Origin of the sequence: Blautia marasmi, from assembly GCF_900258535.1 — a bacterium.
GTDB lineage: Bacteria > Bacillota > Clostridia > Lachnospirales > Lachnospiraceae > Blautia > Blautia hominis.
Genome location: NZ_OIWX01000001.1, coordinates 5795262 through 6025947 on the forward strand (window position 1 = coordinate 5795262; position 230686 = coordinate 6025947).

The following is a 230686-nucleotide window of genomic DNA, read 5'->3' on the forward strand; positions in this document are numbered from 1 at the left end:
CTACTTTGTAAACGCTGGGATCCTGGTTCGGATCGTATGTTCCAATCTCCTCGATGAATTTACCATCTCTCGGGGATCTGGAATCTGCAACGATGATTCTATAGAAAGGAGCTTTTTTCTGTCCCATTCTTCTTAATCTGATTTTTACTGCCATCTCTTTCACCTCCTGGCTTATTTTTCTTCTATATGTTAAAAGGGAAGTTTGAATTTTCCTCTTTTACCACCTTTACCGCCCATGAGTCCGGGCATCTGTTTCATCATTTTCTTGGCCTGTTCAAACTGTTTGACCAGACGGTTGACTTCCGCCATATCCACACCTGCACCTTTGGCGATCCTCGCCTTTCTGGATGGGTTCAGGATCTCCGGATGAGAGCGTTCTCTCGGTGTCATGGATAAGATCATGGCCTCTTTTCTTGCCATATCTTTCTCGTCCACCATGCTGTCAATATCTTTCATCTGACTGCCCATACCGGGTATCATATTCAATACGCTGGATAAACCGCCCATATTCTTCATCTGGTTCATGCTTTCCAGATAGTCGTCAAAACCAAAGGAATTCTTGCGGAATTTCTGTTCCATCTCCTTGGCTTTTTCTTCGTCCAGGTTTGCCTGGGCCTTCTCGATCAGGCTCATTACATCGCCCATTCCCAGAATACGGGATGCCATACGGTCCGGATAGAACTGCTCCAAATCCGATAGTTTTTCTCCCATACCCACGAATAAAATGGGTTTCCCTGTGATCGCCTTGATGGATAACGCTGCACCGCCTCTGGCATCGCCGTCTAATTTGGTGAGGATCACCCCATCAATACCGACTTTCTCTCCAAAGGTTTCCGCCACATTTACCGCGTCCTGACCGGTCATGGCATCTACTACCAACACGGTCTGATCCACTTCGATGGCTTCCTTGATGTTTGCAAGCTCTTTCATCATGTCTTCATCTATATGAAGACGGCCTGCAGTATCCAAGATCAAAACATTGAATTTTTCTTTTTTTGCATGTTCGTAAGCTGCCTTGGCAATATCCACAGGGTTCTGTTTATCTCCCATGGAGAAAACTTCCACGCCCTGCTTTTCCCCGTTCACCTGTAACTGGGTGATGGCTGCCGGACGGTACACGTCACATGCTGCGAGGAGAGGTTTGCGTCCTTTTGACTTCAGCTTTCCGGCCAGCTTCGCTGTTGTGGTGGTTTTACCTGCACCCTGGAGACCGGCCATCATAATGACTGTTATCTCGCCGCCCGGCTTTAATGCCAGTTCTGCAGTCTCGCTGCCCATCAGATTGACCAGCTCTTCATTTACAATCTTGATCACCATCTGGCCCGGATTCAGTCCTGACATGACATCAGCACCTACTGCCCGCTCCTGAACGGATTTCATAAATTGCTTTACCACCTTGAAGCTTACATCAGCTTCCAGAAGCGCCATTTTTACTTCCTTCAGCGCTGCTTTTACATCAGCTTCGGTCAGACGGCCTTTTTTTCTCAAGTTTTTAAATACATTCTGAAGTTTATCGGTTAAGCTCTCAAATGCCATCTGCTATAACTCCTCTAATATTTCCTGGGAAATGTGTTCCACTTCTGTGACCAGTTCCTGTTTGCTCATGGCCTCACAGTGTCCGGTCAATTCCCGGATGCGGTGGATCTTTTCCTTGATACTCACAAACTTCTCCACCAGATGCAGTTTGTCCTCGTAATCCTGCAGGATCTTACCGCAGCGTTTCACATTGTCGTGAACACCCTGCCGGCTGATTCCCAAATCTTCGGCTACCTCGCTCAAAGAATAGTCATTCAGCACTACATCCTCGTATATTCTGCGCTGGTGCTCGGTTAGGAGCTCACCATAGAAATCGTATAGTAAAGTCTGTTCAACAATTTTTTCCACTCATCATCACCTTGTGTATCATACAACATCTTTTTCATGGTGTCAAGTATTTTTTCTTGACATCTTTCTGATTTTTTCTAAAAAACAGGATTGTTATAACCGTTCACAGGCATCCTCAACAGCAATAAACTGTTATCCGCCTGTTTTTTTTGCATCTCAGCATTTAATTTCCACTTTTCCTCTCTTCCAGTTCCTCCCGTATCCTATCCATCTTCTTCTGACTCAGGTCATAGAACAAAAGCAGTACTGCCCCCAGGATCAAAAGTCCCGCCGGAAGTCCCATGGAAATGACACGAATGCCGTGTATAACCTGCTGTGTCGGCTCCGTGTTCGCCACATATCCCACGATGGACAGGCCAAAACCGGCAATGGCTGTGCTGAAAACCGCAGCTATCTTAATGGAAAGCTGGAACATGGAAAAGTAGAGGCCCCTGGCATTCTTCCCGGTCTTCCACTCGCCATAATCCACCGTATCAGCATACATGGATGTATTCACCACATTTCCCCAGGAGTATCCAATGTATCCCACAGAAATAAGTGCGATAATGGCTGTGACACTGCTGCTGAACAGTATAGCCAGGATCATTCCTGCTGCCAGTATGAGATTTCCTGTGATATATGCGTTTCTCTTGGATAAAAACTTTGTGACAAAGGGCACACTGCTGGCTCCCACAAAGGCCAGGATATTGACTATCCCGAAAAACGGTGCCGCGCCATTGATATCGTGCACCACGTATTTAAAGAAATAAGGAAACATGGCGTACATAACCAGCATACTTAAAATACGGGCCACATCTGTTAAAAACAGCAGCATCAGATTTTTGTTCTTGAAAACCAGCCCCAGCATTTCTCCTGTCTTTAAACTGTCTTTTTCACCCGCTTCCCCGGGAATGCTCCGGATATCTTTTCCCTTTGAAGCATATACCAGATTTCCGTACAGCAATACACATACTATGCCTGCTGCTATGGCTGACATAAAAAATCCCCTGGCATTCATCTCCTTGCTCCCGCCCAGCATGGTTATCATAGGGATCAGAAGAAATCCTGCCAGACATTTCCCCAGAGCGTTGCCCTGTCCCCGGAAAGTGGAAAGCTGCACACGCTCTTTCTGGTCATTGGTAAGGGACGAATTCATGGATGTATATCCCGTGTAAGCAATATTCGTGGAAATGCAGAATACAGCATAGACAATGCAGGCCAGAACCGCCTTCGCCGGCATGGAAATACTGTTGTTCAGAAACATGAGCGCATTCGTGATAAAAATAAGCGGCGCCCCGATGATCAGCCAGGACCTGTATTTCCCCCACTTCATATGACTCTTTTCGATCACAGCCCCGATGACCGGCGGGCTGCAGCTGTCAATGATCCTTCCAACCATCATCAGCGTCCCGGCTGCTGCCGCCGTGATCCCGGCCACGTCTGTATAAAACATGAGCAGATACGTGTTCGACATGGTAACCATAAAGATAAATCCCAAATCCGCAAGGCCGTAAGAAACCTTCAGATACCCCCCGAGCCTCTCTTTTCTTTCTCCCATCTTATCCTCCTTTTCCGCACAGTCGCCTGTTTGTCCTTCTCCGATTAATTTTGAATAAATTGTATTTTATATAATATTCATTGTAACAGTTTTTCGTTGTAATGTCCACGTAATCTGTGATATTATGTAAAAAAGATGTAAAAAGGTTACTGTTCACAGGCCACTGTACCGGGAGGCGTTTTCATGCCGGATGCATGAAAATCCCGAGGCAGCAGCGCGATATGAGACAGAATGCTCCATATCTGTGCATCGCGAAGTGTGTTACTGGACACGGAGTAAACAGTAACGTAAAAAATTTCTGGTCACGGAGTGAAACGTAACACAGAAAATAAGGGGGGATTTCATGCAGTATGCCAATGGGATCATGACAAAGGAAATGATTTATCAGACTGCGCGGGAGCTGATGTACGAAAACGGATACAAAAAGACCACTTATCAGATGATAGCCCAAAAAGCCGCTGTACCGGTAGGGCTGGTCAATTATCATTTTAAAAAACAAGAGTTGCTGAACCGAATATATATGGATTATCTCCATCAAATAAAGGATTTCATTGCCAGTCAGGTTGAAGGGCTTCTGGACAATGAGCTGCAGGCGCACATGGTGCAGTCTAATATTATGATGATGCAGATCTTCAGTGATCCGCACATTCTCTGTTTCCATCTGGAAGTCAATGAGAGTGACTTGGTTCCCGTCGAATTTCATCAGGCAGTCAGAAAAAAACAGGTGGAGATCCTGAAATATTTCCATGTGGATATTACACCCGAATCTTATTATTGGTGTGCCACCGCAGAGTACGGTGCAAGACGTGAATTAATCTTACAAAATAAAGACGTGGATTTAAGAAGCAGCGATTTCCAACGGCTTTTAGACTTGCTTCCCACCATAGCGGTCCGTATTGCAGGATTAAGTCCGGTGATCATTCAGCAGAATCAGAAAAAAGCCAATGAAATATTTGCCGGACTGGATTATTCCCATATTCATATGCTGCCCTGATACATAACTGCAGGATGCAGGACAAACGCACAATGAGGGTGCTGCGAAACTTTCCGGTTTCACAACGCCCTCATTTTAGAGATATTTTATATTTTCTTTTCCATAGAATATATAATATACCATTTTTTCCCTGTCTGCAAGCAGAACCGTATTTTATTTTTCGACTTTCCTTTCCTGCAGCGTCTCATCCATGCTGCCGCTGCGGAATCCTTCCATATCCAGGGTGATATAAGAAAAGCCCATCGCTTTTAGTTTCTCTGTAATTTCCTCCCGTTTTGCTAAAAAGGCAGCAAAATCTGATACGGGAATCTCAATTCTGGCAACATTTCCATGCAGGCGAAGTCTCACCACGGAAAACCCTGCCTCTTTCAGATAAGTTTCCCCACGCTCAAGCATCCTTAAAAGTTCCGGCTGCAAATCCGCCCCATAGGGAAGCCTGGTGGCCAGACAGGGGGCAGCCGGACGGTTTGCCACGGATATTCCCAGTTTATGGGCAAGGCTTCTCACCTCCTGTTTTGTCAGGCCCGCCTCGGCAAGGGGACTTTTTACACCCAGCTCCCCCACGGCCTTCAGCCCCGGGCGGTATACATGCAGGTCATCTTCATTGGTTCCCTCCAGAACCGTCGCTGCGTGGACCTTTTCAGCAAATGCCATCAGATTTTCAAACAGCATTTTCTTACACTGATAGCATCTGTCCACCGGATTGTGCCTGATATCCGAATTCTCCAGCTCATTGATAAATATCACCTGGTGGATAGCCCCCATCTCTTTCGCCACTTCTTTTGCGATTTCCAGGTCGCAGGAAGGATGCAGGACCGTGTCAAAAGTCACTGCATATATTTTTGTGTCCTTTTGGGCACAGTCCACAGCCACCTTGAGAAGAAGACTGCTGTCCGTGCCGCCGGAAAAGGCGATACATACGTCCTCGCCGGTATATTTCTTCATAATAGAAAATAAGGTTTCTTCTTTCTCTGTAAATTTCTGCTCCATTCTCACTCTCCGTCTTTATTCCTGCCTGCCGCTTCTGCGGCTTCCCTGCACATCTCCGGGAAATTGCGGTTTGCCGCCCTGCTGACTGCTCTGACATCCTCGTACTCCGGATAGTAGAATTCCTGCCCGTGATGGCTGCATTTCTTGACCCTGACCTGCTGCCCGTCCAAAAGTGTGACGGTTATGATCTCCCTTGGAAGTATACTCCGCTCTTCCCTGTATTTTCTCAGGCCGATACTTGTGGTCTCCCGGAAAAGAACTGTTTCCATTTTCTCCTCATCTTCCGGTCTGCATATAACCTGAAGCATGTAGGCCGGGCGGTTTTTTTTCATATATACCGGCATACAGCAGGTATCCAGTGCGCCGGCATCCAGAAGACATTCCATGGCATATCCCAGTTGTTCGCCGGAACAGTCATCCACATTTGTCTCTAACACGGATACCACGTTCTGTGTGATCCCGGTATTTTCTTTATCAGCCTCCTTAGCCTGCCCCGAAAAACAGCCGGCAGCCTCTGCGTCCGTCGGGTCCATCCTGCGCTCTGTAAACCCGGCCCTTGTCTCTGTATTCAATATCATAGCGCGCAGAATATTGGCATGGGGAAAGTCTTTTTTACCCGCGCCGGTTCCCGTCTTTTCCACCACAAAGCGGTCAGGCAGTTTTCTTCTCCCAGACAGTGCCGCCACAATTCCGGCCCCGGTAGGCGTGATCATCTCTCCCTCCACAGGTGTGAATTTGACGGGGACCCTGTGTTCTGCCAGCATCTCCAGCACAGCGGGCGCCGGTACCGGGATCCTGCCGTGCTGACACCAGGTGGTACCTTTCCCCTCCCAAAGCTCAGATGCCGTTATGCTGTCAAATCCCAGCCTGTAAAGGCATATGGCTGCGGCCGTAATATCCACAATGGAATCCACTGCTCCGACCTCATGAAAATGTACCTCCTCCACCGGCGTACCGTGGACTTTTGCTTCCGCCTCTGCAATGACGCGGAAAATCTTTAAGGTCATTTCCTTTATATGGGCATTTAAGTCCGACCGGCTGACCAGCTCACAGATTTCCTTAAAACTGTTGTGGGAATGGCTGTGGACATGCTCTCCGTGATGGTGATGCCCTTCCCCCTCTTCTGTCAGGATCACGTCAAAATCCATTGCAGTGATCTGATTTTTCTTTGTCCGTGATATTTTTATTTCATAGCCGTCCAGATGCAGCTTCTCCAGTTCCTGCCTTAAATAGGATTCTTCCACACCCAGATCAAGAAGTGCGGCAACTGTCATATCACCGCTGATCCCCGAGTAACATTCCAGATATAATTCTCTGCTCATTTTTCTGCTCCTGTCTATGTATATTTTTATCAGCCGGATGTTTGCCGGAGCACCATCCGGTCCCATGAGTCCCTTCGCATACGCTATTTATTTGTAACGATTCAGTAGGTCTGCGCATTCACTGTGCTGACCGTAAGAAAGTGTACCACGGCCAAGCAAAAATCCCATCGCCAAAGGCGATTCTGCATGGATTTTTGCCTGTAACTGTTCAGTACCCTCACAGTTACATTTATTTTATCACACTTTTGCAGAACTGAAAATGTCAGAAATTGACATATATGCATATAACTGTTCAAATATTGCTATTTTTAAGTTTTTCTATTGTATCTCTTATCGTAAAATGCTAAAATTATCTCCAGAATACATAGATTGGAGGATGAAACAAATGACAGCATCTAAAGTATATTACTCAGACCTTCGTGTAAAAAATGGAGACAACCTGCTGACAAAGCTTCAGCGTTTGATTAAATCAGCCGGTATTGGTGAAATTGATTTTGAGGACAAGTACGTTGCCATCAAAATGCATTTCGGAGAACCCGGAAACCTGGCCTTTCTTCGCCCAAACTACGCAAAGGCCGTTGCTGACGTGGTAAAAGAATTGGGAGGAAAACCGTTTCTTACGGACTGTAACACCCTGTATGTAGGCGGCAGAAAAAATGCCCTGGACCATCTGGACAGCGCAAATCTAAACGGCTTTAATCCTCTCACCACCGGCTGCCAGGTATTGATCGCCGACGGCCTGAAAGGAACCGATGAATCTTTGGTGCCTGTGGAGGGCGGGCAGTATGTGAAAGAGGCCAAAATCGGCCGAGCAGTTATGGATGCGGACGTTTTCATTTCCCTCACCCATTTTAAAGGCCATGAGGCCACCGGATTTGGCGGTACACTGAAAAATATCGGTATGGGATGCGGTTCCCGTGCAGGCAAAATGGAAATGCACAGTGCCGGAAAACCTCACGTAGATCAGGATTTGTGTATTGGCTGTAAGCAGTGTGCTAAGGTCTGCGCCCATAATGCACCGCAGTTTGAGAACAAAAAAGCCTTTATTGACCATGACAAATGTGTAGGCTGCGGCAGATGTATCGGTGTCTGTCCCAAGGATGCCGTACAGCCGGCTTCGGATGAATCCAATGACATCTTAAACTGCAAGATTGCAGAGTATACAAAAGCTGTTGTGGATGGACGTCCCTGCTTCCACATCAGTCTTGTGATCGATGTATCTCCCTACTGTGACTGTCATGCGGAAAACGACGCAGCGATCGTTCCCAATGTGGGAATGTTTGCCTCCTTTGACCCCATTGCACTTGACCTGGCTTGTGCAGATGCAGTAAACGCCCAGCCTGAGATTGCCAACAGCCGCCTGGGAGAACTGAAAAAAGAAGAGGCCCATCACGACCACTTCCACACCATCTTCCCTGAGACTAACTGGGAATCATCCATTGAGCATGGTGTAAAAATCGGTCTCGGTCAGAAAGAGTACGAACTTGTAGAAGTGAAATAAAAAATGAGCCTGGCGGGCCAAGACATCTCCGCTTTGGCGGTCAGATGTTTTGACTCCGCCGGCTCACGGCCCTGCCTGATTGGCAGGGCTTTTTTAGACTTACCGGTCAATCCGCACCCTTATTCCTCTGTTTCTATCTGTTTCTATCTGTTTTTTACCTGTTTATTCCCTATTCTTTCTCTGTTCAATTTCAGCCGAATATCCTTCCACTGCTTTTCCGGTCAGCCGGTATCCAAATACCATAACGGCTGCACCGATCACCATTGCTACTGCAGGGATCAATGTAAATCCCATGCTGATCCCCCTTGCCAGCTTCGCAGTCGTCTCCCCTGACTGTACGATCGCTGATGAAAATCCGGCCATTGCAAGACATGCATTGATCAAGATCCCACGGCTCACCACGCCTATTTTCAGCGGGATATTGCTCAGGCCCATAATCAGCCCGGTTGCATTGACACCTGTCTTATACTCACTATAGATAGCACAGTCAGCGTAGAGTGCAGGCGCACAGGCGTTTGTCATGGTACAGAAAAACTGGGCGATACTGACGAATATGAGCACTGCCCATGTACTGCTGTAGAAAACAAAACCTAATACCAATACCACTACCATGGCAATATAAGAATATATTACGGTATTTCTGGCTGATACCTTTCCCGCTACACTCTTTGAAAGGTAAGATGCCGCAACGCCCAGAAGATTGGAGACCAGGATAAATGTGGCTGTCAGACCCGGCTGCTTAGCGACATAGGTAAAATAGTAAACTGCAATCCCGCTTGATACAAATAAATAGACATACTTCGTCAGATCCGCTACGATCAATCCCAGCAGATACGGGTTGGATGTGAGCGATTTGATCATACCATGTTCTTTCTTGCCGTGTGCTTCTTTGCGGGCTGCCTTCTCTTTCTGCAGACGTGCGATCTCCTCCGCACCGGTCTCCTCATATCCTTCAAACATCTTAAAGTGCGCAAAATAACCTGCTGCCATCAGCACGCCAAACACAAACGCTGCTGCACCGTAGGAATTTTTTGCACCCACTACAGATGCCAGGATCGCCACGGTTCCGGGACCTACATAGGAGTACAGTACCATTCCCAGGGTTGCCCAGACAGCTCTTGTGGAGGAAAGTGCCATCCTGTCTTCCGGCGTCTTTGCCGCAATATTGATCATGGAGATATTGGCCACAAAAGGTATGTTCCATGCAATATGGCTGGTGATCGTGGCAATGATGATAATGACAACCGCCGCCACTCCGTCATTCAGCTTTATAAACTGAAAGGCATAGAGAAACGGAACAAGCCATGGGATCACCGCAAGCCATGACCTGTATCTGCCCCATTTCATGGGCTTCATGGTATTTAAAAACGCGCCGTACGCCCAGGACAGCGCTGCATCCACAAGACTGGACACTGTGGAGATCAAAGTTACGATCGGAAGTGCAAACTTCGCAACATCCGTCAGGAAAAACTGGAAATAATAGGTTTCAATATTGGTCATCAAATTAAAACCCATATCTCCTACACCAAAAAACCGTCTCAATGATTTACTGATTCCGGAACTTCTCTTACTGTTTCCCTCTTTTTCCTTCATACATATCACACTCTCTTTGACAGCGGCCTTGTTTCCAAGGTATTTTCAGTGACATGAAACCGGTCAGTCTTTTAAATATACAATAGCATTTCGTCATTGTTTTTACAATGTTTTATGCTTAATTATTGAATATTTATCTAATTATACCAATTTTACAGTCTTATTTTTAGTCTATTTTACAACTGTGATATGTTAAATGATTAAATCAAGATCTATCTGAAGATTTTTTTGCCTCACCGAAAGGTCCAGAGGGCGATCTGAAAGTCAAAAGGCTTCTTTATAACACAAAAAACACCGGCATTTTGGTATCTTCCGTTCCAAAATGCCGGCATTCTGCCTATTATATCATTCACTTGTTTACAGATTGGCTGTTATCTGTTTCGGACGGTATCCCTCATCCTCCAGCGCTTTTATGATCTGGTTTTTGTGGTCTGTACCAAATGCCTCGATGGTGATCTTAAGCTCCACGGCAGCGGAACGGTTGGCGCTGATAAACTGGTTGTGGTCCAGTTTCACCACATTGCCCTGCTGCTGGGCAATGACAGACGCCACACGGACCAGTTCACCCGGCTTATCCGGCAGAAGGACCGATACGGTAAAGATCCTGTCCCGCGCGATCAGTCCCAGCTGTACCACAGAGGCCATGGTGATCACATCCATATTGCCGCCGCTTAAAATGGATACCACTTTCTTGCCGGTAAACTTCAGATGTTTTAAGGCCGCCACAGTCAGAAGGCCTGAATTCTCCACGATCATCTTGTGATTTTCCACCATGTCCAAAAATGCCACGATCAGTTCCGAGTCCTCAACGGTTATGATCTCATCCACATTTTTCTGTATGTAAGGGAAAATGTGATCTCCGGGGCGTTTCACTGCAGTACCGTCCGCAATGGTGTTTACGCCGTCCAAGGTCACAACTTCCCCTTCCTTTAAGGATGCCTGCATGCAGTTGGCGCCCGCCGGCTCCACGCCGATCACCTTGATATTGGGATTCAGAAGCTTCACCAGAGTGGATACCCCTGTGATCAGACCGCCTCCCCCGATGGGTGCCAGAATGTAATCCACCAACGGCAGCTCCTTGATGATCTCCATGGCAATGGTTCCCTGTCCCGTGGCCACAGCCGGGTCATCGAAGGGGTGAATAAAGGTGTATCCGTGCTCCTCCGCCAGCTTATAGGCATAGTCACAGGCTTCATCATAGACATTTCCGTACAGCACCACCTCTGCCCCGTAGCTCTTGGTACGTTCCACTTTGATCAGCGGTGTGGTGGTAGGCATGACGATAACGGCTTTTGCACCAAATGCTTTTGCCGCGTAGGCAACGCCCTGGGCGTGGTTGCCCGCTGAGGCTGTTATCAGGCCCTTCCCGCGCTCCGCCTCAGACAGCGTGCTGATCTTATAGTAGGCGCCGCGGAGCTTATAAGCTCCTGTCACCTGCATATTTTCCGGTTTTAAGTAAACTTTGTTGCCGGTCTGCGCACTGAAATAGTCGCTGTAGACCAGCTTGGTGTCCTGCGTCACTTTTTTTACGGTTTCCGACGCTTCTTCAAATTTCTCCAGGGTCAGCATAATTTTTCTCCTTTACTCCTTGATGTCGAAAAGCGCGTTTACGAATTCATCGGAATTAAATTTCTGCAAATCGTCAATGCTCTCTCCTACCCCTATATATTTCACCGGAATGTCTAGCTCAGATTCGATTGCCACTGCAATTCCGCCTTTTGCCGTTCCGTCCAGTTTCGTTAATATGATGCCTGTCACATTGGCAACTTCATTGAACTGTCTGGCCTGCAGAAGGGCATTCTGCCCTGTGGTGCCGTCCAGGACAACCAGTGTCTCCAGATAGGCCTCCGGATATTCCCGCTCAATGATGCGGTAAATCTTTCTCAGCTCCTCCATCAGGTTTTTCTTATTGTGAAGACGCCCTGCCGTGTCACACAGAAGCACATCCGCATCTCTGGCTTTTGCCGCCGCAATGGCGTCATAGACCACACTTGCAGGGTCTGCGCCTGACTGACCGCCGATCAGCTCCACGCCGGCCCGGTTCGCCCACTGGGTAAGCTGTTCCCCTGCCGCTGCCCGGAAGGTGTCTGCTGCTGCCAAGATCACTTTTTTCCCTTGGTCTTTCAGCTTGCCTGCCAGCTTGCCCACCGATGTGGTCTTACCCACACCGTTTACCCCGATGACCAGTATCACGGACTTGCGGTGCTCAAACTCATACGCAGTCTCCCCCACTGCCATCTGGGATTTGATGCTTTCCATTAGGAGCTGTTTGCACTCCTGAGGGTCTTTGATCTTCTTCTCCGCCACCTGGGCCTTTAACTCCTCCACAATATGGGTGGTTGCATTGATCCCCAGATCACCCATAACAAGGATTTCTTCTATCTCTTCATAAAAATCGTCATCAATACTGGAATATCCGCTGAAAATGGAATCTATACCGGATACAATATTTGCCCTGGTTTTGGAAAGTCCCGCCACCAGGCGCTGAAAAAAGCCTTTTTTTTCTTTTTCCTCTGCCATATGCCCTCCTATTTGTCCAAATCATTTTCTATAAGATTAACAGAAACAAGTGTGGACACACCTTTTTCCTGCATAGTGATACCATACAGACGGTCAGCAGCCGTCATGGTACCTCTTCTATGTGTTATAATAATAAATTGTGTATTTTTTGTCAACTTGTGCAGATATTTTGCGTAGCGGGTAACATTGGAATCGTCCAGAGCCGCCTCAATCTCATCCAGCAGACAGAAGGGGGACGGCTTCAGATTCTGGATGGCAAACAACAGTGCTATGGCGGTCAGGGCTTTCTCACCGCCGGAGAGCTGCATCATATTCTGCAGTTTTTTGCCCGGGGGCTGGGATATGATACGGATGCCTGCCTCCAGGATATCCGCGTCCTCATCCAGTTCAAGTGTACCTTTTCCACCGCCGAACAGCTCTTTGAACGCTTTGTCAAATTCGATGCGTACCTGTGAAAATTTCTCCTCAAACTGATTGCGCATTCCTGTGTCCAGTTCATCTATGATCCCAAGAAGTGTCTGTTCTGCCTGTACCAGATCCGCATGCTGGGTGCTTAAGAAGGTGTGACGCTCTGACAGCTCCTTGTACTCCTCAATGGCATTCACATTTACATTGCCCAGCTTTTTGATCTCTTCCCTGACACTTCCCAGCGCTTTTTTGATCTCCGAACGCTCCATCAGCTCCCCGAAGTCCTGCCCCAGTGCCTGGCCGTAGGTCATCTCGTATTCTTCCCACATATAGTTGACCTGATTCTCCTGGCTTTCCTCCAGCTTTTCCTTCTGACCGGTGAGGCGGTAACACTCCTTGTCTAAGAGATTCATTCTGGCCGACAGCTCATCCCGCTTGTCAAAAAAGGATTTGTGCGTGCGGTTCATCTCTTCCTTGCGCTGAAGGTACTCCTGCATCTTTGCCTCGTCCTCCACCGCCTCCTTCTGGGCGCCTTCAATGGTCAGCCGTATTTCCTCAATATCCCTGACTTTTTTCTCCATATCGGCCTTGCCGTTTTTAAGACTTCCAAGCAGCGATTCCATCTGCTCCTTCAGACTGTTCGTCTCCTCTTTCAGCCTTGACAGGTTTTCCTCCAGGAATCCTCGCTTTGACGTCAGATTGGCCGTTTCCAAATGTGCCTGCTCCAGACTTCTGGAATGTGCAGTCTCCAGCTTTTTCTTCTCATCCAGAGCTTCCTGGTTAATGGTGATGGCATCCTCCAGGGCTTTTTCCTGCGCCGCGCTTGTCTCCAGTTCCAGGCGGATGGAATCACTGTTCTCAGAGATCTCAGCCACCTGTTTTTCCAGCTCTGCATTCTCTTTTTTCAGGCTTTCATAGCCATCTGCGATCTCCTGTTTTTTGGCATCCATGGACTGCAGGTTCATGCGCACTGTGTTGTCCCGCAGGTACTGTTCCTGCAGAAGCTCTCCCAGACGGGCCACCTCGTCGCGGAAGTGGTTCCTCTTCTCCCGGTGACCGTCCAGTTCCGCCTGCTTCTCCTCCAAATCCTTTTTCAGCATTTCCACACTGTTTCTGAGCTCGTCGATTTCCCGCCGGCGTCCCAGCAGGTTGCTGTTATTCTTAAAGGCACCACCTGTCAGGGAACCGCCTGGATTCAGAGATTCCCCCTCAATGGTCACCATCCGGATGGTATACTGATATTTCCTGGCAATGGCGATACCGTGGTCAATATGGTCCACCACCAGGGTTCTGCCCAGCAGGTAATTGGTAAGCCCTTCATATTCCGCATCCACAGTCACCAGCTCACTGGCAACCCCGATGACGCCCGGCTCTTTCAAGGCCGCGGCATTGGCAAAGGGCTTTTTATTTTTCATGCTGGTAAGAGGCAGGAACGTGGCACGGCCATATTTGTTCCGTTTCAGGAAGGTGATCAGCTCCTTGGCTGTACTCTCATTGTCTGTAACTATGTTCTGGATACTGCCGCCCAGGGCAGTCTCGATGGCTGTCTCATAATTCTTCTGGACTTTGATCAAATCCGCCACAACACCCCGGATGCCCGGAACATTTTTCTTCTGCTCCATGACACGGCGGATGCTGTTGCCGTATCCGTCGTAGCGCTCCGTAATGTTCTGCAGGGATTCCAGGCGGGATGCCTCCCTGTGATAAGCCGTCTGTCCCATATCCAGCTCTCTGCCGGCTTTAGAGATCAGCGCCTGACAGCGTTTTATCTCATCCTCGCTGTGATTGCTCTGTCTGGTGAGCTTTTCTATGTTCTCCTCTATCTCCTGCTGCTCTTTTTCATAGCGTTCTTTGGCATCCCTCTGCTGGCTTGCCTCACTTTTCAGGCGCAGGAGCTTTTGGTTTAACTCTGTCTTTCTCAGGGAAATCTGCTCCATCATAGCGTCATAGCGCTGCATCTTTCCCTTTGTGGAGGCCCGCATATTGAGGAGCTCTATGATCTCATTTTTGTCCTCCTCAATCTTTTCCTCCAGTTTGTGGATCTCAATGGCCAGATCCCGGAACTGCTTCTTCGCCCCTTCCTGGGCTGCTTCCGCCTCCGCAAGTCTGGTGTCCAGTTCACTCTTTTCCCCTGTGTATTTTTCTGCATCCTCCCGGCGTCTGGCAATCTCGCCTTCCAGGTGCTTTACCCGCTCCCGGTACTGCTCATCGCTTTGCCTTGCCGCGTGGATCTGCTCGTTCAACACATTGATCTGACCTTCCAGCTGTTGTTTCAATAAGGCCTTCTGGGTGGATTCCTCCCTGAACTGCTGGATATTCTCCTCCAGCTCCTCCAGTTCTTTTTCCAGTTGTTCGTACTCAGTCTTTGTAGTTTCAAAGCTTTTGGTGGTCTCCTCCAGGTCGCTTTGGGCGATCCCATATTTTCCCTCCACCTCACGGAGCTGCTCTTTGATCCGCTCCATCTCCGAGAGGAACATCTGGGTATCCAGGCCTTTTAATTCCTCTCTTTTCTTTAGATAGATCCTGGCTGTCTCAGACTGTCTTTCTAAAGGGGCCAGCTGTCTTGTGAGTTCTGAGAGAATGTCGCTGACACGGGTCAGGTTCTGCTGTTCCTCCTCCAGTTTTTTAAGGGCTGAGGCTTTTCTCCTCTTAAATTTCACGATTCCGGCGGCCTCGTCAAAAAGCTCTCTTCTCTCCTCCGGCTTGCCGCTCAAGATCTTGTCGATCTGGCCCTGTCCGATGATGGAATAGCCCTCTTTTCCGATACCGGTATCATAGAACAGCTCATTTACATCCTTCAGCCGGCAGGAAGTGCCGTTCATGAGATATTCACTCTCGCCGGAGCGGTACAGCCTTCTGGCTATGGTGACCTCCTCGTAGTCGATGGGGAGCTGGTGGTCGCTGTTGTCAAGGGTAATGGCAACGTAAGCGAATCCCAGGGGTTTTCTCGTCTCCGTACCGGAGAAGATAACATCCTGCATATTTCCCCCTCGAAGCTGTTTGGCACTCTGCTCGCCCAGTACCCAGCGGACGGCATCGCCTACGTTGCTCTTGCCGCTGCCGTTTGGCCCTACAATACCGGTGATTCCGTTATGAAATTCAAATGTTATCTTGTTGGCAAAGGATTTAAATCCCTGCACTTCAATGCTCTTTAGATACATAAATCACCTTTGTCGTTTTTCAGTTTTTTGATGGCGCAGTAAGCTGCCTGCTGCTCCGCTGCCTTCTTGGTGTGGCCGCAGCCCTCTCCCAGCACCTTTTCTCCCAGAAGTGCCTGCATATAAAAGGATTTGTTGTGGTCTGGCCCTTCCTCCCGAAGGAGCACATAGCGCACATCCTCCTCGTACCTGCCCTGCACGATCTCCTGAAGTGTAGTCTTGCTATCATAAAAGAGCTGTTTATTCTCAATATCATTCAGGATAAATTTCTGAACGAACTCTTTTGCATTAGCAAAACCGCCATCCAGGTAAATGGCACCGATCAGTGCTTCCATGGCATCTGACACGATGGAATCTCTCCTGCGGCCTCCTGTGGCCTCCTCACCTTTACCCAGAAGCAGATATTCCCCCAGCGACAGTTCTCTTGCGCAGAGGGCCAATGTAGGCTCACAGACCATGCTGGCACGCTTCTTTGTCAGTTCCCCTTCCGGCATCTGGGGATGTTTTTCAAATAAAAATTCACTGGATGTCAGTTCCAGAACCGCATCTCCCAAAAACTCCAAACGCTCATTGTTTCCCACATAGGAAATTCTGTGTTCATTGGCAAAGGAGCTGTGGGTCATGGCATTTATGAGCAGATCAAAATCCTGGAATTTATATCCTGTCTTTGCCTCCAGTTCCATGAGTTTTTTCAAGTTTTTCATAGTTTTCCTTTCCGGAATGTATCCCGCATTTTTTATTGTTTTAAGAAAAAGAGGATGTCACCAAATCCCCGGAAGATTCAGATTGAATCTGGCAGCCGGATTTGGGACATCCGATTTGTCATTAACCAATCAGTTTTTTAATCTCTTCCACCGCATCGCCTACGGATACGATTTTCTCCGCCTCCTCTGTGGGAATCTCGATATCGAACTCCTCCTCAATGCCCATGATGATTTGAAAAATATCCAGAGAATCGGCTCCCAGGTCTTCTACAAATGTGGTCTCCATGGTAACCTCATGAGCATCCACATTTAAAACCTCCGCAATAATCTTCTGTAATTTTTCCAGTTCCATCTCTTTTCCTCCTTATGCTTTTCCTTTTTATCTGATGTTTCCCTCCGCACACGGTCATTCACCGGGTACAGCATGGCCTATTTTGATGAAATAATATTCTTCCCGATCCGTTCACTGATGTTCTGTTCTTTGAACGAAATACACTGGATGATGGAGTTCTTCACCTCCGAAGACTTGGAACTTCCATGGCATTTCACTACAAGTCCCTTCAGGCCTAAAAGCGGTGCTCCGCCGTACTCGCTGGCATCAAAGCTTTTTAATGTGGATTTAAGTGCCGGTTTCACCAAAAGGGCGCCTATTTTGCTGCGCAGAGTTGTCATCATGCCCTGCTTCACCTTGGAGATCAAAGTGGCCCCCACACCCTCGTAAAGCTTCAGGATCACATTTCCCACAAAGGCTTCTGTCACTATGACATCTGCCGCGCCGTTGGGAATTTCCCTGGCTTCAATGCTGCCGATAAAATTAATATCTTCACATTCTTTCAGCAGCGGATATGTCTCTTTTACCAGGGCATTTCCTTTCTCCTCCTCGACACCTATGTTCACGATTCCCACACGGGGCTTGCTGACACCCATGACATGCTCCATGTAGATAGATCCCATGCGGGCGAACTGCACCAGATGAGAGGAACGGGCATCTACATTGGCGCCGCAGTCTATTAAGAGAGACACACCGTCTCTTGTGGGGATCAGCGGGGCCAGAGGTGCTCTCTCCACACCTTTGATCCTGCCCACAATGGTAGTGCCTCCCACCAGGATGGCTCCGGAGCTTCCTGCGGATACGAAAGCGTCTGCTTCCCCTTTCTTCACCAGCTTCATCCCCACCACGATGGAGGAATCCTTTTTACCCCGTATTGCGGTAACCGGCGGTTCTCCTGTCTCTATAACCTGGGATGCGGGAACAATTTCAATCCTATCTCCGGGATTGCCGCAGGCCTCCAATTCTTTTTTTACAGCCTCTTCCAGGCCCACCAGAAGTACCTTCAGGTTTGCTTTTTCTTTCACGGCGTCCACTGCACCTTTGACAATTTCCGCCGGTGCATTGTCGCCTCCCATGGCATCCACTGCCACAATTGTCATATTCTCCATATTCTGCCTCCTGTATTCTGCAAATAATTTTACCAGACATCCTTTAAAACCGCAAGAGGGCTGCTGTAAAAGATATTCTTTTACAGCAGCCGCCTGCCATTTTTATACTATTTGTAACTGTTCAGTACCTGACAGTTACAGGCAAAGATCCATGCAATATCGCCTTTGGCGATGGGATTTTTGCTTGGCTGCAAAATGCTTTCTTACGGTCAGAGCAGTGCATGCACAGACCTACTGAATAGTTACTGCTATTTTCTTATTTACTGCATTTTTCCGTCACTACCCAGATGATAGCCTTCCACATCGGTATCTACTGCCATGGAACCGTCATCTTTCAGATAATACCAGGCGCTGCCTTCCTGATACCAGCCTTTTCTCATATAGCCATGGTCATCAAAGGCATACCACTTGCCCTCAATCTCCAGCCACTGGCTCTTGGGATAGGTACCGTCTCCGTAATCGTACCACCAGCCTTTATCAGATTCTGTCCAGGTTCCGGAAGTTTTTTCCTTCTTCTCTTTCTTTTCGTCCTTCTTTTCCTCTGATTTTTTCTTCTCGGCATCCTTGCTTTCCGCGTCGTCAGACACGATGATCTCTGCCGTATCACTGGTTATGCCATTTGTGGAGGAACCGATGGTGCTGGTGGCCACCACATAATAGAACATGGTCTTTGCCTCATTGGTAGGAGGGGTAAAGGTGTTCTTTGTCTCTCCTTCCACCGGAGTACCGCCTCCGTTGGTGTTCGTCTGGCTCTGGTACCACTGGTAAGTGATGACACCTTTGTCCGATGTCTTTACCTCCACTTTCAGGGCTTCTGCCTTATCTCCGGTCTTATAAGTAACGGAACCGCTGAGATTTGTAGTGAACTCCGGTTTTGCAACCGTAACCTCCGGTTCCTGTGTCTTATCCTCATCTTCCTTCTCACTGCTTTTATCTGTATTCTCCGGCTTGGGGTCTGTCTTTTCCAGCACCTTGTCCATCACCTTTTCCCCGCTGCAGCCCGTCACGGCAAAAGTAAGGCATCCGACTGCAAGAAGCAGAATCCCTTTCTTTAACCATTTATTCATCCATCTTCCTCCTTTAATAGAAATGTGATCGTAACAGTTCAGACAGGTCTGCACATTTACTGCGCTGACCGTATGAAAAAGTAGTGCCGGCAGGCATCCGGCCCATCGCGAAGCGATTTTTAATGGCTGGATGCGTAGCGGTTCAGCTTGTCTGAACTGTTACATGTAATCTTTTATTCATCGGTTGTAATTCCAGTTCTATATTAACTTGTTTTTACATAAACCGCAAGGTTTTTTATAAATTTATTACAAAAATATTACAAAAAGGCCTCCTGGTTGTCCAGAAGGCCTTTCTCATGCATGAATTATTCTTCACCCATTTTGATGATTTCTTTTTTGTTGTAACTTCCGCAAGCTTTGCATACTCTGTGTGGCATCATTAAAGCTCCACATTTGCTGCATTTTACTAAATTCGGAGCGCTCATTTTCCAGTTAGCTCTTCTTTTATCTCTTCTTGCTTTTGAAGTTTTATTTTTTGGACAGATGGACATGGTTACACCTCCTTAAATTTGCTAAATATATCACGGATTGCTGCCATTCTCGGATCGAGGCTTTCCTGCTCGCAGGAACAGGGGCCGTCATTTAAATCTTTGCCGCAATGGCCGCAGATTCCCTTGCAGTCCTCTTTACACAGGACCCGTAAAGGCCAACGGATTAAAATCTCATTATGCACTAACTGCTCAACATCCAGGCTGCAACCTGTGACATAATTAATTTCATCTAAGTCTTTTATCCTGTCTTCCTCCGAAACTTTCATGTCCATATCTCTTTCCAGTGCAAAGGGAAAGTCCACCGGAACCTCTTTTAAACAGCGGTCACAGGGAATGGACAGAGTTACACTGCCTCTTGCTTCCAGGTGCAGAACCTTTTTGCCGGTATTCGTAATTGTAAGAACTACAGGCTCTTTTGCCTTCACAGGAAAGCTGCCCAGTTTCGATTGAAAGGAATCCATGGAAACAGGTGCTTCTATGACCTGTGTCTTTCCTTCCAGGGATAAAATTTCTGATAAATCAATTAGCATAATAGTCTCCTAATCACACCTAGTAAATTATACATAGGGATTTTCAATTTGTCAACTATTATTTCTCATTCTTGACTAATTCTGCTGTTTCCTGACAGATTGCAAGCTCTTCGTTGGTGGGAACCACGGCAACTTTCACTTTGGAATCTGCAGTGGAGATGATCATGTTCTCTCCGCGTTTCTGGTTTGCTTCCTCGTCCAGAGTGATTCCCAGGTAAGAAAGACTGTTGACAACCGTCTCACGAACCGGGATGGCATTCTCTCCGATACCGCCTGTGAAAGCGATGGCGTCCACGCCGTTCATAGCTGCCACATAGGAACCAATGTATTTTACAATACGATAGCACAGACAGTCAACGGCTCTCCCCGCATCCGGGTTGCCCTGCTCTCTGGCTTCGTTTAAGTCACGGAAGTCGCTGGACAGACCTTTTGACAGACCTAACAGTCCGGATTCTTTGTTCAGGATGCGGACCATCTCTTTTACGTCAATGTTTTCTTTTCCGCAGATGAATTCCAGAACAGCAGGATCCAGATCACCGGAACGTGTTCCCATTACGAGACCTTCCAGAGGAGTCAGGCCCATGCTGGTATCCACACATTTACCGTTCACAACTGCACTGATGGAGGAGCCGTTTCCTAAATGCGCTACGATCACTTTGGAGTTGTCCGGGTCAAGTCCCAGGAATTTAATAGTCTCTTTGGATACGAAACGATGAGATGTTCCGTGGAAACCGTATTTGCGGACTTTGTATTTGTCATAATATTTGTACGGGATCGCATACATGTATGCTTTCTCCGGCATAGTCTGATGGAAAGCTGTATCGAACACTGCCACGTTTGGTTTGCCGGGCATCAGTTCCATACATGCGCGGATACCCATTAAGTTAGCCGGGTTGTGCAGCGGTCCCAGGTCACAGCACTCTTCAATAACAGAGATAACTTCGTCATCAATGATACAGGAATCGGAAATCTTAGCACCTCCGTGCAGGACGCGGTGTCCGATCGCTTCCACTTCGTCCAGGCTCTTTAATACACCTGTCTTCGGGTTTACTAAAGCGTCAAGAACCATTTTGATGGCCTCTGTATGGGTTGGCATTGCTGCTTCTGTTGTCTCTTTCTCACCGCCTGTCGGCTGATAAACCAGTCTTCCGTCAATGCCGATACGCTCGCATAAGCCTTTTGCAGCAACTTCTTCTGTGTCAGAATTGATCAACTGGAATTTCAGGGATGAACTTCCGCAGTTTACTACTAATACGTTCATGTTTTTTCCTCCGTTATCATACATCTTCGCGGCCAAAACAGCCACGTTTGGTATCATTATACATCTTTTCAAAAAATGGTACAAGGGCACTGTTTAAATTTACGGGCAAATTTTGTATTCTTTTAGGAACATGTAACGGGAAAATATAAATGGTTGTCCGGAGACAGAATATTTGTTATATTTAAACCAATAATACAGGACAAGTGAAACAGACATTCATTAAAGAAGGGAATAGGGATCCTATGAGCAGAATCACCGGAATCATTGCCGAATACAATCCTTTTCATAAAGGCCACGCGTATCATCTTAAAAAAGCCAGAGAGCTTACCGACGCTGAGCACCTTGTAGTGATCATGAGCGGAGATTTCGTGCAGAGAGGAGCGCCTGCCATGTTTGACAAATACCTCCGCACACGCATGGCTCTTTTAAACGGTGCGGATCTGGTGCTGGAACTGCCTGTTTCAAGCGCCTGCGCAAGTGCTGAATATTTTGCTTCCGGTGCCGTACAGGTACTGGACCGGCTTGGATGCGTGGATGCGCTCTGTTTTGGAAGCGAATCCGGGGATACGACGGCTCTGGCTGCATGTGCGGAAGCTCTTTTAACGGAGCACACTGCTTATCAGCATACGCTCCGTTCCCTCTTAAAAAAGGGCTATTCTTTTCCCTCTGCCCGCAAAGAAGCTTTTGCAGACCTTAACCGCTCTGAATCTCTGGCCGGGCTTCTGGATTCCCCCAACAATATCCTTGGCCTGGAATATATAAAGGCCCTGAAGCGGTCAAACAGTAACATACAGCCCTTTGCCCTGAAGCGTGAAGGCGCGGGATATCATGACAAGGACCTGTCCGCTTCTTTTTCCAGTGCCACCGCCATCCGAAACTTTTTAAAGGAAATCCCGGCACGAGATAAAAATGTACTGTCCGGCTATGATGGATTTCTCACAAAGACCATGCCAAGTTCAGCCGCCCTGCTGGCAGCGGACAGGCTTTCCGGGGAATCTCCTGTTTGGGAGGATGATCTTTCACTGCTGCTCCGCTACAAACTCATGCTGCATACTCCCCAAGAGCTCAGTATGTATTCTGATATGTCCCCGGAATTGGCCAGACGTATCCATGCCCGTTTAAACGAATACCAAAGCTTTTCTCAATTTTCGGCCCTGTTAAAAACACGGGAGCTGACGTACACCCGTATCAGCCGGGCGCTTCTCCATGTGCTTCTCAACATAAAAGCAGAGGAACGCCCTCTTTCCGTGCCACCATATGCTCGAATACTGGGCTTTAAAAAGGCTGACAGGGGCCTTCTTCGGGAAATCAAAGAAAAGGCGGAAATTCCTCTCATCACCAAAGCAGCGGACTACCAAAACCTGCTGGGTGAGACAGCCCGGGAAAAATTCCGGCAGGACTTGTTTGCCTCCAACCTGTATGAAACGGTCCGCACACAAAAAAACGGGACTGCTTTTGTAAATGATATACAAAAGCCTCCCGTTATCCTTTAGCGTGTGTCTGAAACTCCAGCCCGACACACGCCAGTGTTCCATCCGGCTGCGTAAAAGTACTTTTATTTTAGTTTCTCTTCTGCCGCCCCGTGGCAGCAGCTGCAGTTACCGCCGCAGCTTCCGCAGGTATTGCCGGCCTTCTTGTCTCTCACGATCTTTCTGACGACCAGCCCCACAACACAGAGTAAAAGCAACAGCACTATAATTGTCCCAGCATTCATATCTATCCCACCTTTCCGGACAGGCCGGAAGGCATTTATGCCTTCGCCGCCTTACCTGTCTTGATCTTCACATCTAATGTACCTTTTTCTTTGTATGGCCTGAACAACAGATACAGGAAAACTGCCAATACAAGGATCGCCGCAACGGTGCCGAAACCAAACGCTCCGCCCTCCAAAAGATGTCCAATCTGGTAGACAACCAGCGATGAGCAGTACGCCAGCAAGGTCTGATATCCGATGGCAAACCAGAACCAGCCTGCATTGTTCATTTCACGTTTGATGGCTCCCATAGCTGCAAAGCAGGGTGCACACAGAAGGTTGAACACCAGGAAGGAATATGCAGCAGCGGCTGTAAAGCTGCCTGCCAGTGTTCCCCAAATCTCAGACCCGTTTTCCGCCACTTCCGCAAATCCATAAAGGATACCGAAAGTACCAACCACATTTTCCTTTGCAACCAGTCCGGAGACGGCTGCAACGGCTGCTTTCCAGTCTCCCCATCCAAGAGGAATGAACAGCCAGGAGATACCTTTGCCGATAGCTGCCAGCAGGGAATGATTCATATCGTCAACCATGCCAAAGGAACCGTTCTCGAAACCGAATCCCTGGGTAAACCAGATAAAGATTGTGGAAAGAAGAATGACCGTACCTGCTTTTTTAATGAAGGACCAGCCTCTCTCCCACATGCTCCTGAGGACATTTCCCACGGTTGGCATGTGATATGCCGGAAGCTCCATGACGAAAGGAGCCGGGTCGCCAGCAAATTTCCTGGTTTTCTTTAATATGATTCCGGAACAAATGATTGCCAGAACCCCCACAATATACGCACTGGGTGCCACCCACCATGCACCGCCGAACAGGGCGCCTGCGATCAGGGCAATAATGGGAAGTTTTGCGCTGCACGGGATAAATGTGGTTGTCATGATAGTCATCTTACGGTCTCTGTCATTTTCAATGGTTCTGGATGCCATAATGCCCGGTACGCCGCATCCCGTACCGATCAGCATAGGGATGAAGGACTTTCCGGAAAGACCGAATTTACGGAAGATACGGTCCATAATGAAGGCAACTCTGGCCATGTATCCGCATCCTTCCAGGAATGCCAGGAATAAAAACAGTACCAGCATCTGCGGCACAAATCCAAGGACAGCACCTACACCTGCTACAATACCATCCACGATCAGGCTCTGCAGCCATGCCGCGCAGTTGATGGCCTCCAGGCCGTTATTCAGCAGTTCTGGTATGGCGGGAACGTGCAGGGAAGAAATCCCTAGGAAATTCCATCCATCCGCAAACACACCGTCATTTACCCAGTCAGTCGCCCATCCGCCCACTGTACTCACAGATATATAATAAACCAGGGCCATCACCGCAAAGAAGATAGGAAGACCAAGAAAACGGTTTGTAACGATCCCGTCAATCTTATCAGAAGTGGTCATCTTTCCCTTGCTTTTTTTGTTGTAAGCCTTTTTCGTAACATTTCCTATGTAAGTATATCTCTCATTGGTGATAATACTCTCCGAATCATCATCCAGGTCTTTTTCCACGGCTGTGATGATGGATTCCACATCCGGCAGACCAGAAATAGTCTCACCGATCTTATTATCTCTCTCGAAAAGTTTTACCGCATAGAAACGTCTCTGTTCCTCCGGAATATTTCCGCCCAGCAGAGCTTCGATCTCATCCAGTGCTTCCTCCACTCGTTTCTGGAATTTATGGACAGGCATCCCTGCGCTTTTTTTCCGGGCGATCCGCACTGCCTTGTCGGCTGCTTCCCGGATCCCGGTACCTTTCAACGCGGAAATCTCCACCACTTCACAACCCAGTTGTCCGGACAGCTCACGGATCTTAATGATATCTCCGTTTTTTGCTACCACATCCATCATGTTCACTGCCATGATGACAGGAATACCAAGCTCCATAAGCTGGGTGGACAGATACAGGTTCCTCTCCAGGTTCGTGCCGTCCACAATGTTTAATATGGCATCCGGACGCTCTGTGATCAGATAGTTTCTGGCTACCACTTCCTCCAGTGTGTAAGGTGACAGGGAATAAATTCCCGGAAGGTCCATAATGATAACATCTTTGTTCCCTTTCAGCTTACCTTCCTTTTTTTCTACTGTAACACCGGGCCAGTTTCCCACAAACTGATTAGACCCTGTCAACGCATTGAACAGTGTGGTCTTGCCACAGTTAGGGTTGCCGGCAAGCGCAATTTTAACTGACATTTTCTCTTCCTCCTCTATCTTCTCCTCCTGCAGAAATCTTTTTGGTCCCTAGAGTGTGTCTAGTGCAGCAGGCGGGTTTATTCCCCTTTTGTATCCTATAAAATTAGCTTCCGCTAACTTCATTTCCAAAAAATATGGTTAGAATATTCTAACCATAAATCCCGAAAAATGCTGCGGCCTTCAATAGCCGGCAGCCCTTCTACTGAACTTCAATCATCTCTGCGTCTGCTTTTCTCAGGGAAAGCTCATAATCTCTCACAGTAACCTCTATGGGGTCACCGAGGGGCGCTACTTTTCTTACATAGACATCTGTGCCTTTTGTGATTCCCATATCCATAATACGGCGTTTGACAGCGCCCTCTCCATGCAGCTTCACCACTCTGACGCTCTGTCCGCATTTTACATTCCGCAGTGTCTCCATTTCTGCATATCCTCCTCTTTCTATGTAACCATACCCGTTTCATAAGGCAGGCTTAAATCTATCTCATTTTAAACCCTGCTAAACCATGATCCTGTTCGCCATCTCACTGCTGATGGCAATTCTGGAATCTTTCACATTGACGATCACATTGCCGCCCAACTGGGAAACAACGGTCACATCCGTTCCTGTCACAAAGCCAAGATTCTCCAGATGGCGCCTTACTTCTTCCTTACCGCCTACTTTTTTGATCTGCTTTGTTTCTCCTGCTGAAGCCATAGTTAAAGGCATTTTTCATCACTCCTTATTCATCACTCATCATCAAGGTTAGGTTTTTCTAACTACCTATAAGTTAGCACATCCTAACGTATCTTGTCAATAACTTTTTAACTATTTTGGCGCATTTTTCCATAAAATTATTTTTTTCTGAACAGACTGTAACTGAGAAACTTTCTCTGAAAGCCTTTAAATACAGCACTTTGAGGTCATTCGGGCTGTGAAAAGCATAAAAATCAGGGACTGCGTTCCATATAATGAAACACAGTCCCTGCGTGATCTCTTACCTGCAAGTTCAATTATTTAATTCTTAAAGCTGTGTATAGGAGCCGGTATTCTTCCGCCCCTGTTTACAAAAGCCTCACAGGAATACTGGTTTACAGGCATGATCGGCGCATAGCCGAGTAAGCCCCCGAATTCCACGGTCTCTCCCACACTCTTTCCGATAACGGGAATCAAACGGACAGCCGTTGTCTTCTGATTCACCATGCCGATGGCACATTCGTCTGCAATAATGCCGGAGATGGTGCTGGCTTTGGTGTCTCCCGGAATAGCTATCATATCCAGTCCTACAGAGCATACGCAGGTCATAGCCTCCAATTTTTCTATGGTCAGGGCATTGGCATTCACCGCGTCGATCATTCCCTGGTCCTCGCTGACCGGAATGAAAGCTCCGCTCAAACCGCCCACGTAGGAGGAAGCCATAACGCCGCCTTTTTTCACCTGGTCATTGAGAAGCGCAAGGGCCGCTGTTGTGCCCGGAGCACCGGCGTACTCTACGCCTATCTCATGGAGAATGTCCGCCACACTGTCCCCGATGGCCGGAGTTGGTGCAAGGGATAAGTCCACAATACCAAAAGGAATCCCAAGGCGTTTGGAGGCCTCCTGGGCAACCAGCTGGCCCACCCGTGTCACCTTGAAAGCAGTCTTCTTGATTGTCTCGCACAGAACCTCAAAATCTTTTCCGCGGACTTTTTCCAGCGCTGTCTTCACAACACCCGGACCGGATACACCTACATTGATGATGGCGTCCGCCTCCGTTACACCGTGGAAGGCACCAGCCATGAAAGGATTGTCATCCGGCGCATTGCAGAACACAACCAGTTTGGCACATCCCAGGGAATCCTGCTCTCTGGTGGCCTGGGCGGTAGCCAGTACGATCTCTCCCATGAGCTTAACCGCATCCATGTTGATGCCTGTCTTGGAGGAACCGAGATTGATGGAGCTGCAGACCCTCTCTGTGGCAGCCAGAGCTTCCGGAATGGAACGAATCAGCATTTCATCTGCTTTTGTCATGCCTTTTGAAACCAGGGCAGAGTAACCTCCGATAAAGTTTACGCCAACCTCTTTTGCCGCCCGGTCCAGTGTCTCTGCCAGGGTCACAAAATCCTCCGGTGCTTTACAGGCCGCTCCGCCCACCAGTGCAATGGGGGTTACGGAAATCCTCTTGTTTACAACAGGGATGCCGTACTCTCCGGAGATCTCATCACCGGTCTCCACCAGATTTCTTGCCAGGGTTGTGATCTTATTGTAAATTTTTCTGTTTACCTGCTGCAGGTCAGAGTCAATACAGTCCAGAAGGCTGATACCCATGGTAATAGTACGCACATCCAGATTTGCCTGCTCGATCATCTTATTGGTTTCATTTACTTCAAAAATGTTAATCATATTTTTCTCTTGTCCTTTCCTGGGTTTCCAGATTAGATACGGTGCATCTTCGTAAAGATATCCTCATGCTGTGCGTGGATCACAACGCCGATTTCCTCACCCAGTTTTGAAAGCTCTGTGGAAATCTGATCCAGCTTTTTCTCGGATCTGCTGGCATCTGTTATCATCATCATATTGAAATAACCGTCAATGATGGTCTGGGAAATATCCAGGATGTTAATATTATTCTCTGCCAGATAGGTGCAGACTTTTGCAATGATTCCTACAGTGTCCTGTCCTACTACGCTGATAATTGTCTTCTTCATTTTTTTCTCCTCGTAAATGTATATTATAGTTACTATTCACGGCTGCTGTTCCGCGAGGTGTTTTTATGCGCTTGCGCATGAAAGTCCCGAGGCAGCCAGCGCGATATGGGGCAGAATGCTCCATATCTGTGCATCGCGAAGCGTGTTACTGTTTACAGAACTGCGTTTTTTACAGGGCTGTAAATAGTAGCATATTATAGTTGCCGTCTATACGGTGATCAGCTCTGATGCACAATCCCTGTGCGCTACAGAAATCTTAAAATCAGAGGAACACCATGGATTTTCCCCCATAGTCACCTCTGAGCATACGGTCTCATAAGCCAATGCCTCGTAATTGTTCTCACGGCTCAGATGACCCAGCATGATCTGTTTCATTTTGCCGTGGAGCAGACGGCATAAAAGCCTGCCTGCAGACTCATTGGACAGATGGCCTCTCTCGCCCAGGATCCGCTGTTTTAAGTAATAGGGATAACTTCCCACCTGCAGCATGTTCACGTCGTGGTTTGCCTCCAGCAGCAGGGCATCCAGTCCCTGGAGCTGTTCCACTATGTAATCATTATACTTGCCCAAATCCGTGGCGATCCCCACAGACTTGTCCTCATGATTCACCCGGTATCCCACCGGCTCTGCTGCATCGTGGGAAATGTTAAAGGGATGAATGTCCAGATCTCCGATAGAAAATGGTTCGTCTGCCCGTATGACCCGGTACAGCCCTTCCGGCATCTTGCCGAGAGTGGACATGCGCTGCATCTCCTCCATGGTTCCCTGGGTACAGTAAATGGGAATCTTATACTTTCTGGAGATAACACCCAGACCCTTGATATGGTCAGAGTGCTCATGGGTGATCAGGATACCGTCGCAGTCCTTTGTGGTGCGGTCAATGGTATTGAGGCCTTCTTCAATCTTCTTGCCGCTGATGCCCACATCCACCAGAATGCCTGCATGGTCACTGCCCACATAAATACAATTGCCGCTGCTTCCGCTGGCAATACTACATAGATTCATAATATGTTCTCATCCTTCGCTCAATCTGAAGATAGGTATGGGCCACATCTTCGTCGTTATATAACAAAAAGTCACATTTGGCTTCAAATTCATCCTCAGACAGTTGATTTTCCATCACTTTCCTGGCTTTTTCCTCAGAATAGCCCCTGTCGCGGCGAAGCCTTTCCATGCGTACTTCTTTTTCGCAATAAATATACCACAATTCATCATAAATTTCATCATAATTATCTTCTAATAATAAAGCCGCCTCAATGAAGAAGAATTCTGTCTCCTCTTTTTTGGAGCGCTCAATCTCTCTGATAATATATTTTTTCACTGCGGGATGAATGATCTTATCCAGTTTTTCCAGCATGTCCTTCTTTTCAAATACGATCTGCGCGATCGTCTCCCTGTTAAGAGAACCATCCTCATTCACCACCCAGTCCCCAAAGAGCTGAATGACCGGCTCATAGCAGACCTGGCCGGGCATCATCAGCAGATGCCCCACGTCATCCGCCTTCACCACCCGTGCATCAAAATGTTCCTCAATATAATTCAGTACAAAACTTTTTCCGGAGCCTACCCCTCCGGTCACACCTATGACTCTCATAACAGTTCCTCCTTTATCCCTTGTACTCCCCTTAGTCCCTGTATCTTTACTTTGCCTCATACCAGTTGCTTCCTGTATGCATATCAATCTCCAGCGATACAGCAAGACTGGCGGCATTTTTCATCTCTTTTTCCAAAATGGCAGAAACCTGCGCGGTCTCGTCCTCTGCGGTCTCCACCAGCAGTTCATCGTGCACCTGCAGAAGCAGACGTGATCTTAAATTCTGTTCCTTCAGCGCTTTTCCCACCCGGATCATGGCGATTTTAATAATATCAGCCGCGGTTCCCTGAATCGGCGAATTCATGGCTACCCGTTCGCCAAAGGAACGCTGCATGAAGTTGCTGGATCTCAATTCCGGAACCGGACGTCTTCTGCCGAACATGGTGGTCACATATCCCTTCTCTTTCGCCTCTGTCACCAGACCGTCCAGAAATCCCTTGATCTTCGGGTATGTCTCGAAATAATTTTCAATATACTGGGCAGCCTCTTTTCTGGTAATGCTCAAATCCTGGGAAAGACCAAAAGAACTGATGCCGTAGACAATACCAAAATTGACTGCCTTGGCATTTCTCCTCTGTAAATCCGTCACCTCATCAAAGGGGACATGAAATACCTGGGAGGCTGTCATGCGATGGATATCCTGAGCCTCCTGATAAGCCTGGATCAATTTTTCATCCCCTGACATATGTGCCAGCACACGAAGCTCGATCTGGGAGTAGTCTGCATCCGTAAACACGTATCCGTCTCTTGGGATAAAGACCTTGCGTATAAGCCTCCCCAGCTCCATACGGATGGGAATATTCTGCAGGTTCGGTTCTGTACTGCTGATACGCCCCGTGGCGGTGATCGTCTGGTTGAAGGTGGAATGAATCCTCTCATCCTCCCCGATATAGACTGCAAGGCCGTCCGCATAGGTGGATTTCAGCTTTGCCAGCTGCCTGTACTCCAGGATATCTGCCACCAGCTTATGATCAGGGGCCAGTTTTTCAAGGACATCCGCCGCTGTGGAATAACCGGTCTTGGTCTTCTTTCCCCCCGGCAGCTTCAGCTTTTCAAACAGGATCACACCGAGCTGTTTGGGGGAATTGATATTGAATTCCTCCCCTGCCTCCTGGTAGATCTCCTTTTCAAGCTCCAAAATCCTCACATAGAGCTGGTCCCCATACTCTTTTAAAGCCTGGGCATTTACCCGAATCCCCTCCTTCTCCATTTCGGAGAGGGTAAAGAGAAGGGGCATCTCAATGTCTGTGAAGAGATGCAGCATTTCTGTCTCCTCCAGGGCCTTTTTCAGGGGCTCCCTGCTTTTCAGGGCCACATATGCCATGTAGCAGACAGACAACGCTGCCTGTTCCTCCTGGTCTTTCATCCCTTTTGTATAGTTTAGTTTTCCCAGAAGGTCCTCCTTTGCGGGAAGCATCTCTCCTAAGTACTCTTTTGCGATATCGTCGTAAGTGTAGGCAGATTTCAGCGGATTCAGCAGATAAGCCGCAATCCCTGCATCAAACATTTTCGTGTGGTTCTCCAGGTCCATATGGCGCAGCATGGATTTTACATCCAGGGAGGATACCATGGCTGCCTCCTGACAGAGCATCTGCGCCTGTTCAAGCAGATAGGCCTCCGTCAAAAATCCCTGGGGAAGGAAGCAGTAAGACAGCACCTTTTCCTCATCCGAAAAGGAAAGCCCCATTCCCAGAAACACACCGTTTTCCTTTAAAATGTGAAGTCCCAGCTCCGGTTTCTGCCTGGCCTTCCCAATGATCTCCTCGGCCTGGTTAAGTTCTGTCACCGTTGAAAAGCTTTTCTCCGCCTCAGCGGGGGCACCGGTGTCCTCAAACCGGGAGAGAAAGTTTTTGAATTCCAGCTCTTTAAAGAAATCATAGGCATCCTGTGTGTAAAAATCTTTGACCCTGGCACTTTCCCAGTCATAATCCACGGGGCTGTCTATATTAATGGCAGCCAGCTTCTTGCTGAGGACAGCAAGATCGTAGTGCTCAAGAAACGCGTTTTTCGCCTTGTTTGGCTTGATGTCCTCCACATGTGCGTAGGCATTTTCCACATTTCCGTACTCCAGCAGGATTTTTGTGGCGGTCTTTTCTCCAACTCCCGGCAATCCCGGAATGTTATCGGATGCATCGCCCATCAGTGCCTTCAGTTCAATGATCTGCTCCGGGCTTAACTGATATTTTTCTTTCACGTCATCAGCGAAATAATCCTCCACTGTGGTCTTGCCGAACCTGGTCTTGGGGATCCTGATACAGATATGGCTGCTGGCAAGCTGCAGAAGGTCCCTGTCTCCGGAGAGGACGGTGACTTCCATGCCCTTCTCCTCGCTCTTCTTTGCAAGGGTGCCTAAAAGGTCGTCTGCCTCATACCCCTCCTTGGAGATCATACACACCCCCATGGCTGCAAGCACATCCTTCATCACAGGCACCTGCTCCCTTAACTCCTGAGGCATGGGTTTTCTGGTGCCCTTGTAGGCCTCATACATCTGGTGCCGGAAGGTGGGTGCATGCAGATCAAAGGCTACCGTCAGATAATCCGGCTTTTCCTCCTCTATGGTCTTGAACAGGATGTTTAAAAATCCATATATGGCATTGGTGTGAAGCCCCTCTGAGTTTGTTAGTTCAGGCAGGCCGTAATAAGCTCTGTTCAGTATACTGTGTCCGTCTATCAGCAGGATCTTTTCGCTCATTTTAATCTCCTTTTAATCAATATCGTAACTGTTCAGTTCCATCACAGTTACAGGCAAAAATCCATGCGGGATCGCCTTTGGCGATGGGATTTTTACTTGGCTGCGGAATGCTTTCCTACGGTCAGCGCAGTGAATGCGCAGACCTGCTTCATCGTTGCTCAATATCCTTCTATACGCCTCTGTTTGCGCAAAGCATAGCGCTTTTCTCCGCCTTCCCACTCCGCTTTTTCTGCCTCTGTCTCCACAAGCAGTCCCGGCACCGGTTTGGGATGCTGGCAGTCATCCACTGCCACCATGACCACATAGGCCCGGTTGATGATCTTTCTGATCCCCCGGCGGCTCTCCACATAGGTGTCCACCCGCACTTCCATGGATGTACGTCCCACGTGGGTGATCTTTCCTCTCAGGACGATCACGTCATCCACAGAGGCGCTTTCTTTAAAATTTAAATTATCTATGGCAGCAGTCGTAATCTCGGATTCGCTGTGCCGCATGGCTACAATGCTGGCGATCTCGTCAATCCAGCCCATAAGCTGTCCGCCGAAAAGCTTGCCGTAGCCATTCAGATACTTTGGACGCATGAGATACGTCTGCTCTGTCTGGGAATCCGCTACCCTTTTTTCTTTCATACTATGTTTTCACACTCTCTTCTGTCTGTTTCACCGGGCTCTTGATTTCCAGCCCATCGCGAAGCGATTTTTAATGTCTGGATGCGTAACGGTTCAGCTGTCTGAACTGTTACCAGTATAGCATACCTTTAACAAAAAAGACAGGCACCCGACCTGTCTTTTTGTATCTTATTATATCCAAGAATTTATAATGTGGCAAGGAATTTTTTGAAAGCAGCCCTTCCCTCAGGGGTACATTTGTACACGCCGGCGTCCTCCAGCACCTTGACAAAGACCTGTCCCACCTCTTCCTGAAGAATATCCATCACATTCTTTTCATTGATATCCCGGTATTTCGGCAGGAATTCTTTTACCCAGTCCGCGTGTTTTTCCAGCATCTCATTTTCTGCCGGGTCTCTGCCTTCCAGAATGTAGGAGGCCAGCAGTTCCAGCTCGTCTTTCAGCCTGGCCGGAAGAACCGCCAGTCCCATGACCTCGATCAGACCGATGTTCTCTTTCTTAATATGATGATATTGTGCATGGGGATGATAAACACCCAGGGGGTGCTCCTCTGTGGTGATATTATTTCTCAGTGTCAGATCCAGTTCAAAGGTATCCCCAATCTTTCTCGCAATCGGGGTGATGGTGTTGTGAGGCTCCCCGTCTGTCTCAGCAAAGACAAATGCATCCTCATCCGTATAGCCTCTCCAGTTATCAAGCACATGCGCAGCAAGGTCGATCAGTCGTTTTTCATCCTTATGGCGGATGCGAAGCACAGACAGCGGCCAATTTACAATACCGGCCTCCACATCTTCATATCCGGGGATGGTCACGCTCTCCTCTATGGGTGCTTTTGCCATGGCGAAGGTATAATGGCCTCCCTGGAAATGGTCATGGCTTAAAATAGAGCCTCCTACGATAGGCAGATCCGCATTGGAGCCAAGGAAATAGTGGGGAAACAGTTTTACAAAATCAAAGAGCTTTACAAAAGCATTCCTCTCGATCTTCATAGGCACATGCTGCCCGTTAAAAACAATGCAGTGTTCATTGTAGTACACATAGGGGGAATACTGGAATCCCCAGGGGCTTTCATTGACCGTGATGGGAATGATCCTGTGGTTCTCTCTGGCCGGATGGTTCAGACGGCCTGCGTATCCCTCATTCTCCATGCAGAGGAGACATTTTGGATAGCTGCTCTGTTTCGCATTCCTGGCTGCTGCAATGGCTTTGGGGTCTTTTTCCGGCTTTGAAAGGTTGATGGTGATATCAATGGTGCCGTAAGTGCTGTCCACAGTCCATTTTCTGTCCTTCTTAATGCGGTAACGGCGGATGTAGTCACTATCCTGGCTCAGTTTGTAGAAATAATCCGTAGCAGTCTCCGGGGATTTCTCATATTCCTTCCAGAATTTTTCCTGCACCTGTGCCGGGCGGGGCATAAGACAGTTCATGATCTTGGTGTCAAACAGGTCACGGTAGCCGATACTGTCCTCGATCAGGCCGCGTTTTACAGCTTCATCCAGCAGTTCGCCCAAAGTTTCCTCCAGATCCACGTCTCTGTACTCCTCCTGAGGCTCCTCATAGTCGTCCTGACGGAATAGATCCAGAAGCAGGTTGATGGTATAATTTTTCTCACATGCAGGCACCAGGCCTGTTTCTAATCCGTACTGCACAAGTTTTTTAATACTGTTGTTTAACATAGTATTTCCCCTTCCTGTTATCCGATTCTTCTGGCCCCGTCACCGATCTCCACCCTGTAGAAATCCGCACCGTAACCGATTTTTTTCTTATAAACAGAGCCCACATTCCGAATAAATGCCTCCGCAAAGCCATCCTCCACGATGCTGACTGTGCAGCCTCCAAAGCCTGCCCCCGTCATGCGGGAACCCAGGACGCCGGGCTGGTCCCAGGCTGCCTCTGCCAGGGCATCCAGCTCCTTTCCCGTGACCTCGTAGTCATCTCTCAGTGAAATGTGGGACTCATTCATAAGCATGCCAAATCTCTTTAGATCCTGCTCTTTCAGCGCTTTTACTGCCTGTATGGTCCGCTGATTCTCGTAGACCGCATGGCGCGCGCGTTTCACATGCACCGGGTCTTTGATGATCTCTTTTACTTCCTCAAAGGCCTCCCCTGTCAATTCTCCCAGAGAACGGATATTCACAATGGACTGAAGCTCTTTGAGTGCTGCCTCGCATTCCCTTCTGCGTTCATTGTATTTAGAGTCCGTCAGCCGTCTTTTCTTATTGCTGACCGAAATGAGAAGGGACGCATTCCCCAGTCTGATAGGCGCATATTCATAGCGCAGATTGCTGGTATCCAGGAAAATCGCATGGCCTTTCTTCCCCATTGCCACAGTAAACTGGTCCATAATCCCGCAGTTCATGCCGCAGAACTTATTCTCCGCATACTGTCCAAAAAGGGCCATATCTGTTTTTGTCAAATCTGAAAAGCCATATAAGTCTTTTAAAACCATAGCCATGAGAAGTTCTATGGAAGCGGAGGAGGAAAGTCCCGATCCATTGGGAATATTGCCGCCAATCACCAGGTCAAGCCCTTTTTCTATAGGATAACCTTTGGTGGTGAATGTCCAGATAACACCTTTTAAATAGTTGGTCCAACCGGCTCTCTCATGATATCTAAGATCATCCAGGCTGGTCTCAAAAACCCCCGCATTGCTGAAATTTTCGGAGTAAAGACGCAGTTTCCGGTCTTTCCGGATCCTCGCCGCTCCATATGTACCGTTTGTGAGGGCACATGGAAATACATGTCCCCCGTTATAGTCTGTGTGCTCCCCGATAAGGTTCACACGGCCAGGTGAAAAATAGAATCGGATGTCGCCGTCTGCGCCGAACAGCTCGCAAAACCGGTTTTGCAGTTTTCGCTTCATCCTCCCACTCCTCCTATGTTCCAATATAGCCAATAGGTCTGCAGGCTTATTAGTTATATTAATTTTGTTTTAAAACATTTTTCCTGTTCTTTTATTATAACACAGGAAATATTTTTTTCAATATTCAATCCGCATCAGAATATCCTGGGGATAGTCTCCAAAGCTGCAGCCAAAAATATTCACACCGCCGATATGCTCTGCATTCTCTTTTATACCAATGCGTACGGAGATATAAGGCCCTTCTACCAGGTCATATCCAGATATCGGCACACTGCTTACCTTTAAACCGTCCAGATAGGTTCCCTCTGTATCCATCACCCATTTTTTCAGGTTGCCGTACTGGGAATTCTTATCTTCCCACCAGTCAGGGTTCAGTTTGCCTCTCCTGCCGCCAAAATCGCTTGGACAGGTCCAGGTCCCCGCATCCACACCGTTGACCCACAGGGTAATGTCCGAGGGACAGTCCAGATCATAATCCGCAGTCTCGGAACACAGTTCCGCGGAGATCTCCAGACGCTTTACCCTGCTTCCCTGGATCCCCGCATTGGGAAAACGGTATTCCAGATAACCGGAGGAGAACCAGACCAGTTTGGCGGTTGTCCGCCTTGGATCATAAAAACACCGGGGCTCGTCCTCCCCGTCAATATACTCCTCATCATTGACCATACCACAGGTGGGCGTGATCTTATAATCCACATAATTGCCTACCGGCATGGAGATGACTTCCTCATGCTTTGGTCCTCGCCGCTGCTGCAGATGGAGCACCAGCTCCTCATTCTGCCGGATACAGAGCTTCATGGCCCCCCTCACTCCGGGCTTCAGTTCGGTACGGATCAGCCCTGCTTCCTCCAGCACACGGACATTTAAGGCTGCCGAGGAGGCCGGAATCTGCAGGATCTCTGCAATTTCATTGACGCACAGGGAATTTTCATCCAGAAGCTTCAGGATACGAATCCGAATCTCTGAGGAGAGCGCTTTTCCCACCAGCATCAGTTCCTTTTCATTCTCAAAGGATAATTGTCTCTTCATGTTGTTTTCCTCTTCCTTCCGCCGGATATCACTGGGGCCGGAATCATTGATAGTTATATTTTACCCTCTTTCTTCCTGCCTTGTCAACCACGACAAAGGCTGCCGCACATTTATGCGGCAGCCCCTGTATTTCTATCTGTCAGACGGTTCGTCAGTTTTCTGTTTTCAGCACCTTTTTCACACAGGACGGCAGGTCATTGCTCAGGTAAACCCCTTCTTTTGTCTCACCTGCCCCATCCTTCCAGTAGATGCGCAGACTCTTTGAATAATCCGGATAGATATCTTTTGCAGGATTGCTGTACTGGTCAAAAACAGACTTTGCCAGGATCTCCATCCTATCCTCTTTATCCGAAAATGTAAATTCTTCAGTGTTTCCGTTATTATCACTGGAAACCACAACGATCTTCTCCATCTTATCCACATCCTCTTTTGTATAGACATGGCATCCCGCCTCTTCCAGCAGTTTTCTGGTACCCCGGAATCCCTCATACAGGGGCAGGGACAATGTCTGGGTAATATCTAAGGATGCAGTACCATTTTCAAATCTACTGCCCTGTTGAACGCTGATACAGTCAATGTTTAAAAAGCCTACCACCTGCTGATCCAGGCTCTCCTGGAATCCCAGGCTCTCCCACTCGCTTTTGTAGGTCTTGAAAATATTCTGCATTGCAGTCTCCGAGGTTGTGACCTGTCTGTTGGCAGAGAAAATATCATTTAAGGAAATCTCTGTTATCTTCTCCGCATCAATAAATTCCACAGGAAGGGTCTGCTGTTTATATTCCCAGCTGTCGTAAATATTTCCCATCAGCTTAAGCGCGGCGTCATCCTGCTTCACTTCATAGTACCGGTACACATCCCGGCCTGATTTCAAGTGATATTTCACATAAAAGCACAACAGATCTTCTCCGTCTTTCAGTTTTGGGAAACCATCATTTTCTTTCTGGGCTTCCACTCCCATGGCAGCCAGGTCATAAATACTGTCAAATTCTTCATATTTGGCATTTTTAAGATAGGCTTTTATCTCACTGTCACCCTGATAATAAACGGAATTATACGGATAGCTGTACAGGCTGTTCATGCTGTTAATATAGACGGACATACTTTCTATCTTATTTTCTTTCGGAAGATAAGTATCCACTTGAAACACATCAAAACGGTAGATGACCGTCATCGCAGCCAGCATGACCAGCACCACACCTGTAGAGATGCGGGGACGCAGGCTTTCTCTGATATCCATCCGGTACAGAAAATCCATGGCGGTTGAGATGACCCAGGCCGAGAATACCAGAACCATTACAAACCATACAAATACGTGCTGACCGATTCCCTGGCTGATATTAAGCGCGATCAAAACGGAAAAAGGAAATACGACCGCAATTTTAATGATCGGTTCCAGTCTTTTAAACGCGATTGCCTTGTGATAACTCTCCGTAGGCCGCAGATGATATACCAAAAGGCAGAGTGCCAGAAGCAGAACTGCTGCCAGCAGGCCTGCAGCGGCCAAAAGCCACGGTGTTTTTCTTGTATCATAATTTATCGCTTCACGTATGATATCCATATAGCTATATAATGGCGAAAGGGTCCATCCTCCCGCATGGAAGGTAAACCGCAGAAAATTGTAACTTCCGCCGCTTAACGTGTAGGGCGTTGCGGCCTGGAAAAAGCGCCCCGCCATACTGATAAAGACTTCTTTTATAATAAATCCATAGCTCAGAAACGCAGCATATGCCATGGCTCCCGTAAACAGATTCCCTGTCAGCATCACAGACAGTATCCCCACATGATAAAAGATAAGGAAATATACCATATGTGTCAAAAATGCGCCCAAGGCCAGTGAAACCGTATGTGCAGGGAATGTACCCTTCACAGCACCGGCCAGTAGTGCCAGCAGCAGATTCAGTAGATAAGGGACCGCAAAGATCAATACGCCGCCCAGGTAGGACACAAAATACATGCGCTCCCTTTTCATGGGAAGACTGTGATAAAAATCCGTCTTCTCTCTGGAGTACAGATACATATACCCTGTCATCCCCAGACAAAAACCTGCGATGACCACTAAAAGTATAAGAGCCACATTATCATAACCTGTGGTATTCCAAAATACTTCCGCGGACTGCGCTGCCTGCTCCTTGGGTTTCAATCCGTATGCAGCCACACTATCCAGCCGCATCATAGTCTGAACCGGAAGTGCCATCAGCATCGCCAAAAATGAGACAAGGAACCACGCGCCTCTTTCTTTCACATTCTGCATCACCATTTTAGTAAAAGAGATCTTTGATGTCATATCCCGCTACCTCCGTTTCACTGATAAAGATTTCTTCCAGGGTCAGCGGAATCATCTCCGCAAATACCGGGAACTTGCTCTCCACGATCTCCATGATCTTGTCCTTCTCCCCCCGGACGACCAGGGTCATCAAAGAGAGCCGCTTCTCATGCTGGACCACATCCAGTTCCCGAAGCAGTTCTTCCTCCAGCACCGGATTCTGGATCACACACTGGATCTTATGGATATGGAGCTTCATATCCTCCACTTCCCTTGACAAGAGAACGCCCCCTTTGTGGAGAAGTCCCACATGATCACAGATATCCTCCAGTTCCCTTAAATTATGGGAGGCGATCACAGGGGTAAATTCCCTCTCTGTGACTTCATAGGCCAGTATGCTCTTGGCAGCTTGCCGCATTACCGGGTCCAAACCGTCAAAGGTCTCATCGCAGAAGAGATATTTCGTGCCTGCGCAAATTCCCAGCAGCATGGAAACCTGGCGCTTCATTCCTTTGGAGAGCGTATGTATCTTCCTTTTGGTATCCAGATCCAGTCTTTTTGAAAGCTCATCAAACCGCTTTTTGTCAAACTTCGGATAATAGGTACTGTACCAATCAGCCATGGATCTCCCTGTTGCATTTGGAATAAAATAAGCACTGTCCGGCAGAAAGAAAATCTCTCTCTTTATCTCTTCCTGCTCATAGACAGACTTTTCATCTATCAGAATACTCCCCTGATCCGGTTTCAGAACACCGGATAAAAGACGCAGAAAAGTGCTCTTTCCCGCACCGTTGGTCCCTGCCAGCCCAAATATGCTGTTATCCGTTATCTCAATGCCGATATTGTCTACAGCCTTAATCTCCCCGAAGGCCTTAGACAGATGTTCCGTTTTAATCATGGTTAACCTCCTCGTACAGCGCCGCAGTCCGGCTCACACACTCCTCTTTTGTAACGCCCAGTTCAATCCCTTCTTTGATCACGATCCGCAGCTTCTGAAAAAAGTTCTCTTTCTTTTGCTCCACCAGATTTCTGCTGCCGGACACAAAATTCCCCCTGCCTTTTATGGGATAAATATACCCCTGCTGTTCCAGAATCGTATAGGCTTTCTGAATGGTATTGGGGTTGATGGACAGCTCTGTCGCCAGAGAACGTACAGAAGGCATCTGTGAGTCAGCTTCCAGCACGCCTCTTACGATCAACATCTGAAAGCGCTCCACAATTTGTTCGTAAATGGGTTTTCGGTTCTGGTAATCAATCACAATCATAGAGTTTCCTCTTTTCTTCACGGTTCTGATTTGTGTGCATCTAGTGTACTATGTGTCTTAGTACACTTACAGTATAAAAAATTTCCGGCCTCCTGTCAATAGAAACCGGAAATTTATATTATTTTTTATATTCTTCCAGCAACCTGTGATACCCGGGGCTGCTCCGCTTCAGGGAAAGGATTCTGCCGTCTCTGTCCAGAAAACAGTGTTTTGAAGTGCCCACGGCCCGGACTTCTCCGGTATCCCCATTGCTGACCGTGTATTCCAGCTCCAGCCTGATGCCGTTGTACTTTGTCAGTGCAATGGCGATCTCCACTGTCTCCCCAAAATAAGACATCGTCTTGTACTCGCAGGATACAGAAAGCACAGGGCTTATGATCCCCTCTGCCTCCATCCTGTCATATCCCATCCCCAGTTTCTCAAGGAAATCTGTCCTGGCTTCTTCAAACCAACGGATATAGTTGGAATGATGCACAATGCCCATCTGGTCCGTCTCATAATACTGGGTCTTATGTCTGTAAATTTCCATACTCTTCACGCTGCCTACTGGTTCTCAGCTTCTATATTCTGCTTGTTGCGGTAAGCACCGTACAGATACAGTCCGTGGATGACTACCCATAAAATGAAAGAGAGGCTAAAGGAACTTCTCAGCATGACAATATTGATGATATTGGATGCCAGGATACATACGAGAAGGATAACACCCATGATAAACGGCAGCTTTTCTTTCCCTTTGATGCCATTGAACATCATGGCGACCAGACCTGCTCCCAGCATGGCGGCGCCCAGCACAACGGTCACCACAACGGAGATGGTCATCTCCTGCATGGATACTGTGATATTATTGGTCTTCTGTATTTCATCCAGCACTTTCTGTCCCTGTGAGAACAGGACATACATGGATAACAAGCCGTTTGAAAGGTTCAGAGCGCCCATGATCAGCTCCACCAGGCCAACCCATTTCAGAGTTCCGTTTTTCCTGCTCATATTTTTCATATTCATATATCTGTTCAATTTGCTTCCTCCTGCTGTCTGCTGCCTAATCGCATTTCTTAAAGCTGTGTTGTCACGAAAATGTCATAGATCGCTTTCACAGCCCCTTCAAAATCTTCATTCTTTACGCCGATGATCACATTCAGCTCACTGGAACCCTGGTCGATCATTTTAACATTGATGTTGGCATGTGCCAGTGCCGCAAAAATCCTGGCTGCGGTTCCTCTGTTGGAGCGCATACCGCGGCCTACCACTGCGATCAGCGCCAGATCGGATTCCAGCTCCATATAATCCGGGTTTACCATACGGTGAATGCCTGCGATCACCTGCTGCTCTTTCTCCGCGAACTCATCCTGATGGATAAATACCGTCATGGTGTCAATACCGGAGGGCACATGCTCAAAGGAGATCCCCTGCTCTTCCAACACCTGCAGCACTTTTCTGCCGAAACCGATCTCGGAATTCATCAGGGATTTTTCAATAAACAGAGAACAGAACCCTTTTTTGCCCGCAATACCGGTGATGGTGTACGCCGGCTTCTTGCAGGTGTCCTCCACGATCATGGTTCCCGCGTCATCCGGAGCGTTGGTGTTGCGGATATTGATGGGGATTCCCGCTTTTCTTACCGGGAAGATAGCCTCCTCATGAAGCACGGTGGCGCCCATATAGGACAGCTCCCGCAGTTCGCGGTATGTGATGGTGTCAATGACTTCCGGATTCTTGATGATCCTGGGGTCTGTCACTAAAAATCCTGACACGTCTGTCCAGTTCTCATATAAGTCCACATCCAGAGCACCGGAGACAATGGACCCTGTAATGTCGGAACCGCCCCTTGAGAAGGTCTTGACTGTGCCGTCCTCCATGGCGCCGTAAAAGCCCGGCACTACCACATACTCCATATTTTTCAGATATTCCCTGGTCAAACGGTTGGTCATCTCCGCATCAAACTGTCCTTCCCCGTCAAAACGGATAATACGGGCAGCATCCACAAACTCAAAGCCCAGGTAATCTGCCATGACCTTACTGTTTAAGAATTCCCCGCGGGAAGCTGCGTACTCCTCCCCGATCAGGTTTTTAAAATTCTCCTCGATCACCTTAAAATCCTCTTCCAGGGAGATAGAGAGTTCAAGGCCGTCAATGATTTCCTGATAACGGCTCTTGATCTCCGAAAGAAGCGCACCAAACTCTGCTCCGCCTTCTTTGGCTGCCCGGTAACACTGGTATAATAAATCGGTGACTTTCGTGTCTGCTGAAAAACGCTTTCCCGGTGCAGAGGGCACCACATATCTTCTGCTCTCATCTGCTTTGATGATACTACCTACCTTCCGGAACTGTTCTGCGCTGGCAAGGGAGCTGCCGCCGAATTTTACTACTTTTCTCATTGCTTTCATATCCTCCTCGTATCTTTCCATCCGCATTCTGATTTTCTATATTGGCACAGAATGACTTGCAGCGCTATGGCTGCTTTATCCCATTTCTGCGGGTAATACCCTGCGAAACAGTGACATTCTTTTCTAAGTTAAAGTATAAAACTTATAATATAATCTGAACTGCCAATTGTCCAGTATTTTCTACTTTTTTTGACGTATTTTTTTCATAAACGCCTCGATCCGGGCCAAAGCGGCCTTCAGTTCTTCAATGGAATAGGCATAGGATATCCTGATAAATCCCTCGCCGCAGTCCCCGAAAGCGCTGCCCGGCACCACGGCAACCTTCTCCTCTTTCAGAAGCTCTGTGGCAAATTCCTCGGAGCTCATACCGGATTCCGTAATATCCGGGAATATGTAAAAAGCGCCTCTCGGTTCAAAGCAGGGGATTTCCAGCCTCTCCATCTCGTGGAGCAGAAAACGCCTTCTCTGGTCATAGGCCAGACGCATTTCCATCACGTCGGAATTGCCGTTTTTCAGCGCGCTTACGGCAGCATACTGGCTTGTGGTGGGGGATGACATGATGGCAAACTGGTGGAGCTTCACCATCTGTTCCATGATCTGCGCGGGAGCCAGCGCATAACCCAGACGCCATCCTGTCATGGCATAGGATTTTGAAAATCCATTGATCACCACACAGCGCTTCTGCATTCCCGGAAGGGAAGCAATACTCACATGCTGGGAATTATAAGTCAGCTCACTGTAAATCTCATCGGAGATCACCAGAAGGTCATGCTTTTCTATGATGTCAAGAAGTGCCTCCAGGTCTTCTTTTTCCATGATGGCACCGGTTGGATTGTTTGGATATGATAAAAGCAGCACCTTTGTCTTAGGTGTGACGGCAGCCTCCAGCTCCTCCGGCTTCAGGCGGAACGCATTCTCAGCTTTCAGGGGAATGGTCACCGGCACGCCCCCCGCTAACTGCACACAGGGCACGTAGGAGACAAATGCCGGTTCCGGGATGATCACCTCATCCCCCGGTTCCAGAACTGTCCGAAATGCAATGTCAATAGCCTCACTTCCGCCCACTGTCACCATGACCTCTGATGCTGGGTCATAGAAAAGCCCCAGCCTGTCCTCTATGTACCTGATGATTTCCTGTCTGAGGGGCATGAGGCCTGCATTGGACGTATAAAAAGTCCTTCCGGCTTTCAGGGAACGGATTCCCTCCTCCCGGATATGCCAGGGTGTATCAAAATCCGGTTCTCCCACCCCCAGGGAGATGGCATCCGGCATTTCGCTGACAATATCGAAAAACTTCCGGATCCCGGACGGCTTAATCTCTTTTACTTTCTCTGTGACAAATTCTCTCATAAAGTGATCACCATTCTTCCGTCCTGCTTTTTCCTTGCAAGGTTGACTCCCTGCTCCTTATATTTGGTGAGGGTGAAATAAGTGGCCGTGCTCTGCACCTCCTCTATGGACGCCAGATTCTCGGAGACAAAAAGAGAGATGTCCTTGATACTCTTCCCTCTTAAAAGCACCAGAAAATCATAGGCCCCTGACATGAGATACAGTGTCTCCACCTGGGGATACTGATAAATCTGCTCTGCTATCTTGTTGTATCCGTCGCCTCCCTGTGGTGTCACCTTCAGCTCGATGAGGGCTGTCACAGAGTCGTCATTCTCCTTATCCCAGTTGATCAGGGTGTGGTATCCGCAGATGATCCCTTCTTTTTCCAATTTGGTGATCATATCTGCCACGCTTTTCTCATCGGTTCCTGTCATGACTGCGATCTCTGCGGCGGAAAGCCTGCTGTTTTTTTCCAGAATATTTAATACCTGTCTTCTCAAATCCTGTTCCATATAATCCTCTCCTGTCCTGTCAGGCGGTCTTTGATCCGCCCGGTCCTGTACGCCCAAATAGAAAGAAACCTGCCCGGACATTCTGCCGCGCAGGTTTGTTTGGATTCGGCATAAATGTTTTTTTTAGTTTACGCCGTAATCGGTCTGTTGTCAAATATCTTTAAAGCTCCCCTCCTGTTTTATCTGTGAGAAGAAGCACATCCTCAGGAGAAACATGGAGAAATTCCGGCAGGTTTCCATGCATTTTTGCCCAGTTCTCTTTTGCCATCTTCCACCAGATCTGTTCGCTCCTCTCCTTCCCTGTCATTCCCTTCTTCCGTATGACCACATTCATCTCAAAAGGGGATTCCACGGTCTCCACCAATTCAGCGGGAAACGTATTTTCCCGGCTGCCGTCATCGGAAGGGGTAAAATAGTGTGCGCGGATTCCCACAAAGCAGACTGTGTCCGTCACCTTTTTTCCTGCACGCAACACGATTCCCCAGTCCAAAGCCTCCACATGGGTGTCATCCAGCTTTCTGGCCCTGGAGAAATTTTTGCAGCCGGTGAGACGGGCAGCTGCCACACAGCCCGGATACCGAAAGATTTCCTTTGTGGGTCCCATGCTGATCTTTTCTCCCTCATCCATGATCAGCAGATTTCCGCACAGGCGGTACACCTCATCCCTGTTGTGTGTGACAAGGATCATATCCTTTTTGCAGCCTTTCAAAAAATCAAGCATCTGTACCTGGAGCTGTTCTTTCAAATAGTAATCGAGAGCGGAGAACGGTTCATCCAAAAGCAGGGCCTCCGGTTCATTTGCCATCATCCTGGCCAGGGCAGTCCTCTGCTTCTGTCCGCCGGAAAGCTGGTGTGGGTACTGCTCCTCCAGCCCCTCTAACCGGAAATTATGAATCTGTTCCTCTGCCAGCTTCTCCTTCTCTTTTCCCCTGACCGCACAGCTTATGTTCTGCCTGACCGTCATATTGGGAAAGAGGGCATAATCCTGGAAGAGATATCCCACTTTCCTGTCTCTTGGCTTTAAATTTATTTTCTTTTCCGAGTCAAAAAGTGTCCTGCCGTTTAACAGGATCCTTCCCTCATCAGGTGTCACAATACCTGCTATGCTTTTCAGGGTCATACTCTTTCCGCAGCCGGAGGCTCCCAGGATGCCCAGAAGTCCCTCCCCTGTTTCAAACCGGACCTGCAGGGAAAATCCCTTCCATCTTTTTTTAATATCCACCTGCAGACTCATGCCTTCTTCCCCCGTTTTCCGTATGTTCTCTCTTTTGCCGTAAAATAATTCATGAGGACTACCACCAGGAAGGATACCAGCAGAATGATCATGACATATTTGTATGCGGTATCCATATCCCCTGCTGCCACTGCGGAATAGACCGCCAAAGGCAGGGTCCGCGTCTTGCCTGCAATATTGCCCGCGATCATGGCTGTTGCCCCGAACTCCCCAAGTCCTCTGGCAAATGCAAGAATGCCGCCCCCTGCAATACCCGGCAGCGCGGCGGGAAACATAATCTTCCAGAAAATCCGCCACTCGGAAAAACCCAGGGTTCTGGCTGCAAATATAAGGTTTTCATCCACCTGCTCCAGAGCGCCCCTTGCGGAACGATACATGAGCGGAAAGGAGATCACCACTGCCGCCAGCACGGTCGCCCCCAGGAAAACGCGATCTTAACTCCGAAATATTCCACAAAAAAAGCACCGATGGGGCGCCGGATTCCAAATAAATATAGGAGGAAGAATCCGGCCACTGTCGGCGGGAGGACCAAAGGCAGGGTAAAAATACCATCCAGCACCATCTTAAACTTCTCGTTTTTGAGCCCTGCCACCAGCTTGGCTGCCGCCAAACCGATGAAGAAAACGATGACGATAGTAAGTGCCGCGGTCTTAACCGATATCCATATCGGTGAGTAATCCATATCTGCCTATCCCCCTGTAGATAAATGACACAGCCGGTTTATGCGGACCGGCCATGCCTTTTTGCTGTGTATTATTTCACTGGTGTGAATCCATATTCTTCAAATACTGCCGAGGCCTCGTCCGAAGCCAGGAAATCCAGGAAGAGCTGTGCCGCATCCTTCTTGGTGGAGCCTGTCACAATACCTGCCGGATAAATTACCTTCTGTGCAAGGCTTCCCTCAGGCGCTTCCGCAATTACAGCCAAAGTATCCTTTTTGGTTGCCGCATCCGTAGCATACACAATACCTGCATCTGCGCTGCCCTCAGCTACCCAGTTGAGCACCTCCGTCACATTGGTTCCCAGGCTGGCTTTTGCCGATACCTGGTCCCAGAGTCCAAGGGTTGTGAGCGCTTCTTTGGCATACTGCCCTGCGGGTACGCTCTCCGGGTCTCCCACTGCCACAGTCTCAGCGTTTGCAACATCCTCAAATTTAGTGTAAGCGTCCTTCTTATCTGAAGGAACTACAAGAACGATCTTGTTTTCCAGCAGATTTTGGATAGAATCTCCATCAATCAGATTCTCGTCTTTCAGAGCTGTCATCTGTTTTTCCGCTGCGGAGAAGAATAAGTCCGCGTCGATTCCGGATTCAATCTGTGTCTGCAGCTTTCCTGAACTGTCGTAAGTACCTTCCACAGTGATATTCGGGTGCTGCTCCTGGAACATGGGGATCAGATCATCCTTCATGGAGTATTCCAGACTGGCTGCTGCTGCCATTAAAATAGTAACCGGTTCCTCACTGTCCCCTTTGTCCGCGTTATCCGTCTTCTCATCTGCCGCGCCCGCATCGTCTTTTGCCTCTGTCTTATCCTCTGCCTCAGAAGCATTATCCTTTGCCTCTGTTTTCTGCTCCGTGTCTTTTGCCGCTTCCTGGCTGCTGTCACTGCCGCATCCTGCAGTCATCATAGCTGCTGCCAAAAAAATGCCCAAAAGGCCTGCTGTTCTTTTTTTCATAGTGTGATCCTCCCTGACTTTTGTCAATATCTGTGTTTTCTCCGGCTCAAACAAAGCTTGCCGCTGTTTTTGTATCCGTCAAATCTCCTGTGCACATCCCGCCCGGCGGACGCAGAACAGCAGGCAATCGTCAGAGCTTTTCAAACAACACTTTTACCTTTCCGCCGCAGACCATGCCAAGGGTGGCTGCTTTGGAATTAGAGAGGTCATACTCCCGGATGGAAAAACCGCCTGCATCGGAAAAGCTCTGCGCTTCCCGAACAGCAGCGAATTCTATGGGGCCGCCTCCGATGGTGCCATATATGCTCCCATCCCTGCATACCACCATCCTGGTGCCCTCTCCCCGAGGGGAAGAGCCCGATTTTTCCACAACAGTTACCATAGTCACAGCATTTTCATCCCTGATCCCCCTGAGCACTTCCTCCTCCAGGGTCTTGCGGGGATATTTGTTCTTCTCCTGAATGATCTCCGCACAGATGCTCACGCCAATCTCCGCAGGTGTCTGCGCACCGATGGAAAGCCCGATGGGGGCGTGGATCTTCCGGATCTCTTCCTCGGGAAAACCGTCCTGCCGCAGCTTTTCAAAGGACAAGGCAACCTTTCCCCTGCTGCCGATCATGCCCACATAATCGCTCTTCAGTTTCAAGATAGCACTTAGGCAGTTATAGTCATCCTTGTGCCCTCTGGTCACAATAATGTAATAGGCATGTTCCCCAAACTTCCCCCTATCCAGACCTTCCGGGAAATCCATGCACAGGATCTCATCCGCATCGGGAAACCGCTCCCGGTTGGCGAATTCCTCTCTTTGGTCGATCACCGTCACATGGAAATCCAGCATTTTCAGAAATCTTACAAGAGCCAAGGACACATGTCCCCCGCCGCAGACAACGGCCCGGCTTCTCCCGTAAAGTGTTTCCCTGTATACATGTTCCTCCGGAGGCAGCATACGCTCCTCCCCGGACAGGATCTTTTTCCTTCCGGCCTGTCCGCCCGAGAGCGTGGTTTCTATGGTAATCTCATCTCTCCGGGCAAACAGCTCTGCAATCTGCAGATACATTTTCCTGTCAGCCATATATTATCTTCCTTTTCCAAAACCGCAGTTGGGGAAGGTACAGACATCGCAGTTCAGACAGAGTCCGCCTTCGCCAAGAGCTGCCAGTTCTTCTTTTTTAATGGGGTCATCCGCCATGATCCTTGGCAGGACCAAATCAAATACGGTTCTCTTTGCATACATGACACATCCCGGAAGTCCCACAATGGGAATATTCTTTCCGTCTTTCTTATAGTAGGCCACCAAAAGCATAGCTCCAGGCAGCACCGGGGCCCCGTAAGAAATGATCTCAGCGCCTGTGTCCTTGATGGCCCCGGGCGTACGGTCATCCGGGTCCACACTCATTCCCCCTGTACAGACAACCATATCCGCGCCCTGGTCAATAAAGGTGAGTATCTCCTCCGTGATCTTCGCTTTGTCGTCACCGGGATACACCTGTCCCATCACTTTTGTGGGGAACTCTCCAAGCTTTTCCTCTATGACCGGACCGAATGTGTCCTGAATCAGACCTTTGGAGATTTCGCTGCCTGTAGTCACAATACCCACGTTCTTCTCCCTGTAGGGCAGGATCTGAAAGATCGGGGCCCCTTTGACAGCTTCTTTTGCCCGGTTCATCTTCTCTTCTTCGATCACCAGAGGAATGATCCGCATTCCGGCCAGCTTGTCGCCTTTTTTCACCGGAAAATCCCCATGACGGGAGGCGATCATCATGTCCCCCAGAGAATTGACAGCAAGCAGTTTCTTCCTGTCTATTTTAAACAGCCCGTCTATCTGGGCTTTCAACTCTATTTTACCTTCTTTTATCTCTGACTCGGACATATGATCATTCCTGCACAGATCGCGCAGAATCAGCGCCCCCTCATTTTCATGAAGGATCCCCTCTGTCTTTTCCCAGACATACAGGTGCTCCTTGCCCACAGATAAGAGGACCGGAATATCCTCCTCCTTCACCACATGCCCTTTGCGGAACACAGGTCCTTTCTTTTCTCCCTTTATGATCTGCGTAATATCATGGCAGAGAATATGTCCTGCCGCTTTTGTTGTTTCTATCTCTCTCATTTTTGCTTATCCCCGTTTTCTCCAATATTGTAAAACCGTTCTCCGGAATTGTCCGAAAAACGGTTCTTATTTATGACAATAGAAAGTTCGTGGAACCTGCCTTCTATTGTTTTGTTTGTAACTGTTCAGTACCTTCACAGTTACAGGCAAAAATCCATGCAGGATCGCCTTGGGCGATGGGATTTTTGCTTGGCCGTGGTACACTTTCTTACGGTCAGTGCAGTGAATGCACAGACCTATTGAATCGTCACGTTTGTTTTTATTATTATACACGTTTTTTCTCATTAAAAAAGTTGTTTTGGCAACATTTTCTAATATTATTTTTCCCTGCCGCCTTTCCTTTGTCCGACAAAACCAGCCCCATGAGCACCAGCACAGTGCCCAGGACCGAAACCGCTGATATTTTTTCATGTAGTATCAGCACAGAGGCTGTAATGGTCACCACCGGGACCAGATACAGATATACACTTGTCTTCACCGCCCCTACAATCTTCACAGCCAGATTCCATGTGACAAAACAGAGCGCCGAAGCACACAGTCCCAAAAACAGGATATTTGCCAGCAGTACCGGATCCTTAAACCTGGAAAACTGCCATTGAAAATCCATAAAGAACAAGGCAGGCAGCATAAAGAGAATGCCGTAGAAAAATACGTGCCTGGTGATCTGTATGGTCTGGTACCCATAACTGCTGATTTTCTTAATAAGCACTGAATAACAGGCCCACACCACTGCTGCCAGAAGGGCCAGCACATCTCCTCTGGGATTCAGATGAAAAGATTTCTGCCCATTAAAGCTGAGCAGGATAATACCCGCTATACTGATCAAAAATCCCACAAAAAATCCGGCCTTCAGTTTCTCATCCCTGAGAAAGATAAATCCCAAAATGGCCGTGCAAAAAGGTGCTGTTGCCACGATCACCCCCACATTGGAGGCATATGTATAAGTCAGCGCAATATTCTCCATCAAAAAATACAGGGTGACACCACTGATACCCGCGGCGGCAAATAAAAACTCATGTCTCCTATCCTTTATTCTCATCCTTCGGTGATCTGCCAGGCAGAGCGCCGCAAATCCAATGAGGAACCGGAACAGCAGAATTTCAATGGGAGTAAACTCCCCAAGCAGCACCTTTGTGGAAATAAATGTAGTCCCCCACACAACCACGGTGAACAAAGCCATCAAATGTCCCGCTGTTTTTTTATTTTCTATCATATGCTTCCTTCTCCAATTTCTTCATTCTCCACAGATAGGTGATCACGAGAGGCGCTGCAGCCGCCACCCAGGCCAAAGGGTCTGCCCAGCAGATCCCCTCAAAGGAGCCAAAATGGCGGGCCGTAAAAGCTGCCGCTGTCCTGGCTGCCAGTTCAGCCGCCCCTGCCATCATGGGCACAAAACCAAATCCCATTCCCTGAAGAATGTTCCTGTATATAAAAATGGTTCCCAGGATCAGCATAAACGGCGCAATGATGGAAAAATACATCTCGCAGTATTTCAGCACATCTGTCTGCCCGCTGTCAATAAACATACGCACCATATATTTGCCCCAGAAATGCAAAACTACCGTTATCACCAGTGCATACACAGCAGACATCCCTGTGGAAACCCTGGCCCCTTTTCTGATCCGGTCAAACCTTCCGGCACCGATATTCTGTGAGGAGTAGGTTGCCATGGTAACACCAATGGAGATCATGGCCTGATTGATCAGCTGCATCACCTTAGTGGATGCAGTGAACCCGGCCACTGCCCTGGCTCCGAAACCATTGAGCGCGCTCTGCAGGATTATGATGCCAAGAGCTGTGATAGAGAACTGAAGTCCCATGGGAATTCCCACCTTGATCTGAAAACGGACGGAATTTTTCTCCAGGACCCTGTGCTCCTTTTTCATGTGCAGAAGCGGTACCTTTTTCACTATGTACACAAGACACAGAATACCGGAAACTCCCTGTGAGATCACAGTCGCCACTGCCGCGCCTTTTGTCCCCATCCGCAGCACCAGAATAAAGAACAGGTCCAGGAAGATATTCAGCACTGCCGCCAGGATCAGAAAATACAGGGGTATCTTACTGTTTCCAAGAGCCCTCAGAAAACTGGCCAGCAGATTATAGAGCACCTGGGTCCAAATCCCCAAAAACACAACAAACAGATACTGGTAAGCATCCTGATATATTTCTTCCGGTGTATTCATCAGATGCAGCAGCCCTTTCAGCCCTGTCACACTGATGATGGTCAGGATCACTGTGACCACAACTGCCAGTACAGAGGAGGAGTACACGGATCTCTTCATCCCATCCAGATTCCCCGCCCCAAACGTTCTGGACGTCAGAACCGTGAAGCCCGTTGTCAGTCCATTTAAAAATCCCAGGATCAAAAATACGATACTGCCCGACATCCCCACTGCCGCCAGCGCATTGACCCCAACCGTACGCCCTACAATAATGGCGTCCACCATATTATAGAGCTGCTGAAACACATTGCCGATGATCAGGGGAACCGTAAAAGCCAAAATCAGCCGAAACGGACTTCCCTTCGTCATATCTTTTTCCATAGCTGCCATAGTCTCCTTTTCATATAAGATGGATAATTCCGGCTGTCGGACAGGAAACGGACGGATGTTCCATCCCTGGCACGGCTCCCTGCGCATAGGAAAAGTGTCCCGGATAAACCGAAACACTTTTTTACAAAGCCGCCTGTTTCACCCCGCCTCCTGCATCTGTACAATCGGAAAATCAGGCCAGCGAAGTGGGTAGTTATTTAATGGATGCTGTACTAAGTACGGTAAACGCAGGAAACACGCCTGAAAGCAGTATAGCACAATTTTCAATCATTATCATCATTTTATTTTTCTGTCCTATGCGCTCTAGATACTCTTTCTCATTACTCCCGCAAAATTTACCAGAAACAATCCGCCCGCAGTCAAAAGGGAAGCCCCAAGCCCTGTATAGAACACAGCAATAAACACCTCCGGGCACCATCCGGAAACGCGAAGCCCAATCCCGAAAGTCATCATAAATGCCATAATGCAAAAGGCCTTCTTGTCAAAAAACTTCAGGAAAAACTGTCTCTCCTCCTCATACCCCACAATCCTCACGGTATGCTTACGCACCATCTTCCCAAACACAAAAATCTGGAAGACCAGATAAACCCCGGCTGACAATAGAACATTCAGCAATCCGAAGTAAGCCTCATATGCCTCCACACCAATACGCAGAATATTTCCTCCGGCCACAGCCCACACAAGCGCTGCTATAAGCAGCAGATAATTCTTTCTCACTTTCATTTCAAATCCTCTCTTTCTTACCATAAACCACACGCAGGATCAGTTCTCTTAAAAAAACGGACCTGTCCGTCCCCCTCATCAGATCCTCCACCAGAAAGTCCACCACAAACCCTACAAAATCTTCCGCCGAAAATCCTTCATCCCACACTTCTCTCCTCACAGCCTCATCCCCCAACAGTACGGTCAGAAGTTCTTTTTTCATATGCCCCAGATACTCCTCCATCACCCGGTGTCCCTTCTCCTTATCCCCCACAACAAAGGCGTGTTCCGCCAAAAATCCCTGACTTCCCCCTCCGTATCTCCCAATCCGCTTCCCGATACACTCCACGACCTCCAAAAAGCTCTCCCCCTCTATCTTACTCAAAGGCACACAGAAAAGCTCCTTCCACAATTCCACCACCACTGCGATCATTAGATCATTCTTTGTAGGAAAATAATTATAAAGGGAACCCACCGCGATCCCACATGCCCCGGCAATCCCCCTCATACTGATCCGCTCTTTCTTTCCCTCCTTCACCATCTTCCCCGCAGTCCTCAAAATCTCCTCCCTGGATGTCACTACTGTATTCACGCTAAAACCTCCTGTTTTCCTCCCGCCAAACTTTCTGCTAATACTCTTTTATATTTTCAAACTGAACATTGTTCATTATACGCACTTCTAATCTGCATGTCAATTCTATTTCTTCTTAAATATCCCCTGTGTATCCGGGGGAGGTTTAGACTTGCTCAGACAAAAACAGACCCCCGGTCAGGGAATAAATTCGATTCCCTGACCGGAGATCTGTTTTTTCTGATTCTGTGTGCCGGGCATTTCCTTACCGCTGTCCATGAGCCGCTGCTTCCCGCTTCCGCATTTGAGCGATCACCTTTTTAAACTGTACCCCAAACAACACAGCCGTAGTTGTCACTGCCAGCATATCCGCCACCGGCTCCGCCAAAAACACTGCCATGGTCTTATCCTCAAAGAATACCGGCAGTATATAGATCAGAGGGATCAACAGGATCACCTTCCGAAGCAGGGCCAGAAAAATCGACTCCTTCGCTTTCCCCAGCGCAATAAACGTCTGCTGGCAGGCAATCTGGACTCCAAATATACAGGACACCGCCATATAGATCTTCATGGCCCATTTGGTAGTCCGCATAAGCTCCTCATTACTTGTGAAAATAGCCGCGAACACCCCCGGTGCAAACATAGCCACAGCCCAGATAGCCACTGCATAGATCACGCAGGACCGCAGCAGCAGGAAAAAGGCCCGTTTCACGCGGTCCGGGTTCCCTGCCCCGAAATTATAACTGACGATGGGCTGGGACCCCTGTGTCAGCCCCTGAAGCGGCAGCATAGAGAACTGCATCACACTGGACAAAATAGTCATAGCGCCCACAGCCATATCCCCGCCGTATTTCAGCAGAGAGGAGTTGAAACAGATATTCAGGATACTCTCTGTGGACTGCATAATAAACGGTGACAGCCCAAGAGCCATACAGGGAAAAAATACTTTAGGCTTTATCCGCATATATTTCTTCCGAAGCCTGAGCGTGGTCTTCTTTCCGCACAAAAACCGGATGACCCACACAGCAGACACGCCCTGGGATATAATAGTTGCCAGAGCAGCGCCCTGTACCCCCATATGCAGCCCGAAAATGAAAATAGGGTCCAGTACAATATTACACACAGCCCCGATCACCACACTGAGCATACTTACGGTGGCAAACCCTTGAGCCGTAATAAACGCATTCATCCCCAGGGCAGCCTGCACAAACAAGGTACCCACTGCATAGATCTGCATATACGCCGTCGCGTACTCAATGGTATTCTCACTTGCCCCGAACAAAAGCAGCAGGTCCTTGGAAAATATAAGGAAAAATACAGTCAGAAGAATTCCTGCTATGAGAAGCCCCATGGCGCAGTTACCCATGATCTCCTCCGCCTCATCCTTCTTTCCTTTTCCCATCATAATAGAAGAACGGGGGGCGCCTCCCATACTCACCAGTGCCGCGAATGCCGAAATCAGCATGATCAATGGAAACGTGACACCCACCCCGGTCAATGCCTGTGCCCCGTATCCGGGAATATGGCCGATATACATGCGGTCAACCATGTTGTAGAGCACATTTACTACCTGCGCTGTAATTGCGGGAACCGACAGCCTGAATAACAGCCGGCCTATGGGTTCTCTGCCTAAATCTGTCTCTTTCTTTTGTTTCATTTCAATGCCTTCCTTACTTTATATATATTTGTTGTACCTGTTCTGTACCTTCACAGTCACGGGCAATATCCATGCACTACCGCCTTAGGTGGCAGTTTTGCTTGGCTGCTGATGTTTTCCCAAAGGGGACCTATGTTTAGCGTTTAAGGCCAACCGTATTATATATTAACACATCTGTAACTCTTTTTCCATATCCATAATTTCACCTTAAAAGATGCCCCTCCTTTCTTACTTTTGTATCCCCATTTTGTTGCCTCTTGCAGAACCGGACATTTAAGGATAAAATAAACAGTAACGATCATATTTAGGAGGAGAATATATGAAAGAGATCAAGACAGTTGCCCTGATCGGGCTGGGAGCCATAGGAAGTTTTCTGGCATCCCATTTAAAATATGCGCTGGAATACAGTAACCTGCGGATCATTGCAGGCGAAGAACGCAGGAAACGTCTGGAGAAAAACGGTATTCTTGTAAACGGGGAGCCTTTGTTTTTTCATGTCGTTTCCCCTGAAGAAGAGATGGAGCCTGCTGACCTGGTAATCCTGATCACAAAGATGGGCGGACTGAAGCAGGCTGTACAGGATGTAAAAAACCAGGTGGGGCCTGACACCATTTTAATGTGCCCCTTAAACGGCGTGGAGAGTGAAGAACTGGTGGCTGAAACATACGGATGGGAACATCTGCTCTATTCCATCGCAAGGGTCAGTGTGGTGATGAAGGGAAATGAGGTCAGCTTTCAGCAGGAAACCGCACGTTTTGAGATCGGAGAAAGAGAGAATACCGTGATCTCCCCACAGGTGCAGGCAGTAAAAGATCTGTTTGACCGGGCAGGCATCAAATGTATTGTGCCAAAAGATATGGTGTTTGACATGTGGCACAAGTTTATGTGTAATGTGAGTGAAAATCAGAGTGCCGCCATTCTGGGCATCCCGTTCGGGGCATGGGTGGTCAGTGAACATGCCAATGCCATTCGGGAAGCAGCAATGCGGGAAGTTGTGGCCATTGCCAATAAAAAAGGGATTGGCCTGTCTGAGGAGGATATCGTGGCCCAGAGGCAGGTGTTTCCTAAAATACCTTATGGGAATAAACCTTCCACTCTGCAGGATATTGAGGCCGGAAGGAAGACGGAGGTTGATATCTTTGCGGGGGCTGTGATCCGGATGGGGAAGGAAGTGGGGGTGGAGACGCCTTTGAATGAGTTTTTTTATCATGCGATACGGGTGTTGGAGGAGAAGAATGAAGGGGGGATATAAATAAGCGGACGGAGGAGCCGCGGCGGATGGGACCTGGGGTGTATCTCTGTTGGCTCGACGTTGCGCGTCCCTCAGCTAACTGGCGTTCGCACTAAGTTCATCAGGAGAGCCTTCTTCACTAAGTGCTCACAGCCAGTGGATCTTCGGGCCGCTCCACTTAACCTCGCCAACAGAGATACACCCCAGGTCCCATCCGCCGCGGCTCCTCCTGGTTATTTATAGCTCCACATAGGAAAAGAAAAAAGAAAAAGATAAAAGATAAAGAGAAAAGAAAAAACCTGTCTATGGCCTATTCTTATTATGAGGGCTGGAGGCAGGTTTTTTCTTTAAATGATTTGTACGAGAAAAATTATTTGTTGCGGTTGCCGCGGTATTTTTCTTCGCAGTATTTGCAGCGGTAGATTTCTTTTTCGGGGTCGGCCAGGATGAAGACTTGGTCTAATTCCTGTTCGATGGAGGTGATGCAGCGGGGGTTGCGGCATTGGATCACGTTGGTGATCTGTTTTGGGAGCTGGAGTTCTTTTTTCTGTACGATCTCTCCGTCTTTTATGATGTTGACGGTAATGGTGTGGTCTATGAAGCCCAGAATGTCAAGGTCTAAGGTGTCGATGGGGCATTCTACTTTGATGATGTCTTTTCTGCCCATTTTCTGGCTTCTGGCGTTTTTGATGAGGGCAACGCAGCAGTCCAGTTTGTCCAGCTTCAGGTCTTTGTAGATAGTCATGCATTTTCCGGCTTTGATGTGGTCAAGTACCACACCTTCGTTTAAACGGCCAACATTTAACATAAGTCCACCTCCTCGAATAGTGTGAGAATCAGCGCCATCCTGACATAGACGCCGTACTGCGCCTGTTTGAAATAGGCGGCTCTGGGGTCGCTGTCCACCTCTGTGGAGATTTCGTTTACCCTGGGAAGGGGATGCAGCACCAGCATGTCCGGTCCGGCCAGATCCATTTTGGCTTTGTCCAGGATGTAGAAATCTTTCATGCGGACGTAATCTTCCTCGTTGAAGAAACGCTCCTTCTGTACTCTTGTCATGTAGAGAAGGTCAAGATCCGGGAGGACTTCCTCCAGACGCTCCACTTCTTCAAATTCATGGCCGCTGGCTTTTAGTACGTCCTCTTTGATGTAGTCGGGAACACGAAGTTCCTCCGGGGAAATGAGGACAAATTTGACCCCTGTGTAGCGGACCAGGGCCTCGATCAAGGAGTGAACGGTGCGGCCGAATTTCAGGTCTCCGCACAGACCGATGGTGATGTTGTCAAGGCGTCCTTTTAAAGAACGGATGGTAAGCATATCGGTTAAAGTCTGTGTTGGATGCTGGTGGCCGCCGTCTCCGGCATTGATGACTGGGATTTCAGATGCCATGGATGCCACAAGCGGCGCACCCTCTTTCGGATGACGCATGGCACAGATATCTGCGTAGCAGGAAACCACGCGGATGGTATCGGCAACGCTCTCACCTTTTGCTGCGGAACTGGAATCAGCACTGGAAAATCCCAGAACCTTGCCGCCCAGACGAAGCATAGCGGATTCAAAGCTCAAACGTGTTCTTGTACTTGGTTCATAAAACAAAGTCGCCATGATCTTGCCGTCGCAGGCATGAGCGTACTTTTCCGGATTCTTTTCAATATCATTGGCCAGATTTAAGACTTTATCCAACTCTTCCACGGAAAAATCCAGCGGACTCATCAAGTGTCTCATAGATTACCTCCTGTGTATATAATTATCATGTTGCAGTCACACAGGCGCGTTCTTCCTGCGTGATTACCATGTACTATCATATACCAGTTCAAGGGTAATTTCAAGAATTATCGGACAGTATCTTCTCAAAAAAAAGACCCGTCACAAACCATACCGGAGCGTAGTCCAGCCGGATCAGTCCTTTGTAATTAAGCTTGGCCTTGCTGTAATCCCAGGGACACATATGAAAATGCTTCAGCAGCGCGCCGCTTGTAAGCTCCGCCGCAAAAATCCCCGTCATATAAATGCTGCCCCGAAGGAAGGTAGAACATCCTTTCAGGCTTTTTGAAACCGGCCTGATACAGGCAGCCATCCCGTAAATAGGAAACATCCAGATTGAGGACTGTCCAATCAGCCGGAAATCCTTTTTCTGAATGGCATGGACTCCGGTCCACAAAATCTCCATACACCAGCCGGCAGTGCCGCAGAGCAGAAAGGTATGCTTTTTCATGCTTTTATCTCCTGTTTTTTTCTTATTATTATGGATTCTAATAGCTGAAATTATGTAACCGTTCAAATAACCGGATCATTACGGAATTATACAAAAAGCTTGCGTACTGTAAAGTGCCGGTGTATGATAAATAAAAGAAAGTCCGCCTGCCGTACTTTCTTTTCTCTTGAAACAACAAGGCGGATTTAATTCAGAAATGGAGAGGTTACAAAAGTATGTTGGATTTACAAAAAATGCGTAATGACATCGACGTGATTGACACCCAGATCGTAAAGCTCTTTGAGGAGCGGATGAAGATCTGCGAGGATGTGGCGCAGTTTAAGATTGAGACAGGAAAACCCGTCTTTGATAAAAGCAGGGAACAGGAAAAGCTGGAGTCCCTCGGCGGCAAAGCCCATAATGATTTTAACCGCTGCGGCGTGCAGGAACTGTTTGAACAGATCATGTCCATCAGCCGCAAACGCCAGTACCAGCTTCTTCAGGAAAATGGTATGGAGGAAAAAACCGAATTTGTCAAAATAGAGGATCTGAAAAAGGAACATGCCACGGTTGTCTTCCAGGGTGTGGAGGGGGCTTACAGTTTTGCTGCCATGCACACCTTCTTCGGTGAGGAAATCAAGAGCTTTCACGTGGATACCTGGAAGGACGCCATGGAAGCGATCAAAACAGGAAGGGCTGAATTTGCCGTACTTCCCATTGAGAATTCCACTGCGGGGATCGTCCAGGATATCTATGACCTGCTCACAGAGTATGACCATGTGATTGTGGGGGAGCAGATCATTCCCTGTGAGCATGTACTCATGGGACTTCCCTGCACCTCCCTCTCAGATATCCGCACGGTCTATTCCCATCCGCAGGCTCTTATGCAGTGCAGAGAGTATCTGGAAGAGCACAGAGACTGGCAGCAGATGGAGTGGAGCAATACCGCCGCTGCCGCAAAGAAGGTGGCGGATGAAAAGGACCCCGCCCAGGCTGCCATTGGGAGCCGCCACGCGGCAAAACATTTTGGCCTTACGGTCCTTGAAGAAGGCATTTACTCCAATGTGAATAATTCCACACGTTTTATTATTGTGACCAGGGAGAAGATCTACTGCCGGGATGCCCGTAAGATCAGTGTCAGCTATGAACTTCCCCATGAGAGCGGAAGTCTGTACAACAGCCTCTCCCATTTTATTTACAATGGCCTCAATATGACCAAGATCGAATCACGTCCCATCATGGAGCGCAACTGGGAGTATCGCTTTTTTGTGGATTTCGAGGGAAATTTAAGTGACAGTGCTGTTAAAAATGCCCTGCGCGGCCTGAGATCCGAAGCTCAAAATCTTCGTGTACACGGAAACTACTAAAAACAAAAGAAGGAAGAACCATGAAAAACATCAACGAATGTATCATATACCGAAACTTTGACCACGGCGAAACACTGGAAAATATGTTCTCCATATTTTCCGCCTCTGAGACAGAGGAGGCGGCATTAAAAGAACGAAAGGAGCTGTTCTTTCAGAGCGTCAACCAGCTTGTGGAGATGGCCGGCTCCTTTGGGTTTGCCGGAAACCTCTGGCACAACTATCTGACCTTTCTGTTGGTCAACCACGAAAATGCCTTCAGTACAGCCTGTGAGATCGTAGGCCCTGTGAAAGGCAGCATCAATGACTTTGCCAGACATGATTTTACTATTTTTAAAGAGCTGTTCGACTTTGACCTGACCTCCCTTGACCATGCCTTCGGCACTTCCTGCTGTTCCCTGATCTGCGATTACACCAATGTGGACGAAAACAGCAAGCTGTTCAACAAGCGGATCCGCGACCGCATCTGCACCCTCAGCAGACGCCTGGGCCAGGCAGCGGATGTGGCGGAGTTCATGGATGACATGGTGGAATTCTATAAGGATTTCGGTGTTGGAAAGCTGGGCCTGCATAAAGCATTCCGTCTGGAGCACCTGCAGACAGAAGCCCATGTCCGTATTGTCCCCATTACCAAAATAGCCCATGTCCAGTTAGATGACCTGGTGGGATATGAGATTGCAAAGAAAAAGCTCATAGACAACACAGAGGCTTTTATAGAGGGAAAACGTGCCAACAACTGCCTTCTCTTCGGCGACGCAGGCACCGGAAAATCCTCCAGCATCAAAGCTATCCTGAATCAATACTACGGACAGGGTCTCCGCATTATCGAAGTCTACAAGCACCAGTTCCAGGACTTAAACGATGTGATCGCCCAGATCAAAAACCGCAACTACAAATTCATCATATACATGGATGACCTGTCTTTTGAGGATTTTGAGATCGAATATAAATACCTGAAGGCTGTAATTGAAGGCGGCCTGGAGAAAAAGCCGGATAATATCCTGATCTACGCCACCTCCAACCGCCGCCATCTGGTGCGCGAGCGCTTCAGCGACAAAGAGGACAGAAACGATGATTTGCACACCAACGACACGGTCCAGGAAAAGCTCTCCCTGGTTTCCCGGTTTGGAGTGACCATCTATTTCGGTTCCCCGGACAAAAAAGAATTTCAGGAGATCGTCACTTCCCTGGCTGCCAGAAACGGCATCACCATGGACCGTGATGAGCTTCTTTTGAAGGCCAACGCCTGGGAACTCCAGCACGGCGGTTTCTCAGGCCGGACTGCCCAGCAGTTCATAGACTATCTCCTGGGCCAGCAGTAGGGACGCCGCAGCCATAGACAAAAACCACAAAACGCCTGGTATGCTTATCTGAAAGGAACTCTTCCGAGTCCAGATCCGATACGCATACCAGGCGTTTTACAACCGCAGCTGCGGTTTTCAAATATCAAGCAGAACTATAAGCCGGGTTATGTCGTGAATAATCATCTATCTAGTTCTGCTGTCACCAGCAGACTCAAGCGACCCACCTAAAAGCGTGACGGGCAGCCACATTGCTTTTCATTCGGTCTTGCTTCGGATGGGGTTTACATATGCCCTCCCTGTTACCAGAGAGGCGGTAGTCTCTTACACTGCCCTTCCACCCTTACCAGTAAAACACTGGCGGTACATTTCTGTTGCACTATCCTTGGAGTCACCTCCACCGGACGTTATCCGGCATCCTGCCCTGCGAAGCCCGGACTTTCCTCACCTGGCCCCTTTCGGTCCTGCCAGCCGCGATTATCCATTCTACTTGACACAAACGTCATTTTAACACAGCGCTCCGGATTTGTAAACAGCAAAAACGAAGACTATGGGTCTTATACGTTACTATTCACGGCTGCTATCCCGCCAGGTGTTTTTATACATCAAAACAGCCGCCCCCGATAAATTCTCTGAGAATGGAGTTGTGAGGCACAGCGTCCGCAGGCATTCCCACAAAATAATCCAGGAATTTCAGGATCCTCTTCGCCTCATTGTACTCCGGTTCTTCCGGCGTAATTCCAAAGAGCAGAGGCTCTGCATACATTTTCAGTACAGCCAGCTCATAGATCAGCGCCGAGTTAAACATCACATCCGCAGACTCCTGATACGGGAAGATATACTGCTCCTCCCCCCGTCTCACGGAATTCCACATGGCAATGGTATGCTTTGCCGACGTTCCTCTGGTCCTGGCATCCCTGACGATCCTTCGGATCAGCCTGCCATCTGTAGTTGGTATCCTGTTGTGCTCGTCAATATTGATCTGCGTCAGCGCGCTCACATAGATTTTAAACTTACTCTCTTTTGGCAGTGTCTCGCTGAGTTTGTCATTCAGCCCATGGATTCCCTCTATGACCAGGATATCATCCGCGCCAAGCTGCAGATGATCCCCTTTGTATTCCCTCTGTCCAATCTTAAAATTAAAGGACGGCAGTTCCACCCGCTCTCCGCTAAGAAGGGCATTCATATCCGCATTAAACTGCTTGATATCAATGGCCTCCAGACATTCAAAGTTATAATTGCCGTGTTCATCCAGAGGTGTCTGGTCCCTGTTCAAGAAATAATTGTCCACAGCAATTGGATGGGGGTGCAGGCCGTGAGCCGACAGCTGGATCGACAGCCTGTGGGAAAATGTGGTCTTTCCCGATGAGGACGGTCCGGCTATCATGATAAATTTCTTGTCTCCTGCCATTACGATCTGGTCTGCTATTTTGGATATTTTCCCCTCCTGCAGAGCCTCGGCTATGAGGATCAGTTCATTGGCTCCCTGCTGTGTTACCTGGCCGTTCAAGTCTCCTACCGTGTCAGTCTGCATCATCTCACCCCAGCGGCCGGATTCCTTCTGTACCTGGAAGATCTTCGGCTGCGGACGGAAAGGCGGCACCGTCTCCGGGTCTTTCTGCTCCGGAAGCTGGAGTACAAATCCTTCGTCATATGGATACAGATCAAAATATTTGAGATAGCCTGTGTGATTTACCATAAAACCATAAAAATAGTCCTCAAAATCTCCCAGACTGTATATGTTGACCCTGGATACCCTGCGGTACCGGAACAGCTTCTCTTTGTCATACATGCCGTGATCATGGAAGATCTCAATGGCCTCATCGGTACTTACACTCCGCTTCAGAATGGGTATCTTTTCCCCCACTAGCTGCAGCATATATGCTTTGACTTCAGCCAGGAATTTCTCATCCACCTTTACATTTCCGTCAATGGTGAAATAATATCCTGAGCTGACAGAATAATGAAGAACTGCCTTCTTTATATTCTCATGGCCTGCCACATGATAGACCGCCTTCAGAACCAGCAGCGACGCACTTCTCTTGTAAGTCTTATGCCCAATCTCATCCGCTGTGGTGATAAACTCCAGTATGCCGGGTTTTTTCAGTTTTTTGTGAAGCTCACAGAGCTTGCCGTTTTTCATTACCAGTACAATGGGATATCGGGTTGTCCCCTCATATTCCTCCACGATCTTTGCGTATGGAGTACCATAGGGATATTCTCTTGTCTTGCCCAAAATCTTCACTGCTATATTTCTGTCGCTCATAGATACCTCCTGTTCTCTTATATAAAAACGCACCGGCTCTGTTTCGCCGGTGCATCACAGATGAATTCCCTTATATCAGTCTATGGAACCGTTCAGATACCCGAACTGTTACAATATATGCACGTTACAGGGCAATTATTCTGCCTCTGTATCTGATTGATACCTTCACCGTTACAGAACGGTACAAGGATGCAGGATCTCCATCCTGCCCACTTCCAGTCCGGGCAGCTTTTCGGCAAGCTCCTGCCTCATATATTCCATAAAAATATATTCAGTCCCATAGTGTCCCGCATCAATGATGCTTACCCCCTGGGCCACCGCGTCAATGGCTGTGTGGTAATCCACATCCCCTGTTATATATACCTGTGCCTTCTTTTTAAGCACTTCCTTCATCAGGCTCTTTCCGGAGCCTGTGCAGACAGCGGCACGGTTCACACCAACGTCCAGACTGCCGTATACGGTTACATGTGGAAGCTGAAACTGCGCTTTTACAAAGAGAGCGCACTCCCGCAGTGTCATTTCCCGGGGCAGAGAACCGATCCTTCCGATCCCCTCCTGCCTTTGTCCGTCCTCAAAGGTTACTTCCAGCACTTCACGCTTTGAAAGCTCAAGGAAATCCGCGCTCATATCCGCCATACCCAGAATATCAAAATTTGTGTGCATGGCGTAATAGCTGATCTGATTTCCAATCAGGCCCATGATCCTGCGGCCGATAAAATCCTCCGCCACCACCCGTTTCATGCCTGAAAAGATCAGCGGGTGGTGGGTGATCATCAGATCCGCCCCAAAATCAATGGCTGCCTGCAAGGTCTCATCCGTCACATCAAGAGCCAGGAAGATTTTTTTCACTTCCCGCTCCCGATCCCCGGCCAGAAGACCTACATTGTCCCAGCTCTCAGCAAAAGAGGGTGCATATTTCTGTTCCAGAATTTCTATTATCTCTTTACATTTCATATTGCTTGTCTCCTGTTTTGCAACATTTCAGATATTGGAACGTTTACAAGTTACTATTCACGGCGGCTATCCCGCGAGGTGTTTTTATGCGCTTGCGCATGAAAATCCCGAGGCAGCCAGCGCGATATGGGGCAGAATGCTCCATATCTGTGCATCGCGGAGCGTGTTACTGTTTACAGAACTGCGTTTTTTGCAGGGCTGTGAATAGGAACGTTTACAAGCATACGGCCATAAAAAATCCCTTCGCCATGGGCTGCATATCTGCCGCACTTTCATACGGGCTGTTATTCTTTATAATACTCCAACGCTTTTCGGATATGGATAAGCTCCTGTTCCAGTTCCAAAAGCCGCCGGCTGCCTGTCCTGGTATCTGCAGCCTTAAGATGTTCCATGATTTTTTCCACGGAGGATCGTTCCTTTAACAAAAACTGTTTCAGAACCGGATTTCTGCTGTCCAGAAGGCCGCTGCCGTAGAGATACTCAATCTCTTCCGTGTAACTCTGCCCGCCCCTGACAGCTTTCATCATCGGATAATACTTTCCGTCTTCAAAGACCATATCCTCCGCTGTGATCCTGTACCCATGTTCCAGCAGAAAATGCCGGAAACGGCCAATCTCAGACTGGGGCTGGAGAATCAGCTCTGATACAGTCTCCAGCACATGGCTTCCCTCAGTGAGGATCTTCTCCATGAGCGGGCCGCCCATGCCGGCTATGATAACCGTATCCGCCTCCCCGCGGGATAAAGCTTTTACACCATCAGAGAGGCGGGTTTCTATGTAGTTCCCCAGCCCGTATTCCCTGATATGTTCCTCTGCCCGAAGAAGAGGACCCCGGTTCACATCCATGGCAATGGCTCCCGGTATCCTTCCTTCCAGATACAGATAAATGGGAATATAACCGTGGTCACACCCTACATCCGCGATCCTGCTGCCGGGTGTCACCAGGGATGCCACAGCGCGAAGCCTGTCCGAAAGCTGCACATTCTTCATACTGCTCATCCTTAATCCAGATAATCCTTTAATTTACGGCTGCGGCTGGGGTGGCGGAGCTTACGCAGTGCTTTGGCCTCGATCTGGCGGATACGCTCCCTGGTCACATTAAATTCTTTGCCCACTTCTTCCAAGGTCCTGGCTCTTCCGTCATCCAGGCCAAAACGCAGCCTGAGGACCTTCTGCTCCCTGTCTGTCAATGTATTTAACACTTCCACAAGCTGTTCTTTTAAAAGTGTGAAGGCAGCCGCATCTGCGGGAACCGGCACATTGTCATCCTGGATAAAATCTCCCAGATGGCTGTCTTCCTCCTCACCGATGGGTGTCTCAAGAGATACCGGTTCCTGGGATATTTTCAGGATCTCACGGACTCTGTCCACTGACATATCCATCTTCTCTGCAATCTCCTCCGGCTGCGGCTCCCTGCCCAGCTCCTGCAGAAGCTGGCGTGACACACGGATCAGCTTATTGATGGTCTCCACCATATGCACAGGGATACGGATGGTACGTGCCTGGTCTGCAATGGCCCTTGTTATGGCCTGGCGGATCCACCAGGTAGCGTATGTGGAGAATTTGTAACCTTTTCTGTAGTCGAATTTTTCCACAGCCTTGATCAGACCCAGATTTCCCTCCTGGATCAGATCGAGAAACAACATACCACGTCCCACATAACGCTTGGCGATGCTGACAACCAAACGCAGGTTGGCCTCTGCCAGACGTTTCTTGGCTGCCTCATCTCCCTCTTCCATACGTTTTGCCAGTTCTATCTCCTCCTCTGCGGACAGAAGGGGCACCTTGCCGATCTCTTTTAGATACATACGGACAGGGTCCTCGATGCTGATGCCCTCCGGAACGGAAAGGTCGATATTCTCCACATCCACTTCTTCCTCTTCGTCCAGATTGATGCCGTCATCATCGCTGATTATAAAAACGTCCTCGTCACTTTCCGGAATGCGCAGCACATCAATACCGCAGGATTCCAGATAGTCAAATACTTTGTCCAGGGCGTCAGGGTCCAGGGGCATTTCCTTGAAATGGTCATTGATCTCCTGGTATTCCAGGACATTTTTCTTTTTCTTTCCCAGCTCCACCAGTTCCTGCAGTTTCTCGCTGAATTTCGCCATGTTCATTTCCATAAAATGTTCCATCCTCTCATTACTTAGTTATATCTTTGCCTCAATCAAAAGAAATATGCAGTGTTACCTTTCCACTTTCAATTTCTTCCAGATGTTTTTTTGCCTCCACAAGTCTCTGCAGGCCTGCAATGTCCGTCGGCGCCAGAGTCTGACTCTGATGCGCAATGCTGTCCCGTTTCATCCTGCAGACGGTTTCCTTGAGAGCGCGCATGCGCTCCTGGTCATTTTCCAGATGCAGGGTTGCGTGAAATAAGGATGTAACTTCCTTTTGTTCTTCGCTGTCAGTGAACCGGTTCAAAAGCTTAGCCGGATTGACCTTTCCTTGTTCGTGCTGTTCAAATAAAAGCTCTGCCACCTGCCGAAACAGGGGCGTAGTAAAATCATCAGGGCTTATATACCCCTCTATGGTGTCAAACATCTTCGGATAGGAAGTGAGCCAGGTCAGCATCAGCTTCTGGGAAGCATCCCTGCCGTCCTCCTTTTTCTCCCGTCTCCGCTCTTTTACAGGCTGTTTGGGCTTTGCCGAGATGGCTGTACCCGATAGGGCCAGGTTATTCACCATGCGCCGCAGATCTTCATAACGAATCTGATAGTTCCTGGAAATACTCTCCATGTAATTGTTACGCTCAAGTTCCTCAGGAAATTCCAGCAGTTTTTTTGCGATCGCCCTGTAAAACTCTGTTTTGTCCTCCGGGTCCGCCAGATTATACTGCCGTTCCATGACCTGGACCTCAAACAAAAAATAATTCATAGCCTCAGAAAGCCGCTTCTCAAATGCCTCCTGACCCTCTGCCTTGATGAACTCATCCGGGTCCTTGTAAGGCGCCAGATTTACCACCCTGGGCTTGATGCCTGCCTCCCGGAGAATGGGGATCCCCCGAAGGGCTGCCTTCTGCCCTGCCTCATCACTGTCATAGGTCAGCAGTACTTCCTTTGTGTAGCGGCTCATAAGGCTGGCATGTCCGCTTGTGAGGGCTGTCCCAAGGGAAGCCACCGCATTGGTAAATCCCGCCTGGTGCATGGAAATGACATCCATATATCCCTCGCAGATGATCAGGTAATTCTTTCTGGACTTTCTGGCAATGTTCAGGCCGTAAAGGTTGCGGCTCTTGTCAAAAATTTTCGTCTCCGGCGAGTTCAGATACTTGGGTTTTGCATCGCCCATAACACGCCCGCCGAAACCGATCACCCGGTTATTCACATCCATAATGGGAAACATGACACGGTTCCAGAACTTGTCGTGCATGCCATATCTCTCATCCGCGGAAAAAAGCCCGGATTCTTTCAAAATGGTATCCGAATAGCCTTTTCCCTTCAGATACCGGTACAGGCTGTCTGAATATTTGCTGGAATAGCCCAGGCCGAAACCCTTGATGGTATCGTCTGACAATTCCCTGTTCTTCAGATACTCGTAAGCCTGCCTGCCTCCTTCCTGCTTCAGGAGATAATAATAGTAGGCGGCAGCTTTTTTGTTTACCTCCAGAAGAACTGTCTTTAAGTCCGCGGCAGCCCTCTGTTCTTTGGAGTATTCCCCTTCCGGAAGTTTCACCCCGGCCCGCTCAGCCAGGTATTTCACAGCTTCTATAAAGGTAAAATTCTCATACTCCATGATAAAAGTAAACACATTTCCTCCTGCTCCGCACCCGAAGCAGTAATACATCTGCTTGCCGGGGCTTACGGAGAAGGACGGTGATTTTTCATTGTGGAAAGGGCACAGGCCAAAGTAGGAGCTGCCCTTTTTCTGCAGCCGCACATAACCGGAAATGACATCCACAATGTCATTTTTCATGCGGACTTCTTCAATTATGTCATCGGAATAAAACATCTAGTAAACACTCCATCCTTTCGGAACAAAAATATCCCTGAATTTTTCCATGGAATACTGGTCCGTCATACCGGAAATATAGTCACAGACAACCCGGTTCATCTCCTCGCCGTCCTTAAGCAGCCGTTTGTACTCCTCAGACATTTTGTCCGGTTTGGTGCTGTAATAGCCGTACAGGGCTTCCACAAGGTTCTCTGCCTTTTCCTCTTCCTCTTTCGCAACGGGATTCAGATAGACATTCCGGAACATAATGTCCCGAAGGTCACGCAGTCCCTCCTCAATCTCAGGGGACATGTGTATCGCATCTTTCCCTCTGCTGTTGTCCACAATATCATGAATAAAGGTGTTGAGCCGTTCTTTTGTGTTCTCACCCAGCAAAAGCCGCAGGGTGATGGGAATGTCATCTTCCGTGATAACCCCTGCTCTCTGGGCGTCATCCATATCGTGATGGATATAGGAAATCTTATCACAGAGCCGTACGATCTGTCCCTCCAGGGTATGGGGGGAACCGCTGGTTCTGTGATTCAGGATTCCGTCCCGCACCTCCCAGGTAAGATTCAGTCCCGCACCGTTCTTCTCCAGACATTCCACCACCCGGATGCTCTGCCGGTAATGGGCAAATCCCAGGGGGCACACTCTGTCAAGCGCTCTCTCCCCAGCATGGCCAAAGGGGGTATGCCCCAAATCGTGTCCCAGCGCAATGGCCTCCACCAGATCATCATTGAGCCTTAAAGCCTTCGCAATGGTCCTGGCAGTCTGGGAAACCTCCAGGGTGTGGGTCAGACGGTTCCTGTAATGGTCCCCCTGGGGCGCCAGAAAGACCTGGGTCTTATCCTTCAGCCTCCGAAAGGACTTGCAGTGCAGGATCCTGTCCCGGTCCCGCTGATAGACCGTCCGGATATCGCACTCCTCCTCATAACGGTCCCTGCCCCTGCTGTCCCTGCTGTGGGCAGCGTAAGGGCTTAAAAGTTCCATCTCCCTTTGTTCCATTTCCTCACGGATATTCATTCGGCAGCTCACCTTCTCTCTTCAAAAGCAAAGCCAGTATAAAAAACATTCTCATATACATTATTACGCATAAAACAGGCATTTCCTTTTTCTCCGGCAAAAATTTCACATTTTTTTTCTTTCCCCGCACATTCCCTCATAAACAGCAAAAATTTCCCGGCAGAGCAGTCAATCTTTTTCCTCTGCCGGGAAATTAATGCATACTTCCCGTAATTCTACTCCATATAGGCTTCTTTCAGCATAGCGATCTCTTTGGCGTATCCCTCTAAGTCATTAGGAGTTTCCAGATAAAATGGCAGGTTCCTGAGTTTCGGATGGTTGATGATGCGCTTTATGGCCTCAAACCCGATCTGACCCTCCCCTATTTTTGCATGTCTGTCCTTGTGGCTGCCAAGCCCGAATATGCTGTCATTTAAATGTATGGCTTTCAGTCTGTCAAGGCCGATCACCCGGTCAAATTCTGTCAGGACCCCATCCAGGTCATTCACAATATCATAGCCACCGTCATATACATGGCAGGTGTCCAGGCAGACACCCATCTTATGGGAAAGCTCTGTCCGGTCAAGGATTTCCCGCAGTTCCTCAAAAGTCCTGCCTACCTCACTGCCTTTTCCGGCCATGGTCTCCAGAAGCACTGTGGTATTCTGTTCCTCTGTCAGGATCTTATTCAACATGTCTGCAATGTAGGAGATCCCTGTTTCCACCCCCTGCTTCACATGGCTGCCCGGATGAAAGTTATAACAGTTTCCCGGTGTATACTCCATGCGTCTTAAATCATCCGCCATGGTATTTGTGGCAAATTCCCTGATACCCGCATCCGCGGAACAGCCGTTTAACGTATAGGGCGCATGGGCCAGAATACAGGGGAACCCCTGCTCCTCCCCAAGCTTTAAAAACTTCTCCACATCCTCCGGGCTGATCTCTTTTGCTTTCCCTCCTCTGGGGTTCCTGGTAAAAAACTGAAAGGTATTGGCCTGTATTTTAACTGCTTCTTTCCCCATTGCCTCATAACCTTTGGCTGAGGATAAATGACATCCGATCGTAAGCATATTTTTTCCTCCTGGCGGTTTTTTCTTCTGTATGCTGAAACCGTCTAAGATATTATACACGAAAGTGGATAAAAATAATAGACTAAAAAAGCGCCCATGCATTTTAACTGCACAGACGCTTCCTCCACGTATTCCATTGATACTTTTTTTATTTCCAGTGATCCTCAATCTCTTCCCTGATGATCTGTATGTAGCGGCGGGCTTTCTCTATATTTCTGTCAATGGTATAGATATCCCTCTGGGTGATCTCCATCTTACATCCTCTTGCAGCATGGAGGCTTTTCCTGATATAAGCCCTAAATGCCTCCTCATCCAGCTCTTTGCCGCTGATACCCAGGAAAGTGGCAGCCGGTTTTCTATGGTAGATCACATTACTGCCCCTCAGCCGTTCTCCCATGAACTCTTCGTCACACCAGGGAGAGATTGAAACCTTCCTCAGATTTTTAAACTTGCTGATGCAGCTGTCCCACACCTTGTCAACCGGCTCACAGCATCCATAGGAGAGCAGGCCGAACTGGGAACCGATCTTCTCATAGCAGGGGAAAATGATCTCTTCAAACATCTTCGGAGAAATGCTAAGTGTTTCCTGGGAGTCCATGTATCCCCAAACATCCCTGCGGGTCAGCTTTCTTTCCTTCAGGGTTTCCTGACCGGGCAGTTCCCTGTTGAAAGCAAAGGTTCCCTGACCAACACTTTCATATTCCGTGGTGGGAAGGATTACCCCCTTTTCCTCCAACAGATCATAATAGGCCAGGGTATCATCAGCCGCCTGGTCCATGATTTTTTTGAAAAGCTCCGGGTACTGGGCAATATTCAGCATCATATTTTCCATACCCATCAGATGGATGAGCATCTGGGTAGGTACGCTGTAGAGACAGTCCATTTTCCTTCTCACCGGCAGGATATCACCGATTGCCTCTGTTACAGCCTCCAGTTTCTTTCTGCTGCTTTCCAGGTCCACGGAAAACACACTTGGCCCTATTTTTTCAAGATCATCTTCCAAATCCTCAATCACCGGCAGAAAGCGCACACTGATGCCTGCGCAGTCCTCCTCCTCTTTTCCCGTGGCAAACTCTTTCTTCATATCCAGCCCGTACAGCTTGAACTCCGTGTCATAATTCATTTCAAAACAATCCGGTGTCACTCTGTCATCCTCAAACAGTTCCTGACCCACAAAATCCTGATACAGATCAAACTCAACTTTTCTTGCAAAATCCCCGGTACATTTCAGTCTTGGGACGATCACCTCATTGTTAAATCCCCATGACTCCAGTACCACCATGGGTATCTCCCCCTGAAGTGCATTGTGCTTGTACCATTTTTCTTTCAGGACCGTATTTCTCTCCTGTGATGCAAATTCTTTATGTTTTTCTGCCACTTCACGTAATATCCGCTTATCCTCATTGCTGATCCCGTATTCCATAAATATTCTCCTTTACTCTCTGTTATTGACTTCTAAGTGTTAATCCGTTTTCTATATCATAACCGATACAGAAGGGTTTTTCATTACAGTGAATTGACATTATATATAAAAAAATTGACTAAATTATATCCTTTCTCATTGACTACCGCGTATGAATTCTATATCTTTATAGTAAAAGAAAACCTCAGGAGGCAAACCTTATGGAAACATCAAATCCAACACCTCTTCCCGAATCCAGGATTTATTTCTGTACACCCACCGCTTTGATCCGCCGGGAATTTTTATATCCCATCTGTCTGGGGCATTTTTTCTGTGATTCCACTTACCATGTGGAGCGTTCAAGCTACGACAGCTTTCTTCTGCTCTATGTCAGGACCGGTTCCGGTTATCTCACATACTCCGGAAAACAATTCCGCCTGAAAGAAGGTGATTTCTGCTGTATTGACTGTTATCAGCCCCATATCTATGGGACAAATTCCACCTGGGAAATCCAGTGGATCCACTTTGACGGCATCTCCGCAAAAAGCTATTATCAATGGGTCATAAAACAGAACGGGTTTGTCTTCTCTCTGCCCAAAAGCCAGGCCCTGCAGGTTTTGAGGCCTCTGCAGCATATGCTGGATATTTTTGCTATGCATGTGCCTTATAATGAAATCTGGCTCTCCAAATACATTACGGATATGCTCTCTTTCCTTCTGGATATGCCCGATTACACACTGTTAGCCTCCGCCGGCAATACGGTGAGCGAACGTGCCATCTCCTATATGCAGCAAAAGTTTTCCTCCAACCTGACTATGGAGGAGCTTGCCGGCCACGTTTCCCTGAACTTATCTTACTTTATCCGATGCTTCAAAAAGGAGACCGGCATGACGCCCCACAGCTACCTGACCTCCATACGCCTTCAGCAGGCAGTCTATTACCTGAAGACTACAGACAGGACTGTTAAAGACGTGGGGTATGCCTGCGGATTCCAAAGTGAGAACAGCTTCTGCATTACCTTCAAGAAACATACGGGGTATACCCCTTCGGAGTACCGGTGCCTTCCACATTAACAGCATTTTATTTCTGTACAGAAAAAGCCCTGTATCTTCTCAGATACAGGGCATCCAAAATGCGGGAGATGGGACTTGAACCCACACGATCTTGCGACCACTAGATCCTTAGTCTAGCCTGTCTGCCAGTTCCAGCACTCCCGCTTTTCTCTGTCGCTCTTTGTTATCACTTCCGAACGACAAGTGAAAGTATATCACCAAATTTTGTATTCGTCAATACCTTTTCCTAAAAAAATCTGAATTTTTTTCTAATTTTTTCCTCTCCCTCAAAAATACGTGCTTTTAAGACATCTTCATCCTCCGCGCACTCCTGAAAACATCTCCATTCATCCAGCAGTCCCTGTCCATGGGGGACCAGATAAGCTCCCGCGTCACTGCCCAAAGCCATGTGCACTCCAAGGTCTAATGCCCTCCTGATGTTCTTTTTTCCCGATTCGTAAATCCTATGCAGCAGTTCATCTGAAAATCTGCCGCACCCAAACATATTTGCCACCACGGTAATCGTAGGTACCCAGACAATATCCGACTCGGCCATCATCAAAAGTGTCTCCTCTGATACATAATTCCCATGCTCAACGCTGTCGGCACCTGCTCTCACCAGATCTGCCACAGGTCCGGCACCGTTCGTATGGCACATGACTGCAAACCCCTCTTCATGGGCAATATGCACCATCTCCTTTACTTCCGCATACGGCAGCGCTTCCCCTGTGATTCCCCCGTCTGTATCGAAATCCATGATGCCCGTTGTCATGATCTTAATAAAATCCCCTTTATGGGCCTTAACTTCTCTTACAAGCTCTGCATACTCTTTCATATTCTCGTACGCCTTACCCACGATCCCGCCGTAACAGCCTTTTCTGTGAATTGCAAAAATCGGCGTCCGGTAATCAATCCCATACTCCCCGGCAATCTCCCTGGCCCTCTCTGAGACTCCCAGGTCATCTCCTCCGTCCCTTACAAATGTGATCCCTTTCTCCCGGTACATTTTAAAATGACGCCGGATCACACGATCATCCACGCCGTGCAGATGCCTCTGCACAGCTTCTCTATAGTTCACCCCGTCCATGAAGATATGCGCATGGCATTCTCCGAACATGTCCTCCCTGCTCCTCCCTCCATCATAACATCCATTCCCGGCATCTTCCCGCATTATAATAGTCCCTTCTTTCCCTTCATCTTTCTCCACGTCTGTGCATCCCCTATTACATCAGCCCTCCACACGAAGCACCAAATCCACACATCTCCTCTCCCCCGCTCCAATCCTGCGAAGCGTACCATTCTCCTCTTCCCATTTCTGGCCGTCCACATGGCAGTTACAAGGTTCCAGCCCCACAACGAAGTCTCCTGATGCCATGGACTTCCACTGGGTAAAATTCGGCAGTTCCTTCTCCGGAAATTCCACGCAGATTCCCATTCCCAATTTGGGATTCTTCACCTTTACACATGCCCTGCCATTTTCATCAAACCGGATCTTATGGTAAAACACCTGTTCCGGAAGCAGATCCACCGGCGCTCCCACACGGTTCCATGGAAGTTCTGTCTTTTCCGTCTCCCCTTTCAGCACGGTTTCCAATGCGGGTACTTCAATCACACTCCCCTCATCCAGCAGAGGATACCCCACATTGCAATGGTACAGAAGCATAAACGGCTCATCCCCGAATCCTTCATTCACATATTCATCATGTATCTTGATCTCACTGCTTCCAAGCTCCGCTGAAATCGTCCTTCTCAGTACAATATTCTCCCCAAACAGGGCCGCCTGGCGCATTTCCCCGGAGATCACGATGCGGTATACATCCCCATCCCAAAAAGCGTCCGCACACACATGCTCTGCCGGTGTTGAGCGCAGATAGCCGTGCATGGGAAGCGGTGCATCCGGCGTCAGGTCCGGTTTTCCCACATTGCTGGTACCGCAGGTAAAAAACATGCCGCCCATAATACTCTTCTGTGCCTCAAACCCGCTGCTGTCAAACCTCTGCCGGTTCATGAGACCCGGTTTACTGAGAAAATTCAGGTTAACCCCTTTATACGTCATCTCCACAATATCCAGACATTTGTCAATCGCCACAGTAAAGGCCAGTTCCCCGGCCTTCACCTCATAAGCCCTGAGGCCTGCTGCTGCCCCTTCCTCAAAAGTCACCTTTCTCACATAGGCTATCTGCTGTATACTGCCCGTTTTCTTCATGATCTCTCTTTTCATCCTGCATTTTCCTTCACTTTCTCTAACTTTCATGATATCAGTACGCCGCAGCGCTGTATTCCTCTCACCATTACGGTCTTCTTATATTACAGCAAAAATCCCCGTCACCCGGGGACTTCTGCCTGTTTTTCAATCTGTTATACCGTCTTCTTTTGCCCATCCGTAAGAACATTTCACGGCTCTCTCCCAGCCCTTCATTTTCTTATTCCGCTCTTCCATGGAGATAACCGGATGAAAGGTCCTCTCAATCTCCCAGTTTTTCACGATCTCATTTTTATCCTTCCAGTACCCAACCGCCAGTCCTGCCAGATATGCCGCGCCCATGGCAGTGGTTTCCACACACTGAGGCCTCTTTACCGGAACCTGCACCATATCGGCCTGGGTCTGCATAAGGAAATTGTTGGCGCTGGCCCCGCCGTCCACCTTCAAAGAAGCAAGAGGAATGCCGGAATCCGCTTCCATGGCCCGCACCACATCATGCACCTGATAAGCCAGAGACTCCAGCGTTGCACGGATAATATGATATTTGTTCACTCCCCTGGTAAGACCCACAATGATACCTCTCGCATACTGGTCCCAGTAGGGCGCTCCCAAACCTGTAAATGCAGGTACTACATAACAGCCATGGGTATCCTTCACCTTTTTTGCCATGTATTCGGAATCCTCCGCACTGTCAATAATACGGAGTTCATCCCGAAGCCACTGGATAGCTGCTCCGGCTACGAACACAGAGCCTTCCAGCGCATAATTCACTTTGCCGTCCAGCCCCCATGCAATGGTGGTCACCAAGCCATTTTTTGAAAATACCGGCTTCTCCCCTGTATTCATAAGGAGAAAACATCCTGTCCCGTATGTATTCTTTGCCTCTCCCTCCGAAAAACAGGTCTGTCCGAACAGTGCGGACTGCTGGTCCCCGGCCGCGCCGGCAATGGGAATCTCTCCGCCGAAAAAGCTGGCATCCGCCATGCCGTAGACACAGCTTGAAGGCTTCACCTCAGGCAGCATACACCTGGGAATCCCCAGCTCTTTCAGGATCTCCTCATCCCACTCCAGCTTGTTGATATTATAGAGGAGGGTCCTGGAGGCATTGGAGTAGTCCGTTACATGTACCGCGCCCTTTGTCATCTTCCAGATCAGCCAGGTCTCCACCGTACCAAAAAGCAGTTCCCCTTTTTCTGCCCTCTCTCTTGCTCCCTCCACATGGTCCAGGATCCATTTTACCTTGGTGCCGGAAAAGTAAGCGTCAATGATCAGTCCTGTCTTGGCTCTGAACACCTCTGTAAGCCCCTTATCCTTCAGGGAGTCGCAATACTCGGAAGTACGCCTGCACTGCCACACAATGGCATGATAAACCGGCTCACCTGTATGTTTATCCCAGACAATGGCTGTCTCTCTCTGGTTTGTGATGCCAATGCCTGCAATGTCCTTAGCCTCCACGCCAACCTTCTGCATAGCCTCCACAGCCACGCCTAGCTGGGTGGACCAGATCTCATTGGCATCGTGCTCCACCCAGCCCGGTTTCGGAAAATACTGGGTGAATTCCTTCTGGGCCACACTGACCATCTCGCCCTTCTCATTAAAAAGAATACAGCGGTTGCTTGTGGTTCCTGCATCCAGTGCCATCATATATTTTGCCATATGTAAAAATCCTCCATTTTTCTCTCACCGGCACTTCCCCGGGTGCCGGCAGTCTGTATATCAGGGGTTATCACGAACAAAAGCTGTCCAGCCAGAAAGAATCCCTCTCTCTGGCCTGACAGCTCTTTGTCTCAATTCTCCTCGAGCTTTATTCTGCCTTCGGATATTCTGTACAGAGCAGACGGTACGGTGCCTCGTCCTCCTCTATCTCCGGAAATCTTCCGATCGGCTCATAAAAACGGTTATCATTTTCATCGTCATTGCACATGGAAACTTCACCTAAAAGCACAGGGCCTGTGCCTGGCTCCAGCTCAAAATCATGATACATATACGGATAAACCGTTATGCTCTCACCCGGCTGCAGCTTCACCTGAGTACCTGCAGGCACTGTAAATTCCCTGCCGTCACAGTTTACCGTCACGTCTGTGTCCGCAAACTGACCGTCCTCAGTGGAGTTATATACACGGATCAGGACATTGCCCCCTCCTCTGTTTATAATATCCTCCATCTTGTTCCAGTGGAAGTGCATGGGGGCCATCTGTCCCTCTTTTATGTACAGCAGCTTCTCTGCATAGGTCTTTGTATACTTGTCCATCTTCAGGTTGCCGTTTCTCAGGGTTATGAGGGAAAATCCCACCTCGTCAAATCTGCCCAGGCCGTAATCCGTAATATCCCATCCCAGCATATTGTCGCGGATCTCGTCGTACTCGGAACCCTTTTCCTTCCAGTCTTCCGGTGTAAAATGGCAGAATGGCGGAAGCTTAAAACAGCACTTATTGACCATCTCCTCCATCTCTTTCAGCGCTGCATTGATTTCTGAACGTTTCATATATTCTTTGTCCTTTCTGTCTCTTATCTGCTTCCTATTTTAGCGCTTCTAATGGTATTTTTCAACAAGAAAATAATCATTTTTTCCGTACCCTTTACTGCAGATTTATATCACTGCGGAAAGCAAACAGTTTCCACGTCTTGATCTCCAGTGCCTCTGCCACTTTCAGCAGTGTTTCCACAGAAATTTGTGTGGGCATCTTTGGTGCTTCAATATTGCTGATATGCGTTCTGCTTATGCCTACCATCTGCGCAAGCTGTGCCTGTGTGATTCCCTTTAGCTTTCTGTAATAGGCTATGTTAAGCCCCAGTTCCATTAATTGTGCATTTATATCTTCGCTCATGTCCTTCACTCCTTTTCTACTATTTTGTAGAAAAATCAAGTGCTTATCCATACCTTATTTATGACTATTTTCATCATTTCTGCACAATTTTACAGTTTGCACACTTTCGACGGCGTTTTACCGTTCAAACCCGCCTGAGAGGACGGAGATTTTTCATCTTAATGAAGAGCGGGACATACTCCAGTATCAGAGCGGAATTCTCCAGGCCGTACCATCTGGCGGAGGAGCCGGCCACACGGCGTATGGCATATTTCAGCGAGACCGCGGCCCGCCCGGCAGGGGTGATATCGCTTTCCGGTATGAGCAGTTTCCGGATCAGGCAGAACTGGAAGCTCCCCACCTCCCCGGACCCGTAGATAGAATATTTCGGCTCCTGGGATGGAAGTTCATTGCTGTCAATAAGCTCCTCCACAATCTGCCGCAGATACACATTGATCCTCTGGTCCACCTTAAATCCCAGGCGGAGCTGGATCTTAAATATATAATCCGTGCCAAAATTCTCCACAGTATATTCCCTGGTATAGGGCTGATCCGTGACCTGGATATTGATGAACCAATAGGCTCTTGCCCGCTTCGGGCGGTCCAGAACGGAATACAGGATATCCCGGTCTAACTCCTCCACACGTGTCTCTTTTGTGATATACACAAGATTATCTGTCTGGATGGGGATACCGGTATCCTCCTTCAGCCTTCCCATCTGGCCTACAAAATCCCGCACCTTCAGATACACTGCCTGCGAGTTTTCTATGGCGGTTCCACGGTACCACACCACCATGATTCCAAAGAGGACAGCAGCGATAAACAGCGCCACATAACCGCCCCTTTGGAATTTACTCAGGCTGGACAGGAAAAAGGTTCCCTCCAGTCCTCCGAAAAACACCAGAAACAGCCAGGAAAGCCAATATTTCTTCCTGATCTTATTCAGATAGATAAACAAAAGCAGCGTGGTCATCAGCATGGTAAGCGTTATGGCCAGACCATATGCTGCCTCCATATGGGCACTGGTCCTGAAATAGAGCACCAGCAGAGAACAGGAGATCCACAGTACCAGATTGACCAACGGAATAAAGATCTGCCCCTTGATCATGGATGGATACACGATCTGCATATGCGGCATCAAATCCAGCCTGCTGGCCTCTGAGACAAGGGTAAAAGAACCCGTCACCAGCGCCTGTGAGGCTATGATAGCTGCAATCGTTCCCAGCACTACCCCTGCAGGCCGTATTTCCTCAGGCAGCATCTCGAAAAACGGATTCATATCCGGCATATCCGCCAGGCTTTTGCTGCTGCGGTTGGAGAGCAGCCAGGCCCCCTGCCCCAGATAATTGAGGATCAGGCATATCTTCACGAAAGGCCAGCTTGCGTAAATATTCTGTCTGCCCACATGCCCCATATCCGAATACAGAGCTTCCGCCCCTGTGGTTGCCAAAAACACACTTCCCAGGATCATAAACCCCATGCGGTTATCAGGACTTATCAGGATCCTGATGGCCCACAATGGATTCAATGCCTGTATGATTCCCGGATTTCCCAAAATGTGAAAGCATCCGGCTGCTGCCAGAAAGAGAAACCACAGCGTCATGACCGGACCAAATGCCTTTCCTATGGAACTGGTCCCTGCCTTCTGCACCAGAAATAACCCACTGATGATCACAAGGGTGATGACCACGATCTTATCCTGATCATTACCCAGCACTGCATAGACCCCCGGAATGCTTCTGAGGCCTTCAATGGCTGTGGTGACGGTCACTGCAGGTGTCAGGATACCGTCTGCCAGCAAAGCCGCCCCTCCAATCATGGCCGGGAACACAAGCCATTTCCCGCATTTTTTCACCAGGCTGAACAGAGCAAAAATACCGCCCTCATTGTGATTGTCCGCCCGCATGGCAATCAGCACATATTTGACTGTTGTCAGCAGGATAATGGTCCATATGACCAGGGAGAGCGCACCATATATGACATTCTCCCCCGTTTGGGCAATTCCGCCGTTTCCTGCTATGATAGATTTCATCACATACATGGGCGAGGTTCCGATATCCCCGTAAACCACGCCTACAGAGATCAGGACTGCGCCTGCACTGAAGGGTATCTCTGTCTCTCTTAGTGCTTCTTTCATCTCAAAACACCCTTTCCCTCTATTTCTTCTTACTCTGTTTATGCTCTTCCCAGCACACCCAAAGAGGGCCTGCAATACACACGGAAGAGTAACATCCGCTGATCATCCCTGCCAGAAGCGGGAGGGAAAATACCTGAATGGATTCTATGTGGTAAAATACGGAAAACAGAAAAATGATAAATACACAGGCCACAACCGTAAGGGCCGTATTGACAGAACGCCCCAGCGTCTCCGTGATGCTCCTGTCTACCAATTTCGCCAGTGTCTCTCCTTTTCCTTTTTTCTTCTGGTTCTCCCTGATCCTGTCATAGAGGACAATGGTATCGTTAATGGAATACCCGATAATGGTAAGCGTCACCGCCACAAAGGCATCATTGACCGGGATCCTGCAGACACCGAATACAAACACCACGATCAGAATATCATGCAGCAGTGCTGCCACAGCGGAAATCCCTGCCGCAAGCCCTGACATGGAGGAAAACCGTATCCTTATATATATGACGATAAACAGGGCAGAAAGTACAATGGCAAGCACGGAATTTTTCAGAGCTTTGGCACCGATATAAGGCTCCACCGCGTAAGTCTCAGACAGCGTATATTCCTGTCCTCCCTCTTCATCCAGTGCCTTTGCCACCTCCTGCTGTTCCTGGGGTGAAAGGCCCTTGTTGCCTGCCAGGGTCACTGCCAGCTTCTGCTGCCCGCTTGCCGGGTCTTCTGTAATCTGGATATTGGCGGGCCGTTTTAACACAGCTTCCACACTCTCCTTGAGTTTTTCCGTATCCGCATCTCCTGTGCATGTATATTTCAGGATCACGCCTCCGGTAAACTGTGTATCCAGCTTCATGCCGTTTGCCGCACTCAGTATGGCACCGGACACGAGCACACAGGCTGTAAAGAGAAAGATCCATCTCCGCTTTCCGGAAAAATCCAGGATTTTCTTTTCTCTTTTCCTGCGAAACATGGACGGGCGTTTAAAAAACTCATACTGTACCACAGAGGTGAGCATGGTCCTGGACATCCACACACCTGCAAATAGATTGATCACCACACCGGTAAACAGCGTATATCCAAAACTCAGCATAGTTCCCGATCCGAACAGCATGAGGATGACTGCCACGGCTGCTGTAGTGATGTTTCCGTCCAGCACAGAGGAAAAGGCTCTCTGGTATCCTGCCTTGACTGCAGCTTTTACCGATGAACCATGCATCAGTTCCTCGCTGATACGCTCACTTATGATGATATTGGCGTCCACAGCCATACCTGCGGAGAGGATCAGCCCTGCAATACCGGGCAGTGTTATAGTATACTGGGGAATAGAGATCGCCAGTACCTGCAGTGCCATCTGGAACAGCAGTGTAATACAGCTCAGCACCCCTGGCAGCTTATAGTAAAGGCCCATGAACAGGCATACCAGGATCATGGCTGTCACTGCGGCAGCCACCATGGATTTTAACGCCTGGCTTCCCAGAGATGGGCTGATGGTATTGTAGTTGCTGGTCTTCATGGAAAAAGGAAGGGAACCGGCATTTATTTTGTCGGAGAGCGCCTGGGCCTCCTCCCTGGACGCCATACCGTTGATGACCGCCTCCCCTCCCTCTATCTTCTGCTGGACTACAGGGTTGGAGATCAGCGTGTCATCCATATAGATACCGATATGTTTTCCCAGATTCTCTTCTGTGGCGCCGGCAAATTTCTCTGTGCCGCTCTTATCAAAATGAAGTTCTACCTCATACGCCCTTGTATCTCTGTTCTGCACCACAGAGCTGCTGGCAACGTCCTGTCCCTCCACCAGCACCTTGTGTTCTTCATCCTGAAATGTCAGCTTTGCCGTCTCTCCCAGCTCCGCAATGGCCTCTTCCGGGTTAAAATCCTTTTCATCGGATTTCCAGGGGAACCTGACAAGGATCCTGCCCTCCTGTTTCTCTATGGTTACCTCCCGGTCAAGTATATTTCTGGAATCCAGCCGCTCCTCAATAATATTTCTGGCAGATTCCAGTTCTTTTGCAGTAGGCTTTTTGGTGATTCCCACAGGCTCGAACACAGCCTCCACACCGCCTTTGATATCAATGCCGAACCTCATATGCCGAATTCCCTTAATATCACTTCCACAGCCAAAAAAGGCAATGAAAAGAAAGACAGCAATGGTTCCCAGTGCTATCCAAATATGTGTTTTTTTATTTTTCATGATTTCCCTGCTTTCTGTTTCATGTTTTATAGAATCATATAAAAGGGGAAAATCTCTTTTTTCCGTCCTTGTATTGGACAATGGAAATTAATTTTATGGGGTGGTCGTTCAGTAAGAAACTGCGCCTGGAAAAGGCATAGAGTGCGGCCTTTGTCTCTCCTGAAAACAGAAAAACAAGGGCACAGGAAAAAAGAACAGCAAAAAAAGGAAGAGGCCCGAGAAAATCATTTCCTTCTTCCTTACTCTTACTGACACAGAGACGTGAGCGTGTTTCTTCCTTCTGGAAATTCACAAGCTGTTCCGCATGGCCTGCCTGTGTGATAGCGGCCTGACCGGGCAGGTGTGAAAATCCGTTTCCCGCGCCTGCGTTTTCCTGCCTCTGTGAAAAAAGGAAAAAGAGACACAGTACACAAAAAATGAATGCGATACCATAACCAATACGCTGCATCTTTTTCATGATACTCTGTCCTCCCGTCTGTAAAGCCATATATGTTATGTGGAATCTTAGCACAAAGGAATGCTTCTGTCAATCATTCTGTCACATTTTTCTATTTCCTGCATATCCTAAACCAACGAACTGCCATGAGGTTTTACCTATGAATTATGATCCCATAAAAGCCATGCAGACGGACCACCCGGATGAAGGCCGCCTGCGGATTTCTGTGCTCTCCTCCATCAGAAACACGCCCATTGAAAATGCCACCATAGACATTACCTATACGGGAGACCCCTCCTCTGTCATCGAGGAGCTGAAGACAGACGCCAACGGGCAGACACCGGAGATCACACTTCCTGCCCCGCCCCTGGAATACAGCATGGAACCTTCCGAGTATCAGCCTTACGCAGAATATACATTCCGCATCAAAGCCCAGGGATTTGAGCCCCTTGATATCTCCGGTGCGGAAATCCTGCCGGAGGTGACTGCGCTGCAGACTGCAAGGCTCCAGGCCCAGACGCCGCAGAACACCTTCCAAAACATTGTCATTCCTGCCCATACCCTCTTTGGCATATACCCGGAGAAGATACCGGAGGATGAGATCAAACCCATGGATGAATCCGGGGAGATCGTTCTGAGCCGCGTGGTCGTGCCGGAGTTTGTAGTGGTCCATGACGGCGCCCCCACAGACCCCACCGCCGAGAACTTTTATGTGCGTTACCGGGATTACATCAAAAATGTGGCATCCAGTGAGATCTATGCCACATGGCCCATAGAGACCATCCGGGCCAATGTGCTGGCGATCATGTCCTTTACCCTGAACCGTGTCTATACAGAATGGTACCGGAACAAAGGCTATGATTTTACCATCACCTCCTCCACTGCCTTTGACCACAAGTGGATGAACGGCAGAAACATCTTTGACAGCATCTCCCTGGTAGTGGATGAACTGTTCTCCAATTATCTCTCAAGACCCGGGGTCCGGCAGCCCATTCTGACACAGTACTGCGACGGGCAGCGGGTGACCTGTCCGAACTGGATGACACAGTGGGGTTCTAAATACCTGGGCGACCAGGGCTACACCGCCATCGAGATTCTGCGGAACTTCTACGGCGACAACATGTACATCAATACCGCGGAGGAGATTTCCGGCATTCCCATCTCCTGGCCCGGGTATAATCTGGATATCGGTGCTTCGGGGGACAAAGTCGAACAGCTTCAGGAGCAGCTCAATGCCATCCGTCAGGGATACCCGGCACTCCCCGCCGTAACCGTAGACGGCATTTACGGAGAAGGGACACAGCGGGCTGTCAGGGATTTTCAGCGGATCTTCAACCTGCCTGTCACCGGCATCGTGGATTATCCGACCTGGTACAAAATACAGGAAATCTATGTTGGTGTCACAAGAATAGCAGAGCTGGTGTAAAGCTACAGGCTATCTGCCCCAAAATAAAAAAGTCCGGAAAGACCGGGTACACATTATTTTGTACCCCATCCTTCCGGATTTTTTTATTCTTGTTGACAGAAACCAGCGGTGTAGTTTCTGCATTCCGGCATTTTACAGCCTTTTGATATCATTAAACAGGACAAACACCATGAGCAGCATCAGCAGTACAAACCCTGCAAAATGTATCATGCCCTCCACATTCCTGTTCACCTCTTTGCCCCGTATGGCCTCTATGAGTAGGAACACCAGACGTCCTCCGTCCAGCGCCGGTATGGGCAGCAGGTTCATAACGCCTAAGTTGGCTGACAGAAGGATCACCCAGTAGAGCATCTGCATACCCACTATGACAGAGCCCTCCGATTTTGCCTCCTGGACAGAATCTCCGATGGCATCCACGATTCCCACGGGACCGGACAGATCGTTCACGGAAAAGGTGCCCTTGATGAGAAGCCCCAGGCTCTGCACCGTACTGGAGATCCAGTAGCGGACTTCCACGGCGCTGTATCTGAGCACTCCTAAAAATCCTGTCTTTTCTCTGTATAAATTATAGTCAAACCCGCTGCTGACAACGGTACGCATCTGAGGCTCTGCCGTAACTTCCCGTTCCTTGCCGTTGCGATCCACCGTCAGGGTGATCTCCTCGCCGGTCAGCGGATGTTCCTCCATATAAGCCTGAAGCGCTTCTCCGTCAGCTATCTGGGTGCCACCAATGGCTGTGATCACATCTCCGGCCTGAAGCCCGGCTTTCATCATAGGACTGTCAATATAGATTTCCATGATCTGTGCAGGTCCTTCGCTGCTGTAAGTGAATCCCAGCATTTTCTTCTCTATACTGTCAGCAGTAAAGGAAATGTCTATGGTCTCCCCATCCCGCTTAACTTTCATATCAATGTTTTTATCCTGATACCCGTGCAGCGTCTGGTAAAGACTCAGATCCCTGCCAATGGAAATATGTTTTCCATTGAATTCTGTGATCAGGTCCCCTTCCTGAAGGCCTGCCGCTTCAGCTGCGGACCCTTCCTGCACCGCGGTCACCTTTGCAGGGTCGTATCCCACCACGCTGGTAATGATCATAGCACAGACAAATGCCATAATAAAGTTAAACACAGGACCTGCCGCCACCACGGAAATCCTGGCCCACACAGAGGCATTGTTGAATGACCCTGCGCTGTTGTCATCATCATCTTCTCCCACCATCAGGCAGGAACCACCGATGGGGAACAACTTCAGGGAATACCTGGTGCCGCCTTTCTCCGTGGATATGATCCTCGGCCCCATGCCCAGAGAGAATTCTGTCACTGCAATGCCGTTCCTCTTTGCCAGCAGAAAATGTCCCAGCTCATGAAAAATGACGATCAGGGAAAAGATTATGACTGCGATCAAAATATTAATAATTCCGGAAAAACTCAATCTACCACCTGCCTTCAATCCATCTGTAAGTCTCCTGTTCGATGCCTGTAATCTCATCTACGTCCGGATTCTCAATCACTTTATGTCTTTCCATAGCTTCTTCAATTATTGCATAAATATCCAGGAAACCGATTTTTCTGTTCAAAAACATACCTACTGCCTTCTCATTGGCAGCATTAAATACTGTGGGCATGGAACCGCCCCTTCCGGATGCCTCCATTGCCAGCGGCAGCCCTTTAAAGGTATCCATATCCGGCTCCTCAAATGTGATGGAGCCAAGTTTTGCAAAATCCAGGCGCTCGCCGGGCAGAAAACGTCTCCTGCCGCCGTACAGGGCATACTGAATGGGAAGCCGCATATCCGGAGTCCCAAGCTGGGCAATGATGCCCCCGTCCACGAATTCCACCATGGAATGGATCACGCTCTGAGGCTGCACCACTACCTGTATCTGCTCCAGATCCATATGGAACAGCCACTTTGCCTCCATGACCTCAAGCCCTTTGTTCACCAAAGTTGCGGAGTCAATGGTGATCTTCTGCCCCATAGCCCAGTTTGGATGCTTCAGCGCATCCTCCACCCTGATATGGGTCAGTTCCTCCCGCTTCTTTCCACGGAACGGCCCGCCCGAGGCCGTTATAAGCAGCTTATGGATCCTGGAGGGCTCCTCCCCGCACAGAGCCTGGAAGATGGCACTGTGCTCACTGTCCACCGGCAGGATCCGCACGCCGTATTCTTTTGCAAGGGGCATGATGATATGCCCTGCAGTTACCAGTGTCTCCTTATTGGCAAGGGCAATGTCCTTTCCCGCACGGATGCCTTCCACGGTGGGCCGGATCCCGATCATGCCCACAATGGCTGTGACAAGGATATCCGATTCCGGCATGGCAGCCAGCATCAGAAGTCCTTCCATTCCACCGGCTACCCTGCAGTCCGTATCCGCAACCCTGGTCTTCAGTTCAGCGGCCTTTTTTTCATCACCCACAGCCGCCAGCCTGGGATGGAAACGCCGGATCTGTTCTTCCAGCAAATCAATATTACTGCCTGCGGCGATCCCCACCACCTGCAGGTCTTCATTTCTCTCCACCACATCCAAGGTCTGGGTGCCGATGGAACCTGTGGAACCTAATATCGCAATTTTTATCATATCCTCAAAACCTCATTTACAGCAGCACATTTGCCAGGAAATAGATGAACGGTGCCGTGAATATCACACTGTCAAAACGGTCCAGAATACCGCCGTGTCCCGGGATCAGTCTGCCGTAATCCTTTATCTCTTTGTTTCTCTTGATCGCAGATGCCGCCAAATCCCCAACCATGGAGATCAGAGCACCCACAGCACAGATCAGGGCGTACATAAGCGCTGTATGGCCGGAAGCAGGATTCCACTTTGCGATCACCACCGCGTAAAGAGCACCCAGCAGGGCTGCTCCCAGGACACCGCCCACGCCGCCTTCCACAGACTTTTTCGGACTCAGCACAGGAGCCATCTTGTGCTTTCCGATCAGCATTCCCACGCAGTAAGCACAGGTGTCGCTGCCCCAGGAACTTAAAAAGATAAGTCCCACAAGCCATGCGCCGCCTTCCAGATTCCTGGTCTTATAGATATAAGAAAGCATGACTGCCACATATAGGACTCCAAACATAGCAGCCATGATCTGGTCCGCATGGTATTTTGGGTATGTAAATACATACACAGACATAATGAGGACCAGCGCAAATAAAACAGCAATGAGGGAGAACTCCTCCTTCTCAAACAGAAGGGTCAGATAGTAGATCACTGCCCCCGCATATCCCACAAGCTCCAGGCTTCCCACTCCGTTTTCCTGCACCTTCATGGCTTTATAAAGTTCCTGCATACCGATCATGGAGATGGCAACAAGTGTGGCAAAGAGCACGATCCCTCCCGGAATAATGGTGGCAAGGGCAATGAGGACCAGCACAATTCCGCTTAACAGCCTTGTCTTGAACATGATCACTCCTCCTTCACGCCGCCGTATCTGCGGTCTCTCTGATTGAATTTCTGTATTGCCTTTTCAAACTCTGCCTTATTAAAATCAGGCCATGCCACATCTGTAAAATAAAACTCCGTGTAAGCAAGCTGCCACATGAGGAAATTGGAAAGGCGTTCCTCCCCGCTGGTGCGGATCAGCAGATCCGGGTCCGGCAGGCCTTTTGTATCCAGATATGCGGATATGGTATCCTCTGTGATCAGTTCCGGGTCCAGCACACCCTTTTTTACATCCCTGGCTAAATCCTGCACCGCTCTCTTTAACTCATCCCTGCTGCCGTAATTCAGCGCGATCTGGAAATGCAGTTCGTCAAACTGGCTGGAATACTCCTCCAGTTCCCGGATCCTTGCCTGCAGGTCTTCATCAAAAACAGATGGTTCCCCGATCACACGGACCCGCATCTTGTTGTCCCTTGCTATTTTCAGGCATTTTTTCATATAATTGCGGAACAGCTTCATCAGACCGTCCACCTCATCTTTGGAACGCTTCCAGTTTTCAGTGGAAAAGGCAAAGACCGTAAGATATTTCACTCCCAGTTCCTTGGCTATGGAACATATTTTTTCCAGATTCTCGCAGCCTTTCACATGCCCGTATGTTCTTGGCATTCCTTTGGCTTTGGCCCAGCGGCCATTGCCATCCAGAATGATCGCCACATGATTTGGAATCACCATGTTTTTCTCCTCCTACGCATAAAAGAGGCACAATACCTTTTTCTTGTATGTGCCCCTCTTGATTCTAATTTATACTGTTAAGATTTCTTTGGATTTTTCTTCCACTGTTTTATCAATGTTCTTGCCGAATTTATCTGTCAGTTTCTGGATATCCTCCTCCAGCTCCTTGATCTCATCCTCAGATACATCCTGTTTTGCCAGTTTTTTAAATGCCTCGTTGGCATCGCGGCGGATATTGCGGACAGCTACCTTAGCAGCCTCCCCTTTTTTCTTCACGTCCTTTACCAGCTCTTTTCTGCGCTCTTCTGTAAGCTCAGGCAGAACCAGACGGATAGACTTGCCGTCATTGTTCGGGTTGATCCCCAGGTCAGAAACCAGGATCGCTTTTTCGATCACTTTGATCAGGGAAGACTCCCACGGCTGGATCTGGATCATTCTGGGTTCCGGTACTGTTACATTTGCCACCTGCTGCAGAGGTGTAGGTGCCCCATAATAGTCTACGGTGATTTTATCCAGAATATGCGGATTTGCACGTCCGGCACGGATCGTTCCCAGTTCTTTTACCAGGGCATCCATTGTTTTGTTCATCTTATCTTCATATTTTGCGATTCTTTCATCTGTTGCCATTCTCATTTCCTCCCAGATTATACTAATACTTTTGTTCCCGTGAATTTACCGTGCGCGGTATTCACGATACTGTCTTTTTCATTCAGTCCGAACACCAGCATGGGCATTTTGTTTTCCATACAGAGGATGGACGCAGTCATATCCACAACAGCCAGCTTTTTATCTATAACTTCCTGGATGCCCACCTCATCATACTTCCTGGCATCCGGATTGCTTTTGGGATCACTGTCATACACGCCGTCCACAGCCTTTGCCAGAAAGATCATGTCAGCTTCAATCTCCACTGCGCGAAGTACCGTGGCCGTATCTGTTGAAAAATAGGGGTGGCCTGTACCGCCTGCCATAAAGACAACCATGCCGCGGTCGAAGTATTTATTGACACGGTCCTTGGAAAATAACTTTGTAAAGGAACCGCATTCAAACGGGGTCAGGACGCTGGTCCTCATGCCAGCCGTGCGGAAGATCTCAGACACATAGATACAGTTCATAACTGTGGCAAGCATCCCGATCTGGTCTGCTTTGGTCCTGTCAATGTTCTCGCTGGTACGGCCTCTCCAGAAGTTGCCGCCTCCGATGACAATGCCCACCTGGATGCCCTCATCCACCAGAACTTTTACCTGGCGGGCAACCTCCATGACTGTCGCCTCATCAAACCCTGTTTTCTTAGGGCCTGCCAGTGCCTCTCCGCTGAGTTTCAGTAAAATTCTCTTCATCTGTCATTCCTCTTCACTCTTCATTTTCTCTGATGATCTTTATTATCTCATGATACTGCTTTTCAATTATGTCCATATCCTCTTTTGAGGGGAGTTCGCCTCTTCTGCTCTTCTCCACTGCGGGCTGCATCTCATTATAGAGGCTGCTGAGCCCCAGATTGCCGGAAACACCTTTCATGGTATGGGCTGCTTTAAAAAATTCCTCGGCATCCCCCTGGGCGAAAGCATTCTTCATTTCCATGAAAGTTTCATCCTGAGGAAACTTTTTCAAAAACTTCATGCACAGCATTTCATTGTTCATAAAACGCTCCAGTGTGCCATTCACGTCACATCCCGCGTCACGCAGTTTTGTCAACATTATATGTTCCATATACATTCTCCTATTATTATATGCCGAAAATCATCCCTAATCGGTACAGCATCTGCAGCCGTGGCATATCTCTGTCTGTCAGATCTGTTATGGTCCGTCCCCAAACCCGGCAGCACTCCGCCGGACTGTGGCGTGTGAACAATAACTCAGATTTTTATTCTATCCCTAGTATACCTGTAAAATTTACTGATTTCAAGGGAATTTTCTATAAACTCTGAAAGAGGCTCCAATATCCCTGAATAAAGATAAAAAGCACAATGACCGGCAGGATAAATGTAAGATAAACTTTTATTTTCTTTGGAAAAGCTATGCCTTCTCCTGTGTTGGCTTCTTTCAGGAAGTTTTTCCAGCCCCATCCGTATCTGGTCACACAGAACAGAAGATACACCAGGGAACCTAAGGGAAGCAGATTATTGCTGACCAGGAAATCTTCAAATCCCATGATATCTTTGCCTAAAATAGTGAGATCACTCCAGATTGTCATTCCGAAAATACAGGGCAGGGACAGCAGGAATATGGCAATGCCGTTTATAAGAGCTGCCTTTTTTACACTCCAGTCCCACAGATCCTGTGCAAAGGAAATGATATTCTGGAACACGGCAATAATGGTGGACAGCGCCGCAAAGGACATAAATAAGAAGAACAGGGAACCCCAGAATCTTCCGCCTTTCATGGCATTAAACACATTCGGCAAAGTGACAAACACAAGGCCCGGACCTTCCCCCGGATTTACCTGGAAGGCAGAACACGCCGGAAAAATGATCAGACCGGCAATAAGCGCTACCATGGTATCCAGGATCGTAATGCTGACAGCCTCACCGGTAAGCTTATGGTCTTTGCCAATGTAGCTTCCGAAGATTGCCAGGGCACCGATCCCAAGACTCAGGGTAAAGAAGGCCTGTCCCATGGCCGCGAAGATAACTTCCTGAATCTTATACTCCGTCAGCTTGCCGAAATCAGGCAGCAGATAGAATCTAAGTCCCTCCGACGCGCCCTCCAGTGTGCAGGAACGCACAGCCAGCAGCACCATCAAAGCCAGCAGCACCACCATCATGATTTTTGTGATCTTCTCCACACCCTTCTGGAGGCCCATGGAACAAACCGCAAAACCGATGATAACGATCAAGATCATCCAGAAGATCATTTGTGGCATATCTGTAGAAAGACTTCCGAACGCAGCGCTGACCCCCTCGGTGTCAAGTCCGGCGAAGTCGCCTTTCACCATTTTTACAAAATAGGCCAGCATCCAGCCGCCAATGGTTGTGTAGAACATCATCAGCAGATAGTTGCCTGCCATACCGAAATACCGGTAAACATGCCATTTGCTGCCTTTTTTCTCAAGCACATTGAAGGATGTGGCAATACTTTTCTGACTGGCTCTGCCCACGGCAAATTCCATGACCATGATGGGCAGTCCTAAAACGATCAGAAAGAACAAATAGATCAGCACGAACGCCGCACCGCCGTACTTTCCCGTTATATAGGGAAAACGCCATACATTTCCAAGGCCGATGGCACATCCTGCGGATATCAGGATAAAACCCAGCCTGGAAGAAAATTTTTCTCTTTCCATTTCCTCAACCTCTTTATTTTTTTACCGGATTCTTCCTTCTCCGGCTGAAATATTGTATCATAATGTCTGATAAAACGCCACAATTTTATTTCCGCGAGCAACGAGCCAAATACCCATGCGAGCAACGAGCCAAGTAGCCATGCTTGCATGGGTATTTGGCTCGTTGCTCGCATGGGTATTTGGCGACTGCCGCGAGGGTCAAAGACCCCGCAGCTCGCTGTGCTGCAAATTTGATGCCCCGATGCTTGCGGCGGGGTCTTTGACTAACGACTCTCAATACTTCCTATGTTTTTTATGAGAACTGAGATCGTACCATCCGGATTGGTGATAAATTCCACTTTATCCTTATTATTGTACTCCTCCATAGGAATTTTAAGCTCAATTCCCGTGTCTGTGAGCAGGTGTTGTTTTGTGAATTTTTTGGTGGTAGTCGGGTTCTGGGGTTCCACACGGGTCTCTGCCAGATTGTATTTCTCCAGTTTTTCCTGCACTTCCTCCCGCATCTGGGGATGTTCTTTAAAGATCTTGTCCATCACCACAGGCACATCCAGAATACCCTCGCTGGAAAGCTCCTGGTTGATAATGCTCTTGGTCTCCATCTGCACCTCAAACTGCTCGGACTCATTGTAATATTTCTTCTGCACATCCGTCACTGCTTTATTTACAATAGAAAGCCGGGTCTTGGCTGACAGGGAGCCCTGGCATTTTAAGAACAGTTTTGAAAAATAGTTCGTCTTCACACCGCTCACGTCATACTTTTTCTCCACCAGACGCACATATTGGGGCGCACCCAGATCCAGCAGGGCGGCCTCGGAAAGCTTCTGTGTCTCCCCCGGAAGGATGGCTTTCTGCATGATAATGTCATTGTTGTTGCCCCAGGGGTCCGCATTGGTCAGGTGTGTATAGGAGGTACGGTAATTCATCTTCAAGAGCGCCAGATAGTTATGCCTGTCCACCTGGTACTCCGCCACCAGAAGGTCTGCCGGGGGGATTTCAATATTCTGGTTCATGATCGTAAAAAGTTCCTGGGCAATTTTCTTGGAGATCTCAACAAAATTTTCCGTATCATATTCTTCCACATATTTATATATGGTGGATTCTTCCTCCGAAAAGCTGCAGCTCCGTATCTCGTCACTGGTATCGATCCTGAAAATATGGGCTTTTAAAAAGTCCGCAAAATCGGAACCATAGTCAAGTACCTTGTCAGACAGAACCGGCATCCCCACTGTGGAGTCCAGAATATGTACGATCGCCTGTCCAATATGGATTTCTTCTTTATCTGCTATCATATGTGTTTCACTCCTGGCAGCTATTTTTCATCTCCATAGCTGCCACTCCTTTTCTGATCTTTTACACCTGTATACGGAAAACGGATACAGGTTTCCTGTAAAGTATACAGCAAACTGCAAATTTTATCTACATTTTTCGGGCTATTTATACTTGCGGCAAAATATAGGACTATGCTATAATTGTCCCTGATGAAGGCGTGATACACAGGCGTTACTATTCACAGCCCTGCAAAAAACGCAGTTCTGTGAATAGTAACGCGTTTTGCGATGCACAGATATGGAACATTCTGCTCCATATCGCGCTGGCTATCTCGGGATTTTCATGCGCAGGCGCATAAAAACACCTCGCGGGATAGTGGCTGTGGATGGTAAAATACAGGCCTTCTATTATCATGTTCCGCCAAATTTCCATGGCGGATTATAAAGCACAAAGAAAAATGGAGGATAGCTATGCCAAAGAGAAATGACATTCACAAAATTCTGATCATCGGTTCCGGCCCTATCATCATCGGACAGGCCTGCGAATTTGACTATTCAGGAACACAGGCATGTAAAGCATTGAAAAGCCTGGGCTATGAGATCGTACTGGTCAATTCCAACCCGGCAACCATTATGACAGACCCGGCAACAGCTGACGTTACTTACATCGAACCGCTGAACGTGGACCGTCTCACAGAGATCATTGACAAGGAAAGACCGGATGCCCTGCTTCCCAACCTGGGCGGACAGTCCGGACTGAACCTCTGTGAAGAGCTGTACAACGCAGGCGTTTTAGAAAAATATAAAGTAGAAGTCATCGGCGTTCAGGTTGACGCCATCAACCGCGGCGAGGACCGTATCGCTTTCAAAGAGGCTATGAATGAACTGGGAATCGAGATGGCTAAAAGCGCACCGGCCTATACGGTTGAGGAGGCAGTGAAGATCGCTTCCGAACTGGGATATCCCTGTGTCATCCGTCCGGCCTACACCATGGGCGGCACCGGCGGCGGCATTGTATATAATGAGGAAGAACTCCGCAAAGTGGCAGCCCGCGGTATTGCGGCATCTATGGTAAACCAGATCCTCATAGAGGAGTCTGTCATCGGATGGGAAGAGCTGGAAGTGGAAGTTGTCCGCGATGCAACAGGCAAGAAAATCTCCATTTGCTTCATAGAAAATATTGACCCCATGGGCGTGCACACAGGTGACTCCTTCTGTTCCGCTCCTATGCTGACCATTTCCCAGGAAGTACAGGACCGTCTGGAAAAACAGGCACACGCCATCGTGGAATCTATCGGTGTCATCGGCGGAACCAATGTGCAGTTTGCTCATGATCCTAAGACTGACCGTATCATCATCATTGAGATCAACCCCAGGACTTCCCGCTCCTCAGCACTGGCTTCCAAGGCTACGGGCTTCCCCATTGCCTATGTATCCGCACTGCTGGCTGCAGGGCTTACTCTCTCAGAGATTCCTTATTATAAGGGAGGCTCTCTGGCAGATTATAAACCGTGCGGCGACTATGTGGTTGTAAAATTTGCACGCTGGGCATTTGAAAAATTCAAAAAAGCGGAGGATAAACTGGGCACCCAGATGAAAGCTGTGGGTGAGGTGATGTCCATCGGCAAGAATTATAAGGAAGCACTCCAGAAAGCCATCCGCTCCCTGGAAAAAGGCCGCTATGGTCTTGGATTTGCAAAAGACTTCCATGAGCTTTCCCTGGACGAGCTGTACCTGAAACTGAGCGAGCCTACCAGTGAGAGACAGTTTATTCTCTACGAAGCCATCCGAAAGGGTGCGCCTCTTACCAAACTGCATGAGATGACCCGTATCAAAATGTGGTTCCTGGAGCAGATGAAAGAACTGGTTGACCTGGAGGAAAAGATCCTTGCCTGCCGCGGCGGCAATCTGCCTGACGAACTGCTGATCCAGGCTAAGAAAGACGGATTCTCAGACAAATACCTGGCACAGCTTCTGGATGTGGATGAATGGGAACTGTTCCGAAGAAGAGAGTCCCTGGGTATGAACGAACGCTGGGATGCGGTTCCGGTAAGCGGTGTGGAAGAACCTGCTGCCTACTACTACTCCACCTACAACGGGGAGGATAAAGCACCTGTATCAAACGGCCGCAAGGTCATGGTCCTGGGCGGCGGTCCAAACAGGATCGGACAGGGTATTGAGTTTGACTACTGCTGCGTACACGCTGCCTTCACACTGCGCGACCTGGGCTTTGAGACCATCATGGTCAACTGTAACCCTGAGACAGTATCCACAGACTATGACACTTCAGACAAGCTGTACTTTGAGCCGCTGACCGTGGAAGATGTCATGTCCATTTACAATAAAGAAAAACCCCTGGGTGTCATTGTGCAGTTTGGCGGCCAGACTCCGCTCAACATCGCGGCGGAACTGGAGAGACGCGGCGCTCACATTCTGGGTACTTCCCCGGCTGTCATTGATATGGCTGAGGACCGTGATCTGTTCAACGCTATGATGAAAAAGCTGGATATCCCCATGCCGGAGTCCGGAATGGCAGTCAATGTGGATGAGGCTCTGGAAATCGCCCACCGCATCGGCTATCCCATGATGGTTCGTCCTTCCTATGTACTGGGCGGCCGGGGAATGGAAGTGGTATACGATGACAATATGCTCCGCGACTACATGGCAGCAGCCATTGATGTGACGCCGGAACGCCCCATCCTTATGGACAGATTCCTGCAGAACGCGCTGGAGTGTGAGACGGACGCCATCTCTGACGGTTCCAACGCATTTGTTCCTACCGTGATGCAGCATATCGAACAGGCCGGTGTCCACTCCGGTGACTCTGCCTGCGTGATCCCGTCCGTGGAAATCTCTGAGGAGAACAAAAAGCTCATCCGCCAGTACACCACAGCCATTGCCTGTGAGATGGGTGTAGTCGGTCTGATGAACATGCAGTACGCAATCTGTGAGGGTAAGGTTTACGTTCTGGAAGCCAACCCACGTGCATCCCGTACGGTACCTCTGGTATCCAAGGTCTGCAATATCAACATGGCGAATATTGCCACAAAGCTCATGGCATACGAACTGACCGGGGAGCGTCCTGACGTGACTTCTTTCTCTGAAAAAGCACATCCGTACTACGGTGTGAAGGAAGCGGTGTTCCCATTCAACATGTTCCCTGAGGTTGACCCCCTTCTGGGACCGGAAATGCGCTCCACAGGCGAGGTTCTGGGACTGAGTGAGTCCTTTGGTCTTGCGTACTATAAGGCACAGGAGGCAGCAGGTGCCAAGCTTCCGCTGTCCGGCAATGCACTGGTAAGTGTGAACAAAGGCGACCGTGTACAGGCTTTGGAAGTTGCGAAACAGCTTCACGAGCTGGGCTTCACCATTGTATCCACAGAAGGCTGCGGCCAGTATTTCACAGAAAACGGGGTTCCCTGCAAGATTCTCAAAAAACTGCAGGAAGGCCGTCCGAATATCTACGACGCTATGGTAAACGGGGAAGTGGACCTGATCGTAAACTCTCCTGCCGGAAAGCAGAGTAAATACGATGATTCATACCTGAGAAAGACCGCCATCAATAAGAAGATCCCTTACCTGACCACCATGTCCGCAGCGCTTGCAAGCGCCAAAGGCATTGCAGCGGTCATCCGTAAGGAACACGGCTCTTTGAAATCCCTGCAGGAATACCATAAGAGTCTGGAAGCGTAAAAAAACAGCTGCTGTTTTGCCTGCAGCTATGAAGGTACCAAACAGTCAAAGAAGGAGTTTATATACATGACAGCCAAACAATCTAAAAATTTTATGCTGCTGTTCACCGCCGCAGTCATCTGGGGAGTGGCCTTTGTGGCGCAGAGCGTGGGCATGGACTATGTAGGTCCCTATACATTTAATATGGTAAGAACTCTGCTTGGCGGTCTTGTCCTCATCCCCTGCATTTTCCTTCTGGGCAGAAAAAATGCCCGGAAGGACCCTGATAAGAACCAGTCCTCCCAGGCACTTGACCGTCCCCGTGACTTGATCATAGGCGGCGGTCTGTGCGGCCTGATGCTATTTATATCCACCTCTCTTCAGCAGGTGGGCATTCAGTATACTACTGTGGGTAAAGCGGGATTTATCACCGCATTGTATATCATCATTGTGCCCATTCTCGGTATTTTCATGAAAAGGAAGCCTGGACTGCGTATCTGGATCAGCGTGGTGACCGCACTGGTGGGATTGTATCTTCTGTGTATGACAGGAAGCCTTTCCCTGAGCAAAGGAGACTTTCTTATTTTGATCTGCTCCTTCTGTTTTTCCATCCATATTATGGTGGTGGATCATTATTCAGCGAAGGTGAGCGGAACCAAACTCTCCTGTATCCAGTTTTTTGTGACGGCTGTTCTGTCGGCGATTCCCATGTTTCTTCTGGAAACGCCGAAGATGAGCAATATTCTGCAGGCATGGCTGCCCATCCTCTATGCGGGAATCCTTTCCTGCGGTGTAGCCTATACCTTCCAGATCATTGGTCAAAAGGGCTGTGATCCTACCATTGCTTCCCTGATCTTAAGCCTGGAATCCGTCGTTTCCGTTCTGGCGGGATGGGTCATCCTTCACCAGCACCTGTCTGCCAAAGAGATGATCGGCTGTGTTCTCATGTTCGCTGCCATTATCCTGGCACAGGTCAATCCCAAAAGAGAGGGTGCAGACACAAACTCCCTGGAAGGGGAAACGGTATCCTGAAGCTATAAGACCATGGTGCAGATTAAAAAAAATGGTGCCGGCTGTATACCGACACCATTTTTTTACATTTCTATAAGGACCGGACGCACAGGTGAGCCGTCCAAATCTGCCATTTTCATTGGCTGAGCTGCCAGAAAATACGCTCCTTTGGGAACCTCTCCCAATACAAGCCCCTCTACAATGACGATCTCCGCCCCCAAAAGGATCCGATGTATCTCCTTCTGGGTATCCGGATCTCCTACAGTCTGGTCCTCCACACCGATCAGATCCAGTTCTGCCCCCGCACAAACAGATGCAGCTTGGGGTGTCAGCAGGATATGGCCTTTTAAAAGCAGCTTTTTCGTGCCGTCCGCAAGCATCCGCTCCATATCTTCTGCCTGTACTGTACCTGTAAAGTCTGCAACTTTGCAGGTTCCCATACATTTTTCCAGGGGGATCCTGTCCACTCCGTGCTTTCCTGCACAAAAGTGCTTTGGCGCGTCTAAATGTGTACCGTTATGGCTTCCCATGGTGAGCACTGTGAGATTACAGGCATCTCCTTTTTCTATCTCATAGTAAGGTGTTTTTCCCGGCACCGGGTCTCCCGGATACGCCGGGGTTGAAAACAGCTCTTTTCCTATATCATACATTTTCTTTACTTTCATGTGTAATTCCTCTTTTCCCTGTATCCGTTTCAGGCTTCTGCGCTATTCCCTGCCTTTCACTGGCCTTTCAGCAGGTATTCTTCCAGTTCTTTCACACTTTTCACGATCTTGTCCGCACCGGCTTCTGACAGCTCCTCATAACTGCCGTATCCGTATGTAACTCCAATGCAGGAAACACCAGCCTGTCTTGCACCGTTCACATCCTGGTTCCTGTCCCCGATCATGACAACGTCCTCTCTTCTGTCCCGGTATCCCAGTCTGTCAAGGATGATCTCAATGACATCTGCCTTGGACATTTTCATCTTATCCGGGTCACTGCCCACGATTTCCTGAAAGTATCCCGTCAGTCCGAAATGTTCCAGGATCCGTTTCACCAATCCGTCCGGCTTAGAGGAGGCCACGCCCAGTGTATATCCCTTCCCGTTCAGGGTCTCCAGCATTTCCTTGATGCCTTCATAGGGGCGGTTCTCAAAAAGTCCTGTCACATTATACCGTTCCCTGTAGTAATGGACACCCTTAACCGCCTCCTCCTCAGACATACCACAGTAGCGCACAAACTGTTCCAGCAGAGGCGGGCCTACAAACACTTCCAGAGCCTTCAGATCCTCAGCCTCTCTTCCCAGCTTACGCAGCGCATACTGGACTGATCTTGTGATTCCCTCCCCGGATGCAGTCAAAGTGCCGTCCAGGTCAAATAACAATACTTGATACATATTTTCTCTCTCCCTTGGCAGTCATAAGTTGCTGTTCACAGTTACGATTCACCGTATACAGAACGCGTCATTTTTTCATTATAGACAAAAACCTGCCCAAAAACAAGAACAAGTCAAAATATTATAGATTTTTCTCCAATTATTGTATGACATTTTTATAAGAATCCTTTATACTAAAAGTTAGCATGCATAAATGCAATATAAATTTGGAGAGGTCTTACATAATGGAAATAGCAGCAACAAGACGATCAACCTTTTATAAAGACATGTTCCGGCTGGCACTGCCCATTGTCATCCAGAACCTGATCACCACAGCGGTCAGCTCTGCCGATGTGATCATGCTGGGCTGGGTCAGCCAGACTGCTCTGGCAGCCGGCTCCCTGGCAAGCCAGATCATGTTTATCCTGAACCTGGTGTATTCCGGCATCGCTTCCGGTGTTATTATGCTGGCAGCACAGTATTGGGGCAAACAGGATACAGAAACCATAGAGCGGATCATGGGAATCGGTATGCGGTTATCCATCCTCATATCCTCCCTGTTTTTTGTGCTGGCCTGTTTCTTTCCCAGACTGCTCATGGTGATCTTCACCTCAGACCAGGAGCTTATCGCTGCCGGCATTCCTTATCTGAGGATCGTGGGCATCTCTTACCTGTTCATGAGCATTTCGCAGGTTTACCTGTGCACCATGCGCTCCATTGAGAGGGTGATCTTTGCCACTGCCACCAACGCGTCCGCTTTGGGGCTGAATATTATATTGAACGCGGTATTTATTTTCGGGCTGTTCGGGCTTCCCAGAATGGGGATCATAGGTGTCGCCATGGCCACCACCATAGCAAGAGGTGTGGAGCTTGCCATCTGTCTTTTAGATGCCTGCCGTTTTAAAACCATACGTTTCCGGCCCAAAACGATCATAGAGCGCCATAAACTGCTCTTTAAAGATTTTATCCGCTATTCCCTTCCGGCCTTTGGCAATGAGGTCTCCTGGGGTGTGGCGTTTTCCATGTACTCTGTGATCATGGGACATCTGGGCAGCGACATGGTAGCTGCCAACGCCGTGGTCATTGTAGCCAGAAATCTGGGTACTGTGGTCTGCTTTGGCCTTGCCAATGCCGGTGCCATCCTGCTTGGCAAATCCATAGGCGCGGGATTTATGGATACTGTGAAGGAGGACTCCACACGGTTCTGCAAGATCACGTTTATCAGCGGAATCGTAGGGGGAATCATTATCTTCCTTCTGCGTCCCCTGTTTATGAACATGGCTGACCTGACTCCCACTGCGCAGGGATATCTGAGCACCATGCTCTATATCAATATGTACTATGTACTGGGACAGGCCATGAATACCACGGTCATCTGCGGTATCTTCCGCTCCGGCGGTGATTCCCGATGGGGATTTCTCTGTGACTTTATTGATATGTGGCTGTTCGCAGTTCCATTGGGCTTTATCAGCGCCTTTTTGCTGAAGCTTCCGCCTATGTGGGTTTATTTCCTTATCTGTCTGGACGAATTTGTAAAGATGCCCTTTATCTACCGGCATTACAAGAGTTACAAATGGCTGCAGAATATCACCAGGGATTTCTGACATTCCGTATAACAAAGCCTTCCCGGATATCTTTGCTGATATCCCATACAACAAAGCCTTCCCGGGTATCTTTGATGATATCCCGTACAATAAAGCCTTCCCGGATATCTTTGCTGATATCCCGGGAAGGCTGTCTCTTACTGCTATTTCAGAAAAACCAGCTCCTTCTCCGTAGAACGGCTGGGGTCAAACCCATAGGCAAGACCGGAAAACTCTTTTATCTCTTCCGGTTGCGTAAAATCCTTCTCAGAAAGCCACCGCACCATCTCACCTCTTGCCATCTTCGCCATAGTCCCCTTTACCTTTACTTTTCCATCCAAAAGCTCCCCGAAAATACAGGTGACAAAACGCATTTCCCGGTCCGTATATTTTTCTGCTGTCCTGCTGTATTCTTTAGATGCCAGATTCAGTATAAACTCTTCGCCTTCTGCCAGTTCTCTGTAAATCCTGTCCCCCCAGAAGGCATATAAGTCTCTTGTCCGGTCCATTCCCAATTTTGCCTGCATCTCCAGGCGGTAAGGGATCACTCCGTCCATAGGTTTCAGCACACCGTAAAGTCCTGACAGGATCCGCAGGTGCTCCCCCACATACACCCACTGCTCCTTTGAGAACACCTGGGGCGCCATATACTGGTACTGGATCCCCTCATAGGACAGAACCGCAGGTGTCATATTTTTATCCAGCTCCAGCTCCTTCAGCCTTAGAAAATTTTCTTCGGCGATCCTGTCATTACACTGCCAAAGCTTTTTCAGCTCCCCATATTCCATCGCTTTGAGTCTGTCTCTCAAAAGCTTTGCCTCCTCTATAAAAACAGGCATGGTTGTCTCAAAAGGTTCATCTGTATTTATATTCATCTTCTTCGCCGGTGAAATAATGATCTTCATATGTAATTCTGTAACTGTCTTACGCCTTCACAATGTTACGGATCTTAACGCTCACAGTTACCTGCTCCTTTCTCTTCCTCCAAAAAGTTTAGCACAATCACGGATTCTATGCTATAATAGATTTGCTTTTTTGTCTGAGAAAATTTTACAGGAGATAAACATATGAATATAAAAGCAGTGATTTTTGATATGGACGGGCTGATGTTTGATACAGAGCGCCTGATGAAGGCAGGATGGGAGGAAGCCAGCCGTGAGATGGGATTTACCCTGACAGAATATCATTTAAGCCAGATGCGCGGGGGAACAAGGGAACGGAGCAGTAAACTTTTTGAAGAATGGTTCCAGGGAACCGTGGACTATGATCAGGGCCGTGCCATCCGGACCCGATATCAAAAAGAATATATTGAGAAACACGGTGTACCCGTGAAGAAGGGACTGATGGAACTCCTTACATACTTAAAGGAACATGAGATTCCGGCTGCGGTTGCCACCTCCACCCCCAGATGTGATGCTTCCCGTTACTGGGACATGGCAGGTGTTACAACGTATATCGCTGCCTCGGTGTGCGGGGATGAGGTTAAGAACGGTAAACCGGACCCGGAAATCTTCCTGACCGCCGCGGAAAAATTACAGACACCGCCGAAGCAGTGCCTGATATTGGAGGACAGCCTAAACGGCATCCGCGCTGCCAAAGCCGCAGGCGCCTGGTCCTGTATGGTGCCTGACCTGACCCCTGCAGTGGATGAGATCCGCCCGTTCTGTGACATCATATGTGAAGATTTGTCCCAGGTCATTCCTTATCTGGATTCCTGCGGTTCTTTTTTGCAATCTCCATGATCTCGTTATATTTGCCTGTAATGTACCCGAAATTATCCCTTTTGTGGGGAAGGCCGCATTTGCTGCAGTCCTTGATGCCTTCTTTGGTATAGTGAAAATTCCCTCCGCACTGGTCGCCCAGGGCGTACAAAGGACAGTAGCAGAACAGACAGTTAAAATTTTCCGGGTCATTTGTTTTGTGACAGGGAAAGTATTCGCAGTCCTTATGGCTGAAAAAGGCGTACTGTTTGCCCTCCCAGTATTTTTCCTTGCTCATAATATCAGCCTTTCTATTGTCATGAATGAAAGGAGGCGGGGCACCTAAGCACCCGCCCTCTTATTATCTTACAGTCTCTCCGGATTGGAGCGCATAAATTTGTACTCAGCTACGGAACGGTCAAATCCTTTGATATGGTCATATAACCAGTCCACAACATTTTTTTCCACCTGTTTTACAAAGTTTTCGGTGGGGCCTTCCTCTTCCTCCAGCATCTCCTGAAGCTCTTTCACTGCCTGGCGGAATTCGTTATGTTTTTCTCTGTGCTTTTCCAGTCCCGGATATTCGATCTCCTCCTGGAGCTTTTCCTCTGCACTGAAATGAAATTCTGTGTAGTCTAGCAGGTAATCCAGCATTTTAACTGCCTTTACCTTACCCTGTCCATCCTCACAGCTCTCCAAAAGCTGGTTGATCTTACCAATCAGCTCCTTGTGCTGGGAATCGATCATGTCATTACCGGTTACCAGAGATTCATCAAATTCTGCTCTCATTAATCAATACCTCCTGTACATTCTATTAACCATTATCTGCAGAACAGATAAGAGTTACCAAAATCAGTTACTGTTTTCTGCTGCCTGTGACCTTTAACAGCATCTGCAGCAGTTCCTTAAAGTCTATGGGCTTTGCCAGGTGGCCGTTCATGCCGCTCTCAATAGACTTTTTCATATCCTCGTCAAAAGCATTGGCCGTCATGGCAATGATCGGTATGGTCCTTGCGTCTTCCCTGGGCAGCTTCCGTATCTCCTTGGTGGCCTCCAGGCCATCCATAACCGGCATACGGATATCCATAAGGACAGCGTCATAATATCCCGGTTCTTTTTCAGAGAATGCTTTCACGCCCTGAAGCCCGTTGTCAGCCCGCTCCGCCCGGATTCCATGAAGGTTCAGGATCGAGCCTGCGATCTCCGCATTCAGTTCGTTGTCCTCCACCACCAGGACTCTTTTGCCCCGCAGTGTATCTGTCTCTTTTGAAACATTCTCTTCCTCTTCCTGCTTTGTGCCGTCTTTCAGGGTAATGGCAAAGGAGAAGGTGCTGCCCTTGTCAGGCTCGCTCTCCAGGCTGATCTCCCCATCCATCATCTGCACTAACTGGCTGCTGATGGCAAGCCCAAGGCCTGTTCCTCCAAACCTGCGCGCCGTACTCTCGCCTGCCTGTTCAAAGGAATGGAAGATCCGCTTCTGGTCCTCTGCCTCGATTCCGATCCCCGTGTCCTCCACAGAGAAGGAAATCTCCGTCTGATCCGGTGCCGTTCGGCGCTGGTTCACAGCAAACAGGATATGTCCGTCTTTGCCGGTAAATTTCAGCGCATTTCCCAGAAGATTGATCAACACCTGTTTCAGATGCATGGCGTCTCCCACCACCCATTTCTGCACAAAATGTGTTTCCGTAGTATAGATGATCCCCTTCTGGACAGCCTGAGGCCTGATCAGATCATCAATATCCCTCACCCACTGCTCCAGGTCAAAATCCAGCAGTTCCAGTTTCATCTTGCCGCTTTCAATCTTGGACATATCCAGTATATCATTAATCAGCGAAAGAAGATAGTCCGAAGAGGTACTGATTTTTTCCAGATATGTCTGCACCTTTGGCGGCACCTCTTTATCCTGCATGGCAATTTCCGTCATACCTATAATGGCATTCATAGGTGTCCGGATCTCATGGGACATTCTGGAGAGAAATTCGCTTTTTGCCTTGCTGGCCTGGTCATAATGGACTTTGTTTAAGTTATTCTCTATGATCTTGGCAGTCTCCTGGATGTTGCTCTGCTCCTTTTTATCCCACAGAACCGCCCCTTCTTCTGCCAACAGCGTTATGGAGCCTATGTATTTTCCGCCATCTGTCATGGGGACGCTGAAGCCCCTTTTTGTCTCAGGCAGCATGAGAAACTTCCGCTGCTGCTCTGTCATCTGTTTCCCGTCAAGCAGGAAAGGCTCTCTTCTGTACTGTTCTGCAAGCGCTTTGAATTCCTCCGCGGTAAAACGCTTCATATCTTTCTCCTGATGATCTGCAGGATTCTTATGCCACTGATGGGAAATATAAGCAGTATGGAAATCCCGGTCCACGGAAGTCATCAGGATATCCGTTGCCCCGTAATAATGCCCCATCTTGACAAAGAGCACTGACAGAATGGACGCCATATCCCCGCCCTTATCAAAGAAGTTCAGGGTGAGGGAAACCATATTAAGCTGGGGACCGCTGGTGATGCTGGCTATATCGTTGATCTCCGTCAAGATGTTTTCTTTGGTCTGGCTTGGGATCTCCCGGTAGAAATACACCCTGCCGTCCTTTTTCTGCTTTGCAAAAGTCAGGGCACAGCGCACCCGGCGCAAAAGCTGGACATATCCCAGGTTAGCGTTATTCCTCATACAGGCTCCTGCGGATAGATGAATGCTGAATTCTGCCCCCTGGTAAAGCTGGGCGATCTCTTTTCGCACCTCATCTAAAAACTGCTCTGTCTCCTCCCCGGTAAACTCTGCAAGCCAGATGAGGATCTCATCTCCGCCCTGGCGCACCAATATGATCTCTCTTGCCTCTGTCCGCTTTAGCTGTTCTTTTTTTGTAAGGAGCAGACTTCCGATCTCTTCCAGGATCACATCCCCGAAGATAAGGCCATAGGTTTCATTCAGTATCCGGAATTCATCCAGATCCAGAAGCGCCATGCATCCACTGTCCCCACGGGCAAGCACCTCTGTCAGATACCGCCGTCCCTCTCTCTGTGTATGCAGTTTTGTGATAGGGTCCCGCTTTGCGGATTCAATCTCCCTGAGTTCCTGCATCTTCTGTTCATGGATATCCCGAATGCTGCCGATGATCTTGCTTTTCCCGCCGTTCTCATCCCGGATCACCTCACCCTTTAGCAGTCTCCAGCGGAATTCCTCAGCGCTCTCTCTTTTTCCGCGGAATTCTATATGGATCTCATCTTCCTCCCCGGAGAATGCTCTTTTTAACTTACTGATATCCTCCGTAAAAGTCCGGCTGCTTAAAAGCTCCAATTCCTCCGTGATCTTATATCTGACTGCCTGTCCGTCACGCTGGGGGTAGTTGAACAGTTCAATTTCCTCTTTGCCTAGATCATATGTAAAGAAAATATCATCACTGCTCTGCAGCGCAATGCGGTACCTTTCCTTTTCCTCTGTCAGTCCCCTCTCAGCCACTTCCTGCCGTCTAGTCAGATTTTTCACCACATCATACAGCTCATCCACCTCCGATACACCGGAGGCTTTAAAATGTTCCAGACTCTTGCCGGTACTGCTGCGTATACATTCTGCCAGACGCCGGATGGGGTTGGTCACATGGTTCGCCACCAGGTAGGTGCAGATAATCCCAAATACAAGGGCTACCAGGATCGCTGCCAATACCTTCCACAAAATCTGCTGTCCGATCCCGAAAATGGCATCGTCCTTCTGAATTCCCACAAGGAGCCATTCCTCATCCTCAAAAGGCGTATTCGTATTGTAGAGATGCAGCTTTTTCGCCGATGCATAAAGCTTTCCGTCATCTTCGTCTTCATCCAGAGTATAGACCTGGTCAAATTTACTCTCCTGGACATTCAGATACGGCCCCAGCGCCCGGAGCCGTTCTCCCAGGACTCCGGAGGCCACAAGAGGGGCCCACTTGTTCTTCTCTGTGCTCTTAACCAGCAGATACCCGCTCTGTTCATTTTTATTCAGTTCGCCGGCCGGAAGCATATCCACAATATGGCTGCTGGATACCTCCACGCCCATAACCCCGTACACCACCCCATTGCTGATCAGGGGAACCGAGTAGGTAAGCGCAGGATATTCCCCGCCGCTCTTACCCTCGTTTAGAGAAAAGGGACTGCTCCAGTACCCAAGGTTTGTATAGCTGGCATTTGGGTTTTCCAGTGCCGCTTCATAGGGTTTGTAAAAGAAGTTATCCCTGGAATTCTTCCCGGAAGGCTCAAACGTAAAATCCGTAGTCCAGTAGCTGTCCAGGGCAACCCCTGTCTGATGGACAATATCCCTGCCTCCGCGCTCCATGAGCACATCAGAGTAATCCAGTGAATTTGCAGACGGGTCAGCATCTCTGAAATAATATCCCCTGCATATCCGGCCGCCCTCTTCGTTTTCCCCGTCCTGATTGGCCAAAACCAGGAAACTGCCTGTCACCTCATTTTTTCTGAGCTGATAGAGGCTTGAGAGTGCCGTATTCTGCAAAAGCTGTTTCTGGAGCTGTCCGTCGTCCAGAAACTCCTTTACTGTGATCCGGTTAGATGACAGAAGGGAGTCCAGCTCCCTGCTGATCTTCTCCTCATTTTCACTGACTTCCATCCAGTGCTGGACCATATTGTTTTCTAACGTGATCTTCCTGTTCTCCACTGTCTGTTCCATGATTCCCACAGCATAGGAGTCCAGCAGCCGCATTGTGCCGCCGATCAGGACGGTTCCGTATGAAAGAAGGCTTTGTATCACAAGCACCGCAATGAGAGGGATGCAAAACAGAGCCAATATAGTCCACTTTCTTTTCCTCATTTTATATTCCGCCTTATTCTGCTTTATTCATGATACTCTGCAAAGCTGCAACAAAATCATCATACCAGCTCTGGAAGGATTCCTCAGACACATATGATGCGCATGCCTCCTCCAAAGTCTGCCCCTGGGCGATCAGCTCCTGCACAGCCTTCCGGTCCTCCGCGGCCTTATCCGCCAGATTATATTCCAGAACTTTCCTGGCTTCTGTTCCGTTCTCAAAAGCCTTGGTCGTATAGGGCGTTGCATTCTCAAGCGTACCGAACAGGCTGTCTAACACATCGTAAGTCTTGTCCGGAATCTCCAGTCCCTGCCCGTCAACCACCTTGTCAACAGCCTCCAGGGAGTTTGCTTCCTTCTTTACCGGAAGATATCCTGACGCGCAGCTGAAGCGGATGTTGTTCTCCGTCTCAGTGAACCATTTCAAAAACAGCACGGAGGCGTATTCCTCCTCCTTTGTTGTCTCTGTGACTACCATTCCGGCTCCCTGCTGCACAATATAATTCCCTCCGTCCGCAAAAGAAGGTGCGGGGAGGACCACATAGTCGATAGGGTAAACATTGTCCTCCTGTTCCACCTCATCGGGAAAATACATGGATGCCGTGGAGGAGCCTGTAAATGCCAGGATCTCTCCTATTTTTACATCATCTGAGCGGAATTTGCCGTATGCGGTAAAGTATCCCTTCACAAAGGGCACGTAGAAATTATCCCATATTTTCTTCATGATCTCTTTGTCCGCTGCAACGGAAGCTTTGCCGTTCTCCACCTGAAAAATATCCTGGCCAAGCTGTTTGGAGCCTATGACAAAAAGGTTCGCAACCGAATCTCTTCCATAAAATGCTTTTCCGTCCTCCGGCACATCCGGGGTCAGGGAGTCTGTCCACTCGTAATACTTTTGGGCGGTTTCCGTTACACCTTCCAAGGTGGAGAGGTCTTCCAGTGACGCCCCGGCTGCCTCCGCGAATTTATCCCAGTCTGTCTTGTTCATCATGAAGATCTCACTGGACTTTGCCGTGGGGAAAATACGGAGTGTATTGCCCTCACCGATTCTTCCCTCCTCTATGTAGGAATCCACGTATTCGTCCAGCTCCTCCTGAGACATATAGGCGGAAATGTCTGCCAGCTTTCCTCTGCTGTCCACCGTATAGGCTGCATCTGCGTAAGCGGAAAAAATATTGGGCATTTCCTGGGCACCCACTTCCTCATTCAGGGATGCCATGACTGTATCCTCCAGCTCATTTACATTTCCCTGGCTGTAACCTTTTACAAAAATACCCTTTTCTTTTCCCACAGTCTCATTGAACTCATTGACCAGCTCGTCAAAAGCCACCTGCTGGGCACCGTTATAGTAATGCCAGACTGTGATGGAGATGGGTTTGTCCGGATCGAGTTTCACCGCAGCCTGGTCATCCCCATCCTTCGCTTCTCCTTCTTCCTCCTGCTTCGCCTGTTCCTCATTTCCGGTCTTGGTGCTGTCATTACCGCATCCCGCAAGGAGACCGGCAGTCAATGATGCTGCCAGAAACAGGCAGCAGATATATCTCATTCTCTTTTTCATATGTAATTACCCCTCTGTTATCTATATTTCATTCCCTATAATCATATCATTCGCATACGGGAATGTAAATCTTTTTCCTGCTTTCTTGCGTCTTTCCAAACTTTCGTATAAAATAAACAGAGGATTTCACAAAATCTGTATTTGGAGGAAGATATATGATTCAATTATTATCACGTCTTTTTATTAAGGATCATAAGAACACAGCTGCGCCTAAGGTACGACAGGCCTATGGGATCTTAAGCGGTGCCGTAGGGATTTTTCTCAATCTCCTGTTGTTTGCCGGGAAATTCGCGGCGGGCATGTTGAGCGGTTCCATTGCCATAACGGCGGATGCCTTCAATAACCTGTCTGATGCCGGTTCCTCTGTGATCACGCTTATCGGCTTTAAGATGTCCGGTCAGAAGCCGGACCCGGAACACCCTTTCGGCCACGGAAGAATTGAGTATATCTCCGGTCTTTTTGTATCGGTAGCTGTATTGATCATGGCATTTGAGCTGGTAAAATCGTCCATAGAGAAACTGCGCCGCCCCGCTCCGGTGGACAGCAGCCCTCTGATCCTTGTCATCCTGTGTGTCTCTATCCTGGTAAAAATGTATATGGCTTATTATAACAAAGCCCTCAGCCGGAAGCTGGACAGCGCAGCCATGTCCGCCACGGCCGCTGATTCTCTCAGTGATACCGTGTCCACAGCCGTTGTGCTGGCTGCCACTTTGATTGGACGCTATACCGGCATTCTCATTGACGGGTGGTGCGGTATCCTGGTCGGACTCTTTATCTTTTATACCGGTATCCAGGCCTTAAGGGAAACCATGAATCCTCTGCTTGGGCAGCCTCCCAAGGAGGACTTTGTAAAAAATATCGAGTCCCTTGTCACTGCCCACCCCACGGTCCAGGGCATTCATGACCTGATCGTCCATGACTACGGTCCCGGCCGTCTCATGATCTCCCTCCACGCCGAGGTGCCTGCAAGCGGCAATATCCTGCAGATCCACGATGAGATAGACAACATCGAAAAAGAGCTGCAGGAAAAGCTGCACTGTTCCGCCACCATACATATGGACCCCATTGTTACTGACAACGTCCATATCAATCATTTGAAAGCGGAGGCAGACCGTATCATCAGCGAAATTTCACCCAGGCTTACCATGCATGACTTCCGCGTGGTGGAGGGGCCAACCCATTCCAATCTGATTTTTGACCTGGTCATCCCCCACGATTTTCCCATGACAGAGGTAGATGTTGTAAACCGGGTCAAGGAGCAGATCCGGGCACTCCAGGGCTGTTACTATGCAGTCATCCAGGTAGACCATAGTTTCGCTTAAAAAAAGAGGAAAGCTGCGCGCACAGCTTTCCTCTCAGACTGTAGACAATCGCCCTCTTTTTGGAGGCGGTTGTCTATTTTTAGTTTAACCTGTCCTTTCCAGATGGTATAATAGGATCATCAGGAAAGGCAGGTTTTTCTTTATGATGGGGAAAAAAGATAACGCAGAAAGAACACAGATGGAAATCGCAAGTCTGGAGGATCTTGTACCTAGAAACCATCTGGTACGGAAGCTGGATGAAGCAATTGACATGCGTTTTATATATGAGGAAGTGAAAGATTTATACAGTGATTTTGGACGTGAAAGTATCGATCCGGTTGTATTGATTAAAATTGCCATGATCCAGTACATTTTCGGGATCCCTTCCATGCGCAAAACAATTCGTGAAATTGAAGTGAATTTTGCTTACAGGTGGTATCTGGGCTATGGAATGCATGAGGAGATCCCTCATTTCTCCACCTTTGGCAAAAACTATTCCAGACGTTTCAAAGACACGGATCTGTTTGAGAAGATCTTCTCAAAGATACTGTCCGAGGTTGCAGCAAATGGTTTTCTTGATACAGAAAGCCTGTTTATTGACGGCACTCACATCAAAGCCAGTGCCAATTCTCATAAATATCATAATGAGGTTATCCGAAAAGAAGCACGCAGTTATGAGAAGGAACTGCAGGAAGAAATCAAAAGGGATCGTCAGGAACACGGAAAGAAGCCACTGAAAGAAAAAGAAAAGGAACCGGAAATGATCACACAGAAGGTCAGCACCACTGACCCTGACAGCGGCTGGTTCCATAAAGGTGAGCATAAGCAGGTCTTTGCCTATGCTGCCAACACCTGCTGTGACAAGAATAATTATGTTTTGGATTTTGAAGTGACTGCGGGGAATGTCCATGACAGTGTGTCATTCTGGCATTTATACCGACGATTAAAACAGGATTGGAAATATGGGATATACTATGTAATGGATGCAGGATATAAGATACCGTCAATCGCCCGCCAGCTGATAAAAGATGGAAAGACTCCGGTCATGCCATATAAAAGGCCTATGACTCAAGCTGGTTTTTTCAAAAAATATGATTATGTATACGATGAATTCTTTGACTGCTATCTATGCCCGGATCACAAAGTGCTTCATTACACCACAACAAACCGTGAAGGGTATCGGGAGTATAAAAGTGACTGGCTTGTTTGCCAAAGCTGTCCTCACCGTGATCGTTGCACAAACAGTAAAGATTCCGTAAAAGTAATTACGCGTCATGTATGGGAAGACTACATGGAGCAGGTCGAAGAAATCCGTCATACAATCGGAATGAAAGAACGATACAAAAAACGCAAGGAAACTATAGAGAGAGTCTTTGCAGATGCAAAGGAAAAACACGGAATGAGATATACGCAGTACAGAGGTCTGGCTAAGATAAAAATGGAGCTAAACCTCTTATTTGGCTGCATGAATCTAAAGAAGCTGGCAATTTGGAAATGGCGGATAAAATGGGGAGCGAAATACCGCTCTTCATCATTGCAATTTTTCTTTTCCAGCATAAAATTTAGATTTGAAAACTGGAAATGGGCAAAAAAACGGTTCGCGGACATGATATCGCGAACCGTTTTGTCTACAGTCTGAGAGGAAAGCTGCGCGCACAGCTTTCCTCTTTTTTTATCCCGGCAGATATCTGCACACAGCCAGCAGGTATACTGCCCCATAGTACAGGACCAATAGTATCTTATCTAATTTCCTGCTGTTTTTCTCACCCAGCAGGTTGACAGCCAGTATGGTATCCGACGCCACAAAGGCTGCTCCTCCAAGAGCGGCCGCGGCCCCGGACGGTCCCGGTGACTTTAGAAACACCGTCCCTGCCATGGAACACATGGCACAGAGAAAGGCCACATAGAGTGCCCCTAACACTGCCAGCTTTCCCAATTTCCTGATATAAGGCCTGAGTATGGCAAAGAGCACTGCATACACACAGCACAGCAGAACGAATGTATACCAGGCAGGTGAAGCCAGACACAGCAGCCCCCCGATAAAGCACACATGGGCTGCGGCAAACACCGCGGCTCCCGTCACAAAATGTACCTCCAGCAGCGCATCCGCTGTCATACAGAAAATGGTTCCCGCTGCGATAAGCCAGGATACCCGGCTCTGCTCCCTAAGTGCCAGATATAGAGCCGGCAGCACTGCCATCCATGTGGCAGAAACTTTATAACCAATCTCTTTTCTGCCTGTTTTATGCTTTTTCCGCACATACGTGGTTCCCAGAAAAATCATCAGCACCGCTGCTGCTGACAGAAAAAATATTTCCCATCCTTTCAAGCACATCCCCCTTCCCCCAGACCTGCGGACAGATCGTTACTTTCCGTGTAACTGTTCAGTGCCCTCACAGTTGCAGGCAAAAATCCGTGCAGGACCGCCTTTGGCGATGGGATTTTTGCTTGGCCGTGGTACACTTTCTTACGGTCAGCGCAGTGGATGCGCAGACCTACTGAACCGTTGCCTTTTAGTATACTATATTCATCCGTCCGCGTCCATATTTCATGCTGAGGGAACTCAGGGAAGGTAATGATATGCTGTTTTTTTCCTGACAGTATAGAACACAGCCAGGGCAAAAGCCATCAGCTCCGCCGCCACGGATGCGCTCCAGACACCGCTCACACCAAACAGGATGGAAAATCCGATCAAAAACAGGACCAGAAATACCAGCGTCCGCATAAAGGACAGGATCGCCGAAACCTTTCCGTCTCCAAAAGCGGTAAACATGGCGGAACTGAAGATATTATAACCTTTGAACACATATCCAAAAGCATAAACCGACAGTCCTGCCGTGGCAAGTTCATAGACCCGGCTCCCGCGCTCAGCGAAAACAGAGGCCAGATTTCCGGAAAACAGCAAGGTTCCCACCGTCATCACTACACCGACGCCCATACAAAAACCAATACTGATCTTATACAGTTTCCGAAGCTTTGGTATGTTTCCTCCTCCGTAATTATAGCTGAACAGAGGTGCCACGCCCATCGAATATCCAAGACTTATGGCAATCAGCACAAAATCCAGGTAAAGCAGGATGGAGATTGCCGCAACCCCTTCATTTCCCACCAGGCGCATCATTATAATATTGAATAAAAAGGTGGTGATACTTCCTGACAAGTTGCTCACCATCTCGGAAGAACCATTTGTCATGGAATGCAGCAGCACCTTCCAGTCCATCTTAGGCTTTACAAAATGAAGCTGCGCCTTCCGGTTAAAAATAAAATAAAAGATACTGAAAAATGCGGGAATACAGTAGCCAATCCCTGTTGCCACTGCCGCACCGGATATTCCCATATCTAAAATGCCGATGAATACATAATCCAGTATCACGTTGGCCAGGCCGCCTGCCACAGTAACGGTTAGGCCAATGTGAGGCTTTCCGTTTGCCACAAAGAGACTCTGGAATTCCAACTGCAGTATATTGGCCGGCTGGAAGAAAAGCAGAGGGAACGCATAGGCATAACAATATGCGTAGATATCCTCATTTGCCCCCAGCATGTAAATGATCTTTTCCAGGAAGACAAAGGAGAGGACCGTGATCACAATGCCCAGCCCTACAGCAAACAATGTGATAAACGTCACGTTCTCGCAAGCCTCCTGCTGTTTTCCCTCTCCCAGCTTTCTTGAAACAATGGCAGTGATGCCGGTTCCGAACATGGTACCCAGCGCAATGACAAAGCTGAGAAGCGGGTAAACAATATTAACGGCGGAGAAAGCGTCTGTGCCCACAAGCCTTGACACAAACATACCGTCCACCACGGTATAAAGGGACATGACAACCATCATGACCATAGAGGGAAGAGCGAATTTCAGAATGGAGGGAACCGTTATCTTTCTTTCCAGGCCCTGATCAATCATCCTGCATGTTCCTCCATTCATAGCCGCTGATGGTTTTCAGCACATCTCCAAACAGCTCTAGCTGCTCCTGGGAGTATTTGCCCTTTAATTCCCTCTCTATTTTGTAAAACACCTGGTCGTATACCCCCAAAACCTGAGTGATATGCGGACTCAGCTCCAGATAATAAACCCGCTTGTCTTTTTCGCTCTGCTTTTTTACCACCACACCCTGCTTTACCAGCTCGTTGATCTTCAGGGTTACGGCGGACTTGGTGATCTTCAGCACATCGGCCATCTTGCTGACCGTGCACTCTTTCATCTGTTCGATCACATTGATGTATAAAAGGCTGTTGTAGGAAAGCCCGTTATAATAATCATTTCCGTTCATCACCTGCAGCTCATAGAGCGCCATGTGATAATAGAAATTATTGATTTCTTTTACAATACCCATTTTTATCCTCCCAATCATTTAGTTTTGTAAATTTAATTAATTTCACTTAACTATATTATCAGGAGGATTTATGTTTGTCAACTGAAATCTTTGCCGTTTTCCCTTTCACCCAGAGTAGCGCAGGGCATCAATGGGGCGCTTTTTTGCCGCCTTATTTGCCGGGTACAGGCCAAAGAGCACTCCGATCAAGCCGGAAAATCCCACAGCCACCCAGACCACCTCCGGGGCCATGGAAAAACTCATGGCATCCTGGCTCACCTTTCCGATCATCTTTAAGATCCCCCAGGAAGAGCCGATGCCGATCAAGCAGCCCATGAGGCTTACCAGCAGCGCTTCGATGAGAAACTGCATCATGATACTTCCTCTGCCTGCACCGATGGCCTTACGGATACCGATCTCCCTGGTCCTCTCTGTCACGGACACCAGCATAATATTCATAATGCCTATGCCCCCCACCAGAAGGGATATAGCCGCAATACCGCCCAGCATAAGAGACAGGGTACTGGTCACACTCTCCATGGTTTCCATCAGCGCTGACTGGCTGACGACTGTGAATGCGTCCTCATCGTTGCCAAACCGTTCCAGCATCATCTGTTCCATAGCCAGCTCTGCAAAATCCATGGTGTCCTCACTGGCTGCCGACACATAGAACTGGGTCACGTACAGGATATTATCTGCGATCCGGGTCATGGTGGAATAGGGGATATACCCCTCCAGCATCACACTGCTCCCCTCTTCCGAACCTGCCGACATCTGCACAGCGGATGCTGACTCCTCCTCATCCAGGATACCGACAACAAGAAAACTTCTTCCGTCCAGGGCTACTGTCTCGCCCACGGCGTCCTCATAGCCGAAAAGCTCCTCGGCAGAATCCTTTGTGAGGATCACCACATAAGAATTATTTTCCACATCCGTGTTCTTTATATTCCGTCCATAGGCCAGCTCCAGATTCTGAATGTCCAGATAGCTGCCTGTGGTCCCGATCAGCGTCATAGATCCGTCCACATAGCCGCTTTTTGCTGTGACACTGGTTCTGGAAACGGGTGCTGCTGCCTCAATATTTTCGTTTTCCGTAAATCCGGACAGCTCTGAAAGGCGCAGGGGATTTTCCTTGTCATCTGAAATGGATACCGTCAGATAGTTGGAACCCATATTGGATATCTGGTCCGTAACTGAGGATGTAGCTCCGTCCGCAATAGAGACCAGTACCACCAGGGCAATGACACCGATAATGATTCCAAGCATGGTGAGGAAGGTCCGCATCTTGTTGGAGCAGACCGCGTTCCAGGCCATTTTCAATGACTGTAGTATCATATCCTCACCTCTCTCACTTTGCCGTCCCTGATACAGATCTTCCGTTCCGCCTCGTCCGCCACCTGGTTGTCATGGGTTATGAGGACAATGGTGTTTCCTGCACGGTGCAGTTCGTGAAACAATTCCATGATCTCTTCACCTGTGTGGGAATCCAGATTGCCTGTGGGTTCATCTGCCAGGAACAAAGAAGGTTCTGTCACCAGTGCTCTGGCGATCGCCACCCGCTGCTGCTGCCCGCCGGACAGTTCTGCGGGGCGGTGGTGCCTCCTGTGTGTCAGCTCCACCCGCTCCAGGGCTTCCCGTACCCTCCTCTTCCTGTCCGCGGTTTTCACCTTCTGGTAAATCATGGGCAGCTCCACATTTTCCTCCGCGCTGAGCCGGGGCAGAAGATTAAAGTTCTGGAAAATGAATCCTATCTTTCTGTTTCTGATCCCTGCAAGTTCAGTCTCTGAATACTGCTCAATGGCAATGCCATCCAGAATATATTCCCCTTCATCCGCGGTATCCAGGCATCCGATAATATTCATCACCGTGGATTTTCCCGAACCGGAAGGGCCTACGATACTGACAAATTCTCCTTTTTCAATCTCCATGCTGGCGTGGTCAAGGGCGCGGACCTCACTGGTTCCCATGCGGTAAATTTTGGATACATCTTTCAATTGAATCATAGGATCACCGCCTTAATCCATGGACGGGGGCGACTGCATCTGACCCTGTCCGCCAAAATCAGGCATACCGCCTCTTTCCCCGGAACCGCTGCCCCTGTCTTCCATCATTCCGCCGCCCATACCGCCGAAATCACCGGGCATACTGCTGTCCTGACTGCCGGATTTATTGTCAACGGATACTTTCCGGTAATATACCGTATCCCCCTCTGCCAGTCCTTCTGTGATCTCCGCGGTGCTGCCGTCAGAGAGGCCTGTTGTCACTTCTGTCTCACCGCTGAGGCTGCCGTCCTCATCTTTGCCGGTATACACAAACGTCCGGTCTCCCTTCTCCTGGATGGCGTCTACCGGAATAGTGATGATATCCTCCCTGCTCTCCACCGTGATAGTAGCTGACGCATTCATCCCTGTCTTCATCCGGGAATCCCGGGCCACGGTAATGTTCACGCTGTATTTTGCCACACCGCCGCTGGCACTGGCGCTGCTGCCCACTTTCGTCACTTCACCTTCAAATTCCTTGTCCTCAATGGCATCAAAGGTCAGCGCGGCTGTCTGCCCGTTGGATACGGAGTTGATGTCCAGTTCATCTACATTGACGGATAACACCATATTGTCATCCGATGACATAGTAAAGGCCGCCACATCTGTACTGTACTGGGATGCCTGGGCCGTGTCCGAACTGCTGCCGGTGTTACTGCTTCCGGTTCCTGTGCTGCCGCTTCCGCTGACAACATTGCCTGACGAACCGGAGCCGCTTCCGCCGGTGCCGGAGTTTCCTGTTCCTGTCTGTTCAAGCCCTGATAAGCCTGTGCCTACTCCGGTGGTCCCACTGCCTCCCGTATTGCCGCCGGTTCCTGTACCGCCTGTATTGGCTCCTCCGCTGCCGTCCCCGCCGGAACTTCCTGCGCCGCCTACATTGGCTCCGCTGCCGTCCCCGCCGGAACCTCCTGCGCCGTCCCCATTGGCTCCTCCGCTGCCGTCCCCGCCGGAACCTCCTGTACCGTCTGCATTGGCTCCTCCGCTGCTTCCTGTACTCCCTGCATCGGTTCCTCCGCCGCTTCCTGAGGAATGATCTCCATCTGTATTATTGTCTGTATCTCCACCGTCCGGGTCTGTATTGCTGCCGCCTGTATTGCCGCTGCTGTCTTTCTCTGTGGCGGGATAGGTGACCGTAAAGGAGAGTTCCTTATTGCCGGATGACACTGTGATACCTGATACTGCGCCGTTTGCAATACCGGAGATACTGTCCGCCTGGAAATACCAGCCCTCAGACGCAGTCAGCTGCACCTGTGCCCGGTACACGGTATCCGCCGCAAAAGTCCGGTCCCCCGGTTCATAAGTCACGGTTCCTGTATAGCTGCCGTCCGCAGCCAGGACCTCGGTCTGGGGGGACTCCCCTGTCTTTGGAACTTTCAATACCAGGAGAGCGGATGTACACTCCCCTTCACCGGTTATGGCAAATTGTATTTTTGCATCCTGGTTTTCTGCAGTCAAAAGTGTTTCCGCCTCTCCATCCGTCTCCAATAGAATGCTGCTGTCCTCCATTCTCCCTTCTGTGTCAGCCAAGGTGACCACATCATAGGAACTGCTGTCTGCACCGGACATCCCATATGCCATATTGCTCACTTTTCCCGCGGAACCGCCTGATGATGACACCTGGGAGGAACTGCTGCTCTGACTGTTTCCGGAACTGCTGTCTGAGACATTGACACTTTGAATGGTGCCGTCCATCAAAGCCATAACAGAACCGCTTTTTGAAAGCTCTATTAATTTCTGCAGGGTCTCTGCGTAGGCTTCTCTCTGGGCCAGAGCCTCCCTGTATCTTGCAGACTGGGTGGTTTCCGTAAGGGTAAGGAGAGTAGTGCCTGCACTGACGGATTCATCCTCCGATACTTTAATTTCATCCACCGTGCCTCCTGTAGCTGTCACGGCAAGCTGCTGATGTATGTATGCCTCACCGCTGCCAAGAGAATTTCCTTCGGAATCCGTAACAGATACCGTTTCTCCCAGACCCACACCGCTGTCAGTAAAGGTGATCACACAGGTATTCCCCTCCATACTCTCTATCGTTCCTGTTTTCTCACTTCCGTCTGGGAGAAACACCGCAACACTGTCCCCCTCAGCCACAGCACTGACTGCTTCCAGCTTTACAGCCATCCTGCCGTCAATAGAAAGCAGAATGACAGCTCCGTTTTCCAGCATACTGTCCGCGATACTGCTTCCCTCTGAAACATAAATCCGTTTCACTCTGCCTTCCACACTGGCCGTGATCTCTTCAGCTTCCTCATCATCCTTGGTCTCATTGATCTCCTCATCCAGATTTTCAATTTCCTCCTGGACATCCTGCATGGCACTGAGCACAGAAGCGCTGTCCACCGTTGCAAGCACATCACCTGCCGAAACATGGTCGCCGCTCTCCACTTTCACCTGGTCAATGACAACACCGGAGGGCACTGTCACATTGACCGGCGTATCTGCCTCCAGATTTCCGGTCCCCACAATGGTTTTGGAAATGCTCCCCTTCTCCGCGGACGCCTCCTGGATCATCTGGCTTCCCATAATCGGCAGGCTGCCTTTCTTTTGGTTCAGTACGATCACTGACCCGGATATACCTGCGATCACCACCACAGTAACGGCTCCTGCTGCTATTTTTTTCTTTTTCGGCAATTGTTTCCATTTTCCTTTGATATTTATATGCTTTTTCGTTTTTTTCATTCCTTTCTGCGGTATTGTTTGGGTTCCAGTATAAAAAAGTAACCTTAAATGAACCTTAAAGGACCTGCCTGTCATATGTGAATTTTCTGTGTCCCTCCATATTTTTCTCTTTTGCCCTATAAGACCCCTTATAATTTTACTTTTTTCAAAAATAACTCTGGATTTTTTTGTTACTTTGTGAGAAAATGTCATTGAATAGGACGTTAAATTTCTAACGCACTTAATGTCAATACATTCTTGAAAGGAGTTTTAAAATGATTTATTCACATGAAGTAGAAACAATGTGTCCGGTAGCTCAGGGCGTTAACCACGGCGCTGCTCCCATTCCGGAAGAAGCAAAATGGGTAAAAGCAAAAGAAATAAAGGATATCTCCGGTTTAACACACGGTGTAGGCTGGTGTGCACCACAGCAGGGTACCTGCAAATTAACCTTAAATGTTAAAGAAGGTGTGATTCAGGAAGCTCTGGTGGAGACGATCGGATGTTCAGGTATGACCCACTCTGCAGCTATGGCATCTGAAATTTTACCGGGAAGAACCATTTTGGAAGCTCTTAATACAGACCTTGTCTGTGATGCCATCAATACTGCAATGAGAGAATTATTCCTGCAGATTGTATACGGAAGAACACAGAGTGCTTTCTCAGAAGACGGACTTCCTGTAGGTGCAGGCCTGGAGGATTTAGGAAAAGGACTGAGATCTCAGGTTGGTACCATGTACGGAACCCTCGCAAAAGGACCTCGTTATCTGGAAATGACAGACGGATATGTTACCGGAATCGCTTTAAACGAAGAAGATGAAATCATCGGATACAAATTCGTAAGCTTCGGAAAAATGATGGACTTCATCAAAGCCGGCGATGACGCTAACACTGCTTTTGAAAAAGCTCAGGGACAGTATGGCCGCGTAAACGATGCAGTGAAGATCGTTGACCCGAGAAAAGAGTAATTGTCTCTTACATAAGTCTGGCGTAGAAAGAATAGGAGGATAAATTAATGGCTTTATTTGAATCATATGAAAGAAGAGAGAAACAGATTCTTGCTGTTTTAAAAGAGTACGGAATGAACTCTATCGAAGAAGCTGCTGAGGTGACAAAGGCAGCAGGATTAGATGTATATAAAATGGTAGAAGGTATTCAGCCAATCTGCTTTGAAAACGCAAAATGGGCATACACCGTTGGTGCTGCCATTGCGATCAAAAAAGGCTGCAAAAAAGCTGCTGACGCTGCTGCTGCAATCGGTGAGGGACTTCAGTCCTTCTGTATCCCGGGTTCTGTTGCTGACCAGCGTAAAGTAGGTCTTGGACATGGTAATTTAGGAAAAATGCTTCTGGAAGAAGACACAAAATGTTTTGCATTCCTGGCAGGCCATGAGTCCTTTGCTGCTGCTGAGGGTGCTATCGGTATTGCAGAGAAAGCAAACAAAGTCCGCAAAGAGCCTCTGCGCGTTATCTTAAACGGTCTTGGAAAAGATGCCGCTCAGATCATTGCCCGTATCAATGGATTTACATATGTAGAAACAGAGATGGATTATTACACAGGCGAAGTGAAAGAAGTGTTCAGAAAAGCATACTCTGAAGGACTTCGTGCCAAAGTAAACTGCTACGGTGCCAACGATGTAACAGAAGGTGTTGCTATCATGCACAAAGAAGGCGTTGATGTTTCCATCACAGGAAACTCCACCAACCCCACAAGATTCCAGCATCCGGTTGCAGGTACTTACAAAAAAGAATGTATCGAACAGGGTAAAAAATACTTCTCCGTTGCTTCCGGCGGTGGTACAGGACGTACCCTTCACCCGGATAACATGGCAGCAGGTCCTGCTTCCTACGGTATGACAGATACTATGGGACGTATGCACTCTGACGCACAGTTCGCCGGCTCCTCTTCCGTTCCGGCTCACGTTGAGATGATGGGCTTGATCGGCGCAGGCAATAACCCGATGGTTGGTATGACTGTTGCTGTGGCTGTGGCTGTTGAGGAAGCTGCGAAAGCTGGAAATTTTTAAGAAAATGCTGATAGAATAAGTTTTTTGAGATAGAGGGAATGTTTGATGGTTGGAATAAATTCATTATACTATTGACATTTTAATTTCCTTGACGTAATATAATATTAGCAAAGAAAAGCGATTGTGTTCCACTGGTACACAGACGAACCCCCAGAGAGTTGCAGCTCTCTGGGGGTTCTATTTTCCTTTTAAAGAGGAATAACTTAGGCTGACTGTCGATCATTTATCTCTATCCAGGCATATGCAAATATAGTAGCAGACTATACCTGCCGCAATAGAGATAAGAAAAGCGACTATGTATTCCAAAGATACACCTCCTTCCTGCTGGAAAGAGTCAACAGCAATTTAATTATAGCTATTAAGTGGTGGATTGTCCATGCCGATTTGCAAAATAAAGAGTAAGAATGGGCAGTTATCAGTAGTGCACAGTAGTACACCCATAGCGCACAAACACCTCTCAATCCTTTATAAAACCGCTCCTCACCGTTTCTGTTGAAGAAACTGCAAAAGAAGGTAAATTCTAAGAAATTCATACACCTGCGTTCCTACACTTACCCCGGGCTAGAAGCCGGGGTTTTTTATTCACAAAATATTTCATTATTTTCATAATTAAGTTTTGTATTCTGCATGCAGCATAGACTCACACGGTTTTACTTCCAATATTTACCAGTGGAATATCCCTTGACAGAGGATTACAATTATAGCAGGGGTGAGTTTAATGAATAGTGAAGACAAAGCTTTTGAAGAATGGATAAGCCGGCGTGTACTGGAAGAAACTGCGGAAATGATAAAAGATATGGAGAAAGATCCGGAGCTGGACAAATTTGTTCCATCCCGGGAATTGTATGAGCGGATTCTTAAAATAGCTCACAAACGCGGCTTACTTGAGGAAGAAGATGATGAAGATTAAACTGCCATATGCGTGTCATATTTAGCCATAAAAATACCGACCTCCAATTGTTAGATTTTTGGTCTAACTTTGGGGGGCGGTACACGTATCACCGGTTTTTAACGGAATGCAATGAAAAAGCGTCCAACGAAACCTGACAGTATATCTTTACCAGAAACCGCACGACACATCTGCTTTCATAAATCTTTCAAAAACCATTCACAATTCTTTTATTTTTTCACCACAGTTTCATCACATTTTCCGCGTATAGTAATACTTAACAAAGGACAACAACCTTTTTCATATAAACTTTTCTTTTTCATACTGCCGGGCCTTATGACCCGGCCCTCCTTCTTTATAGGCTAAACTTCACGTTCATTCAGTCCCCCCTCATCATTAAAGCATCATGAGATCAAAGGATATCTTCTTATATTCCGTAGCGTTCCCGCTATACATCCAATCGTAACAATATTCCATAATATAGATTCTTCCTATCCTCAATATAATTCACAGAAAATCCCCGAGGAACTGTTTTCTCCGGGGATTTTTCTATTTTTTTCAAAGACCCTTTAGAATCATTTTATCTTTTCGCCACAATTTCAACACATTTTCCCTGTATATTAATATTCAACAAAGGTAATAACCTTTTTCATATAAACTTTTCTTTTTCTTTTGCCGGGCCTGCTGACCCGGCCCTCCTTTTTTATAAATCCCACGCATACAAATTGGACTCGTTGTACAACATACTAGCAGGGTGATGATATGATAAATGATTTGTCCTGTTTATTATCGCGGAGCAGCAGTACACGAAGTTACTTTGTATCCCTGCCCGTAGCCGTTCAGGTCGTGCTGCATAGAGATTATTCCTATATCAGCACTGCTGCCCAGCTGCATGACACTGCAGGTATATTACTTCGTAAACATGAAAAATACACATGACAAAGAATTTCACACAAAAAAGGCCTGCCTAAGCAAGCCTTTTATTGTTATAATTCTAATTTACTCATAATCTCCATGGCTTTGCCGTCAATCACAAGATCTGCCGCATCGTCAGCATAATGGTCCTGGTCATTGATCAGTATGATCTTATCCCCTTCAAAATACTTAACGTATGTCTTCGCCAATTGTGAATGCATCCTGCTTCCCAATATAAGCAGTGTGTCTGCCATTCCCACCTCGTCAACTGCACGGGTCAAAAGGGAATTATCTACCATTTCTCCCCGCAGACAGACTTCCGGACGGATCGTCGTGCCACACTTGGTACATTTGGGAGTACCCGCAGATTCAGCCACCGCTTTCATGGGATATTTTGTCCTGCACTTTGGGCATACATTCCGATAGATGCTCCCATGGATCTCCAACACCTTTTTACATCCTGCCCTTTTCGGCAGAGAGTAGATATCCCGGGTGATGATGGACTGCAGGATTCCTCTGTCTTCCAGACGCTTTAAGGACTTCATGCCATCATTGATCCTTCCTCTCTTGCTCAATATCTCTCTTTTATAAAAGTCATAAAACTGCGTTACCCTCGTATTATAGAATTCAGCGCTGAACATTTCCTCCGGGGAACAACCATATCTGGTTTCAATATCGTATGCATCCTGGTCTGATCGCCAGTTGGTGCACCCGCACTGGCTGCTCACCCGCATTCCCAGCAGACACACCAGATACCTGCTGTTTTCAATGATCGCTTTTGCCCGCAGCAGCTTCTCTTCCTGTGACATTTTCCCAACTCCTCCGTCCTCTTCATGATCCAATTATTGGAACTAAGAATAATGTATCACTGTACAATTTTAAAGTCAAGAAAACAATTATCACATCTGTATGACAATGCAGAGCAAAGCGAATCCTTTTCTGAATCAGAATTCCTTATTACTGTATATCTTAATAGAAATCAGGTAAGATACTGCTAAAACCAGAATACTTACTACAAATATAGCACCCGCTGCGATCAGCTGTCCGTTCGGTGTCTGTAAAAGAAAGATGAGTTCCGACTCCGCAACAGTCCCTTGAATTAAATCCTTGAAAAGCATGCTCACTAAAAATGGGATCAAAAACAACATCATGAAAATCACTCTTCCTCTTTCAACTCCCAGCTTATAGATCACCGGGATGATAATTCCTGAATAAATAGGAATTATCATACAAGCGGAAACCGAGCTGATCACCTGCTCTACGACAGGCATTCCCAAAAGTGCTGCTGTTGCGCCAGTCATTACGGCTGTAAACAAGGCAAGGGCCAAAGTCATGACAATGATAAGCAGATACCTTGCCCGAACAACTATCTTTTTACTCAACGGAAGCGCTGCCGCATAGGTGTCCCAGTTGTAATACTGATCTGTATTAAACAGGCTGAGTACACATGTTAGAAAAACTACAATACACATGGTTCCCACATAGTTTGGACTCTTCATAATATACCCAAACACACATAAAAACAAAAAGAATATAATATATGTCTTCTGGGTGATCCTAATACTATATAAATCCTTTAACATCAGCCCCTTCATGATACCACCTCCCCTTTCTCCAACAACAGCAGAACTTCTTCAATATCCGGTGCATCCACTACCAGATCCGGGTAACTGCGCATAAATTCCTGCCTGTCACGTATCAGAAATTCGTAACCCAAAGCCCCTCTTCTCAGACGCATGATTCCCTCCTTATCCAGTGTGCTGTAATCTTCTTTTGAACATTTCCCCACACCATATCTGTAAAGAATATCGTCCTTATTTTCTACAAAAAGCAGTTTTCCGTTCTGGATAAATGCAATATAATCTGAGACTTTTTCCAGATCACTGATGATGTGTGAAGATAAAAGCACGGTGTGTTCCTCATCCTGAATATATTCCAGCAGAATATCCAGCAGATCATCACGCACCAAAGGATCAAGCCCGCTGGTCGCCTCATCAAAAATAAGTAATTTCGCTTTGTGGGAGAGCGCCACTGCTATCTGCAGCTTCATTTTCATTCCCCTGGAGTAATCTTTTATCAGCTTTTTAGGCTCCAGTTTAAATTCTTCAAGGTACTTTTCATAGAGTCCGGCGTCCCATTGGCAAAAAATATTCTCCATGATCCTGCCTATCTGATAAGCGTTCATGGTCTCATGAAAATTGGATTCCGCCAGAACCATGCCCACCTGGTTCTTCCAGTTAGGGTCTTTATCCTCCAGTTTTTCACCGTCCACATAGATCTCACCAGCGTCTTTTTTTACAATACCGAGAATACACTTGATCAAAGTAGTCTTTCCGGCCCCGTTGGCCCCTACCAAACCAACGATACTGCCTTTTGGAATTTCCATAGTAATATGGTCCAATGAGAATTTTTCATAGCTTTTCACCAGACCCTCAATTTTGATCGCTGCTTCCATTTTTATTCCTCCTCGTAGAGCATTTTAAGCATCTCTGTCAATTCATCCAATTCTACTCCGCTGATTTTGCTTTTTCCCACAGCCTTTTCCAATAAACCTTCTATTTCCTTTAGCTGCTCCTCTCTCACAAGCTCATGGTTTGTATCTGCTACAAAACTGCCCTTGCCAACCTGAGAACAAATAAATCCATCTCTCTCCAATTCTTCATATGCTCTCTTTGTGGTGATGACGCTGATGCGGAGTTCTTTTGCCAGAAGACGCATGGAAGGAAGTGGCTCCCCGGGTTTTAACTGGCCTCTCATGATTGCTTGTTTTATCTGCTCCGTAATCTGTTCATAGATAGGCTTCCCGCTTGTATTGCTGATTAGAATATTCATTTTCACTTCTCAACTTTCTGTACGCGCGTGTATATATATTATTTATTGTATATGCTCATTATATACATTAGATACATACTTGTCAATATAAAAGATAGAAATATTGTTGAGCTTTCGGGATTGCCTTTACTATTTGAGGTTCGTCGGCAACTACGCCCCTTGTGGACTTTCACCACAGACTGACAGCATGCCCGTCATACCAAAAAAACAGCATTGGCAATGGCACCAATGCTGTTTTCTGTTAAATTTTCTTTCTGCTTTTCCCAATCAGGATCATGGCGGCGGCAGAAATCCCTGCCAGCAGGAGCAGTCCTTCCACTGGTGTGTCATCTCCTGTTTTTGCCGTCTTAGCTGTTGTTTTTGTTGTGGGTTTAACCGGTGTCTTTTTTGTACCGTCTGTTTTATTCACCGTTACAGCAGGAAACTGTTCATCTTTGCGTACCAGCTTCGTGGTAAGGATATAGGTGGAACAGTGTTCAATCTGAATGGTCACATATCCGTCCACAACCTTGATACTTTTCTGGATTGGTTCCACCCCGTTCTTTTTGGTATTGTAATAATACAGGTAAAGGTTCTGCCCATCTTGAAAGCTGTCCCCTGCATATAGTTCAATTTCCGCCAATCCCGGAAGTTCTCCTTCATGGGCAAATTCCAGATACAAATTCTCTGCACCCTTTGCCATCAGGCTGCCTGCATCCTTGTTCTCTTTGCTCTTGGCAATTCCAAAATCTATGAAAGTATCTATGTTTGTTATCCCTGTTCCGGTGAATTTCCAGGAATACAAAAGCTGTCCTTTTTCCTCCGCAATGATGGTCAGTGTTCTTTCTGTGCCTTTCAGGCTCTTAAATAATGCCTTCTGCTGTTCTTTTGTCAAACCATTTCCATCTTTGCTTTTGTAGATCAGACTCGTCACGCTGGAATCTGCCAACCCCTTTTCCAGTTCTTCGTAAGTGGAGGCTGTACATACTCCATCCGGATACTCCGGGTTTTCGTCCGGATTTGGCTTGTCTGGGTTTGGATCATCTGGGTCCGGGTTGTCCGGATTTGGATTATCCGGATTTGGATTATCCGGGTTCGGGTTATCCGGATTTGGATTATCCGGGTTCGGGTTGTCCGGGTTCGGGTTGTCCGGATTTGGATTATCCGGGTTCGGATTATCCGGATTTGGATTATCCGGGTTCGGATTATCCGGATTTGGATTATCCGGGTTCGGATTATCCGGATTTGGATTATCCGGGTTCGGGTTATCCGGATTTGGATTATCCGGGTCCGGCACTTTCTCCCCTACGGCCCACTGGTAAGATATTCCCTGCAGCACCCCTTCATCCACCTGTTTCATTTGATGGCTCTGGTCAACAAACATAATGCTTTCCGGAGCAATGGATGCCCGGAACATTTCCCCGCTGGGTGTGCCTGAGATCGTACCGATCACCACATCCTGAGCCTGTTCAAAGACAGTCCCTGCGGATGAAAAATAGATATCCAGGATACCGTTTTCATAAAAATACTCCCGGATCTTGCATCTGTTCTGTATCTCTTCCGAGAAAGCAAAATGAATCTCACCGATACTTCCGCTTTCCGCCTCTGTTATCCGCATTTGGATCCGAAAGGTTGTTGAGTGGTTCTTTATCATATCCCCATTGGGATAGAGAGCCAGTTCTACCTGGCTCGTATGCTTCTGCTGCATTTTGATCATGGTATCATCCTGCACTGCGGCAGATACGGGAACATAAGTCACCAACAATGCCAAAACCAAAGCAATGCATAAACTCTTAATTCTTTTCATCAGTTCCCCTCCTCATGGTTGTCTGTCAAATGGATCGGCGGCAGCGGATTCGGCACAGCCATTGGAAGCGTGTCACTGACGAGACGCTCCCCTTCATTTGTATGGGCATCATCCACCCGATATAATTCCGCCCTGACACTGGTCACGCCGGCTGGAATCTGATCCGGCTCCATATAGTAAATCCATGTACCGGATGAAACTTCTCCTAATTCTCCTTCAGCCGGAACCTCCGCAAAGATCAACTGGGAACCATCCATTATATTTCCGTCCTGGTCATACAGTTTCACTACATTGTAGGAAGGATTTCCTTTATATTCCCCTGTAAAGATCAGGGAACCTGCAGGTATCAAGCCTCCGTTTTCATCATAGCTGTAATCTTCATCCAGAATGCCGATGCCATTTTCAAGCAGCTCCACATTATCTCCCGTAGGTCCTAACATATCTATCTCGGACAAAGATACTGTGCTCTGTCCCTTGATCTTCAGCTTCAAATACGCCGCGTCATAGGTATACATCCAGGAATCCCCTTCTTTGTTAAAATAGGAGACAGCCGTATTTTCCGAGTAGGCCAGGCTTCCTGTTTTTACAGGAGTCCACTGTTTTCCGTCCTGGCTGATATAGGCATCAAAATTTTTGATGGAGTTTTTCGTGTCAGCGGCTGTGATCTTGAATGCAGCAGCTTGAAGGGTTCTGCCAAAGCTGATGACTAGTTCCGGAGATTTTGCCTCTCCGGTATACATATCTGTGTAGTCATTGTTGCAAATGCTGCTGATCCCCGAAACGGTGCTTCCCTCAGGGTTATCTTCATTTCCTTCCTCATGCAGGTCACTGGAGGATGTCATATTTGTGGTGATCTTCCATCCATCCTTTGCCACACTACCGTCATTGGAAATTTTCACAGTATCTGCCGTAACCTTCTCTGTCTGCTGCAGCAGTTTATCATACCCCACCACTTCATAAGTAAATACCCTGTTGTTCATAGATGCGATGGTGTCTGTATATGTCACAGTACCGTCATTTGCCTCCGCAAATCCAATCACCTGACCGTTTCTGTATATCTCATATCCCAGCATGGAATTTTGGTCAGCCGCATCATTGGAAAGGGTGATGATTACCTGATTGGAATTCGGCACATATGCCAGGGCGGCACTCACCGCTGTCCCAGCTGCTGTACTTTCTCCGCCCTCAATGCGGTACGCTCTCGCTTCATCTGTAATATAGCTGATCCTTCTTGTCTCTGCTTCAAACTGTGATGCGTAAGCGATCGTATCCTCATCCGGTGTCATGCCCCACTGTTCAAAGAACTCCAGTAAGTTTTTTTCGGCAGCTGCACAGGAAAGACGCATCAGGGTATTGTCTGTATCTTTCGGGATCGTCAGCGCGATTCCGTTCGGAGCCGGCGCGATCGCTGTATTCCTTGCATAAGCATCCACTCTTGCAAAGAAAAGGCTGTTAAACTGTTCCTCATAATTTTCATAGGTCTTATAATTATATCCGTCATCATATGCCAGATGGAGCTGCCAGTACATGGCAAGGCTTGTGAATACATTTTCCGCGCGGCCTTTTGTACCTGAGGTGACCTTTTTATATACATCCTCATATTTATACCGCACAGAATCATTTGTTTCCTTTGCCTGCGCCAGAATAGAATAATAGTTATTGGTTATCTCGGCAATGGCATAAGAAGGCTGATTGATGATATGGCCTATCTCATGGGCAATTCCCCATCCAAACAACTGTCCGCTCACATATCTGCCGTTGTCACTCTGCACCGGCACGCTGCGCGCAAGCCCGGCAATACTGCCCCACTCGATCCCGATATGGAGTCCGCCGGCATACATAAAGGCACCGGAAAACATTCTCATATACCGTATGTTCAGACGGCTGGACGGCAGGCTGTTTTTGCTGCCATACTGTGCAGTCAGTGTCTTGTCACCATGATAATCTCCCAGACCCTTATGCTGATAAAACAGTGTCACCATCTGTTCCATAGCCTGGCAGGATTCGTATAATACTTCTGTCTGATCATCCGGAGTGATGTCTTTTCCCTGGCTTTTCAGTCTGCTGTTAATACCGTTCAGGATCTGTTCCGCTGAAACAGAATACATCATCTGGTCCAGCACAATGTCCGTTGCCCCCAGAATACAGTTCTGTTTGTCATAGCTGTAGTCACAGCCGCTCTCTTTCTTGCCTTCGTGCAGTTTCTTGTGCTGCTCTGCGATCTTCGGAACATATGTATTGAGTTTTTCCACATAAGCCCTTACAGCATCCTTGGCCTCCGTCTCATCTGCTGCGCCTGACAGGTCAAGCTTGGGTATCTCCTGCCCTCCGCTTACACGCACGCTCATATTTAGTGCGTCATTATTTCCCGTGAATTCCACATAGAGACTGCCGCCGTGTTCTGTGTTTAAGCTTCCTATCTGTGGGATCGTCACTTCATTTTTGCCGTTCTTCAGATTCTGCACAACCACCTTGCTCCAGTTTCCTGACTCCGCATGGTACTGTGTGGCAATCAGATTCAGGTTTGTATTGGCACCCAGATCCGCGTCATCTCTTCCCACATACACTGCCAGTTCTTCCCCTGCATGGGCGCTGATTCCAAGAGGCTGCCATGCATTCAGGCCGCCGGAAAATCCCAGAGCGCCATCTTTTTTCTTGGTCACGGAGGTATCTACTTTCATAACCCTTCCAGCACTTTTGTCGTTGAGAAGTTCTTTTGCATAGGCCAGGTCGGAAAGCAGAAGCTCTCGTTTCGGATGATAATCACCTGTCACTTCATCCGGCGTGTCCGCTCTTTTTTCCAATTCCTCAATGACAGCGGCTGTTACATCCTCCCGCAGTTCCACGTGCATGGCATCCGCAAACAACCCGTCCACATCTTTTTCCAGACTGTCATAATAGTAGAACTTCATCTCCGCTATGGAAACCCTTCCGTCTGAAGGCGCCCATGCCATGGCAAAGTTTATCTGGATTCGTTTTGCCTTAAATGGCTGGGAATAATTAAATTCATAATATACTTTACCGTTCACGCTCTTTTTCTGGGTGAAATGGCCGTCGATCATTTTCTCAGTACCGTTTTCATCCCAATATCTTGTCTTCGCATACCCATAGGCATACTGCTGTTTTTCATCCGGGACTACCACCAGCCTGTCCATCTCATAGCTCTGGTCAAAGGTAATGATGGGGGATGGCTTTCCTGCATTGAAACCGCCTGCATCCCAGGAGTCCAGGCTCCAGGAAGTGGTGTAATCATTATCTGCAACCGCCGCATCTGTCTCAGGCTTTGCGGAAGGGTAATCAATGGATGTAATATGCGCGGTGAGTCCCCCTCCCTCCAAAGGCGTATTGATCAGTTTGTAATTGGAGGTAACCGCAGGATTAATATCCGTTGTCTCACCTGCATATATCTTTGACTTGCCGCTGGTTCCCATTTCATTTGTTCCCGTAAGACAGATCTCATATGTGGTGCCGTCTTTTAAATCGGTAAGCTGATATTTATTCTGCTTGATCTCCTCTTTCTTTTCAAACGCTTCTGTTCCTTTTTCCCTGTAATAGAGTGTGTAGGAATCTGTATCCTCCATCTGCTTCCAGGTGATATCCAGCTTTCTGTAGCCTCCGGCAATATTCACATTTTCCGGCGCGTCAGGAGCTTTTGAAGGTTTCGGGATCACCGTCACTGCTTCAGAATACGCACTGCTCCAGTCCCCGTTCACGGAGCGGACCTGGACTGTATATTCCTCATTGTTTTTCATTTTTTCCGTGCCAAAGCTTGTGATAAGGATACTACTCTCTGCAGTGGGGTAGACCTTGCTTTTCCCGTCTTTTTTTACCATAACTTCATATCCCGCCACATTGGTCTGTGCGTTCCAGGTCACAGTAAATTTCTTATCCCCCGGCTCAGCTTTTACCTGGTCAGGAATGTTCATGACCGGAGCAGGAATCCTGTCCTCCATTCCGTTGAGGAATTCAACCTTGGAGATATCCGCCAGTTTACTTCCTCCGGTATCAGTCACCTTGATGACTACCTTCTTGATGGCAACCTGTTTTCCCAGATTTACAATAATGGTGCCGTCCGGCTCCATGACTGCCTGCGCCGCTGTGAGGGCAAACATAGCTGCGCCGCTTATGGAGGCCTCTATGGTCTGCGTCTCTTCGTTCTCATCTGTATACTCCACCGTCACGGTCCCTGCCTGGATGATATTGGCGGAATCCCTTGGCGGGGTCAGCACCAGAGCGCCTGCCAGTATGTCGGAACGCTTTTCCAGATCAAGCTGCAGTTCCACAGGATTTTCCGCTGAAATCTCCTCATCGTTTGCAGGCTTTAGGGAAACACTTCCGTCATTGCTCAAAATGCTCTCTACACTTCCCTCTGCCACCTGGGTGGAGGCACCTACGTTGGCTGTTATCTCATCCGGAAGATAGCTCCTTGTCACATAGGCTTCTGTTTTCTCATAGCCATAGCTGTAAGAGAACCATTGCAGATCCACTAAATCCACTTGCCGGTCTTGATTTAAGTCATATACGGAATCTGTATTTTCCTCATGTATGGCTTGGATCAGCCGGGTCTTATCGTTTTCATCTATAACGCCGTCTTGATCCACATCCCCGTATCCTATCACACCGGGATGTTTTTCCATATCAGATAAATCCATTCCGGTATAGACATCCAGAAACTGCATCTTTTGATCCATGGCCTGTATTTCCACGTCCTGATCATATGCGGCAAAACTGCCCCCGCTTATGCAAAGATGATATTCTCCGGGTTCCAGATCCACAAAAGAAGCCTCCGCCTTTTTAGAAACGCGCTCCCCCTCCTGCATGGAAAAAGCCGCGCGAAACTGCTGGTCTCCGTTTGTAAGGACCGCCTGCAATCCGCCGTTCAAGCTCTCCGGGTCACTGTATGGAAGCGTGTAGATCAGGCTCAGATGGAGCTGGCCTTGCAGCGTCCTATTCCCTGCTTCCGATCCGGGTACTGTTTCCCCCTCCTGCGCACCGGCCTGTTTCCCTGACTCCTCCCGGCTGCCCGGTGTCTCTTCTTTCTTCGGAGCTTCTGTCTGGCCTCCTGACGTCTCACCTGCCGTCGGCGCTTCCGTCCGGTCTCCTGATGTCTCACCTGTAGTCGGCGCTCCTGCCTGGTCTCCCGGCGTCTCACCTGTAGTCGGCGCTCCTGCCTGGTCTCCCGGCGTCTCACCTGCCGCTGGCACTCCTGCCTGGTCTCCCGGCATCTCCCCTGCCGTTGGCGCTGCTGCCTGGTCTCCCGACGTCTCTCCTGCCGTTGGCGTTCCTGCCCGGTCTCCCGGCGCCTCACCTTTCCTCGGTACCTCCGCCTGTTTTTCCTGCTTTTCTGTCAGCAGGCTAATGCCTGCCTCTTCCCTCCGGGTCTGTCCGGCAGCATTTAAAAATCTCCCGCTCTGCCCCGGCCCGGCGGCAAATACGGTGGTTCCGGGTGTTTGCAGAAGCATACCGGATACAAGCAGCCAGGCACATAACTTTTTCATTTTCAATTTCTATTCTCCTTCCCTTTTCAGGGCCAAAAAAACGATATCCAGGGATATCGTTTTTTCATAAAGACAACAGACGGACAGAATACACCTGTCCATCCACGTCTGCAGCCCGGCTGTCCCTCCCTTGGGACCCGTGGCTTTGCGTCACTGCCTTACGACAGTTTTGCCCCTTTATTTTTTTATAATACTTTATCATCAGTATCACTGGTATAAGAATACCTAATCTAACAATTTTAGTCAAGTATTTTCAAAGAAATCCCTTGACTTTTTTACAGATTTCATCCAACAGCAGTTCTCTGTTCTTTTCTGTGACTTCATAAACCTCCACATCCGATCTCTCTGCAACTGCCTGCGTAAAAACACCTGTCTTTTTCTGCAGGACTCCCAGGACAAGACTCTGGGTATCCAGACAGGAAAACAATGCTTCCTGGAACCCAGGCGCCTCCGCCTCCGCTTTCCCCAGTTCATCTATCAGGGCTGTTTTCTCCGGCATGTCCTTCACCTTTCGCATCACCGCAGTGCCCAGTGTCTCAAAGGTTTCCGGGATGGCTGTCTTCCTTCCCTTACCGGTTCGGATGAGAATTGGGCTGTCATTTTCATATTCCCCCATAGGCATAAGACTGTGCAGGTAAAATCCCTTCTGGACACCGCCGATTTCATAAGGCAGTGTTTGGTAGCCCACAGGCACAATTCCCAGCTTTTCCACTATGCGGTTCAAAAGTGTGCTCTTGCCGACTCCTTTTTCCCCTGTCAGGAAAATATGCTTTCTGTCCGTCCCGGCCGGATGGGCCGTGAGTTTTTTCTTATGGGCCAGCTTTTTCTCAGCCTTGTGACAGCCGCACTGACAAAAAGCTGCAGCCTTTTGGAACATGGGACGCTTTCTCAGTGGAAATCCTGCTTCCGGAAGTATTTCCAGTAAATCTGCCAGCTCATGGATTTCCTCCACAGAGTGATAGACCCTGAGCCCGCCGTATGTCTTCGTTTCTCCTGCCAGCCTGCCTGCCACGGCAATCGTTTCCTCTGTCAGACGCTCCTGAACCTCCGCATCCTTGTGCGCGCAGATAATCCTGGGCACGCAGAGTTCATACTCGCCCTCCAGCAGTAGAAAATCCACAGGCAGCTTTTCATAGAAATCCCCGCTGCTGTCCGCCGGAAGGAGAATGTCTGTCTCCTTTTTTCCTTTCACGCAGACAAGGTCAGCGCCCGCCTCCCTGTGTCTCCATGTATTGCTGTCAGATGTGTCAAGGGAAAATTCGGGACAGAACACACTTTTTACGGTTCCCACCCGGTATCCCCTCTTTTTCAGTTCTTTTATAAGTCCGGTGACGGTTGTAGTCTTACCGGATTTTCTCACACCAACAATTGTACAGATTTTCAACTGTCACCCTCCTCTTGCATTATTTCTATTATATGTTTACACCAGCGTCTTCGGTGCCTGTCTTTTGGGAGAATCAGACGGTACGCATCCCCATCCTCAGCCAGGTACACCTGCCCTGTAAGGATCTCCTCACCGGATACGGCAGCACCCCCGCCGTCCCGGCTTATGAATTCCACAAGCGTATCTGCAGATAAACTGCCCAGCACCTCTCTCACCGAAAAAGCCCGGTATGAATATTCCTCTCCATCTGCATTCTTCCCCTCCAGCCTCACAGGAAAAATGCCCTCAAACAATTCACTGTTTACTTTCATATCCGCTCACCCCAGATTGCAAGCATGTCCTCCATGGCATACAGACAGGAAGATCTCTCATGCCTATCTTCCGCGGCATACAGACAGGAAGATCCCTCATGCTTATCTTCCGCGGCATACAGACCGGAAGATCTCTCATGCTTATCTTCCGCGGCACACAGACAGGAAGATCTCTCATGCTTGTCTTCTTCGTCACTTGGGCAGACGGTCTCCCCGTGATTGCCTCCGTCCCGGGTCTCATGCATTCCATGGTCGCTGATCAGCAGGATCTCTCCGGAAAAAATCTTAGAAAGTTCCTCTATATATCTGTCCGCCTCTTGCAGTTTTTCCATACACGCAGAACTGTACGGGCCAAACCCATGGGCCGCGTCATCAATCTCATGGAAATGGGCAAAAATAAACTCTTTTCCATCTTTGGCTGCTCTGCATGCAGCCTGGTAAATCCAATGATCGCATCCTTTTCCTTTTGCTGCCGCATGAAGTCTTGGCGGCAGTTCTGTCTTTAAAATTCTGGTATCTCCCTCCAAAAAGGCAGTATCCTCCCTGCTCCTATTTGCAAACAAAGTGGGAACCCGCAGTTCCCTGTCTTTTCTGGAATATACGCCGTGCACAACAGGCAGCTCCCCTGTTATCATGGTTGCCATGGCAGGATTTGTCACCGGCGGCTCCACGGTCCTCACCGGGATCACGGAAAAGCTGCGGCTCATAAAGGGCACACTGCCTTTGTCCGCTGCACTTTTATACATCCGGTACCCCACTCCGTCCAGATAACATACCAGTACCTTTCCATGGCTCAACTTTTCCCTGACAAAAGGGGCAAATTCCTGAAGTCTTCTGCCATAGCAAAAACAGAGCTGTTCATATTCTTCGGGTGTGTTCACATTGGCAATGACTGCCTCTCCAAATCCCAATTCTTCCAGATCCACATACCGGGTGTTCACCCGCTGGAACAAAAGTCCGGGCTTGTGTTCCCGGTCTCTGCGCATTTTTTCCACTGTGGGAAGAATCCGCTTTGCGTACACACTGCACAGAGGCTGAGGTCTTCCTTCTTTTCTGAGCACCAGGCAGTCTTCCTCACCGGTAAGACGTGACACCAGCGCCTGAAGAAATTCCGGGCTTATCATGGGCATATCAGTGGCGAGCATCACAGCATACGGTGCATCCATCTGCTTTAATATCTGGTAGATCCCCTCTAAGGGACCGTATCCCCTCTCCTCATCCTCCACAACCGTGCAGGATAAATCCTGATATTTACTCCTATCATCCACCGAAACATAGATTTCTGGGAAATCCCGGCAGGCCTCTATAAGAGTGTGCAGAAATGTGTTCCCATTCCATGTAAGGGACGCCTTATTTCTTCCCATTCTGCTGCTCTTTCCTCCAACCAGAATCCCCGCTGCTGTCTTTATCATACACCTAAACCTCGTTCATATCCTAAGCTGACACCAAAACTGTTGCTGCAATGGCCCTTTCCACACCTCTAGTTCTCTCCCAGATACAGCGCATCAATGGTTGTCCCCGGCAAAAGCACGCCGGAACCTTTTGGGATCATACCGATCAGATTGCAGCCGCCCCATGGACTGACCATACCATTTGCCTGATTCTTCCTGGTGTTTAAACATACCCTGCCCTGATCAAATTCCAGAATACCCGGGATGATCCTTCCCCCGGGACTCTTCTTCGGAAATCCATCCGGAAGACATACGGGAATGCAGGGCACTTTATATTCCTTTTTGCCGCACATTTTGCGGAATGCGGGAAGCCCCAGCAAAAACAGCGCGGCCGCCGCTGCGGAAGGGTTGCCGGAAAGCCCTAAAAGTAGTTTTCCATCCTTCACGGATGCTAAAGTTGCCATTCCCGGTTTCATCTTCACCTGCCAGAAAAGCACCTCTGCGTCGATTCCCTCCATGGAGGCAAGGGCCAGATCATAGTCTCCCACAGATGCACCTCCGGTTGTGATAACACAGTCCGCATCCTGAAGACATGTTGTCAGTGCATCCTCGATCGCTGCCTGGTCATCCCTGACAATTCCGTAAATATCCGCTGTAATTCCCCACTGCCGCAGGAATCCCTGCAGCATATAGGCACTGCTGTTTCTTATTTTACCAGGTTTCAGCTCCTCCGATACCTGCAGAAGCTCGTCCCCGGTACTGATGATCTTGACTGTGGGTTTTTTGAAGACTTCCACCTCTCCATACCCAAGACCTGCAAGAAGCCCCACGGATGCCGGGCTTAAATACTCGCCTTCCTCCATGACGATCTCGCCTTTTTTTACATCTTCCCCTGCTTTTACGATGTTGCTCCCCGAAGCAATGGGGGAAAAGAAACACACTTCCTTTTCAGTAAAGGAAGTGTCTTCATATTTTTCCACAGCATCGGCTCCCTGAGGGATAGGTGCTCCGGTCAGTATTTTTACTGCCTCCATAGGCCCTATCACTTTTTCGGGGGCATGCCCCGCCGGTACCTCCTCGATAATTCTCAGAGTCACCGGCGTGTCATGTCCTGCTCCTGCAACATCCGCAGAGCGGATGGCATAGCCGTCATAGGGAGAGCGGTCAAAGGGAGGGATATTTTCTTTTGCCCGTACCCGGCAGGCCAAAATCCTGCCGTAGGCCTCATTGACTGCCACCTTTTCCCGTCCCATCCTCTCTGTATGAGAGAGGAGCAGGTCTATGCCTTCCTGCAAATCTATTCTCTTTGGATAGTTCTGTGCCATATCTGTTGTCTCCGTTCAGTCTGCAACGATCCCGTCAGCCGGACCGTCACTTATGCCTTCTCAATTTTGATCGCGCATACCTTATATTCCGGTATTCTCGCATATTTGTCCAGTGCCGCATTCGTCAGCCAGTTTGCATTTCCATCCGGGAAGTGGAACGGCATCCAGGACTCGCCCTGGGAAACCTTGCGTCCGACTCTCGCAGTGGATTCGATCTGACCACGCCTGGAAGATACTTTTACCTTGTCACCATTTTTGATCCCCAGTGCATCCGCATCTTTGTAGTTCATCTCAATATAAGAAGTGCCCTGGATCTCCATCAGGCCCTGTGTTCTTCCGGTCATGGCTCTTGTGGTATAGTGATACAGCATACGGCCTGTCATCATGATGATGGGATATTCCTCATCCGGAAGCTCTGCAGACGGAACATACTCTGCAGGATAGAACATGGCAAGTCCTCTTGAGAATTTGCCCACATGCAGGATCGGTGTTCCTGGATGATCCTTGGTCGGACACGGCCACTGAAGACTCTCACCTGCATCCAGCCTTGCATGACTGATTCCGCCGTAGCTTGGAGTCACGGATGCGATCTCATCCATGATCTCAGCGGAGGTCAGATGCGGCTGCTCATAACCCATACGGTTCATCAGGTCAATGATGATATCTGTATCCAGTCTCATTTCGCCGTCCAGCTTCACTGCCGGGCGTACTCTCTGCACACGGCGCTCTGTATTGGTAAAGGTACCCTCTTTCTCCGCATAGCTGACACCGGGAAGGATAACATCCGCATACTGCGCGGTCTCTGTCATGAACAGCTCCTGGATCACAAAGAAATCGAGGTTTTCCAGGGCTTTGATAATGTGGTGGGTATCCGGGTCTGTGACAATGGGATCTTCCCCGTAAATGTACAGGCCTTTCACCTTTCCTTCAATAGCAGCCGGGAATACTTCTGTAGAGTGAAGACCATTGTTTGGATTCAGCTTCACACCCCATGCCTTCTCGAATTTCTCCCGTACTTTCGGATTTTCCACTTTCTGATATCCCGGATAATCTTTCGGACCTGCTCCCATGTCGCAGGCTCCCTGTACATTGTTCTGTCCGCGGATCGGGTTGACGCCGCATCCCTCACGTCCAAGCTTGCCTACCAGCAGAGCCATGTTGGACATGGACATAACGCCCTCCGTACCGGTGGAATGCTCCGTAACACCCAGACAGTAGATGATGGGAGCTTTGTCCGCTTTCGCGTACATGATGGCAGCTCTTCTCAGATCTTCAGGGTCTATGTGGCAGATTTCCCCAACTCTTTCCGGGGTATAATCTTTTACAATCTCTTTGATCTTCTCATAGCCTTCTGTTCTCTCTTCGATGAACTTCATATCCTGAAGGCCTTCCTCGATGATCACATGCATAATGCCGTTGGCAAATGCAACATTGGTGCCAGGTCTTAATTTCAGATGGATGTCTGCTTTCTTGGACAGGTCAATGTCACGTGGGTCAACCACGATCAATTTGCAGCCCCTCTGTACAGCCTGACGGATCTGCATACCGATAACCGGATGTGCTTCCTCCGGGTTGGAGCCTACCATCATGATCAGGTCCGGTTTCTGGGTGATATCCGCAACCGGGTTAGTCATAGCGCCTGAACCCAGCGTCATAGCAAGGCCTGCCACAGACGCGGAATGGCATACACGTGCACAGTTATCTGTGTTGTTGGTTCCAAAGCAGGTTCTCACCATCTTCTGGACCATGTAGATATCCTCGTTTGGTGAACGGGAACATGCAAAACCTGCCAGGGATTCTGAACCATACTGTTTCTTGATCTCCATGAATTTGGAAGCCACCAGATCCAGTGCCTCGTCCCAGCTTGCCCGCTCAAATTCGCCGGTCTCTTTGTTCTTGATAAGCGGGTATTTCACTCGGTCAGCAGAATGTACAAAGTCAAAGGAACCGCTGCGTCCTTTTACGCAGAGCAGATTTTTATTGGACGGTCCGTTGGCCGGTTCCACGTCCACTACCTTGTTGTCTTTTACCACCAGATAGAACTGGCATCCGGTACCGCAGTGCGGGCAGGTGGTAAGGACCTTCTTGTCAATCTGCCACGGACGGAAGGATTTTCTTCTCTTGGAGGAAAGTGCTCCGGTAGGACATGCCTCCACACAGTTTCCGCAGGACTCGCAGGTACTTTTTCTGATCGGCACACCGAACGGTGTTCCCACTGAGGACTCAAATCCTCGTTCCATGGTGTCAATGGCTCCGCGTCCTACCACTTTATTACAGGTATTCACACATCTGTGGCAAAGGATACACAGGTTGGGATCATAAGTAAAAAACGGGTTGGAATCATCCACCGGGAACTCTGTCATCTCTCCCGCAAAGGTGGTTTTCTCTACGCCGTATTCCACACAGTAGTCCTGCAGCTTACATCTGCCGTTCTGGGCACAGGAGAAGCAGTCTGTCTTGTGGTTGGACAACAGCAGGTTCAGGATGGTCTTTCTGGACTCCACCACCTTTTCGCTCATAGTCTCGATCACATCGCCCTCGCTTACATGGCAGGAACATGCGGTATCCATTTTCTTTCTTCCCCTGTTCTCAATCTCCACCATACACATACGGCAGGAACCGTCAGGAAGCAGGTCTTTGATATAACATAATGTAGGGATTTTCACACCGGCTTTCTCTGCAGCCTGTAAGATGGTAGTCCCCTTCTCGACTTCTACAGGAATTCCGTCTATCGTAACATGAATCATTCTCTCTCCTCCTATCTTACCTCAATTGCATCGAAACTGCAGTTCTCTATACATGCTCCGCATTTGATACATTTTGCGGTATCGATGGTATGCGGCTCTTTCTTCTCGCCGGTGATGGCGCCAACCGGGCAATTTCTTGCACACTTGGTACATCCCTTACATTTTTCCGGATCAATATAGTAGTTCCGAAGCGCTGTACAGGTATGGGAAGCACATTTCTTATCCACAATATGCTCCATATATTCGTCGCGGAACATACGGATGGTACTCAGTACAGGAAGGGGTGCACTCTTGCCAAGACCGCACAGAGACAAGTCTTTTACACTCTTTGCAATCTCTTCCAGCTTGTCAAGGTCTTCCGGCTCGCCTTTTCCTGCTACGATCTTTTCAAGGATCTCCAGCATTCTCTTGGTACCGATCCGGCAGGGAACACATTTTCCACAGGATTCTCTCTGGGTAAAGCTCATGAAAAATCTTGCCACTTCCACCATACAGGTGTCCGTGTTCATAACAACAAGTCCGCCGGAACCAACAATAGCGCCGAATTTCTTAACAGAGTCAAAATCAAGAGGCTCATCCAAATGCTGTGTGGTCAGACATCCGCCGGACGGTCCGCCGATCTGCACTGCTTTGAATTCAGAACCTTCCTGAAGGCCGCCGCCGATCTCATAAATGATCTCCCGCAGGGTGGTTCCCATGGGAACTTCGATCAGGCCGGTATTCTCAATGGAACCCGTCAGGGAGAAGGTCTTGGTTCCCGGGCTTCCCTCTGTTCCGATCGTACGGAACCACTCATGTCCCTTTAAGATGATCTTAGGAACATTGGCATAGGTCTCCACATTGTTCAGGACCGTTGGTTTTGCCCACAGACCATGGTCAACCGTTCTTGGCGGTTTGGTACGCGGGAATCCTCTGTTGCCTTCTATGGAAGCAGTCAGAGCCGAACCCTCGCCGCAGACAAAGGCACCGGCGCCCCGGTTGATATGCATATGGAAAGCAAAATCTGTTCCCAGAATGTTGTCTCCCAGAAGATTTCTCTCCTCCATCACTGCAATGGCGTGTTTCAGTCTTGCCACAGAGTTGGGGTACTCGGCACGCACATAGATATATCCCTCAGCGGAACCTACTGCGTATCCGGCGATCATCATACCTTCGATAAGCTTGAAAGGATCCCCTTCCATAACGGAACCGTCCATGAATGCTCCCGGGTCACCCTCGTCACCGTTGCAGACCACATAGCGCTCTTTTTCTTCCTGTGCAGCAACCTGTTTCCATTTCCTTCCGGTGGGGAATCCGCCGCCGCCTCTTCCGCGCAGGCCGGACTGGTCCACTTCCTCCACAACATCCTCAGGTTTCATATCAAACAGCACTTTTTCCAGGGCTTTAAATCCGCCCGCTGCTATATATTCATCAATGGATTCTGCGTCAAATCTGCCGCAGTTTTCCAGCACGATACGTGTCTGTTTTGCAATGAAAGGGATCTCATCAGGCTGTACATAGGTCTTTTCCTCTTTCTTGTAGAGAAGTCTGTCCACAAGACCGTCACCCATAACGGTATGGTCAAATATTTCCTGGCAGTCATCCGGCTGAACCTTTATGTACTGCACCACTTTGTCGCCCTTCTGGATACGCACCAGGGGACCGAATTCACAGAATCCCTGGCATCCTGTCCTCTTGACGCCCACATGCTCTTTTTCATCATGGGGTGCAAATTCAATGGTGACATTGGGGGTATTCCCAACAATCTCCATCATCTTTTGATAGATTTTCTCGGAACCCGTAGCAATACATCCTGTACCGGAACAGACAAGGATCCTGCATCCATAAGACTGCAGCTCCTGCTCTGCCGCTTCCCTGCACTTGTCAAGTTCTGCTTTGTTTGAAATCATCATGCGCCTTCACCTCTCAATTCCTGCACTAACGCAACTACTTTTTCCGGTGACATCTTGGGATGCACTTCCTCATTGACCATGAGAGTGGGAGCCAGCCCGCATGCACCCAGACAGGATACTGTTTCCACCGTAAAGATCATATCATCGGTGGTATGTTTCTTTTTGCTCAGTCCCAGCTCTTTGTAGAGCGCTTCCAGGATCGGCATGGATTTTCTCACATGGCACGCCGTTCCATCGCAGACTTTAATGACATATTTTCCCTTTGGCTCAAAAGAGAAATTTTCATAAAAAGTTGCAACGCTGTAAGCTTTTGCCTCTGTCACCCCGATCTGCTGTGCAGTGTAAGTGAGCAGTTCCCCCGGCAGATAGCGGTATTCACCCTGAATGTCCTGCATGATCGGAATCAGGGATGACGGTTTCTTTCCGTACCGCCCAATGATCTCATCTGCCTTTTCGTAGTAAGATTGGTCTAACATATATTACCCTCCTATATATAATATATTACCTCTGGCACCCTGGAAGATGGACCCGCACATTTTTGTTCAAATGCTGAATGTCCGTAACAGTTCAGACAGGTCTGCGCATTTACTGCGCTGACCGTATGAAAAAGTAGTACCAGCAGGCATCCAGCCCATCGCGAAGCGATTTTTAATGGCTGGATGTGTAACGGTCCAGCTTGTCTGAACGGTTACGAATGTCCGCCTTCCAAAGTGCCAAATGACTACCGAATATTGCGGCCCGGTCCCATCCTTTCAAGGAACGGAGCCATTACCAAATCTTCATCTTCACATGTCTGCCTGCCTTCTCCAGACAATCCTTCAGGTGATAGGTCAGCCGCAGCTTTTCTCCTGCGTCTATGTGAAGTTCCGTGTTTGCCGGATTTCTGGCGTTCCCGAAAAAGATACGGATGTCTGTGGAATTCTCAAAAAGCTCCTCCAGAAGCCTTGCGGCTGCATCCTTTTTCCTGCCGAAACCAAGCACGGCCAGCCCGTCTTTTAAATAACGGTTGGCATATATATTCAAACGCCGGATGGTCAGAAGTCCCTCTGTCACCAGATCCACACCTTTTAGGGCGGACATGGCCGGAATATCATCGCATCTGGTGTCTTCAAGCGCTGTTAAACTCTCACCCAGATAATCTGCCACAAACGCCGCTGTGGTCCCTCCGCACACAATATGCTTTCCGGGTGATCCAAAAAACAATCTCAAAAAAGCTTCGTCTTTTTCCATCTGACTGGGCGGTCCTATCATCAGATTGGTAACTGCCCGCTCACATAATTTAATCACCAGAACTGTGGTATCATCATCTGTCTCATCTAAATTCAGGTCAACACAGGCGCTGGCGATATGGGCTGCCAGCTCTTGGGCTGACATATCTTTTTTATATTTTTGTTCACAAAAACGGACTACGTCATCCCGCCCCCACCCTCCGTCAGTTGTCTTTCCCATTCCGGCATTGGTGACGCCGTCTGACATGAGGATGAGCACATCGTCTTTTTCCAGGGTAAACTCTGCCTCCCGGATTTCTTTTTCCCCGATATTATGCGCGGTCTCCGGATATGCCGCAGACTTTCCATCTCTTAAAAGAATGAGACCCGGGTTGTCATACTGGGCCAGATATGCCTGTCTGCCGCTGATCTTCAGGGCGGTGAAGGTAGAGTACGCCATATTCCGCACATGACACACGGGAAGCGTTTTGGCAATAGCCTCCACGGCATCGTCAAGAGGCAGTTTCTTGATCATCATAGTGCAGAGCATTTTGGCTGTGAGCGTTGCCAGAATATTGGCTTTCACCCCGCTGCCCAGGCCGTCTGAGAGAACCAGTACCGTGTCTGAGCCTTTTTCCTCTGTAATATAATAATCTCCGCAGAGGGATTCTTTCTTTTTGTTCAGGCTGACATGTCCAAAATCCGCAAAGAGGTTGTCAAAGTGTATCTTCATAACCACTCCTCCGGATCATCTGTTTTGGGCTTCTCCTGCTCTGTGAGGATCGTCTCCTTTAACTTCTCCACAGCCACCTTGGTGCCGGCTGCGGTCTCCCCTAAAAGCTCTGCGATCTGATGGACAATACGAAGCTGTTCGTCTGCCAGTTTATCTGCCATCTGAGCAGCCATAATCCTGGTACGGCGCACCTCTTGCTGCTGTGCCACTTCTTTTGTGACATTTTTCATGATGCAGATGATCAGTCCGTTACTCTTATCATACGTGAGGACACGTTCCAGATAGACCTTGTATTCCTCCACAAAAATCTTATCCTGGGTAAAACCCTTTCCGAATGCCAGCATATTTACAAACGCATAGTCATCCATAAGCTTGGACACCGGCTGCCCTATAATGGCCTTTTTTCTTCTGATATCAAATAGATCCATGGCCGCCTTGTTAAGCTGCACCACTTCCAGATCCGTATTGACCGTCACCAGCATTCCCGGCATGGAGTTGATGATCTTGTTGGCATAGCTTGCCTCCCGCTCCCTCATATAAGGAATGCACATGGAGATTTCCGCTTTGTTCTGGAAAATAGCAATGGCTTTTTCCCTGCAGGTGTTGTATCCGCAGGCTCCGCAGTTTAATTCCTTTTGGTGGGTGGCCTTTCCCATCTTTTTCAGGATTTCCTGAAGTTCTTCCTCTGTGGGATTGGGATGCGTGACCTCTTTTTCAATAAACTCCCTCTCCAGGTTCAGATCCATGGGAAGATTAAAATCAGCTTCATCCTCCGGCCGGAAAGGGTCTTTCATGGAAGCAGCCATCACATCTATGGAGCTTTTCATTCTGCGTCTCTTATCTTTCTGAAAGGAAGGGCCTCCGATGCAGCCGCCCTCACAGATATTAAGCTCCAGGAAACATTTATGTATCTTTCCCTCCTGCAGTTCGTCCAGAACCTGCATACAGTTTTCCACACCATCTATACTTAAATAGGTGTAATCTTCATTTTTTCTGATAATCCTCGTAATACCACCGCTCATGGCGCGCATCCTGGAAAGCTTTGGAGTGGGTTCCTCCTGCTTATGCTCCACCCGGATGCCGCTTTCCTCCATCCAGGAGTCCAGCTCTTCAAAGGATATAACATAGGCAGAATAATTGTTCTTTTCGGAAATTTCCGCAACCGGAGAGATACAGGGGCTTATGTATACAGGAATACAATCCCTGTTCTTCTCTTTCAGATACTTTGCATGCGTCTGCATAGGGGACAATACCGGAAGCAGATATTTGGCAAGCTTGGGATATTTACTCCGCACCAGACGCACCACCGCGGGACATACAGAAGTGATCATCACATCCATCTGGCCCTCCTGGAGGATCCGTTCGTATTCCCTTCTCACCAGATATGTACCTTCCGCAGCTTCTCTGGCATCCGTAAATCCCAGTTTCAGAAATGCTTCCTGAAGTGCCGGAAAACTGCCCAGTCCGAATTTCGCCACATAGGCGGGATTCACACTTGCTACAAGCGGATACCCTTCCCCGATCATCCGCTTCAGGCTGGGTACATCATTTTTCTCCGCCTTTGCATGCTGGGGACAGATGATGGTACACCTTTCACAGAGAATACAGTCATCCTGCATGATCTGTGCCTGATGATCCTTGATCCTGATGGCCTTCACCGGACAATGGCGTACACACTTATAACAATTTTTACAGTCTACCGGTTTAAATTTAAGAATCCACATAATTTCCTTTTCCGTCCGCACATGATGATGCAGATTGTTAATATTGCTTAGAATTATCTATTTCATTATACATGAATCATTGGATTTATACAATATTCATTCCTCAATTTTTCTTTTTATTTGTAATTTTCCCACAATAAATGACACCTCGTCATGCATACTGTATCTTTGTAACTGCTCTGACTCTACATATTATATACGGAAAAACGCCCCTTCTGCCGCAGCTTTATGCTCCGCAAAAGGGACGTTATCCTTATCAGAAGATCATTTTTAAGACCTCCATGATACCTGTAAGGCCCAGGCTGTATAGGAGAATTGACCCGGGCTTACCCAGAATGATAATGGCTGTAAATTTCTTTAACGTCATCCTGGTCAGTCCTGCAATATAACACAACAGGTCGTCAGGGGCCACGGGAAGGAAGATCGCCACCGCAAACGCCTTGTCAAACCCATTCCCCTTGCTCAGCCATCCAATGTATTTATCATAATTCTTCTCACCGATCATATTCCGTACGAAAGGTCTGCCGTACTGTCTGGAGAGCAGGAAAGCCAATACAGAGCCAATGCTGATGCCAATGTAATTATATACAAATCCCCACACAGGGCCAAATATCAGCACCCCGCCAAGACATCCTATGGCGCCCGGCAGGATGGGGATCACTACCTGGACGATCTGGATCAGAACAAACAGGACCGGAGCCCACATACCACAGTCATGAAGAAAAAGTTCCAGGGCATCTTTTGATACAAAGATCCTGTTCTGCACCCCATAGAAAATGAAAAATCCCATTCCGATCAGTCCCGCGACGGTACAGAGGTTCATGAGAACTGCTGTTCTTTTTGTCTCCACACTTTTCCTCCTCTCTGCCGCACAGGGACCGGACGCTTTACCTCCGCCGCTGTTTTTTCATAATATTCCTTCCACATCTGCCCAACATGCTCCCTGCTGTAGCATTCATGTCCCGCAAAGGAGGCATGGGCACTTCTCTGATAAAAATCCGGGTCCTCCCTGAGCTGTTTTAACGTGCTCACAAAAGCTTCCATATTGTCTCCTCTGAGTGCGTAATCAAACAGTATCGGATCATAGATCGGAAGGTTCCGCACCAGGACCGGGATTGCACAATTCATGGATTCCAGTATGGTCATGGGGAAGAGTTCCTCGTAGGACGGCAGGAACATCACATCTGCCATATTGTAGATTTCGTTCATTTTCTCCCTGTCCACAATACCCAAAAAACGCACATTCGGCGGAAGATGTTTCATCATTTTCCTGATCTCCTCATACCCGTCGGAAATCCGGCCAAAGGAAAATCCGCCTGCCCAGACAAACATGCAGTCCGGCATTTTTTTAGCTGCCTCCACAAAGTCAACCACACCTTTCCGCTTTTGGAGCTGCCCCACACACAACACGGTAAACGCATCTTTGCTGATACGGTATTCCCTGCGTATACGTGCTCTCTCCTCACGGGGAAGGGGATAAAAATCCTCCTCTGACACCACATTGGGAATATACGTCACCCGCTCTTTCGGTATTCCGTAATGCGCCAGACGCTCAATAAAATAGGGATTGACCGTCACCAGCTTATCCATTCTTTTGTAGAAGGAAAGCATATAGCGGTAGAAGATCTTTTTCATAAATTGGGGCAGATGGATGCTGTTCTCCACGGTCTCGGGAAGAAAATGTACATAACCCACCGTTTTGCCCTGCCGTTTCCTGCGCCCTATGCCCAGATAAAATTCCGGGTTGATAGAATGATAATGTGTGATCTCACAGGACTCCTTTGCGTTGTGCAGTACTTCAAACTTTCCTTCTAAAACCTGTGCCGCCAGCGCCACCTGCTCATCATGGGCGGAAAGGACACCCTGCCCTTTTACCATATCTGCTTTTGACATCATATTTATTTTCATCATATCAGGAAACCCTCCTCATCATACGTTTCATCATCGTCCGTCCCCAGGCAGCATGTTCCGTGTCTCTTTGAAATACGGGAATCTGCTCTTTTTCCTCGCAGGCAGCCCTGTAAGCACGTTCTACCATGGTACAGAAGTTCCAGGTTGAAAATTCTTCTGCCATCTCTTTTGCCATTTTTGCCATCTCCTGTCTTCTCTCTTCATTTTCCAGAAGATATAAAAGATGCATACGGAAATACTCATACGTCTCATACTGGAAACCATTGCAGCCGTCCGCTATGACTCCGTCCAGACATTCGTCTTTTCTGCACAGTGCAGGGACACCGCTTGCAAGAGCCTCAATATAAGTAATCCCCTGTGTCTCACTTTTGGAGGCACATACAAAGATGTCTCCCAACTGATAGTAAGCCCACACTTCCTTAGGGGCAACCATCCCGGTAAAGCAGACATTCTCTTCTATGCCCAACTGCTTTGACTGATATTCCAGATTCTCTCTGTCAGGCCCGTCCCCTGCGATCAGAAGTGTAAGGTTTTCTCTGCCTTCCGCTAATAGTCTTGCAAAGTATTCCAGGATTTCCTCCAGATTTTTCTCTTTTGCCAGCCTTCCCACACTGACAAGGACCTTGTTCTGTTTCGGAATACCCAAAGCCTCTTTTCTTGCATCCTTTTCCCCGCGGCTCAGTGTCCCACTGAATTTTCTTAAGTCTATGCCGCTTGGGATCACATCAATGGCCGGCTTTACCTGATAAGTGGAAAGGATATCCTTCACTTTCCCGGTTGGAGCAATCACACGGTCCGTCCGGTTCAGAATGGTTCTGGAAAATTCAGCTACCGCCTTTTTGCCTGCCTTCCGGCCTGCTGTATATCTGCCCAGAACACCCGGAAGATAATGCATGTAGTCCGCATAAATGGTGTGGTAGGTGTGAAGGAGCGGGCATCCGCATCTTCTGCTGATCTTGGAGGCATACTGGAATGTCATAAATTCACACTGGGAATGAACCACATCCGGCTCCCAGTCGATCAGCTCACTGATATAAGGATTGCTGTACGGAAGAACCGCTCTGGCATTGGGATATATGCTTCCCAGATCCATGGATTTCACATAATATACTTCATTATCTCTATAAGAAGCTCCGGTCTCGGAGAGTGTCAGAACCCTCACCTCGTGTCCGCGCTCTTCTAATTCTCTCTTCAGATTGAGAACAGAGGTGACTACTCCGTTGACAATAGGTTTGTACCAGTCTGTTGTAATCAATATCTTCATCAAAAGTCCCCCTTTGTTTTCTCCTTGTCTTAGGTTATATTCATCTTAAACGGAAGACTTAAAGAAATGGTCGGCGGATTTTTAAAAATTTTCTAAAGAAAGTCAGAAGAATTCACTGTGTTTCAGTAAAAGACATCAGTACAGGGGGTATGTCTGATGAAGAAGCAGCCCAAATGTTAGGTAGAACGCTCAAAGAACAGCAACGGCTCCTGGCAGCAGTCAGAAGCCGTTAACATCATAGCATCTGACTTTGCGGTCGGATACTATTTTCATTTCCGATTTTAATAACTATACAAAAAAACCCGCTAAACAGCGGGTTTCAAATCAGGTATGGAGCATACGGGATTCGAACCCGTGACCTCCACAATGCCATTGTGGCGCGCTCCCAGCTGCGCTAATGCCCCTTAAGATTTACAACGATGTTATTATAGCATATAGTTATCAAAAATGGAAGTATAAAAATAAAATTTTCCCAAGGGAACGCTGCGCCATGCACAAGCCTCCAAAATCAGGCTGCGCCGAAATGCAGTGTTCTCTCAAAAGCAGCATCTATAAATATGAAACATATCTTGCCAAATTACCTAATTCAGTTATATGATAGGTAGGAAATATCACATAAAGGAGACACAATATGCCCAAAAAATCATTCCGCCCATCCCGCTGGCAGCTTCTGCCCCCTGTTTTTTCGGGATCCACACTGAAGATCATTGCCATAGTCACCATGCTGATCGACCATATCGGTGCCGTCATCCTGGAAAAAGGATACATGCAGGCCTATCAGATGAATCTGCCCCAGGCCCTTTCCTATGAAAATACACTTCTTATATGGAAAATTGACTGGGCACTCAGAAAAACAGGCCGCATTGCCTTTCCCATATTCTGTTTTCTGCTTGTCGAAGGGTTTATCCACACCTCTGACAGAAAAAAATACGCACTGCGGCTTGCCCTGTTTGCCCTTCTCTCGGAGATCCCTTTCGATCTATGCTTTAACGGCAGCGTCCTGGAGTTTTCTTATCAAAATGTAATGATCACCCTGCTGATCGGATTTCTTACACTCATGGCTATGGATGAAGCCCGCAAAAGAATGCCTGCACTGGCACTTGTGGCTGCCGGGGCCGGTCTTCTTCTGGGATATCTTTTAAAGACAGATTACAGTTATAAAGGCGTCATTCTCATTATCATACTGTACCTGTTCCAGAGCTATCCCCTGGAAAGGACCATTGCCGGCTGCCTCTCTCTGCTGTGGGAAGCACCCGCCTGCCTGGCTTTTATCCCTATCAACATGTATAACGGACAGAGGGGCCGGAAGATCAAATACTTTTTCTACCTCTTTTACCCGGTACATTTGATGCTGCTCTTCCTCATACGCTATGCCCTTTTGAAATACTGATCTCTTTCTCTCTTTGCAACCCTGCAAGAAAGAATACCGAAATGGGGAAACGAATCTAACAAGCTTAAATAACATAAAGAAAAAGGACGGCCTCCCTACATCCGTCCTAAGGATTGGAGTACATATGACAGGAAAAACACATCTATCTGTAGGTACTGCGGCTGCCATCTGCGTAACGCAGCCGCAAACCTTAAGCAGTTTATTATTATGTCTGGGTACAGCCGCCATCGGCTCAGTCATCAGCGATATTGACGTAACAACCTCGGATTCCAGAGAACAGCTAAACAAAATCTCCATACTCACCTTATTGGTCATCGCCGCTCTGCTCTTTGCCGAGTGGAAATGGAATGTGGGAATCCGATACCGTTTTCAAAAAGAGAGCAGCATATACAGACTCGCCGTAAGTTTTCTGCTGTTCCTTGGTGTGTGCACCTTTGGAAAGAACCGGCCGCACAGGTCCTTCATGCATTCCCTGCCCGCACTGGTGATCCTGAGCGGTATTGTGTATGGAATTTTCCCGGACCTTACCCCTTATTTTTTTGTAGCCATGCTCTCTCACATGCTGATCGATATGCTCAACTACAAAAATGTGCGTATTTTATACCCACTTAAATTCGGCATCAGCCTGGACCTGTGCCATGCTAACGGACCGGTAAGCAAAGCTTTGTTCTATGCAGGTCTGGCAGTCCTCTCTGCTATGCTTTTGTTTCTTTTATACCGGATCTATTTTATCTGACCGCATGAGAGCCCCCATGCAAGCCTAAAGGCAGGCAAAGACAGAGAACTCCTCTCCAAACTCCACACCGTTTAAGAAAAGGAGCGTGGTCCTAAAAGGCCACGCTCCATTATGAAAATCCGGCAGACCGGATCGGTCATTGTCCTATTCTTCTATCTTCTCCACCACTTCGTTCTTATTCTTGTAGATACTATTCGCCGGAACCACTCCGCGCACTGAGGACAGAGGATAAATGTTGCTGTGGCTTCCGATCACAGTTCCCGGATTCAGTACAGAACCGCATCCCACTTCCACTTCATCCCCCAGCATGGCGCCGAATTTTTTCAGCCCTGTCTCAATCTTTTCTGATGCACCTTTTACAACCACCAGTTTTTTATCGGACTTTACATTGGAGGTGATGGAGCCTGCCCCCATGTGTGACTTAAATCCCAGAACAGAATCCCCCACGTAATTGTAGTGGGGAACCTGTACTTTGTTGAACAGGATCACATTTTTAAGCTCTGTGGAATTGCCCACTACAGCCCCTTCCCCAACCAGCGCATTCCCGCGGATAAATGCGCAGTGGCGTACTTCCGCGTCTTTCCCGATGATCGCAGGACCATTGATGAATGCCGTGGGAGCAACCTTTGCGGACTTGGCGATCCACACATTCTCCCCTCTTTTCTCAAACTCTTCCTCACTGAGCGTGCTGCCCAGTTTTACGATAAATTCGCTGATGAAGGGAAGCACTTCCCAGGGATAGGTCTTGCTTTCCAGAAGTTCTTTTGCCATTGTCTGGTTTAGATCACTGTATAATTCACTGATTTTTAACTGTTCCATTCTCTTTACCTCTTTCCGCCGGATTTTCCGGCTTTTTTGTAATATACGGCCGCCGCGTCAAAAAATTGCTTCAGCGCCAGTTGATTTCTCAGTCCCAGCACGCCCTGGGTTCTGCTTCTGACAAAATTCTCCAGCTTTTCCATGTATTCGTCCGGGGTGATCTCCCCCTCAGCCACATAAGTAAGTCCCTTCTCCCAGCTTGCCGTAAGCTCCGGGTTCAGCAGGGAACGGATGGAGGCGTTGACCACATCAAAGATCATCTCTCCCAGCAAAGTGGGGGTGATGACCTGTGTCTTCTTATTCAGGGCCAGATATTTGATGGTCATAAGCTTTTTCAAAATTTCCGCCCTGGTGGCACTGGTGCCGATTCCGCTGCCCTTTATCTGTGCTCTCAGCTCCTCGTCCTCAATGAGCTGCCCGGCATTTTCCATAGCCAGGATCATGGAACCTGAGGTGTAACGTTTTGGCGGGGATGTCTCGCCCTCTTTTATCTGAAAATCCTTGATATCCAGCTCACTGCCCTTTTTAATGGTCTGCAGTATTTCCAAGAAGCTGGTATCCTCTGTCTGCTCCCCTTCCTCCTGGGCGCTCTCCTCCTTCTTTTTGGCAAAGGAGTTCTGCACCACCTTCAGGTATCCCTCTGAGACCAGGATCTTAAAAGAGGAAAACAGTCTTTCCTTTTGAATCACCGACACAATACTCACCTTCTGGTAAACAGCAGGAGGGTAAAAAATACTTAGAAACCTGCGCACCACAGTCTCATAAACCTTCGCCGCAGAGGGATGGAGGCTGCCCAAAGCACCCATTCCCTGTCCTGTGGGGATAATGGCATAGTGGTCTGTGATCTGCTTGTCATTGACATACCTTGTCTTCGCCAGATTCTTATAACTGCCCTCTGCCAGGATCTCCTCCGCAAACGGCTTTCCGTGCACATACCCGCGCAGACCGCCGATGTTTTTCTGTATCTCTTTTGCCACCGCGGTGGAGAGCACACGGGCGTCTGTTCTGGGGTAGGTGACCAGTTTTTTCTCATACAGCTCCTGGACTATTTTCAAAGTCTCATCCGGGCTGATTTTAAATAAACGGGAGCATTCATTCTGAAGCTCTGCCAGGTTAAAGAGGAGCGGCGGATTTTTATTTTCCTTTTTCTTCTCAATCTTCTCCACCACAGCCTTAAAAGGAGGATCAGCCGACAAAATGGCCTTCAATTCCTCCGCATGTTTCCGCTCTTTGAATCCATTCTCCTTATAGAGATAAGGCGACCCGAAATACCGGCTGCCCTCCACGGCCCGCCACTCCCCGTCAAAGGGGTGTCCGCCCGCCGAAAAACTGCCCAGCACACGGTAAAAGGGTGTTTTTACAAATTCACGGATCTCCCGTTCCCGGCGCACCACCATGCCCATAACACAGGTCATGACACGGCCCACAGATATGGCCTGGTATTTGCTGCCCAGGTAATTAGATATGGCATTGCCATATTTTAAAGAGAGAAGCCGGGAGAAATTAATGCCCATCAGATAATCTTCCTTGGCCCGCAGATAAGCGGAGGCAGATAAATTATCATAGGCACTTAGATCCTTTGCCTCCCGGATCCCCCTGAGTATCTCTTCCTCTGTCTGGGAGTCGATCCACACCCTCTTCTGTTCCTTGTCTTTTACATCTGCCATCATGGCAACCAGGCGGTAGATGTACTCTCCCTCCCGCCCGGAGTCGGTACAGACATAGATGGTGGAAACGTCATCCCGGTTAAGAAGTCCGCTCACGATCTGAAACTGTTTGGATACGGACGGTATGACTTCGTATTTAAATTCTTCAGGCAGAAAAGGCAGGGTCTCCAGACTCCACTTTTTATATTTCATGTCATATTTTTCCGGGTAGCTCATGGTGACCAGATGACCTACACACCAGGTGACAATGGTGTTCTCTGACTCCAGATACCCGTCATGACGGGAGGTCTGGACTTTGAGCGCCCTGGCAAATTCCTGTGCCACACTGGGCTTTTCTGCGATAAATAAAGATTTATTCATAAAAGCTCCTCTTCCATGCAATCAGACCGGAGGGAGCTCCCCGGTCTGACTTAAAGTTTTATTTTTTTGTGATAAATCCTTTGGCTTTCAGTGTCTCTGCACAAAGGACAGCACCGCCGGCAGCGCCGCGTACGGTGTTGTGAGAAAGACCAATGAACTTGTAATCATATACACTGTCCTCTCTCAGACGACCTACCGTTACACCCATTCCATTTTCATAATCAACATCCAGGGTAACCTGCGGACGGTTGTCTTCTTCCATATAGCGGATGAACTGTTTGGGAGCGCTTGGCAGGTCTAATTCCTGAGGAGCCCCTTTAAAGTTCACCATCTTTTCGATCAACTGCTCTTTGGTCGGGTTCTTTCTGAATTTTACAAATACGGCTGCTGTGTGTCCGTTCAGCACCGGCACACGCACACACTGGGTGGTGATAACAGGCTCTGCTGCCTTCTCGATCACGCCGTCTTTAATCTCACCCCAGAGACGGAGAGGTTCCTGCTCGCTTTTCTCTTCCTCACCACCGATGAAGGGGATCACATTTCCCTGCATTTCCGGCCAATCCTTGAAGGTCTTGCCTGCTCCGGAGATTGCCTGGTAAGTGGTTGCCACTACTTCGTAGGGCTCAAATTCTCTCCATGCTGTGAGCACCGGTGCGTAGCTCTGAATGGAACAGTTGGGTTTTACGGCAATGAAGCCTTTTGTGGTCCCCAGACGTTTTTTCTGGAATTCAATGACATCAAAGTGCTCTGGATTGATCTCCGGCACTACCATAGGTACGTCCGGTGTCCAGCGGTGTGCGCTGTTGTTGGACACGACCGGTGTCTCTGTCTTTGCGTATGCTTCCTCGATGGCTTTGATCTCCTCCTTGCTCATATCAACAGCAGAGAATACAAAGTCAACGGTGGATGCCACTTTCTCCACCTCAGATACATTCATGACTTCCAGCTTTTTCACAGCTTCCGGCATGGGTGTATCCATTTTCCAGCGGCCGCCTACAGCCTCCTCATATGTCCTGCCTGCGCTTCTTGCACTGGCTGCCACAGTTACCACCTCAAACCAAGGATGATCTTCCAGCAGAGAGATAAATCTCTGTCCTACCATTCCTGTTGCGCCTAAGATACCCACTCTTAATTTCTCACTCATACGGCAATTCTCCTCGTCTATGTATTCTGTGCGGAGGGTTTGTTCTCCCCGTGCGCACATTTGTTTTTCCTAAACAATACTATAACAAATCCAGGAAAAAAGCAAGCATTTTTTAGATTTCTTCTAGATATTTTTTATGCAGTGCAAGAACCTGCTTCATGGCAGCCTCACCAGGAGCACCGATGGTATTTCTCTTCTCCACACAGTTCTTCATGCTGATCGCCTCATAGATATCCTCTTTGAACACCGGACTGATCTCCTGATACTCCGAAAGGCTCATCTCATCCAGGGAGATATTTTTCTCGATGCAGGCAAGCACCAGGCGGCCCACAATACCGTGGGCATCCCGAAACGGCACGCCATGGTTCACCAGGTAGTCTGCGGCGTCAGTGGCATTGGTAAAGCCGTTCTTTGCACTCTTTTCCATATTTTCCCTGCAGAAGGACATGGTGGCGATCATACCGTTAAATAAAGCGATGCAGCCTTTTACGGTATCAATGGCATCAAAGGTAAATTCCTTGTCTTCCTGCATATCTTTATTGTATGCCAGAGGAATTCCTTTCATGGTAGTCAAAATGGACATGAGCGCGCCATAGACACGACCTGTCTTTCCTCTTACCAGCTCGGCAATATCCGGATTTTTTTTCTGGGGCATGATACTGCTGCCTGTGCTGTACCCGTCATCAATCTCCACAAAACGGTATTCATTGGAGTTCCACAGGATAATCTCCTCACAGAAACGGCTCAGGTGCATCATAATGGTGGACAGGCCTGACAAAAGCTCGATTAGGTAGTCCCTGTCAGCTACAGAGTCCATGCTGTTCAAAGTCGGCCCGTCAAACCCCAGAGCCTCTGCTGTAAATTCCCTGTCAAGAGGATAGGTGGTCCCCGCCAGGGCACCGCTTCCGAGAGGGCAGAGGTTCAGACGTTTTTTCGCGTCCGCCATACGGCTCCTGTCGCGCTTGAACATCTCAAAATACGCGCCGAAGTGATGTGCCAGTGTCACAGGCTGCGCTTTCTGCAGATGGGTGAAACCCGGCATGTAAGTATGTACATTCTCATCCATAACCTTATAAATGGACTCCAGCAGTTCTTTTAAGAGGATGTCGATCTCCCCAATCTCATCCCTCACATACATCTTCATATCAAGGGCCACCTGGTCGTTGCGGCTTCTGCCTGTGTGCAGTTTTTTGCCCACATCACCGCAGCGGCTGATCAGATTCGCCTCCACAAAACTGTGGATATCTTCATACTCAGGGGAAAAGGCAAGTGCTCCGCTTTCTATATCCGCAAGGATCCCTTTCAGGCCTTCCAGGATCGTCTCCTTCTCCTCCTCCGTGATTATGCCCTGCTTTGCAAGCATCGCGGCATGTGCCATGCTTCCTGTAATGTCCTGTTTGTAGAGCTTATTGTCAAAACTTAACGACGCATTGAAATTATATACCAACTGGTCCGTCTCCTTGGTGAAACGTCCGCCCCATAACTGAGCCATCTTTATGTACCTCACTTTTTACAAATTGATTTATTTTTTGTTCCGGCTATCCCGGGATCCTGCGCCCCGCTGCAGCCGTAAGCCGCCTATCCGGCTTATGGGTAACAGTTTATCATTATCTTTGGTGCCGTGCAAGAAATTTTTCCATATCACTGCTGCCCCTTTTCCGTAACAGTTCAGACAGGCCTGCGCATTTACTGCGCTGACCGTATGAAAAAGTTGTGCCGGCTTTATCCGGTCCATCGCGAAGCGATTTTCAATGGCTGGATGCATAACCGTTCAGCTTGTCTGAACGGTTACCCTTTTCCGCTTCTCTCTTGTCCCGTTCCCTTTTTGAGAATACACAGCCGCAGAAATCCTGCCGGTACAGGCCATATTCCCCGGAAAGCTCTGTGGAACGCTTATACCCGTTTTTCTTTTTGAAATCTGACGGCAGATGCCGGACATGATATTTCTCTTCCAGCCTTTCTCCTATCTCATTGATCTTTGCCGCATTTTTCAGGGGGCTGATGGACAGGGTTGTGGTGAAATAATCATATCCTCCCTCTGCCGCAAGTCTTGCCGCCTCCTCCATGCGCATTTCATAGCAGGCAAAGCAGCGCCTGCCTCCCTCCGGGATATCTTCCATCCCTTCTGCCATGGCATAAAATTTCTCAGGGCAATACTCCCCTTTTAAAAACTTCGGCTTATGTACAAAGGGCATGGACTCTATGAGCCGCTCAAGCTCCTCCTCCCGCTTCTCATATTCCTTTTCGGGCGAAATATTGGGATTGTAGAAAAAATCGGTTATCTCAAAATACTGTGACAGATATTCCAGCACATAGCTGCTGCATGGAGCGCAGCAGCTGTGCAGGAACAAAGTGGGAACTCTTTCTTCCTTTTTTATCTGTTCCAGGATTTTTTCCAGTTCTCTCTGGTAGTTTCTTTTCCGGTCCATGTTATGATTCCCTTTTCAGCACTTCATTGCTGTTAGTCTCCCCTTTTTCAAATGCAGCCGCATTGTCCAGGGTAGTCTGGGAAATAGCCGCAAGGGCTTCCTGGGTAAAGAATCCCTGATGGGAGGTGATCATTACATTGGGGAAAGAGAGGAGCCTTGCCGTTGTGGAATGCTCCAGGATTTCATCTGAGCGGTCCTCAAATACGTTCTTTGTCTCCTCCTCGTACACATCCAGGCCTACACCGAAGAATTTGCGGGCACGGATCCCCTCGATCAGATCTTCTGTCTTCACAAGTCCGCCTCTCGAGGTGTTGACCAGTACCACTCCGTCCTTCATTTTTGCGATGGTCTCCCGGTTGATCAGGTGGTAGGTGCTGTCCATCAGCGGGCAGTGCAGGGAGATCAGGTCACTTCTTTTAAGCAGTTCATCCAAAGAGACATATTCGGCAAAATCCAGGTCCGGATTCTGGTATACATCATAGGCAATGACCTTCATACCGAAACCGCGGCAGATTTTCGCCATGGCCGCACCGATCTTTCCAGTTCCCACAATACCTGCTGTCTTCTGGTAAAAGTTAAATCCCATCAGGCCGCTTAAGCTGAAATCATTTTCCCGGACTTTTACATATGCCTTATGGATCCTGCGGTTTGCTGTAAGGGCCAGCGCCATGGCATGTTCCGCCACGGCTTCCGGAGAGTAGCCTGGCACGCGCATAACCCGGATGCCGTACTCTCCCGCTTTCTCCAGATCCACATTGTTAAATCCCGCGCAGCGCATAAGGATCAGCTTTACTCCCGCCTCATGGAGCGCTGTCACCGTCTCTGCCCCCACGTCGGAGCTTACAAAAGCACACACAGCGTCAAACCCTTTTGCCAGCGGCGCCGTCTTGGGTGCCAGGTCTGTTTTCAGATAGTCGATCTCTATTCCCGGATAATTTTCCAGTTGTTTATCAAAGGATGCCCTGTCGTAGTTCTTGGTGTCAAAAAATAAAATTCTCATGATTTTGCCTCCTGTTCTTGTCAGATCATGTTTCCGTTACCGGATAGGTTTCCCAATCCGTACTTATTTTATCAATAATCAAAGAAAAACACAAGTGCATCCCATTCCCATATGTCAACCCCCGGCTTTTTATCATATGATACTGTATGTTACGAATTCACAGCCCTGCAATAAATGCGGTGCCGTGGACCGTAACTGCTGATCACCATCCCCAAAAACAGACAGACTCACACCTGCCTGCCAATAGAAATAAGAAAGGAATGACAACTTATGGATACACCTCTTTTAGAAGTAAAAGATGTCAGTTATGCCTATCATACAAAATCCGGTGAAACACCCGCTCTGTCCCATATATCTTTTTCTGTGGAAAAAGGAGAATTCCTGGCGATCGTAGGTCCCTCCGGCTGCGGAAAATCCACCCTTCTGGATATGCTCTGCGGTCTGCTCACCCCGGAAGAAGGCGAAATCCTTCTGAATAAAAAACCGCTCAGTGAATCGGTGACAAATATCGGTTACATGCTGCAAAAAGACCACCTCTTTGAATGGCGCACCATTTACAGCAATGTCCTGTTAGGGCTGGAAATACAGAAAAAGAACTCCCCAAATGCCAGAGATAAAGTCAATCATCTGCTGGCTGATTACGGCCTGGATAAATTCAAAGACTCCCGCCCGTCCCAGCTTTCCGGAGGTATGCGGCAGCGTGCCGCGCTGATCCGCACACTGGCTTTGGAGCCTGATCTGCTGCTCCTGGATGAACCGTTTTCTGCTCTGGATTATCAGACACGCCTCTCTGTGGGGGATGACATTGGGAAGATCATCAAGCGGGAGGAGAAAACCGCCATTCTGGTGACCCATGATATCTCGGAAGCCATAAGCATGGCAGACCGTGTGATCATCCTTGACAAACGTCCCGCCACCATTAAAAAGATCATCCCCATCGTACTCACCATCGATAACCGCACGCCTTTTACCTCCCGCAGCGCTCCGGAGTTCAAAAATTATTTTAATGAAATATGGAAGGAGCTAAACCACAATGGCTGAAATGACTACGATGTCCAGAGGACAGAGGAATTATCTGCGGAAATTAAGGCGTGATTCCCAGATCGTGCGGCTTATCCGCATCCTCATATTCCTGGCTTTTCTGGCGCTCTGGGAGGGCAGCGCAAGACTTGGCCTTATTGATTCTTTTATCTTCTCCAGCCCTTCCCAGGTGGTCACGGCCATGTACCACATGATACTGGACGGAACACTTGCCGTACACACGGGCGTCACACTCTGGGAGACCATTGCCAGTTTCGCCCTGGTCACTGTGTTTGGTATTGCCATTGCGGTGCTTCTGTGGTGTTTTCCGAAGCTTTCCTCCATTCTGGAGCCGTATCTGGTGGTTCTGAACAGTCTGCCCAAATCAGCCCTGGCACCGCTTTTGATCGTGTGGCTGGGCAGCAACATTAAGACCATCATCGTTGCCGGCCTGTCTGTAGCGATCTTTGGGGCGATCCTGAATCTGTACACTGGCTTCTGCGGCACGGACCCGGATAAACTGAAACTGATTTCCACACTGAGGGGCACGAAAAAGGATGCCCTTTTTAAAGTGGTCCTTCCATCCTCCGTACCGCTGATCCTCAGCATTATGAAAGTCAATATCGGCCTCTGCCTGATCGGCGTAGTGATCGGAGAGATGATCGGAAGCAAACGGGGACTTGGATATCTGATCATTTATTCCAGTCAGGTATTCAAACTGGATACCATGATCATGAGCATTGTTATTCTATGTATCATCGCTGCTGTTTTATACAGCCTGATCAACGTAGCGGAAAAAAAATACAGAAAACATTTCTGAAAAACACATGCAAAAAATCCAGGCATACACGGCTCATCAATTGGCCGCTGCCTGGATTTTCTTCATTCTGCCTCCGGTTCCTCTGTGGCGCTTTTCCGACTCCGCTTTCTGTGCTTTACGCATTCGGTCAGCAGATATTCGATCTGGCCGTTGACGGAGCGGAAGTCATCCTCCGCCCACTGGGCCAGGTCATTGTAAAGAGATGCGGAGAGCCGCAGGGGAACCTGTTTTTTTTGCTTTTCCTTCGGTTTGTTTTCCATGAAGGCATCACTCCTGTTACTGTTCACAGTCACTGCCCTGCCTAATACAGGGAACCGCTGTTGACAATGGGCTGGGCATCTTTATTGCCGCAGAGGACAACCAGCAGGTTGCTGACCATAGCTGCCTTGCGCTCTTCATCCAGATCCACGATATCTTTGTCGTTCAATTTCTGAAGGGCCATCTCCACCATGCTGACAGCACCTTCCACAATCTTCTGCCGTGCATCAATGATGGCTGCTGCCTGCTGTCTCTGCAGCATGGCTGATGCGATTTCCGGAGCGTATGCCAGATGTGTGATGCGCATTTCCAAGATCTCGATCCCCGCATCTATCACTTTCTGCTGCAGCTCCTCCTGCATGATACTCGCTACTTCCTGGCTGCTGCCGCGAAGAGAGCGCTCATCTCCGCCTTCACTGGTGTCATATGGATACCTTCTGGCTGCATTCCTTGTGATGGCATCACACTGGATAGACAGATAGTCTTTGTAATTCTCCACATTAAATACAGCCTTAGTAGCGTTTTCCACTTTCCAAATGACAACCGTGCCAATCTCAATGGGATTTCCCAGTTCATCATTGACCTTTTGTTTTTTATTGTCCAGCGTCATGGTCTTCAGAGAGACTTTCTTGTTAGCTTTCGCCTCTGTATTCTTCTGTTCCGCTTCAATCCCCATCCCTTTGAGAACTGTGGAACTGGCGCTGCCCATTGCTCTTACGGTGGGGTTGATACCTGTCACAAAAGGATTCACCCAGTAAAATCCATTCTGGTTCAAGGTTCCGTAATATTTACCGAACAGTGCCAGAACCAGCGCCTCATTGGGATTGATGACCTTCAGGCCCGCAAAACCCACACAGGCCGCACAGAAGATCAGGATCGCCGCTGTTATCCCGATACCGGTAAGCGTGCCGCTGACATCAGAAAGAACCGCTCCTGAAAAGATCATCAGCGCAACACTTCCCACAAGCGCCAGGATCAAAAGAAACAACATACCCATACCTGACATGGGGTGCAGGACTTTTTCCTCCACATTCTTATCCCTTGGACTGATTCCGTCTTTTTCTTCCATGATCATTTCCTCCTCTTGAAAAGACTGCTTGCTGCAGTTATTAATTTGATATCTTTTTGATATCATCATAATACTATATTATTCCTATCTTGTCAATGAAAACCTCTCTCTGTGTAAAAAATAAGACCATCTGCCCCGTTTCCGGTTTTCGATGGTCTTGTTTCTTTTATACCTCTTCCAGTATATCAATCGTATTCAGTTTGTCACTGGCTTCCTCTTCCTTATGTCCCACCGTTCCGGCAACCATATAATAGCCGAACTTGGAATCATAGAAAAATTCTTTTACCAATGAAAATCCCTCAATCTTCCCTGTGCTCTCCACATGCATCAGGGGGCCTGTACAGGAAATGACGTCATCTCCGATCTTCACATGCTCCTCGTCATAATAGGTGATAGGCAAATCCCGATCTATAAGCTCTTTCATCTTCTTCTCAATCTCCACCAGGTCAAAATTCTCCGGTTTTTCCGAGTAATCCAGCATAAACCCGTGGCGGATATCAGCCCGGACATAGCTTGGCCGCTCAATATCTCTCACTACATAGCCGAATAGATCCTCCGCACTGTGTGCCATTTTCCTGTAGATCAGGGATTTGAACACAATATCCGCAATATTCTGCGGCAGCGGGCCGAACAGGGACGGCCGCGTCACAATGACCTCCTCGCCAATCCCGATCATCAGATCCGCATTCCTTTTCAGGATCGGATACAGGATCTCAAAATGCTCCACGATCACTCTCTTGTGCTGAGAAGTCACCCTTATGATCGCCTCAGCGATGGTCTCCAGCTTCACATATTTTCTTGCTGCCCTGGCATCCACATGGAAGGTCCGGGGGGTATAGAATCCCACATCATCCGCATTCAAAAGGGGCATGTTGGTAATGTCGTATTCATCGTCCCCGTCCACAACCTGGATTCCCGGAAACATCCCCTGGATCATCATACTTTTTCCGGAGTCCTTGGCACCGATAATGCCGATGATACGGTCAAACGGGTTTAAATACATCTGGGAGATCTTTCTTCCCAGTTCCATCATCCTCCGGTTCCCTCTTGGTGCAAAGAAAAAATTATACAGATTGCACTCATGGCGTACATTGTTGTAAATCATAAAAACCTCTCCCTATAAATATGTTTTTTGTTCCCCAATGGCAACACGCCGCTGTTACTAACCCAACTATAGCACAAAACCGGGCAGTTGTATACGGTTTTGTCCCGTATACCTGCCCGGCTGTTACTATTCAGGTTACTGTACACAGGCCACTGTACCGGGAGGCGTTTTCATGCCGGAAGCATGAAAATCCCGAGGCAGCCAGCGCGATATGGGGCAGAATGCTCCATATCTGTGCATCGCGAAGCGTGTTACTGGACACGGAGTGTACAGTAACCTGTAATCTTTTACTGTTTTACTTTAAGAAACCATTGATGATCTGGGCTTCCGCCTCTTCCTCTGTAAGGCCCAAAGTCATGAGTTTAACGATCTGCTCTCCCGCAATCTTTCCGATGGCTGCCTCATGGATGAGCGCCGCGTCGGAGCTGTTGGCGGTTATCTCCGGAATGGAGCTGATCTTAGCGTTCCCCACAATAATGGCATCACATTCTGTATGGCCGCTGCACGCTGCATTTCCGTTGAGCACAGACTGGAAAAGCTGGCGGGAATCATCCTTCGCCACGGAACGTGATATAATATTGGCACCTGAATCCGCTCCGTCCATATCCACAATAAAACGGCTCTCCGCATCCTGGGTCCCGTGGGTCATAAGGCGCTCCATCACCTTCAGGCTGGCGCCTTCCAGCAATTTTGCCCTGGTCATGCGCTTGGTGGAATCCACACCTTTGATCTGCACGGTGTCCATCTCCATGACACTGTTCTCCCCAACCTCAATGATGGTCTCAGGGTTCATAATGCGCTGGCCTTTGCCGTCCCCGCTGCCGTAATGCTTCTCCACATATTTTACTCTGGAATTCTTTCCGATGAAAAAGCTGTGGATCCCGTCGTGTTTGCTGGATGCGTCTCCCCCGTTGTGGATGCCGCAGCCTGCAATGATGGTCACATCACAGTTGTCCCCCACATAAAAGTCATTGTAGACCACTTCCTGAAGCCCTGCCTGGCTCATGACCACCGGAATGTGGACACTCTCCTTTTTTGTACCGTCCTTGATGCGGATGGTAATCCCGTCCCCTTCTTCCCGGGTGGTGATCTCTATATGTTCCGTACTGTTTCTGCCTTCACTCTTTCCGTTTGCCCGGATGTTGTAGGCTCCCACCGGGATTTCATGCAGCCCGGCAACTGCCTCTAATAACTGTTTCTGTATTGCGTCCATTATTTCACTCCCCCGTCCTTCCAGATTTTACAGCCGGAATAGTCATCCACGCCTTCCAGCAAAGCGGGAAGCACTTCATCCTTGCTTCCGCGGCTCACCAGTTTTCCTTCCGCGATCACCAGGATCTCATCCGCAATGTTCAGGATCCTCTCCTGGTGTGAAATGATCAAAATGGAGCCGTGGATCTCTCTGTGCATATTCTCAAACACATGGATCAGGTTCTGAAAGCTCCACAGGTCAATACCGGCCTCAGGTTCGTCAAATACGGACATCCTGGTGCCCCTTGCCATGACCGTGGCGATCTCAATCCTCTTCATCTCCCCGCCGGAAAGGCTTGCATTGACTTCTCTGTTAATATAGTCTTTTGCACACAATCCCACCTCTGAAAGGTACTGACAGGCTCCGGAGACCGTAATGTTTTCCCCTGACGCCAGGCGGATCAAGTCAAGCACCGTTACACCTTTAAAGCGCACCGGCTGCTGAAACGCATAGCTGATACCTTTTCTCGCTCTCTCCGTTATATTTAAATCCGTGATATCCTCACCGTCCAGATAGATCCTGCCCTCTGTGGGCTTCTCAATACCGGCAATGATCTTGGCCAGCGTTGATTTTCCGCCGCCGTTTGGCCCTGTAATGGCAATAAACTTGTTGTCTTCCAGAGTGAAACTTACGCGCTCCAGAATCCCTTTTTCTTTTGTCTCCTCTTCCACCTTGAAGGAGACATCCCTCAGCTCCAGCATTTTTCATTTCCTCCGATGTCATCTTCATCATTTTATGTTTATAAATCCCGGTTCCTATGTTATAATATCAACAATGGCCGAATGTTACAGGCGCCAACCGTGGATTTAATTCCTACAAAAACAGTACACTATATTACAAAATTTGTCAAAAGAAAAATGGAGATATTTTCAATGGACGCAAAAAATATGGATTTTACCCTGGAAGAACTGATGATCCTGGCTGAAAACGGTCAGAAGGATCTGCAGTATGCTGTGGGCTATTACTATGAAAACGGAATACACACCCTGGTGGATTTCGCCCAGGCAGCCCGGTGGTATGAAAAAGCCGCCGAGAAAGACCATGCGGACGCACTGCTGCATCTGGGATTTCTCTACGCCCAGGGAAAAGGCGTGGACAAAGATGACCGAAAAGCCTTTACTTATATCAAACGTGCTGCTGAGACCGGCAGTAAAAATGCCCAGTATAACCTTGCCAGATGTTATGAGGAGGGAATCGGAACAAAACAGGATTACGAAAAAGCCTTTGGATGGTACAAAAAAGCCGGGGAACAGGGCGATTACCGGGCCATGTGCTGCATGGGCGGATATTTTTTAAGCGGTCAGGCTGTGCCCGAGAGCACGCAGCGGGCATTCCAGCTTTTTGAAAAGGCAGCAAACGCCAATATCCCTGCCGCACAGTACAATCTCTCAATCCTCTACCGGTACGGGGAGGGTGTGGAAAAGGACGAGGCGAAGGCAGATCTGTGGCTGGCCAAAGCAGCACAAAACGGCTTTAAACTGGCAAAGGATGCCCTTAACGGCCAGCAAGAATAAAATTTTTGAATGCACATAAAGGAGAAAACAACCATGGAAGTAGATTACAGAACTTATCTGAGACATTACCCTGACAGAAACGGCCGCTTCGGCCCTTATGGCGGTGCTTACCTGACCGAAGAGCTGGTTCCGGCTTTTGAGGAGATCGCGGATGCGTACCAGACCATCTGCCATTCCTCCCAGTTCATCAGCGAGCTGCGCCGCATCCGCAAGGAATTCCAGGGAAGGCCCACGCCGGTCTATCACTGTGAGCGCCTTTCAAGGACCATCGGCAACTGCCAGATCTATCTGAAAAGAGAGGATCTGAACCACACCGGAGCCCACAAGCTGAACCACTGCATGGGCGAGGGACTGCTGGCCAAATTCATCGGCAAAAAACGTCTGATCGCAGAGACCGGAGCCGGACAGCACGGTGTAGCCATCGCTACGGCGGCGGCCTTCTTTGGATTAGAGTGTGAGGTGCACATGGGTGAGGTGGACATAGCTAAACAGGCTCCCAATGTTACCCGCATGAAAATCCTGGGCGCCAAAGTGGTTCCCGTCACACACGGAAATAAAACTCTGAAAGAAGCGGTTGACTCTGCCTTTGAATCTTATGCGAAAAATTATAAGGACTCCATCTACTGCATCGGTTCCGCAGTGGGCCCCCATCCCTTCCCTCTCATGGTCAGGGATTTCCAGTACATAGTGGGCGAGGAGGCCAAAGAACAGTTTAAGGAAATGACAGGCCTGCTTCCCGACGTGGTATGCGCCAGTGTGGGCGGCGGCAGCAACTCTATCGGCATGTTCGTTCCTTTCGTGGATGACCCTGTGGACATTGTAGGTGTGGAGCCTCTGGGCAGAGGCACAAAAATGGGCGACCATGCTGCCTCCATGCAGTATGGGGAAAAGGGTGTCATGCACGGATTTGAGAGTATCATGCTGAAGGACGACAAGGGCGAACCGGCTCCTGTATACTCCATTGCAAGCGGTCTTGACTATCCTTCTGTTGGACCGGAACACGCATTCCTCCGTGACCTGGGCAGAGTGCAGTACGATACCGTCAGCGATGAGGAAGCCATGGATGCTTTCTTCAAGCTGTCCCGCACAGAGGGTATTATCCCCGCAATCGAGAGCGCCCACGCAGTTGCGTACGCTATGCGCAAGGCCAAAGAAATGAAACAAGGCTCTATTCTTGTCAATTTAAGCGGACGCGGTGACAAGGATATTGACTATGTGGTAGAACATTACGGTTATGGGGAACAGTTCTTTGAATAAAGACTGACTGCGTTTCCCCACAAAAGCCAAAATGCCGTTATCTGTAAAATGCCGCCTGAACAGCCTTACTGAGAAGACTGTCCGGGCGGCATTTGCCACATATTGCGTATTTTCTATTTGACGTAAAATCCGATACACTTCATAGCTGAATCAAAGGTAACGGTGTACTGGGCTTTTCCATCCTCATATTTTACCAGAAGCACTGCCACCGCGTAGGGTTCCTCCGTATCCTTGTCCTGGCCTCCCGTCACACTTACCTTTTCAAAAGATTCAAACTCCCCCAGCTTATCAAAGACATAGTCCAGATTTTCCTGGAGCTGTTCAAGGGCGATTGCCTGCCGCATGACCGGGGCAAAAGTATCTTCGTATACACTCTCCAGTTCCCCGGAATTCACCTGGCTCACCATGGTTTCCGCAGCTTGTCTGACCTCATCCTCATCAAATTTGTCGGAAAGACTGCTTCCGCATCCTGCCGTGAGGACGCCCAGCATACAAACCACACAGAGCAGAAGACCCATTTTCCGGATTTTTTTCATTGTCATCCTCCCCTTTCCATTTCCTTTTGTTCTTCCGGTATCATGATACTAACCTGAAACTCTCTGTCTGTCTGAGAGATTTTCATGGTCCCCTCATATTTTAAAAGAGCACTCTTCACATTCTGCAGTCCCAAGTGCTGATGCCTCTGTACCGCTTTCTCTTTCTTTTTTCCTTTTGAGTTTACCATTTTGATCACAAGAAAAGAGTGGATGTTTTGTATTTGGAGGGAAAAGTATTTCGATCCCCCATCCCCTATGGCCTCCACTGCATTATCCAGAAGATTTGCGAAAATGGTGGTAATATCAATCTCCCGGATCCTGTCCAGGCACCTGTCACAGATATCCAGCTCCAGTCTTGTATCCCGCATGGATTCCTGTCCCAGCTTCTCATTTAAAATGATATTCAGCATCCTGTTGTCCGTATACCAGGTATGTCCCGTCTGATTCAGCAGATGAAATACATCCTCTGCATAGGTCTTTGCCTTTTCGGTCTCTCCGGTTTCATAGAGACGGGCAACCGCCTGCATATGGTTTTTGGCGTCATGTATGGCCTTTCTGGAACTCCGGTAACTCTCCTCCAGAGTTTTATAGTGCTGGTAAAGCAGCTCTGACTCCTGTTTGTAGAGCTTCTCATCCCTGAGTGCCCGACTTCCCTTTCCTGTCTGCCTGAAAAGATATAACAGCATCAGATTAACGGAAAATATCAGGATAATATTCAGTATCACCAGACCGTACCCATACCTGAGCACAAAGAAATCCGCACTCATCCAGATGATGGATATCATAAATACAACAGAAAATGCGGGAAGCAGCAGAAAGAAAAAATATTGGGATTTATAGTAGAAAAATCTGTTGTCCTCCTCATCCTCCTTTTTTAACACTGTTATCATGAAAAAGGTCCAGAAAAACTCCGTAAACCATTTGATCAGGAGAAGGATCAACTGCATATTGTCGATCTTCTCAAAACCCACCCGTATGAGATTTACTGTAGTTATATTTGTAAAGATCCACTGTACTGTATAGACACTTGTGATCTGGCAGAGAAAATATCCGATACAATATACCAGACAATAAAAGTATGCCGGTCCATTTGGCTTAAACAGTAAGGTTTCCAAGAAAAATACAAGCAGTATCACGGAAAAAACAACAAACCAGTCACTCCGCGATAACTGCGTCAGCAGACAGAAAAGTGCAAACACCACGTAGGCTGCCGGATAAATCCATGCTTTTTTCAGACGGCGCTCCCCGATTCGATTCATAAACCAATAAAACAAAAACCCCAGTACAGACAGATCCGCTGCTGTCAGAATATCATTCATTATCCTGCTGCCACCTTCTTCCTACCTCATTTTATCTGCCAGATATAGACTGAGTTTTTCTTTGAACTGCACGGCCTGTTTTTGGGACAGCGGGATCCATTCACCATTCATCATAAGGATTTCATATCCCCTGATATTTTTCACATGGTACAGGTTCACCACAAAACTTTTATGAGGAACCGAAAACCCGTATTGAGCCATCCTACCGGCAATATCTGATATCTTTCCCCGCATTTCATGGATCGCATCCTTTGTCTTTATAAAAATGCGCCGGTTCTGATACTCAAAATAATAGATCGCGTCCACGGGAAGCCGTACAAGACCCTCTGCTGTGGTAAACTCCATCTGCTTTACCTCAGGCGCCTCCTCCTCCTGCCAGAGCATGGCATCTTCCACCTGCTTCCATACCTTCTCCTGCTTCACAGGTTTTAGAAGATATCCAAAGGCATGGACAGAAAAAGCTCTGCCTGCATACTCCTTATAAGAGGTCACATATACGATTTTCACTTTCCTGTCATGGGCGCGGATCCTCCTGGCCGTTTCAATCCCGTCTATGCCCTTCATGTCAATATCCAGAAAGATCATGTCATAGATACGTCCGGCGCCAAGCAGTTCCTCCCCGCTGCTGTATCCATCCACACAGAGTCCCTGCTTTGGATAACTCTCTATCAGTCCTCTTAAAAAAGATACCGCAGTCTCATCGTCATCACACACTGCTATACGCATCTTTCTCCTCCTGTTGTCTTTATCTGTTTTTTCATTATATCCCGATCCCTTGTCCCACTCAATCCATTCTGCACAGGGTATGGAAAAAGGTACATAAGATGTAACCGTTTGCAGACCCATCGGGAGCCGGTCAGATCATAGATCCGTCTCGATATCATCCAGCTCTTTTAAAATACTCATCTGTTCCTCTTCAAAGAGCAGTTTTTTATTATACCTGTAATAACTGTCACATCCGTTTTCACTGATAAACCGGATGCTGTAGGGATTTGTGTTCAGTTCGGTGATGAAGATAACCATCTCCTGGCTGTCCCCAAATGCCTGCTCCAGAAAATCAAAGGCATTTTGCAGCGCGCTGCCAATCTCCTCTATAAGGTTTTCCCGCTCTTCGGATTCCCGCCTGAAATGCCCGGCTGCCCCTGAAAATATTTCTTCCCAGGCCAAGCCTTCCCTCTCATATGCCTCCGTCTCCTTTTGACGGGCTTTTAAAAACTCCATGATCTTTACGGCCCCATGACGGGCGGGCGTTGTAAACTGGCCTGCATTTTCTTTCCTGTCATATTCCTCCTGCTCCCGCCCAAGGATGGCTGTCAGGGACCCGGACGGGGAATTGCCTTCTTCCATCTCTCGTTTCCAGTCCTTTAACTTTTCATAGAGGACTGTAACATACAGATCTCTCTCGTAATATGCATAGAACCCGGTTCCCAGGCGGCCTACAAGCAGCCCCACCACACTGAATCTCTCATCAAAGGATGCCTGCCTCAGCTTATCCACCGCAAATTTTTCAAAACGGCCTGCCAGCACCTCCTCGATCTGATAGTCTGTCCTGTATTTCTCAAAAAGTTCCAGATAGTTGGCAAAATCCCTGGCTGCCTTCCCGTGTTGGATATACTGTCCCACCACTTCCCTGTCAGCCCGCTTTCCCAGCTTTTCATAGGCATAGAGGAACTGGGATAAATCCTCCCATCCTCTGGCTGTGGCGAACATACGCCCATCCACACCGGTCTCCATGCGGTAAAAATTTTCTTTATGGATATCCAGGTAAGAGATCACGGCGGGATGGATGCCTGCACTGTAGGCATACTCCTTCCACACACCGAAGTCCTCCTCCACGTCGATCCTGCGGATTCTGTCAAGAGTCACCACATCAAACTCCCGGACCGATTTATTGTACTCCGGCGGATTTCCGGCTGCCACGATCATCCACCCCTTTGGCACAGACTGGTTTCCAAAAGTCTTGCACTGCAAAAACTGCAGCATAGTGGGGGCAAGGGTCTCTGACACACAGTTGATCTCATCAATAAAGAGAATCCCTTCCCTGATCTTTGTCTCCTCCATCTTGTCATACACAGAGGCGATAATTTCGCTCATGGTGTATTCTGTCACAGAGTGGACCTTTCCGCCATAGTCCTTCTCTTTGATAAAAGGAAGCCCTACAGCGCTCTGCCTGGTGTGATGGGTAATGGTATAAGATACCAGATTGATCTCACATTCCCTGGCGATCTGCTCCATGATCTGTGTCTTTCCGATTCCCGGAGGACCCATGAGCAGAATGGGGCGCTGCCGGATGGAGGGAATACAGTATTCCCCATATTCGTCCTTGATCAGATACGCCTCAATGGCGTCCTTAATTTCCTGTTTCGCTCGTTTAATGTTCATCCCTGATTCCCTCTTTGTATGCCTCCATTTCCTCCTGGTCCAGATAGATCTTAATGGCCCAGGGGGGCACGTCTACTTCCTCAAATTCTTTCTGCATCAGCACAAAAGCTGTCTCATACCGGGGCATTTTCCGGGGATAGATCCCTTTGCCGTCGGTGAAATACAAAAGCCCTTTCAGGCTTGTGAACTCTCTCTTTGCCAGAAGCTCCTCCACGTAGGTGAATACCGGCCTGAAATCCGTTCCCCCCTGGCCTAAAAGTTCCAGATGTTCCATATAGGCCTCCAGTTCCTCCCCGGAGGTGATCTTGTCATCACACCTCACAATCTCGTCGCACTGGATCAAGTGGATATTGATCTTCCTGAAAAAACTCTCCGTCTCCCTCAGAATGGAATACGTCTCTTTCAGAAAGGCCTTCACCAGCTCACCGGAACAAGACATGGAGGTGTCAATGGCAATGACAAATTCCTCCACCTTTTTTACCTCCCGGCTCTCCTGGGGCTCAATGAGAGGCATATTGCCGTACAGGGAAAGCCCATAACTGTAGAACCCGTAATCAAAAGAATCCGGGTCGATCTGCTGTTCTTCTTTCAGCACGGCAAATTTCTGCAGGAATCTGCGGTAATCATAGGAATCCCTGTTCTCCACCTTGATCTGCTCCAAAAGCCCCTCCGAGGCTCCCGTGGCGCTGTCCTGTCCAAAACTCTGCAGTTCTGTCTCCATCTTATTGCGGATGTCATCCCAGTTTTCTTTTGGCCTCTGGTTTGGCGTCTTTCTTTTCCCGCCGGACCAAAAGCTGTGGTCGTCCACATAAAATTCTCCTCTGAGTTGCTGAAGCCGCTCAAGGTCCGGACTCTCCTCCAAAAGAGCGGTAAAAACGCCTTCCGCGTTAAGAACCCTGCGCTTCCGTCCAAGTACCGCGTAAGTCTCCCTCCGCAAAACAGACGCGGGGCGGCGCACACAGTGCAGGGGGATACTATCGATCATTGCCTCACTGGCAATATCACAGGAGACCTCCCACAAAAGATCCGCCAGATCTTCCCCAAGCAGTCCGCAAGCCCTTTTTTTCCTTCGCCGCACATCCTTCCACGGATGGGCAAATATACAGTGAAACACCATATGCAGATACGCCCGGTTGACTTCCCCGCGTCCCCGCCGGTACAGGCCGCCCAAATACGCCGGATCATAGTATAAGTAAACCCCGTCTGTTCCCAGGGTCTCCATCTCCGGATCCTGCACATAAGAAAACGCGGCAAGGGCCACATCCAGAAAACGCATGTGCAGATAAAGCTCGCTTTTGGAGGCTGCCAGAATTCTGACGCACACTTCGTTGATTCGTTTTTCCATTTCCTGTGCCATATCTCTACTCCATCTGTAACGGTTGGGTGCCTTCACCGTTACGTGTTAAAATTCAAAGGACTTTACGATCCTGCCAAACCGCTTTCTCTTCTCATCCATCAAAAGACTCACGGCCTCTGTCTGTCCGATCCGGGAAGCCCGGTACAAAAGCCGCTCCATCTCGTCAGATCTCTGCAATACTTCTTCTGCCAGATAAGACAGGGCGCTGTGCCAGTCCTGTTGTTTCAGGAAATAATCTCCCGTCTCCTCCAGATGCTCTCTTACATACGCGGCATACGCTAATTTTGCCTTATCCTCCAGTTCATAGGGATACCTGAGACGCCCCATGGCCATAGGGATCAGGATCTCAGATTTTTCATATACCTTTGCCACCTCAAACAAACTGTCATAGCGGTGATAATCCACACGTTTTTCTGTAAAACACTGGCGGTAGCGGTATCCGGAACCATGAAAATGTGTCTCCAGGATCCTGGCCGGTGTGTTCTCCACACCCTCCTCATAATATTCCGGGAATACCAGTCTGGCGCTGTCCTTTGTCCCCCTGAACGTGATCACCGCAAACACCTCGTGAAAGGTTTCCGCTACCACATCTGTTATACAGCTTTTAGCGCCTTTCTCCATGAGGACCTGTAGCTCCCTCAGCGCAGAACAACCGGTAAAGGAACCGCCGCCGATACGCTTCAGGGAATCCGTGAACGAGAGACGCCTTAAATTTCCACAGCCATAAAAGGTGTAGTTCCCAATTTCCTCCACACCGTCCGCAATCTCCATCTCCTCTGCACCCAACAGAAGTTCCTGCTCTTCTTTTGTCCTTCCCTCTTTCCAGGGGGAATAATAGTAAGCAGGCAAAAAGGATGCTTCCGCATCCCTTTTGCCCTTATTCATCTCATATTTATCATTCATATCACTGTGCTGCCAGCTCTTCACACTCCCGGGCCACGGAAGCTTCACAGGAACGCATAGCCAAGATGGTCTTGTCAAATAACTCTGTCAGTTCCCAGCCCAGCATCTCGGCACCGGTCTTGATCACGTCTCTGGAACAGCCGGCTGCAAACCTCTTGTCCTTGAATTTTTTCTTAACGCTGGACACTTCCATGTCCATGACACTTTTGGAGGGACGCATTTTTGCTGCTGCCCAGATCAGACCTGTAAGCTCATCGGAGGCAAACATGATCTTTTCCATAAGATGCTCCGGCTTCACCTCAGAACAAAGTCCGTATCCATGGCTTACCACTGCGTGGATAAGCTCGTCCTCCGCATTGATCTTGGCCAAAAGCTCCGGCGCTTTCTTGCAGTGTTCCTCCGGGAACTGCTCAAAATCCACATCGTGCAGCAAGCCTGCCAAAGCCCAGAAATCAGCCTCATCCCCAAATCCCATCTCCCCTGCATACCAGCGCATAACGCCTTCCACAGTCAGAGCATGGAGGATATGGAATTCCTCTTTATTGTATTTTTTCAGAAGTTCTAATGCTTTCTCTCTTGTCACTTTTGTCTGCATTGTATGTACCTCCTTTTTCCTTAGTCACATGCAGCTTTGAATTCTGTCCAGTTTTTCTCATAAGCCTCATTGGCTTCCCCGCTCACGTTCTGCACAATTTCGCCTTTTGTCACAGAATCCGGAACGACCAGGTTGGGATTCACCAAATCATCGGCTGCCTGAGTGGTACAGTAATATCCCAGTGCATTAAAGCATTTAGCGGCAACTTCCGGTTCCAGAATGTAATCCAGGAATTTGTACGCATTCAGTTCATCCGGCGCATTTTTTGGAACAAACAGATTCATGATGCCAAATCCCAGGCCTTCTTCCGGGTAAACCACCTTCAGATCCGGGTTCTCTGCCAGAGCTGCCGTCACCTGGGAGGTGTAGAGATATGCAACGGCTGCCTCACCGTTTAACAGGGCGTTCTGAGTATCACTGTCCTGGATCATTCGGATATTGGGAGCCAGCTCTTTTAATTTTTCCCCGGCCTGTTCAATGACCTGTACGTCTTCCTCATTCATGGATTTTCCCATGGTCTGAAGTACAAACCCATTGACAGCGCGATAGCTGCCGATCATGGCGATCTTATCTTCCAGTTTGGGATTCCACAAATCCTCATATCCCTTGATCTCAAAGTCTATCTGTTCCGGGTCGTATACGATCAGAGGAATACCAGCTCCGTGAGGAATGGTATATTCATTGTCCGGGTCATAGAACTGACTCTGGTACAAGGGATTGATATTCTTTAAATTACCGATTTGTGATGTGTCCAGCTTTTTAGCCAGACCGTTTTTCACGATCTGCTCAATAATGTAGTCATCACCCACAACAATGTCATAGTCTTTTCCGTCTGTCTGCTGGATCTTTTCCAGCATGGTCTCATTTGTATCAAAGTTGGAACTTATGATCTTGATCCCGGTCTCTTCCTCGAAACCATCCAGGACCTCCTGGGGGAAAAGGCCCTCCCAGGTGTAGAGGACCAGTTCCTTGTTGTCATCTTCCTCTTTCTCACCGCATCCGGCAAGCATGGAAGCTGCCATTGCAAAACACAGTGTAAGGGCTGCTAATCTTCTCTTCATATTATTACCTCATCTTTCTGAAAGTTCTCCCCGTCTGCGTTCCTGCCTCTTCTGCAACAAAGCAGAAATGCCCAGGACCAGTACGATGGCCGCTAAAATTATGGTGCAAAGCGCATTGATCTCCGGCGTCACCCCTGTCTTTAACTGTGTGTAAACTTTCACCGGGAGGGTGTTGAGCCTTGGACCGTTTACAAAAATACTGATGACCACATCATCAAAGGACATGGCAAATGCAAGCAGGCTTCCCGACAGGACTGCCGGCATGATCAGCGGCAGTGTTATGTCAAAAAAGGTCCGGATCTGAGATGCCCCCAGATCCCGGGCGGCCTCCTCCAAAGACCTGTCAATTCCCACAAGCCTTGCCTTCACCATCATAAATATATAAGGAATACAAAATGTAGTATGCGCAATTACCAGGGTTGTCATACCAAAAGGCAGGTTTAATAAGGAGAAAAAGGCAAGAAATACCATGCCCAGAATGATTTCCGGGATCATAATGGGAACCGTGGACAGATACTCCATCATGCCTTTTGTCTTATAATCCGCCCGCGCCATCCCCACAGCGCCCAGGGTTCCGATGACTGCGGAGATTGCGCAGCTTATGACACCCAGAAGTATGCTGTTGAAAAGCGCCTCTTTGATATCCCTGTCGTGCCAGAGCGTTTCATACCATTTCAAAGAAAATCCTGTAAAGCTGGCTGTCAGCTTGGACTCATTAAAGGAAAATATCACCACCATCACAATGGGGAGATACATGATGAGCAGCAGGACCGCCAGATAAATGCCTGACAGCTTATGTTTTTTTCTCAAAAGAATCCCTCCAAATCTTTTACATGGGTTATTTTCCGGTACAGGTAGATCATTATGGAAGTAAGTGCCATGAGCACCACTGCCAGGGCCGCTGCAAAGGGCCAGTTGCTGCCTCTTGTGAGCTGGTCCTGAATGACGCTTCCCACCAGAACGATTTTATTTCCTCCCAGAATATCTGCAATAAAAAACAGTCCCATGGACGGCACAAAGGACAGGATCACACCTGTCAGGAGTCCCGGCAGGGTCAGCTTCAGCGTAACGGTCATAAATGCCTTCGCACGGCTGGCGCCCAGATCCCTTGCGGCTTCCACCAAAGACCAGTCCATTTTTTCCACGCTGGAATACACGGACAGGACCATAAAGGGCAGCAGGGCATAAATCATACCAATGACCACTGCAGGGTAGGAATATAGGATCTTCAGAGGCTCCTGGATTATGCCCAGCTTCATTAACAGCGTGTTAAAGACACCTTTCGCCTGGAGCAGGATGATCCATCCGTACATACGGATCAGGGAACTGGTCCAGAAAGGCACCATGATCAGCAGCATGATCCTCTTCTTCCATTTTGCGGACTGCTTTGCCATAAAGTATCCGAAGGGATATCCCAGAAGCGTAATACAGATGGTACTGGTAAACGCAAGCTGGAAAGACTGGGTAAAACTTTTTAGATAAACAGGGTCTGCTATCTTTTTATAATTTTCCAGGGTGAATTTCCACACGGTTCCCCACCCGTCGCTGTTTGTGGCAAAGCTCAGTGCTATCATATAGAGCAGGGGGCCTGCCACAAAGACCAGGGTGAAGATATAGAGGGGCGCAACCGTCAGAAACAGTCCTGATTTTTTCTTTTTTTCCATCCTCATGCCCCCTGTGCCGCTTCATCCATATCCACAAAGACAGCGTGTTCCGGTTCCCATCCCACACAGACTTTCTGGTCCACGGTCAAATCCGTATCTATACCGTAATGGCTAGCAACCACTTCCTTGCCGTCCTCCAGTTTAAAGACCATGTGAAGCTGTCCGGCATTAAAGGATTTATCTGTGATCACTGCCGGAAGGCCCTTTTTGCACTGACGGCAGACTTTGATATTTTCCCTTCTCACCGCCACCACTGCCCGGCCGCCTTCTTTCAGGCCGTCCACCGTTTTGGCTGTAATGAGGCGGCTGTTCACACGGATATCTGTCAGCTCCCCATCTATACGCTCCACAACACCGGAGATAATATTGGCGTTGCCCACAAAATCTGCCACATAACTGGTCTTTGGGCGGTTGTAGATCTCATCCGGGGTTCCGATCTGCTCAAACTGCCCGTCCCGCATGACCACAATACGGTCTGACATATTGATCGCCTCCTCCTGGTCATGGGTTATGTACAGGAAGGTGATGCCCAGCTTTTTCTGCAGGCGTTTCAGTTCTGTCTGCATGGCTCTTCGCAGTTTTAAGTCCAGGGCGCCCAAAGGCTCGTCCAAAAGCAAAAGCTTGGGACTGTTGATCAGAGAGCGGGCAATGGCAACTCTCTGTTTCTGCCCCCCTGACAGTTCTGAGGGCATACGTTTTTCATAACCGGAGAGCTGGACCAGGTCCAGCATTTTTCTCACTTTTTCTTTGATCTCATTCTTGGGAACCTTGCGGATTTTCAGGCCATAGCCAATGTTTGCCTCCACATTCATATGGGGAAACAGGGCGTAATTCTGGAACACGGTATTTACATCTCTCTGATGGGGTTCCAGCAGGGTCACATCTCTGCCTTCCAGAATCACCTGGCCTTTATCCGGCATCTCCAGCCCGGCGATGATGCGCAGGGTTGTGGTTTTTCCGCAGCCGGATGCGCCTAAAAATGTAATAAACTCCCCTCTTTCAATAGAGAGGTCAATGTCCCGGAGCACATCTGTGGTACCGAAACTCTTACTGATTCCTTTTAATTCCAATAACTTATCTTTTCCCGCACCTGTCCGGTCCAAATCTGCGGGATTTTCCTGCGGGTGTCGTATATCGTTCATGTAGTGTCCTTCTTTATCTTAATAAACTATCTCTGGTATATAATGGCACAAATGTTCGGAGTTGTCAATTACCGACACGTAATTCAGAGAGAATTCATCCATTTTGCGAACAGATTTTCCTTTGACCACTGACCTAAAATAATGCCCTGTGCAAAATATAGGACAAAATTTGTAAAAAATAGTTGAAATTTTCTCAAAATCGTGTATAATATCATTTGTGTGTGAAACACAAGCTGGAATAGCTCAGTCGGTAGAGCACTTCACTCGTAATGAAGGGGTCGTGAGTTCGAGTCTCATTTCCAGCTTTCAGGAATCCTGTATTTATGCAGGGTTCTTTTTTTGCCGTCACGGTTACAGTGCCGGCCATTTTTAACCAGTTTTAATTTTTATGTATACAGTAAATACTAAAAAGAAAAAGGATGTGGAAAAAATGGCAGCACAAAAAGCAGCAATCTCATTTGGGTTAGTTCATATTCCTGTGGCGCTCCATACAGCGACGCAGGATAGTGATATACACTTTAACCAGCTATGTAAGGAAGATGGATCAAGAGTCAAATACAAGAAGGTTTGTGCCAATTGCGGTAAAGAAGTGGGAACACAGGATATCATAAAAGGTTTCGAGTTTGCCCCGGGGCAATACGTGACAATGACGGATGCCGATTTTGAGAAAGCCAAGACCGAAAAAGACCGCACAGTGCAGATTATACATTTTGCCGATTTGAGCAGCATCCCCCCGGTATTCTATGACAAGACTTATCATGCAGTGCCGGAACTGGGTGGTGACAAGGCCTATGAATTACTTAGGCGGGCAATGTATGAGGAGAAAAAGGTGGCAGTTGCAAAAGCAGTATTAGGACAATCCGAAAAACTTCTCGCGCTGATACCCACCGCGGAAGAAATTCTAATTGAGACTATGTTCTTTGCAGATGAAATTAAGGAAATGCCAAAGGACATTGCTCATCCGGACCTAACTGAGCCGGAAATGAACATGGCAAAAACCTTAGTGAATTCTATGGTACAGAATTTTAACCCCGAGCAGTATCATAATGAATATCAGAAAAGGTTAAGAGAAATTATAGAAGCTAAGATCAATGGTGAGGAGATCACTGCAGCCCCGGAAGAAAGACCATCAAATGTGATCGATCTGATGGAGGCATTGCAAAAATCACTTAATCAGGTAGGTACAAACGGAGACAATACCCCGCCTAAAAAACGCAGGACCAGGAAAGCCACAGCATGATTGATTTTGAGACCAAAAATGTCAAACCAATGCTCATTGGACAAGAGGGGAATGCGTTCGATGATGATGCGTATATTTATGAGCTGAAATGGGACGGCGAAAGATGCATTGCTTATTTGGACCCAAGCGGCAAAACGGAGTTGAGAAATAAACGAAATGAAAAAATGTTACTGAAAGTGCCGGAGTTAAAAGAATTATGGACACAAGCCAGAGAAAAATGCATTCTCGACGGTGAACTGATGATATTAAAAAATGGCAGGCCTGACTTCTTTGAGATCCAACGCCGCAGTCTTACAACGAATACATTTAAAATTGAACTTGCGTCAAAACAGTTTCCCGCTACATTCGTTGCGTTTGATATCTTGTATTATAAAGACAGGGACGTAACGGCACTACCATTATCGGACAGAAAGGTTCTTCTGCAAAAAGCCTTCTCGGAATCCGAACGGTTGGTTTTATCAAGATATGTGGAGGGCAATGGTACAGCCTTTTATCAGATGGCAGAACAGCAGGAGTTAGAAGGGATAGTTGCCAAGCGAAAGGACAGTCTCTATATACAGGATAAACGCACGAAAGACTGGATAAAAATAAAACGGATGCTGGATGATGATTTTATTATCTGTGGATATATCCAAAAACAAAATAATATGATCAGCCTTGTTCTCGGTAAATATAAAGATCACGTTATCGTCTATGAAGGACATGTAACAATGGGGGTAGGAACCGATACGTTAGCGCAATTGCTAAAATTACCATCCGGTTATCCTCCCGCCGGTACGCCGGGCGGTCATGGAAATGAGGAGGCAGTCTGGGTACAGCCGAAATTAGTAGGTGTAGTGAAATATATGCCCAGAGTGGGAAGTGACGAAAGACATCAATCGGTCTTTAAAGGGCTGAGATATGATAAACGTCCGGAAGAATGTCTGTGACGAAATCAAAGCCCCGGCTCTGTGCCACCAAAATCTGATCATTGGAGGCAAGTACAGAGCCGGGGCTATATTATGCTGTCCGGTGAGAAAGGTCACGGTTCATTTCTAACTGTTTTTCACAAATTCCGTTCCACATTTCGGGCATCGCACACTCACCTTGCCCTTTCCCTTGGGAATGCGGATCTTTTGTTTGCAGTTTGGGCAGGAGAAAATGTGGTAATCCTTTCTCTGCTGCTGGATATACTTTTTCTGGCCGAAAAAGTGACGCACCTTATTCTCAACAGTGAGATATTTCTGATTCTCAGCATAACGCTTTGTAATATTCCTTGAAAACATCCTGATGTATATAAATACAATCAAAAGGATCTCCCAGGAAGTCAGCAGTATGGAAACATATCCATTCCTGATGAACATATTGATAACAGCGCAGACCAAAAGTACGATCAGCATAAACTGGTTCAGCCTGTCCGTGCCGTAACGTCCTGCCATAAACTTTGCAAATTTTTCTTTCATGATCGTCAAATTCCATCCTTCTCTAATGATTCATATATTCCGCTGACAAACTGGCGGGCATGCTCCAGGTCATCCATATCGGGATGCAGCATAGCCATATCAAAGTTCCGTATCATGGCATCCACCTGCTTATCATTGCCACCATTTCTCATGCGGTTGTATTTTTCCCTGACCTGGATAGGCATCTTCCCCTGGCAGATAAAGGCACCCAGATATTCATTGTCATCCTCTATGAAGACCCGGATATTCTCCTCGATCTTTTTAAAGTATTCCGGGCTTTCTCCCATTCCGCAGGTGCCGAACAATACAATCTTCTTTCCCTGCAGGGATCCCAGGTAATCCAGCACTTCCACGCTGGCACTTCCCCTGTCCGTCCAGAAACCGATAAAATAAATGTCCGCCATATCATAGTCTGTCTGCCCGTCCAGCCGGGCAATGTCCTTATCTGAGCCCGGCACTGCTGCAAATATGGCCTTTGCCAGCTTCTCCGTATTGCCCGTTCTGCTTTTATACAACACCTGCGTCTTCATGTGGTATCATCCTCTCTCATTTTTACGATATATTCATAATAACACGATGAAAGACAAATAGATATTTCCTGTGTCTTAAAAATTATAAATTGTCTATAAATTCCTTTTTCCGCTGCAGATTTTTCCTGAGGATTTTTCTTCCGGTGCAGGTATCCGGGTTTTCACACCACAGACAGCGCCTGCAGTGCAGACATTTTCCGGTATCTCTGCCTTCCATGGCGTCCTTGGCCCAATTGTAGTTCACAATGATCCCCCTGGCAATATCCACCATATCCACATCGGTACGCTCCAGAATGTCCTGTGCCATTTCAGGGTCCGTGATCCCATTTACCGCGAAAACGGGAACCGAAACGGCGCGTTTGATTTGAGCTGCCGCGTAAATACATGTTTCATAGGGAAAATCCACGGGAGCTTTTGGGTCATCCTCACCGGAAAAACCATAGGATACATCAATAAAATCTATGCCTTCCTTTTCCAATATCTCCGCATGTCTGATGCCATCCTCAAGCCTTGGCTCAAAGCCTCCCAGGCGGATCCCCACCACAAAATCCTCCGGAACCTTCTCTTTTATGACACGCAGGATTTCCACTGCAAACAGTTCCCTGTGTTCTCCGTATACATCCTGTCTGCGGTTTACCCAGCGGTTAAAAAATTCGCACATGAGATATTGGTGGCATCCGTGCAGTTCCACACCGTCATACCCTGCTTTCCAGGCACGGACTGCCGCATCTGTAAACGCCTGCTGGACTTTATGTATCTCCTCTGCAGTCATCTCTTTCCCGATTTTTTTGACACCGTCCTTGTAAAAACTGTAATCACTGGGACAGGCCAGCTCTCCATCCAGGCCTGAGACACCTGCATGATGGATCTGGATAAAGATCGGGCATCCTTCTTTATGTACCGCGTCCACGATCTCCGACAGTCCCTTTATCTGGCCATCCTCCCAGATACCAAGCTGGTTAGAAACAAGTTTTCCGCTCCTGTCCACACATGTGGCTTCCTGTATGATCAGTCCTGTCTGCCCTTTTGCCACATTTCGGTAATGCTCCACATTTTCCTGTGTTACATAGCCATCCTCTGTGCCCCAGGCATAACATACCACCGGCGGAAAACAGATTCTGTTTTTTATCTTCACCTTTTTTATCTGTAATGGTTCAAATAGTTTTTTCATAGCCAACCACTCCCGTTCAATCTGAAAATGCAGCAGCCGGAATACACTCCGGCGCTGCACCTTTCGCTACTGATAATCCATATGTGTCATAAATCCTTCATATACCTCGTGGCCTGTTTCCAATGTGCTGCCGTCCACTGTAATCTGGATCGCTTCTGCCTGATAGGTATCCAGAAATGAATTGACAACAGCGCCGATGGTGAGGATCTCGCCTGCGGTCCCCATAGAACGTATACTGTCTTTAAAATTTGAGGACAGATCCAATTTCAGGACATACTGCCCTTCTTCCTCAGTCTCCTCAAAATTTTGCACGGTTATACTGTCTGTCAGAACGCCTGCCCCCACCAGCTGCCCAATCAGCGCATCCGCAGATACCTGAGGGATTTCCACCTGGTTTACATCCCAGCCTTCCGCATTTTCATCGGGAACATAAATAAACGCCTGCCCTGTCTGTACCGGGACGCTCTCTTCCTGCGATTCCTGCACATCGGCATCGCTCTTCACTGCCTCTTTCTCTCCGTCCTGCGTCCCTGTCTCTTCTTTCGTCTCTGCGTTTTCTTTCTTATCGGTCTGCGGATCTTCCTTTTTTACTTCCTTATCCGGATTTTCTTTCTTTTCCTGTTCTGTGTCCTTTTGCTCCTCTTTTGACTCCGTCTGGGTTTTCGCATCTGTATCCTGGGTATTACTGCATCCTGCAGTGCCGAATATCATCACGGCGCAAAGCAGGATGGCAATACATGATTTTCTGTGTTTCATAGGCTGCGCTCCTCTCTGCCAAAAGCCTCCGGCAATCCGGACTTGATATGCACATCAAGCTGCGGATATGGAATATCAATGTTTTCCTCATCAAATGTCAGTTTAATTTCCTCATTCAGTCTCCATTTTGCAGGCCAGTAATCTTCCGTTTTCACCCATGCCCTGAGTCCCAGGATCACGCCGTCATCCGCCAGTTCATCCACGAATACCAGCATCTCCTGCTCAGACATTATAGCAGGATCCGCATGAAGCAGTGTTTCCAGGATCCCTTTTGCCTTTTTTAAATCTGACTGGTAGCCAATCATCACTTTGATCTCCAGCTTCCGTTTATCCTGGGATGTCACATTGACAATGCTGGAATTGGTGATATTTCCGTTCGGTATGGTGATCCGTCTGTTGTCCACAGTGGAGAGAGTGGTGTAAAACAGATCAATCTTCACCACAGTTCCCTCCTGGCTGTTGGTATTCTCTATGATATAGTCTCCCACTGTGAAGGGCCGCAGAAGCATGATGATGACTCCGCCTGCCAGATTTGACAGACCGCCCTGCAGTGCCAGACCAATGGCTACACCACCGGATGCCAGCAATGCTGCAATAGAAGATTCCTTAATCCCAAAACGGACTGCAATACTTACGATCAGCAGGAAGTACAGGGCAGTTTTTACAAAAGAGGTCAAAAACTGGATGACACCGGTATCCGCACCTGCCTTGTTCATGGCTGCCCGTATGATGGCGCATATCTTGACGATCACCTTGCTGGCTATAAAATAGACGACGATCGCCAGGATCACCTTCCACGCAAAGGCTTCCACGGCAGGTATCTGAGCACTGATACGGTTCCAGATTTTTTCAAAATTTATGCTGCTTGCCAATATTCCTGTCATTTAGTTCATCCTTATTTTTTCTTGGTTGTCTTTCTCGTTGTTTTCTTTTTGGAGGTTGTCCGGACGGTCCGTGTACCGGCTTTTCCTGTCTCCGCTGTTTTTGTCTCTTCTGCTTTCACTGCTGCCGCAGAAACCTTCTCTGCCTTTTCCACTGCAAGACTTACAGACTGCTTGTCTTCTTCTGCCTGCACAGCTTCCGGTTTTGCCTCAGCCTTCTCAGCCTCCGGTTTTGCAGCTGTCTCTTTCGCAGCTGGCGTTGCTTCCGTAATCTCCGCCTCTGCTGTTGCAGCTATCGTTTTCGCTTCTGGTTTTGCCTCTATCTTCTCAGATTCAGGATTAGCGGCTATCTTTTTTGCCTCTAGCTTTGCTTCTATCTTCTCAGCTTCCGGTTTTGCGGCTATCTTTTTTGCATCCGGTTTTGCCTCTATCTTCTCGGCTTCCGGTTTTGCGGCTATCTTTTTTGCATCCGGTTTTGCCTCTATCTTCTCAGATTCTGGCTTTGCAGCTATCTTTTTCGCATCCGGCTTTGCTGCTATCTTCTCAGCTTCCGGTTTTGCGGCTATCTTTTTCGCTTCCGGTTTTGCCTCTATCTTCTCAGATTCCGGCTTTGCGGCTATCTTTTTCGCTTCCGGTTTTGCTTCTATCTTCTCAGATTCCGGTTTAGCGGCTATCTTTTTCGCTTCCGGTTTTGCTTCTATCTTCTCAGATTCCGGTTTAGCGGCTATCTTTTTTGCATCCGGTTTTGCCTCTATCTTCTCAGATTCCGGTTTAGCGGCTATCTTTTTTGCATCCGGTTTTGCCTCTATCTTCTCGGCTTCCGGTTTTGCCTCTATTTTCTCAGATTCCGGTTTAGCGGCTATCTTTTTCGCATCCGGCTTTGCCGCAGCTTTCGATTTGGCTGATCTTTTAGTTTTTGACCCTGATGCTGTTTTCCCGGTCTCCGCCTTTGCAGCAATTTGGGTGTCTGCCGTCTCTGCCTCAGCTTTCCCGGAGCCTGCCTTTTCTGCAGTTTTCCCTGCCGCAGCTATTTGTAATGCCTGCTGCTCCAGCTCTTTTTTCCGTTCCTCTTCAATTTTCCTTTCCAGCTCTGCACGGACTTTTGATACTCCGGACTTTTCTTTGATCTCGGCATTCTTTGCTGTCGTCTTAGCTTTCCTCTTTGCAGGTGCTTTCACAGACGCCGTATCTTTCACAGCTTTCCCGGAAGATACCTTAGCGGTTGTCTTTCTCTCTTCTTTTGTAAAGGAGAAGATCTGTACAGAAAACGGCGCAACATCTATCACGATGGAATTCTTTCTTTCATCGCATTCTGCCCGTTTGGAGGATTTCACCCTGGCATTTCTCAAGCCGGTTCCACCAAATTCCACGGCATCACTGTTAAAGATTTCTTTGTATTTACCGGGATACGGAACTCCCATCTGGTATTTTTCATATGCCAGAGACGAGAAGTTGCACACGATCACCAGCAGCTCCTCTTTCTTTTTCGTTTTCCTGATAAATGTCAGCATGTTTTTCTCGGATTCCATGTGGTTGATCCACTCAAACCCTTCCGTGTCATAATCCAGTTCAAACAGAGCCGGATGGCCTTTGTAGAAATTCCAGAGCGCTTTCACATAGTTTTTAAACTGCTGGTGTTCGGACTGTTCCAGAAGATCCCAGTCAAGGCTTCTCTCCTCAGACCACTCTCTCTCCTGGGCAAATTCCTGTCCCATGAACAACAGCTTCTTGCCGGGGTGTACTGCCATAAAGCCATATGCTGCACGCAGATTTGCGAACTTCTCCGCCTTGTCCCCCGGCATCTTCATAAGTAAAGAGCCTTTTAAATGTACCACCTCATCATGGGACAGACTTAAAAGGAACTTTTCACTGTACGCATAAACCATGCTGAATGTCAGTTCATCGTGAGCACCTCCGCGAAACAGCGGATCTTTTTTCATATAGTCAATAAAGTCATTCATCCAGCCCATATTCCACTTCATATCAAAGCCCAGGCCCTCGTCCTCAATACTGCCGGTAATCTTCGGCCAGGCAGTAGACTCCTCTGCGATCAGAAGCGCGTCCGGATGTCTTTTCTTAAAAATGGAATTGAGATGCTTCAGAAATTCGATGGCCTCCAGATTCTCGTTGCCTCCATAGATGTTTGGAACCCACTCCCCGTCATTCTTTCCGTAGTCCAGATAAAGCATGGAAGCAACCGCATCCATACGGATGCCATCTGCATGAAACTTCTCTACCCAGAAAAGTGCATTGGAAATAAGGAAGTTTCTCACCTGCGGTCTTCCGTAATTGTAGATCAATGTTCCCCAATGAGGATGCATCCCCTGCCTTGGGTCCAGATGCTCATACAGACAGGTACCGTCAAAATTTGGAAGCCCCGGTGTATCCTTCGGGAAATGCGCAGGCACCCAGTCGAGGATCACACCAATCCCCTGCCGGTGCAGATAATCCATAAAATACATGAAGTCCTCACAGGTTCCATATCTGCTGGTAGGCGCATAATACCCGGTCACCTGATATCCCCAGGAAGCATCAAAGGGATGCTCCATAACCGGCATAAGTTCTACGTGTGTGTACCCCATATCTTTTAAATATTCTGCAAGCTTCGGAGCAATATCCCGGTAATTACAGAACAGTTTACCCTCTTCCTCCGGTTTTATCCAGGAGCCTAAATGCATCTCATAGACCAGCATGGGCTTTTTCTCGTCATTGATATGTTTTCTGTCCTTCATCCACTGGTCATCCTGCCACTGGTAATGGTTCAGATCCGCCACGATAGAAGCTGTTTTCGGGCGCAGCTCCGCCTGGTTTCCGTAGGGGTCTGCTTTTAAGTAAACAAGGGAGCCCTTTGCCTTGATCTCATATTTGTACAGGGCGCCCGGTTTGATCCCGGGTATAAACAATTCAAAAATCCCTGATACAGCCAGACGGTTCATCTGATGGATCCTGCCGTCCCAGTGGTTAAAATCACCAACCACGGAAACACGAAGGGCATTGGGTGCCCAGACTGCAAAATACACACCGGATACCCCATTTATGGTCATGGTATGCGCGCCCAGTTTCTCATAAATTTCATAACAGATGCCTGCGCAGAACTGCTGCTCCTCATCCAGGCTGATTTTCGTTTCAAAGGCATAGGGGTCATAGAACTGCTTTTTATTTCCTTCCCCGTCCTGCATTTCCACTTTATATTTCGGTATTTTATTTCCCGGAATCAGAACAGCGAAAAAACCAGCTTCATCTTCCATCACCATATCATACGTTTGTTTCTCTTTTGTAAGCAGGATTTTCGCCTGCACAGCACCGGGTAAAAAACACTGGATCAGGATGCCGTCCTTTGTCACACGTGGCCCCAGAATGCGGCGCGGTTCACTTTCCTCGGAATATACAATAGCCTCTATTTCAGGCCAATCCATCAATTCATATAATTTGTCAGACATAAAACACCCTCCTTTTGTTACATTTTATCATTAAAGCGTTAAAAAGTAAACCTTGGATGAAAACGGGTCCGTCTGTACAATTTTGCTGCCGACTGCGGGCAGCTGTTCATACACCCTTATCTTTGGTCACGCAGCATAACATCATGCGCGCCGCCTTCCACAATGCTTGTAGAGGATACCAGTGTTATTTTAGCCTTTTCCTGCAGTTCCGGAATCGTAAGCGCGCCGCAGTTGCACATGGTGGAACGCACCTTGCTCAGCGTCAGGCTCACATTATCCTTTAAACTTCCCGCATAAGGCACCAGGGAGTCCACGCCTTCCTCAAAAGAAAGCTTTTTCTCTCCTCCCATATCATACCGCTGCCAGTTCCTGGCTCTGGCGCTGCCCTCACCCCAGTATTCCTTCATATAACTTCCGTTGATATTGACTTTTTTCGTAGGGCTTTCATCAAATCTGGCAAAATATCTTCCAAGCATGATAAAGTCAGCGCCCATGGCCAATGCCAGGGTAATGTGATAATCGTGCACAATGCCTCCGTCAGAACAGATAGGAATATAAATCCCCGTCTCCTCAAAATATTCATCTCTGGCCTTTGCCACCTCGATCACTGCAGTTGCCTGGCCTCTTCCGATGCCTTTCTGCTCCCGGGTAATACAGATCGCGCCGCCGCCGATCCCCACTTTTACAAAATCAGCACCTGCATCGGCAAGAAAACGGAAGCCTTCCGCATCCACCACATTTCCGGCTCCTACCTTTACATCATTCCCATAGTTTTTTCTGATATAGTCAATGGTGATCTTCTGCCACTCCGAAAAGCCTTCAGAGCTGTCAATACAGAGCACATCCGCACCTGCATTTATCAGAGCCGGAACACGGGTTTCATAATCCCTAGTGTTGATCCCTGCCCCTACCATATAGCGTTTGTGACTGTCTATCAGCTCATTTTCATTCTTTTTATGAGTATCATAATCCTTTCTGAAGACCAGGTACACCAGTTCCCGGTTCTTGTTCACCAGAGGCAGACAATTTATTTTGTGTTCCCAGATAATGTCATTTGCTTCCTTCAGAGTCGTCTCCTCCTCTGCGTATACAAGGTCGTCCAGTTTTGTCATGAATTCTTTTACTTTTAGATCAAGGTCCATGCGGCTTACCCGGTAATCCTTGTTGGTGACAATACCAAGCAGTTTCCCGCCGGGTCCGCCGTCCTCTGTCACCGCAATGGTGGAATGGCCTGTCTGCTCTGTCAGACGAAGAACATCCTGAAGGGTCATTTCAGGAGACACATTGGAATCGCTCACCACAAATCCGGCACGGTACCGTTTCACTTTTTTCACCATCTCCGCCTGTTTTTCCACCGGCTGGGAACCATAGATAAAGGAAAGCCCGCCTTCCTGCGCAAGGGCCACCGCCAGATTATCATCTGAAACAGACTGCATCACTGCAGAAACCATAGGAATGTTAATAGACAGCGCCGGGTCCTCCCCTTTTCTGAATTTGACCAAAGGGGTTTTCAGATTCTACCTGGGACGGTACGCAATGCGTGGATGAATAACCCGGGATCAAAAGGTACTCGCTAAATGTTCTGGACGGCTCCTCATAATAAAATGCCATGTCAATTCTCCTTTTCGTATTCAATACGTTTCTGGTTTTGTTTGATACTAGCACAGGCAGTTCTTCTTTGTCAATGAAAACACCTGTGTTTCAGCCATGCCATCTCAATGCTTTGGTTACGGTTTGCTCTGTGTCCCACAGCCTGCTCTGTCCCCCTTTGCTTTACTGTTCCATGATCCAATGGAGCAGCGGTTCCAGGTTATTTTTATCCGCCACATCAAAAGAAGTTTTCAGACAGGCTGCCATCATTTTTTCCTGTTCGGTTTTATCCTTCTTCTTTTCCATCATCTTTGAGAAAAGCTTCATCATCATCCGAAGTTTCCAATCCATTTTTTCATAATTTAGTCCGCTCTGCAGATAAAAACAGGGAATTGCCTTTTGCTCCTCCTCTGTTAAGTTTTGAGCAAACGCCTTTTCAACCTCCGGGGAATCCTCCGGGGTGGCACCTGTGGCAAAAACCGCCATCCTCTTCCCCTGCAACCGGGGAATCCTATTTTTCAGCCATGCGATCCCCTGGATCTGCCCTCCGTAAAAACCTCCGCCATATAGGATCACGTCATACTTTTCAATATTTATTTCTTCCGCTTCCTTTGCTTTCACACAGGTGCAGGGTATCCTTTCCCCAATCCAGCCCGCATATCGCTCTGTAAATCCTGTCTTTGAACTGTAAACCACTAATATATTCATTTTTTATCCTCTACTTTCCATAAACTTTTATAAATTGTCTCAAATGTTTCTCAAATTCAGGTCCCGCTTCCTTAAGACCCTCGCAGGTGTGCAGCAGTAAAAAAACCGGCCCGTAAAATTCCAGTGCAAGTATCCGCGGATCCCTTCTTTCCAGCACCCCTGCATCCATAAGGCTCAAAAACAGACTGCTTTGAAACTCCAGCATATACTCCCTGTAGAATTGGATATAGATCCCCTTTGCCCTGGGGTTTTCGTATTGACTTAAGATCAGAAGCCGCCTAAACCTCACATTCTCCTCATCCTCAAAGAAAAAAGCAAACACGGACAATACCTTCTCCACAAGCCTGTCCATATCCCGCTCCTCAAACATCTCTGTGTTATCGCCCTTGGCAAAGGGCAGTTCCTTATCTCGGAAATACGCCTTGGCATTCTCCCACTGGACATCCACGATACGGTCAAAAATATCCTGCTTGTTTTTGAAATGGTTATAAAGAGAGCTTTCTTTAATCCCCACAGCCCTGGCTATATCCCTGACAGAAACCGCATGAAACCCCCGCTCTGAAAACAGATAAAAGGCCTCCTTTAAAATCTTGTCTTTTGTTGTCATCTCTCCTGCCTCCTCGCAAACTAACGATTGTTAGTTTTTATTATACTAACAATCGTTAGTATAGTCAATACCGGATCTCTGCTCCGGAAGACAATTTTAAAGGAGATGCTGCCCGAAAAGTGCTGCTGTATAAGAAGGATGGCCTGCGTAAACCGTGAGCAGACAGCAGTACATGAAAGTATAAATACAAATTTTATGGTACCATTCATGAATTTGTATATTTTTATGTTTTTTTCAAAATATTTATTGTTTATTTCCGCTTAACATTATATAATTAGGGGACAGGTATATGTGCAAAAATACCCAAACGCACATGCGGAAGTGTACTGTAATACAGTGGAGAGCACATTCACTCTCTATTGTCATGAATGATTAAATCTAAAGGAGGTATCTGAATGCTTGACAAGAGCTACTACCAGAAGACGGACGAAATCATTAGCCATTATGGCCGCAAGCCAAGTGCACTGATTCCCATCATGCAGGACATTCAGGCAGAATACCGTTATCTGCCAGGCGAACTGTTGACCTACGTGGCAAAAGAAATTGGGGTGAAAGAAGCCAAAGCTTACAGTGTTGCCACATTTTACGAAAACTTTTCCTTTGAACCCAAAGGAAAGTACATCATCAAAGTCTGTGACGGAACTGCCTGTCATGTCCGCAAATCCATGCCCATTCTGGAAGCCCTTCAAAAAGAGCTGGGCCTGAGCAAGAAGAAACACACTACAGACGATATGCTTTTTACTGTGGAGACTGTTTCCTGCCTGGGTGCCTGCGGGCTGGCTCCTACACTCACCGTGAACAATGAAGTACACCCGACTATGACGCCGGAAAAAGCATTGGAATTACTCACAGAATTGAGAGGTGATAGCGTATGATGATCGAAAACAGAGAGGCTCTGAAAAAAGAGCAGGAGGCCGCCCAGAAACAGATTGATTCTTTTGAATGCCGTATCTTAATCTGCGCCGGAACCGGCTGTGTCGCTACCGGCTCACAGAAAATCTATGAAAAAATGCAGGAGCTCTGCAAAGACATGCCCGGTGTTTCCGTAGAATTTGAAGGCCATGTCCCCCACATCGGAGTGGTGAAGACCGGCTGCCAGGGTATCTGTGAATTAGGCCCCCTGATGAGGATTGAACCCCTGCATTATCAATATGTAAAAGTACAGATGGATGACTGCGAAGAAATCTTCAAACGTACTGTCCTGAACAAGGAACCTGTGGAACGCCTGTTCTACAAAAAAGGGGAAGAATCCTTCCCTACACCGGACGATATCCCCTTCATTGCCAAACAGACCAGGATCACACTGGAAAACTGCGGGCGCTTTGACGCGGAATCCCTGGATGAGTACATAGCTTCCGGCGGCTACAGCGCCCTGTCAAAAGCCCTTTTTGACATGTCTCCGAGAGATGTCATTGACGAAGTGGACAAATCCGGTCTGCGGGGAAGAGGCGGCGGCGGATTCCCTACCGGAAAGAAATGGAAACAGGTGGCTGCCCACACAGACGTAAAGGAACACTATGTTGTCTGTAACGGCGACGAGGGTGACCCGGGCGCGTTCATGGATGGAAGCGTTATGGAAGGTGACCCCTACCGTCTCATCGAAGGAATGACCATTGCCGCCTACGCAGTCAGTGCACAGGACGGTTATATCTATGTGCGTGCAGAATATCCGCTCTCTGTAGAAAGGCTCACACACGCCATGGCACAGGCCGAGGAAAAAGGCCTGCTGGGAGACAATATCCTCGGAACGGATTTCTGTTTCCATATGCATATCAACCGCGGCGCCGGTGCCTTTGTCTGCGGCGAGGGTTCCGCTCTGACCGCTTCCATTGAGGGCGACAGAGGTATGCCCCGTGTAAAACCCCCCAGAACGGTTGACCAGGGTCTTTGGGCCAAACCTACTGTTCTGAACAATGTGGAAACATTCGCCAATGTTCCCGGTATTGTCATGAAAGGAGCTGACTGGTTCCGCACCATAGGAACAGAAGGAAGCCCCGGAACAAAGACATTCTCCATCACCGGTTCCATTGAGAACACAGGCCTGATCGAAGTTCCCATGGGAACCTCACTGCGTGAGATGATCTATGATATCGGCGGCGGCATCAAAGGCGGCGGAGAATTTAAAGCCGTACAGATTGGCGGTCCCTCCGGCGGATGTCTTACTGCTGAGCACCTGGATGTAGGTCTGGACTTTGACAGTGTTAAAAAATACGATGCCATCATGGGTTCCGGCGGACTTGTTGTTATGGACGAGAACACCTGTATGGTTGAGGTTGCCCGGTTCTTCATGAGCTTTACCCAGAGGGAATCCTGCGGAAAATGTGTTCCCTGCCGTGAAGGGACCAAACGTATGCTGGAGATCCTGGAACGTATCGTAGACGGAAAAGGAGTCATCGAGGATCTGGATACCCTGGAAGAGCTGGCAGCCATGGTCAAGAATATGGCTCTGTGCGGACTCGGAAAGAGTGCCCCGCTTCCTGTCATCAGCACCTTAAAAACCTTCCGCAATGAGTACGAGGAGCACATTCTGGAACACAAATGTGCTGCCAAATGCTGTACTGCCATGCGCCGCTTCCTTATCAATCCGGAGTTCTGTAAAGGCTGCGGAAAATGTGCGAAGAACTGTCCGGTGGGAGCGATCACCGGCGTGCGCAAGCAAGCTTATCATATTGACAACGAATTGTGTATCAAGTGCGGTGCCTGCAAAGACAACTGTGCCTTTGATGCCATTTACGTGGAAGCATAGGAGGGTTTTAATATGGGATATATGACGATTGACGGTAGAAAAGTAGAATTTACCGATGAAAAAAATGTGCTTTCCGTCATCCGGAAAGCCGGAATCAATCTTCCGACACTCTGCTATCACTCTGAGGTTTCCACCTTCGGCGCCTGCCGGCTCTGTACTGTGGAGGATGACAGGGGACGTACCTTTGCCTCCTGCTCAGAGGTTCCCAGAGATGGAATGGTCATCTACACCAATTCCGGAAGGATCAAGAAATACAGAAAACTGATCGTGGAGCTTCTGCTCTCCGCCCACTGCCGTGACTGTACCACCTGTGTAAAGAGCGGCGAATGCGTACTGCAGGATCTGGCCCACAGAATGAATATCACGGATGTGCGTTTCCAGAACACAAGGGAAATCCGTCCGCTGGATACCAGCTCTCCCTCTATTGTCAGGGACCCCAACAAATGTATTCTCTGCGGTGACTGTGTGCGTGCCTGTTCCGAGATCCAGGGGCTGGGCGTTCTGGGATTCGCTTTCCGCGGAACAGACGCCATGGCAATGCCGGCATTCAATAAGACCCTGGCTGAGACTGACTGTGTAAGCTGCGGCCAGTGCCGTATCTACTGCCCTACCGGAGCCATCAGCATCAAGACCCACATGGATGAAGTGTGGGAAGCCATTGCTGATCCGGATACAAGGGTTGTAGCCCAAGTAGCTCCGGCCGTACGTGTTGCGGTAGGGGATGCCTTTGGCCTTGACAAAGGAAACAGTGTCATGGGCAAGCTGGTAGCTGTCCTGCACCGTATGGGATTTGATGAAGTTTATGATACTGCGTTCAGCGCGGATTTGACAATTATGGAAGAGTCCAAGGAATTTCTGGAGCGTCTGGGTGACAGCTCAAAACTTCCGCTGTTCACCTCCTGCTGTCCCGCATGGGTGAAATTCCTCTGCGACCAGTATCCGGAGTATAAGAACAACCTCTCCACCTGCCGTTCTCCTCAGGAAATGTTCTCTGCAGTCATCAAAGAGTATTACAGAGGTTATGAAAAGAACCAGGGCAAAAAGACAGTGGTTGTTTCCATTATGCCGTGTACAGCTAAGAAAATGGAAGCCATTCGTCCAAACAGTTTTACCCACGGAGAGCAGAACACAGATATTGTTATCACTACCACAGAATTAATCCGAATGATCAAAAACTCCGGTATTGAGTTCCCGACTCTGATTCCGGAAGCTTGTGACATGCCGTTCGGTTTTGGTTCCGGTGCCGGTGTTATCTTTGGCGTAACGGGTGGTGTGACAGAAGCTATGCTCCGCCGTTTTGCAGACAAGCATGACAAGGCAACCATGGATACCGTTGCGGAAACAGGCGCCCGGGGAGAAGAGGGTATCAAGGAATTCTCCGTCACTTACAAAGGCATTCCGCTGAATGTCTGTGTAGCCAGTGGTCTGGCAAACGCCCAGACTGTCATGGAGAGGATCAAGAGCGGCGAAGCCCACTACCACATTGTGGAGATCATGGCCTGCCGCCGCGGCTGTATCATGGGAGGCGGTCAGCCGCCGAGAGCCGGAGACCGCACAAAAGCAGCCAGAAAAGACGGCCTTTACAAAGCGGACAATGTTACCAGTATCCGTAAGGCTGACGAAAATCCGCTGATCATGTCACTGTATGATACTCTGTTAAAGGGCAAAGAGCATGAACTGCTGCATAATGACAGTTACTAAAGCGGATCTGTAAAAAACAGTATATAAAAATAGTGCAGCGGGATTTTAGTACCCCCGCTGCAGCAAAAGAACTTTCTGCCTGGCCGTCTTACGGCAGGACAGAAAGTTCTTTTTTTTGCATAAATATTTATTTTTAGGGCCTTTCCACCACGATAAGGGGAACCATCATCTCCTGTTCTGTCATACCAGCATGATTAGAACGGAACATAGGAAGATTTTCGGAATAGGCAAACCCCTTATCGGAAATCCCCACAGCCAGGTAATCACCGGACAGCTCCCGGAATTTTTTATGAGGCACTCCATCTCCAAAAATCTGTTTTTCCAACATTTCTTCAGCTGAAAACAAAAGAAAGTCTTTTCCAAAATTCCGGTTAAATCTTTCCTCAAATTCATGCAGAAATTCTTTTTTAACATAGAATGCCGATGCTCTGGCCTCCACTGATATGGGAAGTCTCAACATTTCCATCATTTCCGGATAATCTGTCAAAATATAATGGGAAAGATCAATATGACCATGGTCGGCCGTGACCATCAATAACGTGTCATTCAATTGCTCAGACATCATAGCGATCTTCTCTTCCAGATACTGCAGCTGTTCTGTCACCTTTTCACTATGGCATCCTGTGTCATGCATGGTACTGTCCGGTTCTTCCCAGTAGGCATAAATATATTTTTCACCTGCCTGTCCGCAGAGTCTGACAACTTCATCGCACATCTCATCCAAGGTTTCTATTTTATGAGTGCCAAAGTGGGACACACTATATCCATGTCCAATCCCTGCCTGGTTTATCTTCTCATAAACGTTTGTGTAAGGAATATAACGACTGGCAACATGGTAATCTTCTGCTGGAATTCTTTCATACTGGTCCTGATTCGTAAAGGCATTTACAATCTTATGGATTTCACTGAAGTACAGACTCCATCCCAGCCACCCATGTTCCACTGGTGTCAGCCCGCTTTCCATGGTAGTGGTAGCCGCCGTTGTAGTGGGCGGAAAAACAGATGAGATATGACATCTATCATGCGCTTTGAAGAATCCATCTTGTTTCAGATGAAACTCCAGTGCATCGCAGCCCATCCCATCCAACAGAACCACTACAATATTCTTATACCCTTTTTTCATCCATTCGTCCACACAGGGTAAAGTCTTATGGCTGTAGCGAGCACCAAAACGTTTTAAAACAGAACAGGACAAATTCACCAGGCCATTACTGTAATCTGCATACATCTCTCGTCCTCCTGCTTCTGCTTTTTCATATTTCTTTCCCATTGGAGCATTTTTCCCTATCTATTCCTCAACGGTTCCAGATCCATTACAAATTCTATCTCATGCATCAGAGGAATTCCGTTTGCCCCTATAAGAGGAATCTCCGGTTTCAGCTTTCTTGAAAGGTTCAGGGCATTGTGATACAGATGGGCCATATCAAACCCGCAGCGCTGGTAAAACCGTATGGCCTGGATGTTGTCATTTGTTGTGATCACCACAAGCCTTCTGCATTTTTTCCTTCTTGCAGTCTCTTTTATCTTCTCAATTAAGGTCCTTCCGATGCCTCTGCCCTCCTGGCGGCTGTCCAGGGATACGATTTCACAGATGCCGTCCCTGATCAAATACGTCAGAAGTCCCACAATATTTCCCTTTTCCCAGACAACAATGCCCTCTGTCCCGGTCATATCCACAACACTGCCGCGTATGACCATCTCCGCTGCATGCCATTGGCTTTCTATAAATTCATTGACGCATTCCCGGTTTGTCTCATCAATCGCAACAAACTCCATAAAGATACCCTCCCGCCCGGTACAGTGATCTGTCCCTGTATCCGTTACTCATCGCCGGAATATTTCCAGGCTCCGCTGCAAAATACCGTTCATATGCGCAATGGCTATGCCGTAATTTGTCATGGGCACTCCCTGTGAGACAGCCTGATTTCTGCGCCACTGCATTTCACGCTCATTGAGCATGCAGCCTCCACAGTGCACCACCAGCCGGTACGGTGTCAAATCTTCCGGAAATCCGGTTCCGGAGGTAAAGACAAACTCCGGCTTCTTTCCGGTATGCGTTTCAATCCAGCGGGGCATCTTCACAGTGCCGATATCATTGCACTGCCGGTGATGGGTACAGCCTTCACTGATCAGCACTTTATCTTGGTCCTTCAGATCATCAAGCGTATACGCGCCTTTCAGTGCACCGTCCAAAATCCCTTTGTACCGCGCAAATAAAATAGAGAAAGAAGTGAGCGGTATAGCCGCCGGAACTGCTCTGCTCACTTTGCCGAACACCTGACTGTCCGTAATCACAAGCCGCGGTTTCTCCCCAAGACGCCCCAGCACATCCTCCACCCTGTCATCCTGTACGGCAAGAGGCACTGCTCCGGTATCCAAAAGTTCCCTGATGACCTGCTGCTGCGGCAAGATCAGTCTGCCTTTCGGCGCTGCTTTATCAATGGGTATCACCAGGAGCACAAAATCCCCCGGTGATACCAAATCCTTTACAAGGGGATGCTCCTGCCTTTCTCCTGCAAGGCTTCCCAGTTTCTCCTTCAGTTCAAAGATATGGATGCCTTTCTGGGCACTCACATAGATTTCATGGTCTGTCTCCGGTCTTTTTTCCTCCGACAGTAAATCCATCTTGTTATAGACCAGCAGATAAGGCAGCTCTCTCTTCTCAAAGAGTTCTATTAACTGCCGTTCCATGGAGGTCAGTTCTTTCCCTGCCTCTGCAACCAGGACTGCAACATCGGTTTTGTGGAGCACCTGCTCTGCTTTCTTTACTCTGAGGATGCCAAGGCCTTCCTGGTCATCATCCATCCCCGGCGTATCAATCAGTAAAACAGGGCCTATTGGCAGAAGCTCCATAGCTTTTTGCACCGGATCGGTAGTCGTCCCTTTAACATCAGATACCACTGCCATATCCTGTCCGGTAACCGCATTGAGCAGACTGGACTTTCCGGTGTTACGGCGTCCGAAAAAGCTGATATGTACCCGGTTTGCGGAGGGTGCTGCATTCAGACTCATGTGTATCCTCCTCTCAGAAACGGAAATCCCTCTCTCCATTTTCAATCTTTGCCAGGCGTTCCACTACGATCTCCCTTGTCCTTTCCCTTGGAATGTTCACAAGCTCAGATTGGATCAGCTCTTCCCCGATCTTTCTTGTCTCTGGGCTTGCATAGTCCATGAGGAACTCTTTCAGGGTCATCAGCGCATTGGGATGACAGCAGTTCTGGATCTGTCCTGTCTTACACAGACTCATAAACCGGTCCCCCGTTCTGCCTTCCCTGTAACATGCGGTACAGAAGCTGGGGATATATTTCATATCCATCAGCCAGTGCACCACCTCGTCCAGGGTTCTCTTATCAGACACATCGAACTGTTCGGAATTCTCATCTTCCGGTTCCGGTTCGCTGTAACCACCCACACTTGTTCTGGAAGCGCCGCTGATCTGGGAGATCCCCAGGTGAAGCACTCTCTCCCTGCACTCTTTGCTTTCCCTTGTGGAAATGATCATGCCTGTATACGGCACTGCAATTCGGATACAGGCAACCAATTTGGCGAAGATATCATCATCAATGCCGTTATCAAACGCAGAGGGGTCTATATCGTCCGCATGTTTCACTCTCGGAACACTGATGGTGTGAGGTCCCACACCATGGACAGCTTCCAGATGCTCTGCATGCATAAGAAGCCCTGCAAATTCATAGCGGTACATCTCCAGCCCGAACAGTACCCCAAGACCTACATCGTCGATACCGCCTTCCATCGCTCTGTCCATGGCCTCGGTGTGATAATCGTAATTGCTCTTTGGTCCTGTGGGATGAAGCTTTTTGTAGCTCTCTTTGTGGTAGGTCTCCTGGAAGAGGATGTAGGTGCCAATACCGGCATCTTTCAGTTTTCTGTAATCCTCCACTGTGGTGGCGGCAATATTTACGTTGACACGGCGGATGGCTCCGTTTTTATGTTTGATGCTGTAAATGGTTTTGATGCTCTCCAGTATGTATTCAATGGGATTGTTCTGAGGGTCCTCGCCCGCTTCCAGGGCAAGGCGCTTATGGCCCATATCCTGCAGAGCTGTTACCTCTTTTACAATCTCCTCCTGTGTCAGTTTCTTTCTTGCTATATGTTTGTTTTTCCTGTGATAGGGACAGTACACACAGCCGTTGATACAGTAATTGGACAGATAAAGGGGCGCAAACATAACAATCCGGTTCCCGTAGAAATCCTTTTTAATCTGTTCAGCCAGTTTATAGATCTCCTGGTTCTTCTCCTCGATGTCGCAGTTAAGCAGTACGGAAGCTTCCCTGTGGGTCAGGCCCTTACGAAGCTTTGCCTTCTCAATGATCTGGTCAATAAGCGCCTCATTGTGCTTATTTGCCTCAGCATAGGCAAGTGTCTCCTGGATTTCTTCGTGAGAAATAAATTCCTCTGCTTTCAGTGATTTCGGATCGTAACTCATTTTTACCCTCTCCTTTTCTCTTTACCGGGTATCCATTTTAGTGTCTCCCCGGTCTACAGTCACTTCACAGCCGATTTGTTTCATGCGGCTGCGAAGAAGTTCCAGTTCGGCGGCATTTTCTGCGCCTGTGTAAATCTTATGGTCGTACAGTTCGTATTTTCCCTGTACCAGTGAAGCCGATAAGTTTGGCATCACCACATTGGCCCCTGCCAGTATCCCCCGCTCCCGCCCGTCATGGGAAATGGTTCCAAGGGCAGTTGTGGCAGGCAGAAGGACTTTTGGAAGCAGCAGACGGATCAATCCCAGCAGATACAGGGTAAGCTCTGCGCTTCCCGGTACCTGATTCCCCAAAGGAGTATCCCTGTGCGGAATAAAAGGCCCTATCCCCACCATGGCTGGCTGGAATTCTTTTAAAAAGAGCAGTTCATCTGCCAGATCCTCCGCCGTCTGTCCCGGTGTTCCCACCATGAAACCGCATCCTGTCTGAAATCCAATATCCTTTAGATTTTTCAGGCATTCCTGCCTGTGAGCATAGGACATGGAAGGCGGATGCAGGGTTTTATAGTGTTTTTCGCAGATTGTCTCATGTCTGAGCAGATACCGGTCCGCCCCTGCTTCAAAATACCGTTCATAACTCTCCCTCTCCTTTTCCCCAACGGAGAGAGTCACAGCACAGTCGCTGTATTTTTTCTTTATGGTACGGACCAGTTCTGTGATCCTGTCATCCGTATACCAGGGGTCCTCACCGCCCTGCAGCACAAAAGTTCGGAAGCCAAGAGAATAGCCCTTTGTGCAGCACTCTAGGATTTCTTCCCTCTCAAGGCGGTAACGCTCTGCCCTGCGGTTCCCTTTTCGGATCCCGCAGTAATAACAGTCGTTTCTGCAGTAATTGGTAAACTCAATCAGTCCTCTTATGTAAATACGGCTGCCGTAAAATTTCTCCCGCATCTGTGCTGCTTTAGCAAACAGATAACCGGCAAGTTCCTCATCCCGCTTTTCGATCAGCTCCGTATAGGTCTCCCTGTCCAGGGATTCCCCTGCTTCCAGACGATCGATCTTATCATATAAATGCTCTCTCATATTCTATATCCTGTGGATAAACAGTCCGCTTCTGAGTTTAGGCTCAAACCAGGTGGATTTTGGCGGCATGAGCTTTCCGGCATCTGCAACAGCAAAAAGCTCTGCCATGGAAGTGGGGTACATGGAAAAAGCTGCTTTACAGTCTGTCAAAACACGTTTTTCCAGCTCACCCAGCCCCCGGATCCCTCCGATAAAATCAATGCGGGGGTCTTTTGCCGGCTCCCGGATTCCCAGCACAGGCTCCAGCAGATTGTTCTGCAGCAAAGCCACATCCAGTCCGTCCACCACATCCGGGGAACGATATTCGTCCTTTATGTTGAGTGTATACCATCTGTCACCCAGATACATGCCGAATTCACCCTTTTGCCGGGGAGATACCGCTTCTGTTCCGGGTTCTGATACATAGAATCGTTCTCTTACTTTTTCCAGGAACTCCTCCTCGGAACAGCCGTTTAAGTCTTTCACCACCCGGTTATAATCCAGGATTTCCAGCTCCTCATCCGCAAACAGGGTACACAGGAAATAATTGAACGGCTCCCTGCCTGTATAATTGGGATTCTCCTGGCGCCTTTTCAGCCCCGCTTTAATGGCTGAGGCTGCCCTGTGATGACCGTCCGCAATATAAATGCTGTCCATGGCCCGGAAGGTTTTTTCTATCTTGTGGGTCATGGCCGACTCATAGATCATCCATCCCCTGTGCCGAATCCCATCCTCTGATACAAAGTTAAAAATAGGGAAATCCTTCTTTTTCACCTCTATCAGGTGTCTGAAATCCGCATTTGCACGGTAAGCCAAGAAAATAGGACCTGTCTGTGCCTCCAGTACATCCACGTGGCGAATGCGGTCCAGCTCTTTCTCCACCCTGGTATTCTCATGTTTTTTGATGATGCCGTTCATGTAATCATCAATGGAAGCACAAGCCACGATCCCTGTCTGTACATGTCCGTTTCTGGTCAGTTCATAGAGATAAAAATTCGGGTCCACATCCTGAAGAAAATCTCCGTCTTCCATCATGTTCCAGAATATCTTTCTGGCCTTTTTGTAAACCTCAGGTGCATACATATCCACATCATCCGGAAACTGTGTCTCCGGCCGGTCAATTTTCAAAAAAGAATACGGATTTTTTTCGGTTTCCTCTTTCGCCTCTTTTCTGTTATATACATCATAAGGCAGTGCGGCGATCTTTGATGCCAGATTTTCCTGGGGACGCACTGCACAAAATGGTTTTACTACCGCCATTATCTGCTCTCCTTTATAATTTTTTCTCCATAACATGGGCAGCGACTTCGCAGACACCATGGAATACCTTCCCAAGCCGCTTATGATTCCTTCTAAGCGCACCGCAAAAAGATTTTATCCGCTTTGCGCTGCGGACTCTCTTCTGTATGAATGTTTCCGGTTTTTTCATTTTTCTGCTCATTTTCACACCCCAAATATATTGATGTCTTTTTATAATGCTATAGTAAAATTATACCGTATATAGTCTTAAAATACAATGAAATAGGCACAATTATTTATGCAAAAAGCCTGCCCTGAAACCGAAGCTTCAAGACAGGCCCGTCAATGACTCATGCTGCCAAAAATAGTATCACAGCGTAACTATTCCGTAGGTCTGCGCATTCACTGCGCTGACCGTAAGAAAGTGTGCCACAGCCAAGCAAAAATCCCATCGCCAAAGGCGATTCTGCATGGATCTTTGCCTGCAACTGTGAAGGTACTGAACCGTTACATCACAGCTATTATTTTACTATACGAACACGATACACACCGTGTATATTTTTCAGCTCTTTTGCGACCTCACGCGGTATAGGGGTGGACACATCAAGGAGTGTATAAGCAAAGTCACCTTTACTCTTATTAGTCATGTTGGATATATTCACACCCGCATCACCCAGTACTCTGGTAAACTGACTGATCATGTTTGGAATGTTTTTGTGGTTGATGGCAACTCTTCCCACATCCACACAGGCACCTGTATCACAGTCCGGATAGTTTACGGAATTCTTGATATTTCCGTTTTCCAGAAAGTCCATAAGCTGTTTCACTGCCATCACTGCACAGTTGTCTTCCGATTCCTCTGTGGATGCTCCCAGATGGGGAGTTACCAGAGTATTGGGTGTGCTGGTCACCAGCGGGTTGGCAAAGTCTGTCACATATTTTTTTACTTTGCCCTCTTTCAGTGCCTCCGCCAGAGCTTCCTCATCTACCAGCAGATCTCTTGCAAAGTTCAGAAGAACCACGCCCTCTTTCATCTGGGCGATCTCATCCGCGCCGATCATCTTTCTTGTAGATTCGATCAGCGGCACATGGATGGTGATATAATCACATTCCTTGTAGATCACATTCAGATCATTGATGTGATGGATACTTCTGGAAAGATTCCACGCTGCATCCACAGAGATAAACGGGTCATAACCGTATACTTCCATTCCAAGATGTACGGCTGCGTTTGCCACCTTTACACCGATGGCGCCGAGGCCGATAATCCCCAGCTTTCTGCCGCTGATCTCACAGCCGGCAAACTGTTTTTTCTTTTTCTCAGCCAGTTTTCCGATATCTTCCGTGGCATCCTGATGCTCCAGCCATTCAATACCACCCACAATATCTCTGGATGCCAGCAGCATTCCGGCAATGACCATCTCTTTTACACCGTTGGCGTTGGCCCCTGGTGTGTTGAAGACTACCACACCGTCCTTTGCACACTCCTCCAAAGGAATATTGTTGACACCCGCACCTGCCCTGGCAATAGCAACCACATTCTTCGGAAGATCCATCTCATGCATGTTTGCACTTCTCACCAGCACAGCGTCGGCATCCGATATATTGTCTGTACTCTCGTATTTGGCCGGGAAATGCTCCAGTCCCACACCGGAAATTGGATTTAAGCAGTGATATCTGTACATGATCAAGCGTTCTCCTTTTCAAATTTTTTCATGAAAGCAACCAGAGCCTCCACACCTTTTAAAGGCATGGCATTGTAAATACTGGCACGCATTCCTCCTACGCTTCTGTGGCCTTTCAGGTTAACAAATCCCGCCGCTGAAGCCTCTTTGATAAACTTTGCATCCAACTCTTTATCTCCTGTGACAAAAGGCACGTTCATAAGAGAACGGGAATCCGGTTCCACGGTTCCTTTAAACATCGCGCTCTCATCCAGGTAATCATAAAGGATTTTGGCTTTTTTCTCATTATGCTCTTTCATGGCTTCCAGTCCGCCCTGTTTCTTCAGCCACTGGAATACCTTGCCGCACATATAGATACCGTAGCAGTTAGGTGTGTTGTACAAGGACTCTGCATCTGCATGTGTCTTGTATGTCAGCATGGTTGGTGTTCCGGGAAGCACATCCTCTGTGATCAAATCCTCGCGGATGATGGCGATCACCACCCCGGCAGGACCGATATTCTTCTGTGCGCCGCCGTAAATAATACCGTATTTTTCCACATCCATAGGTTCGGAGAGGAAGCAGGAGGAAACATCCGCTACCAGAGTTTTGCCTTTTGTATTTGGCAGTGTTTTAAACTTGGTTCCGTAGATCGTGTTGTTTTCGCAGATATATACATAATCCGCATCCGGGCTTATGGGAAGGTCAGAACAATCGGGAATATAGGAAAATGTCTTATCCTCAGAGGACGCAATCTTGTTTGCAGTCCCATACTTCTGTGCCTCCTGCCATGCCTTTTTCGCCCACTGGCCTGTGACAATGTAGTCAGCCACTTTATTTTTCATCAGATTCATGGGAATCATGGCGAACTGCTGGTGGGCACCGCCCTGCAGAAATAATACTTTATAGTTGTCAGGAATATGCAGCAGTTCTCTCAAATCTGCCTCTGCAGTATGTATGATATCCTCGAACGCTTTGGAACGGTGGCTCATCTCCATGACGCACATGCCTGTTCCCTTATAATCCAGCATCTCTGCTGCTGCTTCCTGCAGCACTTCCTCCGGCAGAACCGCCGGCCCTGCTGAAAAGTTATAAACTCTGCTCACTTGTCATTTCCTCCTCTATTGCTTTACTCTTATATCTCTCTAAAGCACTTCTAATAGTAACGCCACATGCCCTTTTTGAGGACACGTGGCATAAATTGCTTGACAAGAAGTATTCTACCCCTTTGTTATATTATTGTCAATAAAAACATTTGTCTTTCTGCAAAAGACATGCTATTTCTGTTTTGCTTTCAGGTCTTCCTCGTCAAATGCATCCTCAATGTTGGCTCCTGCCGGCACCATTGGAAATACCTTATCGTCGCTGTCGATCATGCAGTCCAGAACAACCGTTGTATTTAATGCAATGGCTTTTGCTAAGGCTTCCCTGAGTTCTTCCTTTGTGGTCACGCGGATTCCCACTGCCCCCATAGCTTCCGCCAGTTTTACAAAATCAACTTTATCCTTTAATACTGTATTGGAATATCTGCCTTCATAGAACAAAGTTTGCCACTGCCGAACCATTCCCAGGACCTGGTTGTTGATAACTACCTGAATGAGAGGAACATCATTTCTTGTAGCGGTTGCAATTTCATTCATATTCATGCGGAAACAGCCGTCTCCCGCCACATTGATAACTACCTTGTCAGGATTGCCCATCTTGGCACCTATGGCTGCACCAAGACCGTAGCCCATGGTTCCCAGTCCGCCTGAGGACAAAAATGTGCGGGGTGTTTTATATTTGTAATACTGGGCCGCCCACATCTGATGCTGACCCACTTCTGTAACGATAATGGCATCGCCTTTTGTCTGACGGTAGATTTCTTCAATTATGGCCGGACCGCTTAAACCTTCCTCATTGTAGCGCAGAGGATATTTTTCTTTCAGGTCCTCAACGTATTCCAGCCATTCTTTATGTTCTTTCTGCTCCAGCATGTCATTCAGGCGTTTCAGCACTTCCCTGGCATCTCCCACAACACTGCAGTCAACCAGCACATTTTTATTGATTTCCGCCGCATCTACATCAATTTGGATCACCTTTGCGTTTCTGGCAAAGTTTCTGGTATTGCCGGTTACACGGTCGCTGAATCTGGCTCCGACGGTAATGAGCAGGTCGCATTTTGTCACACCCAGATTGGACGCCTTGGTTCCATGCATCCCCAGCATACCTGTATACAACTCATCTTCCCCGGAAAACGCACCTTTTCCCATAAGGGAATCGGTCACAGGTGCCTGGATTTTGTGGGCTAAAACGCGCAGCTCCTCCCAGGCATCCGCTGCAATGGCTCCACCACCAACAAAAATGAAGGGGCGCTTTGCCTCCCGGATCATATCTGCAGCTTTCGTCAGATCTGCCTCTTCAATCTCAGCCACTGAGGGTTTTACCGGCTTTGGCACTATGTTTTCAAATTCTGTCTTGGCCGCGGTTACATCCTTGGTAATATCCACAAGGACCGGGCCGGGACGTCCGCTCTTCGCAATGACAAAAGCACGGCGGATGGTTTTTGCCAGCTTCTTCACGTCTTTTACAATAAAACTGTGTTTTGTAATAGGCATAACAACGCCTGCTATGTCCACCTCCTGGAAACTGTCCTTTCCAAGAAGGGGAACCCCCACATTACAGGTAATGGCAACGACGGGGACAGAGTCCATGTGCGCTGTTGCGATCCCTGTCACAAGGTTGGTGGCACCTGGGCCGCTGGTTGCAAAACATACCCCCACTTTTCCTGTGGAACGGGCATAGCCGTCCGCTGCATGGGCTGCTCCCTGCTCGTGGGAAGTGAGTACGTGATGAATCTCATGGCTGTGTTTGTATAACTCATCATAAATATTCAGAATCGTTCCGCCCGGATAACCAAAAACGGTATCTACACCCTGCTCTTTTAAACATTCGATTACTATTTCTGCTCCTGTCAACTGCATATTGAAATCCTCCCAACCGTTATCTTTTTTTGTTTTTATTTCTGGATTTCCAGAACGGCACCCCTGTTTCCGCTGGTTACCATAGCCGCATAGCGTGCCAGGTATCCTGTGTTCACTTTCGGCTCTCTTGGCTGCCACTCAGCTTTTCTCTTATCCATTTCCGCCTCTGAAACTGCCAGTTCCAGCTTATTTTCTGGAATATTGATGCGGATGATATCTCCCTCTTTCACAAGGGCAATAGGGCCGCCTACGGCTGCCTCCGGAGAAATATGGCCAATAGAAGCCCCACGGGATGCTCCGGAGAACCGTCCGTCCGTGATCAGGGCCACGCTGGAACCAAGTCCCATACCTGCAATAGCGGATGTTGGGTTCAGCATCTCTCTCATGCCGGGACCACCCTTTGGCCCCTCATAACGGATCACCACAACATCCCCTGCTACGATTTTGCCGCCTTTGATGGCATCAATGGCATCTTCCTCGCAGTCAAAGACTCTCGCAGGACCTTCGTGCATCATCATCTCCTCACAGACTGCAGAGCGTTTTACCACCCCGCCGTCCGGTGCCAGGTTACCGGTCAGGACCGCAAGACCACCTGTCTGGCTGTAAGGGTTCTCTACAGGACGGATAACTTCCGGGTTCCTGTTTTCGCAATCCTTAATATTTTCACCTACTGTTTTTCCCGTCACTGTCAAACAGTCTAAATTCAGCAGGTCTTTTTTCGTAAGCTCGTTCATGACTGCATATACACCGCCGGCCTCATTTAAGTCTTCTATGTAGGTTGGGCCTGCAGGTGCCAGATGACACAGGTTGGGCGTCTTCGCACTCACTTCATTAGCGAAGGTAATATCAAAATCCCATCCGATCTCATGGGCGATCGCCGGCAGATGCAGCATACTGTTGGTGGAACATCCAAGAGCCATGTCAACAGTCAGAGCATTCATGATAGCGTCTTTTGTCATAATATCCCGGGGCCGGATATTCTGTCTGTACATTTCCATTACCTGCATCCCTGCATGTTTTGCCAGTTTGATCCTCTCGGAATATACGGCCGGAATGGTACCGTTTCCTTTTAATCCCATACCCAGCACCTCAGTCAGGCAGTTCATGCTGTTTGCAGTGTACATACCGGAACAGGAGCCGCAGGTGGGGCATACTTTATTTTCAAACTCTTCCACTTCCTCTGCTGTCATGGTTCCCGCACTGTAGGAACCCACAGCCTCGAACATGGAGGAAAGACTTCTCTTCTGCCCATGCACACGGCCTGCCAGCATGGGGCCGCCGCTTACAAATACAGTCGGTACATTGATCCTGGCTGCTGCCATCAAAAGGCCCGGCACATTCTTGTCACAGTTGGGCACCATGACCAGAGCGTCAAACTGATGTGCCATAGCCATGGCCTCTGTGGAATCTGCGATCAAATCTCTGGTTACCAGAGAATATTTCATTCCTGTATGTCCCATGGCAATACCATCGCAGACAGCAATAGCTGGAAACATGATAGGGGTTCCCCCTGCCATAGCAACACCTAATTTTACGGCATCCACAATTTTATCCAGGTTCATGTGGCCCGGTACAATCTCATTGTAGGAGCTGACAATACCAACCAACGGCCTCTCCAGCTCCTCTTTTGTCATTCCAAGGGCATTGAACAGGGAACGGTGCGGTGCCTGCTGCATGCCTGTTTTTACTGCATCACTTCTCATACTCTTTCACAATCCTTTCTGTTATCCGATCTTATCTCATTCAAATCTCAGATCCTCTCTGCGATCAGATCTCCCATCTCTTTGGTACCCACCTGTTTCATACCGTTTGCCATAATATCCACTGTGCGGTAACCCTCAGTGAGGACTTTCTGTACAGCTGCTTCCACAGCATCTGCCTCTTTGTCCAGGTCCAGAGAGTAGCGCAGCATCATGGCTGCTGATAAGATAGTTGCAAGGGGGTTGGCAATTCCTTTTCCCGCAATATCAGGAGCCGAACCGTGGCTCGGCTCATAAAGCCCGAATTTTGTCTCATTTAAGCTGGCTGAGGAGAGCATTCCGATGGAACCTGTCACCATGCTGGCTTCGTCAGACAAAATATCACCGAACATATTCTCTGTGAGAATGACATCGAACTGACCCGGATCATGGACAAGCTGCATAGCACAATTGTCCACCAGCATGTGTTCCAGTGCCACCTCCGGATAGTCTTTTGCCACCTCTTCCACTACCTTTCTCCAGAGTCTGGAGGAATCCAGTACATTGGCTTTGTCCACGCTTGTGACTTTTTTATTTCTTTTCATGGCAATATCAAAAGCCTTGACAGCAATCCTGCGAATTTCATTTTCATTGTATGTAAGGGTATCAACGGCTGTTGTCACACCGTTTTCCACCACGGTTTTTCTCTCACCAAAATACAGGCCGCCGGTCAGCTCTCTGACAATGATCATATCAAATCCATCGCCGATCACTTCCTCCTTAAGAGGGCAGGCACCTTTCAGTTCATCGTACAGATAGGCCGGACGTAGATTGGCGAACAGATTCAGGGCTTTTCTGATCGCTAAAAGTCCTGCCTCCGGACGTTTTGAAGGCTCCAGCTGATACCAGGGAGAGGTTTTGGCATCTCCTCCTATGGACCCCATAAGAACAGCATCCGAAGCTTTTGCAGTCTCCACAGCCTCATCTGTCAGCGGCACACCGTGCACATCAATGGAAGCTCCGCCCAGAAGCACCTCCTCATAAGAAAAGCTGTGGCCATAGACTCCGCATACCTGATCCAGCACCTTTTTAGCCTCTGCCACAATCTCGGGTCCGATTCCATCACCTGGGATCAATGCAATTTTATAGTTCATGAGATTCTCCTCCTGTCGTACAATTGTCGTATGTTATCGCAATATAGTATTTTAATTATGATAATCCTTTTTCGCTTATATTTCAAGGCATAATAAGGCAGTCTGCTATTCTTTTTCGTTATATAAGCTATAACAGTTCAAAATTACTCTTGCAAATAGAAATATTTTGGATTATAATACTCTCAACGCATCAGTTCCGGGAGGAGTGCGGTTAGCGGTTACGCCCGTATCTGCGGTGTCTCGGTTCACACATATGAATATCCCGGAGGAACACGCGCAGGCTGGTGCATGTCTGGGAATTTCATTTTCCTTAATTATACTTGTATGCAGATATAGTTCATCGGTAGAACGCCAGCTTCCCAAGCTGGAGAGGCGGGTTCGATTCCCGTTATCTGCTTATAGAAAGGCTGAATGTACTGTATATACAGTGGTTCAGGCCTTTTTTATTTGTCTCTGGTAATATCTCCTAATTGATCTATATGCTCTTGTCCTAGGCTGCACTCTATCTGAATTGTCCTATTTTTACCCATTCAAATGCCCCGGACGATCCATATCAGAAAGTCCGGGGCACTTTATTATCTTTATGCTGTTATAGTCTGTGCCTGATAGTAGATAGCTTCTGTCTTATTTTCTAAAACGAAAGCATCGTAGCAGATGCGGCCCTCTACCAGCTCACCGGAAATTCCCGGCGGATCCTGGTGGGTCTTATAATCCTCCAGCTTAGCGGGGGCTACGGTTGCCACTGGGTGGGCCAGCATAAACCCAAATCCTTCAGGCAGTCTCTTTGATGGTATTTTAATTACCACGGCTCCATCCAGATTGGCAATGACACCTTTTAATCTCATGTCATTTCCGATATCAGTCTCCATTGTGATATCTTTACACTGTTTCATCAGCAGATAAGTATCGGGCGTTACCAGGAGTACACGGCCTGTTTCCGGCACTTCTGAGTTGTCCAGGGCATTGCTGGCCTTAATAATCTCCGTATAGATATTATCTGGGGTCAATGCCACGGCTGCAGGTTTGTGCCCTGCATTAGCTGTCATGATACCATAGACATAAGTGTCAACTTCCGGAATCACAACCTCCCTCACCTGCCGTGCAAGTGCTGATGCAGCGGCCAGCTGGTCACTGGTTTCCTCCTTATCCAGCTTATCAATTGCAAAAGTAAACGAGCGGTCATTCTTCAGTGTAAATTCCTCTGTGGTAGCATCCAGCCCCTGCACTTTACCATATCTTGACCACTCCCCTGATTTCGGACCGGTACGCCCATAATCATTCATAGATGCCGTCGTGACTTTGTACACCTTGATCGTATGTGCCCCTGTCCAGGATAAATCCTGGTTAGTCAACAGGGATTTTTTACTTTCTGTTGAAAACAATTCATCCACATAAGGGAGATATTGTGTTACTAAATCAATTGCCATTTATTCATCAATCCTTTCTGTTAAGCCCCATAGCCTGTCTTAACGGGTCAGTGCCGGTACGATATGAGCTATTACCCTCCGGCACGGCCCCAACCCGGAATCCCGGCATGGGCGTCTGTTTTTCATTTGCTTTACTGCCATATATTTTATTCAATACATCTAATTTACTGTTTAAATCATCTTCATCCGTACAGGTAATGATATCAGCTAATTCACGGGACATCCCCCGCTCATCCAGTTTTTCCCTAACCAAAAGTTTCATCTCCCGGACCTGCAGTTCTGTGAATTTCTGCTCATACTCTGCTTTGCTTTCTTTCTCTATCTGCCCTTTCATTCTGGAAATCCGGGATTGAACAAAACCGTTCACCTCTTCCTGGGTGAATAATTTCTGTCCTTTCCCCTTATTTTCTTGGGCGGCTCCCTGTACTTCTGCTTCATTCCCCATGTTCTCAGCCTGGGTGGTCTGCTCCGTAACACTCATGTTTTCTTCCATGCTCTTGCCTTCCTGTTTAACGTCCAGTGGACTATTTTATATACAGGCAGATATCCCCCGCTGCCCGGTCGGGTGTGCGCCATGCGAAACTGTTAAAAAATCTAAATGAAGAAAAGGAATAAACAAATAGAAAAGGCGCAGGAACGGCCTTAATCGTATTCCACGACTTAAGCTGTTCCCACGCCTCATACAAGACTTCCAGCAGAAAAGAGATGAACCGCTGGGGTACTAAAATCATTCTATTTGTTATAAAACAATTATATCAGATAAATAGTAAATATGCAAGTCTTTTCTTTGTATTTTTAATAGATTTTTTATAGCTTAAAGTATTCCTCTGTGCCGTTTTCACACCATAAAGTGGGATATCCCGTCATAGACGTTATTGCTGCCATATCTTTTCAATCACACCACCAATACTATATATGCCCTTTTATATTTCCCCTGCTGTTCCTTTGCCACTTTGCAGGTTTTGATAACCGGATGCAAAAGTTTTATCACCGCCTGAAGCTCCTGGGGTGTCTGATAGGAAATTTTTATTTTTATCACGCTACATCACTTCCTTCTGTTTTTACTGGTTGATAATACATATATTACAACTCCCCTCTTCTGTTCCTGACACCTGATTTTATTCTGATCATACCTTTTTCTTCTTCCATCTGATATACTCCGGATTTACATACACAATTTCTGATGGTCTGCCCCCCTTTTGCGGGTTTTGTGTGGCGGGTATTGACTTCTGGATACGGATATAGCCGTGCTCTATCAGGCATTGTAATCCGGGTATCATTCCTCCTTTTTTCTCCATACCTTTTCTATCCCGGCAAACATCGTGCAAATCCCTCAATTTTATTTCCATCAGACCGGTAGAATCTATGCGCTTCAGAATATATTTTGCGTCTCTCACCTCAGAAGGATCTGTTAGTCCCATTATGCTAAACGCGGCTTCTGCGTGGGACCGGAAATACCTTCCGATCCCAATAGCATTACTCATGGTCTGCTCGTTGATCTTATGATACTCTGATCGCTCAATGTATTCAAAGCAGTGAAGGACCAGCGCTATTCTCATTGTGGTTCCATGCAGCTTACCAAGCCAAGCCTTGAACTCTGTGGAACTTTCCTTCATTTTATCTTCTATCTCATAAAAAAAATCTTCTGCTAATCTGTCAGCTTCTTCTTCCAGTTCTATGGCTTTTGGTTTATCCGGGACAGGTATGGCTAACAGTCTTTGTATCACGTCGCAGTAATCTGCCCTGTCAAGATCACTGATCTGTTTCACGCGGTATTTCCTTTCTCCTATAGTTGATGGAGGTATGCTGTACAGGAATCTTGCATTCAATCCTCTGCCTACAAATTCACTGTTATCCATTATTTCTTTTATGACTATTGGCTGTACATATAAAAGGATAGCTATTAACGGATGGTCCAGCGTCTGGCCGGCCCTTGTAACTCTGTCCTGCGCGAATCTGTCACCGGAATAGCCTTTCAGCACAATATCAATTACAGTCTTATCACTATACCTTCCTGCCAGTGTGTTAAAGATACCGCCCTCTGTGGAGAAGATGCCTATCCGTTCCCGGTTCTGCTCCATCAGTTTTCCTAAAACTTCCATAGTTACATCATCCGCCACTAACCTTATAGGTGTTACCTCTTCCAACTCATTTAGTTCCTGCTGTAGATCTGTCAATATCTCCACATCAAAGTGTTTATCCTCTGTACTTTTTTTATAGGGACGCACTGCTGATTTTGTGATGTTTGCAATCTTTCCTTCAAGAATTTTCTTTTTTGTCTCATATATGGCGATTTCAGAAGCCAGCTTCTCATTTTCCTTCCTCTCATAATCATAGACCGGCTTCATGATTTCCTTCATAGCCGGACTTTTCCTCTCAGAAGCTTCTGCTACAATAGCAGTATACAGGTTTCCCGGTTCATACCAGTCCGGAAGTGGATGGACGCTATACTTTTTCTGGATTCCTAAACAACCTACGGTCATTACAGCCGGAGCAACCATTCCAGAGGATACTTGCAGACTTTCTATCAAAGAATCAGAAAAACCTCTAATAGCAGAAGGCAGCAATTCCGTTTTAAAAAGCGGAAGTTTAGAAATATCTGCCCCCGCAAAACCCACAAAACCCGCAAATCTATCAGAATACATAATTTCGCTCTTAGACTCGTAACGGACAAGACCATTATCCAATTCTCCATTTACTTTCATTTACTCACCTGCTGTCTTATTGCCGCCATAACCACATTTCTCTTTTTCTGCCACCTCCAAAGCCCCCACCACTTTTTTGGCCCCTATGTATTGCGTTGACATTCTCCCAACCACCTTTCTTCCACTATTGCTATCCCCAGGCTGTTCATCATACACCACACACCAGGTATTTCATTCAGAAATTTCAGTTATATCAACACCTAAAGCCTTTGCAATTTTTTCTCCCACTTCATCAGAACAATTTTTTCCGCCTCTAATATAGTTGACTGTAGCTCTGGAAATTCCCGCGATCTCTGCCAGTTTCTTCTGTGTCATATCCCTTTTGGCCAGTTCTGTCACCAGTTTCACTCTGTCAATTCTCATTTTTTCACCTCCAATATAAAGCATTTGCTTAACTACTTTTTCATCATACCTCAATCTTATGCTTTAGTCAATATCTTTTTTTAATCTTTTGCTTTATTTTCTGTCTTTACCATGCTATTATAGAAAGAAGATTGGGAGGTGAATTTAAAATGACGATCGGTGAAAAAATCCGCAACGCAAGAAAAACAGCAAAAATGACGCAAAAAGCATTGGGCAGTTCTCTTGGAGTATCTCCTCAAATGATCGCTCAATATGAAGCCGGAAAACGCCAGCCCAAAATAGAACAGCTGCAAAAGATCGCGGCTGCTCTTAATATCCATATTTCAGTTTTTTTAGAAGAAATGTCAGAATCGGAAAAAATAAAAAGCACTTGGGAATGGATCAAAGATAAGGATGCGAAAAGAGAAGAACTTCTTATTGAGATATTAAAAACACATAATTATAAAATAGAAAATAAAGATATTCACGGCTTAACGATAACTGACAGCCAAGGATTTCGTTTCTATGTGAACCAATCAGATTTTCAGGATATGGCGCTGCGCTGTGACAAAGACATATGTTATAATATGGAAAAGCTATTAAGTAGTTCAAGAGAAATACCGACTTTCTAAGCATAAAAACCTGCTAGAAAAGCATTGACTTTTGTTAGCAGGTTTTTATACTTTTTTGCAGCACGATTTTAAACCTGCCTGATTTTCGGCTCCACAGCCTCAGATCTGGCATTATGCTGCTGGTTCTGATTCTCGGGTTTTACTTTCTGGGTAATGCTGTTGAAAGTTTCATTTGATTTTTTTCTGTTTAACGCTTCCTGTTGTTTTTTATCCATTTTGTCACCTCGGCATTAGAGTGTTTTTCACACACAGTATCCCCAAAGGCCATGGATTTTATGTATTTTTTCCGAATGCTCACTCTTCTCCGGGCATCTTCCATCCGTGATGGTCGGTATGCAGCAGTTCATGGGCTTTGTGAGACAAAGGCTTTTCCAGAAAATCCTCATAGCATTTTATCACAGACGGATTTTCATGGGAAAAACGGATATTGCTGACCTTATCCAGGCCGTACAGTATCTGCCCCCTGTCCCCTGCAAGCTCCTGTCCGTCATGGATAGGCTGGCCGCCACCGCCGGCACATCCGCCGGGACAGGCCATGATCTCTACAAAATCGTAAGATACCTTTCCTTTTCTAAGGGCTTTCATCAGTTTTCTGGTATTGCCCAGGCCACTGGCAACTGCTACTTTGAGAATGGTACCTGCCAGATTAAATTCCGCCTCTTTCCAGCCATCCATGCCACGGACGGCCCGAAATGCATCCGGTTCCGGGTTCTTGCTGGTCACAAGATAGTAAGCACTGCGCAGAGCTGCCTCCATAACACCGCCGGTAGCGCCAAAAATAACGCCCGCGCCGGAACCCACACCGAGAGGCATATCCAGTTCCTCCTCCCGCAGTGTCTCAGGAAGTATATGGAACATGCGGATCAATCGGTCCACTTCCCTGGTGGTCAGAGATGCATCCACATCCTGCCCCGCTCCTGCGTCCCGCATAGTGGGAAGTGCACATTCCTGTTTCTTCGCCACACACGGCATTATGGACAGACAGAAAATCCTCTCCGGGTCCACATCCAGTAATCTTGCATAATAGGTCTTCGCAACAGCACCGAACATCTGCTGCGGTGATTTTGCTGTAGAAAGCTGATCCACCAGCTCCGGATATTGAGATTTCATAAAACGCACCCAGCCGGGGCAGCAGGATGTAAACATGGGGAATTTCTCATTCTCCTTATTCTTCAGTTTTTCCAGAAACTCGCTGCCTTCCTCCATAATGGTCAAATCTGCACTGAAATCCGTATCAAAGATATAGTCAAATCCCATTTTCCGCAGAGCTGAGGCCAGTCTCTTAATAGTAGCGAATTCCGGTGCCAGACCAATGGATTCTCCCCAGGCCGCACGCACAGCAGGCGCGATCTGGACCACCGTGATCTTGTCCTTATCGGCAATGGCATCCAGCACGCGTTCGGTATCGTCACGCTCACGCAGTGCCCCTACAGGACAGTGGGTGATGCACTGGCCGCAGACTGCACAGTCTGACTCGTCAATCTTTCTGTTTCCGGACACATCCACGGTTGTCCTTGAACCTGTATTTACCACATCCCAGATATTGACAGACTGGATCTTATCGCATATCTGCACACACCGCATACACTTGATGCATTTTGTATGATCCCGTATCAAGGGAAAATCCATATTCCAGCAGTTCTTTGGCAATTCCTTTACAAAAGGAACATCCATGATATTCAGATCATTTGCCACACTCTGCAGGGAGCAGTTTCCGCTTCTGACACAGTAGGCACAGTTACTGTTGTGCTGGGATAGGATAAGCTGTACATTTGTCCTTCTGGTCTTTCTGGCTTTTGGACTGTTGGTATGGACCACCATGCCCTCTTTTACCCGGTTGTTACAGGCTGTTACCAGCTTTGCATAGCCTTCCACTTCCACAACACAGACACGGCATGCACCAATCTCATTGATATCTTTCAGATAGCACAGAGTGGGAATCTTGATTCCTGCAAGAGCGGCTGCCTGAAGGATGGTGCTGTGTCTGTCAGCCTCTATCTGTATCCCGTCAATCGTCAATTTTACTCTCTCTGTATTCACCATTTTTCCACCCTGCCTCCCTTAAACACACCGAAACCGAAGTGGTCACAGCGCAGACAGCGTCTTGCCTCCTGGGAAGCCTCCTCAGAAGTCATACCGCATTCAATCAGTTCCATATCCTTCACTCTTTCGGATGCTTCACGTTCCTTCATATTCACGCGGCCGCAGGTGGGGCGGTCATGGAGACGTACTCTGGGAATCTCCACACCGCTTGTGATGCTGTGGTTATATCCCAGAAATTCATCAATATTGGCAGCCGCCACTTTTCCTGCCGCTATAGCGCGGATCACAGTGGCCGGTCCGGTCACACAGTCCCCTCCGGCAAATACCCCTGCAGCGTCCTTCACGCCGCTCCAGTCAAAGGCATCAATGGCAGCGCCTCTTGTGATGGGAATGCCTGATTCCCCAAAATGCCGGGAATCAATGCCTTGTCCGATAGCCACCAGGATTTGATCACAGGGAAGACGGAGTTTCGGCACATCCGCATCCCCCGGAGATGGTCTTCCGTTTTTGATCTTTCCAATGAGCTGAGGCTGTACCCAGAGTGCTGAAACTTTGCCCTGTTCATCCTTTTCTATAGAAAGCGGCGCATGAAGGTCCAGGACCTCGCATCCTTCCGCAACGGCCCCTTCCACTTCCTCCGGGAGGGCCGTCATATCCACTTTCCTTCTTCTGTAGGCAATGCGCACGCGTTTTGCTCCCAGACGCACCGCGGAACGGGCCACATCCATGGCTACATTGCCACCGCCGATCACGATAATGTCTCTGTCCTTAAAGTTCGGCATCTCCCCGTCACCGATACTGCGGAGCATTTCCACCGCGGACATTACACCTTCGGCATCTTCCCCCTCCATTCCTATTTTTCTGTCTGTATGGGCACCAATGGCTATGTAAATGGCATCATACTGGGGGCGGATATCCTGCAGCAGATACGGCTTCTCCCCCACATCTGCCTCCGTGATAACATCAATCCCTACACTGAGAAGCTGGTTTATTTCCTGATCCAAAACCTCTCTCGGAAGCCTGTAGTTCGGGATCCCGTACCTCAGCATACCGCCCAGCTGTTTTTCCTTTTCATAGATTGTCACCTTATGTCCCATTAAAGCCAGGTAATAAGCCGCGCTGATACCACCCGGGCCGCCTCCGATGACCGCGATCTTCTTCCCTGTAGCCGGCGCAGCTTTGGGCACATGCACTTCCCCTGCATGTTCTACCGCAAAACGCTTCAGGCCTCTGATATTGATGGGGTCATCCAGCATAGTCCTGCGGCACCGGACTTCGCAGGGATGTTCACAAATAAGACCACATACTGCAGGCATGGGATTGTCCTTGCGTATCAGGCGCACTGCGTCTGCGTATCTGCCCTCCCTGACAAGGGCAATGTAACCGGGAATATCCACACCGGCCGGACATTGGGATACACACGGTACCGGCTGATTCAAGTTACAGGAACATCTGCCTCTCAATATATGTTCTTCAAAATCCTCCCGGAACCCTCTGATCCCCTTCAGCACCATCTTGGCTGCTTCATAGCCGATGGCACAGTCGGCGGAATAGAAAATACTTCTGGCCGTCCTCTCAATGACTTCTATCGTCTCCAGAGTGGCATCTCCATCCAGCACATCCTCAAACAGTTTTTCCAGCTGCCCCAGCCCCACACGGCAGGGAACACATTTTCCACAGGACTGGGCATGGCACATTTTCAGGAAAGATGCCGCCATATCCACCGGACATAACCCCGGCGGGCTGGCAACGATTCGCCGCTCCAGATCCTTATAAAGTTCCTCCACCGTCCGCTGCGCGCTGTTTTGTGTAATCATACTTAATCTGCTCATATCTACCTCCAATTGAGCCGCCGTACAGCTAACACGCCGCATACTTTTATATGCTGCTATTGTAAATTGTTATATCTTAAAATTATCATTTTTGTATAATACCGTCAACATATTTTGTGATATTTTAATAATTTTCTAATAATTTAAGGGTACTCCCCAGACTTTTTTATACAAAAAATGTCTCATACCCTGTTATAGATATGAGACATCCTCAATTAATATTTCACCGGTATCCAAACTTCCACTTCCCCTGCATCCTCAGCTTCATTCCAAAAAACATATCTTTCAATAGTGGGGAGTCCGCATTTGTCATACTGGCTCTGGGGCAGAAATTCCTGATTGATCTGCCGCCATAAATTCCCCAGTATATTGTCTGAGATCTTCCCCTTTGTCTGGAAGATAAGCCACGTTGCCGGCGGGTACTGATATGTCACAAATCCCTCTACCTTGGGCCCATCCCAAAGGACAGCACACATATAATCATTGCTGCCGTCCTCCTGAAATCCAAAACACAGCCCCAGGTCAAAAAAATCTCCGCTGATATCTTTCATCTTTTCATTGGTACCGTCGCTCTTCACCACTGCCCAGGTACCGCCTCCGTACGGCGTGGTCATTCTTGTTCCAAGTACCTGAAATGCCTTCTTGTCTTCAATCGTATACCTCATAGACTCTACCCCCTTTACAGTTATCTGAAATTCAAGCCTACAGTAAAACATCAGCGGAACAGCATTCTGTCTCACCTCCGTGGGATTGACACCATGCATTTTGCGGAATGCCACACGGAAAGCATCTCCTGACTGATATCCATATTTCAGTGCTATATCCAACACTTTCTCATCGGTATTCTGCAAATCATATGCCGCCATAGTCAGCTTGCGCCTTCTGATATATTCAGAAAAACTAATGTTTGTCACCTGTCCGAACAAACTCTGAAAGTTCTGATACGGACACGCCATGATCTTACTGATCTCTTCCTCACAAATCTCATCCCGAAGATGCTCCTCCACATAGTCCATCACCCGGTTTATCCGCTGCATCCACTCCATATCTTCACCTGCCTTATATATATAATACATCCTTCGCTGCTTATCTGTCCGATAAATCTTCTACGGAAAATGTCGGTGTGGAAAATGCACCTCTTAACCCTCAGTTTCCAAAGATCTCGCAAGTACGTCTGCATGCAGCAGGGGTTGCCGCACAGCCGCCCAGTGCGCTTTCCCGCAGTTCAAAGGGAAGACTCCTGCCCACATGATACATAGCCTGGGCCATCTCGTCAAAAGGAATCACTGCCGGGATCCCCGCAAGGGTCTGCTCCGCACAGATCAGCGCATTCGCTGCCCCCACACTGTTCCTGTTCTGACATGGGTACTCCACAAGGCCGGCTATGGGATCACAGACCAGACCAAGCAGGTTGGATATTGCCACAGAGGCCGCATCCAGACACTGCTTGGGTGTGCCTCCCATCATCTCCACCGCAGCCGCTGCTGCCATGGCTGATGCTGCGCCCACCTCCGCCTGACACCCCGCTTCCGCGCCTGCCACAGAGGCATTCCGCATAAGCAGGTATCCGATAGCCCCTGCTGTGTAAAGTCCGTTTAAAACCTCTTTTTCCGCCAAATCATATTCTTCCTGCAGAGCCAGAAGCACTCCCGGTACCACACCGGAAGAGCCAGCTGTAGGCGCGGCCACGATCACACCCATGGAGGCATTGACCTCCAGAACTGCCATGGCATAAGTGATTGCACGCTGAAGCACCGTCCCGCAGACAGACCTTCCCGCCAAAGCGTGCTGATGAAGCTTGCGGGATTCTCCCCCGATCAGACCGCCCACGGAGGGTTTGGGATTGGTCAGAGGCTCTTTTGCGGAACGGCGCATGATATTCAGGGATTTTATCATTTTCTCCTCCACTTCCTCCTCTGAAATCCGGGAAAATTCCGTCTCCCTAAGCTTCATGACCCTGGAGATGGGCATGTCCTGCTCCCTGCATAGATCTAAAAGTTCACTGCCCTGATTGAATTCCATCCTATCCTCCTATATCTGTACCAGAATCACGTTGGAGACACAGGGATTCTCCCTGATCTTATCTGTCACGTCCTCCGGTATTTTTTCATCAGACTCCACAATGGTATAGGCCCTGGCACCTCTCTCCTCCCGGTAAAGGCGCATAAATGCAATATTTACATTCTTCTCGCTCAGAGCCTTGGTAATATGTGCCACCACACCCGGCTTGTCTGTCTGACTGACAACCAGAGTGCTGTACTCCCCTGTAAAATCCACTTCTATCTGATTCAAACGGACAATTTTCACCTTGCCGCCGCCCAGGGAAACACCACGCACAAAAAGATGCTCTCCGCCGGTGCCCTCCATATCCATATCCGCAGTATTCGGATGTTCATCTCCCAGTTCGCTGCTGGTTATAAATTCATAGCAAAGCCCCTGCTCCCTGGCCAGTGTCAGGGAATCCCTGATCCGCAGATCATCTGTCTGAAATCCCATGATACCTCCCAGAAGCGCCCGGTCTGTACCGTGCCCCCGGTATGTCTGGGCAAAGGAACCATACAGGGTAAAACGCACTTTTTTTATCCTGCCCGGAAAAAGCCTCCGCGCAAGAAGAGCCATAGATGCCGCACCTGCGGTGTGAGAGCTGGAAGGTCCCACCATATTTGGCCCGATCACATCAAATAAACTGATAAATGCCATGTTCGTATTTCTCCATATTCTGTCCCTGTTTCCATCAAGGGACCGTTTCTCATTCACGAAAAAACAGGCGCCGCAGAACCATTTTTCCTGCAACACCTGTCTTGCTTTTCAATCTTCTGAATTACTCTTTTTCTGCGATTCCGTCTCCGGCTTTCTCAACTTCTGCGATAGCCGCTTTTCTCATAGGGATTCTGCAGTTTCTGTTGTTTCCGAATTCTACGATAACATCTTCATCCGTAATATCAATTAAGATTCCGTAAAAACCGCTTGTGGTTACCACACTGTCGCCTACTTCCATAGAAGATAACATGGATTTTACTCTCTGCTGTTCCTTTTTCTGCGGTCTCATGATCATGAAATACATTAAAAGAAAAAATACAACCAGCGGCAGTAACATGGTTGCCCATGCGCCGGCGCCGCCTGCGCTTGCCTGTCCTAATAACATTTTTGTTCCTCCTGCAAATTATATTTTTGAACGTTATTACAATAATACACAATTTCCCTTATTTCTTCAAGTGTTTTTCAGGTTTTTTTATATATTTTACACGTTTTTTCTGTTTTTATGCCTTAGGACCTGCTGCCATGCGCTCCAGCTTCTGCTGTTTATAGTCCTCATAGTGCCCTTCATCAAGAGCCTGGCGTATTTCCGTCATCATAGTATTGTAGAAATACAGGTTGTGCAGTACACACAGACGCATTCCCAGCATTTCCTTAGCCTTCAGAAGATGGCGGATATAGGCCCTGCTGTAACTTCTGCAGGCCGGGCACTGGCATCCCTCCTCGATCGGGCGGGAATCCAGTTCATATTTAGCGTTGAACAGATTGAGTTTTCCAAAATTCGTGTACACGTGGCCATGGCGTCCATTCCGGCTTGGGTATACACAGTCAAAGAAATCCACGCCTCTGGAGACACCCTCCAAAATGTTGGCCGGTGTTCCCACACCCATCAGATATGTGGGCTTATCTGTGGGAAGATAGGGCACCACACTGTCCAGGATCCGGTACATTTCCTCATGGCTCTCCCCCACAGCAAGCCCCCCAACTGCATAACCGTCAAGGTCCATTTTGGCAATCTCTTTTGCATGTGCGATACGGATATCATCATATACTGCGCCCTGATTAATTCCGAACAGCATCTGCTGGGGATTGATAGTATCTTCTTTTGCATTCAGCCGTGCCATCTCATCCTTACACCGGGCAAGCCATCTTGTGGTCCTGTCCACAGAGTCCTGAACGTATTTTCGGTCTGCCACAGAGGATGGACACTCATCAAACGCCATGGCAATGGTGGACGCCAGGTTGGACTGTATCTGCATACTTTCCTCTGGTCCCATAAAAATCTTATGTCCGTCAATGTGGGAGTTAAAATAAACGCCTTCCTCTTTGATCTTCCGCAGCTTTGACAGGGAAAACACCTGAAATCCGCCGGAATCCGTGAGTATGGGTCTGTCCCAGTTCATAAATTTATGGAGTCCGCCCAGTTTTTTCACTACCTGGTCACCCGGGCGAACATGGAGATGATATGTGTTTGACAATTCTATCTGCGTTCCTATTTCATGCAGGTCCGTTGTGGCAACTGCGCCCTTGATCGCAGCCACTGTGCCCACGTTCATAAAGACAGGGGTCTCCACCGTGCCGTGCACTGTTTCAAAATGGGCGCGTTTTGCCATGCCTTCCTGTTTCAGTATCTTGTACATATAACAATTTCCTCTTTCTAAACGTAATCCTTTTGCCCGTAACTGTATATCTGATGAACAGTTACATCTGGCTTATTCTACCATAAGGGAAATGTAAACGCAACCGGCTGGAATATTTTCTTTCCCTCTTATATATAACTAAAATAATCCAATTTCAAAATAGCAATTGTATTTTTAGAAATATTGTCGTATAATGTTAAATGATTTTCTATAGCACTATATAAATAAGAAGAAACGCATATATGACGGCATAAAATCCGTCCATTTATTATGAAGGAGGTCTCCTGACCATGTCAGCAGATAATAAAAATATTGCAGATGTATACCGTCTTGGAATTGATATTGGTTCCACCACAGTAAAAATCGCAGTTCTAAATGAAGAAAAAGAAATCCTTTTCTCCGATTATGAACGCCACTTTGCAGACATTCAGAATACACTGGCTGGACTGCTGGATAAGGCTTATAAACAATTAGGAGAATTTTTAGTCCTTCCGGTGATCACCGGTTCCGGCGGGCTTACACTCGCAAAACATCTGGAGGTTCCCTTTGTGCAGGAGGTTATCGCTGTGTCCTCCTCCCTACAGGAACTGGCTCCCAGAACCGACGTAGCCATTGAGCTTGGCGGGGAGGATGCAAAGATCATTTATTTTGAAGGCGGAAATATTGAACAGCGTATGAACGGCATCTGTGCCGGAGGAACCGGTTCTTTTATTGACCAGATGGCCTCCCTGCTGCAGACCGATGCCGCAGGCCTGAATGAATACGCTAAAAATTACAAGGCGCTTTATCCCATCGCTGCCCGCTGCGGCGTGTTTGCCAAAACAGACATCCAGCCGCTGATCAACGAGGGCGCTACGAAGGAGGACCTGTCAGCCTCCATTTTCCAGGCTGTGGTCAACCAGACCATCAGCGGCCTTGCCTGCGGAAAGCCAATCCGCGGCCATGTGGCATTTCTGGGCGGCCCGCTTCACTTTTTGTCTGAACTGAAGACAGCGTTTATCCGGACACTGAAGCTGGATGAGGAGCATACCATTGTACCTGACAATTCCCATCTGTTCGCAGCTATAGGATCTGCGCTGAATGCAAAAAAGGATGCGCCCGGCGTATCCGTCACTGCCATGCGCGACAGGCTGTCAGCCAATATACATATGGAATTTGAGGTCAACCGTATGGAACCTCTGTTTGCCTCCAGGGCGGATTATGACAAATTCAATGAGCGCCAGAGTCATTACAATGTGAAAACCGACGAACTCTCCGGCTACAGCGGAAACTGCTATCTTGGTATAGACGCAGGCTCCACCACAACAAAGGCAGCCCTGGTCGGGGAGGATGGTTCCCTGCTCTACTCCTTTTACAGCAACAACAACGGCAATCCCCTGGCAACCAGTATCCGTGCCATTCAGGAAATTTACAGCCACCTTCCCCGGGAAGCCAAAATCGCATACTCCTGTTCCACCGGCTACGGAGAGGCACTGATCAAGGCGGCCCTTCTTTTGGATGAGGGGGAAGTGGAGACCGTATCCCACTACTATGCAGCCGCTTTCTTTGACCCTGAGGTGGACTGTATCCTGGATATCGGCGGTCAGGATATGAAATGTATCAAGATAAAGAACCATACTGTGGACAGCGTGCAGCTAAATGAAGCCTGCTCCTCCGGCTGCGGCTCCTTTATCGAGACCTTTGCCAATTCCCTGAATTACAGTGTACAGGACTTTGCAAAAGCCGCTCTTTTTGCCAAAAATCCTATTGACCTTGGAACCAGATGTACTGTTTTCATGAATTCCAAAGTAAAACAGGCACAAAAAGAAGGTGCGGAGGTATCAGACATCTCCGCAGGACTGGCATATTCCGTTATAAAAAATGCATTGTATAAAGTTATCAAGGTTTCCGATGCCTCTGAGCTGGGAAAACACATTGTCGTACAGGGCGGAACTTTCTATAATGACGCTGTTTTGAGAAGCTTTGAGCGCATTGCGGGCTGTGAAGCCATACGTCCGGACATTGCCGGGATCATGGGCGCTTTCGGTGCTGCCCTCATCGCAAGGGAGCGCTATACGGCAGGCCAGGAAACTACCATGCTTCCTATTGAAAAGATCAACAGTCTCCAGTATAAAACCACCATGGCAAACTGCAGGGGCTGTACCAATAACTGCCGTCTGACCATCAACAAATTCTCAGGCGGACGCCAGTATATCTCCGGTAACCGCTGCGAGCGGGGGATTGGCAAAGAGAAGAACAAGGACCATATTCCCAATCTGTTTGAATATAAATATAAAATGCTGTTCTCCTATGAGCCGCTGACAGAGGATAAAGCTCCCAGAGGAAAGGTGGGCATCCCTAGAGTCCTGAACATGTTTGAAAACTATCCTTTCTGGTATACGTTCTTTACCAGGCTGGGATATCAGGTGGTACTCTCCCCCACCTCAACCAGAAAGATATATGAACTCGGCATTGAGTCCATTCCCAGTGAATCAGAGTGCTACCCTGCAAAACTGGCTCACGGACATGTATCGTGGCTCATCAAACAGGGGGTCAAATATATCTTCTACCCCTGTATTCCGTACGAGAGGGAAGAATTTGAGGATTCCATTAACCATTACAACTGCCCCATCGTCACCTCCTATGCGGAGAATATAAAGAATAACATTGACGAACTGAATGATCCGGAAATCCATTTCCACAACCCGTTCTTAGCCATGACCAATGAGGACACCATCACAGAGCGGCTGCTGGAAGAGTTTAAAGACATTCCCTCCACAGAAGTATCTGACGCTGCCCATGCCGCCTGGAAAGAAATGGCCAAGTGCAGGGAAGATATTCGCAGGAAAGGTGAGGAGACTCTCCGCTATCTGGATAAGACAGGAAGACGCGGCATCGTGCTGGCCGGAAGGCCATACCACATTGATCCGGAGATCCATCACGGTATCCCGGACTTGATCAACTCCTACGGCATTGCCGTACTGACAGAGGATTCTGTCTCTCATCTGGCACCTATTGAACGCCCCCTGCGTGTCAATGACCAATGGATGTACCACACCAGGCTTTACGCTGCCGCCAACTTTGTGAAGGAAAAAGAGAATCTGGATCTGATTCAGTTAAACTCCTTCGGCTGCGGACTGGATGCCGTGACCACAGACCAGGTAAATGAGATCCTGGCAGACAGCGGCAAAATTTACACCTGCCTGAAAATAGATGAGGTGAATAACCTGGGTGCTGCCCGCATCCGTGTCCGCTCTCTGATCGCTGCCCTCCGGGTCAAGGAAGAACAGCATATCAAACGGAAAATATCACCCTCCTCCATCAAAAAGGTGGTATTCACACCTGAGATGAGAAAAAAATATACGATTCTGTGCCCCCAGATGTCACCCATCCATTTTTCCATCCTGCAGGCAGCGTTCAATGCCAGCGGGTACAATCTGGAAGTGCTTCCCAATGACAACAAGGAAGCTGTGGATGTTGGCCTCAAATACGTGAACAATGATGCCTGTTATCCCTCCCTGATGGTGGTGGGCCAGATTATGCAGGCACTCTTGTCCGGCAAATACGACCTGCACAAGGTAGCGATCATTATGTCACAGACCGGAGGCGGATGCCGTGCCTCCAACTATATCGGATTTATCCGAAGGGCACTTGCCAAGGCAAATATGTCCTACATACCGGTTATTTCCATCAATTTAAGCGGGCTGGAAGAAAACCCCGGATTTAAGATCACCGCCAAGCTGGCCTCCAGACTGGCGTTCGGCGCAGTGTTCGGAGACATACTTATGAAATGCCTCTACCGTATGCGCCCCTACGAGGCCGTCAAAGGCTCCGCCAATGCCCTGCACCGCAAATGGGAGAAGCGCTGTATCCGTTTCATAAGCGCCAAACACATTACTTTTGGGCAGTTCAACCGCATCTGCCGACAGATGATCCGGGAATTTGACACGCTGCCCATCACCGGTGAGAAAAAACCGAGAGTAGGTATTGTAGGCGAAATTCTGGTAAAATTCCTGCCTGCTGCCAATAACCATCTGGCAGAGCTTCTGGAAAAAGAAGGAGCAGAACCTGTCTGCCCGGATTTGATCGACTTTTTATGCTATTGCTTCTATAACCAGAATTTCAAGGCAAAATATTTAGGATTCAAGAAAACCTCTGCAAAAACTGCCAATATGGGCATCAAAGCCATTGAATTTATCAGAGGGGCAGCCAACAAAGAGTTTGCCAAAAGCAAACATTTTACTCCATCTGCCAACATCAAGGACTTGGCAAAAATGGCAGCCCCCATTGTATCTATCGGCAACCAGACCGGAGAGGGATGGTTTTTGACCGGAGAGATGATGGAACTGATCCACAGCGGAGCACCTAATATTGTGTGTACACAGCCTTTCGGCTGTCTGCCCAACCACATTGTGGGCAAAGGTGTTATCAAGGCCATCCGCAAGGATTATCCGGATGCCAATATTGTTGCCATTGACTATGATCCAGGTGCCAGCGAGGTAAACCAGCTGAACCGCATTAAACTGATGCTGTCCACTGCATTCAAAAAGATGCCGTGACCGATAAAAAAGAATAAGCCAGCGGGCATATCACTGCATAGGATGATATGCCCGCTGGCTTTTCTTATGATTTTCTTATGATCTTGTCAGATGATCCTCAGTTTTTGGGCCAGCACTATAAGCTTTGTCCCTCCCGGCAGGGACAGAAGTTCCTGTCTGGATGGTTTTGCAATAAAGAGATAGGCAATGAAATACACGGCAGCAGCCAGCGCAATCGAGGGGATCAAGGCCAGCAGATTGGAGTGCGGCAGTGATCTTACCAGAAATCTCACACCTTTGTACACGGCAAACGCAACGATCCCCATGGGGATTGTAGCCAAAAACGGAGGCAGGTAAGCATATTTCCATGGATTCTGATATCCCAGGTATTTCTTCAGGGCCCTGTCATTGAGCACACACATAACAATGGCATATACGATCATGGCAATGACCACGGCATAGATTCCCGCATCGGTAAAAAACAGCAGGACCGCCAAAAATACAATATCCACAGCCAGGGAAATTGCCGCGTTGATCATGGGGACATTAGCCCTTCCAATGCCCTGCAGAACCCCATTTGATATATTGGATGTACTGTTCAGGATAACCGTGATCACCCCAAGCACCATCAATTGTCCCGCTACGCCTTCTGTGGAAGGGAAAAGCAGAGCGGTTACCGGCTGTGCCAGCACGGCAAGCCCCACGGAAGCCGGCATGGAAATCAGCATACTGATCCATGTGGCATTATTTATCTTCTCAATGGCGCCTTTCACATCCCCTGTGGCATAATGGGCGGACACCTCCGGAATCATGGAGGTAGGAGCCGTACTAGCCAGCGTCAGGGGAATATTGATCAGCGTCATAAAAAATCCAAACTCTGCATACAGCACTTTTACCTGGCTGTTATCCATACCTCTGAAATCTGAAATGCTGGTGTACATCACACCATTGATATAACCATTCACATTATAAATAAATGCGCTGAGAATGATGGGCGCCACGATCAGCACAATATTTCTCATGACCTGCTGATAGCTCTCATCCACAGAAACCTTGTCCCTGGCAATCCTGCGGTTGATCGTCTTCCTGTTCACGCTGTACACAAACAGCATAAAAAGAAGCGCTGCCGTAACACCGGCTCCCGTACCAATGGTCGCCCCGGCTGCGCTCCATCTCTGCAGCGTATCTTCCCCTGCACCTGCAAAATGATGAACCATAAAATTTGCCATCAATAGTGCCACAACCGCAACCGCTATCTGTTCTACGATCTGCGAGATAGACGTGGGCATCATATTCCTGTAGGCCTGGAAATATCCTCTGAACACCCCAAGAATACCCGATATGAAAATAGTAGGGGCCAGCATCTGAAGCGCCAGTCTGGCATTTGCCACGCTGTCCGGTACCAGGATCGAAGCACCGAACACACATATGAGGGCAACAGCGCCTCCGGCTATCACTGCATATAAAAGAGCGCCCTTAAACACCCTCTGCGCGTCTCTGTATCTTTTGAATGCGATCCGCTCCGACATGATCTTGGATACAGCCTGCGGAATACTGAAGGATGCGATCATCAGCAGGATAAAATATACATTCTGCGCGAACTGGAAGCAGGCAAAGCTCTCTCTTCCCAGGAGCGAAGACAAGGGACTTTTGTATATCATTCCGATAATCTTAGATATCAGCGCCGCAACCATTAAAAAAGACGCATTTTTCACTAATGTATTACTATTCTTTTTACCCATTTGTCCAAATTCCTTTATCTGTTTTCTATCTGCCAGTCAATTGGCTCCAGGCCATGTTCCTGCAAAAAGGCATTTGCCTTGCTGAAATGACGGCATCCGAAAAATCCGCGGAATGCAGACAGCGGACTTGGATGAGGTGCTTCCAGAATCAGGTGGTTTGGATTGTGCAGCATACTCTTTTTCATCTGTGCCGGTCTTCCCCACAAAAGGAATACCATGGGGCGGTCCTGTTCATCCAGAATACGGATGGCCGCATCCGTAAACTCCTCCCAGCCGATTCCTCTGTGAGAATTGGCCTGGTGGGCCCGTACAGTCAGAACTGTATTCAAAAGCAAAACACCCTGTTTTGCCCATTTCTCCAGATATCCGTTGTTGGGTATATAACAGCCGCAGTCTTCCTGAAGTTCCTGGTAAATATTCACCAGAGAAGGGGGGATTTCCACATCCGGCTTGACAGAAAAACACAGGCCGTGAGCCTGCCCGTCATTGTGATAAGGATCCTGTCCCAATATGACCACTTTTACCTGATCTAAAGGGGTAAAATGAAATGCATTGAAAATATCATCCGGTGCGGGGAATATCTTTCTCATCTGGTACTCCTGCCCCACCTTGGCGAACAATTGTTTATAATATGTTTTTCCGAATTCCGGCTTCAAAGCCTCCAGCCATTCTCCCTGTAAAGGCGGCATAATCATCCCTCCTGCATTTTTATCATGTTCTCTAGTTTAGCAGAATCCATCGAAAAATGCAAGGAGGTGTCGCCTGTCATCATCTTTCCGTCATCACTTTTCTTCCAGTTCAAACCAAAATTCCACACCGTTGTCATAGTTGACCACGCCGAACTTCTGATGCATGCTCTCCATAATAGCCTTTACAATTGACAATCCAATACCGCTTCCCCCGTACTCCCGGGTCCGTGCCTTGTCCACCTTATAGAATTTTATCCAGATTTTATCCAGTTCCTCCTCCGGGATAGGTTTTCCTGTATTGAAGACAGAGAGGCGCACATGGTTTTCCTTTCTCATCATCTTCACTTCAATCTTCATCTCTCCATCCACATGATTCAGGGCATTGGACACATAATTTGTCACCACTTCCTCCACTTTGAATTCATCTCCCCACACGTACACAGGCTCAGACTGGGGGAAGGAGATCTGGGCGCCTTTCTGGTCTGCCAGCAACTGCGCAGACTGTACCACGCCCCTTACCAGGTCTGTCAGATCAAATCGTTCCATGGCAGCCTGGTCATTGCCGAATTCCAGATGATTCAGGGTCAGCAGTTTTTTTACCATATTGTTCATCTTTGCAGATTCATCCATGATCACATCACAGTAAAACTCCCTGCTCTCCGCATCGTCATTGATACATTCCTTCAATCCCTCAGCATACCCCTGGATCAGCGCAATAGGGGTCTTCAGCTCATGAGAAACATTAGAAAGGAATTCCTTGCGCATCTCATCAATCTGTTTCTTCTGCTCAATATCCTCCTGCAGTTCATTGTTGGCAGTTTTCAGTTCAGATATGGTATGCTCCAATTCCTCGGACATCTTGTTGAAGTTCTGGCCCAACGTGCCGATCTCATCCTCGCCTCCGCCTTCATATCTGGCTTCAAAATCCAGATTACTCATACGCCTTGAGATCTCCGTCAGTTCCAACAGCGGTTTTGTGATCCTCTTGCTCATAAACCAAATTGCAGCACTGCTGATCATGATCACAAGAAGTCCTATATAAATATAGAATATATTCGAGATCTCCACACTGTCCCGGATACTTGCCATGGGCATACGGATCAAAAAGGCACACTTTCGGTTCTTCATCACACCCCACATGTCCAGATAGACTACGTTCTCTTTGTCGTCTGTATTCTGCTCCAGCGTGTAGGAATCATTGTCTGTAATGACCTCCCTGTTTTCCGGCATCATTCCCCAGATATATCCAAATAGAAGCCTGGTAGCCAGCAGATCGGGATTACGCCCGTCATTGGCTATGATGGTCCAGTCCTGTGTGCTCACATCCACAAGTACCCAGGAAATATTTTTTTCAATACAGAGTCCCTGCAGGTGCGTCCTGCCCTCCGGGTCATTATAAGCCTGTTCATTTAATGCTTTATATACGGTTTCCAGAGAATCCGCTTTTCTGGAAATATAATATTTCTCCAAAAACAAACGGTTCACCGCCGTAATAGACAAGAGCGATAAAAGCATAATTCCGATAAAAGATACTGCCAGACGCACCTTAATTGATTTTCTCATGTTTTATACCTCGAACTTGTATCCCATGCCCCAGATTGTTTTAATGTATTCACCCTTATCTCCCAGTTTGCTGCGAAGCTTTTTTACGTGGGTGTCAATGGTACGGGCATCTCCAAAATAATCGTAATTCCATACAGAATTCAGGATTTTCTCTCTGGAAAGTGCTATTCCCTGGTTTTCCAGGAAATACGTCAACAGTTCAAATTCCTTATAGCTCAACTCCATGGACTGCCCGTCAATAGTGGCAATATGGGAAGCTTTGTTCACCTCAATACCACCCGCCGACAAAACATCACTGTTTCCGCAGATATTGGCTCTTCTCAGAATAGCCTCCACTCTGGCAACCAATATCTTGGGGCTGAAAGGCTTTGCAATATACTCATCCACCCCCAGCTCAAATCCCAAAAGCTCGTCCCTCTCATCGCCTCTGGCAGTCAGCATGATGATGGGAACCTTTGACTCCCTGCGGATTTC

Annotated in this window: 194 protein-coding genes, 4 tRNA genes, 1 other RNA gene, 2 pseudogenes and 1 riboswitch (2 of these 202 only partly in view); of the genes and pseudogenes, 32 read left to right on the forward strand and 169 right to left on the reverse strand. The window is 48.2% G+C overall.

Translation table 11 applies throughout. The annotated features are described in order from the left end of the window. From rpsP to C6P39_RS25615, 4 genes are all read right to left on the reverse strand, one after another. On the reverse strand, positions 1-154 hold the 5' portion of the coding sequence (gene rpsP / locus C6P39_RS25600; protein ID WP_095172687.1) for a 30S ribosomal protein S16. 92 nt of this gene lie to the left of the window's left edge; the window shows 154 of its 246 coding nt (coding positions 1-154); it begins with the start codon at positions 152-154; the stop codon falls past the left edge of the window. A gap of 35 nt (positions 155-189) precedes the next feature. Then, the gene (gene ffh, locus C6P39_RS25605; protein ID WP_104805630.1) at positions 190-1536 is read right to left on the reverse strand and encodes a signal recognition particle protein; all 1347 of its coding nucleotides are present in this window, start codon (positions 1534-1536) and stop codon (positions 190-192) included. Positions 1537-1539: 3 nt separating this feature from the next. Beyond that, positions 1540-1884, reverse strand: coding sequence for a YlxM family DNA-binding protein (gene ylxM / locus C6P39_RS25610; protein ID WP_095172685.1), 345 nt, complete (start codon positions 1882-1884; stop codon positions 1540-1542). Positions 1885-2047: 163 nt separating this feature from the next. Further along, complete coding sequence (locus C6P39_RS25615) at positions 2048-3421, reverse strand: MFS transporter (RefSeq protein WP_104805631.1); 1374 nt, start codon at positions 3419-3421, stop codon at positions 2048-2050. 343 nt (positions 3422-3764) lie between these two features. Here C6P39_RS25615 and C6P39_RS25620 point away from each other — a divergent pair, with 343 nt between their 5' ends. Further along, complete coding sequence (locus C6P39_RS25620) at positions 3765-4415, forward strand: TetR/AcrR family transcriptional regulator (RefSeq protein ID WP_104805632.1); 651 nt, start codon at positions 3765-3767, stop codon at positions 4413-4415. 153 nt (positions 4416-4568) lie between these two features. On the opposite strand, the gene larE is transcribed toward C6P39_RS25620, so the two are convergent. Together larE and larC are read right to left on the reverse strand one after the other, a co-directional pair. Beyond that, the gene (gene larE, locus C6P39_RS25625) at positions 4569-5405 is read right to left on the reverse strand and encodes an ATP-dependent sacrificial sulfur transferase LarE (protein WP_104805633.1); all 837 of its coding nucleotides are present in this window, start codon (positions 5403-5405) and stop codon (positions 4569-4571) included. Positions 5406-5407: 2 nt separating this feature from the next. Beyond that, on the reverse strand, positions 5408-6727 hold the full coding sequence (larC, locus tag C6P39_RS25630) for a nickel pincer cofactor biosynthesis protein LarC (protein WP_158661695.1): 1320 nt from the start codon (positions 6725-6727) through the stop codon (positions 5408-5410). Positions 6728-7112: 385 nt separating this feature from the next. Here larC and C6P39_RS25635 point away from each other — a divergent pair, with 385 nt between their 5' ends. Continuing rightward, positions 7113-8228 (forward strand): DUF362 domain-containing protein, encoded by a 1116-nt coding sequence (locus tag C6P39_RS25635; RefSeq protein ID WP_104805635.1) that lies wholly within the window; start codon positions 7113-7115, stop codon positions 8226-8228. Positions 8229-8390: 162 nt separating this feature from the next. Here C6P39_RS25635 and C6P39_RS25640 read toward each other — a convergent pair whose 3' ends face one another. The 11 genes from C6P39_RS25640 to C6P39_RS25690 form a co-directional block, all read right to left on the reverse strand. Next, positions 8391-9821: an MFS transporter gene (locus tag C6P39_RS25640; protein ID WP_095172679.1), complete on the reverse strand. Its 1431-nt coding sequence runs from the start codon at positions 9819-9821 to the stop codon at positions 8391-8393. Between the two features lie 357 nt (positions 9822-10178). Then, complete coding sequence (gene ilvA / locus C6P39_RS25645) at positions 10179-11390, reverse strand: threonine ammonia-lyase (protein ID WP_104805636.1); 1212 nt, start codon at positions 11388-11390, stop codon at positions 10179-10181. 12 nt (positions 11391-11402) lie between these two features. Beyond that, complete coding sequence (gene ftsY / locus C6P39_RS25650; protein ID WP_095172677.1) at positions 11403-12341, reverse strand: signal recognition particle-docking protein FtsY; 939 nt, start codon at positions 12339-12341, stop codon at positions 11403-11405. 8 nt (positions 12342-12349) lie between these two features. Further along, a complete protein-coding gene (smc, locus tag C6P39_RS25655; RefSeq protein ID WP_104805637.1) occupies positions 12350-15910 on the reverse strand; it encodes a chromosome segregation protein SMC in 3561 nt (1186 codons plus the stop codon). Beyond that, positions 15901-16611 carry a ribonuclease III gene (gene rnc, locus C6P39_RS25660; RefSeq protein ID WP_104805638.1) on the reverse strand — a complete coding sequence of 237 codons (711 nt, stop codon included), beginning with the start codon at positions 16609-16611 and terminating at the stop codon, positions 15901-15903. The genes smc and rnc overlap by 10 nt, the downstream gene beginning before the upstream one ends. Before the next feature lie 121 nt (positions 16612-16732). Then, positions 16733-16963, reverse strand: a complete 231-nt coding sequence (gene acpP / locus C6P39_RS25665; RefSeq protein ID WP_065541398.1) for an acyl carrier protein — start codon at positions 16961-16963, stop codon at positions 16733-16735. Between the two features lie 77 nt (positions 16964-17040). Then, positions 17041-18051: a phosphate acyltransferase PlsX gene (gene plsX / locus C6P39_RS25670; protein ID WP_104805639.1), complete on the reverse strand. Its 1011-nt coding sequence runs from the start codon at positions 18049-18051 to the stop codon at positions 17041-17043. A gap of 260 nt (positions 18052-18311) precedes the next feature. Next, positions 18312-19118, reverse strand: coding sequence for a hypothetical protein (locus tag C6P39_RS28080; protein ID WP_242987141.1), 807 nt, complete (start codon positions 19116-19118; stop codon positions 18312-18314). Positions 19119-19423: 305 nt separating this feature from the next. Further along, positions 19424-19609, reverse strand: a complete 186-nt coding sequence (rpmF, locus tag C6P39_RS25680) for a 50S ribosomal protein L32 (RefSeq protein ID WP_018597460.1) — start codon at positions 19607-19609, stop codon at positions 19424-19426. A gap of 2 nt (positions 19610-19611) precedes the next feature. Further along, the gene (locus C6P39_RS25685; RefSeq protein ID WP_104805640.1) at positions 19612-20139 is read right to left on the reverse strand and encodes a YceD family protein; all 528 of its coding nucleotides are present in this window, start codon (positions 20137-20139) and stop codon (positions 19612-19614) included. Between the two features lie 58 nt (positions 20140-20197). Further along, positions 20198-21400 carry an acetate/propionate family kinase gene (locus C6P39_RS25690; protein ID WP_104805641.1) on the reverse strand — a complete coding sequence of 401 codons (1203 nt, stop codon included), beginning with the start codon at positions 21398-21400 and terminating at the stop codon, positions 20198-20200. A gap of 242 nt (positions 21401-21642) precedes the next feature. Here C6P39_RS25690 and C6P39_RS25695 point away from each other — a divergent pair, with 242 nt between their 5' ends. Next, complete coding sequence (locus tag C6P39_RS25695; RefSeq protein ID WP_104805642.1) at positions 21643-22893, forward strand: nucleotidyltransferase; 1251 nt, start codon at positions 21643-21645, stop codon at positions 22891-22893. Positions 22894-22955: 62 nt separating this feature from the next. Here C6P39_RS25695 and C6P39_RS25700 read toward each other — a convergent pair whose 3' ends face one another. The 31 genes and pseudogenes from C6P39_RS25700 to C6P39_RS25850 all read right to left on the reverse strand — a co-directional run bounded on the left by C6P39_RS25700 (position 22956) and on the right by C6P39_RS25850 (position 55069). Beyond that, positions 22956-23114 carry a FeoB-associated Cys-rich membrane protein gene (locus C6P39_RS25700; RefSeq protein ID WP_104805643.1) on the reverse strand — a complete coding sequence of 53 codons (159 nt, stop codon included), beginning with the start codon at positions 23112-23114 and terminating at the stop codon, positions 22956-22958. Between the two features lie 35 nt (positions 23115-23149). Further along, positions 23150-25339, reverse strand: a complete 2190-nt coding sequence (gene feoB, locus C6P39_RS25705; RefSeq protein ID WP_104805644.1) for a ferrous iron transport protein B — start codon at positions 25337-25339, stop codon at positions 23150-23152. A 199-nt stretch (positions 25340-25538) separates the two neighbouring features. Continuing rightward, complete coding sequence (locus C6P39_RS25710) at positions 25539-25760, reverse strand: FeoA family protein (protein ID WP_065541391.1); 222 nt, start codon at positions 25758-25760, stop codon at positions 25539-25541. Between the two features lie 78 nt (positions 25761-25838). Next, a complete protein-coding gene (locus C6P39_RS25715) occupies positions 25839-26048 on the reverse strand; it encodes a FeoA family protein (RefSeq protein WP_104805645.1) in 210 nt (69 codons plus the stop codon). A gap of 288 nt (positions 26049-26336) precedes the next feature. Then, the gene (locus C6P39_RS25720; RefSeq protein WP_104805646.1) at positions 26337-27701 is read right to left on the reverse strand and encodes a PFL family protein; all 1365 of its coding nucleotides are present in this window, start codon (positions 27699-27701) and stop codon (positions 26337-26339) included. Positions 27702-27733: 32 nt separating this feature from the next. After that, on the reverse strand, positions 27734-28006 hold the full coding sequence (locus C6P39_RS25725; protein WP_104805647.1) for an ACT domain-containing protein: 273 nt from the start codon (positions 28004-28006) through the stop codon (positions 27734-27736). Between the two features lie 207 nt (positions 28007-28213). Next, positions 28214-29011 carry an MBL fold metallo-hydrolase gene (locus C6P39_RS25730; RefSeq protein WP_095172663.1) on the reverse strand — a complete coding sequence of 266 codons (798 nt, stop codon included), beginning with the start codon at positions 29009-29011 and terminating at the stop codon, positions 28214-28216. Beyond that, entirely contained in the window at positions 28998-29600 is a 603-nt protein-coding gene (gene coaE / locus C6P39_RS25735) for a dephospho-CoA kinase (RefSeq protein ID WP_104805648.1), read from the reverse strand. Before coaE ends, C6P39_RS25730 begins: the two co-directional genes overlap by 14 nt. Before the next feature lie 46 nt (positions 29601-29646). Further along, positions 29647-32292 carry a DNA polymerase I gene (gene polA / locus C6P39_RS25740; RefSeq protein WP_104805649.1) on the reverse strand — a complete coding sequence of 882 codons (2646 nt, stop codon included), beginning with the start codon at positions 32290-32292 and terminating at the stop codon, positions 29647-29649. A 158-nt stretch (positions 32293-32450) separates the two neighbouring features. Continuing rightward, on the reverse strand, positions 32451-32921 hold the full coding sequence (locus C6P39_RS25745; protein ID WP_095172661.1) for an acyl-CoA thioesterase: 471 nt from the start codon (positions 32919-32921) through the stop codon (positions 32451-32453). A gap of 185 nt (positions 32922-33106) precedes the next feature. Then, positions 33107-34597, reverse strand: coding sequence for a UDP-glucose--hexose-1-phosphate uridylyltransferase (galT, locus tag C6P39_RS25750; protein ID WP_104805650.1), 1491 nt, complete (start codon positions 34595-34597; stop codon positions 33107-33109). 17 nt (positions 34598-34614) lie between these two features. After that, entirely contained in the window at positions 34615-35784 is a 1170-nt protein-coding gene (locus tag C6P39_RS25755; RefSeq protein WP_104805651.1) for a galactokinase, read from the reverse strand. Between the two features lie 117 nt (positions 35785-35901). Continuing rightward, the gene (locus C6P39_RS25760) at positions 35902-36813 is read right to left on the reverse strand and encodes an ArsR/SmtB family transcription factor (protein ID WP_104805652.1); all 912 of its coding nucleotides are present in this window, start codon (positions 36811-36813) and stop codon (positions 35902-35904) included. Positions 36814-36964: 151 nt separating this feature from the next. Beyond that, positions 36965-39097, reverse strand: a complete 2133-nt coding sequence (locus C6P39_RS25765) for a DUF6449 domain-containing protein (protein ID WP_104805653.1) — start codon at positions 39095-39097, stop codon at positions 36965-36967. Next, positions 39072-39974 carry an ABC transporter ATP-binding protein gene (locus C6P39_RS25770; protein ID WP_104805654.1) on the reverse strand — a complete coding sequence of 301 codons (903 nt, stop codon included), beginning with the start codon at positions 39972-39974 and terminating at the stop codon, positions 39072-39074. The genes C6P39_RS25765 and C6P39_RS25770 overlap by 26 nt, the downstream gene beginning before the upstream one ends. Next, positions 39967-40341: a GntR family transcriptional regulator gene (locus tag C6P39_RS25775; RefSeq protein ID WP_095172655.1), complete on the reverse strand. Its 375-nt coding sequence runs from the start codon at positions 40339-40341 to the stop codon at positions 39967-39969. The genes C6P39_RS25770 and C6P39_RS25775 overlap by 8 nt, the downstream gene beginning before the upstream one ends. Positions 40342-40459: 118 nt before the next feature. After that, the gene (locus C6P39_RS25780; RefSeq protein WP_104805655.1) at positions 40460-40870 is read right to left on the reverse strand and encodes an acyl-CoA thioesterase; all 411 of its coding nucleotides are present in this window, start codon (positions 40868-40870) and stop codon (positions 40460-40462) included. A gap of 14 nt (positions 40871-40884) precedes the next feature. Beyond that, positions 40885-41355 (reverse strand): hypothetical protein, encoded by a 471-nt coding sequence (locus C6P39_RS25785; protein ID WP_095172653.1) that lies wholly within the window; start codon positions 41353-41355, stop codon positions 40885-40887. A 38-nt stretch (positions 41356-41393) separates the two neighbouring features. After that, a complete protein-coding gene (locus tag C6P39_RS25790; protein ID WP_104805656.1) occupies positions 41394-42716 on the reverse strand; it encodes an aspartate kinase in 1323 nt (440 codons plus the stop codon). A 189-nt stretch (positions 42717-42905) separates the two neighbouring features. Continuing rightward, a complete protein-coding gene (locus C6P39_RS25795) occupies positions 42906-44075 on the reverse strand; it encodes a pyridoxal phosphate-dependent aminotransferase (RefSeq protein WP_104805657.1) in 1170 nt (389 codons plus the stop codon). Further along, a complete protein-coding gene (locus C6P39_RS25800; RefSeq protein ID WP_095173240.1) occupies positions 44072-44566 on the reverse strand; it encodes an Lrp/AsnC family transcriptional regulator in 495 nt (164 codons plus the stop codon). Before C6P39_RS25800 ends, C6P39_RS25795 begins: the two co-directional genes overlap by 4 nt. A gap of 160 nt (positions 44567-44726) precedes the next feature. After that, positions 44727-45800 carry a sulfate/molybdate ABC transporter ATP-binding protein gene (locus C6P39_RS25805; protein ID WP_104805658.1) on the reverse strand — a complete coding sequence of 358 codons (1074 nt, stop codon included), beginning with the start codon at positions 45798-45800 and terminating at the stop codon, positions 44727-44729. Then, positions 45797-46482, reverse strand: a pseudogene (gene modB, locus C6P39_RS28620) (molybdate ABC transporter permease subunit). The gene C6P39_RS25805 and the pseudogene modB overlap by 4 nt, the downstream one beginning before the upstream one ends. Positions 46483-46553: 71 nt before the next feature. Further along, entirely contained in the window at positions 46554-47474 is a 921-nt protein-coding gene (gene modA / locus C6P39_RS25815) for a molybdate ABC transporter substrate-binding protein (protein WP_104806046.1), read from the reverse strand. Between the two features lie 130 nt (positions 47475-47604). Next, positions 47605-48546, reverse strand: coding sequence for an XdhC family protein (locus tag C6P39_RS25820; protein ID WP_104805659.1), 942 nt, complete (start codon positions 48544-48546; stop codon positions 47605-47607). A gap of 3 nt (positions 48547-48549) precedes the next feature. Beyond that, positions 48550-49584: a molybdopterin-binding protein gene (locus tag C6P39_RS25825; RefSeq protein WP_104805660.1), complete on the reverse strand. Its 1035-nt coding sequence runs from the start codon at positions 49582-49584 to the stop codon at positions 48550-48552. A gap of 265 nt (positions 49585-49849) precedes the next feature. After that, on the reverse strand, positions 49850-50797 hold the full coding sequence (locus tag C6P39_RS25830) for a DMT family transporter (RefSeq protein WP_104805661.1): 948 nt from the start codon (positions 50795-50797) through the stop codon (positions 49850-49852). Further along, positions 50784-52226 carry an MATE family efflux transporter gene (locus tag C6P39_RS25835; protein ID WP_330407130.1) on the reverse strand — a complete coding sequence of 481 codons (1443 nt, stop codon included), beginning with the start codon at positions 52224-52226 and terminating at the stop codon, positions 50784-50786. The genes C6P39_RS25830 and C6P39_RS25835 overlap by 14 nt, the downstream gene beginning before the upstream one ends. Positions 52227-52442: 216 nt before the next feature. After that, entirely contained in the window at positions 52443-52862 is a 420-nt protein-coding gene (locus C6P39_RS25840; RefSeq protein ID WP_104805662.1) for a hypothetical protein, read from the reverse strand. A 1-nt stretch (position 52863) separates the two neighbouring features. Further along, positions 52864-53433 (reverse strand): TetR/AcrR family transcriptional regulator, encoded by a 570-nt coding sequence (locus C6P39_RS25845; protein WP_104805663.1) that lies wholly within the window; start codon positions 53431-53433, stop codon positions 52864-52866. Between the two features lie 244 nt (positions 53434-53677). Continuing rightward, complete coding sequence (locus C6P39_RS25850) at positions 53678-55069, reverse strand: MATE family efflux transporter (RefSeq protein ID WP_288890721.1); 1392 nt, start codon at positions 55067-55069, stop codon at positions 53678-53680. A gap of 319 nt (positions 55070-55388) precedes the next feature. Between C6P39_RS25850 and C6P39_RS25855 the strand changes: the two genes are divergently transcribed. Then, positions 55389-56321, forward strand: a complete 933-nt coding sequence (locus C6P39_RS25855; protein WP_104805664.1) for a ketopantoate reductase family protein — start codon at positions 55389-55391, stop codon at positions 56319-56321. A gap of 349 nt (positions 56322-56670) precedes the next feature. Here the strand turns inward: C6P39_RS25855 and C6P39_RS25860 are convergent, their stop codons facing one another. The 3 genes from C6P39_RS25860 to C6P39_RS25870 form a co-directional block, all read right to left on the reverse strand. Then, a complete protein-coding gene (locus C6P39_RS25860) occupies positions 56671-57108 on the reverse strand; it encodes an aspartate carbamoyltransferase regulatory subunit (protein ID WP_095172641.1) in 438 nt (145 codons plus the stop codon). Next, on the reverse strand, positions 57102-58025 hold the full coding sequence (pyrB, locus tag C6P39_RS25865; protein ID WP_104805665.1) for an aspartate carbamoyltransferase: 924 nt from the start codon (positions 58023-58025) through the stop codon (positions 57102-57104). Before pyrB ends, C6P39_RS25860 begins: the two co-directional genes overlap by 7 nt. Positions 58026-58125: 100 nt before the next feature. Beyond that, positions 58126-58515, reverse strand: coding sequence for a putative ABC transporter permease (locus C6P39_RS25870; protein ID WP_104805666.1), 390 nt, complete (start codon positions 58513-58515; stop codon positions 58126-58128). Between the two features lie 215 nt (positions 58516-58730). Between C6P39_RS25870 and pheA the strand changes: the two genes are divergently transcribed. Both pheA and C6P39_RS25880 read left to right on the forward strand, forming a co-directional pair. After that, complete coding sequence (gene pheA, locus C6P39_RS25875) at positions 58731-59861, forward strand: prephenate dehydratase (RefSeq protein ID WP_095172638.1); 1131 nt, start codon at positions 58731-58733, stop codon at positions 59859-59861. 20 nt (positions 59862-59881) lie between these two features. Next, positions 59882-61180, forward strand: a complete 1299-nt coding sequence (locus C6P39_RS25880; protein WP_104805667.1) for an ATP-binding protein — start codon at positions 59882-59884, stop codon at positions 61178-61180. 121 nt (positions 61181-61301) lie between these two features. On the opposite strand, the gene rnpB is transcribed toward C6P39_RS25880, so the two are convergent. The 9 genes from rnpB to C6P39_RS25925 form a co-directional block, all read right to left on the reverse strand. Then, positions 61302-61652, reverse strand: an RNA gene (gene rnpB, locus C6P39_RS25885) — RNase P RNA component class A. Positions 61653-61757: 105 nt separating this feature from the next. Then, a complete protein-coding gene (locus C6P39_RS25890) occupies positions 61758-63425 on the reverse strand; it encodes a nucleoside kinase (protein WP_095172636.1) in 1668 nt (555 codons plus the stop codon). Between the two features lie 171 nt (positions 63426-63596). Further along, complete coding sequence (locus C6P39_RS25895; RefSeq protein WP_104805668.1) at positions 63597-64379, reverse strand: Nif3-like dinuclear metal center hexameric protein; 783 nt, start codon at positions 64377-64379, stop codon at positions 63597-63599. Positions 64380-64663: 284 nt separating this feature from the next. Next, on the reverse strand, positions 64664-65368 hold the full coding sequence (locus C6P39_RS25900; RefSeq protein WP_207657153.1) for a tRNA (adenine(22)-N(1))-methyltransferase: 705 nt from the start codon (positions 65366-65368) through the stop codon (positions 64664-64666). Positions 65369-65379: 11 nt separating this feature from the next. Continuing rightward, a complete protein-coding gene (rpoD, locus tag C6P39_RS25905; RefSeq protein WP_095172634.1) occupies positions 65380-66504 on the reverse strand; it encodes an RNA polymerase sigma factor RpoD in 1125 nt (374 codons plus the stop codon). A gap of 40 nt (positions 66505-66544) precedes the next feature. Then, positions 66545-68329: a DNA primase gene (gene dnaG / locus C6P39_RS25910; RefSeq protein ID WP_104805669.1), complete on the reverse strand. Its 1785-nt coding sequence runs from the start codon at positions 68327-68329 to the stop codon at positions 66545-66547. Next, positions 68330-69337 (reverse strand): deoxyguanosinetriphosphate triphosphohydrolase, encoded by a 1008-nt coding sequence (locus tag C6P39_RS25915; RefSeq protein ID WP_104805670.1) that lies wholly within the window; start codon positions 69335-69337, stop codon positions 68330-68332. A 215-nt stretch (positions 69338-69552) separates the two neighbouring features. Continuing rightward, positions 69553-70386, reverse strand: a complete 834-nt coding sequence (locus tag C6P39_RS25920; RefSeq protein ID WP_104805671.1) for a deoxyribonuclease IV — start codon at positions 70384-70386, stop codon at positions 69553-69555. 148 nt (positions 70387-70534) lie between these two features. Continuing rightward, complete coding sequence (locus C6P39_RS25925) at positions 70535-71809, reverse strand: uroporphyrinogen decarboxylase/cobalamine-independent methonine synthase family protein (RefSeq protein WP_104805672.1); 1275 nt, start codon at positions 71807-71809, stop codon at positions 70535-70537. Between the two features lie 200 nt (positions 71810-72009). On the opposite strand from C6P39_RS25925, the gene C6P39_RS25930 reads away from it, so the two are divergent. After that, entirely contained in the window at positions 72010-72861 is an 852-nt protein-coding gene (locus C6P39_RS25930; protein WP_104805673.1) for a helix-turn-helix domain-containing protein, read from the forward strand. A 60-nt stretch (positions 72862-72921) separates the two neighbouring features. Here C6P39_RS25930 and C6P39_RS25935 read toward each other — a convergent pair. The 9 genes from C6P39_RS25935 to C6P39_RS25975 form a co-directional block, all read right to left on the reverse strand. Then, positions 72922-73005 (reverse strand) — tRNA-Leu (locus C6P39_RS25935). An 82-nt stretch (positions 73006-73087) separates the two neighbouring features. Then, positions 73088-74047, reverse strand: coding sequence for an amidohydrolase family protein (locus C6P39_RS25940; RefSeq protein ID WP_330407131.1), 960 nt, complete (start codon positions 74045-74047; stop codon positions 73088-73090). Positions 74048-74068: 21 nt separating this feature from the next. Then, on the reverse strand, positions 74069-75061 hold the full coding sequence (locus C6P39_RS25945) for an aldose 1-epimerase family protein (RefSeq protein ID WP_104805674.1): 993 nt from the start codon (positions 75059-75061) through the stop codon (positions 74069-74071). A 129-nt stretch (positions 75062-75190) separates the two neighbouring features. Continuing rightward, a complete protein-coding gene (gene glpK, locus C6P39_RS25950) occupies positions 75191-76699 on the reverse strand; it encodes a glycerol kinase GlpK (protein ID WP_095172622.1) in 1509 nt (502 codons plus the stop codon). Between the two features lie 148 nt (positions 76700-76847). Next, positions 76848-77528, reverse strand: coding sequence for a D-lyxose/D-mannose family sugar isomerase (locus C6P39_RS25955; RefSeq protein WP_065541341.1), 681 nt, complete (start codon positions 77526-77528; stop codon positions 76848-76850). A 94-nt stretch (positions 77529-77622) separates the two neighbouring features. Then, positions 77623-77871: a helix-turn-helix domain-containing protein gene (locus tag C6P39_RS25960; protein WP_065541340.1), complete on the reverse strand. Its 249-nt coding sequence runs from the start codon at positions 77869-77871 to the stop codon at positions 77623-77625. Between the two features lie 124 nt (positions 77872-77995). Next, positions 77996-79987, reverse strand: coding sequence for a KUP/HAK/KT family potassium transporter (locus C6P39_RS25965; RefSeq protein ID WP_104805675.1), 1992 nt, complete (start codon positions 79985-79987; stop codon positions 77996-77998). Positions 79988-80006: 19 nt separating this feature from the next. Then, complete coding sequence (secF, locus tag C6P39_RS25970; RefSeq protein ID WP_104805676.1) at positions 80007-82172, reverse strand: protein translocase subunit SecF; 2166 nt, start codon at positions 82170-82172, stop codon at positions 80007-80009. Between the two features lie 34 nt (positions 82173-82206). Beyond that, the gene (locus tag C6P39_RS25975) at positions 82207-82629 is read right to left on the reverse strand and encodes a hypothetical protein (protein WP_104805677.1); all 423 of its coding nucleotides are present in this window, start codon (positions 82627-82629) and stop codon (positions 82207-82209) included. A gap of 139 nt (positions 82630-82768) precedes the next feature. Here C6P39_RS25975 and C6P39_RS25980 point away from each other — a divergent pair, with 139 nt between their 5' ends. After that, the gene (locus C6P39_RS25980; RefSeq protein ID WP_095172617.1) at positions 82769-84034 is read left to right on the forward strand and encodes a peptidoglycan-binding domain-containing protein; all 1266 of its coding nucleotides are present in this window, start codon (positions 82769-82771) and stop codon (positions 84032-84034) included. A gap of 132 nt (positions 84035-84166) precedes the next feature. Here the strand turns inward: C6P39_RS25980 and rseP are convergent, their stop codons facing one another. The 9 genes from rseP to C6P39_RS26025 form a co-directional block, all read right to left on the reverse strand. After that, positions 84167-85465 (reverse strand): RIP metalloprotease RseP, encoded by a 1299-nt coding sequence (rseP, locus tag C6P39_RS25985; protein WP_095172616.1) that lies wholly within the window; start codon positions 85463-85465, stop codon positions 84167-84169. 1 nt (position 85466) lies between these two features. Continuing rightward, the gene (gene dxr, locus C6P39_RS25990; RefSeq protein ID WP_104805678.1) at positions 85467-86609 is read right to left on the reverse strand and encodes a 1-deoxy-D-xylulose-5-phosphate reductoisomerase; all 1143 of its coding nucleotides are present in this window, start codon (positions 86607-86609) and stop codon (positions 85467-85469) included. Between the two features lie 16 nt (positions 86610-86625). Further along, positions 86626-87435 (reverse strand): phosphatidate cytidylyltransferase, encoded by an 810-nt coding sequence (locus C6P39_RS25995; RefSeq protein ID WP_095172614.1) that lies wholly within the window; start codon positions 87433-87435, stop codon positions 86626-86628. A 2-nt stretch (positions 87436-87437) separates the two neighbouring features. Further along, entirely contained in the window at positions 87438-88145 is a 708-nt protein-coding gene (locus C6P39_RS26000; RefSeq protein ID WP_104805679.1) for an isoprenyl transferase, read from the reverse strand. Positions 88146-88214: 69 nt separating this feature from the next. Further along, complete coding sequence (gene frr / locus C6P39_RS26005; protein ID WP_104805680.1) at positions 88215-88772, reverse strand: ribosome recycling factor; 558 nt, start codon at positions 88770-88772, stop codon at positions 88215-88217. A gap of 17 nt (positions 88773-88789) precedes the next feature. Beyond that, complete coding sequence (pyrH, locus tag C6P39_RS26010; RefSeq protein WP_104805681.1) at positions 88790-89485, reverse strand: UMP kinase; 696 nt, start codon at positions 89483-89485, stop codon at positions 88790-88792. A 13-nt stretch (positions 89486-89498) separates the two neighbouring features. Then, positions 89499-89855: an Hpt domain-containing protein gene (locus C6P39_RS26015; protein WP_095172610.1), complete on the reverse strand. Its 357-nt coding sequence runs from the start codon at positions 89853-89855 to the stop codon at positions 89499-89501. Between the two features lie 205 nt (positions 89856-90060). Beyond that, positions 90061-91428 (reverse strand): sodium-dependent transporter, encoded by a 1368-nt coding sequence (locus tag C6P39_RS26020; protein WP_095172609.1) that lies wholly within the window; start codon positions 91426-91428, stop codon positions 90061-90063. A 263-nt stretch (positions 91429-91691) separates the two neighbouring features. Continuing rightward, positions 91692-92717 (reverse strand): nucleoid-associated protein, encoded by a 1026-nt coding sequence (locus C6P39_RS26025; RefSeq protein WP_095172608.1) that lies wholly within the window; start codon positions 92715-92717, stop codon positions 91692-91694. Between the two features lie 450 nt (positions 92718-93167). Here C6P39_RS26025 and carB point away from each other — a divergent pair, with 450 nt between their 5' ends. Further along, a complete protein-coding gene (carB, locus tag C6P39_RS26030; protein ID WP_095172607.1) occupies positions 93168-96389 on the forward strand; it encodes a carbamoyl-phosphate synthase large subunit in 3222 nt (1073 codons plus the stop codon). A 66-nt stretch (positions 96390-96455) separates the two neighbouring features. Further along, positions 96456-97400, forward strand: coding sequence for a DMT family transporter (locus C6P39_RS26035; RefSeq protein ID WP_104805682.1), 945 nt, complete (start codon positions 96456-96458; stop codon positions 97398-97400). Positions 97401-97462: 62 nt separating this feature from the next. Here the strand turns inward: C6P39_RS26035 and C6P39_RS26040 are convergent, their stop codons facing one another. Together C6P39_RS26040 and C6P39_RS26045 are read right to left on the reverse strand one after the other, a co-directional pair. Next, positions 97463-98044 (reverse strand): cyclase family protein, encoded by a 582-nt coding sequence (locus C6P39_RS26040; protein ID WP_095172605.1) that lies wholly within the window; start codon positions 98042-98044, stop codon positions 97463-97465. A gap of 56 nt (positions 98045-98100) precedes the next feature. Next, the gene (locus C6P39_RS26045) at positions 98101-98757 is read right to left on the reverse strand and encodes an HAD-IA family hydrolase (RefSeq protein ID WP_104805683.1); all 657 of its coding nucleotides are present in this window, start codon (positions 98755-98757) and stop codon (positions 98101-98103) included. Between the two features lie 224 nt (positions 98758-98981). Between C6P39_RS26045 and C6P39_RS26050 the strand changes: the two genes are divergently transcribed. Beyond that, the gene (locus tag C6P39_RS26050; RefSeq protein ID WP_095172603.1) at positions 98982-100340 is read left to right on the forward strand and encodes an MATE family efflux transporter; all 1359 of its coding nucleotides are present in this window, start codon (positions 98982-98984) and stop codon (positions 100338-100340) included. A gap of 143 nt (positions 100341-100483) precedes the next feature. Here the strand turns inward: C6P39_RS26050 and yaaA are convergent, their stop codons facing one another. Then, positions 100484-101224, reverse strand: a complete 741-nt coding sequence (gene yaaA / locus C6P39_RS26055; protein WP_104805684.1) for a peroxide stress protein YaaA — start codon at positions 101222-101224, stop codon at positions 100484-100486. Between the two features lie 162 nt (positions 101225-101386). Here yaaA and C6P39_RS26060 point away from each other — a divergent pair, with 162 nt between their 5' ends. Then, positions 101387-102061: an HAD family hydrolase gene (locus C6P39_RS26060; protein WP_104805685.1), complete on the forward strand. Its 675-nt coding sequence runs from the start codon at positions 101387-101389 to the stop codon at positions 102059-102061. Here C6P39_RS26060 and C6P39_RS26065 read toward each other — a convergent pair. From C6P39_RS26065 to C6P39_RS26080, 4 genes are all read right to left on the reverse strand, one after another. Beyond that, complete coding sequence (locus C6P39_RS26065) at positions 102015-102317, reverse strand: cysteine-rich small domain-containing protein (RefSeq protein ID WP_095172600.1); 303 nt, start codon at positions 102315-102317, stop codon at positions 102015-102017. The genes C6P39_RS26060 and C6P39_RS26065 overlap by 47 nt on opposite strands. A gap of 68 nt (positions 102318-102385) precedes the next feature. Next, positions 102386-102808, reverse strand: a complete 423-nt coding sequence (locus C6P39_RS26070) for a bacteriohemerythrin (RefSeq protein WP_065541319.1) — start codon at positions 102806-102808, stop codon at positions 102386-102388. Positions 102809-102875: 67 nt separating this feature from the next. Then, positions 102876-106811 (reverse strand): ATP-binding protein, encoded by a 3936-nt coding sequence (locus tag C6P39_RS26075; RefSeq protein ID WP_104805686.1) that lies wholly within the window; start codon positions 106809-106811, stop codon positions 102876-102878. A 13-nt stretch (positions 106812-106824) separates the two neighbouring features. Continuing rightward, on the reverse strand, positions 106825-108366 hold the full coding sequence (locus C6P39_RS26080; protein WP_104805687.1) for an extracellular solute-binding protein: 1542 nt from the start codon (positions 108364-108366) through the stop codon (positions 106825-106827). 155 nt (positions 108367-108521) lie between these two features. Here C6P39_RS26080 and C6P39_RS26085 point away from each other — a divergent pair, with 155 nt between their 5' ends. Together C6P39_RS26085 and C6P39_RS26090 are read left to right on the forward strand one after the other, a co-directional pair. Next, positions 108522-109688, forward strand: coding sequence for a cation diffusion facilitator family transporter (locus C6P39_RS26085; RefSeq protein ID WP_095172597.1), 1167 nt, complete (start codon positions 108522-108524; stop codon positions 109686-109688). 142 nt (positions 109689-109830) lie between these two features. After that, positions 109831-111306: an IS1182 family transposase gene (locus C6P39_RS26090; RefSeq protein WP_242987073.1), complete on the forward strand. Its 1476-nt coding sequence runs from the start codon at positions 109831-109833 to the stop codon at positions 111304-111306. 33 nt (positions 111307-111339) lie between these two features. Here C6P39_RS26090 and C6P39_RS26095 read toward each other — a convergent pair whose 3' ends face one another. From C6P39_RS26095 to C6P39_RS26120, 6 genes are all read right to left on the reverse strand, one after another. Then, positions 111340-111996: a lysoplasmalogenase gene (locus C6P39_RS26095; protein WP_158661696.1), complete on the reverse strand. Its 657-nt coding sequence runs from the start codon at positions 111994-111996 to the stop codon at positions 111340-111342. Positions 111997-112230: 234 nt separating this feature from the next. Continuing rightward, positions 112231-113568, reverse strand: a complete 1338-nt coding sequence (locus C6P39_RS26100) for an MATE family efflux transporter (RefSeq protein WP_207657154.1) — start codon at positions 113566-113568, stop codon at positions 112231-112233. Then, on the reverse strand, positions 113561-113998 hold the full coding sequence (locus tag C6P39_RS26105) for a MarR family winged helix-turn-helix transcriptional regulator (protein ID WP_065541314.1): 438 nt from the start codon (positions 113996-113998) through the stop codon (positions 113561-113563). Before C6P39_RS26105 ends, C6P39_RS26100 begins: the two co-directional genes overlap by 8 nt. Positions 113999-114103: 105 nt before the next feature. Beyond that, the gene (locus C6P39_RS26110) at positions 114104-115312 is read right to left on the reverse strand and encodes an ABC transporter permease (RefSeq protein ID WP_242987143.1); all 1209 of its coding nucleotides are present in this window, start codon (positions 115310-115312) and stop codon (positions 114104-114106) included. Beyond that, positions 115309-115980, reverse strand: coding sequence for an ABC transporter ATP-binding protein (locus tag C6P39_RS26115; protein WP_104805689.1), 672 nt, complete (start codon positions 115978-115980; stop codon positions 115309-115311). Before C6P39_RS26115 ends, C6P39_RS26110 begins: the two co-directional genes overlap by 4 nt. A gap of 12 nt (positions 115981-115992) precedes the next feature. After that, positions 115993-118692, reverse strand: a complete 2700-nt coding sequence (locus tag C6P39_RS26120) for an efflux RND transporter periplasmic adaptor subunit (protein ID WP_158661697.1) — start codon at positions 118690-118692, stop codon at positions 115993-115995. A gap of 254 nt (positions 118693-118946) precedes the next feature. Here C6P39_RS26120 and C6P39_RS26125 point away from each other — a divergent pair, with 254 nt between their 5' ends. The 3 genes from C6P39_RS26125 to C6P39_RS26135 all read left to right on the forward strand — a co-directional run bounded on the left by C6P39_RS26125 (position 118947) and on the right by C6P39_RS26135 (position 121607). Beyond that, positions 118947-119639 (forward strand): iron-sulfur cluster assembly scaffold protein, encoded by a 693-nt coding sequence (locus C6P39_RS26125; protein WP_065541313.1) that lies wholly within the window; start codon positions 118947-118949, stop codon positions 119637-119639. Between the two features lie 47 nt (positions 119640-119686). After that, positions 119687-120697, forward strand: coding sequence for a GGGtGRT protein (locus C6P39_RS26130; RefSeq protein ID WP_095172593.1), 1011 nt, complete (start codon positions 119687-119689; stop codon positions 120695-120697). A 718-nt stretch (positions 120698-121415) separates the two neighbouring features. After that, the gene (locus C6P39_RS26135; RefSeq protein WP_104805691.1) at positions 121416-121607 is read left to right on the forward strand and encodes a hypothetical protein; all 192 of its coding nucleotides are present in this window, start codon (positions 121416-121418) and stop codon (positions 121605-121607) included. A gap of 965 nt (positions 121608-122572) precedes the next feature. Here C6P39_RS26135 and C6P39_RS26140 read toward each other — a convergent pair. The 19 genes from C6P39_RS26140 to C6P39_RS26230 form a co-directional block, all read right to left on the reverse strand. Further along, positions 122573-123310: an SIR2 family NAD-dependent protein deacylase gene (locus C6P39_RS26140; protein WP_095172591.1), complete on the reverse strand. Its 738-nt coding sequence runs from the start codon at positions 123308-123310 to the stop codon at positions 122573-122575. Between the two features lie 135 nt (positions 123311-123445). Then, positions 123446-124096, reverse strand: coding sequence for an ABC-2 transporter permease (locus C6P39_RS26145; RefSeq protein WP_104805692.1), 651 nt, complete (start codon positions 124094-124096; stop codon positions 123446-123448). After that, positions 124093-124956, reverse strand: coding sequence for an ABC transporter ATP-binding protein (locus C6P39_RS26150; RefSeq protein WP_104805693.1), 864 nt, complete (start codon positions 124954-124956; stop codon positions 124093-124095). The genes C6P39_RS26145 and C6P39_RS26150 overlap by 4 nt, the downstream gene beginning before the upstream one ends. 2 nt (positions 124957-124958) lie before the next feature. Beyond that, positions 124959-125333, reverse strand: a complete 375-nt coding sequence (locus C6P39_RS26155) for a GntR family transcriptional regulator (protein ID WP_095172588.1) — start codon at positions 125331-125333, stop codon at positions 124959-124961. A gap of 241 nt (positions 125334-125574) precedes the next feature. Beyond that, complete coding sequence (locus tag C6P39_RS27630) at positions 125575-127119, reverse strand: hypothetical protein (protein ID WP_158661698.1); 1545 nt, start codon at positions 127117-127119, stop codon at positions 125575-125577. Next, on the reverse strand, positions 127119-132617 hold the full coding sequence (locus C6P39_RS26165; protein ID WP_242987224.1) for a fibronectin type III domain-containing protein: 5499 nt from the start codon (positions 132615-132617) through the stop codon (positions 127119-127121). The genes C6P39_RS27630 and C6P39_RS26165 overlap by 1 nt, the downstream gene beginning before the upstream one ends. Positions 132618-132723: 106 nt before the next feature. Then, positions 132724-132801: riboswitch (cyclic di-GMP riboswitch) on the reverse strand. Positions 132802-132870: 69 nt separating this feature from the next. Further along, positions 132871-134001, reverse strand: a complete 1131-nt coding sequence (gene mobB / locus C6P39_RS26170; protein ID WP_104805695.1) for a molybdopterin-guanine dinucleotide biosynthesis protein B — start codon at positions 133999-134001, stop codon at positions 132871-132873. After that, a complete protein-coding gene (locus C6P39_RS26175) occupies positions 133998-134312 on the reverse strand; it encodes a hypothetical protein (protein WP_095172585.1) in 315 nt (104 codons plus the stop codon). Before C6P39_RS26175 ends, mobB begins: the two co-directional genes overlap by 4 nt. Further along, entirely contained in the window at positions 134309-135724 is a 1416-nt protein-coding gene (locus C6P39_RS26180) for an NTP transferase domain-containing protein (protein ID WP_095172584.1), read from the reverse strand. The genes C6P39_RS26175 and C6P39_RS26180 overlap by 4 nt, the downstream gene beginning before the upstream one ends. Positions 135725-135792: 68 nt before the next feature. Beyond that, positions 135793-137028 (reverse strand): molybdopterin molybdotransferase MoeA, encoded by a 1236-nt coding sequence (locus C6P39_RS26185; RefSeq protein ID WP_104805696.1) that lies wholly within the window; start codon positions 137026-137028, stop codon positions 135793-135795. 50 nt (positions 137029-137078) lie between these two features. After that, entirely contained in the window at positions 137079-139775 is a 2697-nt protein-coding gene (fdhF, locus tag C6P39_RS26190; RefSeq protein ID WP_104805697.1) for a formate dehydrogenase subunit alpha, read from the reverse strand. Positions 139776-139786: 11 nt separating this feature from the next. Continuing rightward, entirely contained in the window at positions 139787-141667 is a 1881-nt protein-coding gene (locus C6P39_RS26195; RefSeq protein WP_104805698.1) for an NADH-ubiquinone oxidoreductase-F iron-sulfur binding region domain-containing protein, read from the reverse strand. Beyond that, the gene (locus C6P39_RS26200) at positions 141664-142143 is read right to left on the reverse strand and encodes a complex I 24 kDa subunit family protein (RefSeq protein WP_033143449.1); all 480 of its coding nucleotides are present in this window, start codon (positions 142141-142143) and stop codon (positions 141664-141666) included. Before C6P39_RS26200 ends, C6P39_RS26195 begins: the two co-directional genes overlap by 4 nt. A 292-nt stretch (positions 142144-142435) precedes the next feature. Continuing rightward, positions 142436-143608: a PP2C family protein-serine/threonine phosphatase gene (locus tag C6P39_RS26205; RefSeq protein ID WP_104805699.1), complete on the reverse strand. Its 1173-nt coding sequence runs from the start codon at positions 143606-143608 to the stop codon at positions 142436-142438. Then, a complete protein-coding gene (locus tag C6P39_RS26210) occupies positions 143605-145332 on the reverse strand; it encodes a [Fe-Fe] hydrogenase large subunit C-terminal domain-containing protein (protein WP_104805700.1) in 1728 nt (575 codons plus the stop codon). The genes C6P39_RS26205 and C6P39_RS26210 overlap by 4 nt, the downstream gene beginning before the upstream one ends. Positions 145333-145588: 256 nt before the next feature. Continuing rightward, positions 145589-146182: a TVP38/TMEM64 family protein gene (locus C6P39_RS26215; protein WP_095172578.1), complete on the reverse strand. Its 594-nt coding sequence runs from the start codon at positions 146180-146182 to the stop codon at positions 145589-145591. Continuing rightward, positions 146152-147243 (reverse strand): glycosyltransferase family 4 protein, encoded by a 1092-nt coding sequence (locus tag C6P39_RS26220; RefSeq protein ID WP_104805701.1) that lies wholly within the window; start codon positions 147241-147243, stop codon positions 146152-146154. The genes C6P39_RS26215 and C6P39_RS26220 overlap by 31 nt, the downstream gene beginning before the upstream one ends. 1 nt (position 147244) lies before the next feature. Beyond that, the gene (locus C6P39_RS26225) at positions 147245-148507 is read right to left on the reverse strand and encodes a glycosyltransferase family 4 protein (RefSeq protein WP_104805702.1); all 1263 of its coding nucleotides are present in this window, start codon (positions 148505-148507) and stop codon (positions 147245-147247) included. 331 nt (positions 148508-148838) lie between these two features. Then, a tRNA-Ala gene (locus tag C6P39_RS26230) sits at positions 148839-148911 on the reverse strand. A 227-nt stretch (positions 148912-149138) separates the two neighbouring features. Here C6P39_RS26230 and C6P39_RS26235 point away from each other — a divergent pair. Continuing rightward, a complete protein-coding gene (locus tag C6P39_RS26235; RefSeq protein ID WP_095172575.1) occupies positions 149139-149897 on the forward strand; it encodes a TraX family protein in 759 nt (252 codons plus the stop codon). A 124-nt stretch (positions 149898-150021) separates the two neighbouring features. Then, on the forward strand, positions 150022-150633 hold the full coding sequence (locus C6P39_RS26240) for a metal-dependent hydrolase (protein WP_095172574.1): 612 nt from the start codon (positions 150022-150024) through the stop codon (positions 150631-150633). A gap of 144 nt (positions 150634-150777) precedes the next feature. On the opposite strand, the gene C6P39_RS26245 is transcribed toward C6P39_RS26240, so the two are convergent. The 6 genes from C6P39_RS26245 to C6P39_RS26275 form a co-directional block, all read right to left on the reverse strand. Next, positions 150778-151452 carry an acyltransferase gene (locus tag C6P39_RS26245; RefSeq protein WP_104805703.1) on the reverse strand — a complete coding sequence of 225 codons (675 nt, stop codon included), beginning with the start codon at positions 151450-151452 and terminating at the stop codon, positions 150778-150780. Between the two features lie 5 nt (positions 151453-151457). Beyond that, positions 151458-153479 carry a DNA topoisomerase gene (locus C6P39_RS26250; protein WP_104805704.1) on the reverse strand — a complete coding sequence of 674 codons (2022 nt, stop codon included), beginning with the start codon at positions 153477-153479 and terminating at the stop codon, positions 151458-151460. A gap of 58 nt (positions 153480-153537) precedes the next feature. Continuing rightward, positions 153538-154623, reverse strand: a complete 1086-nt coding sequence (gene asd, locus C6P39_RS26255; protein WP_095172571.1) for an aspartate-semialdehyde dehydrogenase — start codon at positions 154621-154623, stop codon at positions 153538-153540. A 112-nt stretch (positions 154624-154735) separates the two neighbouring features. Continuing rightward, positions 154736-156115 (reverse strand): argininosuccinate lyase, encoded by a 1380-nt coding sequence (gene argH, locus C6P39_RS26260; RefSeq protein WP_104805705.1) that lies wholly within the window; start codon positions 156113-156115, stop codon positions 154736-154738. A 256-nt stretch (positions 156116-156371) separates the two neighbouring features. Further along, complete coding sequence (locus C6P39_RS26270; protein WP_104805707.1) at positions 156372-157052, reverse strand: epoxyqueuosine reductase QueH; 681 nt, start codon at positions 157050-157052, stop codon at positions 156372-156374. Between the two features lies 1 nt (position 157053). After that, positions 157054-158052 (reverse strand): 2-hydroxyacid dehydrogenase, encoded by a 999-nt coding sequence (locus C6P39_RS26275; protein ID WP_095172568.1) that lies wholly within the window; start codon positions 158050-158052, stop codon positions 157054-157056. Positions 158053-158322: 270 nt separating this feature from the next. On the opposite strand from C6P39_RS26275, the gene C6P39_RS26280 reads away from it, so the two are divergent. Together C6P39_RS26280 and C6P39_RS26285 are read left to right on the forward strand one after the other, a co-directional pair. Then, entirely contained in the window at positions 158323-159093 is a 771-nt protein-coding gene (locus C6P39_RS26280; RefSeq protein ID WP_104805708.1) for an ABC transporter ATP-binding protein, read from the forward strand. Position 159094: 1 nt separating this feature from the next. Then, complete coding sequence (locus C6P39_RS26285; protein WP_369861315.1) at positions 159095-159892, forward strand: ABC transporter permease; 798 nt, start codon at positions 159095-159097, stop codon at positions 159890-159892. 62 nt (positions 159893-159954) lie between these two features. Here the strand turns inward: C6P39_RS26285 and C6P39_RS26290 are convergent, their stop codons facing one another. The 5 genes from C6P39_RS26290 to C6P39_RS26310 all read right to left on the reverse strand — a co-directional run bounded on the left by C6P39_RS26290 (position 159955) and on the right by C6P39_RS26310 (position 164277). Continuing rightward, complete coding sequence (locus tag C6P39_RS26290) at positions 159955-160152, reverse strand: ribbon-helix-helix domain-containing protein (RefSeq protein WP_095172565.1); 198 nt, start codon at positions 160150-160152, stop codon at positions 159955-159957. Positions 160153-160193: 41 nt separating this feature from the next. Then, positions 160194-161180 carry an SPFH domain-containing protein gene (locus C6P39_RS26295; protein WP_416385727.1) on the reverse strand — a complete coding sequence of 329 codons (987 nt, stop codon included), beginning with the start codon at positions 161178-161180 and terminating at the stop codon, positions 160194-160196. 205 nt (positions 161181-161385) lie between these two features. Then, entirely contained in the window at positions 161386-162324 is a 939-nt protein-coding gene (locus C6P39_RS26300) for a lantibiotic ABC transporter (protein ID WP_095172563.1), read from the reverse strand. A 295-nt stretch (positions 162325-162619) separates the two neighbouring features. Next, a complete protein-coding gene (locus C6P39_RS26305; RefSeq protein ID WP_104805709.1) occupies positions 162620-163537 on the reverse strand; it encodes a SufB/SufD family protein in 918 nt (305 codons plus the stop codon). After that, a complete protein-coding gene (locus C6P39_RS26310) occupies positions 163537-164277 on the reverse strand; it encodes an ABC transporter ATP-binding protein (protein WP_104805710.1) in 741 nt (246 codons plus the stop codon). The genes C6P39_RS26305 and C6P39_RS26310 overlap by 1 nt, the downstream gene beginning before the upstream one ends. 171 nt (positions 164278-164448) lie before the next feature. Between C6P39_RS26310 and C6P39_RS26315 the strand changes: the two genes are divergently transcribed. Together C6P39_RS26315 and trpB are read left to right on the forward strand one after the other, a co-directional pair. Next, the gene (locus C6P39_RS26315; protein ID WP_095173233.1) at positions 164449-165090 is read left to right on the forward strand and encodes a tetratricopeptide repeat protein; all 642 of its coding nucleotides are present in this window, start codon (positions 164449-164451) and stop codon (positions 165088-165090) included. Positions 165091-165123: 33 nt separating this feature from the next. After that, positions 165124-166347 carry a tryptophan synthase subunit beta gene (gene trpB, locus C6P39_RS26320; protein WP_104805711.1) on the forward strand — a complete coding sequence of 408 codons (1224 nt, stop codon included), beginning with the start codon at positions 165124-165126 and terminating at the stop codon, positions 166345-166347. 113 nt (positions 166348-166460) lie between these two features. Here trpB and C6P39_RS26325 read toward each other — a convergent pair whose 3' ends face one another. The 11 genes from C6P39_RS26325 to C6P39_RS26375 all read right to left on the reverse strand — a co-directional run bounded on the left by C6P39_RS26325 (position 166461) and on the right by C6P39_RS26375 (position 177306). After that, complete coding sequence (locus tag C6P39_RS26325; RefSeq protein ID WP_104805712.1) at positions 166461-166883, reverse strand: DUF3887 domain-containing protein; 423 nt, start codon at positions 166881-166883, stop codon at positions 166461-166463. A gap of 2 nt (positions 166884-166885) precedes the next feature. Further along, positions 166886-168202 carry a sensor histidine kinase gene (locus tag C6P39_RS26330; protein WP_104805713.1) on the reverse strand — a complete coding sequence of 439 codons (1317 nt, stop codon included), beginning with the start codon at positions 168200-168202 and terminating at the stop codon, positions 166886-166888. A 21-nt stretch (positions 168203-168223) separates the two neighbouring features. After that, entirely contained in the window at positions 168224-168928 is a 705-nt protein-coding gene (locus tag C6P39_RS26335; protein WP_104805714.1) for a LytR/AlgR family response regulator transcription factor, read from the reverse strand. 135 nt (positions 168929-169063) lie between these two features. After that, a complete protein-coding gene (locus C6P39_RS26340; RefSeq protein ID WP_104805715.1) occupies positions 169064-170584 on the reverse strand; it encodes an ATP-binding protein in 1521 nt (506 codons plus the stop codon). Next, positions 170574-171941 (reverse strand): vWA domain-containing protein, encoded by a 1368-nt coding sequence (locus C6P39_RS26345; RefSeq protein WP_095172555.1) that lies wholly within the window; start codon positions 171939-171941, stop codon positions 170574-170576. Before C6P39_RS26345 ends, C6P39_RS26340 begins: the two co-directional genes overlap by 11 nt. Before the next feature lie 45 nt (positions 171942-171986). After that, positions 171987-172844 (reverse strand): leucine-rich repeat protein, encoded by an 858-nt coding sequence (locus C6P39_RS26350; protein ID WP_207657155.1) that lies wholly within the window; start codon positions 172842-172844, stop codon positions 171987-171989. A 1-nt stretch (position 172845) separates the two neighbouring features. Beyond that, on the reverse strand, positions 172846-173439 hold the full coding sequence (locus C6P39_RS26355; RefSeq protein ID WP_207657156.1) for a hydrolase: 594 nt from the start codon (positions 173437-173439) through the stop codon (positions 172846-172848). 20 nt (positions 173440-173459) lie between these two features. Further along, positions 173460-174500, reverse strand: a complete 1041-nt coding sequence (locus tag C6P39_RS26360; RefSeq protein WP_095172554.1) for an ABC transporter substrate-binding protein — start codon at positions 174498-174500, stop codon at positions 173460-173462. Between the two features lie 9 nt (positions 174501-174509). Continuing rightward, a complete protein-coding gene (locus tag C6P39_RS26365) occupies positions 174510-175310 on the reverse strand; it encodes an ABC transporter permease (protein WP_095172553.1) in 801 nt (266 codons plus the stop codon). After that, the gene (locus C6P39_RS26370; protein WP_104805716.1) at positions 175307-176164 is read right to left on the reverse strand and encodes an ABC transporter permease; all 858 of its coding nucleotides are present in this window, start codon (positions 176162-176164) and stop codon (positions 175307-175309) included. Before C6P39_RS26370 ends, C6P39_RS26365 begins: the two co-directional genes overlap by 4 nt. Before the next feature lie 2 nt (positions 176165-176166). Next, positions 176167-177306 (reverse strand): ABC transporter ATP-binding protein, encoded by a 1140-nt coding sequence (locus C6P39_RS26375; protein WP_242987145.1) that lies wholly within the window; start codon positions 177304-177306, stop codon positions 176167-176169. 232 nt (positions 177307-177538) lie between these two features. Between C6P39_RS26375 and C6P39_RS26380 the strand changes: the two genes are divergently transcribed. The 3 genes from C6P39_RS26380 (at position 177539) to C6P39_RS26390 (ending at position 179475) form a co-directional block, all read left to right on the forward strand. Then, positions 177539-177611: transfer RNA gene (locus tag C6P39_RS26380), tRNA-Thr, on the forward strand. 125 nt (positions 177612-177736) lie between these two features. Beyond that, the gene (gene ku / locus C6P39_RS26385; protein WP_095172551.1) at positions 177737-178546 is read left to right on the forward strand and encodes a non-homologous end joining protein Ku; all 810 of its coding nucleotides are present in this window, start codon (positions 177737-177739) and stop codon (positions 178544-178546) included. Then, on the forward strand, positions 178543-179475 hold the full coding sequence (locus tag C6P39_RS26390) for an ATP-dependent DNA ligase (protein WP_104805717.1): 933 nt from the start codon (positions 178543-178545) through the stop codon (positions 179473-179475). Before ku ends, C6P39_RS26390 begins: the two co-directional genes overlap by 4 nt. Positions 179476-179580: 105 nt before the next feature. Here the strand turns inward: C6P39_RS26390 and C6P39_RS26395 are convergent, their stop codons facing one another. The 9 genes and pseudogenes from C6P39_RS26395 to C6P39_RS26435 form a co-directional block, all read right to left on the reverse strand. After that, positions 179581-179988 (reverse strand): zinc ribbon domain-containing protein, encoded by a 408-nt coding sequence (locus C6P39_RS26395; RefSeq protein WP_207657157.1) that lies wholly within the window; start codon positions 179986-179988, stop codon positions 179581-179583. Positions 179989-179993: 5 nt separating this feature from the next. Beyond that, positions 179994-180518 (reverse strand): flavodoxin family protein BilS, encoded by a 525-nt coding sequence (gene bilS, locus C6P39_RS26400; protein WP_104805719.1) that lies wholly within the window; start codon positions 180516-180518, stop codon positions 179994-179996. 82 nt (positions 180519-180600) lie between these two features. Continuing rightward, entirely contained in the window at positions 180601-181689 is a 1089-nt protein-coding gene (locus C6P39_RS26405) for an oxidoreductase (protein ID WP_104805720.1), read from the reverse strand. Between the two features lie 66 nt (positions 181690-181755). Beyond that, positions 181756-182445 carry a GerMN domain-containing protein gene (locus C6P39_RS26410; RefSeq protein WP_095172546.1) on the reverse strand — a complete coding sequence of 230 codons (690 nt, stop codon included), beginning with the start codon at positions 182443-182445 and terminating at the stop codon, positions 181756-181758. Further along, positions 182442-183329: a mechanosensitive ion channel family protein gene (locus C6P39_RS26415; RefSeq protein ID WP_104805721.1), complete on the reverse strand. Its 888-nt coding sequence runs from the start codon at positions 183327-183329 to the stop codon at positions 182442-182444. The genes C6P39_RS26410 and C6P39_RS26415 overlap by 4 nt, the downstream gene beginning before the upstream one ends. Positions 183330-183340: 11 nt before the next feature. After that, on the reverse strand, positions 183341-186766 hold the full coding sequence (gene glgB, locus C6P39_RS26420; RefSeq protein WP_330407132.1) for a 1,4-alpha-glucan branching protein GlgB: 3426 nt from the start codon (positions 186764-186766) through the stop codon (positions 183341-183343). 116 nt (positions 186767-186882) lie between these two features. Next, positions 186883-188377 (reverse strand): annotated as a pseudogene (locus C6P39_RS26425) (IMP dehydrogenase). 162 nt (positions 188378-188539) lie between these two features. Further along, the gene (locus tag C6P39_RS26430; protein WP_104805722.1) at positions 188540-189064 is read right to left on the reverse strand and encodes a flavodoxin domain-containing protein; all 525 of its coding nucleotides are present in this window, start codon (positions 189062-189064) and stop codon (positions 188540-188542) included. A 10-nt stretch (positions 189065-189074) separates the two neighbouring features. Next, the gene (locus C6P39_RS26435) at positions 189075-189671 is read right to left on the reverse strand and encodes a TetR/AcrR family transcriptional regulator (protein WP_095172542.1); all 597 of its coding nucleotides are present in this window, start codon (positions 189669-189671) and stop codon (positions 189075-189077) included. A 395-nt stretch (positions 189672-190066) separates the two neighbouring features. Here C6P39_RS26435 and C6P39_RS26440 point away from each other — a divergent pair, with 395 nt between their 5' ends. The 3 genes from C6P39_RS26440 to C6P39_RS26450 are packed head-to-tail and all read left to right on the forward strand — an operon-like array spanning position 190067 to position 194118. Further along, positions 190067-190546, forward strand: coding sequence for an NADH-quinone oxidoreductase subunit NuoE family protein (locus C6P39_RS26440; protein ID WP_033143487.1), 480 nt, complete (start codon positions 190067-190069; stop codon positions 190544-190546). Beyond that, positions 190543-192417 carry an NADH-ubiquinone oxidoreductase-F iron-sulfur binding region domain-containing protein gene (locus C6P39_RS26445; protein WP_095172541.1) on the forward strand — a complete coding sequence of 625 codons (1875 nt, stop codon included), beginning with the start codon at positions 190543-190545 and terminating at the stop codon, positions 192415-192417. Before C6P39_RS26440 ends, C6P39_RS26445 begins: the two co-directional genes overlap by 4 nt. Positions 192418-192429: 12 nt before the next feature. Continuing rightward, on the forward strand, positions 192430-194118 hold the full coding sequence (locus C6P39_RS26450; protein ID WP_095172540.1) for a [FeFe] hydrogenase, group A: 1689 nt from the start codon (positions 192430-192432) through the stop codon (positions 194116-194118). A 133-nt stretch (positions 194119-194251) separates the two neighbouring features. Here C6P39_RS26450 and C6P39_RS26455 read toward each other — a convergent pair whose 3' ends face one another. The 11 genes from C6P39_RS26455 to leuB form a co-directional block, all read right to left on the reverse strand. After that, the gene (locus C6P39_RS26455) at positions 194252-195388 is read right to left on the reverse strand and encodes an alkaline phosphatase family protein (protein WP_242987147.1); all 1137 of its coding nucleotides are present in this window, start codon (positions 195386-195388) and stop codon (positions 194252-194254) included. A gap of 14 nt (positions 195389-195402) precedes the next feature. After that, positions 195403-195894, reverse strand: a complete 492-nt coding sequence (locus tag C6P39_RS26460) for a GNAT family N-acetyltransferase (protein ID WP_095172539.1) — start codon at positions 195892-195894, stop codon at positions 195403-195405. Positions 195895-195942: 48 nt separating this feature from the next. Continuing rightward, positions 195943-197130 carry a [FeFe] hydrogenase H-cluster maturation GTPase HydF gene (hydF, locus tag C6P39_RS26465; RefSeq protein ID WP_104805723.1) on the reverse strand — a complete coding sequence of 396 codons (1188 nt, stop codon included), beginning with the start codon at positions 197128-197130 and terminating at the stop codon, positions 195943-195945. Positions 197131-197143: 13 nt separating this feature from the next. Further along, entirely contained in the window at positions 197144-198565 is a 1422-nt protein-coding gene (hydG, locus tag C6P39_RS26470) for a [FeFe] hydrogenase H-cluster radical SAM maturase HydG (protein ID WP_095172537.1), read from the reverse strand. A gap of 21 nt (positions 198566-198586) precedes the next feature. Then, positions 198587-199645, reverse strand: a complete 1059-nt coding sequence (hydE, locus tag C6P39_RS26475; RefSeq protein ID WP_104805724.1) for a [FeFe] hydrogenase H-cluster radical SAM maturase HydE — start codon at positions 199643-199645, stop codon at positions 198587-198589. A gap of 3 nt (positions 199646-199648) precedes the next feature. Continuing rightward, entirely contained in the window at positions 199649-200884 is a 1236-nt protein-coding gene (locus tag C6P39_RS26480; RefSeq protein ID WP_095172535.1) for a DUF1015 domain-containing protein, read from the reverse strand. Positions 200885-201384: 500 nt separating this feature from the next. Continuing rightward, a complete protein-coding gene (locus tag C6P39_RS26485; protein WP_095172534.1) occupies positions 201385-202548 on the reverse strand; it encodes a phosphoglycerate dehydrogenase in 1164 nt (387 codons plus the stop codon). Between the two features lie 2 nt (positions 202549-202550). Further along, the gene (gene serC / locus C6P39_RS26490; protein ID WP_104805725.1) at positions 202551-203633 is read right to left on the reverse strand and encodes a 3-phosphoserine/phosphohydroxythreonine transaminase; all 1083 of its coding nucleotides are present in this window, start codon (positions 203631-203633) and stop codon (positions 202551-202553) included. A 171-nt stretch (positions 203634-203804) separates the two neighbouring features. Beyond that, the gene (gene ilvB / locus C6P39_RS26495) at positions 203805-205490 is read right to left on the reverse strand and encodes a biosynthetic-type acetolactate synthase large subunit (protein WP_095172532.1); all 1686 of its coding nucleotides are present in this window, start codon (positions 205488-205490) and stop codon (positions 203805-203807) included. A gap of 35 nt (positions 205491-205525) precedes the next feature. Beyond that, entirely contained in the window at positions 205526-207193 is a 1668-nt protein-coding gene (ilvD, locus tag C6P39_RS26500) for a dihydroxy-acid dehydratase (RefSeq protein WP_104805726.1), read from the reverse strand. Between the two features lie 47 nt (positions 207194-207240). Then, positions 207241-208323 (reverse strand): 3-isopropylmalate dehydrogenase, encoded by a 1083-nt coding sequence (leuB, locus tag C6P39_RS26505; RefSeq protein ID WP_104805727.1) that lies wholly within the window; start codon positions 208321-208323, stop codon positions 207241-207243. A gap of 326 nt (positions 208324-208649) precedes the next feature. Here leuB and C6P39_RS26510 point away from each other — a divergent pair. Beyond that, positions 208650-208720: transfer RNA gene (locus C6P39_RS26510), tRNA-Gly, on the forward strand. Positions 208721-208904: 184 nt separating this feature from the next. Here C6P39_RS26510 and C6P39_RS26515 read toward each other — a convergent pair. The 5 genes from C6P39_RS26515 to C6P39_RS26530 form a co-directional block, all read right to left on the reverse strand. Continuing rightward, positions 208905-209750 (reverse strand): hypothetical protein, encoded by an 846-nt coding sequence (locus tag C6P39_RS26515; RefSeq protein ID WP_104805728.1) that lies wholly within the window; start codon positions 209748-209750, stop codon positions 208905-208907. A gap of 7 nt (positions 209751-209757) precedes the next feature. Further along, complete coding sequence (locus C6P39_RS26520) at positions 209758-210243, reverse strand: hypothetical protein (RefSeq protein WP_095172528.1); 486 nt, start codon at positions 210241-210243, stop codon at positions 209758-209760. Positions 210244-210645: 402 nt separating this feature from the next. Further along, positions 210646-210789, reverse strand: coding sequence for a hypothetical protein (locus tag C6P39_RS27635; RefSeq protein ID WP_156087458.1), 144 nt, complete (start codon positions 210787-210789; stop codon positions 210646-210648). Positions 210790-210877: 88 nt separating this feature from the next. Then, positions 210878-212455, reverse strand: a complete 1578-nt coding sequence (locus tag C6P39_RS26525) for a YfjI family protein (RefSeq protein WP_104805729.1) — start codon at positions 212453-212455, stop codon at positions 210878-210880. Positions 212456-212626: 171 nt separating this feature from the next. Continuing rightward, positions 212627-212818, reverse strand: coding sequence for a helix-turn-helix transcriptional regulator (locus tag C6P39_RS26530; RefSeq protein WP_095172526.1), 192 nt, complete (start codon positions 212816-212818; stop codon positions 212627-212629). A 149-nt stretch (positions 212819-212967) separates the two neighbouring features. Here C6P39_RS26530 and C6P39_RS26535 point away from each other — a divergent pair, with 149 nt between their 5' ends. Next, positions 212968-213429, forward strand: a complete 462-nt coding sequence (locus C6P39_RS26535) for a helix-turn-helix domain-containing protein (protein ID WP_095172525.1) — start codon at positions 212968-212970, stop codon at positions 213427-213429. Between the two features lie 68 nt (positions 213430-213497). Here C6P39_RS26535 and C6P39_RS27720 read toward each other — a convergent pair whose 3' ends face one another. From C6P39_RS27720 to tgt, 8 genes are all read right to left on the reverse strand, one after another. Next, complete coding sequence (locus C6P39_RS27720) at positions 213498-213644, reverse strand: hypothetical protein (protein ID WP_018596440.1); 147 nt, start codon at positions 213642-213644, stop codon at positions 213498-213500. A gap of 79 nt (positions 213645-213723) precedes the next feature. After that, complete coding sequence (locus C6P39_RS26540) at positions 213724-215472, reverse strand: NADH-dependent [FeFe] hydrogenase, group A6 (RefSeq protein ID WP_104805730.1); 1749 nt, start codon at positions 215470-215472, stop codon at positions 213724-213726. Then, positions 215466-217304 carry an NAD(P)-binding protein gene (locus C6P39_RS26545; protein WP_104805731.1) on the reverse strand — a complete coding sequence of 613 codons (1839 nt, stop codon included), beginning with the start codon at positions 217302-217304 and terminating at the stop codon, positions 215466-215468. Before C6P39_RS26545 ends, C6P39_RS26540 begins: the two co-directional genes overlap by 7 nt. Before the next feature lie 215 nt (positions 217305-217519). Further along, positions 217520-218380, reverse strand: coding sequence for an AraC family transcriptional regulator (locus tag C6P39_RS26550; RefSeq protein ID WP_242987149.1), 861 nt, complete (start codon positions 218378-218380; stop codon positions 217520-217522). A 70-nt stretch (positions 218381-218450) separates the two neighbouring features. After that, on the reverse strand, positions 218451-219326 hold the full coding sequence (sdaAA, locus tag C6P39_RS26555; RefSeq protein WP_104805732.1) for an L-serine ammonia-lyase, iron-sulfur-dependent, subunit alpha: 876 nt from the start codon (positions 219324-219326) through the stop codon (positions 218451-218453). A gap of 9 nt (positions 219327-219335) precedes the next feature. Further along, positions 219336-220004 (reverse strand): L-serine ammonia-lyase, iron-sulfur-dependent subunit beta, encoded by a 669-nt coding sequence (gene sdaAB / locus C6P39_RS26560; RefSeq protein WP_095173227.1) that lies wholly within the window; start codon positions 220002-220004, stop codon positions 219336-219338. A 121-nt stretch (positions 220005-220125) separates the two neighbouring features. Further along, positions 220126-220449 carry a preprotein translocase subunit YajC gene (yajC, locus tag C6P39_RS26565; protein ID WP_065541234.1) on the reverse strand — a complete coding sequence of 108 codons (324 nt, stop codon included), beginning with the start codon at positions 220447-220449 and terminating at the stop codon, positions 220126-220128. A 115-nt stretch (positions 220450-220564) separates the two neighbouring features. Beyond that, on the reverse strand, positions 220565-221701 hold the full coding sequence (gene tgt / locus C6P39_RS26570) for a tRNA guanosine(34) transglycosylase Tgt (protein ID WP_095172521.1): 1137 nt from the start codon (positions 221699-221701) through the stop codon (positions 220565-220567). A gap of 290 nt (positions 221702-221991) precedes the next feature. On the opposite strand from tgt, the gene C6P39_RS26575 reads away from it, so the two are divergent. After that, positions 221992-226239 carry a 2-hydroxyacyl-CoA dehydratase gene (locus C6P39_RS26575; protein ID WP_104805733.1) on the forward strand — a complete coding sequence of 1416 codons (4248 nt, stop codon included), beginning with the start codon at positions 221992-221994 and terminating at the stop codon, positions 226237-226239. Between the two features lie 86 nt (positions 226240-226325). Here the strand turns inward: C6P39_RS26575 and C6P39_RS26580 are convergent, their stop codons facing one another. The 4 genes from C6P39_RS26580 to C6P39_RS26595 all read right to left on the reverse strand — a co-directional run. Continuing rightward, complete coding sequence (locus C6P39_RS26580) at positions 226326-227960, reverse strand: putative polysaccharide biosynthesis protein (protein ID WP_104805734.1); 1635 nt, start codon at positions 227958-227960, stop codon at positions 226326-226328. A gap of 14 nt (positions 227961-227974) precedes the next feature. Next, a complete protein-coding gene (gene ung / locus C6P39_RS26585) occupies positions 227975-228649 on the reverse strand; it encodes a uracil-DNA glycosylase (protein ID WP_104805735.1) in 675 nt (224 codons plus the stop codon). Positions 228650-228742: 93 nt separating this feature from the next. Beyond that, positions 228743-230212, reverse strand: a complete 1470-nt coding sequence (locus C6P39_RS26590) for a sensor histidine kinase (RefSeq protein ID WP_104805736.1) — start codon at positions 230210-230212, stop codon at positions 228743-228745. A gap of 3 nt (positions 230213-230215) precedes the next feature. Beyond that, a protein-coding gene (locus tag C6P39_RS26595; protein WP_095172516.1) for a response regulator transcription factor crosses the window boundary here: on the reverse strand, positions 230216-230686 show its 3' portion. 204 nt of this gene lie beyond the right edge of the window; only the last 471 of its 675 coding nucleotides appear in the window; its start codon lies beyond the right edge, outside the window; it ends in the stop codon at positions 230216-230218.

Coding starts and splice junctions, on each gene's coding strand:
- C6P39_RS25895 (WP_104805668.1), bottom strand. CDS start 64,379: ATGAAATGTAAAGAGATAATAGAAATTCTGGAACAGAAATATGCACCC.
- C6P39_RS26210 (WP_104805700.1), bottom strand. CDS start 145,332: ATGTGGATTCTTAAATTTAAACCGGTAGACTGTAAAAATTGTTATAAG.
- feoB (WP_104805644.1), bottom strand. CDS start 25,339: ATGTCAGTTAAAATTGCGCTTGCCGGCAACCCTAACTGTGGCAAGACC.
- C6P39_RS25780 (WP_104805655.1), bottom strand. CDS start 40,870: ATGGAAATTTACAGACATAAGACCCAGTATTATGAGACGGACCAGATG.
- C6P39_RS26250 (WP_104805704.1), bottom strand. CDS start 153,479: ATGAATAAATCTTTATTTATCGCAGAAAAGCCCAGTGTGGCACAGGAA.
- C6P39_RS26110 (WP_242987143.1), bottom strand. CDS start 115,312: ATGATACTACAGTCATTGAAAATGGCCTGGAACGCGGTCTGCTCCAAC.
- rpmF (WP_018597460.1), bottom strand. CDS start 19,609: ATGTCCATCTGTCCAAAAAATAAAACTTCAAAAGCAAGAAGAGATAAA.
- sdaAA (WP_104805732.1), bottom strand. CDS start 219,326: ATGGAATTCAATCAGGGCAGTGAACTTTTAGATCTATGCAGGGAGCAG.
- C6P39_RS25840 (WP_104805662.1), bottom strand. CDS start 52,862: ATGAAAGTGAGAAAGAATTATCTGCTGCTTATAGCAGCGCTTGTGTGG.
- C6P39_RS25715 (WP_104805645.1), bottom strand. CDS start 26,048: ATGCCTTTAACTATGGCTTCAGCAGGAGAAACAAAGCAGATCAAAAAA.
- C6P39_RS25755 (WP_104805651.1), bottom strand. CDS start 35,784: ATGAAGCGAAAACTGCAAAACCGGTTTTGCGAGCTGTTCGGCGCAGAC.
- C6P39_RS26545 (WP_104805731.1), bottom strand. CDS start 217,304: ATGAGCAGATTAAGTATGATTACACAAAACAGCGCGCAGCGGACGGTG.
- sdaAB (WP_095173227.1), bottom strand. CDS start 220,004: ATGGCATTTATCAGTTTATTTGATGTGATCGGGCCAAATATGGTGGGA.
- C6P39_RS25775 (WP_095172655.1), bottom strand. CDS start 40,341: ATGATTGTGATTGATTACCAGAACCGAAAACCCATTTACGAACAAATT.
- C6P39_RS26115 (WP_104805689.1), bottom strand. CDS start 115,980: ATGATTCAATTGAAAGATGTATCCAAAATTTACCGCATGGGAACCAGT.
- C6P39_RS26135 (WP_104805691.1), top strand. CDS start 121,416: ATGAATAGTGAAGACAAAGCTTTTGAAGAATGGATAAGCCGGCGTGTA.
- C6P39_RS26155 (WP_095172588.1), bottom strand. CDS start 125,333: ATGAATATTCTAATCAGCAATACAAGCGGGAAGCCTATCTATGAACAG.
- C6P39_RS26410 (WP_095172546.1), bottom strand. CDS start 182,445: ATGAAACACAGAAAATCATGTATTGCCATCCTGCTTTGCGCCGTGATG.
- C6P39_RS25825 (WP_104805660.1), bottom strand. CDS start 49,584: ATGAGAGAGATAGAAACAACAAAAGCGGCAGGACATATTCTCTGCCAT.
- C6P39_RS26530 (WP_095172526.1), bottom strand. CDS start 212,818: ATGAGAATTGACAGAGTGAAACTGGTGACAGAACTGGCCAAAAGGGAT.
- C6P39_RS25855 (WP_104805664.1), top strand. CDS start 55,389: ATGAAAGAGATCAAGACAGTTGCCCTGATCGGGCTGGGAGCCATAGGA.
- C6P39_RS26060 (WP_104805685.1), top strand. CDS start 101,387: ATGAATATAAAAGCAGTGATTTTTGATATGGACGGGCTGATGTTTGAT.
- C6P39_RS26370 (WP_104805716.1), bottom strand. CDS start 176,164: ATGGAAAAAAAGAAAAAATCAGGACTGTTTCTGACGGTTGCGCCCCTC.
- C6P39_RS26240 (WP_095172574.1), top strand. CDS start 150,022: ATGACAGGAAAAACACATCTATCTGTAGGTACTGCGGCTGCCATCTGC.
- C6P39_RS26345 (WP_095172555.1), bottom strand. CDS start 171,941: ATGGCACAGGAAATGGAAAAACGAATCAACGAAGTGTGCGTCAGAATT.
- C6P39_RS26540 (WP_104805730.1), bottom strand. CDS start 215,472: ATGGTGAATACAGAGAGAGTAAAATTGACGATTGACGGGATACAGATA.
- C6P39_RS25700 (WP_104805643.1), bottom strand. CDS start 23,114: ATGAATGCTGGGACAATTATAGTGCTGTTGCTTTTACTCTGTGTTGTG.
- glpK (WP_095172622.1), bottom strand. CDS start 76,699: ATGGCAAAATATATGATGGCACTGGATGCAGGAACCACAAGCAACCGC.
- dnaG (WP_104805669.1), bottom strand. CDS start 68,329: ATGTTTTATTCCGATGACATAATTGAAGAAGTCCGCATGAAAAATGAC.
- C6P39_RS26455 (WP_242987147.1), bottom strand. CDS start 195,388: ATGGGAAAGAAATATGAAAAAGCAGAAGCAGGAGGACGAGAGATGTAT.
- C6P39_RS26375 (WP_242987145.1), bottom strand. CDS start 177,306: ATGAACGATATACGACACCCGCAGGAAAATCCCGCAGATTTGGACCGG.
- C6P39_RS25925 (WP_104805672.1), bottom strand. CDS start 71,809: ATGGAATACGGGATCAGCAATGAGGATAAGCGGATATTACGTGAAGTG.
- fdhF (WP_104805697.1), bottom strand. CDS start 139,775: ATGATTCATGTTACGATAGACGGAATTCCTGTAGAAGTCGAGAAGGGG.
- C6P39_RS25820 (WP_104805659.1), bottom strand. CDS start 48,546: ATGGCTGACAGGAAAATGTATCTGCAGATTGCAGAGCTGTTTGCCCGG.
- C6P39_RS25835 (WP_330407130.1), bottom strand. CDS start 52,226: ATGCGCAGGGAGCCGTGCCAGGGATGGAACATCCGTCCGTTTCCTGTC.
- hydE (WP_104805724.1), bottom strand. CDS start 199,645: ATGAGAGAGCATTTATATGATAAGATCGATCGTCTGGAAGCAGGGGAA.
- tgt (WP_095172521.1), bottom strand. CDS start 221,701: ATGTACAAGATACTGAAACAGGAAGGCATGGCAAAACGCGCCCATTTT.
- pheA (WP_095172638.1), top strand. CDS start 58,731: ATGTTGGATTTACAAAAAATGCGTAATGACATCGACGTGATTGACACC.
- C6P39_RS26445 (WP_095172541.1), top strand. CDS start 190,543: ATGATGATCGAAAACAGAGAGGCTCTGAAAAAAGAGCAGGAGGCCGCC.
- trpB (WP_104805711.1), top strand. CDS start 165,124: ATGGAAGTAGATTACAGAACTTATCTGAGACATTACCCTGACAGAAAC.
- C6P39_RS27630 (WP_158661698.1), bottom strand. CDS start 127,119: ATGAAAAGAATTAAGAGTTTATGCATTGCTTTGGTTTTGGCATTGTTG.
- C6P39_RS26390 (WP_104805717.1), top strand. CDS start 178,543: ATGATTGATTTTGAGACCAAAAATGTCAAACCAATGCTCATTGGACAA.
- C6P39_RS26120 (WP_158661697.1), bottom strand. CDS start 118,692: ATGAAAAAAACGAAAAAGCATATAAATATCAAAGGAAAATGGAAACAA.
- C6P39_RS26100 (WP_207657154.1), bottom strand. CDS start 113,568: ATGATTGATCAGGGCCTGGAAAGAAAGATAACGGTTCCCTCCATTCTG.
- yajC (WP_065541234.1), bottom strand. CDS start 220,449: ATGTTATTAGGACAGGCAAGCGCAGGCGGCGCCGGCGCATGGGCAACC.
- asd (WP_095172571.1), bottom strand. CDS start 154,623: ATGAGTGAGAAATTAAGAGTGGGTATCTTAGGCGCAACAGGAATGGTA.
- C6P39_RS26285 (WP_369861315.1), top strand. CDS start 159,095: ATGACTACGATGTCCAGAGGACAGAGGAATTATCTGCGGAAATTAAGG.
- C6P39_RS26435 (WP_095172542.1), bottom strand. CDS start 189,671: ATGACAACAAAAGACAAGATTTTAAAGGAGGCCTTTTATCTGTTTTCA.
- C6P39_RS26315 (WP_095173233.1), top strand. CDS start 164,449: ATGGACGCAAAAAATATGGATTTTACCCTGGAAGAACTGATGATCCTG.
- C6P39_RS26310 (WP_104805710.1), bottom strand. CDS start 164,277: ATGCTGGAGCTGAGGGATGTCTCCTTCAAGGTGGAAGAGGAGACAAAA.
- C6P39_RS26220 (WP_104805701.1), bottom strand. CDS start 147,243: ATGATGAAAATAAATATGATGTCAAAAGCAGATATGGTAAAAGGGCAG.
- C6P39_RS26335 (WP_104805714.1), bottom strand. CDS start 168,928: ATGCGTATAGCAGTGTGTGATGACGATGAGACTGCGGTATCTTTTTTA.
- leuB (WP_104805727.1), bottom strand. CDS start 208,323: ATGAACTATAAAATTGCATTGATCCCAGGTGATGGAATCGGACCCGAG.
- C6P39_RS26065 (WP_095172600.1), bottom strand. CDS start 102,317: ATGAGCAAGGAAAAATACTGGGAGGGCAAACAGTACGCCTTTTTCAGC.
- ilvD (WP_104805726.1), bottom strand. CDS start 207,193: ATGAGAAGTGATGCAGTAAAAACAGGCATGCAGCAGGCACCGCACCGT.
- C6P39_RS26460 (WP_095172539.1), bottom strand. CDS start 195,894: ATGGAGTTTGTTGCGATTGATGAGACAAACCGGGAATGCGTCAATGAA.
- C6P39_RS26025 (WP_095172608.1), bottom strand. CDS start 92,717: ATGATAGCAGATAAAGAAGAAATCCATATTGGACAGGCGATCGTACAT.
- C6P39_RS26015 (WP_095172610.1), bottom strand. CDS start 89,855: ATGGAACATATAATGTTGACAAAACTGCGTGACGCGGGATGTGACGTG.
- pyrB (WP_104805665.1), bottom strand. CDS start 58,025: ATGAGACACTTGATGAGTCCGCTGGATTTTTCCGTGGAAGAGTTGGAT.
- C6P39_RS26235 (WP_095172575.1), top strand. CDS start 149,139: ATGCCCAAAAAATCATTCCGCCCATCCCGCTGGCAGCTTCTGCCCCCT.
- secF (WP_104805676.1), bottom strand. CDS start 82,172: ATGAAAAATAAAAAAACACATATTTGGATAGCACTGGGAACCATTGCT.
- C6P39_RS26535 (WP_095172525.1), top strand. CDS start 212,968: ATGACGATCGGTGAAAAAATCCGCAACGCAAGAAAAACAGCAAAAATG.
- hydF (WP_104805723.1), bottom strand. CDS start 197,130: ATGAGTCTGAATGCAGCACCCTCCGCAAACCGGGTACATATCAGCTTT.
- C6P39_RS26450 (WP_095172540.1), top strand. CDS start 192,430: ATGGGATATATGACGATTGACGGTAGAAAAGTAGAATTTACCGATGAA.
- C6P39_RS25800 (WP_095173240.1), bottom strand. CDS start 44,566: ATGGAACAGGATTTGAGAAGACAGGTATTAAATATTCTGGAAAAAAAC.
- C6P39_RS26140 (WP_095172591.1), bottom strand. CDS start 123,310: ATGTCACAGGAAGAGAAGCTGCTGCGGGCAAAAGCGATCATTGAAAAC.
- C6P39_RS25635 (WP_104805635.1), top strand. CDS start 7,113: ATGACAGCATCTAAAGTATATTACTCAGACCTTCGTGTAAAAAATGGA.
- ung (WP_104805735.1), bottom strand. CDS start 228,649: ATGCCGCCTTTACAGGGAGAATGGCTGGAGGCTTTGAAGCCGGAATTC.
- C6P39_RS25725 (WP_104805647.1), bottom strand. CDS start 28,006: ATGAAGAAGACAATTATCAGCGTAGTAGGACAGGACACTGTAGGAATC.
- C6P39_RS26200 (WP_033143449.1), bottom strand. CDS start 142,143: ATGTTAGACCAATCTTACTACGAAAAGGCAGATGAGATCATTGGGCGG.
- C6P39_RS25930 (WP_104805673.1), top strand. CDS start 72,010: ATGGAAACATCAAATCCAACACCTCTTCCCGAATCCAGGATTTATTTC.
- smc (WP_104805637.1), bottom strand. CDS start 15,910: ATGTATCTAAAGAGCATTGAAGTGCAGGGATTTAAATCCTTTGCCAAC.
- C6P39_RS26035 (WP_104805682.1), top strand. CDS start 96,456: ATGACAGCCAAACAATCTAAAAATTTTATGCTGCTGTTCACCGCCGCA.
- coaE (WP_104805648.1), bottom strand. CDS start 29,600: ATGAGAGTCATAGGTGTGACCGGAGGGGTAGGCTCCGGAAAAAGTTTT.
- C6P39_RS26165 (WP_242987224.1), bottom strand. CDS start 132,617: ATGAAAAAGTTATGTGCCTGGCTGCTTGTATCCGGTATGCTTCTGCAA.
- C6P39_RS26175 (WP_095172585.1), bottom strand. CDS start 134,312: ATGAAAGTAAACAGTGAATTGTTTGAGGGCATTTTTCCTGTGAGGCTG.
- C6P39_RS26000 (WP_104805679.1), bottom strand. CDS start 88,145: ATGGTGATTCCAAATCATGTGGCGATCATTCTGGATGGCAATGGCCGC.
- C6P39_RS26405 (WP_104805720.1), bottom strand. CDS start 181,689: ATGAAAAAACTATTTGAACCATTACAGATAAAAAAGGTGAAGATAAAA.
- C6P39_RS25620 (WP_104805632.1), top strand. CDS start 3,765: ATGCAGTATGCCAATGGGATCATGACAAAGGAAATGATTTATCAGACT.
- C6P39_RS26275 (WP_095172568.1), bottom strand. CDS start 158,052: ATGAGAATTTTATTTTTTGACACCAAGAACTACGACAGGGCATCCTTT.
- C6P39_RS26575 (WP_104805733.1), top strand. CDS start 221,992: ATGTCAGCAGATAATAAAAATATTGCAGATGTATACCGTCTTGGAATT.
- C6P39_RS26325 (WP_104805712.1), bottom strand. CDS start 166,883: ATGAAAAAAATCCGGAAAATGGGTCTTCTGCTCTGTGTGGTTTGTATG.
- C6P39_RS26150 (WP_104805693.1), bottom strand. CDS start 124,956: ATGGAAGCAGCGATCAAAATTGAGGGTCTGGTGAAAAGCTATGAAAAA.
- C6P39_RS26020 (WP_095172609.1), bottom strand. CDS start 91,428: ATGGAAAGAGAAAAATTTTCTTCCAGGCTGGGTTTTATCCTGATATCC.
- C6P39_RS25920 (WP_104805671.1), bottom strand. CDS start 70,386: ATGCTTACGATCGGATGTCATTTATCCTCAGCCAAAGGTTATGAGGCA.
- C6P39_RS26090 (WP_242987073.1), top strand. CDS start 109,831: ATGATGGGGAAAAAAGATAACGCAGAAAGAACACAGATGGAAATCGCA.
- C6P39_RS25965 (WP_104805675.1), bottom strand. CDS start 79,987: ATGAAAGAAGCACTAAGAGAGACAGAGATACCCTTCAGTGCAGGCGCA.
- C6P39_RS25900 (WP_207657153.1), bottom strand. CDS start 65,368: ATGAAGAATGTGCAGCTTTCGGACAGGCTTCGCGCTGTGGCATCCCTG.
- C6P39_RS26330 (WP_104805713.1), bottom strand. CDS start 168,202: ATGAATGATATTCTGACAGCAGCGGATCTGTCTGTACTGGGGTTTTTG.
- C6P39_RS26225 (WP_104805702.1), bottom strand. CDS start 148,507: ATGAAGATATTGATTACAACAGACTGGTACAAACCTATTGTCAACGGA.
- C6P39_RS26525 (WP_104805729.1), bottom strand. CDS start 212,455: ATGAAAGTAAATGGAGAATTGGATAATGGTCTTGTCCGTTACGAGTCT.
- C6P39_RS25765 (WP_104805653.1), bottom strand. CDS start 39,097: ATGACATCAAAGATCTCTTTTACTAAAATGGTGATGCAGAATGTGAAA.
- yaaA (WP_104805684.1), bottom strand. CDS start 101,224: ATGAAGATCATTATTTCACCGGCGAAGAAGATGAATATAAATACAGAT.
- C6P39_RS26130 (WP_095172593.1), top strand. CDS start 119,687: ATGGCTTTATTTGAATCATATGAAAGAAGAGAGAAACAGATTCTTGCT.
- C6P39_RS25790 (WP_104805656.1), bottom strand. CDS start 42,716: ATGAGAAAAGTAGTAAAATTCGGCGGCAGCTCCCTTGCCAGCGCAGAA.
- ilvB (WP_095172532.1), bottom strand. CDS start 205,490: ATGCAGTTGACAGGAGCAGAAATAGTAATCGAATGTTTAAAAGAGCAG.
- rpoD (WP_095172634.1), bottom strand. CDS start 66,504: ATGGAAATGAACATGGCGAAATTCAGCGAGAAACTGCAGGAACTGGTG.
- ftsY (WP_095172677.1), bottom strand. CDS start 12,341: ATGGCAGAGGAAAAAGAAAAAAAAGGCTTTTTTCAGCGCCTGGTGGCG.
- C6P39_RS25695 (WP_104805642.1), top strand. CDS start 21,643: ATGAGCAGAATCACCGGAATCATTGCCGAATACAATCCTTTTCATAAA.
- C6P39_RS25720 (WP_104805646.1), bottom strand. CDS start 27,701: ATGATTAACATTTTTGAAGTAAATGAAACCAATAAGATGATCGAGCAG.
- C6P39_RS26480 (WP_095172535.1), bottom strand. CDS start 200,884: ATGGCGGTAGTAAAACCATTTTGTGCAGTGCGTCCCCAGGAAAATCTG.
- C6P39_RS25890 (WP_095172636.1), bottom strand. CDS start 63,425: ATGAGCGACAGAAATATAGCAGTGAAGATTTTGGGCAAGACAAGAGAA.
- C6P39_RS26050 (WP_095172603.1), top strand. CDS start 98,982: ATGGAAATAGCAGCAACAAGACGATCAACCTTTTATAAAGACATGTTC.
- C6P39_RS26590 (WP_104805736.1), bottom strand. CDS start 230,212: ATGAGAAAATCAATTAAGGTGCGTCTGGCAGTATCTTTTATCGGAATT.
- bilS (WP_104805719.1), bottom strand. CDS start 180,518: ATGAAGACGCAGGTGTTGTATAAAAGCAGAACGGGCAATACGGAGAAG.
- carB (WP_095172607.1), top strand. CDS start 93,168: ATGCCAAAGAGAAATGACATTCACAAAATTCTGATCATCGGTTCCGGC.
- C6P39_RS26070 (WP_065541319.1), bottom strand. CDS start 102,808: ATGAGAGCAGAATTTGATGAATCTCTGGTAACCGGTAATGACATGATC.
- argH (WP_104805705.1), bottom strand. CDS start 156,115: ATGGCTCAGTTATGGGGCGGACGTTTCACCAAGGAGACGGACCAGTTG.
- acpP (WP_065541398.1), bottom strand. CDS start 16,963: ATGGAACTGGAAAAATTACAGAAGATTATTGCGGAGGTTTTAAATGTG.
- C6P39_RS25850 (WP_288890721.1), bottom strand. CDS start 55,069: ATGAAACAAAAGAAAGAGACAGATTTAGGCAGAGAACCCATAGGCCGG.
- C6P39_RS25830 (WP_104805661.1), bottom strand. CDS start 50,797: ATGATAGAAAATAAAAAAACAGCGGGACATTTGATGGCTTTGTTCACC.
- C6P39_RS26145 (WP_104805692.1), bottom strand. CDS start 124,096: ATGAAGGGGCTGATGTTAAAGGATTTATATAGTATTAGGATCACCCAG.
- modA (WP_104806046.1), bottom strand. CDS start 47,474: ATGAAAAAAAGAACAGCAGGCCTTTTGGGCATTTTTTTGGCAGCAGCT.
- ilvA (WP_104805636.1), bottom strand. CDS start 11,390: ATGCTGACCCTGGAGAAATTTGAAGAAGCGTCGGAAACCGTAAAAAAA.
- dxr (WP_104805678.1), bottom strand. CDS start 86,609: ATGATAAAAATTGCGATATTAGGTTCCACAGGTTCCATCGGCACCCAG.
- C6P39_RS25795 (WP_104805657.1), bottom strand. CDS start 44,075: ATGAGAGAATTTGTCACAGAGAAAGTAAAAGAGATTAAGCCGTCCGGG.
- C6P39_RS26125 (WP_065541313.1), top strand. CDS start 118,947: ATGATTTATTCACATGAAGTAGAAACAATGTGTCCGGTAGCTCAGGGC.
- hydG (WP_095172537.1), bottom strand. CDS start 198,565: ATGAGTTACGATCCGAAATCACTGAAAGCAGAGGAATTTATTTCTCAC.
- C6P39_RS25685 (WP_104805640.1), bottom strand. CDS start 20,139: ATGCTAATTGATTTATCAGAAATTTTATCCCTGGAAGGAAAGACACAG.
- ffh (WP_104805630.1), bottom strand. CDS start 1,536: ATGGCATTTGAGAGCTTAACCGATAAACTTCAGAATGTATTTAAAAAC.
- larC (WP_158661695.1), bottom strand. CDS start 6,727: ATGAGCAGAGAATTATATCTGGAATGTTACTCGGGGATCAGCGGTGAT.
- plsX (WP_104805639.1), bottom strand. CDS start 18,051: ATGGAGAATATGACAATTGTGGCAGTGGATGCCATGGGAGGCGACAAT.
- C6P39_RS25640 (WP_095172679.1), bottom strand. CDS start 9,821: ATGAAGGAAAAAGAGGGAAACAGTAAGAGAAGTTCCGGAATCAGTAAA.
- C6P39_RS26430 (WP_104805722.1), bottom strand. CDS start 189,064: ATGAATATATTAGTGGTTTACAGTTCAAAGACAGGATTTACAGAGCGA.
- C6P39_RS26485 (WP_095172534.1), bottom strand. CDS start 202,548: ATGTACAGATATCACTGCTTAAATCCAATTTCCGGTGTGGGACTGGAG.
- C6P39_RS26195 (WP_104805698.1), bottom strand. CDS start 141,667: ATGATGATTTCAAACAAAGCAGAACTTGACAAGTGCAGGGAAGCGGCA.
- larE (WP_104805633.1), bottom strand. CDS start 5,405: ATGGAGCAGAAATTTACAGAGAAAGAAGAAACCTTATTTTCTATTATG.
- C6P39_RS25745 (WP_095172661.1), bottom strand. CDS start 32,921: ATGAAAGAAAAAAGGGTAGCGGATTCCCAGACAGAGCAGACGTATCTC.
- C6P39_RS26550 (WP_242987149.1), bottom strand. CDS start 218,380: ATGTATTATATATATAAGGCAGGTGAAGATATGGAGTGGATGCAGCGG.
- C6P39_RS26040 (WP_095172605.1), bottom strand. CDS start 98,044: ATGAAAGTAAAGAAAATGTATGATATAGGAAAAGAGCTGTTTTCAACC.
- C6P39_RS25960 (WP_065541340.1), bottom strand. CDS start 77,871: ATGAGCGAAGATATAAATGCACAATTAATGGAACTGGGGCTTAACATA.
- C6P39_RS26085 (WP_095172597.1), top strand. CDS start 108,522: ATGATTCAATTATTATCACGTCTTTTTATTAAGGATCATAAGAACACA.
- C6P39_RS25880 (WP_104805667.1), top strand. CDS start 59,882: ATGAAAAACATCAACGAATGTATCATATACCGAAACTTTGACCACGGC.
- C6P39_RS26340 (WP_104805715.1), bottom strand. CDS start 170,584: ATGAACATTAAACGAGCGAAACAGGAAATTAAGGACGCCATTGAGGCG.
- C6P39_RS25730 (WP_095172663.1), bottom strand. CDS start 29,011: ATGAATCTATGTAGTATTGCCAGCGGAAGCAGCGGCAATTGTATTTAT.
- C6P39_RS25770 (WP_104805654.1), bottom strand. CDS start 39,974: ATGATTAAAACGGAACATCTGTCTAAGGCCTTCGGGGAGATTAAGGCT.
- C6P39_RS25870 (WP_104805666.1), bottom strand. CDS start 58,515: ATGAAAAAGCATACCTTTCTGCTCTGCGGCACTGCCGGCTGGTGTATG.
- C6P39_RS26270 (WP_104805707.1), bottom strand. CDS start 157,052: ATGGACCGGAAAAGAAACTACCAGAGAGAACTGGAAAAAATCCTGGAA.
- C6P39_RS26245 (WP_104805703.1), bottom strand. CDS start 151,452: ATGGAACAGTTAAAAATCAGTGAATTATACAGTGATCTAAACCAGACA.
- C6P39_RS26205 (WP_104805699.1), bottom strand. CDS start 143,608: ATGAAGATACACTTTGACAACCTCTTTGCGGATTTTGGACATGTCAGC.
- C6P39_RS25915 (WP_104805670.1), bottom strand. CDS start 69,337: ATGAATATCCGTGAGGAAATGGAACAAAGGGAGATGGAACTTTTAAGC.
- C6P39_RS26300 (WP_095172563.1), bottom strand. CDS start 162,324: ATGATTTACAACAATGTACGCCATGAGTGCAATCTGTATAATTTTTTC.
- C6P39_RS25690 (WP_104805641.1), bottom strand. CDS start 21,400: ATGAACGTATTAGTAGTAAACTGCGGAAGTTCATCCCTGAAATTCCAG.
- C6P39_RS26105 (WP_065541314.1), bottom strand. CDS start 113,998: ATGGGTATTGTAAAAGAAATCAATAATTTCTATTATCACATGGCGCTC.
- C6P39_RS27720 (WP_018596440.1), bottom strand. CDS start 213,644: ATGGATAAAAAACAACAGGAAGCGTTAAACAGAAAAAAATCAAATGAA.
- C6P39_RS25955 (WP_065541341.1), bottom strand. CDS start 77,528: ATGAAACGTTCAGAAATCAATGCAGCGCTGAAAGAGATGGAGGAGATG.
- pyrH (WP_104805681.1), bottom strand. CDS start 89,485: ATGAAGAGAATTTTACTGAAACTCAGCGGAGAGGCACTGGCAGGCCCT.
- C6P39_RS26350 (WP_207657155.1), bottom strand. CDS start 172,844: ATGAATGATAAATATGAGATGAATAAGGGCAAAAGGGATGCGGAAGCA.
- ku (WP_095172551.1), top strand. CDS start 177,737: ATGGCAGCACAAAAAGCAGCAATCTCATTTGGGTTAGTTCATATTCCT.
- C6P39_RS28080 (WP_242987141.1), bottom strand. CDS start 19,118: ATGAATAAATGGTTAAAGAAAGGGATTCTGCTTCTTGCAGTCGGATGC.
- C6P39_RS25980 (WP_095172617.1), top strand. CDS start 82,769: ATGAATTATGATCCCATAAAAGCCATGCAGACGGACCACCCGGATGAA.
- rnc (WP_104805638.1), bottom strand. CDS start 16,611: ATGAAAAACTTGAAAAAACTCATGGAACTGGAGGCAAAGACAGGATAT.
- C6P39_RS26360 (WP_095172554.1), bottom strand. CDS start 174,500: ATGAAGAGAAGATTAGCAGCCCTTACACTGTGTTTTGCAATGGCAGCT.
- C6P39_RS26290 (WP_095172565.1), bottom strand. CDS start 160,152: ATGGAAAACAAACCGAAGGAAAAGCAAAAAAAACAGGTTCCCCTGCGG.
- C6P39_RS25760 (WP_104805652.1), bottom strand. CDS start 36,813: ATGAAGAGACAATTATCCTTTGAGAATGAAAAGGAACTGATGCTGGTG.
- C6P39_RS25860 (WP_095172641.1), bottom strand. CDS start 57,108: ATGTTAAATGTTGGCCGTTTAAACGAAGGTGTGGTACTTGACCACATC.
- polA (WP_104805649.1), bottom strand. CDS start 32,292: ATGAGCGAAAAGATCCTGCTGATAGACGGACACAGTATACTGAACAGA.
- galT (WP_104805650.1), bottom strand. CDS start 34,597: ATGTTAAACAACAGTATTAAAAAACTTGTGCAGTACGGATTAGAAACA.
- C6P39_RS26515 (WP_104805728.1), bottom strand. CDS start 209,750: ATGGCAATTGATTTAGTAACACAATATCTCCCTTATGTGGATGAATTG.
- C6P39_RS26045 (WP_104805683.1), bottom strand. CDS start 98,757: ATGTATCAAGTATTGTTATTTGACCTGGACGGCACTTTGACTGCATCC.
- C6P39_RS25710 (WP_065541391.1), bottom strand. CDS start 25,760: ATGGAGACACTGCGGAATGTAAAATGCGGACAGAGCGTCAGAGTGGTG.
- C6P39_RS25945 (WP_104805674.1), bottom strand. CDS start 75,061: ATGAAAAGAGAGATCATGAAGAAAACGGGCAGTATACAGCAGATAGCC.
- C6P39_RS26180 (WP_095172584.1), bottom strand. CDS start 135,724: ATGATAAAGACAGCAGCGGGGATTCTGGTTGGAGGAAAGAGCAGCAGA.
- C6P39_RS25995 (WP_095172614.1), bottom strand. CDS start 87,435: ATGTTCAAGACAAGGCTGTTAAGCGGAATTGTGCTGGTCCTCATTGCC.
- frr (WP_104805680.1), bottom strand. CDS start 88,772: ATGGCAACAGATGAAAGAATCGCAAAATATGAAGATAAGATGAACAAA.
- C6P39_RS25975 (WP_104805677.1), bottom strand. CDS start 82,629: ATGAAAAAGATGCAGCGTATTGGTTATGGTATCGCATTCATTTTTTGT.
- C6P39_RS26075 (WP_104805686.1), bottom strand. CDS start 106,811: ATGAGGAAAAGAAAGTGGACTATATTGGCTCTGTTTTGCATCCCTCTC.
- C6P39_RS26355 (WP_207657156.1), bottom strand. CDS start 173,439: ATGCAGACAAAAGTGACAAGAGAGAAAGCATTAGAACTTCTGAAAAAA.
- C6P39_RS25805 (WP_104805658.1), bottom strand. CDS start 45,800: ATGAGTCTGCAGGTGGATATTAAAAAAAGATGGAAGGGATTTTCCCTG.
- C6P39_RS26185 (WP_104805696.1), bottom strand. CDS start 137,028: ATGGCACAGAACTATCCAAAGAGAATAGATTTGCAGGAAGGCATAGAC.
- C6P39_RS26395 (WP_207657157.1), bottom strand. CDS start 179,988: ATGAAAGAAAAATTTGCAAAGTTTATGGCAGGACGTTACGGCACGGAC.
- C6P39_RS26520 (WP_095172528.1), bottom strand. CDS start 210,243: ATGGAAGAAAACATGAGTGTTACGGAGCAGACCACCCAGGCTGAGAAC.
- C6P39_RS26305 (WP_104805709.1), bottom strand. CDS start 163,537: ATGGACGCAATACAGAAACAGTTATTAGAGGCAGTTGCCGGGCTGCAT.
- C6P39_RS26440 (WP_033143487.1), top strand. CDS start 190,067: ATGCTTGACAAGAGCTACTACCAGAAGACGGACGAAATCATTAGCCAT.
- C6P39_RS25615 (WP_104805631.1), bottom strand. CDS start 3,421: ATGGGAGAAAGAAAAGAGAGGCTCGGGGGGTATCTGAAGGTTTCTTAC.
- C6P39_RS26415 (WP_104805721.1), bottom strand. CDS start 183,329: ATGACAGGAATATTGGCAAGCAGCATAAATTTTGAAAAAATCTGGAAC.
- C6P39_RS26580 (WP_104805734.1), bottom strand. CDS start 227,960: ATGGGTAAAAAGAATAGTAATACATTAGTGAAAAATGCGTCTTTTTTA.
- C6P39_RS26080 (WP_104805687.1), bottom strand. CDS start 108,366: ATGAAAAAGAGAATGAGATATATCTGCTGCCTGTTTCTGGCAGCATCA.
- glgB (WP_330407132.1), bottom strand. CDS start 186,766: ATGTCTGACAAATTATATGAATTGATGGATTGGCCTGAAATAGAGGCT.
- C6P39_RS26280 (WP_104805708.1), top strand. CDS start 158,323: ATGGATACACCTCTTTTAGAAGTAAAAGATGTCAGTTATGCCTATCAT.